This is a genomic window from Nesterenkonia sp. LB17 (assembly GCF_022565915.1).
Lineage (GTDB): Bacteria > Actinomycetota > Actinomycetes > Actinomycetales > Micrococcaceae > Nesterenkonia.
The window spans coordinates 433,636-664,321 of the sequence record NZ_JAJOYX010000002.1; the positions used below are offsets into that span (position 1 = coordinate 433,636).

Here is a 230,686-nt window from a genome sequence, read left to right on the forward strand (position 1 = left end):
AAGGATCTCGAAGGCCTGATCCTGGTTGCAGCGGTTCTGCGCCATGACCACACCGATGGCGATGTCGATCGCGGTGCGCGACTCCATGGCGGCCTGGAGATGCTCGACGTTCTCCGAGTACGCCGCGAGGCGCAGAGCGATCACGCCGACCTTGGAGGCGAGCCCGGCGTAGCGCCGGGCGGCCTCGATCTCGGCCGGACCGAATGCCTCGGGCGTGCTGGTGTAGAGGTTCATCGCTGCGGCGGACTCTGACTGCAGGGTCAGCGGCAGGGCGAGCACGCTGCGCATGCCGAACTCCCGCACAGCTGCCATGTAGCCGGGCCAGCGTCGCTCGGAGTGCACATCGGCGACACTGATCACGGTATCGGTCCGTTGGGCCTCCAGGCAGGGTCCCTCGTCGAAGCCGGCCTGGACCTCATCCAGGCGTGCCGCCTCCGGGCTGCTGGCCGCGACCACGACGTTGCGTTTGGACCGGTCAAGAATGATGCTGCACAGCACCGGCTGCGTCCCGCTGAACCGCTCGGCGGACACCTGGGCAAGTCCCTGCAGAAAGCTTGAGATGTCGCTGTCCTGCTGGATCAACATCTGCAGATCGGCCGAGACGTCACGATCCGCGGCGTCGGTGTCGATCGCATCAAGGACGGCGTCGTCGGCAGTGTCGGTGTCCAGGAACTGTTCGCTCAGCTTGGACTCTGTGCTCATCGTGATCTCCGCTCCGAACGTGGGCGCCGCCCTCAGCGACGGCACAAGTTTACTTGAATGTTTGAGCGTCGTCTGCTCTGTCCAGAGCTGATTATCGGCGGGTTCCCGGGAGTGTGGTCTGTGGTTACACTGGAATTGAGTTCAGCAGGGGGCTCATCACATCACTCTTAGGAGCAGACATGATCCGCCCACTGCTAGGCGCGCCGCACGGCTTCGCGGTTTCCGCATTGAACGCCCGCCACACACCGGTTGCTTCGGGGTCAGAGACGGAACGCGACTACCCCCAGAGGAGCGTGGCGATGACCGACATCGGAGACATCATGGCACCCCTAGGTGCCACCATATTGGGCACACGGTCACTGGCCGATGCCGCTCAGGTTCTCGAGGAATCCGACCCGGCAGTGGTGTTGAACCTCTCGTACCGGGCCATCGGACTCATCACCTGCGCGGATCTCAATGCCGTGCGGCAGCAAGACCCGCAGGGCTGGTCGAAGCGGCGCTGTGCCGGTCTGGTCCGGACATCCGATCAGCCCGTCCAGCGCAGAACTCCGATCCGTGAGCTGCTGGTCAGTGCCGCCCTCGACACCACGAGACCGCTGCTGGTGATGGATCAGGACCAGCCGGCCGGGATCCTGATGCCCGAGAGCATCGACGCCTGGCGGCGAGACAGCCAGTCCATCAGGGCCGGGAGGATCAGCCCATCAACGGAGACCCGATGAAGGGGTCGATCCAGAGCCCGATGAACAGCAGGGTGAGGTAGAGGATCGAGAGGTGGAAGACCTTCATGGCCTTCTTGTCCGTGAGGGTGCCGTTCTCGGCCTGCCGGTGCAGCACATGCGCCTCGTAGATGAACCAGGCCCCCGAGGCCAGCGCGAAGGCGGTGTAGGTGATGCCGGCCCAGCCCATCGGGATCAGCAGCAGCGAACACATCACGGTCGCCCAGGCGTAGAGCACCACCTGCACTGAGACGGTCTTTGCGGTGGCGACGGCGCCGAGCATGGGCACATGCGCGGTCTGGTAGTCGGTCCGGTACTTCATCGACAACGGCCAGTAGTGCGGCGGGGTCCAGAGGAAGATGATCACGAACAGCACCACCGCGGGCCATTCGAGCGTCTCGCGAACGGCGGCCCAGGCGATGACCACAGGGAAGCACCCCGCGATGCCGCCCCAGATGATGTTCTGCTCGGTGCGGCGCTTGAGGATGATCGTGTAGACCACGACGTAGAAGAAGATCGCCGCTGCGCCGAGTCCTGCGGCCAGCGGATTGGTGCCGAACCAGAGGACCGCGATCGCGGCGGCACCCAGCACCGAGGCGAAGATGAGCGCCTCGCGGGGGCTGAGCTCGCCGGTGACCAGCGGACGCTTCTTGGTCCGGTTCATCAGCTTGTCCATATCGCGATCGATATAGCAGTTGAACGCTCCGGCGGATCCGGCAGCCATGGCGCCGCCGACCAGCGTGGCCAGCGCCAGCCAGAAATCGGGGACGCCCTGCTGCGCGAAGAACATGGTGGGCAGGGTGGTGACCAGCAGCAGCTCGATGACGCGCGGCTTGGTCAGGGACCAATAGGCGGCCACCTTGCGTCGCCATTGAGGCTGCGAAGCCTCCGCGCCTGGGGCAGCAGAAGCTGCTCGGGCTGCGGAATCGCCGGTTGGGGCGACAGAAGTCTGTTGGGTCACGTCTCAGCTCACATGGGGTCGAGGTGCACTCGTCGTCGTCGTTCAGTGTACCGGTCGCGAAAGAGGTCAGGAGGGTCGACCGGCCTGTTCGACGAATTATTTCTACATGCGGTAGAAGTAGCGGCGGCGTGGCGCGGCCCGGCGGTGCGAGTCCTCGCCGTGCGGCCTCGGACTCAGGCGTCGATGCGGCCTCGGTCCAGCGCCTGGGACCCTTCGATGATGAAGTCCTTGCGGGGCGCGACCACCGAACCCATGAGCAGATCGAACACCCGTTCGGCTGCTTCGGCGTCCTGGACCCGGATTCGACGCAGCGCACGGTGCTGTGGGTCCATGGTCGTCTCGGAGAGCTGGTCGGCGTCCATCTCGCCGAGACCCTTGTACCGCTGGATCGGCTCCTTGTAGTTCAGCCCGTCCTGTTCCAGCTGGGCAAGGAGCCGATTCAGCTCCGCCTCGGAGTAGGTGTACCTGACCTCGTTCGCCCTGCGGCCCTGGTGGATGATCTCCACCCGGTGCAGCGGGGGCACCGCGGCGAAGACCCGACCGTCCTCGATCAGGGGGCGCATGTAGCGGAAGAACAGGGTCAGCAGCAGGGTGCGGATATGGGCGCCGTCGACGTCGGCATCGGTCATCAGCACGACCTTGCCGTAGCGGGCGGCGTCGAGGTCGAAGGACCGCCCGGAGCCTGCTCCGATGACCTGCAGCAGGGCGGCGCACTCGGTGTTCGAGAGCATGTCCGCCACCGAGGCCTTCTGGACGTTGAGGATCTTGCCTCGGATCGGCAGCAGCGCCTGGAAGTCGGAGGAGCGGGCCAGTTTCGCGGTGCCCAGGGCGGAGTCGCCCTCGACGATGAACAGCTCGGTCTCCGCCACGCCCTTGGAGCGGCACTCCACGAGTTTGGCCGGCATCGAGGAGGTCTCCAGCGCGTTCTTCCGACGCTGGGTCTCTTTGTGCATCCTTGCGGAGATGCGGGACTTCATCTCTGCGACGACCTTCTCCAGGACCGCGGTCGCCTGCTGCTTGTCACCCCGCTTGGTGGAGCTGAGCCGGGCCTCGAGCTCCTTGCTGACCACTTTGGAGACGATCTGGCGGGCCGCGGGTGTGCCGAGGATCTCCTTGGTCTGCCCCTCGAACTGGGGCTCTGCGATGCGCACGGTCACCACCGCGGTGAGTCCGGCCAGCACGTCGTCCTTCTCGAGCTTGTCGCTGCCAGCCTTGAGCTTGCGCGCATTCGACTCCACCGTCTTGCGCAGGGACTTCAGCAGCGCCTGTTCGAAGCCGGTCAGGTGGGTGCCGCCCTTGGGAGTGGCGATGATGTTCACGAAGCTGCGCACGGTGGTGTCATACCCGATCCCCCAGCGCAGCGCGATGTCGACCTCGCAGTCGCGCTCCACGTCCTCCATGTGGCTGCGTCCGTCGGCGGCGAGCACCGGAATCCGTTCGGTGAACTTCCCATGCCCCTGGAGGCGCCAGATGTCGGTGACCGAGGCATCGGCAGAGAGGTGATCGGCGAACTCGCTGATGCCGCCGTCGTACTGGAAGACCTCTTCCAGGGGCTCCGGGCCACGCTCGTCACGCACGGTGATGCGCAGTCCCGGCACCAGGAATGCCGTCTGCCGGGCGCGATTGGCGATCTCGATGTCGTTGAAGCCGGCGTCGGAGGTGAAGATCTGGCGATCGGACCAGTACCGGATGGTCGTTCCGGTGACCCCGCGCTTGGCCTTGCCGATGATGTCCAGCGGCGAGCCGTCCAGGGCGGGGGTGAACTCCGCGTCGGGGTCGGGGCGGGAACCGGAGAAGACTCCGGGCTCGCCGCGCCGGAAGGACAGCTGGTGGACCTTCCCGCCGCGGGTCACCTGGGCGTCCAGGCGAGCCGAGAGCGCGTTGACCACCGACGCCCCGACACCGTGGAGACCACCCACGGCGTTGTACGAGCCGCCGCCGAACTTGCCGCCGGCGTGGAGCTTGGTGAAGACCACTTCCAGGCCGGAGAGCCCGGTACGCGGTTCGATGTCCACCGGGATGCCGCGACCGTCGTCGCTGACCTCGACCGAATCGTCCGGGTACAGGGTGATGTTGATGGTGGAGGCGTGGCCGGCCAGAGCCTCGTCCACGGAGTTGTCGATGATCTCCCAGAGGCAGTGCATGAGTCCGCGCGAGTCGGTCGAGCCGATGTACATCCCGGGACGCTTGCGAACAGCTTCGAGACCTTCGAGCACCGACAGATGCCGGGCGTCATACTCCGAGCGCTTGGCCACGCAGTGTCCTCCTGTGGTGGGGGTGAATCAGTGTCATCGTAAGCGCGCGCGGCTCCGTGGCCGCGCAGAAGCGCCGCAGTCGGTACGCGCACAGCGAAAGCACGGCGGTTTCGGGGTGCTGCTGTGAATGAAACAGCCCGGTTCGTGGTTCTATTGAACACCAAGAGATCCCGGGTCGGGCCTTCCCGGCTGCGGGACCTCTGGAGAATAGACCTGAGGAGGCGAAGAGCATGACCGGCACAACTGGCACCGTGGAAAACCAGCCCACTACCTTGACTGCCCTTGACCGTTGCGACCGCTGCGGAGCACAGGCTTACGTGCGAGCGGCGCTCACATCCGGTGTTCTGCTCTTCTGCAATCACCACGGCCGGCAGGTCGAAGATTCGCTGCGACCAAAGACCGTCGAGTGGATCGATGAATCAGATCGGCTCGTGACTGCCAAGTAGCACGCAGCACCAGACGAAGAAGGGTGCGGCCCGGAGAAATCCGGGCCGCACCCTTCTTCTATGTCCGGCTCAGACTCAGTCGAGGTAGTCGCGCAGGACCTGCGAGCGGCTCGGGTGGCGAAGCTTCGACATGGTCTTGGACTCGATCTGACGGATGCGCTCGCGCGTCACGCCGTAGACCTTGCCGATCTCGTCGAGGGTCTTCGGCTGACCGTCGGTGAGACCGAATCGCATGGCCACCACGCCGGCTTCGCGCTCGGCGAGCGTGTCCAGCACCGAGTGCAGCTGCTCCTGGAGCAGGGTGAAGCTCACCGCGTCCGAGGGCACGACGGCTTCCGAGTCTTCGATGAGGTCACCGAACTCGGAGTCGCCGTCCTCGCCGAGCGGGGTGTGCAGCGAGATCGGCTCGCGGCCGTACTTCTGCACCTCGACGACCTTCTCCGGGGTCATGTCGAGTTCCTGCGCCAGCTCCTCCGGGGTGGGCTCACGGCCCAGGTCCTGGAGCATCTGGCGCTGCACGCGGGCAAGCTTGTTGATGACCTCCACCATGTGCACGGGGATGCGAATGGTGCGCGCCTGGTCCGCCATGGCGCGAGTGATCGCCTGGCGGATCCACCAGGTGGCGTAGGTCGAGAACTTGAAGCCCTTGGTGTAGTCGAACTTCTCCACTGCACGGATGAGTCCGAGGTTGCCCTCCTGGATCAGGTCCAGGAAGAGCATTCCGCGCCCGGTATACCGCTTGGCCAGGGAGACGACCAGACGAAGGTTGGCTTCCAGCAGGTGGTTCTTGGCGCGCTTGCCGTCGGCGACCACGAGCTCCAGGTCGCGGCGCAGCCGGCGGTCGGTGATCTTCTGCTTGGCCAGCTTGTGCTCGGCGAAGAGTCCGGCCTCGATGCGCAGCGCGAGGTCGACCTCCTGTTCGGCGTTCAGCAGTGCGACCTTGCCGATCTGCTTCAGGTAGTCCTTGACCGGGTCTGCGGTCGCGCCGGCGGAGACCACCTGGATCGCGGGGGCGTCGTCCTCATCGGCGTTGGAGATGACGAAGCCGCGACCCTTGGACTCCTCCTCCTCGCCCTCCTTGGCCTTCACGGAGGCCTCGGTGATGGCCTCAGGGTCTTCCCCATCGGCCACGGCCTTCGCGACGGCCTTCTCCAGGGCCGCGGTGGGGGCGGCCTTCTCCTCGGCATCCGCCTCGGCGAGGACCTCGTCGACCGGATCGGCGGCCTTCTTGCGGCCTCCGGTCTTCTTCGCGGGCGCTTTGGTTGTCGCGGCAGCGGCGCTCTTCTTCTCAGCCGCCGTCTTGGCCGCAGTGGACTTCGCGACGGTCGTCTTGGCTGCGGTCGTCTTAGCGGCCGGCGCCTTCTTCGCGGGAGCCTTGGCGGCTGAAGAGACAGGGCTCTTCTTCGCCGCGGTGGACTTCGCCGCGGTCGACTTGGCGGCGGTGCTGCGAGCTGCAGTGCTCTTCTTGGCGGGCGTCTTCTTCTCAGCCTCTGCAGCGGCCGTGTTCTCTTCGGTGGACTTGGACGCAGTAGTGGGCACGGTGACCTTCCGACTTAGACATATGGTGCAGATGCGATGAACTTGTCGGTCAACACACCTATGACCCTGTCAAGGCCATTGTAAAAATCATACTTGTCTGAGGAGCTGTCAACAGCCCCTCGGTGGGTATGATCCTACGATGGTTGCAGGGTCTCAATGCATCACAACATAGCTTGTTCCGCCCGCATTCCCAATCTGAGCGTCTTTTCCGGGTCAGTCGGCGCTCGGAACGGCGCTCCTTGCCCAGGACCAGCTGTGCTGCTTGACGCGGGCCCATAGACACACGCCCTTGAGCTGCATCAGTCGCTCGATGAGCCGGCTGAACTCGTTCTCGGGGAATTCCTGCAGGCACCGATCGATGAAGGATCCGGCTGCGCTGCCTCGGCCTCTGGCCCATTCGATCCACGCCATGAGGCACAGCAGGTTCTCCCGCTCGGCGGCTCGGGCATAGGGCACCAGGTCGCCGAGGACTGCTTCGAGCGCGTCGACGCGTTCCCAGTCGGGGCGAGAATGGGTCTCACCGAGGAAGGACGCGGCATAGCGCCGCAGCATGTGTTGTTCCGCGCTGTCCATGGGAGCCTCTTCGACGCCCTGCCGATGGCGCAGCCCGATGATGGCGTGATCGAGTCCCAGCGTGGCCAGCGGAATGAGCAGGTCCCGGTCGAACCCGGTGTGCAGCTGCCCGAGGAGCTCTCTGAGGCGCGCAGCGTCCGCTCTGAGCTCTTGGCGCGTGCGTGCCCGCGTGCCCTCCCGCGGCGCGGGGGCAGTGCGGGACGCGTGCTCACCTGCGTCCAGCTGCTGACACAGCGCGAGGTCCCAGGCTTCCAGCCGACGACGCAGCCTCCCTTCGTGACTCTGCGGATCGTGCTGCCGCCGGGCTTCTCCGAGGAGGACTTCCAGCGCCGGGTCAGCGGCCGGCGCGCGCTCGAGAAACGAGACGGCCGCCTGGTCCAGGGGCTGGGACTCCCGGCGGGAGGTGTGGCCGGGGAGACCTCCCAGCGTGGGAATCCGGAGATCCTCGATGCGGCGGCCCGGAAGGGCGTCGCCGCGTGGGTCTGCACCGAGCGGGTCGCGGACGTGGCCCGCGCAGACGAACCAGGCCTGGACGATCCGGACGCAGTACTCGGAGTCGAGCATGATCCGCAGCGCTTTCAGGCAGGAGCGCCACGCCTCGTCCTGGGTCGCAGAAGCAGGGCCGTCGCCGATCAGCACGACCAGGGCCGCCTCGGGTGCCGGAGAGGATCCCTCCCCCGCCAGACAGTCGGCGATGAGCCGGGCGGAGCTGAAGGGTTCGCGCAGGGCCGGCGTCAGATCGATCCGCATGTGGCCACCGGTGTAGCCGTTGAGCAGCCCGATGACGACGAGGGACTCGCGCGGCAGCCTTCCGAAGGTGTGCCGCACCAGGGCCAGGCAGTCCCCCGGCTTCTGGATGTCGAGCGGACCCTGAGGAGGCGCTGGCCTGCCCTGAATCGAGCCGTCGAGCGGATGCTGTGCGTGGGTGTGTGCGTCCATGAAGCCAGCGTGATCGCATCACCCGGCAACCGAGCCGTGCAGCGGCTGGCTGTGGAGGTCACCGCTGTCGGGGTCCAGCTGGCCGTCACTGGGGAAAACCCGGCACCCCGCCGGAGCCTCCGTCGGGCGCAGCCGCTATTCGCGGCGGTCGTGATCTTCCGGCTCGGTCTCGGGGCTCTCCGGGTGGTCCTCCGGGTGGTCCTCCGGGGCAGAGTCGACCGGATCGGAGTCCTGGGCGGCAGCCGGATCAGACTCCCCTGCGGGCTCAGACTCCCCTGCCGGACCCGTCGGGGACTCCCCGAGCAGACCCTCGATCGAGCCGGCGCGAGCGGCTTCGGCGTCGGCAGCTGGATCGTGATGGCGCAGATACGCCTCCACGGCGGCACCGAGCTCCTCAGCGTCGGGCACCGCGTCGTCGTCCTTGACCAGCAGCGACCGCTGCTGCGGGGTGGCGTACTCGTCGAAGTTGCGCTCGAGCCGGTCCACCATGCCTTGGATCTCAGAGTTCTGCTCCACCTGCCGGGAGATGTCCTGCTCCACCATCCGCGAGGACTCGCGCAGCTCGTCGGTGGGCAGCATCAGTTCCAGCGCCGCACCTGCGTATTCCAGAGCGGCCACCGCAGCATGCGGGAACCGTCCTCCGGCGAGGTAGTGCGGGACGTGCAGCGTATAGCCCACCACGTCGCGATCCGCCTCGGCGACGCGCAGCTCCAGGAACTGGCTCAGTCCGGCCTCGATCTGCGCGCTGGGACCCCAGGTGGAGATGCCCTCGATGAGGTCCGTTCGGTTGCCATGGGCCGTCACTCCGATCGGACGGGTGTGCGGGGTCGGCAGCCCGAGCGCGTCCACCAGCACCACGAGCTTCACATCGAGGCGGTCCACGAGCTGCAGCACCGCAGAGGACACCCGTTCCCACTGGTAGTCGGGCTCGTCACCGGTCAGGAAGAGGAACGGTCGGCCCAGGGCGTCGCGCACCTCGTAGAGCTCCAACGAGGGCGCCTCGAAATTGCTGAACCGGTTGTCCGTGAAGGTGATCTGCGGGCGCCGGGACCGGTAGTCGAAGAGCTCATCGACGTCGAAGCTGGCAAGCCGCCGATGCGGCAGCGTGCCGAGCAGGGATTCGGAGACCTGCTCGCTGAGGCTGCCCGCATCGGTGTGGCCGGACCAGGACACCAGCAGGCTCAGCCGCTCTGCGGGTGGCTGGTCCGTGCGGAGCACCAGGGCGCCGCCTTCGGCGCTCACGCTGGACTCATGCCCGTCCTGGGCGCCGAGGTTGATGGAGGAGTTCGACTCATCATCTCCATCGGCTGCGGGATGGACATGCAGCAGATCCAGGGGGTCCTTCACCTGAGGGGTCCTCTTTCCGATATGGGGTCCGAGCCTCGTCGGTCACGCTGGTCGCAGCCGGGTCAGCTCAGTGAGTCGTATATACAACAGGATGCCACCTGCGGGCATTCCCGCATGGAAGTTGGTTAGGATCGATGATCAAGAAGAACCAAGACGACCTATCCCGATTCCACCATCCCAGGAATCAGACAGGACCACTGTGATCCACGATTTCCAGCCCAGCCTCTCCGCCGTCTCCACCTCCGTCGAGAAGACCGACACCGACGCCCTCGTGCTCGGCGTCGCCAAGGGACCCCAGGGGCCGATCCTGCTCCCCAATCCGCTCGCCGACGATGCCGCCAAGGGCGTGGCGGACTCGCTCAAGGCGCTGGGCGCCACGGGCGCGGCGGATCAGCTGCTGCGCCTGCCGGGCATGGACGGCTTCGCGTCGGAGACGCTGGTACTCATCGGGGTGGGGCCGCTGACCGGTGAGTCCACCGGCGGAATCACCCTTGAGGCGCTTCGCCGCGCCGCCGGCTCCGCAGTCCGCCAGCTCGGCAGCATCGGTTCCGTCGCCCTGGCGCTGCCCGCGGCCTCGGTGGAGCAGGTCGGAGCCATCGCCGAAGGTGCCGCGATAGGCGCGTACTCCTTCAACCACTTCCGCACCTCCGAGGAGTCCCGCTCGGCCACCCCGGTCAGCGACATCCAGGTGCTGACCGAGCTCAAGGACAAGCAGACCCGGCCCGCCATCGACCGGGCCGTCGTCGTCGGCTCCGCGGTGCGTGCCGCCCGCGACCTGGTCAACACTCCCCCGAGCCACCTCTACCCGGAGAGCTTCGCCGACGTCGTCTCCGAGCTCGGTGACCGGACCAAGGCCCCGGCTCAGCAGGGCGGCACCGCACGGGCCGCGAAGCTCAAGATCAAGGTCTGGGGTGAGAAGGAGCTCGCCCGCGACGGCTTCGGCGGCATCCTCGGCGTCGGCGCCGGGTCCTCCCGCAAGCCCCGCCTGGTCCGCATGGAACACTCCCCCGCCAAGCCGGTGGCGCACATCGCGCTGGTCGGCAAGGGCATCACCTTCGACTCGGGCGGGCTCTCGCTGAAGCCTGCCGCCGCGATGACCACGATGAAGCTGGACATGGGTGGTGCGGCCACGGTGGCCGCCGTCGTCCGGGCGGCCGCTGACCTCAACCTGCCGGTCAAGGTCACCGGCTGGCTGTGCCTGGCCGAGAACATGCCCTCCTCCACCGCCCAGCGCCCCGAGGACGTCATCACCATCCATGGCGGCAAGACCGTGGAGGTGCTCAACACCGACGCCGAGGGTCGCCTGGTCCTGGCCGATGGTCTCGTCGCGGCCTCCGCGGAGCAGCCCGACGCGATCATCGACGTGGCCACGCTCACCGGAGCCCAGATGATCGCCCTGGGCGTGCGCACCACCGGCGTGATGGGCAACGAGGAGCTCCGTGAAGCCCTTCTGATGGCCTCGAAGCAGGCCGGCGAGAGCCTCTGGCCGATGCCGATCCCCGAGGAGGCGCGCTCCGGATTCGACTCCGAGGTGGCCGATCTCACCAACCTCGGCGACCGCTTCGGCGGCATGATGAATGCGGCCGCCTTCCTGCGCGAGTTCGTCGGTGACCGCGCCGGCGCCGCCACCGACCCGCTGGACCCCGAGACCACGCGCATCCCGTGGGCCCACCTGGACATCGCAGGTCCGGCGTTCAATGAGAAGGGCGCCTACGGGTACACCCCGAAATCGGGCACCGGCGTGATGGTCCGCACACTGATCAGCTACCTCGAAGGCCTGAGCCGCTGATTCAGTGGCTGATGCCTGCGCACAAGCGATAGGCTGAACGCAGTGAACACCTGGGAGAGGCTCCTGGGCGGGCCTGATCGCCCGCCGAGGGCCTCTCTCAGACCGAACAATGATCTTCACGTCTCACTCAATGCAAGGGAGCAATGACCGTGGCCGACCAGCCTCAGGAATTCGACGTACTCGTCCTCGGAGGGGGCAGCGCAGGCTATGCCGCTGCGCTTCGCTCAGTCCAGCACGGACTCACCGTGGGCCTCATCGAGAAGGACAAGCTCGGCGGCACCTGCCTGCACTGGGGCTGCATCCCGACCAAGGCGTACCTGCACTCCGCCGAGCTCGCCGATGAGGCGCGGACCTCTGAGAAGTACGGCGTGAAGATGAACTTCGAAGGCGTGGACATGGCCAAGGTCCGCGAGTACAAGGACGGCATCGTCGCCGGCAAGTACAAGGGTCTGACCGGACTGCTGAAGATGCGCAAGGTCACCGTGATCTCCGGTGAGGGCAAGCTGGTCTCGGAGAACGAGATCGAGGTCGACGGCACCCGCTACACCGGCAAGAACATCGTGCTGGCCACCGGCTCGACCTCGAAGACCTTCGGTCTGCCGCTGAGCAAGAAGATCATCACCTCCACCGAGGCCCTCGAGCTGGACTACACCCCGAAGTCGGCGATCGTGCTCGGCGGCGGCGTGATCGGCTGCGAGTTCGCCTCCGCCTGGACCTCCTTCGGCACCGAGGTCACCATCATCGAGGGTCTGCCCTCGCTGGTGCCCAATGAGGACCCGGCGATCGTCAAGCAGCTCGAGCGGACCTTCAAGAAGCGCGGCATCACGTTCAACACCGGCACCTTCTTCAACGAGGTCAAAGAGACCGACGACGGCGTCAAGGTCACCCTGGAAGGCGGCAAGACCTTCGAGGCCGAGATCTGCCTGGTCGCCGTGGGTCGCGGACCCGTCACCGAGGGCTTCGGCTTCGAGGACGCCGGCATCACCCTGGACCGCGGCTTCGTCATCACCGACGAGCGGCTGCACACCGGAGTCGGCAACATCTACGCGATCGGCGACATCGTCCCGGGTCTTCAGCTGGCGCACCGCGGCTACCAGCAGGGCATCTTCGTCGCCGAGGAGATCGCCGGCAACAACCCCGTGATCGTCGAGGACATCAACATCCCCAAGGTGACCTACTGCGAGCCGGAGATCATGTCCGTGGGCTACACCCAGCCCGCCGCCGAGGAGAAGTACGGCAAGGACCAGATCGAGATCACCGAGTACAACCTCGCGGGCAACGGCAAATCCTCCATCCTGGGCACCGGCGGCCTGATCAAGATGGTCGGCGTCAAGGGCGGCCCGATCGTCGGAGTCCACGGCATCGGCACCCGGATCGGCGAGCAGGTGGGCGAGGCCCAGCTGATCGTGAACTGGGAGGCCTACCCGGAGGACGTCGCTACCCTGCTCCACGCACACCCCACGCAGAACGAAGCCATGGGCGAGGCTGCGATGGCGCTGTTCGGCCACCCGCTGCACGGCTGACCCGCGTCTCCCGGACGCCCGGGAGCCCTTCCAGAACTGCCCGTAGAGATAAATGTTCCAGCCGTGAGGCTGTGTCGAATTTTGAGAGTAGGAGTCGGACACCATGTCTGAAACCGTTAACCTTCCAGCCCTGGGTGAGTCAGTCACCGAGGGCACCGTGACCCGCTGGCTCGTCGAGGTCGGTGACACCGTCGAGGTCGACCAGCCGCTGCTGGAGGTCTCCACCGACAAGGTCGACACCGAGGTCCCCTCCCCGGCCGCCGGCACCATCGAGGAGCTCCTCGTCGCCGAGGACGAGACCATCGAAGTGGGTGCCCCGCTGGTCAGGATCGGTGACGGGTCCGGCTCCGGCGACTCCGGCTCCTCGGACGACTCCGCCGAGGAGTCCGCCGAGCCTGAGCAGTCCGAGCCTGAGCCCTCGGGCGACGGAGGGTCCGGGTCCGAGGCCGAAGAGGCAGAGGATGCCGCGACAGAGGCCGCGCAGCCCGAGGCCACCGAGCAGGCCGCGCAGGAGAACACCTCCGAGGAGAGCTCTTCGGACTCCTCTTCAGAGTCCTCCGACGGCGGCGAGACCCAGGAGATCACTCTTCCGGCTCTCGGCGAGTCCGTCACCGAGGGCACCGTGACCCGCTGGCTCGTCGAGGTCGGCGACACCGTGGAGGTCGATCAGCCGCTGCTGGAGGTCTCCACCGACAAGGTCGACACCGAGGTCCCCTCCCCCGTGGCAGGCACCATCCAGGAGATCAAGGTCTCCGAGGACGAGACCATCGAGGTCGGCGCCGTGCTCGCCCTCATCGGCTCAGGCTCAGGCTCAGGCGGATCATCCGCCGACGCCGAGCAGGAGCAGGACGCTGAGGCGGAGGAGAAGGCAGCCGAGCCGGCCACCGAGGAATCGACGCCGAAGCAGGCTGAACCCGAGCAGTCCGAGCCGGAGCAGGAGCCCGCTCCCCAGGAGCGCGCCGCGAAGGACGCCCCGGCTGAGAGCGAGCCGAAGACCGAGTCGAAGTCTGAGCCGAAGGCAGAGTCCTCGGACTCCTCCGCCGAGGGTTACGTGACCCCGCTGGTGCGCCGCCTGGCCAAGAACGAGGGCGTGGACCTGGCCGATGTCAAGGGCACCGGGGTCGGTGGGCGCATCCGCAAGCAGGACGTGGTCGACGCCGCCGAGGCGAGCAAGTCCCAGGCTCAGTCTGAAGCCCCTGCCGAGGCTCCCGCGACCGCGAAGTCTGCACCCAAGGTCGAGGTGGACACCAGCAAGCGCGGCTCCTCCGAGAAGGCACCGCGGATCCGCCAGGTGATCGCCCAGCGGATGAACGAGTCGCTGGACATCTCCGCGCAGCTGACCCAGGTCCACGAGGTCGACATGACCCGCATCGTGAACCTGCGCGCCAAGGCGAAGGCCTCCTTCAAGGCGCAGAACGGTGTGAACCTCACCTACCTGCCCTTCATCGGCACCGCAGTCACCGAGGCGCTCAAGCAGCACCCGAAGCTCAACGCCGAATACGACGAGGCCAACCAGCAGATCACCTACCACGACAGCGAGCACCTGGCCCTGGCGGTCGACACCGATAAGGGCCTGCTGGTGCCGGTGATCAACGACGCCGGAGATCTCAGCATCGCCGGACTGTCCAAGAAGATCGCCGATGTGGCCGAGCGGACCCGTCAGTCCAAGATCGGCCCGGGTGAACTCTCCGGAGGCACCTTCACGATCACGAACTTCGGTTCCGTCGGGGCCCTGTTCGACACGCCGATCATCAACCAGCCGCAGGTCGCCATCCTGGGCACCGGAACGATCGTGAAGCGCCCGATGGTCGTCACCGACGCCGACGGCAACGAGTCCATCGGCATCCGGCACATGATGTACCTCTCGCTGACCTACGATCACCGCCTGGTCGACGGAGCAGACGCCGGTCGCTTCATGCAGACGCTGAAGGCTCGCCTGGAAGAAGGCAACTTCGAAGCTCAGCTGGGACTCTAGAGACCGGCAGACGCTCAGGCGAGGACTCTCAGGAGCCTGAGCCGGGCGGCTCGGCCGCCTCGAACCTCGCTACGCAGAACAGGGTTCGTCCATTCGGACGGGCCCTGTTCTGCGTCTGGCCCGGTTCCGCCACCGATGCCACATCGTCCTCGGTGGCAGCGTCATCCTCCGGCGGAGCTGAGCTCACGAACGGCGTGCAGCAGCCACTTCCCGTCCTGCCGGTGCAGCACCAGCACCACCTCCTGGGATTCCGGAGCGCCGGTCTCCAGCCCTGTGGCCGTCACCGAGGCGCGCAGCTCGGCGACCCGCTGTGTGTGCCGGTCGAGGCCCTGGACCTGCCGATCGGATCCGCTTGGGTCCCGCTCCTCGCTGACGCTGATCTCCAGCGGCGCGCCCTGGTAGGTCAGCCCGCGCTCGGTGAAACCCTCGATGAGTGCCAGCTCAGCCGTTCGGGCCGGGCTCTCTGCTGCGGTGTAGCGCTGCACCTGCTCCCGCGAGACCTCGCGCAGCGCCTGGGTCCGCAGGGCCGCGAGGCCCTCCGCAGCCTGCACCGGGTCCCGGTGGTGCAGCAGCTGCCAGGGGCGCGGGTCCTCCGGAAGGGAGTCCTCGGACCCGCTCTCGTCGCTCTGCTCCTGAGCGGGCTGCGCGGTCAGCGAGGCCGGGGCGGGCGTCGTCGTCGGGGTGGGGGTCAAGATGCCCGCCGAGAGCCAGAGCCCGGCGAACACCAGGGCCGCCAGAGCGACCGCTCCGAACCTGGGCGCCCAGCGCCGGCGGCCGGTGTCGGAGCCGTGCAGGGTGGGCAGCTCGGGCACCACCTCTTCGTGCACATGCGGTGACAGGTCCAGGGCGGCAGGTGCTGCGCAGCGAAAGAGCTCGACCGCGAAGTCCTCCGCACTCGGGCGCAGCCGCGGATCGCCGTGGAGTGCCGACTCCAGCAGCAGCGTGATGGACTCAGGCAGCTCCGGGCGCAGACTCCGCAGCGGTGCCCGCCGACGGCCCCGAGCGGGCACCGCCCCGGTCAGCGCGAACCATGCGACGGCAGCAAGGGAATACACGTCGGCCTCCGGGGCCAGCCCAGCGCGGGCTTCTCGCCGCGTAGCCGAATCCGCGCCCTGAGGCAGTCGACCCTCCAACTCTCGTTCTGGGGCGGCGAACCCCGGAGTCCCGGTGTCGGAGCGCGGCGTCCCGAGGATCACGGCGTCTGCGAGATCACCCAGCGCAGGCTTGCCGTCGGCGGCCAGCAGAATGTTCCCCGGTGAGACGTCCCCATGGGCGACTCCGCCCTGATGCAGCGCCCCCAGGGCGGTCGCGATGGGAGTCAGCACGGTGACGACCTCTCCGAGGCTGACACTGCCGACGCTGCCCAGCAGCCCGGCGAGTGATCCGGCGCTGTAGGGCTCGAGCATCAGCCCGAGCCCCTGGGAGGTCTCCAGGGCTCCATAGGCGCGGACCAGATGACCATGACGCAGCATGTCCAGCGCCTGAAGCTCGGCCGCGACAGTGTGCAGGGGCGGACGCCCGGCTGCATGCGCGCGGGGGACCTTCAGCGCGAAGGCCGCCGGCGGGAAGCCGTCGACGAGCTGCCAGTCGGGTTCCGCGGGAGAATCCCACCACACCAGCCAGACCAGGGCGCTGCTGCCCACCCCGAGCAGCCGTTCCACCGTGATGCCTCGGGCCGCCGGAGGGTCCCAGCCTCCGGTCCCCGAAGCGTCGAAGCCGCGCGCGAACCGCTCCAGCGGCTCGGCCCGATCAGGGGCGGGCCCCGTGATGCCCCGGGTGGTGCCCCGGGTGATGTCACCGTCCATGACACCCATTCTGACCGCCCGCAGACCCCGCCCATGGGTTATCCACAGGTCATCTGCGGCCGCAGTTCCCGCAGCGCGGCCCGATCGGTTTAGGCTGGTGTCATGGAGCTCTCATTCACGAAGCTGGGGTTCGACCCGCAGCTCCTCGACTACTCCGAGACGCTCAGTCTCCAGCGGCGGCTGCACACCGCGGTGCAGCAGGGCTCGGCGCCCTCCACCGTGTTGCTGCTCGAGCACGCCGACGTCTACACGGCCGGCCGTCGCACCGAACCTGCGGACCTCCCTGAAGACGGCACCCCGGTGGTGGATGTGGATCGCGGCGGCAAGATCACCTGGCACGGCCGCGGCCAGCTCGTCGGCTACCCGATCCTGCACCTGCGCGATCGATCCCTGGTCAAGGACTATGTCTGCGTGCTGGAGAAGACGCTGATCAGGATCCTCGCAACGGACTTCGGCATCACCGGCACCCAGGTGCCCCGACGCTCCGGGGTCTGGATCACCTCAGACGGCCCCGACCGGAAGATCGCCGCCATCGGTCTGCGCGTGCACCGCTCGGTCACCATGCACGGGTTCGCCCTGAACTGCTCAAACGACCTCGCGCCCTTCGAGAACATCATCGCCTGCGGGATCACCGACGCGAAGACCACCAGCATCAGCGCCGAGCTGGGCTACGAGGTCACCCCCGAACAGGTGGCCGACCGGGTCACCGAGGAGCTGCGCCGCGCGCTGCCTCCGCTGCTGCACCGCCACGACGACGACGCGCCCGCCCTTGCCGGAACCACCGGCCACGGCGCAGACCAGGGCACCTGTGAGATGTCCCGAACTACAGAAGGAGCACCACAGTGACTGTGGCACCTGAAGGCCGACGCATGCTGCGCGTCGAAGCACGCAACGCCTCGATCCCCGTGGAGCGCAAGCCCGAGTGGATGCGCACCAAGGTCAAGATCGGCACCGAGTTCACCGAGATGAAGAAGCGGGTCGGAGAGAAGGGCCTGAACACCGTCTGCGAGGAAGCAGGGTGTCCCAACATCTTCGAATGCTGGGAGGACCGCGAGGCCACCTTCCTCATCGGCGGCTCCGCCTGCACCCGACGCTGCGACTTCTGCGAGATCGACACCGGCCGCCCCGGCGCCGTGGACGAGTCCGAGCCGCTGCAGGTGGCCCAGTCGGTGAATGAGATGCAGCTGCGCTACGCGACCGTCACCGGCGTCGCCCGCGATGACCTCCCCGATGAGGGCGTGTGGCTCTACGCCGAGACCATCCGGAAGATCCACGAGCTCAACCCCGGCACCGGAGTGGAGATCCTGATTCCCGACTTCTCCGGACGCGAGGAGAACATCGCCGGAATCTGCGAGGCCGCCCCGGAGGTGTTCGCGCACAACGTCGAGACGGTTCCGCGGATCTTCCGCCGGATCCGCCCGGCGTTCCGCTACGAACGTTCCCTGGACGTGCTCACCCAGGGACGCGGCCACGGCATGATCACCAAGTCCAACCTGATCCTGGGCATGGGCGAGACCCGTGAGGAGGTCTCCGAAGCTCTGCGCGACCTCCACGACGCCGGCTGTGACCTGCTCACCATCACCCAGTACCTGCGGCCCACCCCTCGGCACCTCCCGGTGGATCGCTGGGTCAAGCCCCAGGAGTTCCTGGACATCTCCCAGGAGGCCGAAGAGATCGGATTCCTGGGTGTGATGTCGGGGCCGCTGGTGCGCTCCTCCTACCGCGCCGGGTCCCTCTGGGCCAAGGCGATGCAGAGGAAGGGCTTGGAGATTCCCGCCGCACTGGCACACATCGAACCTTCCGGGGCGACCAAGCAGGAGGCCGCCACGCTGGTCGCCGCAGGCTACTGAGCCTGCGGTAGACTGAGATCACTATGGCACCAGCAGACTCCACACCTCCCAAGGCTTCCTCCAAGGCAGAGGCAAAGGCCGCGCTCAAGAACCTCAAGGCCGAGCAGAAGGCTGAACAGCGGGACCGCAAGGCCCGCAAGAAGGCCAATAAGCAGGAAGGCTTCTTCGCGCGGATCAAGCAGGTCTTCACCATGACCCGCTCCTATGACCCGAACATCGGGTGGTGGATGGCATTGGCCTTCTTCGCCACCCTCGGCGTGTTCTTCCTCCTCTTCACCCTGCTGATGAACTGGGTCACCGGTCTGCTGATCGGTCTGCCCTTCGGCCTGCTGGCCGCGATGATCGTGATGAACCGACGAGCCGAGAAGGCAGCCTTCTCCCGCATCGAGGGCCGTCCGGGTGCCGCCGCCGCCGCGCTGAGCACGCTCAAGCGCGGCTGGATCGTCACCGAGGAGCCGGTCGCGATGGACCCGAAGACGCAGGACGCGATCTTCCGGGTGCTCGGCAAGCCAGGCCTGGTGCTCGTCACCGAGGGACCCGCCGGCCGGGTGAACAAGCTGGTCGAGAAGACCCGCAAGCGGTTCAGCCCGATCCTTCGGGACACCGGCGTGCCGATCCACATCATCCAGTCCGGACGCGGGGACCAGCAGGTCCCGCTGCAGAAGCTGGCCAAGACGATCAAGAAGCTCGACAAGAAGCTCACCAAGCACGAGGTCAACGCGGTGGACCGCCGGCTCACCGCACTGCCGATCTCCCGGCCGCCGATCCCCAAGGGCGTCGACCCCTACCGCACCCGCCCCGACCGCAAGGCGCTGCGCGGCTAGCTCCGGCGAAGGCTGATACACCCTCCCAGAACCCCGATCATCCCCGTGATGATTGGGGTTCTGTCATCCCCGGTGCTAGGCTGTTGTGCTGTCTGGCAGGCTTCGCACCTCTGAAGAAGATCCCTGCACACAGGCTCCCCGCAGAACTCTGATGGGGTCCGCGTGTGCCGGTGCGATGTCGCAGTGCAGTGAGCCTTCGGCGGCTCACACTCTCCGAACCACGGATCGCGGAGGCCAGGTACCTGATCGTTTGTCGCGGTCAGGAATAAACATCATTCGCCGACAAGACAGGAAGGCAGTCAATGCCCACATCACCATTGCGCAGTCGTCGTACTGTGAAAGCATCGCGTGCCCTTGGCATCGCGCTGACCCCCAAGGCCCAGAAGTACCTGGATCGCCGCCCCTACGGCCCCGGCCAGCACGGCCGGACCCGGCGTCGCACCGATTCCGACTACGCGGTGCGTCTGAAGGAGAAGCAGCGTCTCCGCGCCCAGTACGGCATCCGCGAAGCTCAGATGCTGCGCTACTACGAAGAGGCCAAGCGCATGCACGAGGGCCTGACCGGTGAGAACCTGGTCGAGCTGCTCGAGTCCCGGCTTGACGCCCTGGTTCTGCGTTCGGGCTTCGCCCGCACCATCGCCCAGGCTCGCCAGTTCGTGGTGCACCGCCACATCATGGTCAACGGCAAGCGCGTGGACCGCCCGTCCTTCCGCGTGAAGCCCGGCCAGATGATCCACGTGCACGAGCGCTCCGAGGTCTTCGAGCCCTTCCAGGTGGCCGCCGCAGGCACCCACCAGGATGCGCTGCCCACAGTTCCCGGCTACCTCACCGTCGAGATCGAGAAGCTTCAGGCGACTCTGTCCCGCAAGCCCAAGCGCGAAGAGGTTCCGGTCACCTGCGAAGAGCAGCTCGTGGTCGAGTTCTACGCACGCTGATCTGAAGACGATCACTCAGAACACCGTTCTGAAACCCACAGAGCCCGTTGCCCTCCCCCACCGGAGGCCGCAGCGGGCTCTGTGTTTCCACTAAGCTGGTCCCGGCGCAGATCCGGCGAAGTCACAGACATGAGACTTCGACGGCCGACTCGCAGCGACCATCAGCAGGAGGACCCGAGAAACTCATGAAGACCGAGGACATCGCCCGGACGTGGTACGACTACTTCGCCGCCAAGGGGCATGAGCGCGTCCCCTCAGCATCACTGATCTCCCCGGATCCCTCGGTGCTGTTCACCATCGCCGGGATGGTGCCTTTCATCCCGTACTTCATGGGCACCGAGAAGCCCCCTTACGCACGTGCCGTCTCCGTGCAGAAGTGCATCCGCACCGCCGACATCGAAGAGGTCGGCAAGACCGCCCGCCATGGCACCTTCTTCCAGATGTGCGGCAACTTCTCCTTCGGCGACTACTTCAAAGAGACCGCCATCCCGATGGCCTGGGAGCTGCTGACCCACCCCCGGGAGGCCGACCCGGTGACGGGCGTGCGCGGCTACGGGCTCGATCCCGAGCGGCTCTGGGTCACCGTCTACCAGGACGACGACGAGGCCTACGCCATCTGGCGCGACCAGGTCGGAGTCCCCGAGGCCCGGATCCAGCGCTTCGGCCCCGAGGACAACTACTGGAACACCGGCCAGCCCGGCCCCGGCGGCCCCTGTTCTGAGATCTACTACGACCGCGGCCCCGCCTACGGCGTCGAGGGCGGCCCAGCGGCCGATGAGACCCGTTACGTGGAGATCTGGAACCTGGTCTTCATGCAGTACCGGCTCTCCGCCGTGCACTCGAAGACCGAGTTCGAGGTGGCCGGCCCGCTGCAGAACAAGAGCATCGATACCGGCCTGGGCCTCGAGCGCCTCGCGATGGTGCTCCAGGGCGTGGAGAACATGTACGAGACCGACCAGGTCCGCCCGGTGCTCGACCGCGCCGCGGAGCTCGCCGACATCGAGTACACCTCCACCGAGGATCCCGCCGACCCGCACCACGCCAACGATGTGCGGCTGCGAATGATCGCCGACCATGTGCGCAGCTCGCTGATGCTCATCTCCGACGGGGTCCGCCCCTCCAATGAAGGCGGCGGCTTCGTGCTGCGCCGCCTGATCCGCCGGGTGATCCTCGCGATGCGGCTCATGGGAGTGGAGCAGCCGGTCTTCGGTGAACTGGTCGGCGTCTCCAAGGACGCGATGAAGGGCGTCTACCCCGAGGTCGAGACCGGCTTCGAGAAGATCCACCAGACCGCGGTCAAGGAGGAGCAGGCCTTCCTGCGCACCATCTCCGCCGGCACCGCCAAGCTGCACTCCGCCGTGAGCACCGCGCAGACCGCCGGCGCAGCCGTCACCGGCGCCGACGCCTTCGCGCTGCACGACACCTACGGCTTCCCCCTCGACCTGACCCTGGAGATGGCCGCCGAGGCCGGGGTCGGGGTCGACGAGACCCGCTTCCGCGAACTCATGACCGAGCAGCGCGAGCGCGCCCGGGCCGACGCCAAGGGCAAGAAGTCCGGGCACGCCGACACCCAGGTCTACCAGGAGCTGCGCGCCGACTCCCCCACCCACTTCACCGGATACACAGAACACACCACGGAGTCCCGGATCCGCGGACTGCTGGTGGGCGGTGAGGCGCGGAAGAGCGCCTCCGCGGGAGAGGACATCGAGCTGGTCCTCGACGCCACCCCCTTCTACGCCGAGGCCGGCGGTCAGGCCCCCGACACGGGGCGGATCACCGGTGACGGCTTCGAGCTCGAGGTCATCGACGTGCAGTCCCCGATCAGAGGCCTCTCGGTGCACCGCGCCAGGGTCCTCTCCGGGGAGGTGCCCGCCGGCGCCGAGGCGCTGGGCGCCATCGATGTGCGCCGCCGGCTGGACGCGGAGAAGGCACACACCGGCACCCACCTGATCCACGCCGCGCTGCACGACGTGCTGGGGCCCGAGGCAGTGCAGGCCGGCTCCTTCAACAAGGAAGGCTACCTGCGCTTCGACTTCACCTCCGAGGCCGCGATGAGCGGCGCCGCCCGACAGGAGCTCGAGGCCGCCGCCAACCTCGCCATCCGCGACAACTACGAGGTCCTGACCCGCGTGACCTCGCTGGAGGAGGCGCAGGCCCTGGGCGCGATGATGCTCTTCGGCGAGAAGTACGGCAATGAGGTCCGCATGGTCGAGATCAATGGGGCGTGGTCCCGTGAGCTCTGCGGCGGCACCCACGTCGACGCCACCGCCGAGATCGGCACCCTCGCATTGATGTCCGAGGCCTCCGTGGGCGCGGGCAACCGACGCGTCGAGGCGCTGGTCGGGCTCGACGCGTTCCACCACTTCGCCGCCGAGCGGACCCTGGTCAACCAGCTCACCGAGATGCTCAAGGTCCCGGCGGACCAGGTTCCCGACCGCATCGCCGCGACCCTGGCCAAGCTCAAGGACGTGGAGCGCGAGCTGGAGAAGCTGCGCAGCGCGCAGCTGCGGGCCAAGGCTGGCGAGCTGCTGTCCCAGGCCGTGGACGCCGGTGGTGTCGATGTGCTCGCGCACAACGCCGGCGCCGTGGCCGGCGCCGATGATCTGCGTGCCCTCGCGCTGGACCTGCGCGGACGCTTCGGCTCCCGCGCGGCCGCCGTTGCGGTGGCCGGTGAGGCCAAGGGCCGACCGGTGATCGTGGTGGCGACCACCGAGGCCGCCCGCGAACAGGGAGTCTCTGCCGGTGACCTGGTCAAGCGCGCCTGCGCGGTGCTCGGCGGCGGAGGCGGCGGCAAGGCCGACCTCGCCCAGGGCGGCGGCCAGGATGCCTCCAAGATCCCCACAGCCCTGCAGGAAGTCACCTCGGCGGTGGGCCAGCGTGACTGAGCAGCCCGAACGAGATTCTTCGGCCAGCGCCCCCCGCCCGACAGCAAGGGCCGGGGTGCGGCTGGGCATCGACGTCGGCGACGCCCGCGTCGGGCTGGCCTCCTCAGATCCCGACGCGCTGATCGCCACCCCGGTGATGACGCTGCGCCGTGACCCCAACCGGGCCTCGGATCTGACCATGCTGATCACCATCATCAAGGACCGACAGGCCCGTGCCGTCTACGTCGGGCTGCCGCTCTCGCTCTCCGGCGGCGAGACCCTCTCCACGCAGAAGGCCCGCGACTACGCCGGTCAGCTCGCTGGGATGATCCAGGCCGCCGAGCTGCCGACCGAGGTCTATCTCATCGATGAGCGGCTCTCCACGGTCTCCGCCGCGACCAAGATGCGCGCCTCCGGTGTGGCCTCGAAGGATCAGCGGACTCGTATCGACCAGGCCGCGGCCGTGGAGATCCTCACCCACGCCCTGGACCTGCGTCAGTCCTGGGGACGGGAACCCGGAACACCGGTCTCCGCACCCTGACAGCGCCCTGCCAGCCGGCGGCGCTCTCCACAGCCTGTGCCACCCCGGACCGAATCGCGGGGCTCCTCCACAACTGGGTATAGACCGGTGCGCCCGGCCGTGCCTTCGGGGAGGCTGTGAGCATGCGCACCGACACAGTCCAGAGTCTTCCCCAGGGCCTCTACCGCCCCGGATCAGGGTTCTCCGCCGCCGAACTCCACGCCATGGTCCTTGAAGGCGCCGTGCGTCCGCTGCTGGGCGACCTCTACGCCTGCACCGCACTGCCGGACGCTCCGAGGCTGAGAGCCCTGGCCTGCCGGGCGCTGCTCAGCGGTTCACTGCGCGCCCACGCGGTGCTCTGCGGGGAATCCGCCGCATGGGTGCATTTGGGCGCCGGGACGGCACCCTCACGGATCACCGTGATCACCGCCGGGGTGTATCGGCGCCGCACGGCTGGTCCGATCCCCTGGCAGGTCCACCAGGTGCCGCTCTCGCCCGATGAGCAGCTCGAGCTGCAGGGGGTGCCGGTCACCACGCCGCTGCGCACCGCGGCCGACATCTTTCTGGGCATCGGCACCGTGCAGAGCCGCCGAGCCCTGGATGCGCCGCGCGCAGCGTCCAGACCTGCCGCGGCTTCCAACCCAGGCCCAGCTCCCACCACCGGCGCAGGCAGCAATGACGGGTGCGCGCAGCGGTGGGCGGCGATCCGGCGGCTCTGCGTCGCGAACCCGAAGCAGATTCAACCGGCCGCTCTTCTCCAGCAGATCCAGGCTCAGCTCGGTGGGAGGGACGCCGGCACCGACGCCGCACAGAGACGTCGGGACCGAATCGAGGCGCTGCTCGCCGCCCTGGTCTTCAGCGGATGAGCGCCTCTGGACGCAATGTCCGAACCCCACGGTTAGGATAACTAGGGCATCCTGTGGCAATGCCCACAGATCACGCCGTCGCCGCCGCAATCTACGTCCGAATCTCCAAGGACTCCGAGAAGCTCGGACTCGGCACTGCCCGACAGCGCAAGGATTGCGAAGAACTGGCCCGGGAAAAGGGATGGACTGTCGTAGAGGTCTTCAAGGACGACGACACCTCTGCAAGCAACGGCAAGGCCCGTCCGGCTTATCAGCGCATGGCCCGCGGGATCGAAGCAGGTCAAATCCAGGACATCATCGTGTGGGACGTGGATCGGCTCACCAGAACGCCGCGTGAGCTCGAGGACTTCATCGACTGGGCCGACCAACATAAACTTCAGTTCGCCAAAACGGGTGGAGTCGTCGACCTCGCTACACCCCATGGCCGAATGAACGCGCGCGTCAAGGGGGCCGTAGCTAGGGACGAAGCTGATCAGCAGCCACGTCGGCAAAAGCGCAAGTTGCTGAGGTTGGCAGAGGAAGATAAATATGTCGGGCCTTGACCATTCGGTTGGTTCGGACGACGAACCCTGACGGCACCAAGGGCAAGCAGCTCGTCCTCAATACCACCGAGGCTCAGATCGTGCGTGACGGCGCGGCGCGCGTCCTGTCGGCAAAATCCATACACTCCCTCACGCGAGATCTGAATGAACGAAAAGGCTCCGCTCGTCCAACGCGTCACCATTGGCCAACCGGCAGCCCGCGTCACCTAAGAACTCGGGATCTCGCGCACCGCGGCCTATCGATGGCTGCGCCGCTATCGTGAAGAAGGCCCTGCCGGGCTCATCGATCGGTCCTCCCGACCACGCAACAGCCCACCGCCACCGCGCCAGTGAAGATCCTGCGAGTGCTCCACGCCCCCCAGCGCGACCGTGAAGGACCCTCAGACCTCTCGGTGCGCACTGGAGTTCCGGCGCGCACGATCTTGCGGATCATCGCCCGAGCCGGGTGGCCTAGGTGTACTCAGCCAGGACCTTGTTGACACGTGAGAAGAGGACGGAGACCTCTTAGGTTGGTGGTTACCACACGCAGCCAACTGATCTAAGAGGTCTCCATGTCCCACCGTACCGCCCGGATTCCCACCCTGAACCACAACTGCCGGCTGACCCCACATGGCCGACTTCTGCTGGTCCAACGCGTCACCAACGGCCAACCAGCAGCCCACGTCGCCAAAGAACTCGGCATCTCGCGCACCGCGGCCTACCGGTGGCTGCGCCGCTATCGTGAAGAAGGCCCCGCCGGGCTCATCGATCGGTCCTCCGGGTCTGCTGACGGTTTAGTTGACCTCGTGACGTGACCTACAGTTTGGTTGCCACCATCCCTCGCTAGCCGATGGCCTTCCTGGAAGGCTGATCACCATGCCACGCCCCTATCCTCCAGAGTTCAGGGCCCGCGCCATCTCACTCGTGCGCGAGGGCCGACCGGTCAAACAGACCGCAGCCGATCTCGGCATCCACGAGGTCACACTCCACTCCTGGCTGCGCCAGGACGACATCGATCACGGTCTCCGACCGGGTCACACGACCCAGGAATCGGCGCAGCTGCGCGCCGCCCGCGCCAGGGTTCGTCAGCTCGAGCAAGAGATCTCGATCCTCCGACGGGCATCCACCTGGCTCGATGAGGAGCCCCTCGACCCAAAAGAGCGCACCCGGTGATCGACCGTCTTGTCGACGCCGGGGAGCCAGTGAACACCTGCTGTCGCCTGCTCGGGGTTTCCCGTCAGGGGTATTACCGCTACAGGCGGCGCCCCACCAGCGCCACGGAACTGCGCCGACGCTGGCTCACCGGCCTCATCGGCGAGGTCCACATTGCGTCTCGTGGCACCTATGGGTACCGACGGATCCATGCCGAGCTCACGCTCGGGATGGGGATTACGTGCTCGAGTCGGCTCGTCTGGATGCTGATGAGCCGGGCAGGACTGGGTGGTCTACCAGGACCTACGCGGGTCAAGCGCCTCAAGGGCGTGGCCACAGCCGATGATCTGGTCAACCGTAAGTTCCATCGCCTCGGGCTCAACGAACTCTGGGTCACGGACATTACCGAACATCCCACCAGGGAAGGCAAGATTTACTGCGCGGCGGTTCTGGACGCGTGCAGCCGCAAGATCATTGGTTGGGCGATTGATTCCAAGCAGGACTCAAATCTGGTCGTCAACGCTCTGGATATGGCGATCCGCGCGCGAACCCCCAGCCCTGGTGGGATCGTTCATGCGGATCATGGAGTCCAGTTCACCTCGTGGGTGTTCACTCAGAAGATCCGCTCGGCAGGGCTTCTGCCCTCGTTCGGGACCGTGGGTGACGGGTTGGATAATGCGATGATGGAGTCCTTCTGGTCCTCGATGCAGATCGAGTTGCTCAATCGCAAGAAGTGGCGGACCAGGGTCGAGTTGGCGAACGCGATATTCGAGTACATCGAGGTGTTCTACAACCGTCGACGCCGCCACTCCGGCATTGCTTACGCGACGCCTCATGACTATGACCTCGCTCACACGATTCAACCGCTCACCGCCGGAAGCTAGCCAGACCGAGTGGAAACCAAACTGTAGGTCACGTCAAGGTCAACTAAACCGTCAGCAGACCCCAGCCCTCAGCGACCTGCTCCAGGTGGATGTGAAAAGGGTCGCCCGCATCCCGGCCGGGGGCGGCTGGCGCGGGCAATCAGGCCAGACCAGAGAACTCCAGAACACCGGGCGTCAGGAAGTGGACTTCGACTACATCCATCTGGCCGATAATGATCACTCTCGGCTCGCTTACACCCGAGGCGCTGCCCGATGAGACCGGACTGAGCTCAGCGGACTTCATGGCCCCAGGCGCGATGTTCATGAATGCCCGCGGCGCCCCGCTGAAACGCATGATCATCCATAGCGCACTGGCCCTACACACGGTCCCGAGCATTCCAGTCAGTGCCGGGCGGAAGCGGGGTGAAGCACCTGCGGACCAAACTTCGGCACCCATGAGAGAGCGGGAAAGCAGAGAGCTTCAACCGGACCCTGCAGGAAGGATGGATCAATCGGCGCCGCGACACTTCTAAGCTCATCGGCCGGGTGAACACAACTCATACTGCCGGACGATAAGTCGCTCTGGAACCTAACGGGCGTAGTACCACAAGACCTGAACCGCGATTCGAAATGAACTCTTGGCTCAGTGACGCCCAAGCAGCACGTCTCTGCCACGTGTGCCGCCGCAATCAGGACCTCGCCTTCAAACTAGGGAACCTCCCAGGCGCAACAAAACACCCGCCAGGTGATCGACTCCCGCGATGAGGTCTTCATCCCTGGTGTACTCATTCACGTTGTGCGATATCCCATCCACACTAGGAACGAACAACATGACCGTAGGCACCTTATCCTTCATGTTTGTTGAGTCATGCCCCGCTATCGTCATGACTCGCTCCGACGTCAAACCAAGTTCGTTGGCCACCCCACGCGCTAGTTCAACACCATCCTCCGGATAGGGATTCTGTTCCCAGCTATGCTCTGCCACGGTCAGGATATCAACGCGATCTCGACGGCCCACCTCGTGGATCGCCTCGGTGAACTTCTTGTAAGCCGCGCTCAGCACATCACTGCTGGGTGATCGCAGATCGAAGAGCAACTGCACTTCGCTCGCCACCACCACCGGCGAATTTGGGTAAATGTTCATATACCCGCAAGCGGTGTGCAATAATCCAGGATCAAACTGATCCACAAGTTCCCGCGCCGCGACAACTAATCGCGCAGCGCCCAGCAACGCGTCGGATCGCTCCTCCATCAGCGTTGAACCGCTATGAGCTTGCTCACCCGTAATTCGCAACTCAAACTTGTGCGCACCCCACACGGCATCTACGAGACCGATAGTGATCCCGTCCTCCTCCATGCTGCGTCCCTGCTGCACATGAATCTCGGCGTAGGACGAGACGTCAACCCCGTCGAATATTCCGCGTTCCTGCAGAGAATCGAGAGCCTCATGAACGGAGACTCCCCGTGAGTCTGTCGTCGCTAGTGCCTCCTCAAGAGATAACTTCCCGGTAAATACGGAACTCCCCATCATCGAAGGCTTAAAACGAGACCCCTCCTCGTTAAACCAATTTACTACCGCCAGATTAAATGGCTTCAGAGACGGATCGTCGCGAAATTTTCTTGCCGCTCTAAAACAAGCATGAGCAGAGGCTAGGACGCCATACGCACCATCAAAACGGCCAGCAGTCGGTTGCGAGTCTAGATGGGAGCCAGTGAGCACGAAAGGCTGTCCAGGAGCCATTTCGAGCAAACCGAACTGGTTGCCGATCGCATCCCTTTCGACCCGGAAGCCGTGTGACTCCAGCAAAGTCGCAAACCACTTCCTTTGATTGCCGTCCGCCACAGACGCAGCCTGACGCTCAACACCTCCAGTACCTTCCACAGCCCCAAAACTCGACAGCTCCATCCAGTCTTGGAGGAATTTCGCGTCCAAACTTGCATTAATTGAGTCGGTCATAACTAACCTTCCTAAAGTCGCTGGGGTCGGCCTACGTACTGTGACCACACGTTGCCCGCTTGCAACAATTGACCAGTTCGAATTCATAGGACGAAGTGAGGGAAAACACAACCTTCAACGTCGCCAAATAAGCGACCTACATCAAAGGCTTTCTCGGCGGTTGGAGGACAAACAGGGGCAGACCATTCGTCAGAACAATCAACCCCATTGGACACGACAGTGGGTGATAGGCACACAGTCTCCTCGGACACACGTACCTATCACCCACCGCACGGTGCTAGCTTCTCCTCCAGCGATGGCCACCGATCACTAGCAACGGCAACAATCGCATTTTCATACTGGTAATCGCAATCGGATGGATCAAAAATAATCAGGAAAAGAAGCAAAACCCTGCATCATAACAAGACCCCATATTACTCAGGACGCTGGCCAGTCAAGGACTCATCTCCAGTCAATTCCTCAAACCAAGGCTCAAGATCTACATCTTCCTCATACCAATCGGCAAGGTCCGCGATGTCCCCCCCATTCTCGTAACCGAGTTCCGTCGCCCTGGCATCCCATTTCTCCTCGAACTGGGCAATGTCCTCACGAATGGACTCGGGCAAATCCCCATCCTCGATGTGGCCCTCAATGAGATCATCGGTCACGCTACCTATAGCATCCTCCGTGTCATCTGAAAGAGGCTCGATGGAGCCACCGGCATCGAGCGCGCGTTCAAAGGACTGCGCCCAACCGTCAATACCGCCCTTAGTCCAAGGCGCAATCGACTCGTTCAAACCATCATAGAGAATCTGCTGGTATGGAAGTGGCAGATCGTTAAAGGCAGGACCGGCGAACATCACTGCCGGTGAACGGTGAATGAAATGCTCTTCAGCGTAGCCGACCTCGGTGGCGACATCTGCATAGCCAAACTCGACAGAATCAGCGGCTTGAGTGAAAATGCAAGACACGGTGCCACGTTGCAACGCTTCATACGTTTCTGTGATGTCCATGGACACTCCCGTTCCGCCGAGCTCAGAAACAATGGTTGACTGAGCAACGGATGGGATGCGGACCTGCTGTCCGCTGAATTCATCAAGCTCCCTGACGGGTTGATTGCACATGTTCACATAACCGTTGTTCATGATATGCACTAGTGGCACCAGGTCCTGACTCGCGAACTCCTCATTAATGGCCTGGTCCGAGACCGCAAGCTCCCTGCCGACGGCCTGAGCAACAAGCTCTCCCTTGAATGGGTCCGTCGGGATCAATGCTGACGCTGTTGCATATGCGTTCATCACCGGAAACTCTTCTGGGTAGTAAATTGGGTTCGTGTAGCCGATGTCTATCCGACCGTCGACGACCGCCTGACGAACCTCGTCAAATCCCGCTGCCCCCATACCCCAAATGATCTCGACTTCGATTTGGCCATTGGACCGCTCTTCAACTAGATCTTGAAAGAGGATGGCCTGGCCACCCATCAGGCCCTGCTCGGAACCGGGAAGTGTCTGGAAGGTGATGTTGACGGGATCCAGATCCCCAATAGCATCGTCAACGGAGGATTGCTCGGCGTCATACTCAAACCCAGCAGTGTCATCCGAATCCCCGGCCATACCACCACCGCAGGCACTAAGCCCTAGGAGGGACGAAAGTGCAACCAGACTTAACGTTTTAGCGCGTACAGACATAATCTAAACCTGCTTTCTATTCATCAAGGGACAAGTTGGACTTCTTTTACCCGACGAGAGCCGGTAGCCATTCAACTAGTTCGGGTACAAAAATTAGAAAAACGATGAATGCAACCGCCACCGGAAGGAACCACGCCAGGGAGGTAAAAATATCACCTAATGTGATGTTGTGGCCGAGGTTCACTTCGGGATCTTTAGCTATCCCGTGAATTATGAATGACAGGATACCAACCGGCGGTGTGACCATAGCAAGCTCACCCAGTAGAACCATAAAAATGCCAAACCAGATCAGACTTATATCCATTTGAGTCAGTATGGGAACGAGAATAGGAACTGTCAGCACCATCATGGATAGGGTATCAAAAAACATTCCCATTAGCAGGTACATCACCATCAGGGCGAGAAGAAACGTGATTGGGTTGAGATCAAACCCTACAATCCAGCTTGTAACTAATCGAGATAGACCTGTGATAGAGAGCAGCCTGGTGAGCAGTTCTGCACCTATGATGATGAAGAATATCGCAGCACTGGCAGAAACTGTTTTCAGAGCTGCCCGTCCGACTCGCTGAATCGCCCCGCTCTGGATGTTGGTGACAACAGCAACGACGAGTGCCATGAGCGCCGCTGCCGCACCTGCCTCTGTTGGTGTAAATGCACCAGAGAACAATCCCCCAAACAGAACGAGCATTACGGCGGGAAAACCCCAGATTGGTAGAAGCGAGCTAAATCTGTCGCCCCATGAGTATTCAGAAGTGAACTTTTTGTCACCAGCAGATTTCCCAACCAAAGCGGGCTTAAAGAACCCGATTGACAGTATTAGGGCTCCAAACGCAACAGCGATGAGCACCCCTGGAATCACACCGGCCACAAGCTGCTGTCCCACGGGAACGGTTGCTATGCCAGCATAAACTACTAGGAGGATTGAAGGTGGAATAACGGAACCGGGTATGCCCGCTACGATCACTGTACCGACTGCCATTTTCTTGTTGAAACCCGCTCGCAGCAGCTCCGGTATAGCAGCACGAGCGAGCGCGTATGTCATGCCTATGGTTGATCCAGATACGGACGCGAGCCCCGCACCTGCCGCAGTGGTGCCGACTCCTGCGCCTCCTGGAAGCCAACCAAACCACCGCTCCGTCGCGCGGTAAATCTTTGTGGTCAGGCCTGACTCGACCATTAGCATTCCCATGAAGATAAACGCAGGGATCACGCTGTACGTCCAGCTAGCAACCGTGTTGAACGGAGCGCTCGAGAGCACAGAGACGGCGGACGCCGTACCACTTACGACATATATGCCTAGAACACTGGGTACGGAGATAGCAATCGCGACTGGAACGGCCAAGAAGATCAGCACGAGCATCAGGGCAATGCTCCAGATGCCGGCTACTGCGGGAGAACCCGAGGTAAGCAGACCAGCGATACAAACGGCCAAGATGCCAAACCCTAGGATTAAGCCTTTAGCGGTCGGCTTTCCTAGTCTTGAATTTCTAATAAGCATAGAAGGCTGGGGTGCAAGATGATGCTGCGACTCTATGCCAGCATCCTGGTTGTGGGTTTTCACACTTACAACTCCGGTTTTTGAAGAGGGCTTTATTGCGCAGCTATGATGGGCTAGTAATCAGCTGAGGCTCTAGTTCTTTTCTTACTACGATTAAATATAGAGTATATGCATATAGGCCACTCATGAGAGCAAATACAAGAGGAACTACGTAATACACCGGCCAGATAGTGATTGTCGTGATTCCTGCAGTCGCGCCGACCTGCATTCTGTGCAAGGCTTCAAAGAATCCGAAGTAGGCGAAGAGTGCGCACAGTGCCATTCCCACCAAACAAGCGAATCCTCTAAAGACAAGGGCATTGGCTTTTTTCATTCGATCTACAACCAGCGTGGCGGTTATATGTTCCCTTTGCAAAAGGGCTGCGGGTAGACCCAGGAGGGCGACGAGTGGCACGTATAGAAACTCGATGAGCTCGTTGGTCGCTGGAAGCGGTGCGCCAAGTAGAAATCTAGATAAGGCGTGCGTCGTGACGTGCAGCATCATGCAGACAATAACCGCTGCAGTCATCACAGTTAGCACTCGGTCCAAGTGCGATAGTTTGCTACGCTTCATGATATCAGAACCTTCTACCCGTGCAAGGGAAATCGCAGCGTTTTATCAACGGTGTTATTTTCGGCATTTTCTAGAATTATATCCATACTTTGCTCGCTCATGTCGAACGAAAATGTCATCAGAGTCTGTATCTCTGGTTTTACCGAAGTTGAAGCGGTTGTTTTGCCATCCGCAAGAGCGACTGCTCTAAGTTGTTTCGCCAGCATATCCGCTCGCTGTTGGAGCTTCTGGGGCAGAGGGTTTGCCTCGTTGATCGCCTTAACTGCCTCCAGCCTGGCTTCAGAATCCTCTCGCGAAGCTCCGTCAATACGATCTTCATTAGACAGAGAATCATCGATAAAATGGTTTGTGTGATACTGATATGGCCCAGTGTTTGGGAGTTTCGCAACTCCCACTGGCGAAACTTCGACCATTGCGGCTCGAACAGTCGTCGCACTTGCGTCGAGGATAGTGGCAACGTACGAACCCATTCGCGGGATACTGCGCGCAATTTGAATGACGTCGTCAAGTCCTTTACCGCTCTCCATCAAGTACTGCTGTACCGCGTGAGCCGGTATACCCTCAGCGAGTCCATCACTTTTATGAGACAAGAGATTCATGTGAAATGCGACTCGATTTGACGTGATGCCAAATTTATTAGGCATTCCAGGCTCCCTGAATGCGAGAACGCCAACGCCATTCTGTTCGTAATTAACCACTAGACAGGTCTCGATTAACTCGGGATACATGTCCCAAGTCTGAACCGTGGTGGCTGAATTCGCTCTGCGGTCGTCATGTAGTACAGTGCTACACTCCGCCGGGCTCATCAAATTAGAGCGACTGAAGATCTCGTTGCGAGCCGCGAGTGCTGCCAGCTGACGAAGGTCAACTCCAGAGCTTTGTGCCGTCCCCCGCATTTCATCGTACTGATCTGGTGCATGAGACTCCAGCCCAGTCAGCGCCCGATTGGCACAAGATTCGATCACGTGATTGTCAAACCCATTGAGTTCGAAGAACTCTACGTACCTGTCGCGGCTCGCGCGAACTTCTCTGCGAAATTCTTCCCCAATCTGAACCCCCCTGTCATTAGCGGTCCCCGGGTCAATGACGAGTTGTTTGATCTGCAATGTCTTCCCCCTCAAAATAAACATATGCTGATGAATACCTGCATCCAGGGTACGAACGGAATAAGAGCACCCTGCTGGTCTGGTCGAGACTTAGTCTCATCACTACTTTTGGTGTGATGCTGCTCACGTTACCGGGATCTGGCCAGAGTCTACACGACTGGCAGGCTGTGGCGGCCAAGGAACTTGGTGCGCGCCAGAGCCACTGGGTCGACGCGGCCCGAGGGAACGCTCTGAGTCCAAACCTGCTCATGCTCGCCTGCTGTAATAGGTCAATTGGACCTCCCGGGGATCAATCTAGTTCCCGACTATAGATAGACTGCTAACTCACGGTTAAGGGTGCCTCTATGGTTTTCGTCAAGCCGCCAGGGAGTGCTCTGATGCGATCGGGGCGACCGGGTCTTGGTACAGAGTGCCATCGCGCAGCGTCGCGTAGGGGGTGTCCAGCCGGCGCCGAGCCAGCGCGAAGATGGACTGCTTATGCCGCTTACCCCCAGCAATCTTCCGGTCGTAATAGGCCCTCGAGGGCGGGTGCTGCAGGGCCGCGAACGCTGGGTTGTAGAGACTCGATTTCAGCCGCTTGTTCCCGCCTCGGTTGGCGAACTCTCCACCAATGGAAGTCCCGGAACGCCTCGTGGTGGGTGCAATGCCGGCGTACGAGACCAGGTGGCCTGCGGTCTTGAATGCCTATCCCACCACTTCTGTGGGGATCCTGGCGACGGTCCTAACTCCGACTGAAGGGCGTCGAAATCGGGACTTCGTCAAAGAGGGTGGGCCTCCACCAGGGCCTCTGAGTGATCTGGTTTCTAAATCTGTGAGCCACCGAGATCCCGCGGGGACGACGGTCCCGTAGTTGGACGCAGAGGTCACGCCCCGGACACGTCGAGTGATGCGGTCAACGGCGAGAAGTTCGGAGTACGTCCCAACGACGCCAGTGAGAGTCGCCGTCGAGTCTCCCACTAGAACCACGATACTGGAGGCGTCAAGGTCAGGTGTCCACTGGAGTTTCGCGCGGACTGCGGTGTCGATGGTGCGGTCCGTGTGGGTCTTGGTCGGTGATGGGCTCTGCATAGACGAGGTCCTCCAGTTCCGGCCCGCAGTGTTGTAGGCCTGATTTCACTGTCCTCGGCCCGCTTGAGGACTGTTAGGGGCTTAGGTCACACCGCTGCAAGGGGAAGATTCTGGGTGAGCAGTCCGCGCAGCCGGTTCCTGGCCGCGGTGGTCTGGCCCAGCAGGCCATCATCGAACCTAGCCAGCACCGCGAGTTCAGCGACCTGTTCATCAGAAACTGCGATCGAGCGCAACGCCGCTGGCATGGTGCGAGCGGTTTCGGCGATCATGAACGCGTCCCGGGCATCGGTCTTGGCTGATCCAGCGTGCAGATCCGCCATCCGGCGCATCGTCCGCCCCGGCAGGTAAGCGACTTCAATCGCAGGCATGGCTTGGGCGACTGCCACGGGCAGGGCCCAATGTTGGCTGGTTGATCCACCACGACGAGAGCTGCGCCGTGATCCCTGGTCAGGGCGGTGGGGTCTGCTGACGGTTTAGTTGACCTCGTGACGTGACCTACAGTTTGGTTGCCACCATCCCTCGCTAGCCGATGGCCTTCCTGGAAGGCTGATCACCATGCCACGCCCCTATCCTCCAGAGTTCAGGGCCCGCGCCATCTCACTCGTGCGCGAGGGCCGACCGGTCAAACAGACCGCAGCCGATCTCGGCATCCACGAGGTCACACTCCACTCCTGGCTGCGCCAGGACGACATCGATCACGGTCTCCGACCGGGTCACACGACCCAGGAATCGGCGCAGCTGCGCGCCGCCCGCGCCAGGGTTCGTCAGCTCGAGCAAGAGATCTCGATCCTCCGACGGGCATCCACCTGGCTCGATGAGGAGCCCCTCGACCCAAAAGAGCGCACCCGGTGATCGACCGTCTTGTCGACGCCGGGGAGCCAGTGAACACCTGCTGTCGCCTGCTCGGGGTTTCCCGTCAGGGGTATTACCGCTACAGGCGGCGCCCCACCAGCGCCACGGAACTGCGCCGACGCTGGCTCACCGGCCTCATCGGCGAGGTCCACATTGCGTCTCGTGGCACCTATGGGTACCGACGGATCCATGCCGAGCTCACGCTCGGGATGGGGATTACGTGCTCGAGTCGGCTCGTCTGGATGCTGATGAGCCGGGCAGGACTGGGTGGTCTACCAGGACCTACGCGGGTCAAGCGCCTCAAGGGCGTGGCCACAGCCGATGATCTGGTCAACCGTAAGTTCCATCGCCTCGGGCTCAACGAACTCTGGGTCACGGACATTACCGAACATCCCACCAGGGAAGGCAAGATTTACTGCGCGGCGGTTCTGGACGCGTGCAGCCGCAAGATCATTGGTTGGGCGATTGATTCCAAGCAGGACTCAAATCTGGTCGTCAACGCTCTGGATATGGCGATCCGCGCGCGAACCCCCAGCCCTGGTGGGATCGTTCATGCGGATCATGGAGTCCAGTTCACCTCGTGGGTGTTCACTCAGAAGATCCGCTCGGCAGGGCTTCTGCCCTCGTTCGGGACCGTGGGTGACGGGTTGGATAATGCGATGATGGAGTCCTTCTGGTCCTCGATGCAGATCGAGTTGCTCAATCGCAAGAAGTGGCGGACCAGGGTCGAGTTGGCGAACGCGATATTCGAGTACATCGAGGTGTTCTACAACCGTCGACGCCGCCACTCCGGCATTGCTTACGCGACGCCTCATGACTATGACCTCGCTCACACGATTCAACCGCTCACCGCCGGAAGCTAGCCAGACCGAGTGGAAACCAAACTGTAGGTCACGTCACGAGGTCAACTAAACCGTCAGCAGACCCGTGAAAAACTCTCTGAGCCGGGTCTCGTCGTTGGGCAGGGGCCTGTCGTAGACCTTTTCCCCGTCATGGGTGAGGGCGGTGGCGTGTTGTTCTGATTTACCCCCATCGAGGCCGATGAACAGCGGGAAGTCCTGAGGTTCCAAGGCCACGAGCTTCTCCAGTCCCTTTCAGAAACTCGTCACCACTACGGGCATGACGCCTGCGGCGGTCAGTCATCCAGTCCGGACCCAGAACATTTCAGGGCAGTCGGTGGGCGGGTCATGCTCGGCATCCAAGTTAGAAACCAAGCCCTCGGAACCATTAACGGCGCTGGGGCGTCCTGCCTCTCACTTGAATGGCAGAGCGGCCGGCACTTCGGAGCCTGCAGCTTCGTAGTGTCGATGTTGACGGTCAGCATTGGTCCGCGTGCCTCTTGCCGCCCCAGGAATGGGGTTGGTTCACTGATTGGGTGCCTGGCTGACCGTGATCGGCCCTGGGTGTGGTGCGACAGAGGCGTGTGGGTGATTCAAAGTCAGTGTGCCCACCGAGGGAGCTTCATATCCCTACGAGTGGAAGCAGCTCATCATGACTGTCATCGGAATCGACCCCCCATAAATCATCACTGACCGCCGCAGCTCTGGAAGCCGATGGGACGAACAGCGCCACCCGTCGTTTTGCTGTGAACAAGGGCACGGGCCCTGCCGTTCTGGCGTGGGCGGCACGGTTCGAGGATGTCCTCTTCGCGGTGGAAGTTGCTCGGGGCCTCGGACGAGGTATCTCCCAGTTCCTTCTGAGTCAGGGCCATGACGTCCTCGATGTGCCCTCCCCTTTGTCGATGAAGGCCCGGGTCCTGCACACCGGTGGCGGGCGGAAGTCCGACGCCGCTGATGCGCGAGCCGTGGGCTGGGTCGCTCAACATCACGAAGGTCTCCGGTCGGTGTCGGCTGAGGACCACGCCGAGATTCTTGACCTGCTGACCCGCGAACGAGACGGGCTCCAAAGTGAACGCACCCGCGCGCTGAATCGCCTCCACGACCTGCTCCGGGACCTGATTCCTGGTGGAGTGCCACGAGGTCTGACGCTGACAAGGGGTCGAGCTGCGCTGAGGGGCCTGCGGCCCGCGACTGCGATAGGTCAGACTCGTCGGGATCTGGCGCGCGATCTGATCGGTGAGGTGGCCCGGCTGGAGAAGCTCATGGATGACTACGAGCACCGCATCGCTGAGGAACTGCAGGCATCAGGCACTTCACTGCTGGGGCTCCAGGGCATCAGCACGATCATGGCTGGAAAGGTCTTGGGCGAGGTCGGCGACGTGCACCGGTTCCGCTCGGCCAGCCACTTCGCCAGCTACACCGGAGCGGCGCCCTTAGATACCTCCAGTGGAGACAACCTGAGGCAGCGGTTGAATCCTGGTGGCAATCGCCGCTTGAACTCGGTGCTTCACGTCATGGCGGTGTGCCAGATCCAGCATGGAGGTTTCGGCCGCGATTACTACCTGAAGAAACTGGCGGAGGGCAAGACCCCTCGAGAAGCTCGCAGGGCCCTCAAGCGAAGGCTGAGCAATGTCATCTACCGCACGATTCTCAAGGACCTCAGCACAGGCGCATCGGCCAACTCTTGACACAGAGGCCCTATCAGCGATCCATGCTCCGCCGCGACCAGTCCCTGGGCGACAACACGCCCTCGAGTTCCCTGGCTTCTCTCTGTGAGTTGGTTATGTCCCCTTTCTGCCCACCGCCCGCGCTGGACGGATGTGCCCCGCGATGCGGGGCGTCAGACCCGACTGTGTCTAGAGACACGAAAGTTGTCCCATCTATTGGCGGACCAATTTCTGATAAGCCCAGGCGAACCGGTGATGCAGTGGCGTTAGTCACACTTGTGTAGCATGGTTGCCAAAACCCAAGTGCTTTCATACCCACCAAGGAGACCTAATGATTCCAGATGCAACCGCTCGAGCAATTCTGGACGCTGTAGACGAACAGTTTGACAGCCAACTAGCGATGACAGCAGAGCTCGTCGGGTCCCCCTCGCTGCGCGAAGGAGAAGAAGCCGCCCAGGATCTGATGGAGAAGCATCTACGCAACCTAGGTCTCGAAATCGATCGTTGGAGTATCAATTCCTCTGAATTGAGAGACCATGCTGGGTACGGCAAGTCTACGGTCGACTACAGCTCCATGACGAACGTTGTAGGCACGTATCACCCCAAGGAGTATCTCGGGAAATCTTTGATCTTAAACGGTCATATCGATGTCGTGCCAGAGGGCCCAGAGGATCAGTGGTCACGGTCTCCCTGGGACGCTGTCACGCATGACGGTTGGCTCTACGGACGTGGAGCGGGTGACATGAAGGCCGGTCTTATCGCTAACCTATTCGCGTTCGATGCAATTCAAAGGTCTGGCCTTGAACTCACCGCTCCCGTACATCTCCAGTCGGTCGTGGAGGAGGAGTGCACTGGGAATGGTTCACTCGCAGCCTTGTTGCGGGGCTACAAAGCAGACGCCGTGATCATCTCGGAACCAGAAGAGGACGCACTTGTTCGAGCCAATGTGGGGGTGCTTTGGTTCACAGTTCGGGTGACCGGGAACCCAGCGCATCCTCGTGAGATGGCCAGTGGATTCAACGCCATCGATGCGGCCTACCAAGTCATCGCCGCCTTACGTTCGTTGGAAGCGCAGTGGAACGCGGAGAAGAGTCAGCACGCATACTTCGAAGATCTCGATCATCCAATTAACTTCAATATCGGCGGGATCACAGGGGGTGACTGGCCGTCGAGCGTTCCCGCCTGGTGCGAATTGCGGGTGAGGGTTGCGACTTATCCCGGGACGCGCGCTGAAGACGCCTTACATGAAGTCACGACGTGTGTCCAGGCCGCAGCGCAGAGTTCCTCGGGGCGCGAGGCATTCGCCGTGAAAGTGACCCCGGACGGCTTCTTCGCCGAAGGCTACGTGCTCGAGCCGGGCAGTGAGGCTGAGGCGCTTCTCGAGACAACTCACAGAGCAGCCTTTTCCCAGGAACTCGTCCGCTTCACGACCCCTGGCTACCTCGACGCCCGCGTATTCGTAAACTACGGAAGCATGCCAACGCTTGTTTATGGCCCCGTCTCGGAGAACATCCATGGTTTCGACGAGAGGGTGAGCATCGATTCACTGCGCAAGTGCACTGGCTCGATCGCATTGTTCATCGCCTCATGGTGCGGCGTCAAGGTTGCACAGCCTGTCGCAGACGATTAGGCAGCCTTGAACGCGGTCTATCGTACCACGAACGCAAAGCCAGCTCTGCTGATTACCTGTGGGGACTTGGGGGTGGTGCACCGCTCGTGTAACTCAGTGAACGCGGTCTCATGTGGAGACAGACCAGCGAACAAGCAGTTTCAGTGCGCGTCAGGCCCCTCGACAGACAGCTGACTACCGACACCGAGAAAAAGAAACATCACCAAATAAGTAATCTTGCTTGGATAGCATTACTCTCCGGGTAGGGATTTCGTGTTCCAGCAGAGGGCGCCTCCTCAAATTTGATCGTCGGGGTTTCAGGGATTTTAAATCCTACTCTGGCACAACTTGATTCCCCAGTGAATGCATAACTGCACCCAAGAAACGACCAACAGTGCTTCATGCTAAGCTTGCAAAGTTTGTGGATCTTCGTCGTCCTAATACTTCCCTAGACAAAAAGAACTGACTATTCTGTTATATCCGACGGGACTTCTGAATGGATTATCGTGTTTCTAAGGATGCCGATACCTTACCGATCAAATCGAGCCGTCTGTATGCGCCTGTTGTGCCCTGGGTCGGATTGTTCGTACTCGGGTGGGGTTCCAACCAGTTTTCCCCGCTGATCTTGTTCTACCCCCAAATTACTCCCATCGGCCCCGTGGAAATTCAAGGACTTTTCGTTTTATATGGTGTGACTTTAATTCCCAGCCTCTTGCTGGGAGGGTGGCTATCAGACCGTTTTGGGCGCCCCGTAGTCCTCACGGTGGCAGTGGCATTTTCGGCACTCTCCTCTGCCATCCTCATGTCCGACGGTGTGGCCCCAACGGCAATCATTGTTGCTCGGGTGATGACTGGTATTAGCTGCGGTGCGGGCTTTAGCGCCGGGACGGCTTGGGTGACAGAGTCCTTGCCGCCACCCCGAGGCTCCCGTTCGTCAGTCGTAGCAATGACTGCCGGGATGGGCGTTGGATCACTCTTTGTTGGACTATTGGCATCAGGGACTTTGCGCCTCTCACTTTTTAGCCCCCAACTTTGGGTGATGTTGCCACATGTACTCCTGTCAATTACGTTCTTTGCCCTGTCCTTCCGCCGCTGGCTAACGTTACGACGGTGCTCCTCGCAAGACTCAGGATCCGGGAAGCGTACCGGCCCCGCCATGACACCTCGCTTGGCTGGCCACCCTCTAGGCCTGAGGGATCCGCGCTTCCGTCGGATCGTGCTACCCCTGGCACCATGGACCCTCGTGTGCACCGCCGTACCCCTTGCAATACTGCCCAGCGCCCTTTCGCGAGACATGACACACGATGCATTGCTGTTTAGCGCATTCCTTACTCCGCTGCCCGCGCTTGGCGCTCTATTAGTGCAACCTATAGCTGGGCGGGCAAAGATTTCGACGGGGCTGCTTGCGCCCTTGGCGATGGCGATCGCCACTGCAGCTTTCGCATTGAGCATCATTGCAGTGCATTGGCAATTGCTCACCTTGCTCCCCGTCGCATGTTTGGTTTTCGGCCTTGCTCACGGGTTCTGCCAAACTGCTGGCCTCAGAATCATTGCCAGCCTCAGTCCCTCAAACCAGCTTGGACGAAATACCGCCGTCTTCCAGGCTTTAAGCTACATAGGCTTCCTCTCTCCGTTACCCATCGCCATGCTGGCACAATTTTTGGCGCTTTCCCAGGTTCTGCTCGGCATGCTCATACTCGCCAGCTTGACATTCGTAGCGCTTCTTCCGTGGCGTCAGCGAATTGACTCGTACGAACCCCGATGACAGGACTTTATTATGTTTAAAGTGAAAGGTCTAAGCGCATTTCCTCTGACCCCTATCACCGATGACGAAATCAACGAGACTTCTTTCGCTGGTTTGATAGAAAGGCTAGCGAACACGGACGTCGATTCGATCACCGCGCTTGGATCTACTGGGTCATACGCCTACCTGACTGCGCCAGAACGTGCACGTGCCGCGCAACTCGCGGTCGAACACTCCGGAGGAAAACCCGTGATCGTCGGAGTTGGGGCGCTACGGACGTCGCAAATTCTAATAAACGTCGACGGCGCTGAGGCCGCGGGAGCGTCAGCCATATTACTCGCGCCCATGACATACCAAGCCTTGAGCGCATTGGAAGTTTACGAGATATACCATACGGTTGCGTTACACACTAAAATGCCTATAATTGTTTATGATAACCCCAGTACCACTCGGTTCAAATTCACACCTAGCCTTTATGGGGAGATCTCACAAATTCCTAATATAACATCGATAAAAATTCCTGCGATATCGTCAGACATTGATATATCGCGCAAGCGAATCGACGCAATCCGGAACGCAGTGCCGCAGCACATCACGATTGGAATATCTGGAGATCCCGTCGCGGCCGCTGGACTAAACGCTGGTTGTGATGCTTGGTACTCGGTTCTCGCAGGTACCGTCCCTCAACCAGCATTAGCTATCACCCGCGCTGCGCAGCAACGCCTACCGGAAGTCGCGACTGCCGAATCGCACCGACTCGCCCCTCTTTGGACCCTCTTCTCGGAGCTTGGGGGCAGCCTACGAGTCATTGCCGCGGTGGCGGAGCATTACAATCTCGCTCCGGAGAACTGTCTACCGCGCCCAATACAGGGCTTGTCACGACAAGAACGCGCACGAGTAGCAATGACTGCAGATTCTTTGAACTTAGATCCCTAGACTGATGTCCCGCGGTCGGATTCTCTGTCCTGTCTCTCGTTCCGCAACCGCGTCATGTTCGACAGGTGTGCGATAATTCGGATCCCTGGATAATCCGACACGAGGTCCATCCCTTTGTCCGATACCGAATTGAAGCGACTGGTCATTAGGAATTCGTCGAAGTGTCAGCGGACCACTGCACGGAGGTTCACTCCGGGCCGTCAGTTCGTGGCACCAAACCTGGGATGCGCGAGCGATCGCATCGATGTCCTCGGACATCTGCGTCTCGCCACGGCCCGCTGGTATGGACGTCAAGTCTGCTTCCTCGCGAGGGTTGGCCGGTGGCTCGGCATGATAGGCTAATTGGATCGCCTCTCTACCCGGCAACTGATTGGCTGAGCTCCGCATAGCTCTCCCTGAAGTTCACAGGCCAGACGCTCCACGGATCGTTGGCATCACCCACGGATGTCCGCCCTGAACCGCTCGCGCCCGACGGTTCGGGTGTACCCGCCCCGGGCGCTACGATATGTTAAATCGGCACTTCCCAGTTGAGCGTGGGGGTGTCGTGAGTCAAGAGGCTCGTGCCCTTGCTTGAGGAAGGATTTTGCGACGAATCTATCCTTGATCACGAAGGACACGAGCCATGTCCCAGCCTACGCGCGACCACCTGACCCCGCGCATCCGCACCGCCGCCGAAGACCCCGCCCGTCACGCCGCGTCTGTGGTGTTCAACCTCGCCGACTACACCGTCATCGAGGCCGTGGACCTGCCTCTGGGAGGTCGCCGCGTCGTGGTCACCCCCCCCCCACGATCAACAAGATGCCTGTCTCGAGTGCGGAGTCCTTGCCACTCGGGTGCACCAACGAATCCGCCAACGAATCAAGGACGTCCCCCTCGACGGCGCCCGGGCTGAGGTGATCGTGGTCAAGCCGTGCTTGATCTGCGCCGAGACCGCCTGCCCGAAACAGACCTTCACCCAGATCACCGAGCAGCTGCCAGCACGAGCCCGGTGCACCACCCGGTTGCGAGACCCAGTGGTGGCTGCGGTGTTGGACTCCGGGAAGGGCCACCGCCGAAGTCGCCCACGCCCATGATTTGGCATGGGGCACGGTCAACACTGCGATCCTCTCCCAGAGCACGGTCTTGCCCCAGGTGGATCAGGTGCCGGTGCGGGCACTGGGGATCGATGAGCACCGCTTCGCGACCGCGAAGTGGTTCAAGCACTCGCAGACCTCGGTGTGGTGCCGGGTGGAGCCGTGGAGCACCTTCGTTGGTGCCCACACCGGCCATGTGCTCGGGGTCGTTGATGGGCGGTCCTCTAAGAACCTGAGCTCCTGGCTGAAGGCCCGCTCCCCGCAGGGGTTGTATCGGCTTGAGGTCGTCGTGATCGATCCCTCCACGGCGTTCCAGTCTGCGATCCGCACGGTGCTGCCCGCGGTCCAAATCAGTCTCGATCACTTCCATCTGGTCAAGCTGGGCAATCAGGTGCTCACCCACGTTCGTCAGCGTGCTCTGCGGGAGGTGTTGGGCCGCCGGGGTCGGAAACAGGACGCGGTGTGGGCCCACCGGATGCTGTTGCTGCGCGCTGGAGACCGGCTCAGCGAGGCCGGACTGCACCGGTTGGAGCAGGTCCTTGATGACGCTGATATCGAGCAGGTCGCCGGCGCCTGGGCGGTCAAAAAACACCTGCGCAGGATTCTGAATGCTGAGTCCGTTTCTGCGGCGCAGAGCGCGAGGATCGACTTCGAGCTGGCGGTGGCCGCTGCCGGGCTGCCAGAAGCCTAGAGACTCTCAGGGACGGTGGCGAGGTGGTGGCCAGAGATCAAGGTGTTCATCCGTACCCGGGTCACCAACGCGCGGACAGAGGCTGCGAACACTTCGATCGGGCAGATCAAGCGCACCGGCCGCGGATTCCGGAACCAGGCCAACTACCAGTCACGTATTCTGGCCAGGAGCTTCAGGCAGACACGCCGACGCTCCCAAATCCACCCTCGAGCGGGACTCCACGCTCAAGTGTGAAGAGCCGGTATACCTTCTACTGAGGGGCCCGCCAAGCGCCTCGGCAGCAAACGGCGAGCCGCTGTCGAACCATCGATGGCCACTAGAACGTTCCGGTCTTCGGCAACTCTGGCAGGAGCCTCAAGTCGCGTCTTGCACGCCTTCAAAGATCGCCCCAAAGATGCATTCGGCATTCGGATCTGAGATTACGCACGCGCATGGAGACCGTGACCCCCGCGGTGCGAAGGACTACTGCCTTACCTCGATTGCGGTTGAACCACGCAGACCTGCGGGAGAGCCGAAAGTCGACATCCGCGTGCCCGCATCAGAAAAGTGGTACGTATCCCAGCTAGTGGGCGTCGGTCCAGCAACGGAGTATGCCTCCCCCGCCAGCCCTCAGTTGGCGTCGCATTCCCTACACGCACTATCGGCGAAGTTTCGGCAGGCGTGGACAAACTGAACTATCGGGTTCGATGCGGTGCCCCGTTACCTTCTTCGTAACCCCTTCTTCGGGAGAAGATGTGGGTGTGTGGCCGGAAGGCCCCGACATAATTGCTACCCCAATCACTGATGATCCGGGGGGGGGGGATGTCACCGGGACCTGAAGGTGCCAGAGAAATCGCTAATAGGGGCCGGGAAGAACTTAGTCGAGGCCTTTTGTAACGTGGATGCCGAGCTCTGACACCGCGGCTGGACCAGCACGTGGGAACCCGTGTCTCACACTGGAGAAACAGCCCTGACCGGCAACCACCAAGAGGTCGATGTCTTCCTCAGGGTCGACGTGGGCAAGGGTGAACACGACGCTGTTGCTCTAGACCGGACGGGTCAGAAGCTCTACGACAAGGCATTGCCCAATGACGAGGCCAAGATGCGGGTCGTTATCGACACCCTGGCCCGACACGGCAGGATCTTGTTCGTGGTGGGCCAGCCGGCCACCATCGGGTCCATCCCGGTCGCGGTCGCTCAGGCCTGCGGAGTCACCGTGGGCTACCTGCCGGGGTTGGCGATGCGCCGGATCGCGGACCTGCACCCGAGCGAGGCCAAGACTGATGCCGAGGATGCCGCGATTATCGCCGAAGCCGCTCACACCATGCCGCACACCCCGCCCTCAATCGCGGTGGTCGATGAACAGGTCGCTGCGACCTCAAACCGGCTGCGGGGACTGCTGGCGCAGATCCACCCCGGACTGGAACGGGTCCTATGACCACAATGGGACCACCCGCGGTGTTGAATGTGATCAGCACCTGGCCTACCCAGCAGCGTTGCGCGCCGGGGGCCGCAAGAGGGTCTCGGCCCGGCTGAAGAAGCAGGCTCCACGGATGTATGACCGGCTCACCGCTGAGATCTTCTCTGCCCTGGATGCCCAGACCGTGGTGGTCATCGGTACGAATGCGGCGGTCGTGGTGCTGCCCCAGCTGGCCGGGATGCTCGCTGATCTAAGGACCTCTCGAGACACGCTGCATGCCCAGGTTGAGGCCATCGTGGAGGCTCACGCTCTTCACTCGGTCCTGAGCTCGATTTCGGTGGTAGGGACCAGGACCGTAGCACGGATGCTCACCGAGGTCGTCGGCAAGGACTTCCCCACCGCTGGACATCTCGCTTCCTACGCTGGACTCTCTCCGGTGACGTGGAGATCGGGGTCATCGATCCGCGGGGATCACTCCTCGAGGCGGGGCCACAGTATTCTCAAACGGGCCCTGTTCCTGTCCTGCTTCGCGGCTCTGAAGGACCCGCTCTCACGGGCTTACTACGACCGCAAGAGGTCCGAGGAAAAGAAGCATAAGCAGGCTCTGATCGCTCTGGCTCGCCGCCGTCGTGATGTCATCTATGCGATGCTCCGCGACGGCACTCTCTACGAAGCCAAGATCCCCGTTGCTGCTTGACAAAGAACATAGGGGCACCCCCGGATCATGGGGTGACTCTGGGCAAGCGCCAAGGCCCAGAGACCGGACCGACCAACACCACTCCTCCTGCCGCAGAAACGGTGTCCTTCGTCGCCAACGGCGGGAAGGTCCTTCGGGACTGTCGAGTAGCCGGCCCCCATTGATACCCGGGCGCTGGAATCGAATGAGTGTCATCGAGGTCTTCACATGGGCAGTCTAAGGAACGCCATCTCTGACAGACTCGGATGTCATTCGACCACTGCCGCGCAGATCGTTGCCCCCACTAGATAGGGAAAACTCATACACTTAGGGGAGAAGGCCCGCGGCGTCGTACTCGAAGATCCCATTCACCATGGTGGAACCGACCTCAATTTTCGCTATGCGTTCTGGGTCAACCTCCACTGGATCATCTGACAGCACCACCAAGTCAGCGAGCTTGCCAGGAGTCAGTGTCCCCTTCCTGGTCTCTTCGTGGACGGCGTAGGCGGATCCGTGTGTGTAGGCCTCAACGGCCTGCAAAGGCGTCAGTGCCTCTTCGAGAGCGATCGCCTGTCCCCCCTGACTCTTGCGGTTGACCATGTCGTGAATACTTAGAATGGCTTCACCAGAGACGACGGGGGCATCCGTAGAGCCAGGCAGAGTGACGCCGGCCTCAACGAAGCTGCGCATGCGGTATGCCATCTTCAACCGCTCTTTCCCCAAGGCGGTCACAAAACCATCACCGAGAGTCGAAATAAATCTCCCCTGGGGTACAGGGATATACCCTCCATCGACAATTCGCTTGACTTGGTTCAGAGATGAGATCGCTGCGTGTTCAATCCGGTGTCTTGAATCGTGGCGAGGCCATCTGTGCTGCGCCTCATCATAGATATCCAAGACTGTGTCAAGCGCGTAATCTCCAATCGCATGCGTAGCAATCTGCCAACCATTTCTGTGCGCGGCGAATAGCATGCGCTCTAACTCATCTCGCTCCCATTGAAGGTAGCCTTCATTATTCGGCGCATCGTGGTAACCACAGCAAACTGCGGCGGTTCTCCCTATTAGAGAGCCATCTGAGAGAATCTTCACGGGCCCTATACGCAACCTCTCATCACCAAATCCAGACAAGATCCCCAGGTCGAGACCCCAGCCTTCGGATCCCCCAATGTCACCTAACGAATGCAGGGCTGTGACGTAAGGCATCAGAGTCATCCGGACCTTGAGACTTCCGGCCGCGAGAACATCCTGGAAGGCTCTGAGGTCCGCCGGACCGTGACCCATTACGTCGCCGCATATCCCCGGTTCAGTGGCACTTGTAATCCCATGGCTGAGAGCCCAGTTCGAAGCCGTCGCTAGACCTTTTCTGATGACTTCTTGGGCTACTGGCTTCAGCACATGTGATACCAGATTCATGGCTTGTTCCTGTAGGAGTCCGTTCATTCTGCCGTCGGGGTATCGGCCCAAAGTGCCTCCGGTTGGCGACTCCATCGATTCAGGATCGGGATGACCAGCCATCTCCAAGGCCTTGGTATTCACGACAGCCATGTGATGGGAGTTGTGCACAAGATAAACGGGTCGTCCGCCCGCTATCTGATCGAGCACATCTCTCTCGGGATGTCCTCCAATCCTGTTTTGATCGTATCCTTGACCTTGAATCCAGGCGCCGTCTGGCTGGCTCTGGGCGTACGCCTCGACCTTTTCATACAGATGCTGCAACGTAGGGGTTGTCTCAAGGGAAAGGTCCAGGCGGGCCATCTCTACGCCCATCATTGAGAAGTGCATATGACTGTCGTTGAAGCCCGGTACGACGGGGGCGCCCCGTAAATCAATCGAATGACTGGACTCTAATCCATCAAGCTCTTCATCAAGACCCACAATTCTACCCTGTAGTATTCCAATTTTACTTGCATTCGGACGTAGTGGGTCAATCGTTCGTATGCGTCCATTATATAAGATTGTATCGATCTTCATCTAGGTAACTCTTCCCAGTATATGTGAGCAGTCATAAATACAGATTAACGCGCCTAGATTACATCAGAATCCGTTGATTGAGTCCCGCGACATTGAGGAATTGCGACATAAAGCGCAAGGACGTATAATATCGACGATTAGATGGTCTTGTTGTTTGATATCTTACTTGTGACGCGAGTCACGCATGACAAGGTTATTCAGATATTCAGATTTTGTCAATGACTTCGTCGACACTTCTACACGAAACTGACGCGGCATCGCGCCAAGCGCCCTGGGATTCAGTGTCTGCCGACCTCGCCGCTCCTGGCTGCGTCGCCTATCGAATGCCGCATGCGCTACTGAAAAGTGCCAGCACTATCTCTACTCTTCCCTCCCCATGCGTAGTGTTTCTCTTGAGACCGATAAGAACGTGGCCCGAAGCCCATCTTCTGCTGGCCGGTGATGCAAACCCGGCGGGACCCTCTCGGTTCAGCCCGTCCACCACCGCCACCCGAGGGAAGTCCGAGCATCGTCATCTCCACATACAGCAGGTGTCCGTGTTTTGCTCGCTCAGTGGACCACCCCTGAGCCTCGAAATGTCCGGCAAGAACTGGCTGACCGGGGTCGTGTCGTCACGTTTTCCCGGCGTGTCCCCTGAGTCACTTGACCTCATGCCCAGTGCCCTCCCCCGAATCTGTTCGCCTAATTGCGAGTGCTAATCCCCGGCTCTGAGCCACGATGATGGCCTTGCAGATCTCACGGCCGCTCAATCCAAGCTGTCGATGCCAGTGACTCATTGCTGGACTGGCAGGCTGACGAGATCTATGGCGGTTCACAGTTGCTGCCCCTAATCAGAAGAAGCCGCGTCCTTGACGTTGAGCTTTCCGGGAATCTCGCGATTTTCACCAGACTTAACGCAATTGAGTCCCCGCAGTTGTTTCCGTCCGTGGGGTTGGAGCCGTCACCGCCGCAGGGGAGCTTGCTGTTCGGTCCTAATCGGGCAGGATCTGCGGGGAGACTGCTTTCACGCGGATCGCTGGCACATGGCCGACCCGAGCGTCGTCCGGGAACACCGGTAGACATTATCTAAATAGAACTGGCGACCTCCAACTAGATAGGGCACTAAGCCCCGTTGTCCTGGCTCGTATGTGTACTGATCCTGAAACTCGACGCCACGTTGAACGACGAAGAGCGGAGACGGACCAGGAAGAAAACTCTCCGCCGTTCTATACGAAACATAATCCTCCGAGGCTCAGCACAGCGGGCTCATTACAATCGCCTCACAGACATTGAAGTCACCTGGGATCGGTCCTATCGGGGGGGTCAACTAACGGGGCCCAGCAGCGTCTGCAGGTGTCCCAGCGCACTTGAGTTAGGCCCTAGGTTGGACAGCCTCGCCAACGTTCGTCACCGACTGCCGGGTCATAGGCTGCGCCCAGAGTTGAAACAGGCGAATACTCTGCGCAGAGACTCGGTGGTGCAACGTCTTCGTCCTATCTGGTCCACCTGGGTTTTCAGCAGCCCAGACTGCTTACATCCTCCCTCCGGTGCTCGGGTCCCACTCCCCAAAAGCTGAGACAGTCAGCTTGGCTGATGACCCTGGAGAGCGGGCTAACGGCCGCTTCGGTGCACACCGAGAGATCCGCGTATGCATCACGGGTCATCGAGTGTTTGCGTGGTAAGCCCCCCTAGGGGGATCGCCTCTGAGAGCGCGCCGGATCTAGTTGTACTCGGCCAAGTGGTTAGTGACACTCCGAGCCGGTCCTTGACCTAAAGGAGACCCCCGGTTGCGGTGGGCGACGTCTAGGTCGTCTACCGTCCGGAGGTCTCCATGTCCCACCGTAACGCCCGACTCAATGCCCGTGATCGGCAACTACTCATTGAGCGCGTCTGTGAACAAGGCTGGGCAGTCGCCCACGCGGCGAAAGCCCAAGGCATCTCCCGCCAGTGCGCCCACCGTTGGATCACCCGCTTCCCCAAAGAAGGCTGGTCCGGTCTCCACGACCGCTCGTCAGGACCGCGCCACTGTCCACGACAGACCCCGGCCGAGACCGAGGAAGCCATTGGCCCTGCGAGTCCAGCAACGTCGGGGCCAGGACTGGATCGGCCCCGAGCTGAGCGTCCCGGCCCGCACCGTCTCGCGGGTGCTGCGCCGGTACAGAGTCCCTTACCTGCGCGACTGCGACCCGCTGACCGGTGAGGTGATCCGGTTCTCGAAGACCACCGCGGTCCGCTACGAGCGTGACCACCCCGGCGAACTGGTCCATGTCGATGTCAAGAAGATCGGCAAGATCCCCGATGGCGGAGGATGGAAAGCCCACGGCCGTCACATGAGCTCATCCTGGGCCAAGAAGCGAGCCCGGATCGGCTATGACTACGTGCACTCGATGGTCGATGACCACTCTCGGCTGGCCTACTCCGAGATCCTGCCCGACGAGAAGGGCGCCACCTGCGCCGGATTCATCCTTCGTGCAGCCGGCTACTTCGCGGGACAGGGCATCACCCGGATCGAGCGAGTCATCACCGAAAACCACTTCTCCTACCGGCACTCGGCCGATGTAGCCGCCGAGATCAGCGCCCTCGGTGCCAGGCATAAGTTCATCAAACCTCACTGCCGTTGGCAGAACGGCAAAGTCGAGCGATTCAACCGCACCCTGCAAACCGAATGGGCCTACCGGCAGGTCTTCCTAGACAACGCTGCACGTGCCGCTGCTCTTGCAGCATGGCTCGAGGTCTACAACAATCAGCGACGCCACACCGCACTCGGCGGCATGCCTCCGACCAGTCGACTGTCACCAACGTAGTGGCCGAGTACATCTAGTGCTCTCCAACCTATTAGCCCGGGCATGCGTCATCGAGGTTCTTGCGCGCGCACGAGAAGCCGCGAACGCACTAGACGGTATGCAGTAGCTCCTTGCGGTCTGCAAGGGGTTGCGGACCGGGCCCCCACTCACAGAGATTCGTGGGGCACCGGACAAGACGCCCCTTGCCCGGCCTTGCCGACATATGTGGAAGGCCCCGGTGTTTACCGAGCGTCCGAGTGTTGGGCTCGATGTGCACGCACGATCTGTCTACGCGGCAGCAATCGACAGCGACACAGGAGAGCTCCTCCAATCACGACTGACCCCATCACACGAGCACATCCTCACCCGGCTCAGGAACCTCCCGGCCCGGTGGCTGTGGCCTACGAGGCCGGCCCGACCGGGTTCGGTCTCTACCGGACACTGCTCGATGCCGGGATCCGGTGTGAGGTGCTCGCCCCGTCGAAGCTCCAACGACCAGCCCGGGACCGGGTCAAGACCGACGCCAAAGACGCGGTGCACCTGGCCCGACTGCTGCGCCTGGACGAACACGTCGCCGTGACTGTTCCATCAGCAGACCGAGAGGCAGACCGGGACCTGGTTCGAGCCAGAGAGGACTGCCGCAGTGATCTGATGCGCGCCCGACACCGGCTCTCGAAGCTGCTGCTGCGCCACAGCATCCTCTACACCGGAGGCAATTACACCGGAGACAATGCGTGGACCGCAGCGCATCACATCTAGCTGGTCACAGAGTTCCAGACCCAGCTGGCCCACCAGTCCACCCGAATGGCCTTTGACTCCGACTTGAAGCAGTGCTGACCATGGAAGCCCGACGCGGGCGCCTGGATGAGGCGATCACGGTCATGGTTGCCGCCCCGCATCACGGGCCGGTGATGCATCGGCTGGGGTGTCTTCGCGGAGTCTCGACCCTGACCGGGTTAGGGCTGACGGTCGAGATCGAAGACTGGCACCGATTCACCGGCAACAGCATCCGCGCCTATGTGGGCCTGGTCCGCTCGGAGTATTCCTCGGGCCAGTCCCGGCCCCAGGGCCCGATCAGCAAAGCCGGGAACACCCACGCCCGCCGGTTGCTGGTCGAGACCGCGTGGCATCACCCGGTCAGGTACACGATTGGCAAGACCATGCGTGATCGGTGGGATTTCGCCCCCGCCGCGGCGCGAGCCCGCGGTGACGTGGGAAATCGGCGTCTTCATGATCGCCGGGCGCGGTTCATCGCGCGTGGCAAGAGTTCACTGGTGGCGAACGTGGCCGTGGCCCGAGAGCTGGCTGACTGGTGCTGGTCCTTGGCCGTGATGCAGGACTGAGGGGGCTCAGCCTCCACAGGCCGCTTCGTTGCGGTGATGCCGGTGGCAGCGCGTGGAGCGATCCGCGATTCAGCTATGAGCAGCCGGCCCCACGCCTGGTGACGCTCGATCCTAGAGACGCGGGAACGCTCCTGCCGAACATCCCGTCCTGCGGTAACCAATCCGCGCATATCAGTCTGACCGCGCGTCGTTTTTGACACGCTCACCGACGGATCCGCAGCGAAGCACGAGGCGCCCGCCCCCTCGCGTGGGGACGGGCGCCTCATCCTGCCTCTTGACAGATGAGAACTACATAACAGTTGTTCGGAACTGGACGCCCTCCTTTGAGATTCTCGACCGCAGAGCACGAGTTGCCATCGATGAAATTGCTTGATCCTCATGGCTTCTCCCCCGCGACTACCCGATACATTGGGCCAGCCGGATCTGTGTCACAACATGTGGCCAGTAGGATCTGTGTCACACTGTGGCGTGAGACACATTCCTAAGTGCCTGATAGAAACCCGAAGGGCTAGCCATGAGCGCTGGATCGAATCTTTGTGAAGTCGAGCTTGGGGGCGAGAAATGTCGGATTACCAAGTGGGCGGTGGTACCCGGAGAGAACCGCTCTCCTGTGAAACGTCAGGACCGCAGCTACCTCGCATTCATCCCAATGACTCGGACGTCCTACTTGACCATCGCTGAAGACAACCAGATGGCATCGGACTTTGCCGTCGGACAACGAAATTAGTTTTCTACGGGCATTGAGTGCCCGGTGGAGGTGAACGATCTATGACAACATCAATAGTCGTTCGGCTTGTTGCCGAGCCGGACCGCGATGCGTGGAGTGTTATTTTCCGTGCATATCGAGATTTCTACGGCAAGACTCACGATTCCACCATAATTGACACAGTGTGGAAGTGGATTATCGACCCTGAACACAGCACTCGCTGTCTCATCGCAGAGGATGAAGGACGGGTTATTGGACTTGGCCACTTCCGAACGTTCGCGCGCCCGATCGTCGGAGGGCACGGCCTCTATCTGGACGATCTATTCACTGTTCCGAGCGCGCGGGGCACTGGTGCCGCCTCCGCGATACTGCAACGCCTCGTAGGCATCGCTCATGATGAAGACGCCACTGTAGTTCGATGGATCACCGCCGAAAGCAACGAGACCGCTAGAAGGCTCTATGATCAAGTCGCGACTCAGACGCATTGGATCACGTACGACCTGTCGCCACAATCCAAGTAGCACGGCAGCAAGTGGGGAAGGTTCTACAAAGCTTCTATCTCCATTGGGCGCCGTGTGATTTCTAGGCGGGCGCGTGGTGTTCCCTATCGAGGCTCCAGGCGAGATTGCACTAAACACGCTGCGGATATCGCAGGTCATCTTGCATTCCGAGCGGCGTCTTCGTGCTGATTCGGGTCTCCGGGTCAAGGACCATATGGAAGATCGCTAAAACAACGAGCGCACGCTTACGTCGAGGTGCACCGCGACGATCTGGGCGGACCGTACCGATGACCTGGTCCACATCGCGGCAGCACGTTTGGTCCCCATGGCGGTGTGTGTGGGTCTGCTGACGGTTTAGTTGACCTCGGGGTTTACGCCGCCAGAGCGACGGTCGTTTTGTAAACGGTCTCGTATTCAACCGGCGTCAACTTACCCAGACGCCGCTGCCGACGACGCCGGTGATAAGTCCGCTCGATCCAGTAGACGATCTCCCTGCGGAGCTCATCCCTAGAGGACCAGCGGCGCCTGTTGAGCACGTTCTTCTGCAACGTGGAGAAGAAGCTCTCCATCGCGGCATTATCACCCGCAGCACCGACCCGGCCCATCAATCCAAGCAGCCCATGAGCCTTGATCGCCCGCTGATATCTCCTGGAACGAAATTGAGACCCTCGGTCGCTATGTACAACACAGCCAGCCACTTGCCCGGCGCCACGGCGGACCACCGCGTCGTTCAGAGCAGCCACTGCCAGGTGTGACTTCATCCTGGGCCCGATCGAGTAGCCCACGATCCGATTCGAGAACACGTCCTTCACCGCGCAGGCGTAGATCTTGCCTTCAGCGGTGCGATGCTCCGTGATATCGGTAAGCCACAGCTGATTCGGAGCAGTCGCGCTGAAGTCGCGTTGGACCCGGTCATCACAGACCGGAGGGCCTGGCTTCTTGTTCATCCTTCGGGCTCTGCGGATCGTGGCCGAGAAGATCCGCTGCTGAGAACACAGCCGTCAGACCCGGCGCTCAGACACCAGATGCCCGGCCGCGCAGAGCTCATCAGCGATGAACCGGTGCCCGAACTCAGGATCATCAGCGTGAATGTTATAGGCGGCGTTGAGCAGTTCCGCCTCCTGCCAGTCACGAGCCGAGACCGGGTTCGCCGCCCACTGATAGAACGCCTGCTTCAAGAAGCCCAACACCCGACAGGCCACCGCCACCGGAACACCGGCGACGGCAAGGTCACGGACCAGCGGGAACATCATTCTGAGCGGGCCTGCCCGACCTTCAGATTCGCCTGGGACAAGTACGCAGTAGCTCGACGCAGGATCTCGTTTTCTTGTTCGAGTTCACGGATACATCTGAGCATCTTCGACTGGTCCGCTCGGCCAGCAGCATCTTCAGCAGGCTCGACACCGTGGTGATGTGCTCGATCCTTACTCACCCACATCTGCAGGGCTGACTTCGAGATGCCCAGGTCTTCGCAGACCTACTTCTGGGTCATCCCGGCATCGAGCAGCTCCAACGCGGAGGCCTTGAACTCCTCGGAATAGATCTTCGGCATGGGACTATCCTCTCTGCTTTCTTAGCAGTCAGGAAGTCAACCGAACCGTCAGCAGACCCACTGAGGGCGAGCGAGCGTTACAAGATTCCACAAGAAAGCTCGATTTCAAAGCCTCTCGCGGTGGGACGAAGACCACGATGCCACCCGTAGAATGCACAGATGAGTAGCATGCAACAGGTCACGGCTGGCCTTTCTTTGACGGCCCAGGTCACAGACCGGCTCAGAGCAGCCATCACGTCTGGCGAGATGAAGCCCGGGGAGCTCTACTCGGCAATCGAATTGGCCGAGAAACTAGGAGTCTCCAGGACTCCGGTCCGCGAGGCGCTTCAGCTGCTCGAAAAGGAAGGCATCGTTCGGATAGAGAAGAACCGGGGTGCCCGTGTACTGCAAATATCCTTGGACGAGATCGTGCAAATTTTTCAGATCCGGATCATTCTTGAGCCTCCGGCGGCCGCTCGAGGCGCTGAAGCAGCTACTGAGGAAGACCTGGCTCATATCAGGGTATTGCACCGCAGAATTTTGGACGCCGCCTCTGCAGGTGACGGTCCCGGAACCCTGCAGGCGGACAAAGACTTCCATCTTTTCCTACTGGGGCTGGCGGGCAACGCGCGATTGACGGCTCTCGACAGCGAACTGCGCAACCTGGTGCTTACCCGTGGGCTGGTGACGATCCCTTCGACTCGGAGCGGTCAAGACTTGGCCAATGACCGCAGTGACATCATGGACGCCCTGGTGCGTCGTGACCCGCACGCGGTTGCCGTCGCGGTTCGCGATCACGTGACCCGGACGGCCCAGTTACTCATCACAGGAGTTAGCGCCACTACGACGGGGTTGTCAGCCGAGCCGTATCTCACGAAACTCGAACAGCTCAATAAGTACTGCCAGTGACCTCGCATTATGGTCGATAAGGACCGGCGAAGGAGGTAGCCGTGGATGCCTTTACATATTGCACGCCCCCTCGTAGTGTTGCATGCAACATGTAACAAGAGTCCAAGGAGGACAACTCATGCCGGAAACCGCACCGCCGCAACCGCTCAAGGGTGTCCGAGTCGCGGACTTTTCTCGCGTCCTCGCGGGTCCCCTCTGCACGATGTTGCTGGCGGACTTCGGCGCCGAGGTCATCAAGATAGAAAGCCCGACCGGGGACGACACACGCGCTTGGGTCCCTCCGGTCGATACGGATGGGACTGGGACGTACTTCTCTAGCGTCAACCGCAACAAGAAATCCGTGCTCGCGGATCTGAAGACGCCCGAGGGTCTCGCCTACGCTCTGGAGCTGGTGTCCAGCTGTCACGTCGTAGTGGAGAATTTCCGTCCAGGTGTCATGGCGAAGTTCGGATTGGATTACAGAACTCTCGCGTTAGAACAACCTGATCTTATCTATTGTTCTATTTCTGGTTTCGGCACGGGCCCCGGTGCCGAGCTGCCTGGTTACGATCTCCTGGTGCAAGCCCTAGGGGGGCTGATGAGCATCACCGGTGCAGCCGAGACGGATCCGAGCAAGGTGGGCGTCGCACTGGTAGACGTGCTCACCGGACAAAACGCTCTGGCTGGAATCTTGATGGCGTTGCGGGTCAGAGATGCGACGGGCAAGGGCCAAGAGGTGCAGGTCAACCTGCTTTCGTCATTAATCGCTGCCCTGGTAAATCAAGGCACGGCTACTTTGGCCACTGGGACTTCGCCCAGCCGCATGGGAAATGCCCATCCGAGCATTTCACCCTATGAGACTTACCGCACCGCAGACGGCACTCTGGCCCTCGCAGTGGGCAACGACCGGCAGTTTCGCGACCTGATAACAACTCTCGGGCTCCCGGACCTCGCGGAAGACGCCCGATTCCACACCAATGAACGGCGCGTCGCATCCCGTGCCGAGTTGCGTTCGCTCCTTGAAGAAGCTCTGCTCGAGGATACTGCTATCCAGTGGCAACAGAGATTACTGGCCAACGGCGTTCCCGCCGGAAAGGTCAACACCATCGGCGAGGCACTTGAACTGGCCGATAGCCTCGGACTCTCGCCTTCCGTGGTCATGACCGACCCGGATACCGGACGACAGTCCCGACAACTGACCAATCCCATCCGACTCTCGGACGCGGAACCTCGGTACCACCAGATTCCACCTGCCCTTGGCGAACACCAGGGCGACACCTTCGTGGAGACATCCTCGCCCACCTCAATGAAAGGCTCCTAAATGTTCGACAGTGATTTGATTGGTCTCGATTCCCTCCTCACGGACGATGAACGGCAGCTACAGACAGATGTCCGCTCCTTCGTCGACTCCGCGATCAGACCGAACATCGCCGGCTGGTACGAGAAGGCGGTATTTCCCCTGGAGATCGTGCCCGAAATGGCCAAGCTCGGCCTGCTCGGCATGCACCTCACCGGCTACGGCTGCGCCGGCCGCACCGCTGTGGAATATGGTCTCGCCGCCGCCGAGCTCGAAGCCGGCGATTCCGGACTACGGACATTCGTTTCGGTGCAGGGTTCGCTGGCGATGAGCGCCATCTACAAGCACGGATCGGAAGCTCACAAGCAGGAATGGCTTCCGCAGATGGCCGCCGGCGAGGCGATCGGATGCTTCGGACTGACCGAACCGACCGCAGGATCAGATCCCTCGGCCATGACCACCTTCGCCCGCCGCGACGGAAACGACTGGATCCTTAACGGCTCCAAACGCTGGATCGGGCTCGCCTCAGTGGCACAGGTCGCGATCATTTGGGCGCAGACTGACGAAGGCGTGCGCGGCTTCGTCGTGCCCACCGGCACAGCTGGCTTCAAGGCCACCCCCATCGAACCCAAGCTCTCCATGCGCGCCTCCATCCAGTGCGACGTCGAACTCAACAATGTCCGGCTCCCCGCCGACGCGATCCTCCCCGATGCGAAGGGGCTGCGCGCCCCCTTCGAATGTCTGAACGAGGCACGATACGGCATCATCTGGGGCGCCATGGGTGCCGCACGCGACGCCTGGCAGAGCGCGCTGGACTACTCCAAGGACCGGTTGCAGTTCGACAAGCCTCTGGCCGGCTACCAGCTGACCCAGGCAAAGCTGGTGAACATGGCCCTGGAGATCAACAAGGGCTTCCTGCTCGCCCTGCACCTGGGTCGTTTGAAGGACGCCGGTCAGCTCGCGCCGCACCAGATCTCCGTGGGAAAGCTCAACAACTGCCGTGAAGCCATCGAGATTGCCCGAGAATGCCGCACCATCCTCGGCGGCAACGGCGTCACCCTAGATTATTCGCCGCTGCGCCATGCCAACAACCTGGAATCCGTGCGCACCTACGAGGGCACCGACGAGGTCCACACCCTGATCCTGGGCCAGAAGATCACCGGCATCCCCGCATTCCGCTGACAAGAGTCGTGACCGGTTCTTCTCCGATTCCTCTGCCCCACTCAGCTTTGACGCGAGGTCGCATCTCCCATTAGTCCCTTCGCTACTCCTAGGAGCGCGCATGAATCCCCCTGTCCACCTTCAGCACTACATCGACGGAGCCTGGGTTCCCGGTTCGAGTTCCCCCCCCCCCCATTGCCAGCTATAACCCGCCCCGCCCTGACGAAACGGTCGCCGAGGGTCTGCAAGCCGGCCCGGTCGAAGTAGGCCAGGCTGTGGCTAGCCATAGGCCCAAGGAGCAGGGTCCCGTAGCCCGGGGGTTCTTCACCCATACCGCCACCGTCTACCTACGCGGCGGGAACGCAGGGATCCGAATGCCGACAAGATGCTCTCGGTGCAGCAGATCAGGGAGATTGTGGTCGTCCGTTCCGGCGCCTAGGTGTACTCAGCCAGGACCTTATTGACACGTGAGAAGAGGACGGAGACCTCTTAGGTTGGTGGTTACCACACGCAGCCAACTGATCTAAGAGGTCTCCGTGTCCCACCGTACCGCCCGGATTCCCACCCTGAACCACAACTCCCGGCTGACCCCACATGGCCGACTTCTGCTGGTCCAACGCGTCACCAACGGCCAACCAGCAGCCCACGTCGCCAAAGAACTCGGCATCTCGCGCACCGCGGCCTACCGGTGGCTGCGCCGCTATCGTGAAGAAGGCCCCGCCGGGCTCATCGATCGGTCCTCCCGACCACGCAGAAGCCCCGGTGCCACCACCCCTGCGAAGGTCGCCCAGGTGCTCGAAGCCCGCGAACACCACCGCGAAGGACCCGCAGACCTCCGCGTGCGCACCGGGGTTCCGGCCCGCACGATCTCGCGGATCATCGCCCAGGCTGGGTGGCCTCGGCTCTGGGAGTTGGACCCGATCACCGGAGACCGGATCCGTGCTGGCCGCGCCACGGAGCACCGATACGGACACTCAGCCCCCGGGGATCTGATCCATGTGGATGTGAAGAAGATCGGCCGGATCCCGGCCGGTGGCGGTTGGAGGGCACAATCAGGCCAGACCCGCGAAGTCCACAACACCGGGCGTCAGCAAGTGGGCTTCGACTACGTCCACGTGGCCGTGGATGATCACTCCCGGCTCGCTTACGCCGAGGCGCTGTTCGATGAGACCGGGCAGACCTGCGCGGAGTTCCTGGCCCGAGCGGCGGTCTTCATGGCCGCCCATGGGGCCCCGGTGAAGCGTGTGATGACTGATAACGCGCTGGCCTACACCCGGTCCCGAGCATTCCAATCGGTGCTGGGCCGGCTCGGAGCCAAGCACCTACGGACCAAACCTCGACATCCGTGGCAGAACGGGAAGGCCGAACGGTTCAACCGCACGCTGCAGGAGGGGTGGGCCTATCGGTGCCGCTACACCTCAACGGCTGATCGGACCGCAGCTCTTAGACCGTGGTTAGACTTCTACAACCACCGGCGCCGACACAGCGCCCTTGGAGGCCATCCGCCCATCACTCGCTGTCAACAGCCTCGTGGCTGAGTACACCTAGTCTCTGGCGATCTTCGCAACTTCGCAATCGCGTCTCTCTGTCCAGCTCGTCGTGACGACTGGGATCGCGCCCTCGATTTTTGCTCATGGTCTCCAACTCGAAAACCCAGGCCTGTTCGACGAAGCGCTGTGCAGAAGGCAAATAAACCAGGAGATTCGAAAAGGGATCCAGCCATATCTCGTCCACCGAACCACGGAGAAGTCGACTCAACAGGATCGACGTCCGCAGAAAGTCGACAGACGTGAAGCTCCACGTCAGGGTACCGCAACCGTGGCAACCCCATTTGCTCCGAAACTGAACACTACGGTCCCGTGGAGATCGATGTGGTGTACCGAAGCGCCGAGGCCTTCCAACGTGCTTATGGTCTCCGAAGCGGAGTGCACATAGGTGCTTTCCTCCCCACCTCGATGAGCGCCAGCGCCGACCGGGGTGGCTTCCAGCAGCTCGGTGCCGCCGTTGGCTGCTCCATGATGGGCGACTTTGAGCAGATGAACTCGGCAACCTCTGCACCGGCGGAGCCTGCGCGGTCCGCGCCCGTGACGGCCGCGGCCGAAACACAGGACTCTGGGATGAAGATCTCCGCCACCTGCTGATTGCTGGCGAAGATGTTCAGGTAAACGCCGTCCGGCGGTCCCGCTTCCTTGAAAACTTCGGCCTGCGATTGGGCGCACCGGGGCACATTTAGCGCGTGCTTGAGGATGGTTGCGTTTCTGAGCAGCAGATTTGGCTCCCCACTCGCGCGACCTGATAACAGGGGTAATTCCACGGCATGATCCCCAGTTCGCTTCCAGTCGGTGAAGCGAAATTTCAGCGACCCCACCCACGGATGAAGAGAATCGCTTGGGTCGGAGGAGCTGTTCTGCCTGCTTGGCGTAGTACCGATAAATGAGCCCCAGGGTCAGTGTTCCCGGCGCTTGCCCACGGTGCGGTAGACGTCATAGACGCCGTCGATGCGGCGCACGGAGTTCAACACGTGGTTCAGGTAGCGGGGGTCCCCCATCTCGAAGGAGAAACGGGAGATCGCCACCCTGTCCCGCGAGGTCTGCACGCTGGCGGAGAGGATGTTGACCTGGGACTCGGCCAGGATCCGGGTCACGTCCGAGAGCAGCGACTTGCGGTCCAGCGCCTCGACCTGGATCTCGACGAGGAACACCGAGGACTTCGTCGGCGCCCACTCGACCTCCACCAGACGTCCGGGCTGCTCGCGCAGCTGCTGGACGTTGCGGCAGTCTCCGCGGTGCACCGAGACCCCCTGGCCTCGAGTGACGAATCCTTCGATCTCATCCGGCGGCACCGGGGTGCAGCAGCGGGCCAGCTTGACCAGCACGTTCCCGGCGCCCTTGACGATGACTCCCGCGTCGGAGTACTGGTTGGTCGGAGTGCCGGGGGAGGTGATCGGGGTGGTGTCGTGCTCCTCGGACTCCTCCTCCTCGGGTTCGAAGAGCGCCGTGAGGTGTTCGATGACGTTCTGGGTGGAGACGTGCTCCTCCCCCACCCCGGCGTAGAGCCCGGCGACCTCGGTGTAGTGCAGCTGCCTGGCGACGGTGTCGAGGACCTCGGGGTTCATCACCTTCTGCAGCGGCAGCTGGGACTTCCGGATGGCCTTGGTCAGGCTCTCCTTGCCCCGCTCGATCGACTCCTCGCGGCGCTCCTTGGAGAACCAGTGTCGGATCTTGTTCCGCGCCCGTGGGCTCTTGACGAACATCAGCCAGTCGTTGCTGGGACCCGCAGTCTCGGACTTGGAGGTGAAGATCTCCACCCAGTCTCCGTGCTGCAGCTCGGAGTTCAGCGGCACCAGTTTGCCGTTGACCCTCGCCCCAATGGTCTTGTGTCCGACGTCGGTATGGATCGCGTAGGCGAAGTCCACCGGGGTGGAGCCCGCCGGCAGGGCCATGACTTCACCCTTGGGGGTGTAGACGAAGACTTCCTTGGCGTTGATCTCGAAGCGCAGCGAATCGAGGAACTCGTCGGGATCCTTCGTCTCGGACTGCCAGTCCACCAGCGATCTCAGCCAGCCGATGTCCTCGGTGGCTTGGGACTGCTGGGTCGCGGTCCCGGCGAGGGATCCACCAGCGGGCTGGTTGACCGCCGAATGCGGCGCCGTGGCGGAGAAGTCCTGCTTGTACTTCCAGTGTGCGGCCACGCCGTACTCGGCGCGGCGATGCATCTCGTGGGTGCGGATCTGGATCTCCACCGGCTTGCCCGACGGGCCGAGCACAGTGGTATGCAGCGACTGGTACATGTTGTACTTCGGCATCGCGATGTAGTCCTTGAACCGCCCCGGAAGCGGGTTCCAGCGGGCGTGCAGCGCGCCGAGGACCGCGTAGCAGTCCCGGATGGTGTCCACGAGCACCCGCACACCCATCAGGTCATGGATGTCGTCGAACTCTTTGCCGCGCACGATCATCTTCTGATAGATCGAATAGTAGTGCTTGGGACGGCCCGTGATGGTCGCGGAGATGGACGCCTCGTTGAGGTCGTCGGCGATCGTCTCGCGGACCTCGGAGAGGAACTTCTCACGCTGCGGGGTGCGATCCCCGACCAGTCGGACGATCTCCTCATAGACCTTGGGGTACAGGGCGGCGAAGGAGAGGTCTTCGAGCTCCCATTTGATGGTGTTCATCCCGAGCCGGTGGGCCAGCGGGGAGAAGATCTCCAGGGTCTCCTTCGCCTTGCGGGCGCTGGACTCCGCGGCCACGTAGCGCCAGGTCCGCGCGTTGTGCAGCCGGTCGGCGAGCTTGATCATCAGCACCCGGATGTCCTTGGCCATGGCCAGGACCATCTTGCGCACCGTCTCGGCCTGCGCGGCGTCGCCGAACTTGAGCTTGTCCAGCTTGGTGACGCCGTCGACGAGCAGCGCGATCTCTTCGCCGAACTCCTTGGTCAGCTGCTCCAGCGAGTACTCGGTGTCTTCGACCGTGTCATGCAGCAGCGCCGCGGCCAGGGTGGAGCCGGTGAGGCCGAGCTCGGCGAGGATGGTGGCCACGGCCACCGGGTGGGTGATGTAGGGGTCACCGCTCTTGCGCTTCTGATCCCGGTGGTGGTGATTGGCCACCTCGAAGGCGCGCTGCACCAGCGGGAAGTCCTGCTGCGAATCGTTGGCCCGCATGGCGCGCAGGAGCGGCTCGAGCAGCGGCGATGAAGAGGCCTCATCACTGACCACTCCGACGGCGCGCGCTCGTCGGACCACGGGCGGTGAGGCCGCGCTCGCTGCGGCGAGCCGCGTGGTGCCCTCTGCTGCCGGGCGTTCCTCGTTCACCAGTGCGGACCTGCTTTCCCTAGGGCTGAGCCGGGATGCTGAAGACGGCGTGTCGGCAATTGTAGCCCCATTCTGGGCACTGTTGAGACTCAGTGCTCGTGCGGGGCCTGAATGAGGACCTGGTAGCCGTCTTCCTCCTCAGGCTCATCCTCCGGCTCGGGCTCTGGGAGAGGCGGGAACTTCACCGGACGGCCGTCCTCGTCCAGCGCGGTGCCGGAGTAGGTGACCGCGTGCACGCCGCGGAGCGCGCGGAGCCTCAGCACCTCTTCGGTGTGGGCCTTGATGTCGCCGTCGTTGCGGCGCATCCGGGCGTAGAGCGGGGCCTGGATGAAGATCGTGGCCAGGGTGCCCACGATGATGCCGACGAAGAGCGAAAGCGAGATGTCGCGCAGCGTGCCGGCGCCGAGCAGCATCGAGCCGATGAACAGGATCGAGCCGACCGGCAGGATGCCCACCACGGAGGTGTTCAGCGAACGGACCAGGGTCTGGTTTACCGCCAGGTTGACCCGTTCGGTGAACGTCTGGTCCTTCTGGTCCTTCAGCGGCTCCAGGTTCTCGCGGATCTTGTCGAAGACCACCATGGTGTCGTAGAGCGCATAGGAGAGGATCGTGAGGAATCCGATGATCGCACTGGGCGTCACCTCGAATCCGGTGAGCGAGTAGATGCCCACCGTGGTGATCACCACGAAGCCCAGCCCGAGCATCGCGGCCAGGGACATGGTCCAGGTGCGGAAGTAGAACGCCATGTAGAGCGCGACGAGCACCACGAAGATCACCAGGCCCAGCAGCATCTGTTGGGAGATCTGCTCGCCCCAGACCGGGCCGATGAAGGTGGAGCTGACCTGTTCGGCGGAGACGCCGTAACCCTGCTGGAGCGCCTCGGCGACCTCCAGGGTCTCGGTGTCGCTGAGCTCGGCGGTCTGCACCCGCACGGTGTTCGGCGCGACATTGGTGACCACGGCCTCCTGGCCGGAGATGTCTGCCACCGCGTCCTCACCGACGGCGATCTCGGTGTTGTCGGTCTGCGAGACCGTGAACTCCGAACCGCCGGTGAACTCGATCCCGAGGTTGAACCCGCCGCGGAAGAACGGCACGGCGATCGAGGCGAGCACCAGGATCCCGGCGAGCAGGAACCAGAGGTTTGATCGCTGGATGAACGGGTAGGACCGTTCACCGGTGTAGAGCTGGTTGCCGGTCTTGGCGAATCCTGCAGCCATCAGCGGTCCTCCTCGGTCTCACTAGATGTCACAGTCTCACGCGGGGCCAGGCGCTCATCCGGCGTGTCTGAGTCTTTCGGTGTCTTCTCGGAGCTGCGCTGTCGGGCTGCGGCGGCGCGTGCGCGGCGCCGCTCGGCGATGGTCATCTGGCCCCATTCGTGATCTGAGATCTCTGGCAGCTCCCGGATCCGGGCCTCCCGCACGTCGTCGGGGCTCTCTGTCGATCTGGGCAGCGGACTGCTCCGGAGCCCTCCACCGCCGGGGTCTGCGGTGGAGTCGCGCGGGGTCATCGGTCCCGCCGGTCCTGCCGATACCACGCTGCTGCGGGCGAAGCGGCCACGGCCGCGGTAGAGCACGTCCACCCCGAGCTCCTTCTCCGAGAGCCCGGAGAACCGCTTGCCCGCGGCGAAGAACTTCCTTCGGGCGAGCAGCTGCATCAGCGGGTGGGTGAAGAGGAACACCAGGATGATGTCGATGATCGCGGTCAGACCGAGGGTGAAGGCGAAGCCGCGCACGTTGCCCACGGCCACCAGGTAGAGCACCACGGAGGCGATGATGTTCACGGCCTTGGACGCGAGGATGGTGCGTCGGGCGCGGGCCCAGCCGGCTTCGACGGCGCCGGGCAGAGATCTCCCCTCGCGCAGCTCGTCCTTGACGCGTTCGAAGTACACGATGAAGGAGTCCGCGGTCAGACCGATCGAGACGATCAGGCCTGCGATGCCGGCAAGGGAGAGCCGGTATCCGTCGGTCCAGCCCAGCAGGGCGATGGCCCACCAGGTCATCACGCCGGCGACCACCAGCGAGGCGATGGTGACCAGGCCCAGTGCGCGGTACTGGAACAACGCGTAGCCGGCGACCAGGACCAGGCCGATGATGCCGGCCATCAGGCCGAGCCGCAGCTGCTCCTCGCCGAGCGTGGCGGAGATCTGCTGTTCAGACTCGATCTCGAAGCTGATCGGCAGCGAGCCGTAGCGCAGCTGTTCGGAGAGCCCGCGCGCCTCTTCCTCGGTGAAGTCACCGGTGATCTGCGGGCGGCCGTCGACGATCGCTGCCTGCGTGGTGGGGGCAGAGATGACCTGCCCGTCGAGCATGATGGCGAACTGGTTGCGCGGAGCCTCGAGGTTGACCAGGCGGGTGGTGGTGTCGCGGAAGGACTCCGTGCCCTCGGAGTCGAAGTTGATGGTCACGGCCCAGCGCCCGGTGGACCCGCCACCGGGTGACTGCTCCATCCCGAAGCTGGAATCGGCGATGTTGGTCCCGGGGACCTCCACCGGCCCCAGCAGGTATTTCACGCCAGAATTGGGATCGCAGGCGCTGAGCGGCTCGTCGTCGGCTGCGGCGGCGCGCTCTTCGAGGCTGATCTCGGTGCTGCAGGTGAAGTTCGCGAAATCGGCCGCGACCTCGGGGGTGATCCAGTTCGGGTCCGAGCCGTTCTCCGGCTCCGCCGTGGGCTCCTCGAAGTCCTCGGGCTGAGCGGCCGGTGCGTCGTCACCCTCTTCCTCGGTGGCCGCGAGCTCCTCCTCGAGCGCCTCGGCCTCCTCCTCGGTGAGGTCCTCGTCGTCGAGCAGCGTCTGCTGCAGGAAGTCGAGATCCTGCTCCACCTGGATCACGGGACGGAACTCCATGTTCGCCGAGGCCTGGATCAGTTCTCGGGTCTCCTCGTCGGGCACGCCGGGCATGCCCACGACGACGTTCTCCGCGCCCTGCGTGGCGATCTCGGATTCGGTGACGCCGGAGCCGTCGACACGCTGACGGATGATCTCCACCGCTTGGTCCAGCTGCTCGCCGTCGATCTGCGCATCCCCCTCGACCTGTGGTGAGAGGACCATCTGGGTGCCACCTTCGAGGTCCAGAGCGAGCAGCGGCGCCCACTGGGCGCGGTCGTCCTGTACGGCGAAGGCAAGAAGCCCGCCCATGCCGAGCAGGAGCACGAGCAGAGCGATCAGGGCGCCGCGAGCTTTCGCGACGGGGGTGCGTGGAGCCATAGGAGGAGAATCAGTCCTCTGTGGTGGCGGCGGGTTCAACCACCTGCTGGATGGCGCCGATCAGGAAGTCCACGCGGTCACCGGAGCTGAACTCCAGGGTGAGTCGCTGGGCCTCCTCATCGCGGGACACCACGGTGCCGACCATTCCGCCGGCGGTGACCACCTGGGCACCGACCACGGCGCCGCCGCGGGCCTTGGTCTGCTCGTCGCGCATCTTCTTCCCACGACGGAAGGTGAGGAACATGAAGATCGCCAGGATGGCGATCATGATCAGCAGGAACGGGTCCAGCGCGGGACCGCCGCCGCCGCCTTCAGCGGCTGACAGCTGGGCGTAGTAGAGCGAAGCATTCACGGATCGGGCCAATCTCTCGTCGCGGGATGTTCTCGGCCAGCTGGCGGATCTTCAACCCGTGGGAGCTGGCCGGGCATTCAACCCGACAGACTATCAGGGTGACGCTCCGGCGGAGTCAGTCCCAGATGCCGCCAGGCCTGGTCAGTGGCGACGCGCCCGCGCGGCGTGCGGGCGAGCAGGCCCTCGCGCACCAGGTATGGCTCTGCCACCGTCTCCACGGTCTCGGTCTCCTCCCCCACGAGGACAGCGAGAGTGGAGAGTCCCACCGGCCCGCCGTTGAACTTCAGGCACAGCGCCTCGAGCACCGACCGGTCCAGCCGGTCCAGGCCGCGCTCGTCGACCTCGTACATCTCCAGCGCCTCGGCGGCGGTCGCCCGATCCACCTGGGGCACGCGGTGGACCAGCGCCCAGTCCCGCACCCGGCGGAGCAGCCGGTTGGCGATGCGCGGGGTCCCGCGGGAGCGCGCGGCGATCTCGGCGAATCCCTGACCGGCGACGTTCATGTCCAGCATCGCGGAGGAGCGGCGCAGCACCAGTTCGAGCTCGTCGGTGCTGTAGAACTCGAGCTGCCCGGTGAAGCCGAACCGGTCGCGCAGCGGCCCGGGAAGCAGGCCCGCGCGGGTGGTGGCCCCCACCAGGGTGAAGGGCGGCAGCTCCAGCGGGATCGACGTCGCGCCGGCGCCCTTGCCGACGATCACATCGACCCGGAAGTCTTCCATGGCCATGTAGAGCAGCTCCTCTGCCGGCCGGGACATGCGGTGGATCTCGTCGAGGAAGAGCACCTCACCCTCGGTCAGCGAGGACAGGATCGCGGCGAGGTCCCCGGCGTGCTGGATGGCCGGTCCGGAGCTGATCCGCAGCGGGGCGTTCATCTCCGCGGCGATGATCATCGCCAGGGTGGTCTTGCCCAGACCGGGAGGCCCGGAGAGCAGCACATGGTCTGAGGCGGTGCCGCGGATCCGGGAGGACTCCAGCACCAGGGAGAGCTGACGGCGCACCGTCTGCTGCCCGACGAAGTCGCTCAGCGCCTTCGGGCGCAGCGCCGCCTCCATGGCGCGCTCCTCGGTCATCGAGTTGCCGCCCACCAGTTCGCGGGGAGCCTCTGCGCTCACCGGGCACCTCCGAGGCTGCGCAGCGCCTGCCGCAGCACGGTGGAGACATCGGCCTCGACGAGATCCGGCTGAGCGGCCAGCAGCTTCTCCACGCCGGTGCGGGCGTCCTTCTCGGTCCAGCCCAGCGAGACCAGCGCCTCGCGGACCTGTACGGCCACCTCAGGCTCAGCGGGTGCGGCGGCCGCCGGTGAGGCGGGCTCGTCGATCACCAGCTTGCCGGCGAGCTCGAGCAGGATCCGCTGCGCGGTCTTCTTCCCGATGCCGGGGACCCTGGTGAATGCGGCGGTGTCGGACTCGGCGATCGCCTGGTGGACCTCGTGCGGAGTGTGCACGGCCAGCACTGCAAGCGCCATCCTGGGTCCGATCCCGGAGATCGAGACCAGAGTGGTGAAGATGATCCGCTCGGAGAGCTCGCAGAAGCCGAAGAGCAGCGGCGCATCGTCCTGACGCGGCACGAAGCTGGTGTGCAGACGGGCCTCGGTTCCGCGGTGCAGCTCTCCCAGGGTCCTTGGGGTGGCCGAGACGTGCAGGCCGAAGCCGGAGACCTCGACCACTGCATGGTCGGTGCCGACGTGGAGCACGTCGCCACGGATGGAAGAGATCATTTCTCACCTCACCGTCGCCGCTGGCGACTGGTCACGGACCAGGGGTGCCCCCGGCGCCATTAGAACATGTATTCGAACACTCTAGCGCGCCCGCTTGGCGGCTTCCATCCAGGCGCGCTGGGCGGGAGTCAGCGCGGCGCCGGACCTGGCTCCGCTCTTCGGCCCGGGAGACTTCGAACCGGCAGGCTTCGAACTTGCTGCCTGCTGGACACGCTGCAGCGCGGTGGTGGCGCCCTGGTGGGTCTGCGTGGAGCCCGACATGTTGAACCGCGCGCCGATCCCGGAGCGCCAGCCGTGGCAGATGGCCACCGCGTAGGCGTCGGTGGCGTCCACCGGGGTGGGCAGGCCGGGGAGCTTCAGGATCCGCTGCACCATCCGGGCCACTGCCTGCTTATCGGCGTTGCCGTCGTCGGTGACGGCGGCCTTGACCTCCGAGGGGGTGTGCCAGGCCACGGGTATCCCCCGCGCGGCGGCGGCGGCGATGATCACGCCGGAGGCCTGGGCGGTGGCCACCACGGTGGGCGCATTGTTCTGCGCGAAGACCCGCTCGATGGCCAGGACGTCCGGGGCGTACCGGTCCAGCAGCGCCTCTGCGGAGCGCTGGATCGCCAGGATCCGCTCGGCGAGGTCCTGCGCGGCCTTGGTGCCGGTGACCTCCACGTGGAGGGACTCGCCGGTGCGGTTGAGGTTCATCTCCACCACGGCGAAGCCGCAGCGGGTCAGTCCAGGGTCCACCCCGAGGATCCGCTGCGCGGTCCGTGAGGTTCCGGCGGTGCCCGAGACGACGCCCGCCGGGCTCATCGAGGCCCCCGCATCATCGTCTGTTCAGGCATGGGGACTGCGCCTGCCTCAGTCTTCGGCTTCGAGGGCGGCCAGCGTCTCCGCGCTGAGGTCTGCGTTGGTGTGCACGTTCTGCACGTCGTCGAGGTCCTCCAGCGCGTCGTGGAGCTTGAAGAACTTCTTGGCGGCGTCGACGTCGAGGTCCACGGTGACATCGGAGACGAACTCGACCTCGTCGTTGTCCCAGCTCATACCGGCCTCCTCGAGGCCCTTGAGCACCGCGTGCAGGTCCTGCGGCTCAGCCCGGATCTCGAAGCTGGCGTCGTGTTCGATGAGGTCCTCGACGCCGGCCTCGAGCACGGCGGCCAGGACATCGTCCTCGCTCAGCTCGGCCTTGGGCAGCTGCACCACGGCCTTGCGCTGGAACATGTAGGCCACGGAGCCGGGGTCCGCGACGGTGCCCCCGGAGCGGGTCACCGCGATGCGCACCTCCGAAGCCGCGCGGTTGCGGTTGTCGGTGAGGCACTCCACGAGCAGGGCGGAGCCCTGCGGGCCGCGCACCTCGTAGGTGATCTCCTCGTACTCCACACTGTCCCCGGAGAGTCCCGCGCCGCGCTTGATGGCCCGGTCGATGTTGTCGTTGGGCACGGAGTTCTTCTTCGCCTTGGAGACGGCGAGCTCAAGCCCGGGGTTGCCGGCGAGGTCGGGGCCGCCGTTGCGCGCCGCCACCTCGATCTGCTTGATATAGCGCCCGTTGAGCTTGGCGCGCTTGGCATCCACAGCAGCCTTGCGGTGCTTGGTGTTGGCCCATTTGGAATGGCCGGCCATGGTTCTCCTCGTGAATGACGTCCGAATGATCAGAGTTAACAGTTGCCCGAAGCAACCGTCGTATAGTCTTTCCACCAGCCTATCGGAGAGGACGTTGAGTCTCATGGAGCACACCGAGCGCCCGGCAGCTGTGGACGGCACGACGACGATCGAGCCGGCTGCGGAGAATCCGCTGCTCGCGGACGGCGCCTTGGACTATGGGTTGGTTGACCTCTCCCTGGTCCGGGACGAGCACTGGCTGCCTGCGCTGGAAGCCGGGATCACCGCCCAGCGCGACGCGGTGGAGGCCATCGCCGCCGACGGCTCCCCCGCTGAGGTGTCCACCGTGCTGCACCCGCTGGGCCGCTCCCATCGGCTGCTCTCCCGTGTGGAGCGGGCGTCCTCCTGCATGTTCTCAGTGCACGCCACGCATGAGCGACAGCAGGTCCAGCGGGAGATGGCCCAGCAGCTGGCCGGGCACCGGGATTGGCTCACGCTGCACCCCGGGCTCTTCCGCCGCCTCGCCGCCCTGGAGTCTGCTCTCGCGGAGGGGCGCACCAGGGCCACCGCGGAGCAGCGGAGGATGTTGCAGAAGACCCTTGACCAGGCCCGGGCCGCCGGTGCTGGGCTTGAGGAGGTCACTCAGGACCAGCTGCGCGCGCTCAACCTCGAGCTCACCGCCGCTGAGACCGCCTATGAACAGCTGCAACGGCATGAGGCTGCCGCCCACGCGGCCTTCTTCTCCGATCCAGCGGAGCTGGAAGGACTCGGCGACCAGGAGCTGGCCGCCGCGGAGGCAGCGGCGCGGGAGGCAGGCCACAGAAGCGGAGCGCTGCTGCCCCTGAACCTTCCTGTCCAGCAGGGACCTCTGGAACGGATGTCCCGGCGCTCCTCGCGCCGTCGGCTGCACCAGGCCTCCGTCGCCCGCGGCACGCTGACCGACGCCCAGGGCCGGACGACCAGTCAGATCGGTGGGCAGATCGCTGTGCTGCGGGCGCGCCGCGCGCGGATGCTCGGCTTCGAGCATCACCTGGACAGCGTCTTGCCTTCGCGGACGGCCGAGGACCGCGCCAGCATCGAGGCGATGCTGCGCACCATCGCCGACGGCGCCCTGGCTCGCTTCGACACCGAGATCCTGACGCTGCGTGAGACTGGGGTGCTTGAGGACGGGCAGGCCCACTCGGGGGACCCTGTCGGCGCCCAGTCAGACGGCACCGAAGAGCTCCAGCCCTGGGACATCAGCTTCGGCCTCGCTGCCGCGGCGAAGCAGCGGAACTCGAATGAGATGCACAGCACGAGCCGGCACGCAGCAGCGACTCAGGGGCAGGATGTGCCCCTGGAGGAGGCTCTGCGCCGGGTCTTCGAGGCGGCGTCCCGGCTCTACGGCATCACGGTGGTCGAACGCGATGACCTGCCCGCTTTCGCCCCCGGAGCGCGCTCCTTCGAGGTGTTCGAGCACTCCGCAGTGCAGCGCCGCGGTGCCGGCATCGGCCTGTTCCTGCTGGACCTCTATGCTCGGCCGAGCAAATCCGGCGGGGCATGGATGAACTCCTTCTCGGTGTCCTCGACCTTGACCGGTTCCGCGCCGGTGGTGATCAACGCGCTGAACATCACCGCCCCGGCCCCCGGGGAGAGGGCCGCACTGACACGAACGGCCATGCGCACGCTCTTCCATGAGTTCGGCCACGCCTTGCACGGCCTGCTCGCCGAGGCGGAGTTCGAGGAGCTCTCCGGCACTGCGGTGCCGCGCGACAACGTCGAGTTCCCGTCCCAGGTCAATGAGATCTTCCAGGAGCTCTTCAGCGGGGGCCTCACCGAGGCCGGGCAGGCGCCGGCAGCGGAGGATCTCTGGGGCAAGGGGTTCAGCACGTTCGAACACGTGGCCGCCGTCGTCCTGGACCTGGCCTGGCACACGCTTTCGGTGGAAGGGGCCGAGGCCGCCGCCGACGATCCTGAAGCCTTCTCCGCCGCCGCGCTGGCGGCCTGGGGGCTGGATCACCCGCTAGTGCCCCCGCGGTACGGGACCGGCTTCTTCAAACATATCTTCGCCGGATCCGGCTACGCCGCCGGGTACTACTCCTACCTGTGGGCCCAGGTGCTCGCCGCCGACGCCTCCCAGTGGTACCGCGAGCAGCTGGGCCCACACGACAGCTCCGAGCAGAGTCACCAGGCGCTGGCTGCGGCCGGATCCCATGTGCGCCGCGAGCTGCTGGCACGCGGGAACACTCGGGACCCGCTGGAGTCCTACCGGATCACCTTCGGCAGGAAGCCTGGGATGGAAGCCCTGATGCGCCAGCTGGGACTCTGAGGCTGGGACCCTGAAGCTGGGTCGGCGGTGTGGAGTACCGGGGTCGGACCTTCATGCGCAAGGGGGAGCGCACCGAGCCGAAATGGACGGCGGAGTGCCTCCTGGTGGCAAGCCGCGGGAGCATGTCCCGTGACGCTCGCGCTCACTGCCGGCCGGACCAGCCGCTGCGCCGGACGACGCAGCCCCGTCCAGCGCCGTTCCCTAATCCTCGGGCCCACGCTACTGTGTCTCCGACGGCATGCTTCGAAGCCGCCGAGCACCAGATCCTTATACCGCCTGAGCCGCAGTGTGAGAGAAGGAGCAGCACCATGACTCACCACGTGACATCAATGCTGGACACCCACCCCAGAACCATTGAGTGGGTGGACGAGCAGAAGCTTGCTGAGTGCATCGAAGCGTGTTTCGAGTGCGCTCAAACCTGTACTGCCTGCGCCGACGCGTGCCTCGCCGAAGACATGGTCGCAGAGCTGACCACCTGCATCAGGAGAAACGCCGACTGCGCCGATATCTGCACGGCGACCGGCAACGTCCTCTTGCGGCAGACCGGCAACAACATCGATGCCGTCCGCGCCATCCTGGAAGCGTGCGGCATTGCGTGCAGATCCTGCGCAGACGAGTGCTCCCAGCACGCAGACCACCACGATCACTGCCGCATCTGCGCCGAGGCGTGCCGACGCTGCGAGCAGGCCTGCGCCGACCTGCTGGCCTCCCTGGGGTAGGTGACATACCGGGCATCTCCCACGGGCGGACTGGCGCGGCCTTCCCGGGGCCCAAGTCGCAGAACCCGAAGAACACATACCTGCGATTCGGTCCCAGTGCCCTAGGCCGGAACGGTGGTGTCTTTCGCGTCCTCGACCGCCGTCAGGTCACGGTGTAGGACAACGGTCGTTCTGAGGCGTGTGGAGGTGAGAGCAAGGCGCCGAGCGCACAGGACGGGAGCACGATCCAGCCCTCCCGCTCGGCTCGCTCCTGATGCTTCGACGGCGGAGGCTCATACCGTCCGACTGCGGCAGCGCGTGCGGCGAGGGCGGCTACGACAGCGTCGAAGGCGTCGGTGGACTCCACCATGAGCTCCGCGTGCTCACCGAGATCGAACCAGGGCGCATCCCGCTGCATCCGCCGGACCAGTGAGCGGCGCACCTGCGGATCTGTCCGGTATCCCCGAATCTCCCACTGCCACAGCCGCAGCGTCGCGCCGGGGTACACCTCCACGACGACGCCGTCCCGTCCCGACCTGTTGACGACCAGTCCGCTGGCCGCGAGTCGACCGAGGAGACCGGCGCAGCGCATCGCGGTCAGACCTATCCGGTCGGTCGAGACGCTGAGCGGCCACCGACCGATCTTCTCGCGGACATGCCGGTCGGTCTCACGAAACGCGAGCGTTCGCCTCCATGCCATCCGCCCGTCCGGCACTTGAGGCTGCGCGAGGTTCGCGTGGTCGGCGATGAATGCGACGAACTCATCGGGCCAGCCGAATGCACAATCAATCCCGATCTTCGCGACCCCCGCTGCGGCGTCCGTGATCTCCGCGTCGTCGACATTGAGAGTCAGCTGCTCCAAGCGGGCACGTTCGGGGGTCCACGCGATGAGGGCGAGGGCCGTCCCCTTGTTCTCGGCGGCCAGATCGACTCCGGCTGTACGCATAGGGAGATCGCTCATGACCACGACGCTACCCAATCACCCCGCCTGAGGGGTCAGTCGGTCGCGGCGGCGGTCTGCGCGATGACGGCGCGGAAGCGCTGGGCGATGGTGACCACCGAGGCGATTCCGAGCAGGGTCAGCACCACCAGCAGCACCGAGGAGTGCAGGCCCAGACCGGTGAAGCCGGTGAACACCAGGGTCAGGACCATGCGCTCGGAGCGTTCGGCGATGCCGACGTCGGCGGTGTAGCCCAACGCCTCAGCCTTTGCCCGCACATAGGAGACCAGATTGCCCGCCAGCAGGCAGAATGCCGAGGCGATGCCGAGCCAGATGTGGTCTCCGCCGGTGAAGAACCAGATCAGCAGTCCTAAGAACACCGCGCCGTCCTGGACCCGATCCAGGCAGGAGTCCAGGAAGCCGCCCAGCACAGAGCCCTTGCCGCTGATCCTGGCCATCAGACCATCGATGAGATCGGAGAAGACGAAGACGGTGATGAACACCGTGCCCCAGAACAGCTCCCCCATCGGATAGAAGACCAGTGCGCCCAGGCAGACCCCGATAGTGCCGATCACCGTGACCATGTTCGGGGTCATGCCAAGTCTCAGCAGAGCCTTGGCGATCGGGGTGAACAGCCCGCCGAAGAAGGCGCGCGCGTATCGGTTCAGCATCTAGCGGTTCGCCTCCCAGGCCTCGGCCACCATGGCGCGGGTCTCCCCCAGCGTCTGCGAGATGTTCTTCGTATGCGCGACGATCGGCATGAAGTTGGTGTCCCCGTTCCAGCGCGGGATCACATGCTGATGCAGGTGAACCGCGATGCCCGCCCCGCCGACCTTGCCCTGGTTCACCCCGAGGTTGAACCCCCCAGGGTTCGCCGTCGCGCGCAGCACGCGCATGCACTGCTGGGTCAGGGCGATGAACTCCCCGGCTTCCTCGGCGTCGAGGTCGGTGAGATCCGGGACGTGCCGATAGGGACAGACCATCAGATGACCGGGGTTGTACGGATAGAGGTTCAGCAGCACGAAGCACCGCTCGCCGCGGTGGACGATCAGTGACTCCTCGTCGCTGCGCTGAGGACCCTGGCAGAAGGGACAGTCCTCGGAACCACTGACCTGGTCCTGGCCGCGCTTCTGATAGGCGGCACGGTGCGGGGTCCAGAGGCGCTGGAAGGCGTCGGGCACGCCTGCCAGTTCAAACTCGTCTTCGGACCCCACGCCGGTTCAGCCTTCCTTGGATTCGATGGCCGCGAGGATCCGGGCCACGGCCTCATCCACCGGCACCTGGTTGTCCTGGCTGCCGTCACGGAAGCGGAACGAGACCGCGCCGGCGTCGACGTCATCGCCTCCGGCGATCAGCACGAACGGAATCTTGTCCTTCGAGGCGGTGCGGATCTTCTTCGGGAAGCGGTCGCTGCTGTCCTCGAGCTCGGCGCGCACGCCGGCGGCCTGCAGCTTGGAGACGACCTCGGTGAGGTAGTCGTTGAACGGCTCCGCGACCGGGATCGCGCGGACCTGGACCGGTGAGAGCCAGACCGGGAACGCTCCGGCGTAGTGCTCGGTGAGCACGCCGAGGAACCGTTCGATCGAGCCGAACTTCGCGGCGTGGATCATCACCGGCTCCTGGCGGGTGCCGTCGGCGGCCTGGTACTCCAGGCCGAAGCGCTCGGGCTGGTTGAAGTCGTACTGCACGGTGGACATCTGCCAGGTCCGGCCGATCGCATCGCGGGCCTGCACGGAGATCTTCGGGCCATAGTAGGCCGCACCGCCGGGATCGGCCACCAGTTCCAGACCGGTCTCGTTGGCGACGTCCTCGAGCACCTTGGTGGCCTCGGCCCACTGCTCGGCGCTGCCGATGAACTTCTCCGAATCCTCGTCCCGGGTGGAGAGCTCCAGGTAGAAGTCATCGAGGCCGAAGTCGCGCAGCAGCGAGAGCACGAAGCTCAGCAGGTGGCGGACCTCATCGGGGGCCTGTTCCTTGGTGACATAGGAGTGGGAGTCATCCTGGGCGAAGCCGCGAACGCGGGTCAGGCCGTGGATCACGCCGGACTTCTCGTACCGGTAGACCGAGCCGAACTCGAAGAGCCGCATGGGCAGCTCCCGGTAAGAGCGTCCGCGGGAACGGTAGATGAGGTTGTGCATCGGGCAGTTCATCGCCTTGAGCCGGTAGTCCTGGCCCTGTTTGGTGATGTTGCCCTCGGCGTCGCGCTCCTCATCCACATGCAGCGGCGGGAACATGGTGTCGGCGTAGTAGGGCAGGTGTCCCGAGGTGTGGAACAGGCCGTCCTTGGAGATGTGCGGGGTGCCCACGTACTGGAAGCCGGCCTCGATGTGCCGGGTTCTGACGTAGTCCTCCATCTCGCGCTTGATGATGCCGCCCTTGGGGTGGAACAGCGGCAGCCCCGAGCCCAGCTCGTCGGGGAAGCTGAAGAGGTCCAGCTCCGAGCCCAGCCGGCGGTGGTCGCGACGCTCGGCCTCGGCCAGCCGCTCCTTGTACGCCTTCAGGTCATCCTTGGTGGGCCAGGCGGTGCCGTAGAGGCGCTGGAGCTGCGGGTTGGACTCCTTGCCGCGCCAGTAGGCGGCGGCGGAGCGCATCACGGCGTAGGCGTTGGCGATGAGCTTGGTGTTGGGCAGGTGCGGTCCGCGGCACAGGTCGGACCAGACCCGCTCGCCGTGGCGATCGACGTTGTGGTAGATCGTGATCTCCCCGCCGCCGACCTCGATGCTGGCACCTTCGGCGGCCTCAGCGGCACCGTTTGGGCTGTTGGAATCGCTGGCGACGCCGAGCAGCTCGAGCTTGTACGGCTCACTCGCCATCGCGGTCCTGGCCTGCTCCTCGCTGACCACCTCGCGCTCGAAGTGCTGGGTCTGGTTGATCAGCTTCTGCATGGCCTTCTCGATCTTCTTCAGATCGTCCGGCGTGAAGGGCTCGGCGACGTCGAAGTCGAAGTAGAACCCGTCGGTGATGTAGGGGCCGATGCCGAGCTTGGCCTCAGGGTAGAGCTGCTGGACCGTCTGGGCCATCACGTGGGCGGTGGAGTGGCGCAGCACGTTGAGCCCGTCGGGGCTGGAGATGTCCACGGCCTCGACGGCGGAGCCGGCAGGGATCTCGCGGGAGAGGTCCCAGAGCTCACCGTCGACCCGCATGACCACGGTGCTCTTGTCCGCGGCGAAGAGCGTGGTGCCGGTGGTGCCGCGCTCGATGCTCGCCGTCTCGCCGTCGCGGGTGATGCTGATGGATTCAGCCGGCGCTGACGCCTGGGACGGGGCTTCCGATGCTGCGTTTTCGGACACTTGGGATGTACTCCTCATGGATGTTCTGCGGACCCAGGTGATTCTACGGGAACCCCGGCGGAACTGGCGCGGGCTCAGCCGCGCTGGCACCCCGGACACCAGTAGAGCCGGCGGCCCTGCAGCTCAGCCGCCTCGATGACCGCCCCGCAGCGCGGACAGGCGGTGCCCTGATGCTTATAGACCCAGTGGCGCCGCGAGCCGCCGGTGCGCACGGTGCGGATCCGACCCTCAGCCACGCCGTCGCGCAGCTGCTCGGTGAGCCGGTCCCAGAGCGCGGTGGCGCGTTCGGGGTCAATCTGGTTGCTGGGCGTGTGCGGGTCGAGCTGCTCGAGGAACAGCGATTCGGCCCGGTAGATGTTGCCCACCCCGGCGATGACCGCCTGGTCCATCAGGGCCGCGGCGATGCTGATCCGGCGCCGGCTGAGGTTGCGCAGGAAGGTCTCGCGCGGGTGCTGATCCTTCTGGGCGCGGTCGGTCTGTGCCGATCCCGCATGACCCTGGTCAGTGCTCATCCGGTCAGGAGGGCCCTGGCGCAGCGGATCAGGACCCAGCCGGGCGATGATCTTGTGGTAGTCCGCGACCTCGAGCACCGCGCAGGTGGCGGGACCGCGCAGATCCGCCCAGCCGTGCCGGGCGCTGACCCTGGCTCGCACGGCCCCCTGCGCAGGCTCGGGGATGAGCCAGCCGTCGTCGTCGTACTGCGGCTCGAAGGTGACTGCCGCGGCTCGAGGAGCGCCTATGGTGGCCTCGGCCGTGAATTCCTGATCCCCGCGGAAGCTGAACGCGCCGTAGAGCCCCAGATGGACCTGCCAGACCTCGGGCCCGAGGTGCACGAACAGGTGCTTGCCCCAGGCCTCGGCGTGCTGCGGAACCTGCCCGTCCAGCCGCTCCGCGCCGGCGGCGAACCGCCCCTGCGGAGAGCTGACCCGCCACGGGCTCCCCACGAAGACCGTGTTGATCTGCGCGGCGAGCCGGTGGAGGGTATGACCTTCAGGCATTTCTCAGTCGAGGATCTCGCCGGTCAGCTCATAGTGGGAGATCTTCCCGATCCGGCGGGCGTGGCGCTCATCCTTGGTGAAATCGGCGCGCAAGAAGGCCTCCACGATCCCGGTGGCCTCTTCGAGGCTGTGCTGGCGTCCGCCGAGGGCGACCACATTGGCGTCGTTGTGCTCCCTGGCGAGGACCGCGGTGTCGTGGCTCCAGGCCAGGGCTGCGCGGACGCCGGTGACCTTGTTCGCGGCGATCTGCTCGCCGTTGCCGGATCCGCCCAGCACGATGCCCAGCGCGTTCTTGCCGGCGCTGCGGGCGGCCACCACGGCCGCGGCCGCTCGGATGCAGAAGGCTGGGTAGTCGTCCAGCGCGTCATACTCCTGCGGCCCGTGATCGATGAGGGTGTAGCCGAGACCGCGCAGGTGATCTGCCAGGTGGGCGGAGAGCTCCATCCCTGCGTGATCGGTGGCGATGTGGACTTCCATGCTGTCTACCATGATCTCTTCTCAGACCTTTCGGGGCGAGGACGCGGGTGGCCGGGGGCCGGGTCAATCCTACGGGGCTCAGGCAGGTGCCGGCAGTGGCTGCGTGGCCGACGGGGAACATGGGGTGAGCGAGTATCGTTGCACCCTGCACCGCGCAAGAGGAGGAACATGTCTGACGAAGAGTCCAAGCCCGCCCGTGAGCTTCCGAAGTTCTCGAACCGCCTGGGGGCGCCGATCGCCACCGTGCGGCCCGTCGGACGGCCTCCGTCCCAGGTCTCCGGCCTGCCCGGCCGCCCCGCCGCGGCGACGCCTGCACCAGCAGCTGCCGCGCCGTCCAGCCCCCCGCCCGGCAGCTCTGAGCCGTCAGGCGCTGAGCAGCAGAGCTTCTATGATGCGGTCGGTGGACGCAGGACCTTCGAGACCATCGTCGAGGTCTTCTACGACCATGTCGCGCAGGACGAGGACTTTCGGGCGATGTACCCGGAGGCGGACCTGGAACCGGCGAAGGAGCGTCTGCTGATGTTCCTGGAGCAGTACTGGGGCGGGCCGCGCACCTATCAGGAGCAGCGCGGGCACCCTCGGCTGCGGATGCGGCACATGCCCTTCGCCGTGGATGCTGAGGCTCGGGACAAGTGGCTGACGTTCATGCGCGCCGGAGTCGACGCCGCAGAGCTCTCCCCGTTGCACGAACAGATCCTGTGGGACTACCTCGAGCGCGCCGCGCACTCGATGGTCAACAGCTGACCCTCAGCGGGTCAGACCTTCACAGAATCGCGGGCTCCCGGGTGCTGCGGCACAGGATGTAGCCGCCCTGCGAGCTGAGCCGGACCCAGCGGCCCCTCCGGTGCACGGCGGTGGATCCGCTGGCTCCCTCGGCGGCGAGGAAGTTCAGCGCGTGGGCGCCGAAGGCCGCGCCGGCGGGGATGGCGGCCTCGTGGAGCTGCTGAGCGTCCTCGGCCGATGAGGCGTTCTCGGTCTCCAGGTCCCGCCCCCAGACCTGTTCCCGGACCTGCTCGACGACGGCGGCGCCCGCCGTGGTCGGCACCGCCTCGGTGATCTGGGCGATGCCGGACTGGGCCTGGGCGCGCAGGTGGTCATCGGGCACACTGCCCAGCGGCTCCCAGCCGGAGCGCGGGGGCGTGACCGCCGCCCAGGGCACGCTGAGCCGGCTCGGCGGCAGCGAGAGCTCGGTCTCGGCAGGGTTCATCCGGGCGATGCGCTCGCTGATGGAGCTCAGCTCCGTGGTGACGTCGGCGCGCGACGCCTCGGCGAGGGCGACGGTGCGCAGTCCCAGCACCGCCGGCAGCTGGCTCGTCAGCGAACCCGGGGTCATCACCGGCACCCAGGCGGCGAGCACCTGGCCCACGGCCTGGAGCCGGATGCCCTGCTCCTGGATGCGGCGGGCTCGTTTGATGTAGGTGGAGAGGTCCTGGAGCGAGACGGCTTCAGCGAATCGCAGCGAGTCAGTCATGGGGCTCATTCTTCCAGAGCAGAGCGCACCTCATCGACCAGGACCTCCATGCAGCGCCGGGCCTCGCGCGGGTCCTTGCCCGCGATCGCTCGGGCCACGCCGTCGTGGGCGTCGAGAGCCTCGGGCATAGGACGGGTCGGCATCAGGCCGTGCTTGGTGCGTCCGGTGAGGACCTCCGCGACGACGTCGGCCAGTGCCGCGAACATCGAGTTTCCGCCGGCCTCGAGCATCAGCCGGTGGAAGGCGATGTCTGCCGCGATGAACTCCTCGAGCTGCTCGGACTCGCCGAGCCGCCGCATGGTGGCGGCCAGATCCAGCATCTGGTGGGCCTGAACCTCGGTCCGCCGGGCGGCAGCCAGAGCTGCCGCTTCGGTCTCCACCGCGATGCGCAGCTGCGTGAGTTCGATGAACGCCCCGCGCGCGTCGGCCGAGGCCAGCCGCCAGCCGATCACGGCGGGAGACATCACGTCCCAGTGCTCCGCGGCGGTCACCACCAGGCCGATGCGTCGCTTCGAATAGAGCAGACCATGGGACTCCAGCACCTTGACGCTGTCGCGGGCCACGGTGCGCGAGATGCCGAAGCGCTGCTGCAGCGACTCCAGGGTCAGCACAGCTCCGGGTCGATGCGCCCCGTCGACGATCTCGCGCCCGAGGGTCTCGGAGATCGCGTCCCGGCCCACGCGGGCCACGGAAGAGTTCGCCACACAGCCTCCTTCATCAACACAGAAACAAACATCACACCTTTCATGCTGAAAGGTGCTATCTTAGCTGGCACGTGGTCCCCGTCACAGGGAATCCGAGAACCAGCCCTCAGCACAAAGGAATTCGATGACGAATCCCCCACCTCAGCCTAGCCCGGGTGAACCGGCTCCCCCTTGTCACCTGGTGGTGATGGGAGTCTCCGGCTCAGGGAAGTCCACGCTGGCCGCAGCCCTGGCAGCCGAGCTGAACCTGCCGATGGCCGAAGCCGATGAGTTCCATCCGGTCGAGAACATCGCCAAGATGGCGTCGCAGACGCCGCTGACCGATGAGGATCGCTGGCCCTGGCTCGACGCCCTGCGGGACTGGATGTCCGCCCAGGTGGAGACCGGCAGCGTGATCACCTGCTCCGCGCTGCGCCGCAGCTACCGAGATGTGCTGCGCACCGCTGCCGGACGCGTGGTGTTCCTCCATGTGGATGTGGAGATCCCGCGGCTGAACACCAGACTGGCCCACCGCAGCGGCCATTTCATGCCCCCGGCGCTGCTGGAGTCCCAGCTCAACACGCTGGAGTCCCTCGATCCGGAGGAGGACGGCGTCGTGCTCACCAATGACGCCACGATCGAGGACCTCCTCGAGGCCGCCCGGACCTGGCTCCGCACCAACACCGACACTTCTGACCAGAGCGAAGAACGGAATCACTCATGACCCTCGAAGGCTGGGAACAGACCCTCGGCACCGGCCCGCTGCTCGGCATCGCCGCCGGCTCCATCGCGGTGCTCCTCGTGCTCATCATCCGCTTCAAGGTCCACGCCTTCGTGGCCCTGATCCTGGTCTCGCTGCTCACCGCAGCCGCGGCCGGGATTCCGACCGCAGACATCGTCCCGGTGCTCACCTCCGGCTTCGGCTCCACCCTGGCCTCGGTGGCCCTGCTCGTCGGCCTCGGCGCGATGCTCGGCCGGATCGTCGAGGTCTCAGGCGGCGCCAAGGTCCTGGCCGACAAGCTGGTCAACAGGTTCGGGGAGAAGCGCGCTCCCTTCGCGCTCGGCGTCGCCTCGCTGCTCTTCGGCTTCCCGATCTTCTTCGACGCCGGACTCGTGGTCATGCTTCCGGTGGTCTTCGCCGTGGGTCGACGCCTCGGCGGATCGGTGCTGCTCTACGGGCTTCCCGTGGCCGGCGCATTCTCCGTCATGCACGTGTTCGTGCCTCCGCACCCGGGCCCCGTGGCAGCCAGTGAGTTCTTCGAGGCCAACGTCGGCATCCTGCTGCTGGTGGCGCTGCCGATCGCGGTGCTCACCTGGTATGTGACCAGCTACCTCTTCGGCAAGTGGGCCGGACGCCGCTGGGAGCTGCCGATCCCGCTGCTGCTGGGCCAGGCCGATGAGGCCGCCGAGAAGAACCCGCCGAGGTTCGGCACCGTGGTGATGATCCTGTTGCTGCCGATGCTGCTGATCTTCCTCAACACCGGACTGAGCACCCTGGCCACCGCTGGCGTGGTCTCCGCGGAGCAGACCGAATCCGCCTGGTACAGCATCCTGGTCACCCTGGGCCAGACCCCGGTCGCGCTGCTCATCACGCTCTTCGTCGCCCTGGCAACCATGGGGACCCGGGGTGGTCGCGGCATGAAGGGCGCCCAGGACATCATGGACCAGGCGCTGGGTCCGGTCTGCGCGGTCATCCTGATCACCGGCGCCGGTGGCATGTTCGGCGGAGTGCTGCGCGAATCAGGCATCGGTGAGGCTCTCTCCGAGTCGCTCTCCGGCGTCGGGATCCCGCTGATCCTCGCCGGGTTCGTCATCGCCGGCGTGCTGCGCATCGCCCAGGGCTCCGCGACCGTCGCGCTGACCACCGCGGCCGGGCTGCTGGCCACCGGTGTCGCCGCCGCGGACTTCAACGAGCTCCAGCTCGCCGCCATGGTCATCTCCGTCGCCGCCGGCTCGGTGATCGCCTCCCACGTCAACGATTCAGGATTCTGGCTGGTCTCGAAGTTCTTCGGCATGGACGTGAAGACCACGCTGAAGACCTGGACCGTGCTGGAGACCCTGATCGGCATCATGGCCTTCCTGCTGGCCTGGGCCGTGTTCGGGGTGGGCACGCTGATCTGACCCGGCTCCCCCTATATGGGGCTGAAGGGCCGTTAGAGTGGAGGCACCTGACCCAGTCCACGCCCGAAAGGACGTCGCATGCCTGATCGCCGTTATGAGGTGCCTGCCGCCGCCGAGTCGGTGCAGCAGCTCGTGGACATGCTGCAGCTGAAGCACCTGAAGCCCGATGACGATGAAGCAGCGGCGGGACGCAGCGGCGAGGACCACTTCCTCGGTCCGGTCTTCAAGCAGGCCTACTGGCGGGTCTTCGGCGGGCAGGTGCTGGCCCAGGCCGCCACGGCCGCCATGGCCACGGTGGAACCTGACCGACTGATCCATTCGGTGCACGGCTACTTCCTGCGCCCCGGTGACGCGAGCAAACCGATCCAGGTCTCGGTGGAGCGGCTGCGCGACGGCGGCTCCTTCTCCGCGCGGCGCAGCCAGGCCTATCAGGACGGGACCCCGATCCTGTCCATGATCGCGTCCTTCCAGCGGCCCTCGGCCGGAGTGTCACATCAGCGCAGGATGCCTGAGGGGGTCCCGGATCCGGAGGATCTGGCACCCCCTCAGGAGCTGGTGGGACACGTGAAGCACCCGATCGTGCATGAATGGGCGCACGGCCGCCCCTTCGACATCCGTCATGTGGACCGCCCGATCTACCTCGAGGCGGATCAGGATCCGCATGCCACCAGCGCGGTGTGGCTCAAGACCAAGGCCGCGCTGCCCGATGACCCCAACATCCACCGGGCCGCGATCCTCTACGCCTCTGACTACACGCTGCTGGAACCGGTGCTGCGCCGCCACGGCCTGTACTGGGCCAAGCCGGAGATGAAGGTCGCCTCGCTGGATCACGCCATGTGGTGGCATCGCGATGCCCGCGCCGACGAGTGGCTGCTCTACGTCCAGCAGAGCCCGAGCGCGCAGAACGCGCGCGGCCTCGCCCAGGGGTCCATCTACAGCCGCGACGGCGCCCTGGTCGCCTCGGTGGCCCAGGAGGGCATGGTGCGACCTCCCGAGGGACTGCGACCGAAGCTCTCCGAGAAGATGCAGCAGACCCTGGTGCACAGCTCTCGTGCCACCCGGGCGCTCAACAAGAAGTACTCCCAGACCTGGTCGTCGCGCTACCTGGAGACCTGAGCCGGGCAGGCGACACCGGCTCAGCGGCTGGTGATCAGAGTCAGGCTGCGGTACGCCTGCCGTGTCGCGGCCGCGGTGGCGTCCCAGGAATAATTTCTCGCCAGCGTCGCCGCCGTCGTGCTGTAGCGGCCCCAGGCCCGCCGGTGCAGCACCAGCCAGCGCAGCTGCTCGGCCCACAGGACCGGGTCCAGGCTCGGGATCAGCCGCCCGCTGCGGCGGTGGGTGATCAAGGACGAGAGGCCCCCGACATCGTGGGCGATCACCGGGGTGCCGCAGGCCATGGCTTCCAGGGCGACCAGGCCGAAGGACTCGCTGAAGGAGGGCACCAGCACCGCGTCGCTGCGGCGGAAGAGGTCGGCGAGCTCACTGTGTGGCAGCGGGGGCAGCGCCTGCACAGCATCGGCGACGCCGGCCCGCTCTGCCAGCGCCTGGAGGTCCAGCACGTCGTCACCGCTCTGGCTTCCCGCGACGACCAGCTGCACCGGCACCTCGGGCATCCTCCTGCGCAGCTCGCCGAGGGCTTCGACGGCGACCTGCGGTCCTTTGTGCGGCTGCAGCCTGCCGGCGAAGGCCAGCCGCAGGGCGCGCCCGGCCAGCGGCCCGCAGCGGGGGTCCTGTCCCATGGGCGGGTGGAAGACCTCGAGGTCGACGCCTGGCCGGACGAGCGCGATCGAGGCGTCGTCGAGGCCGAAGAGGCGTTTGAGGTCGGCGATCTCGCGTTCGGTGTTGGCGGTGACCAGATCGGCAGCACGGGCGATCATCGCCTCGGCGAGGCTGCGCCGGGGGCTCTCCGGTGTGGTGGGGTCGAGCTCCTGCTTCACCGCGGCGATCGTGTGCATGGTGTGCACCAGCGGCGCCGACAGCGCCCGAGCCAGCTGAATCCCGGCCAGCCCGGAGATCCAGTAGTGCGAGTGGACCGTGGTGACCCGGCTGATGTCGATCGATTCCAGGCTGCGCAGCGCCCGGGCGGCCAGCTCATCGACCCGTTCGGGCAGCAGCGACTTCTCCGACCGCGCCTGCTCGCCGACGGCGAGGGTGTGGATCCGCCGACCATCGTCGAGCACGGTGACGCTGTCTGCGCCTGCGGGAGCCTCGGCGTCGACGTCGGTGGTGACGATGTCCACCGTGATGCCGCCCTGGGCGAGCGCTGCGCTGAGCGCGTTGACGTAGACGTTGAGGCCGCCGGCGTCCCGGTTGCCGGCCTGGGCCAGCGGGGAGGTGTGCAGACTGACCATGACCACGCGCGCCGAGTCGGGGTCGGTCTGCGGGGCTCCGCAGACGCCCGCAGGGACGCAGTCGGTGGACATGTGGCTCTCCATGACGCCGCGCGGCATCGCGACGCAGCTGAGGGGTGGGGTGGTTCGATCCTTATGCTACAGCGCGGTCATCGCCGCAGGTATTCCGCACACTCGCTCGCGGCGGCGCTGTCGACCGCAGATGCACGGTGCATCAGCCAGAGACCCTCGGCGTCCTCGATGACCGGTTCAAAGCCCAGCCGCTCGGCGCGGACGAAGGCCTCCTCGGGGCTCAGCGGGTTCGACCCGCCGAGCTCCTCCACGGTGTCATCGATGATGATCCAGGTCAGCGCGTCCTCATCGGTGGTGCCGTTGAGACCGACCGAGGTGCGGTCCACCAGGTGCGGCACTGCGGTATCGGCGGCCTCCACACAGACGCCATCGGGGACGGCGTCGGTGACCTGCTGGTGTGCCAGCGCCCGCTCCCCCATGGTCCAGTTGTCAGCGGTCATCGTGCGCTGGAGCGGGAAGACCCCGGGGAACGCCAGGGTGCCGACCAGGCCGACGGCGATGACCGTGCCGGGCAGCCCGACGGCGAGGGGTCTGAGCCGCGGCCACCGTGCGATGATCCGGCGGGCGACGTCGAAGCCGGCGAGCAGGAAGATCGGGGCGAGGATCGCATCGTACTGATAGATCACAGACCAGACGTTCGCCCGGTCGTTGAACAGCCGGGAGAGCAGGATCGGAGCCCCGAGGATCGCATACGGCGAGGCTAAGGGAAGCAGCAGCAGCGGCAGGAAGTGCAGCGCCCACAGGCCCACCTTGGTGGGGTGATCGAAGAGGATCACGACCGCGTTCCAGGGCTGGGTCAGCAGGAAGACGATGGCCGCACCTGCGCTGGGTCCCAGGGCGGTGAACTCCCAGTAGCCGAACTCCCCGGCGGCGGAGAAGTGTGGGATCACCAGCTCCACGGCGAACCAATAGCCGAAGACCCCCAGCGCGGCGGTCACCAGCGCGGGCAGCCAGGCGCGTTTGAGCGCGAAGACCAGGCTGAGGGCGATGAGGGTGACGCCCATGTCCTCGCGGACCAGCAGCAGCACCGCGCCGAGCCCCACGGCCAGCCACATCCGCCGCCGTTCGATGGCCCAGATCACCCAGGCGACGAGCGGGACACCGAAGGCGATCTCATGGAAGTCCCAGTTCACCAGCGCCTGGAAGGGCCAGAAGAGCAGCAGTGCGACGGCGGCCAGCAGGGCGGGCAGGTGGCTGAACCACCCGCGGACCACCAGGTAGACCGGCAGCGCCGTGGAGACCAGCAGCGCGATCATGCCGATGTTGAGCACCCGCGGGTCGTCCCAGATCCAATAGAGCGGGGCGAAGGCCGCAATGATCGGGTGGAAGTGATCCCCCAGCAGGTGGAAGTCCTCGCCCTTGATCGGCACGATGGGGGCCTTCAACAGCGAGTATTGACGCACCGCCTGATCGAAGATGCCCAGATCGTAACCCTTGGCCTCGAAGTTGCGGAAGCGCAGCAGGGAGTGGGCAAGATACAGCAGAGCGGCCGCCGTCATGACGGCGGCCAGCTGGAGTCTATGCGATATGGACAAGTGCCCCGGGAGGGATTCGAACCCCCGACCGGCGGATTAGAAGGCCGCTGCTCTATCCCCTGAGCTACCGAGGCGTGGACGCGCAGAGTCTCAGCATCCTGAGCAGGTCCAGGCAGAGAGTCTACCTGCTCAGCCGCGCCGGTTTTCCCCCGCACCGCTCGACTCGCCGCTGGCGCCTTGCTCATCCACAACCGTACGAGATCACCCCGCCGCGGAGGCGCCACGACGAACACTGGCAGGACCCCGTCATCGCCTGCCACGGCCTGCGGCGGGGCAGGGCACGCCGTGCCGATCAAGAGTGGCCGTGACAGAGATGGAGGAGAGCAATGAGCGAAACGATCACCGTCCGCGGGTTCCTGGGCGGCGAGGTGGAGGAGTTCACCACGCTCCAGGGTCTGCCGATCTCGAACTTCCGGCTCGGCTGCACTCCGCGGCGCTATGACCGCAAGTCGGAGCAATGGGTCAACGGGGACACCAACTGGTACACCGTCTCGGCCTTCCGTCAGCTGGCCCAGAACGTCAAGAGCAGCCTGAACAAGGGAGACCCGGTGCTGGTGACCGGACGGCTGCGAGTGAGGCAGTGGGAGAACGACAAGGGTCAGCGCGGCACCTCGGTGGAGATCGACGCGGAGGCGATCGGCTATGACCTGACCTTCGGTTCGGGGTCCTTCACCCGGCTCGGCGGCTCCGGGTCCGGGGAGGAGAACGCGCGCGGAGCGGCGGAGTCGAACACGGATTCCCCCAGCGACTCCCCCAGCTCCGCCGCGGACTCTGTCTGGGGCGGATCGACGGGTCCCTCAAGCTCATCAGGCACACAGAACGGCGCCGCGCGCGCCGAGACCGTCGATTCCGCGGAGAAAGCCCCGTTCTGAGTCCGCACAGGCAATCGCAGGCGGCGGGAGGGGATACGACTCGGCCCGCCCGCGGTCACCGAGGTGGTGTCGCGGGCGGGCCGGGTCGATGCCGCTGGTCGAGCTCAGGACCGGCTCACGGCTCAGTCCGTGGCTGAGCGGTGAGATCAGTCGCGGGTGAGCCTGCGGTGGGTCACACGGTGCGGACGAGCCGCATCTGCACCGAGGCGCTCGACCTTGTTCTGCTCGTAGGACTCGAAGTTGCCTTCGAACCAGTACCAGTCGGCCGGCTTCTCGTCGGTGCCCTCCCAGGCCAGGATGTGGGTGGCCACCCGGTCGAGGAACCAGCGATCGTGCGAGATGACCACGGCGCAGCCGGGGAAGTCCAGCAGCGCGTTCTCCAGGGAGCCCAGGGTCTCGACGTCCAGGTCGTTGGTGGGCTCATCGAGCAGCAGCAGGTTGCCGCCCTGCTTCAGCGTCAGCGCGAGGTTCAGCCGGTTGCGCTCACCGCCGGAGAGCACGCCGGCCTTCTTCTGCTGGTCCGGTCCCTTGAACCCGAAGGCTGAGACGTAGGCACGGGATGACATCTCCACGGCACCGACGTGGATGAAGTCCAACCCGTCGGAGACGACCTCCCAGAGGCTCTTCTCCGAATCGATGCCGGCACGCGACTGATCCACGTAGGAGAGCTTCACGGAGTCACCCACGGCGAGCTTGCCGCCGTCGAGCTCTTCCATGCCCACGATGGTCTTGAACAGCGTGGACTTGCCGACGCCGTTGGGACCGATGACCCCGACGATTCCGTTGCGCGGCAGCGAGAAGGAGAGCCCGTCGATGAGCTGGCGGTCGTCGAAGCCCTTCTGCAGGTTCTCGGCCTCGATGACCTGGGTGCCCAGGCGCGGGCCCGGCGGGATCTGGATCTCGTCCATGTCGAGCTTCTTGGTGCGCTCGGCCTCGGCGGCCATCTCCTCGTAGCGGTTCAGACGGGCCTTGGACTTGGTCTGGCGTCCCTTGGCGTTGGAGCGCACCCAGTCCAGCTCCTCGGAGAGTCGCTTGGCCATCTTGACGTCTTTCTTGCCCTGGACCTTCAGGCGGGCCTGCTTCTTCTCCAGGTAGGTGGAGTAGTTGCCCTCGTAGGGGTAGAGCCGACCACGGTCGACCTCACAGATCCACTGGGCGACGTGGTCGAGGAAGTACCGATCGTGCGTCACGGCCAGCACGGCGCCCTCGTAGGCGGCCAGGTGCTGCTCGAGCCAGAGCACCGACTCGGCGTCGAGGTGGTTCGTGGGCTCATCGAGCAGCAGCAGGTCCGGCTTGGAGAGCAGCAGCTTGCACAGCGCCACACGGCGGCGTTCACCACCGGAGAGGATGCTGACGTCGGCCTCCGGAGGCGGGCAGCGCAGTGCGTCCATGGCCTGCTCGAGCTGGGAGTCGAGATCCCAGGCGTTGGCGGCGTCGATGGCCTCCTGCAGCGTGCCCATCTCGGCCATCAGCGCGTCGAAGTCAGCGTCGGGGTTGGCCATCTCTTCGGAGATCTGGTTGAAGCGCTGAAGCTTCTCGTAGATCTCGCCGACGCCCTCCTGGACGTTGCCGAGCACGGTCTTGTCCTCGTTCAGGGCAGGCTCCTGCATCAGGATTCCGACGGAGTAGCCCGGGGAGAGACGTGCCTCGCCGTTGGAGGGCTCATCGAGCCCCGCCATGATCTTGAGGATGGTGGACTTGCCCGAACCGTTGGGTCCGACCACGCCGATCTTGGCGCCGGGGTAGAAGGACATGGTGACGTCATCGAGGATGACCTTGTCGCCCACTTTTTTGCGGGCGCTGATCATGGTGTAAATAAACTCTGCCATGGTCCCCAGGCTAGTCGGCAGGGCCGAGAATCTGCTAATGGACCGGCTGCGCTGACCGGCTCGGGGCGACGCGCCGCGGCCTGCCGGGGGTCAGTCGATCAGGTCCAGCTGGTGCGGGGTCCGCCCGGTGGCCGGACGCAGCTCCACGCGCCACCGCCGGGAGGCGAGCTCGGCGACGTCGTCCACGGTTTCAGGCGCCGGGCCCTGGGCGCGCAGCAGCATCCCGGTGAGCAGTCCGCGGGCGTGCTTGGCGAAGTGGGTGACGACCTTCCGCTGCCCGTCGCGCTCGGTGAAGCTGTTGACCATCAGAGTCTGTTCCGGTGCGGGCCGATGCGCCTGCCCGTAGGAGCTGGAGCGGCAGTCCACGACCAGCTGATCCCCGATGAGCCGACTCAGCGGCTCGTCCAGGGCGGCCTTCCAGAAGCTGCCCAGACGTCCGGGAGCCTGCTGCGCCGGGGCGGCACCTGGGCCCTGACCGGTGCCCTGCGCGCTGAGGCTGACCCCCATGGAGAGCCGGTAGGCCGGGATCCTGTCGGTCAACGAGGTCACGCCGAAGAGCCCGGAGAAGACCAGCACCTGCCGGGAGGCCCGGTCCAGCTGCTCGGGGCTCAACGATGCCGGGTCGAGGGCTTCGAAGAGCACCCCGGTGTAGATCTCGTGCGCCGGCGCCGTGGGGGCGCTGACTAGCCGAGCGTTGGCGCGCACCTGGGGCATCACGGTCTTGCCCACGTTGAGCATCTGCTGAGCCTGCTCGTGGCCGCTGACCTGGATCAGGGCATCCATCACGGTGGCGCGTACGAGGTCGAGCTCGGGCAGGGTCAGGCTGCGCAGGTCCACCGGGGGCGCACCGGGATCGGTCGGGGGTGTCTTGCCCTCTGAGGGCGGCAGGAAGATCAGCACCGGGCAAGGCTAGCAAGCGGCTGGGGCGGCGATCACCTCGATCAGCCGCTCCGCCGATGCGCCCGGAGCCGGTGTCACGATCCCGTAGCATGGTGAGCCGGGACGGGTCGGCCAGACCATCGCGGCTCGAGACTGAGGCCCGCCGGAGACGGTGGATAACTGCCTCGGGCCGAGGAAAGTCCGGGCTCCACAGGGCAGGATGGTGGGTAACGCCCACTCGGGGAGACCCGCAGGCCAGTGCCACAGAAAACAGACCGCCGGCGGCGCTCGTCGTCGCCGGTAAGGGTGAAACGGTGGTGTAAGAGACCACCAGCGCTCCAGGTGACTGGGGCGGCTAGGCAAACCCCATCCGGTGCAAGGTCGAACAGGATGTGCTCGAGGGCTGCCCGCCCGAGCATCCGGGTTGATCGCTTGAGGTCCGTGGTAACACGAGGCCCAGATGGATGATGGTCAGGCTCGGTGAGCAATCACCGCGGCCTACAGAACCCGGCTTATCGACCGGCCCGTCCCCCCACCCGCTCCCCCGTGCCCCTAGGCGCCGGGTGAGTGGGTTTCGGCTAGACTCAGCCACGGACACATCGCGGTGTTCGCCACGAACCGAGCTCACGATGGGTCCACGTAGACAATGACGTCTAGACGAGTGAGGACACGTCCAACAATGACCACTGAAGCAGACGAACACCTGCACAGCTGGATCGACCGAGAGTCCCAGGCTGAGGCCATGATCCCGCTGCTGGGACAGCTCTACCGAGAGAACAACGTGGTCACCGGGATCTACGGTCGCCGACTGGTCAACCGGTCCGCCATCGAGATCCTCAAGGCGCACCGCTTCGCACGCCAGGTCGACGAGACCGAGCTGCCAGTCTCACAGACGCTTCCCCTGGTGAGGGCGCTTACCACGCTGGATCTCGGCGCCGCCAGCATCGACATCGCCCGGCTGAACTCTCGCTATCGGGCCTCCGCGCATGCCGCCGCCGGGGACATGGACTCCTTCCTGCGTGAGGAGCTCGCGGAAGTTCTCGGCCGCGGCGGTGAGGGACTCTCTGAGCCGCGCGACGTCGTGCTCTACGGCTTCGGCCGGATCGGTCGGCTGCTGGCCCGGATCATCGTCGGCAACGCCTCGTCGGCCTCCGGGCTGCGGCTGCGCGCGATCGTGGTGCGTCAGGGCGCCGAGGACGATCTCGCCAAGCGCGCCTCGCTGCTGCGCCGAGACTCGGTCCACGGGCCCTTCGAGGGCTCCATCCGGGTCGACGTGGAGAACCAGGCGATCATCGCCAACGGCACCTTCATCAAGGTCATCTACGCCTCGGACCCCGCCGCAGTGGACTACACCGCCCATGGCATCTCTGACGCGGTGGTCGTGGACAACACCGGCCGCTGGCGCGATGAGGAAGGCCTCAGCCAGCACCTGCAGGCCAAGGGCGTCTCCCGGGTGCTGCTGACTGCTCCGGGCAAGGGAGACCTGAAGAACATCGTCTTCGGCGTCAACCACGAGCAGATCACCGCGCAGGACAAGATCGTCTCTGCGGCGTCCTGCACCACCAACGCCATCACCCCGGTGGCCAAGCTCATGGACGAGGCCTACGGGATCGACCATGGGCACGTGGAGACGGTGCACTCCTACACCAATGACCAGAACCTGATCGATAACTTCCACCCCGGTGAGCGTCGCGGTCGTTCGGCGGCGCTGAACATGGTGATCAGCGAGACCGGTGCCGCGAAGGCGGTTGCCAAGGCGCTGCCCCAGCTGGCCGGGAAGCTGTCCGGGAACGCCATCCGCGTCCCGACCCCGGATGTCTCGATGGCGATCCTGAATCTGGAGCTGGATCGGGAGACCACCAAGGAGGAGCTCAACAAGTTCCTGCGCCGTGAATCCCTCGAGGGCCCGCTGCACAAGCAGGTGGACTACATCGATTCCGCCGAGGTGGTCTCCACCGATTTCGTGGGCACCCGGGCTGCGGGGATCGTGGACGGTTTGGCGACCATCGTCAACGGCCGCCAGGCGATCCTCTACGTCTGGTACGACAACGAGTTCGGCTACTCCGCCCAGGTGGTCCGGGTGCTGGAGCACATGACCGGCAGCGCCCCGGTGAAGTACCCGAAGGTGCAGCCGCGCAACGCCGCCAGCAACGGCGCCGCCGAAAGCCCCGCCGGATCTGAGACGAAGACCGCGCTGCCCGCCAGCTGAGCGCCCGGTTCAGCCCACCGGCTGAGACCACGCTCCACTCGTGACAGCACGACGACGGCGGCCCTCCCCTGCTGGGGTGGGCCGCCGTCGTCGTGCTGGTCCCAGGTGTGCCCCGGGGTCACATGGAGATATGAGGCAACGAGATGGTCCAGGAATTCAGTTCCTGGCGCGCGGGGGCCCATCCCGCGGTCCCTGCCGGCTGAACGCCCGTTGAGAGCCGATGCACCGGATGCTGCGTCCCTGCGGTGGAGCACCCACGGCGCGCTTCTGCAGGTTCGAGGTCGACCCGATGGTGTTGTCCGGCATTCTTCAGTGCTGCTGTCGCAGCCGGGACGTCGTGCCTGCCGTGCCGACTTCCCGTTCCCATTAAGGTGGTTCGGAGCAGCTGCGGAGGTTGCGCTGAGTATCCGTTCCTCCAGTCCCAGGGGTGGAGTCTCATCCCGCCGCGAAGACATTGCGCTCATCGTGCGTATGACCCCCCAGTGCCGTCCGCAGTGATTTCAGCCCGTAGTACATCCGAGTCCGCAAGGTCGCGACCGGAACCCCTGTCCTCTCCGAAAGCTCCTGGTACCCCACGCCGTCGAGTTGAACAGCGGCGATCACCTGTCGGTGCTCGGAGGTGAGCGTGGCCAACGACTCGTAGAGGACCAGCCGCTCCACTGCGAGCGGGTCCTCCGTCACCGGATCGCTCGCCCCCTCGATCTTCTCCGGATCCGCCGGGGGACGGGCACGAGCCCGCAGAGAATCCGTGACGAGGTCGCGCACGATGGCGAACAGCCCTGTCCGGATCGAACCACGCGATCTGCTGAACCATTCTCTGCTTCGCCAGGCACGGATGAAGGCCTCCTGAACACAGTCCTCCGCCTCGGCTCGGTCACCTAACGCGTTGACCGCGTACGCGAAGAGAGCCCCACCGTGCTCGGCAAAGGCCTCACGAACGTCGAATACCGGGTCACCTTCCTGGTGCATAGGAAGCCCCGATCACGCGTTCAGCACACCGGGAATCGGCTCTGGGAGCCGAACACCCCACGGCGTCACACCCTGGATGGGCACGCAAGGGATGAACGCACCCTGTCCTCGGTCTCCGGACCACCGGAACAGCGTGAAACCTGGAACCGGCCCACAACGGGGGCAAACGGCCCCCAGAGGCGGGTGCGAGAGCCGCTCCTGCCCCCAAGACTCCCACCGGCGCCCCCGCCGATCGTCTCAGGCCGGTCAGCAGCTCCTGGGCGGGTGACCTGTGCGTTCTGGTCGCGACGGTGAGCAGATTCCCGCACAAGCTTTTCTTCGTGTTCGGGCAGACAAGCATCGGAACGGACCTTCCCGTTGCCAGGGCCGGACTCCGTGCAAGGAGGCTGACTGACAACGATCATCTGGTAAACCCTTGAAGTAGTTTAATTAGACTATCTAATTAACATTTAGTGTCAACTAGATGTGATCTAGATCACAACAAAGGTGCCTGAGATGGAGCGTCCTCGCGAGATGCTGGCTTGGTGGTTCTGCCGGAGCTCAGCGCGATGGTCACCTGGATTCCTGTCGCCGTGCTGTTGGCCGACTCAGCGCCGGCCACCGCAGCCGGGGATCCGGTCAAGTCGGGAAAGCTGATCGGTCGCGCAGTGCGCACCACCACGGTCTGCACGGTTGACCCCGACGTGCCGAACAGACCGGCCCCTGCGCCGGGCCGGCAGATTCAACGCGCGGGGCGGATCCGACTGCGACTCGGGTCCCAGGGGATCCCGGCGGCGCAGGCGTCCATCGCCTCGTTGCTCAGCGCATCGGCGTCACCGTTGTCCTTGCGCGGGATCCAGGTGTAGCGCACCTGCATCGGCGGCAGGATGGTGGAGGCCTCTGCGGCGAGCCGCTTCATGTCCTCGTGCTTGATCTTCCAGCGCCCGCTCATCTGCTCCACCACGAGCTTGGAGTCCAGCTTGACCTCGACGAAGGCCTGCGGGTCCAGGTCACGGGCCAGTCGCAGACCCTCGATGAGTCCGGTGTACTCGGCGACGTTGTTGCTCGCCTTCCCCAGCGGGGTGGCCTTGGTGGCGAGGATCTGACCCGCCTCATCACGGACCAGGGCGCCGGAGCCGGCGATTCCAGGATTGCCGCGGCTTCCGCCGTCGGCCTCGACGAACAGAGTGGTCATGGCTCACGCACCTTCAAGTCAGTACAGGTCTTGGTCACGGTGTCTCGAGCCCACGGGCGCCTCAGCGGCCCGGGGTGAGCACGAAGTCCCAAGGATCGGTGTTGATGCCGCTCACGGCAACCTCCACATCGTAGCCGCGATCGGTCAGCGCTCGGTGGAGCGCCTGCGCGGCGGTGGGCAGCCAGAGCCATTCCGAGGCGAAGTGTGAGACATCGATCAGATAGGGGCGTCCCTCGGCGGCTGATTCGCGGGCCTCCGAGGCCGGGTGGTGGCGCAGATCGGCGGTGAGGAAGACATCAGCGCCGGCGTCCGCGGCAGCCTGGAGCAGCGAGTCCCCGGCCCCGCCGCACAGCGCCACCCGCTGGATCAGGTCTTCCCGGTCACCCGCCACCCGCACGCCTCCCGCCACGGCGGGCAGCACCGAGAACACCCGGGCGGCGAACTCCCCGAGCGTCAGCGGCTCGGCCAGCATCCCGATGCGCCCCAGTCCCTCCGAGGCCAGGCCCTCCGCCGCGATGGCCAGCGGTGCGGTGTCCTGAAGACCCAGCGCGCCGGCGAGGACATCGTTGACCCCGCCGATCGCGGAATCCCCATTGGTGTGAGCAGTCAGCAGGGCGCAGCCGGATTCGATCAGCCGGTGGACCATCTCTCCCTTGAACTGTCCGGCCTCCACGGAGGTGACTCCGCGAAGCAGCAGCGGGTGGTGGGTGATCAGCAGATCGGTCCCGGAGCTCGCGGCCTCTTCGATGACCGGCCGCACCGGGTCCACGGCGAAGTGGATCCGCCGCACGAGCGCGTCGCGACGGCCGGTGACCAGCCCGACGGCGTCCCAGGACTCTGCCAGTGAGCGAGGCCAGAGCTCTTCGGCGGTCTCCAGCACCTCATCGAGGGTGGGGACCTGGGAATCGGTGGTGGTCTCATCTGGACGCGGAGCGGGGCTGGGAGACATGTCTCATTTCTACAGGCCATGATTCAGGAATAGAGCCCGGGACACGGACGGTTGTGCTGGTCATGGACAATTCCCTCAAGACCGTGGTGCTCGCCGCCGGCTGCTTCTGGTGCCTGGACTCCCTCGCGCGCAGACTGCGCGGGGTTCATCACGTGCGCAGCGTCTACACCGGAGGATCCGGTCCGGCCATCTACGAAGCCGTGGCCTCCGGCGGCACCGGACACGCAGAAGCCGTGGAGATCGGCTATGACCCGAGCGTGCTCCCGGACCAGGTGCTCTACGCCGTGTTCTTCTCCAGCCACGACCCGACCACGCTGAACCGGCAGGGCTACGACGTCGGGGACCAGTACCGCTCCGCGATGTTCTACACCGATGAGGCCCAGCACGATGAGTTCGCCGCCGCGATCGCGCAGGCGCAGAACTCCTTCGACCGGCCGGTCGTCACCACGCTGGAGCCCCTGGGCCGAGTGTTCGAGGCCGAGGAGGTCCACCAGGACTTCCACTCCCGACGTCCTGATGTCGGATACTGTCGGGTCATCATCGATCCCAAGGTCACAAAGCTCCGCAGAGACTATGCTTCATGGTTGAAACCCGAGGAAGAAAGGTCCACTCACTAATGGCCAAAATTCTGGACAACATCACCCAGGCAGTCGGCAACACCCCACTGGTGCGGCTCAACCGGCTGGGCGCAGACCTTCCGGGCAACATCGCGATGAAGCTGGAGTTCTACTCCCCCGCCAGCTCGATCAAGGACCGCATCGGTGCCGCCATCGTCGACGCCGCCGAAGAGTCCGGGATGCTCAAGCCCGGCGGGACCATCGTGGAGGGCACCTCGGGCAACACCGGGATCGCGCTGGCTATGGTGGGCGCCGCCCGCGGCTACCGCGTGGTGCTCACCATGCCGGAGACCATGTCCACCGAGCGTCGTGTGATGCTGCGCGCCTACGGCGCCGAGATCGTGCTCACTCCCGGAGCCGAGGGAATGCGCGGCGCGGTGGAGCGGGCCAAGGCCATCGTGGCGGAGACCGAGAACTCCATCTGGGCCCGGCAGTTCGCCAACGAGGCCAACCCGGCCACCCACTACCGGACCACCGGCGAGGAGATCTGGCAGGACACCGACGGCGAGGTGGACGTCTTCATCGCCGGCATCGGCACCGGTGGCACCATCACCGGCGCCGGGCGCCGGCTCAAGGAGTACAAGCCCAGCATCCACCTGGTCGCCGTGGAGCCCGAGGACTCCCCGATCCTCTCCGGCGGCACCGCCGGTCCGCACAAGATCCAGGGCATCGGCCCGAACTTCATCCCCGACATCCTGGACCAGGGCATCTACGACGAGGTCTACCAGGCCAACCTCGAGAAGGCCGTGAGCTGCGCCCGCGACCTCGGCACCCAGGAAGGCATCCTCGGTGGGATCTCCACCGGCGCCAATGTCGCGGCCGCCCTGGAGCTGGCCTCCCGCGAAGAGAACCGGGACAAGCTCATCGTGACCATCGCGTGTGACTTCGGAGAGCGCTACATCTCCACGTTGCTCTACGAAGACATCCGCGGCTGATCCGCCCACGAGCCGTGAAGTTCGATCCCTGTGAAAGGTTGGTTCCCCCTTGGGACCTCTGAAACGTCTGCGTGAGGACATCAAAGCCGCGCGTGAACATGATCCCGCCGCGCGCAGCACAGCCGAGGTGGTGCTGGTCTACTCCGGCCTGCACGCCGTCTGGTCCTACCGGGTTGCCCACCGGATGTGGCAGACCCGGCCGCTGAAGACCCCGGCTCGCGCACTGTCTCAGGTGACCCGAGGCCTGACCGGCGTCGAGATCCACCCGGGCGCCCAGATCGGGCGTCGCTTCTTCATCGACCACGGCATGGGCGTGGTCATCGGCGAGACCGCCGAGATCGGTGACGATTGCATGCTCTACCAGGGCGTCACCCTCGGCGGACGATCCCTGGAACAGACCAAGCGCCACCCGACGCTGCGCGACGGGGTCGTCGTGGGCGCCGGCGCGAAGGTCATCGGACCCGTCGAGATCGGTGCAGGCTCCGCCGTGGGCGCCAACGCCGTGGTCGTGAAGTCCTCCCCGCCCAACTCGATCCTCACCGGTATCCCGGCAAAGGCGCGTCAGCGCGGAGTCGCTGAGCGGAAACCCCACGTGGACCCGGCCGAGTACGCGCTGGATCCGGCGATCTTCATCTAGAGGCTGTGGCTGCCCGCCAGGCGGCGCATGACCTCGGCGGCCGGCTCCTGCGTCGCAGCCGCGAAGCCGGTGCCCGCCCAGAGGTTGAGTCCCTGCGGGTCTGAGGCCGCGCCGGCGGCTCGGCGCAGCCCGCTGCTCAGCTGATGCAGGGCGGGGAAACCCGACGGCGCGGACATGGTCAGTGCGTCGGTGAAGCTGTTTCGCAGCGCCCGCGCCGGTCGCCCCGAGAACGCCGTGGTGATGATGGTCTCCGGCTCCCCCGGTGGAGTCACCAGGGCCTGTTGGTGAGCCAGATTAGTCCCGCTCTCGGGACACCTCAGCAGCGCAGTGCCCAGCACCGCGGCCTCCGCCCCTGCGCTCAGTGCGGCACTGACCCCCTCGGCGTCGGCAATGCCGCCGGCGGCCCACAGCGGCAGCTCGGTGAGCCCGGCGACTGCCTGCAGCAGCTCGAGAAGATCGATGTCTGCAGGCACCTGCTGCGGAGTCCAGGTTCCGGAGTGACCTCCGGCCGATGATGCTTGGACGATCAATCCGTCGACCCCGGCGCTGGCAGCCGTCACGGCCTCCTCCACGGAGGTGACCGTCTGCAGCACCCGCGTCCCGGTGGCCTTCATCCGCTCGATGTCCTGGATCTGCGGCAGACCGAAGGTCAGGCTGATCAGCGGCACCGGATTCGCCTCGAGCTCCGCAAGCTTCTGCTCCCAGGAGTCGTCCCAGAGCCGAGCCGGTGACCCGACGCCCGTGGTGCCACTGATGCCGGCTTCCCAGGTGACGCCGGCGAGGCTGCTGATCCCCGGAAGCTCCACCTCAGCCGCCCAGTGCGTCGCGTCCCGCGCGTGCTCATCCAGCCAGGCCTGGACCGCGTCACGGTGCCGGGTGAGGTCCTCGGCGCTGATCGGGACCGGGTTCGGCACGAAGAGATTGACCCCGAAGCGCGGGGTGGACTGCCGCACCCGGTGGATCTGTGCGGCCAGGTCCTGGGCGCTCTTGTATCCGGCCGCGAGGAAGCCGATGCCCCCTGCCTCGGAGGCGGCGATCACAAGCTCAGGACGGCTCGGTCCGCCGGCCATCGGGGCAGCGACCATGGGAATGGTGGCGCCTGACGAGGCCAGCAGTCCGGCCGTCCTGGTGCTCATGCGCTCAGCTCTGCAAGGTCGGAGTCGACATCTGGTTCAGCGGATCAGGCGTCGATCTCGCTGCGGTCACCGGACCACATCGTGTGGAAGGTGCCTTCCTTGTCCACGCGCTTGTAGGTGTGTGCCCCGAAGTAGTCGCGCAGCCCCTGGGTCAGCGCGGCCGGCAGCCGTTCGCGGCGCAGGCTGTCGTAATAAGACAGCGAGGAGGAGAACACCGGGGCGGGGACGCCGTAGGTCGCGGCGGCCGCGACCACGCGGCGCCAGGCCGGGAGGCATTCGTTGATGGCCTCGTTGAACTCCGAAGCCAGCAGCAGGTTCTTGGGCTGCTGGTCGCGGGGCGCGTCGTAGGCCTTCATGATGGTGTCCAGCAGGTCGGCGCGGATGATGCAGCCGGCGCGCCAGAGCGAGGCGATGGCCTTCAGGTCCAGGTCCCAGCCGAACTCTTCGCCGGCGGCGACGAGCATGTCCAGGCCCTGGGCGTAGGCGACGAGCTTGGAGGCGTAGAGGGCCTTGCGCACGTCTTCGACGAGGTCCTGGCGATCTTCGGGGCTGCCATACTTCTCCGTGGCAGAGAGGGTCTCATCGACTCCGGCGCTGAAGGTGGCGTTGGTGACGGCGCGCAGCTCGCGCTGGGAGGAGATCGAGCGGGCGAAGACCGACTCGGCGATGGCGGTGACCGGTGAGCCCACCTCCAGGCCGGAGATCGCGGTCCAGCGGCCGGTGCCCTTCTGGCCGGCGGAGTCCACGACCACGTCCACCAGCGGACGGCCGGTGGTCTCATCCTCCTGCTCGAGCACCTCGGCGGTGATCTCGATCAGGTAGGAGGCCAGGTCGGTGGTGTTCCATTCGCGGAACACACCTGCCTGCTCGCGGGGTTCGATGCCGGCGAGGGACCGCATCAGGTCGAAGGCTTCACCGATGACCTGCATGTCGGCGTATTCGATGCCGTTGTGGACCATCTTCACGTAGTGGCCGGCGCCGTCGGTGCCGACCCAGGCGCAGCAGGGCTCGCCGTTGTACTTCGCCGAGATCTTCTCCAGCATCGGGCCCAGGGAGTCGTAGGACTCCTTGGAGCCGCCGGGCATGATCGAGGGGCCGTTGAGCGCTCCCTCTTCGCCCCCGGAGACGCCGACACCGACGAAGTGCAGGTTCTTCGCGCGCAGGCTCTCCTCACGGCGTCGGGTCTCTTCATAGAAGGAGTTGCCCCCGTCGATGATGATGTCGCCCTCATCGAGCAGGGGCACCAGATCCGCGATCACCGAGTCCACCGGCGCGCCGGCCTGGACCATGATCAGCACGCGGCGGGGGCGCTCGAGCGACTCCACGAGCTCGGCCAGGGTCTCGGTGCGCACGAAGTCCCCGTCGCCCCCGTGGGCCTGGAGAAGGGCGTCCGTGCGGGCGACCGAGCGGTTGTGCAGCGCGACGGTGTAGCCGTTGCGGGCCAGATTGCGAGCCAGATTGGCTCCCATGACGGCCAGGCCGGTCACTCCGATATGTGCACTCATGCGTTCTCCTTCGTCGAGGTCAGTCAGACATTCTCACAGCGCAGCATGATCCCTGACGGCACGCGCGAACCGCAGTGACGCGGCCTCGCTGCAGCGTGCACGCAGCAGGCGCGCTGGAGGTCGGACATGGGATCCCGCCGTCGTGAACCTCGGTGTTCCCGAGGCGAGCACTGCAACTCTACCGCTTCGGCTCCACCGTCGGTCCGGGTCAGCCCTGAAGATGCGAGGTCGGGCTCAGTCACCCACCGCGTCGCGGCCGCGGCGCACGATCAGCGGATCAGGCTCTCCGACGACCTCGTGGTCCTTGCCCTCATATTCGAACTGGGCGAGGAAGCACTTCATCGCGTTGAGCCGGGCCCGCTTCTTGTCGTTGGACTTGATCGTCATCCACGGCGCGTGGTCGGTGTCGGTGCGCAGGAACATCTCTTCCTTGGCCTCGGTGTAGGCCTCCCAGCGGTCCAGGGACTCCAGGTCCATGGGAGAGAGCTTCCACTGCCGGACCGGATCGATCTGACGGATCGCGAAGCGGGTGCGCTGCTCCTGCTGGGTCACCGAGAACCAGAACTTGGTCACGTGGATCCCGGCGTCGACCAGCATCTGCTCGAACTGCGGAGCCTGGCGCATGAAGAGCTCATACTCCTGTTCGGAGGAGAACCCCATCACGCGCTCGACCCCGGCCCGGTTGTACCAGGAGCGGTCGAAGAGCACCATCTCCCCGGCGGTGGGCAGATGATCCACATAGCGCTGGAAGTACCACTGGCCGAGCTCCCGGTCCGAGGGCCGGTTCAGCGCCACGACCCGCGCGGTCCGCGGGTTCAGGTGCTCGGTGAACCGCTTGATGGTGCCGCCCTTGCCGGCGGCGTCGCGGCCCTCGAAGACGACCACGTGCTTGAGCCCATAGTCCTCGGCCCAGTACTGGAACTTCAGCAGCTCCACCTGCAGGTGATACTTCTCGATCTCGTAGACATCACGGGAGAGTCGGTTCTCGTACGGGTAGTTCTCGTGCCAGGTCTCGACGGCGCGGCCCTGCGGATCGATCAGGTCCGGGTCAGGCGTATGACCGTCCAAGACCGTGTATCCGCCTTCGCGGAGCTCATCGATGAACTCACGGAGGTTCTTGCGCGCGGTGCCGTCGACCTGGAAGATCGGGTCATTCATCAGATCAGCCTTTCTCGAGAGGCGGCTGCTGCCAGCTCATCAGTAATTCATGAACACATTGTTAACCGTCTCGGCCCGATCTGGAAGTCTGCGTCCAGCCGCAGCTGCTCAGAGCGCCTTCTCCCCCATCTGGCCGGCGCGGGCGAGCGCGGTCAGGCGCGAGACCGTGCGGTGATATTTCTTCATATAGCCGCCGGACATCATCTCTTCGGTGAAGAGCTGGTCGAAGGGCTTCCCGGAGGCCACGATCTTGATGTCCTGGTCGTAGAGCCGGTCGGCGAGCACCACGAAGCGCAGCGCCAGCGCCTGGGCTTCGATGGTCTCGACATCCTTGAGCACCAGCACATCCATGTCGGTGACCAGCTGCCGGTACCGGCTGGGATGCACCCCGGTGATGTGCTTGCAGAGTGCGTCGAAGTCATCCACCGCGATGCGGGCGTCGGGGTACTGACGTGCAGCGAAGTCTTCGATCTCGTCGGAGCCCAGCGGAGCGGGCGCCTCAGGCAGCCCACGGTGGCGGTAGTCCTCACCGTCGACCTTGATCACGGAGAACTGGTCCGAGAGCACCTGGATCTCGCGCTGGAAGTCTGCCGCGGCGAAGCGACCCTCTCCCAAGGAGCCGGGCAGCGTGTTCGACGTCGCGGCGAGCTTGACCCCGGCGTCGGCCAGTTCGCGCATCAGCCGGGACATCAGCACCGTGTCGCCCGGGTCGTCGAGCTCGAACTCATCGATGCAGACCAGCGAGTAGTCGCTGAGCACGTCCACGGTGCGGCGGAAGGACAGCGCCCCGACGAGGTTGGTGTACTCCACGAAGGTGCCGAAGGCGCGCTGGCCCTCGACCGAGTGGTACAGCGAGGCCAGCAGGTGGGTCTTGCCCACGCCGAAGCCGCCGTCGAGGTAGATCCCGCTGGACACCTTGGAACGGGCCGGCGCCCGGCCGAAGAGCTTGCCGAAGAACCCGCCGCCGCTCTGGCTGGCGCCCACGGTCGCGGAGAACTCACGCAGCGCGGTGACCGCCTTCTCCTGCGAGGGGTGCGCCGGGTCTGGAATGTAGGAGTCGAAGGAGACTTCGGCGAAGCGGAAGGACGGCCGCAGGCCCTCCAGCAGCTGACCGACTCCGAGCTGAGGGGTCCGCTGGCTCAGCGGAGTGGCGTTGGACGGCATGTGACCACTCTACCCACGACTGCGCGTTTCACCGGCTGATTCCCTATCCTGGAAGGTGACCCAGTGACGACGGAAGGTTCTGTTCACCATGACCGAAGAAAAAGACTTCTCCCAGTACGCCCACCCCGACGCCCTGGTCTCCACCGACTGGGTGGCGCAGCACAAGGACGACCCGTCCGTGGTGCTGCTGGAATCGAATGAAGATGTGCTGCTCTACGAGACCGGTCACATCCCCGGTGCGCAGAAGATCGACTGGCACACCGATCTCAACGATCCGGTCACCCGAGACTTCCTGGGCCCGCAGCAGTTCGCCGCGTTCGCCTCCGCCAAGGGGATCACCCCGGACACCACCGTGGTCTTCTACGGTGACAAGTCGAACTGGTGGGCCGCCTACGCCCTCTGGGTGTTCACCCTCTTCGGCCACCGGGACCTGCGCCTGATGGACGGCGGCCGGCAGAAATGGGCCGCCGAGGGCCGCGAGCTGGTCACCGAGGTGCAGACCCCGGCCTCGGTGAGCTACCCGACGCCGGCGCAGCGCGATGACTCCACCTTCCGCGCCTTCCGCGAGGATGTGCTCGCCCACTTCGGCAAGCCGATGATCGATGTCCGCTCGCCTCTGGAGTACTCCGGTGAGCGCACCCACATGGAGGGCTACGAGCAGGAGGGTGCGCTGCGCGGCGGCCACATCCCCTCCGCCGCCTCGGTGCCGTGGGCCAAGGCCGCCAATGAGGACGGGACCTTCCGCTCGCGTGCCGAGCTGGAGGCGATCTACACCGAGCAGGCGGGTCTTGGTCAGGCCGAAGAGGTCATCGCCTACTGCCGGATCGGTGAGCGCTCCTCGCACACCTGGTTCGTGCTGCAGCACCTGCTCGGCTACGACAACGTCCGCAACTACGACGGCTCCTGGACCGAGTGGGGCAACGCGGTGCGGCTGCCCATCGCCACCGGCGAAGAGCCCGGCGAGGTGCCCGGCGCATGAGCCAGGCCCCCACCCCGCAGGGCGACGCCGCGGCCCGGCGGCTCCCGGAGCAGCTCGCCGAGGTTGTCGAGGAGTTCGCCGAGTTGGAGGACCGGCAGAAGCTGGAGCTGCTGCTTGAGTTCTCCCGCGAGCTGCCGGAGCTGCCCGCGCGCTACCTCAACAGCTATGACCAGATGGAAGAGGTGGTGGAGTGCCAGTCCCCGCTCTTCCTCACCCTGGAGTACGACGACGCCGCTGGGACCGCCGCGATCTTCTTCGCGGCTCCCCCGGAGGCCCCGACCACGCGAGGCTTCGCGGCGATCCTGCACGAGGGGCTGAGCGGGCTGCGCTTCGAGGAGATCCTCGCCGTGCCGGAGGACCTCTCGGAGCGGCTCGGACTGTCCAAGGCGATCACCCCGCTGCGGCTGCGCGGGATGACGGCGATGCTGGGCCGGATCAAGCGTAATATCCGAGTTCACCTGGCCGCGTCTGCCCCGGTGCAGGGCGGCTGAACAGGTCGGTGACCCAGTCGATCACGGTGGCGTCCCAGCGCTTCGGATCGTGGTTCCACTCCTTGACGTGGCGGGCCTGGGCGAAGGAGACATAGGTGACCTTCGGGTTCTTCCGGGCGAGATCCCGGGAGGGCCCGTAGGGCACGATGTTGTCATCGACGCTGTGCATGATCAGCGCATGGGCCCTCAGCTGGTCCGCCCGGTCGATCCAGTTCATCGCCTGAAGATCCACCGGGGCGGCGAGCCCGGTGACCCGGCGGCCGCCCGGGTTGGAGATGAACCACTGGCCCAGGCGGCCTACCACGTCGGGGATCCGGTTGGCCTTCGCCTGGTGGGCGAGCACGTCCATCCAGTCGATCACCGGCCCGGTCAGCACCAGGCCGCGGATATATTCGGCGTAGCGGGACCGGTCTGCCGTCTGCAGGCAGATCGCTCCCCCCATGGACCAGCCGAAGAGGATGATGTCCTGAGCGCCGCGCGCCAGCGCGAACTCGATGGCGGCCTCGACGTCCTCCCATTCGGTGACCCCCAGGCCGTAGCGGCCGTCCTCGGCTGCCGGGGCCTCGCCGTCGTTGCGGTAGGAGATCAGCAGCGTCTCGGCGCCCAGCGCGGAGGTGGCGGCCAGGGCGCGGATCCCCTCCGTGCGGTTGCTGCCCCGTCCGTGGACCCCGATGGCCCACACGTTGCGTCCGCTCAGCGGGCCCTGGTGATCTGCGGACAGGCCGGCGGCCAGGGGCTGCGGCGCCACGTACCAGGCCGGTGACGGGCCACCCGGCAGCGTGATGACCACCTCGTCGCTGTCGAACCCGGCGTCGGCCGGGTTCAGAAAGACCACCGAGGTCCACCAGCCGCGCACTGCGGTGCGCAGGTCCCCGCCATAGACCTTCTCCACCGGGCGGGTGACGGTGCCGCCCTTGGGCTCCAGCGTGGTGATCGGCCCGATCCGCGCCAGCGACCGCCCGCCGTGGAAGAACAACCCGTAGGTGCCGTCCACCACGGTCTCCGCGGTGATCGGCAGGATCACCTCGTCGCCGTCTGGTCCTCTGGTAACCGCGAGGATCTCGAGATCTTCGGCACGTTCGCGCACCGGGGTGACCACGGCGCGGGCGAAGTACCCGGCGAGCCCGGAACCGGCGGCGGCCAGCGTCATCCCGGCCGCGAGCCCGGTGCCCACCCCCAAGGTCGTGGCGCGGATCCATGGCGTGTGCACCGCCGACTCACGCCGAAACCTGCTGGTCCAGGTGGGGGCCGCGCGGCGGAGCAGGGCCTTCGCCCGGGCGGCTGCGGCACCGGGTTCATTCAACCGTGGCGTCATGCGTCTCAGCTTACGCGGGCGCACGGAACGTGATGAGATAGGAACATGAGTGCGAACCAGAACACCGGAACCGGCGCCGACCCGTGGCGCGAGAAGCTCAGCCCGCAGGAGTTTCAGGTGCTGCGCCAGGGCGGCACCGAACGCGCGTACACCGGCGAGCACTGGAACAACAAGACGGAGGGCACCTACGCCTGTCGGGCCTGCGGCGCGGCGCTGTTCACCTCCACCGAGAAGTTCGATTCACGCTGCGGCTGGCCCAGCTTCTTCGAACCCGCCGCCGACGCGAACATCCGCTACCTCACCGATACCTCCATGGGGATGGAGCGCACCGAGGTGCGCTGCGGCTCCTGCGACTCCCACCTGGGACATCTCTTCACCGGCGAGGGCTTCGACACCCCCACCGACCAGCGCTACTGCATCAACTCCATCTCGATGGACTTCACCGAATCCGCAGAGAGCTGAGCCGTGCCGGCCACCGAGACGCAGCCGCGGCTGCTCGATGCCTCCTTCGCCTCTGACAACGTCGCCGGGGTCGCCCCAGAGATCCTGCAGGCGCTGACCCGGGTCAACGCCGACGCGGCCCTGCCCTACGGGGCCGATCCGGTGACTGCACAGCTGCGCGAGGTGATCAAGGAGACCTTCGGTGAGCGCGCGGAGATACTGCCGGTCTTCAACGGCACCGGCGCCAATGTGGTGGCGCTGCAGGCGCTGCTGCCGCGCTGGGGCGCCGCGATCTGCTCCGCCCAGGCCCACGTGAACAATGACGAGGGCGCCGCTCCGGAGCGCCTCGGGGCGCTCAAGCTGCTGCCGCGCCCGACCGCCGCAGGGAAGCTGACTCCCTCCGACGTGCACGCCGAGCTGAAGGCGCTGGGCTTCGTCCACGCCGCGCAGCCGCTGGCGGTCACGCTCACCCAGTCCACCGAGCTCGGCACGGTCTACACCGCCGAGGAGATCGCCGAGGTCGCCGAGGCAGCCCACGCCCACGGGCTCGGGGTCCACCTCGACGGAGCCCGGATCTCGAATGCGGCCGCCGCCCTGGGCTGTTCGCTGGGTGAGTTCACCACCGCCGCCGGCGTCGACGTCCTGAGCCTCGGCGGCACCAAGAACGGAGCCATGGCCGCGGAGGCCGTGGTGGTGATCAACCCCGACCGCGTCGCGGGCACCGACTTCATCCAGAAGTTCTCGATGCAGCTCGCGAGCAAGCAGCGCTTCGTCTCGGCCCAGCTGCTGGAACTCTTCGGCACCGACCTCTGGCGACGCAACGCCACCCATGCCAACGCTGCGGCCGCGAAGCTCGGACGCACACTCGCAGAGATCCCTGGGGTCACGCTGTCCCGGCCCACCGAGGTCAACGCCACCTTCCCCGAGGTCCCGACGAAGATCGCCGAAGCCATCCGGGACCGGTACCTGGTCCATGTCTGGGACACCGCCGCCGGCGGCAACCCGGTGCTGCGGATCATGTGCTCCTTCCAGACCACCGATGCGCAGATCGAGGCGCTGGTGGAGTGCGCCCGGCGCGCCTAGCACGTCAGACTCACCGAAGTTCCTAATCTTGGGGCGTGACAGCTTTCGGTCCCCTTGGCGGACCCGACCAGCAGGGCGCAGCGCGAGACGCATCCCAGCCGCCCCACGGTGCCAGCGGCATCGAGGGGCTGCCTGACTCTTTCCTGCAGGCGCTGAGCAGTCTGCGCCGGGCCTCCCCGCGCGCCGAGGCGCTGGTCCAGGAGGTCCCGGCGCCGTCGAAGCTGGCGCCCTTCGCGGTCGCGCTGCGCGCCGAGGTCCACTCGCACGGCGGCGTCGCACTGGGAGCCCATCCGGTCACCCGACTCCGGCCGCAGCCCGAAGACACCGAGGTCCTGGCCACCGGTCGTTTCATCCTGCTCCACGACCCCGCAGGTCAGCAGGCCTGGGGCGGGACCTTCAGGGTAGTGATCTATATCCGCGCGGAGCTCGACGCCGAGATGGGCAATGATCCGCTGCTCGCCTCCGTGGCCTGGACCTGGCTCTGTGATTCCCTCGCCCAGCACGGGGTGGAGTACAGTCATGCGGGCGGCACGGCCACCCGGATCCTCTCCGAGAGCTTCGGCAGCATGGAGAACCGGATGCCGAGCAACGATGTGGAGCTGCGCGCCTCGTGGAGCCCCACCGGAATCGGATTCGGATCCCACCTGCAGGCGTGGGCCGATATGGTCTGTTCCTTCGCGGGACTGCCGCCGCTGCCCGATGGAGTGATCGCCCTGCCACATATCAGGAGGAGCTGACGAAGTGCCGGAGACCTCGATGGACTCTCCCGAGGAGGGGCCGCCGCCCCTGCTGACCGAACCCGAGGACGGGGTTCCCTTCGTCATCGACACCGATCGCGGCCTGCAGCGCTGCGCTGAGGCGCTTGCCGCCGGCACCGGCCCCGTCGCGGTGGACGCCGAGCGAGCATCGGGCTTCCGCTACGGACAGCGCGCGTTCCTGGTCCAGCTCAAACGCGAAGGCTCCGGGCTCTGGCTCATCGACCCTGAACCGTTCACCACCCTGGCCCCGGCCCAGGAGGCCCTCGACGGCGTCGAGTGGATCCTGCACGCGGCCACCCAGGACCTCCCCTGCCTCGCGGAGCTGGGCATGCACCCGCACAGCCTCTTCGACACCGAGCTCGCCGCACGGCTGGGCGGAGTGCCCCGAGTCAGCCTCGGGGCGGTGGTGGAGTCCCTGCTGGGCGTGCGCCTCGCCAAGGAACACTCAGCAGCAGACTGGTCGCGGCGTCCGCTGCCGCAGGACTGGCTGCGCTACGCGGCCCTCGACGTCGAACTGCTGATCCCGCTGCGCGAGAGCCTCACCGAGCTGCTGCGCGAGCAGGAGAAGCTGGGCTGGGCCGAGCAGGAGTTCGAACATCTGCGCACCCACCGGCCGATCACGGTCCCGCGCAGCGAACGCTGGCGCAAGGCCACCGGGGTCAACCGACTCAAGACACCGCGGAAGCTCGCGGTGCTGCGTGAACTCTGGGCAGCCAGGGAGAACATGGCCGAGACCAAGGACATCGCCCCCGGACACATCCTGCCCGACTCGGCGCTGGTCGCCGCGGCCGACGCGGTGCCGCGCACTGTTCCCCAGCTGCTCTCGGTCAAGGGCTTCTACGGCCGGGCAGCCAAGCGCGAGGCGCCCAAGTGGCTGCGCGCGATCGAATCCGGGGCCCAGAACACCGATGCTCCGGAGTCCAAGCGGCGCGCCGCCGGTCCCCCGCCGCCACGGACCTGGAAGGACCGCAACCCGCTGGCATTCCGCCGCTACCGCACCGCCCGGGACTGGCTGACCCACCGCGCCGACGAGCTCGACCTCATGCCCGAGACCCTGCTGACCCCGGCCGTGCTCAAGCAGCTCTGCTGGACCCCGCCGAAGGTCATGGACCTGGACGGCGTCAGCGCCGCACTGCGCGAGCTCGGCGCCAGGCCATGGCAGATCGAGCAGTGCGCCGCCATCGTCACCGTGGCCCTGCTCGACCCGGAGCCGCTCGAGTCCTTCTGACACCCACGGCGGCGGTTTCCTCCTTGGTTACTCATGGGTAGGATGTGAGCTGAGACTCACCCGAGGCGCGGTTGCCCCGCGCCGACCCCACGTCACGGAGGCAGCACATGACATCAGCGCACTCACCCGAGATCCCGACAGAGGCTCTGGACTTCTCCCACTTCGCGGACCTCGCGGAAGCCTTCAGCGACGAGGTCATCACGCACTCTCGCGCCGAGGACATCGCACTGCCCGACGGCGCGGGCACGCTGGTGCTCGTGCGCCTGGACAATGACCAGCCCAAGCGCCCCTCCACCCTGGGCCCGAGCAGCCTCATCGGGTTCGGCGAGGTCCTCGCCGCCCAGCTGCCCCGGGCCCGCGCCGGAGAGATCGCCGGCATCGCGGTGATCGGCAAACCCGGGGTGCTCGCCGCCGGCGCAGACTTGGGCGCCGCCGAACGGGTGGAATCCCGCGACCACTCCACCGCCATGGCCGATCTGGGCCACCACGCCTACCGGCTGCTCGAGGACTTCCCGGTGCCCAGCTTCGCCTTCATCAACGGCACCGCACTGGGCGGCGGGCTTGAGATCGCCCTGGCCGCCCAGCACCGCACCGTCTCCACGGCGGCCAAGGGCATCGGACTGCCCGAGGCCTTCCTGGGCCTGGTCCCGGGCTGGGGCGGCATCTACCGGCTCCCGCGCCTGATCGGCCCCGAGGCCGCCGCCGAGGTCATCTTCACCAACGCGCTGAACAACAACCGCACCCTGACCGGGAAGAAGGTCCACGCCTTGGGGCTCGCCGATCAGCTCCTCGAGGCCGAGCAGTTCGAGGCCGAGAGCATCGCCTACGCGGGGAGGATCATCACCGGTGATGCCGCCACCGCGGAGCAGCTCGCCGCGCACCGCAGCCATGACGACTCCCCCGAGGCCTGGACCCGCGCGATCGAAGCCGCCGAGCGCACCGTGGCGACCAAGCTTGGCCCCTCCGCCCCCGCCCCGCGCCGCGCGCTGGACCTGTTCACCCAGGTGCCTGAGCGCACCCGGGAGCAGAGCCGCGCCGCCGAGTGCGAGGCGCTGGGCGATCTGATGCTCACCGATGAGTTCCGCAACACCGTCTACGCGTTCCTGAACCTGCTGCAGAAGCGGGCCAAGCGTCCCGCCGGGGTGCCCGAGGTCCAGCCGCGCAGCATCGGCAAGGTCGGCGTGGTCGGGGCAGGACTCATGGCCTCCCAGCTCGCGATGGTCTTCGCCGCGCAGCTGCAGGTTCCGGTGGTGCTCACCGATATCGACCAGGCCCGAGTGGACAAGGGGCTGGACCACATCGCGGCCCAGCTCGAGAAGCAGGCCAGCAGGGGCCGGATCACGCAGGAGCAGGCCGCCGGGCTGCGCGGACTGATCACCGGCTCCACCGACAAGTCCGTCTACGCCGACGCGGACTTCGTCATCGAGGCGGTCTTCGAGGAGATCGGCGTGAAGAAGCAGGTCTTCGCCGAGCTGGAGCAGATCGTGCCGGCTGAGACGATCCTCGCGACGAACACCTCCTCGCTCTCGGTCACCGAGATGGCAGCTGACCTCTCCCACCCCGAGCGGGTCATCGGCTTCCACTTCTTCAACCCGGTGGCCGCCATGCCGCTGGTCGAGATCGCCCGGGCCCCGCAGACCGCTGATGAGCCCATCGCCACGGCCTTCGCCCTCGCCGCGGGACTGCGCAAGACCCCGGTGCTGACCAGCGACGCGACGGCGTTCGTGGTCAACCGGGTGCTGCTGCGGCTGATGGCCGAGGTGCAGAAGGCCTTCGACGAGGGCACCGACGCGGCCACGGCTGACGCCGCGCTGAAGCCCATCGGCCTGCCGATGAGCCCGTTCACGCTGCTGGCGATGGTGGGCATCCCGGTGGCCCAGCACGTGACCGAGTCGCTGCACACCAGCTTCGGGGACCGATTCCACGTCTCGGCCAACCTGCAGCGCCTCATCGACGCGGGCGTCACCGAGATCTGGAGCACCGACGACGCCGGGCAGCCGTTCATCAAGGACAGCACCATCGGCCTGATGAGCTTCGGCAGCGCACCCCGCACCGCGGAGCAGCTGCTCACCACGGTCCAGGACGCCCTCGCCGAGGAGATCGGGATGATGCTCGATGAGGGCGTCGTCGCCTCCCGCCAGGATGTGGACCTGTGCATGATCCTGGGGGCCGGCTGGCCGCTGCACCGCGGTGGGATCACCCCCTACCTGGATCAGGTCGGCGCCAGCGAGCGGGTCAATGGTCGTACGTTCAGCGCGCGCGACTGAGCCGCTGCCGGGTCCGCGCTGAGCTCCGGGGCTGATGAGCTCCGGGGCCAGCGGGATCCGGGCCAGCTGGTCCAGGTCAGCGGTCCGGGCCAGCTGTTGGATCAGCCCCGGTACAGGGTGCTGACACAGAGGCTGGTCCCGGACCGATCACTCGTAGACTGGGCCCCATGACTTCGCCATGCTGTGACCGCCGTCGATTCCTGCACGCCTCAGCCCTGACTGCGGGCTCGGCGGCGCTGCTCACCGCCTGCGGGACTGATGAGTCGCCCGAGCCTGCCACGCCGACCCGGGCCGAGGGCGGCTCCTGGACCGAGGTCATGCCGCTTGCCGACCTGGAGGTGGGGGCCAGCAGCACAGCCGAGATCGGTGAGACGCAGCTGTTGCTGCACCGCAGCGATGAGGACACGGTCCACGCCTTCTCCGCGGTCTGCACGCATGAGGGATGCGCGGTGGGCACCGAGCCGGAGCGCTTCGCCTGCCCGTGCCACGGCTCGATCTTCAATCTGGAGACCGGGGCCGCCGAGGGCGGCCCGGCGCGTGATCCGCTGACCCGCTACCCCGCCGAGATCGACGGGGAAGCCATCCGGGTCCAGGCGTAGCGTCCGCCTCCGGGCTCAGCCGACGCGCAGCTCGATCTTCGAGGCAGGGACGTCGCCGGCGCGCATGGCGGCCTTCACGGCCTCCTTCGCCTTGCCCTGGTGCAGCGTCTTGATGCGCATCACCGAGGCGTGACCGCCGGCGTGGGGCTCGGTCACCGGGTCGCTGAGCAGACCCAGGCCGCGCCAGGCCAGCGTGGCGAGCACCTCACGGTGCACGGCGCCGATGTTGCGCTCCTCAGACGCGCTGGGCTGTGCGCCCTTCAGCGGGTAGAGCAGGCGCATCTCGATCTGGGCCTCGGCGGGAGGTTCGGTGAAGCCGTCGGCCCGGCACTGGGCGGTGAAGCTCTCGAGCAGCTGCTCGGCCTCCTCCGCGCTGGCACCCTCCGAGGAGAGCTTGCCGTTGGCGCCCAGCACCCCGTGGTGGATGACGAACTCTCCGGTCGCTTCGTCGTACCAGGCTTCACGATAGTTCCAGGCCTGCTCGTCGCGGCGGTAGAGAGTGATCAATGTCAGACCTTTCGGGTGCGGAGACTGGGGATCTGGCCGGTGGGAAACGGTTCACCGGGCAGCGGACGGGCGTAGGGGACCTTCGTGCCGAGGACCTGTCCGACGGCGTCCTGGGTGATCTTCTGTGCCGTGAGGCCCACGCGTTCGAGGACCTCGCCGCGGGTGCCGTGGCGGAGGAACTCCACCGGCAGTCCCACCTCGTTCAGGCCGGTGTCAACGCCGGCCTCGCGCATGCTCTGTCGAATGCGCGAACCCACGCCGCCGGCCTTGACGCCGTCCTCGATGCAGATCACGGTCCGGTGCCGAGCGGCCAGCGAGACCACCGAGTCCGGCACCGGCAGCACCCAGCGCGGGTCTACCACGGTGGCGCTGATGCCTTGATCGGCGAGCCGCTGAGCGACGTCGAGGGAAAGTTCGGCCATGGTGCCGACGGAGACGATGAGCACGTCGTGCGCGTAGGGCTTCTGCGCCTCGGAGCTGGCCGCGGAGCGCCAGAGCACGTCCACGCCATCCTCAAGACGTTCGAGCGCATCGATCTCACCGTTGACCGAGCCCTTGGAGAAGCGCAGCACCGTCGGAGCGTCGTCCACAGCCACCGCCTCGCGCAGCTCCTCGCGCAGCCGGGTGGAGTCACGTGGGGCGGCGATCCGCAGGCCCGGGACGATCTGGAGCAGCGAGAGGTCCCACATGCCGTGGTGGCTGGGCCCGTCGGGTCCGGTGACTCCGGCCCGGTCGAGGACCACCGTGACACCTGCTCGGTGCAGGGCGACATCCATCAGCAGCTGATCGAAGGCGCGGTTGAGGAAGGTCGCGTAGATCGCGACCACCGGGTGAAGTCCCCCGAAGGCGAGTCCGGCGGCGGAGGTCAGCGCGTGCTGCTCGGCGATGCCGACGTCGAAGACGCGTTCCGGATGCTTCTGCGCGAAGCTGCGCAGACCGACCGGGATCATCATCGCACCGGTGAGCGCGACGATGTCCTCACGCTCATCAGCGATGGCGGTGATCTCTTCTTCGAACACCGAGGTCCAGGAGCGTGCGCCGCCGCGGTGCACCGGCTCCCCGGTCTCCGGGTCGATGACGCCGACGGCGTGGAACTGGTCGTTCTCATCGGCCCGGGCGGGAGCGTATCCCTTGCCCTTCTCGGTCAGCGCGTGCACGATCACCGGTCCGCCGTAGTTCTTCGCGTCGGTGAGCGCCTCTTCCAGGGCGCCCTGATCGTGGCCGTCCACCGGCCCGATGTACTTCATGCCGAGGTCCTCGAAGAGTCCCTGGGGGGCCCAGAAGTCCTTGGCGCCCTTCTTGGCGGCGTGCAGGCTGCGGTAGACCATCTTGCCGACCGGTCCGCCGTTCTGCAGCCTGGTCTTGGTGCCGTCCATGACGTTCTCATAGGTGCGGTGGGTCCGCACCTTGTCCAGGAAGTTCCGGCGCAGCCGGCCCAGCTGATCGGCCAGACCCCCGACGGTGGGCGCATAGGAGCGCCCGTTGTCGTTGACCACGATGATCACGCGGCGGTCTTTGTCGGCTGCGATGTTGTTCAGCGCCTCCCAGGCCATGCCGCCGGTGAGCGCGCCGTCGCCGATCACCGGGATGACGCAGCGGTCAGCTTCCCCTGCGAGCACGCGGGCCTTGGAGATCCCGTCGGCCCAGGAGAGCGAGGAGGAGGCGTGGGAGGACTCGACGATGTCATGCACCGATTCGGCCCGCTCCGGGTACCCGGCGATGCCGCCGGTCTGGCGCAGCGTGGAGAAGTCCTGCCGCCCGGTGACCAGCTTGTGCACATAGGACTGGTGGCCGGTGTCGAAGATGATGGAGTCCCGCGGGGAGTCGAAGACCCGGTGGATCGCCAGGGACAGCTCGACCACGCCGAGGTTGGGTCCGAGATGCCCGCCGGTCTTGGAGACGTTGGCGATGAGGAACTGCCGAATCTCTGCCGAGAGCCTCTCCATCTGCTCGTCGCTGAGCTTGGACAGCTCCTGCGGAGACGTGATTGTCTGCAGAATACTCATTGGTGCATTCTACCTCTCGCGTCCTGCGCGGACGGACCTTGACGGTTCTCCGACACTTTCTCTGACACATTCCCAAGACACATTCCCGAGACATATTCCCAGACACATTCCCAGACACGGAGGGGCGCTCCGATCCGTGGATCGAAGCGCCCCTTCGCGGATGAGACGACCGGAGCCGCTCAACAGCCCAGGATCAGGCTGACTACTTCTTCACCAGCTGGCGCAGCACGTACTGCAGGATGCCGCCGTTGCGGTAGTAATCGGCCTCGCCCGGTGTGTCGATGCGGAGCACGGCGTCGAAGCTGACCTCTGCGCCGTCCTCCTTGACCGCGGTGACCTTGACCGTCTTCGGGGTGGTGCCGCTGTTCAGCTCGGTCACCCCGGAGATGGAGTAGGTCTCGTAGCCGTCGAGGCCGAGGGTGTCGGCCGACTCGCCTTCGGGGAACTGCAGCGGCAGCACGCCCATGCCGATCAGGTTCGAGCGGTGGATGCGCTCGAAGGACTGGGTGATGACCGCGCGGACGCCGAGCAGGCTCGTGCCCTTGGCGGCCCAGTCACGCGAGGAGCCGGAGCCGTATTCCTTGCCGCCGAGGACCACCAGCGGAATGCCGGCCTCCTGGTAGTTGACCGCCGCGTCGTAGACCGCGGACTGCGGAGCGCCTTCCTGGGTGAAGTCGCGGGTGTAGCCGCCCTCCACGCCGTCGAGCAGCTCGTTCTTGATGCGGATGTTCGCGAAGGTGCCGCGGATCATGACCTCGTGGTTGCCACGGCGGGAGCCGTAGGAGTTGAAGTCCTTGCGCGCCACGCCGTTCTCCAGCAGGTACCGACCGGCCGGGGTGTCCGACTTGAAGGATCCGGCCGGGGAGATGTGGTCGGTGGTGACCGAGTCGCCCAGCTTCAGCAGCACCCGGGCGCCTTCGATGTCGGTGACATCGGAGGGCTCGAGCTTCATGCCGTCGAAGTAGGGGGGCTTCCGGACGTAGGTGGAGTCCTCGTCCCAGGCGAAGGTGGAGCCCTCGGGGGTCTCCAGCTCCTGCCAGCGGTGATCCCCGTCGAAGACGGTGGAGTACTTGGAGGTGAACATCTCGGTGTCGATGGACGCGTCGATGATCTTCTGCACCTCGACCGGGTCCGGCCAGATGTCGGCGAGGAAGATGGCCTTGCCGGACTCGTCGTGGCCCAGCGGCTCGTTCTCGAAGTCGAAGTCCATGGTTCCGGCCAGGGCGTAGGCGACCACCAGCGGCGGGGAGGCCAGGTAGTTCATCTTCACGTCCGGGTTGATCCGGCCTTCGAAGTTGCGGTTGCCCGAGAGCACCGAGGTCACGGCGAGATCCTGTTCCTGGATCTTCTGCGAGATCTCCTCCTCCAGCGGACCGGAGTTGCCGATGCAGGTGGTGCAGCCGTAGCCGACCACGTAGAAGCCGACCTTCTCGAGGTACTCGATCAGTCCTGACTTCTCGTAGTAGTCGGTGACGACCTTGGAGCCCGGAGCCAGGGAGGTCTTGACCCAGGGCTTGTTGGTCAGGCCCTTCTGGACCGCGTTGCGGGCCAGCACGCCGGCGGCCATCATCACGTTCGGGTTCGAGGTGTTGGTGCAGGAGGTGATGGACGCGATGGAGACCGCGCCGTGATCGAGGTGGAACTCGCGACCGTCTGGCATGGAGACCGGGGTCGGGTTCGACGGCCGGCCGTCAACGGGGGCCCCTGAGGTGTCGCGCGGCTTGTCCTTTGCGGACTGCTCGTCGGTCGCGTCGTGCGACGGCGCGTCGGAGGCCGGGAAGGACTCTTCGGAGGCCTCGTCGACGGCGCCGTTGGTGGTGGACCCGTTCTTGGCGTAGTTGTGGATGTCCTTGCGGAACTGCTCCTTGGCATCGGTGAGCTCGATGCGGTCCTGCGGACGCTTCGGGCCGGCGATGGAGGGCACCACGGTGGAGAGGTCCAGCTCGAGGAACTCCGAGAAGCGCAGCTCGCGGGAGGGATCGTGCCACATGCCCTGTTCTTTGGCGTAGGCCTCGACCAGTGCGAGCTGATCCTCCGTGCGCCCGGTCAGGCGCAGGTAGCCCATGGTGACGTCGTCGATCGGGAACATCGCCGCGGTGGAGCCGAACTCCGGGGACATGTTGCCGATGGTGGCGCGGTTGGCCAGCGGCACAGCCGCCACACCCTCGCCGTAGAACTCCACGAACTTGCCGACCACACCGTGCTGGCGCAGCATCTGGGTGATGGTGAGCACGACGTCGGTGGCGGTGGCTCCGGCGGGGATGGATCCGCTGAGCTTGAAGCCGACGACGCGCGGGATCAGCATGGAGATCGGCTGGCCGAGCATCGCTGCCTCGGCCTCGATGCCGCCCACACCCCAGCCGAGCACGCCGAGGCCGTTCTCCATGGTGGTGTGTGAGTCGGTGCCGACACAGGTGTCGGGGTAGGCGCGCAGGGCGCCGTCGACCTCGCGGGTCATCACGGTGCGGGCCAGGTTCTCGATGTTCACCTGGTGGACGATGCCCATGCCCGGGGGGACGACCTTGAAGTCGTCGAACGCGGTCTGGCCCCAGCGCAGGAACTGGTACCGCTCACCGTTGCGCTGGTACTCCATGTCCATGTTGCGCTCGATGGCGTCGGAGTTGCCGAAGGAGTCGATCTGGACGGAGTGATCGATCACCATCTCGGCGGGTGCCAGCGGGTTGATCTGCTCGGGCTTGCCGCCGAGCTCCTTGACGGCCTCACGCATGGTCGCCAGGTCCACCACGCAGGGGACGCCGGTGAAGTCCTGCATCAGGACGCGGCCGGGGGTGAACTGGATCTCGGTGTCCGGCTGAGCGTTCTCATCCCACTGGGCCAGAGCCTTGATGTGCTCGGCGGTGACGTTTGCACCATCTTCGGTGCGCAGGAGGTTCTCGAGCAGGACCTTCAGGCTGTAGGGAAGGGAGTCATATCCCTCCACAGCCTTGAGTCGGAAGATTTCATAGTCGGTGCCGTCGACGTTGAGGACGCCTTTGGCCCCATAGCTGTCCGCTTTATTCACTCGGGACTCCTTGTTAGTTGCCAGTCGTGCCAGCCCGCGCCGATGAACAGCCGGGCCGATGGATCGATGTTCAGTCTACTCTTTCAGCTTTCTGAGACGCACGTCATAGGGAGCGTGGCGCGCCGTTCACCTGCGATGAGGTGCTCGGAACAGAGCGACCGATTCCATGTGGTGGGTGTTGGGGTACAGATCGAAGACCTTGAGGTCTGCCAGCTCCCAGCCCCGGGTCATCAGAGACTTGGCGTCCCGGGCGAAGGAGGAGGGTTCGCAGGAGACGTAGAGGACCTCCCGCGGGCCCGCGGCGTCGATCCCCGTGATGACGCGTTCACCGGCTCCGGTGCGCGGAGGGTCCAGCAGGATCAGGTCACGTTGGGCGAGACGATCCAGGACCGCCTCCACCGGCGCCTGCAGCACTTCGACCTGCGGGGACCCTGCGAAGAGCTGTGCTGCACTGGCGCTGGAGCCGGGTGCCCCTTCAACGCTGAGCACCGACCCGGCTGCGCCTGCGAGCTCGGCCGCCCAGGCGCTGAAGAGGCCGGCCCCGGCGTAGAGGTCTGCCACCGAGGCGCCGGAGGGCACCTGTGTCATCGTGTTCACGGCTTCGACCAGGCAGCGCGGGGCATTGCGGTGGATCTGCCAGAAATCCTCGGGCTGGATCTCCACCGTGGAGAACGTCCCCGCAGGTGACGCTGAATCCGCGGTTGGGGGCTGCGGCAGGGGCAGCGGTTCGGTGACCGTGCGGGACCCGGCGACCACGGTGTAGCTGATCCGCTCCGGGCGCGGCGCGGACGCCTGATCCTGGGCGCGTGCCCCGGGGCCGGATCGCTCGCCGCGACCCCGACGTCCGGCGCCGCGGGCACCGGCGCGACCCCGGCTGGGGTTGGGTTCCGGCGCGGAGGTGGCCAGCACGATGTTGGCGATGGCCGGCTCCCGCTGGTGCAGGTGCAGCAGCCGCTCGTTGAGCTCCTCACGCTCGACTGCGGGAAGCCCGCGCCGGACGTGCACCACCAGAGTGACCTGTGGGCCGGCGCCGGCGGCCACGGCGTCGACCCGGTCGACGCCCTTGAAGTTGAAGCCGAAGATGCCGCTCTCATGGATCGATGACACTGCCAGCGGCATCCCGCGCAGCTCGATGAGCTCGTTGCTGCGGTGCGGCTTCATGCTCAGCGCACCCAGGGCGCTGACCGCGAAGCTGGCCCGGGTCCGCCAGTGCAGCCCGTGGTAGGGCCCGTCGGAGAGCACGTCGTGGACGTGGACCTCTCCGTCGCCGGAGGCCAGCGGCAGGCGCTGATCGTGGATCGAGAATCCCCCGATCCGCTGCATGGTGTCGCGGAAGACCTGGCCCTTGAGCCGGCGCTGGTGCTGGTCGGTGATGTGGCCGAACTCGGCACCGCCCACCGGGAGCCGATCGTTCTCGTGGGCGCGCAGCGAGTCCGCGAGCTTCCAGATGTGCCGGCGGCGGTAGTCGGAGGGACTCAACACCTCGACGACGTCGGCTCGCCAGTATTTGGCGCCCGGTCCTCCCTCGGTCACGCGGGCTCGCACGGTCTCCCCCGGGATGGCGTGGCGCACGAAGACGACGCGACCCTCGTGGCGGGCGACACAGTGGCCGCCATGGGCCATCGGTCCGATGTCCAGCGTCAGGGTCTGCGTCATCGCGGAATCACCATCTCTTTTCTTGTTCGGCCTCTTCTGCGGGCTCTTGTTCGGCCTCTGCTGCGGAGGGCTCGAGCGGACTCTGCGCCGGTCGTGAGATGAGCCACCCTACCCACAGCGCCAGCGCATAGAGCGGGATGCCCATGACCAGGCGCGCGGTGCCCAGTCCGGCCACATCGTCGGCCAGGTAGAGCGGGACCTGGACGATCAGGCGCAGCGCGGGGACGGCGAGGAGCAGCCAGGTGGCCAGCGAGTATCGCCGACGACGCGCCGGGTCCTTGCGCCAGTCCAGCCCCTCACCCCGAACCACGCCGAAGAGCAGGCCCAGGAACGGCCACTTGACCAGGATCGAGATGAGGAATGCCAACAGGTAGCCGGCGTTGATCAGGAAGCCCCAGGCGTAGAAGTCGCGGGCGTCCCCGGTCCGGTAGGCGACCAGGGCGCAGATCAGGATGCCGGCGAGTCCGGCCAGGGACTGAACCAGCGAGCCCTTCTGCACCAGCCGGACGATGGCGAATCCGACGCCGATCGCCACCGAGATGATCAGCGCGGTGATCAGCTCTTCGGTGACCAGGAAGGCGATCAGGAAGGCCGCGGCGGGCAGCGAGGACTCGACGAGTCCGCGCACCCCGCCCACCGAGGCCAGCACGTCGATGGAGCCGTCATCACCGGTGCGCACCCGGGAGGCGGCGGCAGTCGAGAACTGCGCCGCGGGATCACGGGTGGAGTCCGGGTGGGAGTCCGGCTCGGAGCGTGGCTGGCCTGGGTCAGCGGTCATCGCTCACCGGTGCCGCAGCAGGATTGGGACTGGGGGAATCATCGCGACGCTGGGCCCGGTTGCGCGGGACCACCACCCGCTTCGCCCCTTCCGGAGGCTGCAGGCGCAGCAGCTCGCGCGGGGGCAGCGGGTCGTCGCCCCGGACGACCACGATCTTGGCGAACAGGTCTTCGACCGCACGGGCTGCGGAGGCGTCGATGGCGCCGCGGCCGCCGACCACCCCGCGCAGGAACCAGCGCGGGCCCTCGAAGCCGATGAAGCGGGCCACCCGCCAGCCTTTGCGTCCGTCTTTCAGGACGGTCGGCACGCGTGCCGCCAGCTCCATGCCGAAACGACCGTCGACTCGCTTGACCTTGCCGTCCTGCTTGAGCACCGACTCTTCGATCTGGTCGAGCACCTCACCCCAGGTGCCGCCGGACTTCGGGGCCGAGAAGGGCTGGACCTGGATGCTCGCCTGGTCGACCATGACGGTCAGCGCGACCACGCGCTTGGTCTTCTGATCGATGTCCAGACGCACCTGCTGGTTCTTCGCCGCGGGGACCAGCAGCGCCCCGAAGTCCAGATAGCCCTTCTTGGACTCCAGCTCACGGAAGTCGCGCGGCACCGCCAGCGGAGTGGACTCGGTGACCGGCTGCGCCACGGAGGTGACCGGTGACGACGGGGCGTCGGCGGCCGTCGCCGTGGCTGAAGCGTCAGGGGCCGCCGCGTCGGTGGCCGAGACGTCTGGGGGCGCGACGTCAGTCGGCGGGCTCTGTGGCGACTCTGCCTGTGGTGATTCTGTCTGTGCTGACTCTGCCGGGGCCGCGTCTGTCTCCGGTGCCTGCGTCGCTGGGGTCTTCTTCTTGCCGAAGAGCATGCCTGTCCTCCTGGTCGGTTCTGCGCTGTTCTATCGCCCGGTGGACCCGAAGCCGCCTGCGCCGCGATCACTGGTCTCGAGATCGTCCACCAGGGTGAAATCAGCCTGCTCCACCTTCTGCAGAAGCAGCTGAGCTATCCGGTCCCCACGGGCGAAGTGGACCGCCTCGTGGCGATCCGTGTTGAGCAGGCACACCTTGATCTCCCCACGATACCCAGCGTCCACGGTCCCTGGGGCATTGACCACGGTGATCCCGTGGCGCACGGCGAGTCCGCTGCGCGGATGGACCAGGCCGACCCAGCCCTGCGGCAGCGCCAGCGCGACTCCGGTGGGGACCAGCCGGCGCTCCCCCGGTTCGAGCGTGAACTCCTCGGCGGTCAGCAGATCAGCCCCGGCATCACCGGGATGGGAATAGCGCGGGACGTCTAAGCCCGGGTCCAGCTGCTTGAGAGGTACTGAGATGCGATTCACAGCCCCGAGTGTACCGTCGCGGTCGAGTCGAGTCCTCAGCCGGACATGCGACGATAGTGCCATGAGTGACGAGAGTGCCAAGAATGGCGAAGCTTCCTCCCCGAGCGTGGACAGCGAGACCGCCCCGATCTACACCGAGAAGCTCTGGCCGGCCTGGTGGCTGTGGGTCGCCGGGGTCATGCTGGGGGCGTCGATCTCACTGATCTTCTTCCCGATCAGCATCACCTTCGGGTTGCTGACCGTGTTCATCGGCATCGGCCTGGTCATCTTCGGCCTGGTCATCACCACCCCGACGCTGGAGGTCACTCCGGGGTGGCTGCGTGTGGGCCGGGCCCGCATCCAGACGGTGCATCTGGGCCGGGTCGTGGCGCACCGCGGGGATGCCGCCCGCGAACAGCTGGGACCGGGTTTCGACGCAAGCTCCTACCAGTGCATCCGTGGCTGGATCGATCCGGTCATCACCGCGCAGATCATCGATCCCAAGGACGCCACCCCGTATTGGATCTTCTCCACCAGAAAGCCAAACGCCGTGCTCTCCGCATTGGGCTCCGCGGAGCCCGTGCAGGAGCACGGCGTCAGTTTCGAATGACGTGGATCCCCTCGGGCCGCCAGTGGCTGAGGGTCTCCAGGTCTGTTCACTGCGGAGCGATCAGCCCTCGCAGTCCTTGCAGAAGAACATGCCGTTCTCCTCGCGAGCCACCTGGGAGCGATGACGCACCAGGAAGCAGGATGAGCACGTGAACTCATCCGACTGGGCGGGCAGCACGCGGACCTGCAGCTCCTCGTCGGAGAGATCCGCTCCGGGGAGCTCGAATCCTTCAGCGGCCTCGGTCTCGTCCTCGTCCACCACAGAGGACTGTCGCGAGGTGTTCCGGTTCTTCAGCTCCTCGATGGAATCTTCGCTGGTTTCGTCGTCGTTCTTCCGCGGGGCGTCGTAATCGGTTGCCATAAGAGGTGCTCCACACTCCGAATTCTTGAGATCGAAGCGCTCGTTGACCGGCTTCGGGATGAAGCTGATTGAGCGCGATTTCCCTGTGGCGTGGCCCCCTGCCGGTCCGGGCTGTTGCCCGGTCCGCAGAACACGTGGGAAATTCTGGTCGGACAGATTGTGTCCCATCCGGATCGCAGGACCAAATCCTGATCAATCGTTGAGCCCTGGGCTGACACGGAGGGGCTCGGGACACAGCTGGTAGGTGGGGATGAGGACCAAAGAATGTCACGGGCGGCCCGATTGAGCAATCCTTCCAGGAGTGGTTGAGCACCTCGGTAGTTTTTACACCTCCCCGCGATACAGTGTCCGGAATAACCACCAGCTCGTTCTTCGGAGGAAGCACCAATGCAGCACCTGCGCATCGTCGGGGTCAATGACGAGGAGAACGTGCCGCAGCTCATCCTCTCCGACGAATCAGGGCAGGAGTTCGCGCTGCCGATGGATGAAGCGCTGCGCCACGCCGCGACCCGACCCCCAGTCCGTCCGGCCAGGGCCAGCCCCGGCAGAAGTCCGCTGACTCCGCGCGAGATCCAGGCACGGCTGCGCGCTGGCGCCACGGTGGACCAGGTGGTCGCGGCCTCGGGGCTGACCACCGCCCACGTGGACCGCTACGCCGGTCCGGTGCACGCGGAGCGGGAGTACATGGCCCAGCAGGCTCGGGGCACCCAGGTCGCACCCGCGTCGGCCGCAGAGGCGCACCGGAGGGCCTTCGGCGATGAACCCGCCAACCTCGAGGCCATGGTGAAGGTCCGGCTGCGCGCGATGGAGGTGGACCTCAGCTCACTGAGCTGGGACTCCTGGCGCCGGGAGGACGGCCTCTGGCAGGTCACCTGCGTGTTCGACGTCGACTCCTCGGCCACCCACGGTGCGGGCATCGGGCTCAGGCCTCCTGCCGAGTGGACCTTTCAACCGGAGACTCGCCACCTGCGGGCGGTGAACCGCTGGGCCGAGGCGCTCAGCGCGCTCTCCACGTCGGTGCCGACGCCGGGGAGTTCCGAGACTGACCCGCAGACCTCCGCCGCGGGCCCCGGGAGGCGACTGAGCGCCGTCGACTCCGTCTTCAATGTGGAAGACTCCAACGACCCGCGCGGGCTCGGAGCGACCTCTGCAGCCGACAGCGGAGCCGCGGGGCGCCGGCAGCCGGAATCCAGCACCCGCGGCTCGCGGGACTCCGCGCCCCGGCCGCAGACCCCGACTCGCGGCGACGCGGCATCCCGTGGTGAAGGACACGAGCACGAGGACCTGCTCGACGTCCTGCGGGCCCGTCGCGGTCAGCGCCTGGGCGCGGACGCCGAGGCCGACGACCGCCTCGCCCTGATGCTCAATCGGCAGGATCCGCAGGATCGCGACAGCTCCGCCGCCTCCTCGGACCGGTCCCCCGCTCCGGCGGGCCAGGATGACGAGGAACATTCCACCGTTCCGATCCCACGGCTGCGACCGGTCCAGAACGCACCAGCCTCCGACGACGCCGCGCAGGACGAAGGCGTCGATGCTCCTGCGCCCGAGGTGCGCGGCGCCACGGCGGCCGAGAGCTCTGCGGGCACAGCGGATGCGACCGAGCGGGCGACCGGTGACCGGTCCGCCGACGCGGCCGGATCCGACGGAGAGGGAACCGGCGCGACAGGCTCCGGCGCGGCCCCGAACGATGGCCGGCTCGACGCCTGGGGCTTCGCCTACGAGGGCGAGTCTGAGGAGCGCGGCGGCGCGGCAGGTCAGGCACCGGCACCCCCGGCGGAGGACGCTGAGCCGACCGAGCCTGATGCCGTGGCAGAGAAGCCGCGGAAGCGAGCGCCCGCGCGTCGGGCGAGCATGCCGAAATGGGATGACATCCTCTTCGGATCCAAGAACGACTGAACAAGGGGCGGGAGCTGCTAGGCGCCCAGGCGCAGCAGCGGCACCCGACGTTCAGCCTCGGTGAGGGAGCCGTGCTGGCCCACCATGTCCATCGGGGCCTGGCCCACCCTGTCACAGTGGTAGAGCGCGATGTCGCTGTGCGTGGCCACCAGCACGTCACCGATGCGCCCGGCGACCCGATCCTCCACCGGCCCGAACCACCCCGCCTCGCGGGCCTGCTCGCGGGTCAGGATCCAGGCCCGGTCACCGTACTCCTGCTCCCAGGCTGCGGCGATGGTCTCGGGGTCGGAGCCCGGTTCGGCATAGAGCTGCACCAGCCGCGGCTCGCCTCCGGTATGCCGCACCCCGTCGAGCAGGTGCGCCTGCGCCGAGAAGTCCAGCCGGTTCTGCGGCGCGACGTCGATCATCCCGTGGTCCGCGGTGAGCAGCACAGAGACCTGCTGGCCGTAGCGGCGGCGCAGATCGGTGGTGAAGCGTTCGGCCTCGGCGTCGAGCATCTCCAGCATCTGCAGCCACTGCGGGGAGTCTACGCCGTAGCGATGACCCGTCTTGTCCAGCTCATCGACGTAGAGGTAGACCAGCTGGCGTGGGGCGGGCCCCTGCCGCACGGCGCCGCTGCCGGGGCGCTGCTGCTGGATCCAGTCCGCGGTGAGGCGGAACCGGGCGTCCATCCGGGCGGCGCCCCGGAACTCGCCGCCGCGCAGCACCGCCCGGGTGAGCCCGGAGTCGATGAACTTCGGCCGCGAGGCGGTGAGCACACCGGCGCCGGCCTCCGCGGCGCGGTGCAGCACCGAGGGGTGCCGCTGCCACTGCGCCGGATCGACCTCGTCGTCCCAGCCGCCGAGCATGTTGACCATCCGGTCCAGCTCGGGCGCCAGGATGTCGTAGCCGACGAGTCCGTGCTCCCCCGGTGTGGTGCCGGTGCCCAGCGAGGCCAGGGAGGCCGCCGTCGTCGTCGGCACCCCGACGTCGAGGATCTCCGCGCTGGAGCTGCGCCAGGCGGAGGCGAGGAAGCGGGCGTGGCCTGAGTAGCGGGCGAGCAGCGCATCGCCGAGCCCGTCGACCATCAGCACCACCGTGGTGGCGGCCTCGGGCAGGCCCAGCCGATTCTCGAAGCCCTCCAGGCCAAGCGACGCCGCGGCGGAGGTCAGCACATGGCGCAGGTGTGCGCCGTCGTAGTCGGGGGCGACCGGCAGCGGGCGGGTGTTCGGGGTCATCTCAGCGGGTCATCTCAGCGGGTCATCTCAGCGGGTCATCTCGGAGAACGGCTCAGCGGGCGTGCTTGATGCTGGCTCGGCGCAGCGCGCGGACGAATCCGCGGGCCTCGTCCACGGCGGTGTCACCCTCGGCGGTGGCCGCGATCCGCAGCGCGATGTCCTCGGGCACCCAGTTTCCGGTGTCGCCGTGATCGGCCACGCACTCCGGGTTCCCGCACTCCGCCGGGTAGGTGTCGAAACGTGCACCCCCGGTCCAGGTCAGGTTCAGGGAGACCTCAGCCAGTGACCGGTCTGGGGTGAAGTTCTCGGGGCTGCGGTGGACCTCGGAGAGGATCAGTGAGCGGATCCTGCTGACCGGGACGACCTCGGTGGAGATCCGCGCCACGGTGTCGGCTCGGCGCGGATGCGGGGAATCACCGTGGCCGAAGGCGGGGCCGTCGTCGTCCTCCAGATCGTGGTCATCGAGGTGAGCGACGACGATCACGTCCTCGGCCAGCGCCAGCACCGTGATGTGCCGGTGGACCTCCTCCATGTCGAAATGGGTGTCCACGTGCACGATCTGATGGCTGGCCTCGCGCTCATCGAGCGCCTCGCTGAGCGTGTGCAGCACCAGGGAGGGGTAGAAGCCTCCGCGCTCGACCGCTTCCTTGAGGCTGTAGGTGGAGGCGGCGCCGCGGCGGTGCTCACCGGACCCGTGCTGGCTTAACGTCATGGAACTCATGCTATCCGGTACTGGGATTCGCCGGTGCGCCCCACATACGGGATACTGGTCCGGTGCCAGGAAACGCGACTTTTCACCACCGCAACGCCGCCCTCCTCTCCGTGACGGAGGTGCAGGCCCCGGAGGTCCTTACGTCAAAGGACCTTGACCGGCGTCTGGCGGATGCGCTCAAACGTCTCAGGCTGCCCACCGGGCTGCTCCAACGAGTCGCGGGGGTGAAGGCGCGGCGGCACTGGTCTGGACCAGGTGACGTCCGTGCCGGAACCGCGGAGGCCGGGCGCAGGGCGCTCGCCGCCGCCGGCATCGCGCCGGAGGACGTCTCGATGTTGATCAACACGTCGGTCTCCCGCGAACACCTGGAACCCTCGGTGGCGGTGGGGATCCACCATGACCTCGGGCTGCCCACCTCGGCGATGAACTTCGACATCACCAATGCCTGCCTGGGCTTCGTCAACGCCATCACGCTCGCAAGCTCCATGATCGACGCCGGTCAGGCCAGATACGTGCTGATCGTCAACGGTGAGGACACCAGGAAGGTCCAGGACGCCACGATCAAGCGGATCAACTCGCTCGAGAAGATGGCCTCCAGGGATGACTTCATGGCGGAGTTCGCCTCGCTCACCCTGGGCTGCGGGGCCGCCGCGGCAGTGATCGGGCCCGCGGATCAGCACCCGGAGGGTCACCGGATCATCGGCGGGGTCACCCGGGCCGCGTCCCAGCACCACGGGCTCTGTGTGGGCGACCACAACGGCATGTTCACCGACGCCCGCGGTCTGCTCGAAGGCGGCCTGGAGCTGGTGATGGACGCCTTCAACGATGCCCGCGAGCACTTCGACTGGGACTCGATGGACTCCTACATCACCCACCAGGTGTCCCAGCTGCACACCTCCTCGATCGTGAAGGCCGCGAAGCTGGACAAGAAGCGCGTCCCGGTCACCTATCCAGAGCTGGGCAATGTCGGGCCGGCCTCGCTGCCGATCACCCTGGCGAGGGAATCCGACCGGCTCCAGCCCGGAGACCGGGTGCTGTGCATGGGCGTCGGCTCCGGAATAAACACCGCGATGTTGGAGATCCAATGGTGAGCATCAGTGACCTGACCGGCCGCTTCGCGCCGATCCCCGCCGCCCCCGCACGGCTGCCCCTCGACCACGCCCCCGGCACGGTCTTCCCCGGGCTGGATCCCGCCTGGTCCCGGCTGGTCACCGCCAAGACCGACGACGGCGCCCGGACCTTCCACGTGCTGGACACCGGCCCGGAGCTCGCCGCCCGCGGGATCACCCCGACCGGCACGATCCTCGCCGTGCACGGAAACCCCACCTGGTCCTACCTGTGGCGGCACGTGCTCTCCGGGTCTCTGGAGCGCGCCCGCAGCGGCGCCGCCTGGCGGGTGATCGCCCCGGACCAGCTGGACATGGGCTTCTCCGACAGGCTCTCGCACCCGGTGCCGCCCGCCGCCGACGCTCCCAGCTACCGCCGGCTCCCGGCGCGCCTGGGTGATCTGGACGCGCTCATGGACGCCCTGGACGTGGACACCAGCTCCCGGCTGGTCACCCTGGGGCACGACTGGGGCGGGATCATCTCGCTGGGCTGGGCCGTGCGTCAGGCCGGGCAGGTGGACGCCGCGATCACGCTCAACACCGCGGTGCACCATCCGGAAACAGATCAGGTCCCTGCCGCGCTGCGCGCCGCGATGGCCCCGGCGGTGCTTCCCGCCGCCACGATCGCCAGTGAGGGCTTCCTGAAGGTGACCCTCGGACTCACCGAGGACCCGCTCCCCGAGGAGGTCCGCGAGGCCTACCGGGCCCCGTACACCTCTCGGCGCGGACGCGGAGGCATCGGCGGCTTCGTCGCCGACATCCCTGCGGAGACCTCGCATGTCTCCCGCGCGGCGCTGACCGCGATCTCCTCCGGGCTGCGCGACTGGGACAAGCCCACGCTGCTGCTCTGGGGACCCAAGGACCCGGTCTTCCAGGACCGGTATCTGGCAGACCTGCAGTCCAGGGTGCCCCACGCCGACCTGCACCGCTTCGAAGGCGCCGGCCACATGCTCGCCGAGGACCGGGACATCAGCACCCCGATCTTCACCTGGCTCGATGACCACTTCGGCGCCGGCACAGCCCGCGCCGCGCTGGAATCCCCGGCTCCTGCGGGCCGGGTGCTCGGACTCCACGAGCAGCTGGCCGAACTGGCCGGCTCCGAACGGCGGACCAGCCCCGCCGTCGTCGACATGACCGCCGAGCCCGAGGCCTGGAGCAGTGCCGAGGATGCCGCCACCGGTGACCGCGCACTGAGCTGGGCGGAGCTCTCCGCCCAGGTGGACGCACTGGCCGTGGGCCTGTCGTATACCGGGGTGCGCCGCGGGGACCGGGTCTCGCTGCTGGTCCAGCCGGGCGCCTCGCTGACCGTGATCCTCTACGCCTGCATGCGCCTCGGCGCCGTGGCCGTGGTCGCCGACGCCGGCCTGGGGGTGCGCGGGATGACCCGCGCCGTCCGCGCCGCCCGGCCAGACTGGGTCATCGGGGCGCTGCCCGGACTCACCCTGGCGCGAAGCCTCGGCTGGCCCGGAAAGCTGATCAGCGCCCAGGCGCTCTCCCCCCGCCGCGCCCGCCTGCTGGGCACCGTGGCCTCGGTGGAGTCGCTGCTGAGCCGCCACGAGGGCGCCACCCCCGATCAGCTGGCGGCCCCCGCCGCAGATGACCCGGTGGCGATCCTGTTCACCTCCGGCTCCACCGGACCGGCAAAGGGCGTCATGTATACCCACGGCCGGCTCGGCGCGCTGGTCGCGCTGCTGGTGGAGCAGTTCGACATCCGCCCTGGAGCCTCGCTGATCGCCGGCTTCGCACCGTTCGCCCTGCTGGGCCCCGCCATCGGCGCCACCTCGGTGACCCCGGACATGTCGGTGACCCGACCCGCCACGCTCACCGCCCAGGCCGTCGCGGATGCGGCCCTTGCCGGGAGCGCGACCATGTTCTTCGGCTCCCCCGCAGCGCTGCGCAACGTGGTCGCCACCGCGGGCCAGCTCACCGCGCTGCAGCGCCGGGGGCTCTCCGAGATCACGCTGGTGCTCTCCGCCGGAGCCCCGGTGCACCCGGACCTGCTGAACGCCGTCCAGGAGATCTTCCCCGCGGCCGAGATCCACACCCCCTACGGGATGACCGAGGGCCTGCTCCAGGCCGACATCGAACGCCGCCAGGTGCTCGAGGCGGCCGCCACCGGCCAGTCCGGGGTCTGCGTGGGCACACCGGTCGCGGGCGTGCGCTTCGCGCTGGCCCCGCTGGACGGCGTGGGACGACCCGCCGAGGAGCTGCTGGACCCCGCCGAGGCCGTCGGCGTGCTCGGCGAGATCGTGGTCTCCGCAGCGCATCTGAAGGCCGGCTACGACAGGCTCTGGCAGACCGAGCGGGCCTCCCGCCGGGACACCTTGGACGGGCTGATCTGGCACCGCACCAATGACATCGGACACTTCGACGCCGAGAACCGGCTCTGGATCGAGGGCCGGCTGCAGCACGTGCTGACCACGCCCGCCGGGCCGCTTGGTCCGGGCACCGTGGAGACCCCGGTGGACGCGCTCGAAGAGGTGGCCCGCAGCGCCGCGGTGCCGGTGGGACCGCGAGGCACCCAGGCCGTCGTCGTGATCGTGGAACCGGCGCCGGACCGCAGCCTGCGCACCGGCCGGTCCCCGGTGGCCGAGATCAGCTTCGCCGCCCGGGTCCGCGAGGCCGCCGGCGAGGTTCCGGTCGCCGCCGTGCTGGTGCTCGACGAGCTGCCCACCGATGTTCGACACAACTCCAAGATCGATCGCACCCGACTGGCCGGCTGGGCCGAGAAGGTCCTCGCCGGCGAGAAGGTCGGGGCCCCATGAGCCGACTCATCGAACCCGGCGCCCGGGTGCTGGTCACCGGCGCCTCCGGGCTGCTGGGCCGCAGCGTGGCGCAGCGGCTGGTGGGCCAGGGCTATCAGGTCACGGTGCTCCAGCGCGGCGCCTCCGGTCTGGACGGCGTGCACGAGGTGCGCGGCTCGCTCAGTGATCCGGCCGCCGTCGCGCGCGCCGTTCAGGGCCAGGACGCGGTGATCCACATGGCCGCGAAGGTCTCGGTCTCTGGTCGGCATGAGGACTTCGTGGAGGTCAACGTGCGCGGCACCCAGCGGCTGCTCGACGCTGCGGTGGCCGCCGGGGTGACAGATTTCCTGCATGTGTCCTCCCCCTCGGTGGCCCACGCCGGGGCTTCGCTCATCGGCGCCGGCGCCGGGCCGGCGGATCCGCAGCACGCCGTGGGCAGCTATGCCAAGACCAAGGCGGAGGCCGAGCTGATCGCGCAGGCTCGCGGCGCCGCGGACATCAACGTGCTGATCCTGCGCCCGCATCTGGTCTGGGGCCCCGGCGACGGACAGCTGACCAGCCGGATCATCGACCGGGCCCGCTCCGGGCGGATGCCGATCCTCGGCTCCGGAGCCGCCCTGGTGGACACCCTCTACATCGACAACGCCGTGGACGCCTTCGTCGCCGGGCTGCGCCGGCTGCCGCAGATCGCCGGGCAGCGGCTGGTGCTCACCAACGGTGAGCCGCGCCCGATCGGCGAGCTGATCACCGGCATCGCCGCCGCCGGCGGGGCCCCCGCTCCGCGGCTGCGCCTGGCGCCCGGGCTCGCCAAAGGGCTGGGCGCCGTCGTGGAACGTCTCTGGGCGCTCAGCGAGAAGCTCGCCGGCCCGCGCGCCGACGAGCCGCCGATGACGAAGTTCCTCGCCGAGCAGCTCTCCACGGCCCACTGGTTCGACCAGCGCACCACCCAGCACGCCCTCGACTGGACCCCCGAGGTCAGCCTGGACCAGGGCCTGGCGCTGCTGCGCGAGCATATCCAGTCCACCGGCAAGGTCCTCTGACCCTCCCCCCTCCTGGGTGGTTGAGTTCTCCGGTCGGTACGTATCCACCGGAGAACTCAACTGCCTTGGATAGGCGTGCCCGTGATGGGCGTCCCCAGGACAGGTGGCGCTCTCCACAGTTGCGCATCGGACGTGGTGGGCGGGTGAGTGCTCCGGCACGGTGTAGCCATGACTTTCGAGACTCCCGCCGCTCCCGGTCCGATCCGGCTGATCCGCTCGGCCTGGCAGCCCGATGACCTGCACAGCGCCACCCGACTCTCGGCGCTGGTCGCCTCGGCGGCGCTGCTGCGGGTGCGCCGCGGGGTCTATGTCGACGCGGCCGCGTGGATCACGTCCCCGCCGTGGATACGCGCGCAGATCGCGGTCGCCGCCATGGCGCACCGCCGGCCGAACTCGCTGTTCTGCCGTGAATCGGCCCTGCTGCTCCACGGGCTCCCGCTGACGACGACGCCTCCGCACATCACCCTGCGCACGAACGACGCCAGCCTGGTCGGTATCGGCCGCCGCGAACCGATGACCGGGACCACGATTGCCGAGAACTGGCTCGCCGCCTACCGGACCAGATTCCACGATGACCACACGACGACGGCTGCTCTGCTGAACGTCCCGACCCGCCGCTTCGAGACGGTGCTGCCGCGCGGGATGACCCGCGGCGCCGCCCGGGAGGCCCAGCGGCGCGGCGCAGGCCCACAAGCGCAGGTGCGGCTCCCCGCGTCGGCCCTGCCCGCGGTGGCCGGGCCCGAGCCGGGGTACCTGGTGGAGCCGCTGGAACTGGTCCTGCCCGACGCCGTCTCGCGCATGCCCTTCCCCGACGCGGTGGCGGTCCTGGACGCGTTCCTGGCTCATCAGGCTCGGGGGAACCTCGCGGCGCCGCCTGACCCCGCTCCTGATCCCGCGACCTGGGGCGAGGCGTTCCTCTCGCACCGGCTCACCGGGCGCTGGAAGGCTGCGCTGAGCTTCGCCGATGCCCATGCCGAGTCCCCCGGCGAATCGGTCTCCCGAGCGCTGATCCACCAGCTAGGCTTCGCCGCCCCGACGCTGCAGGTGTGGATCGCCACGGATGTCGGGGATCAGCGCGTGGACTTCGAATGGACCGTGCAGGGCTCCTCCCGGACGTCACCCGCGGTGCACCGGATCGTCGGCGAGTTCGACGGGCGCGGGAAGTACTTCGACGAGGCGCTGCTGCGGGGCCGCCCCGCCAAGGAGGTGCACTACGCCGAGAAGCTCCGTGAGGACGCGATCCGCCGCACCGGACGCGGCATGGTGCGCTGGGACTGGACCAACCTCTCCCACCCGGAGATGCTCGCGGCGAAGCTCGGCCAGGCCGGGGTGCCCCGGGTCCGACCCGAATCCCGACCTACCACGGTGATGATGCCCGGCACCTCTCCCCCGTGGTTGAGTCTTCCGGCCGAAACGTCAGGACCGGATAACTCAACCACCCAGGAGGGGTGGGTCAGTAGCGGCTGATCGCGCGGCGGGCTGAGTCGGTGCGCTGCTCCGGGTTCGCGATCTCGATCGCGGCGTGCAGCACCTGCACGCCCTCCGGCGAGGCCAGCACCGGGGTCAGCTCCAGCGATGCCACCTGGGGGTGGTTGTCCTTGAGCGTGGCGACCCGCTGCAGCGTGTCCTCCAGTGCGACGATGTCCACCGCCGGGACGCCCTTATAGCCGAAGAGCCGCTTCGCCGCGCGCGGGCGGCGGACCAGCCCGCGCACGTCCTGATCGGTCAGCGGCGGCACCGCATGCGCCCAGTCGTCCAGCAGCTCCACCGCGTCGCCGGAGAGTCCGAAGGAGACCACCGGGCCCATCAGCGGGTCCTCGATCGCGCGGATCACGCAGCCCTGTCCGGCCGGCGCCATGGACTGCAGCTCCAGGCCCCCGGCCCCGTAGTCGGCCAGGACCCGGCGCATCTCAGCGATCGTGCGGCGCAGCGCCTCGGGGTCCTCGATGTTCAGCTGGACCCCGCCGAGGTCCAGGCGGTGACGCAGGTAGGTGTTGGTGGACTTCACCGCCACCGGATAGCCCAGCGTCTCCGCCGCGGCCAGGGCCTCCTCCTCAGTGGAGAACACCACCGAGCGCAGCATGGACAGCCCGTAGGCCTCCAGCAGCTCGGCGCAGCGCTCGGGCTCGAGCTGACGCAGCGTCGCGCCCTCGACACCGTCGAGCCAGCCGTCGAGCAGCTCGTCGCCGCGCCGGGACACCGTGGTGCCCTCCAGCCCGACCGGCACATAGGGCTCCCCGATCCCCTCGGAGCGCCAACGCTGATAGCGCACGATCTTCGCCAGCGCGGTCAGCGAGCGTTCCGGGGAGGAGAACACCGGGAAGCCCTGCTGCAGCGACCCCTTCTCGATCACCGGCGCCGCGTTGCCGATGTGGTTCAGCGGCACGCTGGTGTCCAGCACCCCGATCCAGGAGGCCACCATCGGTTTGGTGTGCTGGCGCGCTGTCTGCGAGATCAGTCGGCTGTGGTCATAGTGCTCCCCGGTGACCGCCGGCTCCAGGCACAGCGCCACCGCGTCCACGTCCTCGGCGGTGAACAGCTTCTGCAGCGCTCCGGCCAGCGCGGCGTCGGCCTCGGCGCGGGGAAGATCAAGGTCCAGGTCCCCGACGACGTGGGTCGCGGTCAGGTCCAGGGTGCCGGCGGTGTCGGCCAGGATCCGGCTCATCGAGGGTGAGTTCGAGAGGATCCCGACGCGCCCGCCGCCGGGCAGCGGCTGGGTGGCGAGCACCTGGAGCACATCCATGAGCGAATCATGGTTGCCCACCTGGATCACCCCTGAATGCTCCAGCATCGAGTCCACCGCGCCCATCGGCGCCCTGGTGGTGCGGACCTCGTGGCCCGGGGGCAGGCTGCGCCCCATGACGTCGGACTTCGCCACGACGACCGGCTTGGTGCGCGAGAGCCTGCGCGCGATGCGGGAGAACTTGCGCGGATTGCCGAAGCTCTCCAGATAGACCCCGACGGCGCGGGTGGAGTCGTCGTCCTCGAAGTACTGCATCGCGTCATTGCCGGAGAGATCCGCGCGGTTGCCCGCGGAGATCACCGAGGACAGTCCCAGCTCGCGCCGGTTGGCCTGGGCGAAGAGCGAGACCCCGATCGAGGCGGACTGGCTGAACAGGCCCACGCCCCCGCGCAGCGGCATGGTCGGCGAGAGCGAGGCGTTCAGCGAGACGTCCGGATCGGTGTTCAGCAGCCCGACCGAGGCCGGACCGATCACGCGCATCCCCCAGCGCCGGGCCAGGCGGACCAGCTCGCGCTGATCCAGCCGCTGATGGTCCTCCTCCTCGGAGTCGCGGCCAAGGTCGGGGGCGGTGATGATCAGGATCCCCTTGACTCCGTTGCGTCCGCAGTCGGCCACCACCTCGGTCAGGTGCTCCGCCGGAACTGCGACGACGGCGAGGTCCACCTCCTGCTTGATGTGCGCCAGGGAGGCATAGGCCTCCACCCCGCCGACCTCGAAGGCCTCCGGGTTCACCGAATGAACGCCCCCGGTGAAATGGCCTTCGATGAGGTTCTGCACCAGGTGATAGCCCACCGAGCCGTACTCGCGGGACGCTCCGATGACCGCGACCTGTTCCGGGGCGAGCAGCTCGGCGATGCTGCGCGACTCGGCGCGATGCTCGCGGGCCTCCATCACCGCCCGGGAGCGCTCGGTGGGGTCGATGGGGAACTCCACCATGACCACACCGTCCTCGAAGCTGCGCTGGGTCTCATAGCCGGCCTCGGAGAAGACCCCCAGCATCTTGCGGTTCTCCGGCAGCACCTCGGCGGAGAACCGCTCAAGTCCTCGCTCGCGACCAGCCGCTGCCAGGTGCTCCAGAAGAATCGATCCAAGTCCGCGGCCCTGGTGCTGGTCAGAGATGTTGAACGAGACCTCTGCCTCCCGGGTGCCTTCGATGCGGTCATAACCGCCCACGCCGATGATCTCCTCGTCGAGCAGGATCACCATCGCGACCCGGTCGACGTGGTCCACCCGGGTGAACCGGGCGAGCTCCTTCTCGGTCAGCGCCGACTTGAAGGTGAAGTAGCGCAGGTAGATCGAGGACTCGGACTGGGAGGAATGCAGGCGCTGCAGCCGCTCCGCGTCCTCCGGGTTGATCGGGCGCAGTTGGGCCGCAGCCCCATCGCGCAGCACGACATCTGCTTCCCAGTGCGCCGGATATCCGCCGGTTCGGGGTGTCTCACCCATAGGATCAGACTAACCAACCCCGCCCCGAGATAGATACCCACCCTCCGAGCTGCACCAGATCACCGCACCTCCAGCTATTGTGAGACCCCCGCGGCTGACACCTGCACCTGCCCTCCGAGAGATACAGGACCAGCACACTCGCTATGGCCCGCCGTTCCAAGAGCGCCGACAGTCCCCCGGTCACCCCGGAGGAGAACATCATCGACATCGACGTCTCTGCGGAGATGGAGACCTCCTTCCTGGAGTACGCGTATTCGGTGATCTACTCGCGCGCCCTGCCCGACGCCCGCGACGGTCTCAAGCCGGTGCAGCGCCGGATCCTGTACATGATGGCGGACATGGGCCTGCGCCCGGAGAAGGGCCATGTGAAGTCGGCCCGAGTGGTCGGCGAGGTGATGGGCAAGCTGCACCCGCACGGCGACGCCGCGATCTATGACGCACTGGTCCGAATGGCTCAGTCCTTCGCCCTGCGGCTGCCGCTGGTGGACGGGCATGGCAACTTCGGCTCGCTCGACGACGGGCCCGCCGCCCCGCGCTACACCGAGGCGCGGATGACCGCCGCGGCACTGTCGATGACGGCCGACCTCGACGAGGACGTCGTGGACTTCGAGCCCAACTACGACAACCAGCTCACCCAGCCCGGCGTGCTGCCCAGCGCCTTCCCCAACCTGTTGGTCAACGGGGCCTCCGGGATCGCGGTGGGCATGGCCACGAACATGCCCCCGCACAACATGCGCGAGGTCATCAACGGCGCCAAGCATCTGATCCTGCACCCGGAGTCCACCCTCGAGGACCTCATCCGCCACATCCCCGGCCCCGACCTCCCCTCCGGCGGTCGGATCGTGGGACTCGACGGGATCCGCGACGCCTACCGCACCGGCCGCGGCTCGTTCAAGACCCGGGCCAAGGTCTCGATCGAGCAGGTCTCGGCCCGCAAGACCGGCATCGTGGTGACCCAGCTGCCCTACATGGTCGGTCCGGAGAAGGTCATCGAGAAGATCAAGGACGCGGTGCAGGCGAAGAAGCTCACCGGCATCTCCGACGTCTTGGACCTGACCGACCGCAAGCACGGGCTGCGGATGATCATCGAGCTCAAGGCGGGCTTCAACCCGCAGGCAGTGCTCGCCCAGCTCTACCGGCACACCCCGCTGGAGGACTCCTTCGGGATCAACAACGTCGCGCTGGTCAACGGCCAGCCGCGCACGCTGGGGCTGCTGGAGATGCTGCAGGTCTACGTGGACCACCGGCTGAACGTGGTCCGCCGGCGCAGCGCCTATCGGCTGCGCAAGCGCCAGGCCAGGCTGCACCTGGTCGAGGGGCTTCTCGTCGCGATCCTCGACATCGACGAGGTCATCCAGATCATCCGCGCCGCAGAGGACACCGCGGCGGCCCGGACCCGGCTGATGAGCATCTTCGATCTGAGCCAGGCGCAGGCCGATCACATCCTGGAGCTGCGCCTGCGCCAGCTGACCCGGTACTCCGCGCTGGAGCTGGAGCAGGAGAAGGAGCGCCTCGAGGCAGAGATCGCCGAGCTCGAAGCGATCCTCGGTTCTGAGGAACGGCTGCGCGGCCTGGTCGCCGATGAGCTCGACGAGGTGGCCGCCAAATACGGCGATGACCGGCGCACCGAGCTGCTCGACGCCGAGGTCGCCCCGGCCCTCTCCGCGCAGCCGGACCCCGCGGCCCCCGCCGGCGCCGGATCCAGTCTGCAGATCCCCGACGCCGACTGTTGGGCGGTGCTCTCGAGCTCTGGCCAGCTGGCCCGCACCACCAACCGGTCCACGCTGGTGCACCCCACCCGGCGCGCCCGCCACGATGCGCTGACCTCGGCGGTGCCGACCACCGCCCGCGGCGAGATCGGGGCGGTCACCACCGCCGGTCGGATGATCCGCGTGCCGGTGGTGGACATGCCCGCCGTGGAGATGTCCTCCGGCGGCGTCAACCTCAACCAGGGGGTGAAGGCCAAGGAGTTCCTGCACCTGGAGAAGAACGAGGAGCTGCTCGCCTTCGTCCCGCTCGATGCTGTCATCGCCCTGGGCACCGCGCAGGGTCGGGTCAAACGGGTGAATCCGGACTACCCGCTGAACCGCGACGACTGGGAGGTCATCTCGCTCAAGGGCGAGGGACGTGCCCAGGACCGGGTCGTCGGAGCCGCTGTGGCGGCCGACGACGCCGACCAGCTCTGCTTCATCACCGCCGGCGCGCAGCTGCTGCGCTTCGAGGCCGCGCTGGTCCGCGCCCAGGGACGCACCGCGGCCGGGATGCTGGGGATCAAGCTCAGCCCCGAGGACACCGTCATCGCCTTCTCCGTGGTGCCCGCCGCGTCAGGCAAGGACCAGACGCAGGACCCCGCACAGGGCCACGAGGCAAGCTCCGCGGCCCTGGTGGTGACCCTCGCCGCCGGCGACACCCCGCTGGAAGGCTTCGAAGCGGGCAGCATCAAGCTCACCGACTTCTCGGAGTTCCCGGCCAAGGGTCGCGGCACCGCCGGGGTGCGGGCTCATCGCTTCATGCGCGGGGAGGACCACCTGAAGCTGGGCTGGGCCGGCATAGGACCCGCGCTCGGCGCTGCGAAGAACGGCGTCGCGCGGATCCTGCCCTCGGAGATGGTGCGCCGAGACGGTTCCGGAATACCGCTGGAACGGGGCGTCGACGCCGTCGCTCCGAGTCCGGAGGCGCTGGCAGCCGCAGCGGTCGCGGCAACATGACACGTGATTACTACATCGTGTAGAAATCACGGGCCAGCAGGGGTATCCTTTGACATTATCTGGCTGCGCAGCCGCTCTCAGCGGCCACCCCACCAGCACTGTTGATGTCTCGCCGCAAGAAGGAGCACCCCAAGATGGCCACTCTCGGAGGACTCGAGCGCTCGGTCATGAGCCTGCTCTGGGACGGCGCCGAATCGCTCAGCGCCAACGAGGTGCGCGACCGCCTCGGTGAGGATCTCGCCGTGACCACCGTGCTGACCGTGCTGTCCAGGCTGGAGCGCAAAGACATGGTTCGACGCGAACGCTCCACCCGCCCGCACCGCTACACCGCTGTCGCCTCCCGCGAGGAGCACACCGTAGAGATGCTCAACGAGGTGCTCGGCACCGCCGGAGACCGTGAAGCGGTGCTCGCCCGGTTCATCGGGGGCATTCCGGACTCCGAGGCCGCGGCCCTGCGCCGGCTGCTGCAGAAATAGCCGCCCAGTACACGGACGCTCGCGCGGGCGTGACCAGACCCACGTGCGGAGACCGAGCTCCTCGGAGACTAAACTGATCCGGTGACCATCCTCGCCGTCTGCCTCGCCGCACTGGCCCTTGCCCTGGCCATCCCTGTGCCGCGGGTGCTGAGCCGGGCGAAGTTCCGCGCACGCTCCCCCTGGGCGGCGATGCTGCTCTGGCAGGCGATCGCGCTGGCCGGGGGACTCTCCATGGTCGGCGCCCCGATCGTGTACGGGCTCGGCCCCTTCGGAGACACGGTGCCGGGCGCCGCGGTGCACGTGCTTCGACTCTCAGCGGCGGCCGACTTCGCTGCGCTGGCCGAGCTTCCGGTCCATCCCGGCCACATCTTCGCACTGTGTCTGGGCGTGCTTCTGGGCTGTCACCTGCTGGCGACGCTGCTGCTCACCTACGTGCGAGTGCTGGGCCAGCGCCGACGCCACCGCGATGTGGTGCGTCTGCTCTCGACGCCGGTCCAGGGCGATCAGGCCGCGACCCTGGGGCGGCATCTGAACCTCTCCCCCGACCTGCTTCACGCCCACGTGCTCGAGCATGAGGCGCCGCTGGCCTATTGTCTGCCCGGTCGCACGAACTCTGGTTCGGTCACTGTGCTCTCCCGGGGACTGCTGGATCAGCTCTCCGAGGGGGAGCTCGCCGCCGTCGTCGCGCATGAGAAGACGCACCTCCAGCAGCGACACCATTTCCTGACCATGGCCTTCGAGGCCTGGTACCGGGCGCTGCCCTGGCTGCCCACCACCCGGCACGGTCGCGCCGCGGTCACCGAGCTCACCGAGATGCTGGCCGACGACGGCGCCCTGCGCGCCCACGCGCGCGAGGATCTGGTGCGCGCCCTGGCGCTGAGCTCCGCCGGGCTGGAGCACCGCGATGTTCGGCGGGACGGGTCCGCGACGGAGGCGTTCACCGGTGGGGCCGAGGTCCAGGAGCAGTCGGCCCTGATCACCACTGCCCGGCTGAGCAGGCTGCTGATCCCGCCCGAGCCGCTGGGCGGGCCAGCCCTGGCCGGGATCGTGGCGATCGTGGCGGCCTTGATCCTGGTCCCCACCGCCGCCCTGCTGCTGGGCCCCTGACCCCTCTCCGCGCGGAGCGGCTCAGCCCGAGCGCGGAGCGGCTCAGCCGTTGGCGGCCAGGAAGTCCTCGGCGCCCCCGACGAGCTCGGTGTGCCCCTGCGGAAGATCCTTGCGCCCGATGAGCGCTGCGATCTCGGCGGCGAACTCCTCGACGCTGTAGAGCTTCCCGGCGGCCTCGCGGCGGGTCTCGAGGGCGCCCGGCTCCGCGCGCTCGAGCAGCGTCGCGGTGATGGTTCCCTCGATCATGTCCCCGGAGACGATGGTCAGCGTGATGCCCTTGGCGTCGAGCTCTGGGACGAGTTCGAGCAGCGCGTCCTCGCCGGCCCGCTTGGAGCGTGCCACCGGCTCGTAGGCGTCCATGGTGGCCGTCTGCTTGATGAAGTGCGCCTGGTGGCTGGTCACGAACACGATCTGTGACCCTGCGGGCATCATCTCGAGGGCGGTGCGCGCCATCTGGACCTGGGCGTCCCGGTTGAGCTTCAGCGCGTAGTCCTCGCCGCGGCCGGACTCCATCCCTCCGGAGGCGTTGAGCACCAGCAGGTTCAGCGCACCGAAGTTCTCCACGGCGGCGTCGACCAGCGCCTGGGCGTCGGCGGCCTCGGTGAGGTCCGCACCCACGGCCACGGCGCGTCCACCGGAGGCCTCGATGCCGGCCACCACTTTCTTGGCCCGGGGCGCCTTCTGCCGGTAGTTCACGACGACGCCGGCGCCGCGGGCCCCGATCAGGGCCGCGGTGGCGGCGCCGATGCCGCGCGACGATCCGGTGATGATGGCGCCGGTTCCGGCGAGATCCTGCTCTGTCATGACGGTGTCCTCAGTTCTGCTTGTGCCTGATGCGTACGGGAGTGCGCGTGCTGGGGGTGCGGGTGCTGGGGAATGCGGGCCGGCGGGGAGGGCTCAGTGGCCCATGCCCAGGCCGCCGTCGACCGGGATGACGGCGCCGGAGATGTAGCCGGCCTCCGCGGAGGCTAGCCAGCGGACCGCCGAGGCCACCTCGGTGGGCTCGGCGAAGCGTCCTGCGGGGATGTTCTGCAGGTACTTGGCCTGCGTCGCGTCGTCCAGCTCGTCGGTCATGTCGGATCGCACGAAGCCCGGGGAGACGACGTTTGCGGTGATGCCGCGGCTGCCGAGCTCTCGGGTCAGCGAGCGGGCCATGCCGATCAGCCCAGCTTTGGACGAGGCATAGTTGATCTGGCCCGGAGAGCCGTAGAGCCCGACCACCGAGGAGATCAGCACGACCCGGCCCTTCTTCATCCGGATCATGCCCTTGGAGGCGCGCTTGAGCACCCGGAAGGCACCGGTGAGGTTGGTGTCGAGCACGTCGGTGAAGTCCTCCTCGCTCATCCGCATCAGCAGTGTGTCGCGGGTGATGCCGGCGTTGGCCACCAGGACCTCCACCGGACCGTGAGCCTGTTCGACCTCGGTGAAGGCTGCATCGACGGACGCGGCGTCGGTGACGTCCGCGGCCACGCCGAGCGCTCCCTCGGGGGCGTCTCCGTTGCGGGTGGTGACGGCAACCTTGTCCCCGTTGGCGATGAACGCCTCGGCGATGGCGCGGCCGATGCCACGGTTGCCGCCGGTGATCAGTACGCTGCGTGCGGTCATGAGTCTCCTTGTTACGGGTATGGGCACGATGCGACGCACGCGCTGAGCGGCGCCATCGGCTCTGAATCTCTTCTCGGCCCAACCCTATGCCAGCCCGTATGTGACCGTCGCGTCACATCGCCGTCGGACACCAGGTTGGGCCACTAGAATAGACCGGTGAGCGACCAGGTCCACTCGATCACTGATGCTCCCCAGAAGCACAGTGACGAGCAGCACTCAAGGATGGTGCGCTATGCGGTGTCTATGGGCATCCGCATGGTGTGTTTCATCCTTGCGGTGATCCTGCAGAACTGGATGACCTGGGTCTTGCTGGCTGCCGCAGTGGTGCTGCCCTATGTCGCGGTCACCACGGCCAATGTCGGCGCCGACCGGTACATGGGGCGTCGGCAGTCCGAGGACCTGGACTCCCCCGCGATGCTGGCCACCACCCATGAAGACGGTGAGCCCGAGGCTGACCGGCAGTGGTGGGAGGAGGACGAGCCCGCGCTTCACAACGGCGCCTCCAACGGTTTCTCCGAGTCCGAGGTGATCGCCGGCGAGCTGGTGGAGCCCGACGACCAGGAGGAACAGGGCGAGAGTTCCGAGGATCACACCAGGTCTCCGGATCCGGAGGAGCCCGCGCACCAGGACCGATCGACCCAGCCCCTCGATGATCAGGACTTGCACCGCTGATGGACCTCTTGAACACCCTGGGCGGCGACGGCGCACAGCCCGGACCGCAGAGTCCTCAATGCTCGCGCAAGGACTGCCGGTTCGACGCGACCTGGCAGGTGCTCTGGAACAACCCGAAGGTCCATACGCCCGAGCGGCGCAAGATCTGGCTGGCGTGTGACGAGCACCGTCCCTGGCTGGAGAACTATCTCGCCCAGCGGCTCTTCTGGCGCAGCACCCAACCGCTCGACGCCGGCACCGCCCCCGAGTCCTTCAGCGACACCGCCGCCACCCGCGCTCCCAGCACCCCAGACGATGATCCGCATCGGAGGCAGCTGTGAGGCGCTACCGCTTTCTGCTGACCCCCACCTGGCTGGGCTGGCTGGGCATCTGTGTGCTCTTCGCCGTGGCCTGCGTGTTCCTCGGCCAGTGGCAGATCGACCGGCGCGAGGTCGCGCTGGAAGAGATCAACCGGATCGTGGAGAACTACGACCAGGACCCGATCCCCTACACCGAGGGCCGCGAGCTCTTCGAGTCCGCCGATGAGCAGGACGAATGGACGGTGGTGGAGCTCACCGGCGAGTATCTCACGCAGGATTCCAGGCTGGTCCGCAACCGCGGCCACAGCGGCTCCGTGGGCTACGAATCGGTGGTCCCCTTCGCGGTGGCGGGCACCGAGGATGTGGTCGCCATCGACCGCGGCTGGCTGCCCACCGACAGCACCGACGGCTCCCGGCCGGCGCTGAATCCCGATCCGCCGGAGGGCGAAGTGGACCTGGTGGCTCGCATCCGTCCCGCGGAGCCGGAGATCAACCGGGACGCACCGGAGGGCCAGCTGGCCTCCATCGACCTGGATGAGTACCAGGACCAGCTGGGGTATGACCTGCTGACCGGCGGTTATGGACTCATGGCGGAGGAATCACCGGCACCCGAGGTCGCCCCGCGGCAGCTGATCCAACCCTCCCAGGATGAGGGCCCGCACCTGTCCTACTCGATGCAGTGGATCACCTTCGGGCTGCTCGGCTTCATCGGATGGGGCTACGCCGCCCGGATCCACGCCCGCAACCGTGACTACGAGCAGGCCGAGGCGCTGATCTCCGGAGAGCCGCACCACGCTGAGGGGCCTGGCGCTCCGGTGCACGCGGCCTCCTCAGCGCCGGCGCAGGACCGGATCCGTGAGGCCAAGCGCCGGCAGCGGATCAAGACCGGCCGGCTCTCGGATGAGGACCTCGAAGACGCCTGGGTGGACCAGCGGCTGCACCGCTGAGGGGATGTTCCCCGCGGATGGGTGCCCATCCTCGCCCGACTCCGCCTGCCGCCGCTGCACGGATTCGTCGTCGAGCTGCCAGCGGGTGAGTTCTGTGCCCGGTCCGAGGCGGCAGGTCGGACCAGGCAAGCCGAAGCTCAGGCGAGCGTGATGAGGTCTTCGTATTCCTTGGTGTAGAGGTCTTCCTCGCCATCGGGCAGCAGCAGAACTCGGTCGGGGCTCAGCGCCTCGACAGCACCCGGGTCGTGGCTGACCAGGACGACGGCGCCCTCGTAGGTGCGCAGCGCGGCGAGGATCTCCTCGCGGCTGGCCGGGTCCAGGTTGTTCGTCGGCTCGTCCAGCAGCAGCACGTTCGCGCTGGAGGCCACCAGCGAGGCCAGCGCCAGGCGGGTCTTCTCGCCGCCGGAGAGCACCGAGGCGGGCTTGCTGACGTCGTCGCCGGAGAACAGGAAGGACCCGAGGATCTTCCGCTGATCGGTGTCGTTGAGGAACGGGGCGGCGGTCTTCATGTTCTCCAGCACCGAGCTCTCGGTGTCCAGGGTGTCGTGCTCCTGGGCGAAGTAGCCGAGCTTGAGTCCGTGGCCGGAGATGACCCGTCCGGAGTCTGCCTCGGCGGCCCCGGCAAGCAGGCGCAGCAGCGTGGTCTTGCCCGCGCCGTTGTAGCCCAGGATCACCACGCGGGACCCGCGGTCGATCGCGAGGTCGAGCCCGGTGAAGATCTCCAGCGAGCCATAGGACTTCGAGAGTCCCTCGGCCATGAGCGGGGTCTTGCCGCAGGAGGACGGGGCGGGGAAGCGGATGTTCGCCACCCGCTCGGCGGCCCGCTCCCCTTCAAGTCCGGCCATCATCCGGTCGGCGCGCTTGAGCATGGACTGGGCGGCGACGGCCTTGGTGGCCTTGGCGCGCATCTTCTCGGCCTGGAAGCGCAGCGTGCTGGCCTTCTTCTCCGCGTTGGCGTATTCCCGCTTACGCCGAGCGGCGTCCTGCTCGCGCTGGACCAGGTACTTCTTCCAGCCCATGTTGTAGACATCGAGCGTGGTGCGGTTGCCGTCGAGGTAGAAGACCTTGTTCACGGTGGACTCGATGAGGTCCACGTCGTGGGAGATCATCAGGACTCCCCCTGCGTAGTTCTGCAGGTGATCGCGCAGCCAGACGATGGAGTCGGCGTCGAGGTGGTTGGTGGGCTCATCCAGCAGCAGCGTGTCGGCGTCGGAGAAGAGGATCCGGGCGAGCTCCACGCGGCGGCGCTGACCGCCGGAGAGGGTCTTCAGCGGCTGGGTGAGGATGCGTTCAGGCAGGTCCAGGTTGTTGCAGATCATGGCGGCCTCGGCCTCGGCGGAGTAGCCGCCGGCGGCGTCGAACCGGGTCTGGACCTTCCCGTACTGGGTCATGGCCTTGTCCCGCACGGCGTCGTCGGTGCTCATCATGTCCTGCTCGGCCTGGCGCAGCTTCGTGGTGATCACGTCGAGCTCGCGGGCGGAGAGGATCCGGTCGCGGGAGAGCTGCTCCATATCGTCGATCTTGGGGTCCTGCGGCAGGTAGCCGATGCTGCCGCGGCGCTCCACATGGCCGGCGGCGGGCTGGGTCAGCCCGGCCAGCACCTTGGTCATCGTCGTCTTGCCCGCGCCATTGCGACCGACGAGCCCGACCTTGTCACCGGAGTCGATCCGGAAGTTGACCTCGTCCATCAGCAGGCGCGCGCCGGCGCGGAGTTCAAGATTGGATACGCTGATCAACGGTGCAGCTTCCCTTCGGGCCGAACAGAGTGCGTCGGCCTGACAATTTCAGATGGGTGGGTTTGGTGGACAACCTCTCTAGTGTAACGACGACGCTCGATGCCGTCGCATTCGACGTCGATACGGCCGAGGGCGGGAGACGCCGGATCCTGCATCCACTGACCCTGACTCTGCACCAGCACCGGATCGCCGTGATCGGCGCCAACGGCTCGGGCAAGTCCACGCTGCTGCGTCTGATCGCCGGTCTGGTGGCGCCCTCGCAGGGATCCCTCCAGCTCAGGCCTGCTGGCGTGCGCTCCGGGTTCATCTTCGCCAACCCGCAGGCTCAACTGATCATGCCGGTGGTCGGTGAGGACATCGCGTTCTCGCTGCGCCGCAGCATCAGATCGGCCGCAGGGCGGCGTGAGCGCAGTCGTGAGATCTTGGACACCATGGGGCTCGGGGACCGTGAGGATTCGAGCATCTATGACCTCTCCTCCGGAGAGCGGCAGAAGGTCGCCCTCGCCGGAGTCCTGGCTGCCGAGCCGGAGCTGGTCCTGGCCGATGAGCCCACCACCCTGCTGGATCTGCGCAGCACCGTGGAGTTCACCGAGCTGCTGATGGGTCTCGACGCGCCGATGATCGTGGCCACCCATGACCTCGAGCTCGCGGCGCGAGCCGAACGGGTGCTGGTCTTCGAAGCGGGCCGGCTCATCGCCGACGACGCGCCCGCCCCGGCGATCGCCCGCTACCGCGAGATCGCCGGCGCACTCTGAGTCAGTAGGCCCCGGCCCCGCCGAAGACCGCCCGCGCGGTGCGCAGCACGATCTGAATGTCTCCCAGCAGCGTCCAGTTCTCAACGTAGTAGAGGTCCAGCCTCACGCTCTCCTCCCAGGAGAGGTCCGAGCGACCGGCCACCTGCCACAGCCCGGTGATCCCGGGCTTGACCAGCAGCCGCCGGTGCGTGTGGTCGTCGTAGGCCTCCACCTCACGGGGCAGCGGCGGGCGCGGCCCCACCACTGACATCTCCCCGCGCAGCACGTTGTAGAACTGCGGCAGCTCATCCAGGCTCAGCCGGCGCAGCACTGCACCGATCCGGGTGACCCGAGGATCCCTGCGCATCTTGAAGAGCACCCCGTTGCCTTCCGAACGCTCCTCCAGCAGCGAGAGATGTTCTTCGGCGTCGACCACCATGGAGCGGAACTTGAGCATCGAGAACCGTGAGTGATTGATCCCGACGCGCTCCTGCCGGAAGAGCACCGGTCCTGGGCTGTCCAGCCGGACCCAGATCGCGATGGTGATCAGCAGCGGGGCAAGCATCAGCAGCGCCAGCGCGGAGAAGACGACGTCGAAGGTGCGCTTGGTCAGCCGCGCCGTCCCGGTCAGTCGTGGGTAGGCCACGTGCAGCAGGGGGACTCCTGCGACCATGTTGGAAGTGATCCGCGAGCCGGCAGTCTCTGTGATGGAGGGCACCACGACGAGGTTCACATCCAGCGCGTCCAGCGCCCACCCCAGCTCCCGCACCCCCTGGGCGGAGAACAGGTCCGTCTCCGTCAGCAGCACCAGATCAGCGGCGCTGCGGGTGACGACGTCCACGATCTGCGCGACGACGCGCTCCCGGGTCTCGACGTCAGCAACGGTGTGATCGCCCTGGACCTCGTGGATCGCCGTGACAGTAGTGCCGGTGACCGTCCTGGATCCACGCACTGCCGAGACGACATGACGGACCTTTCGAGGATTTCCCACCACCACGGCACGATGGGTCCACTTTCCTCGACGCCACTGGGCGTGGAGCATCCGGCGCCACAGCCAACGAGCCATCAGCACGGCGATCGTCCCGATCGGCAGCGACCAGATGAGGTGTTCGCGGGCGACGGCCAGGTCGAGAGCGACCAGCGCGGTGAACAACAGACCGAAGCTCGTGAGCGTGGCGACCAGCACTCTCCGGTATTCCGTGACGTCAGCCCCGATATGCCGCCAGTCCCGAGACCGGCTCACGCTCAGCGCGGCGATCCAGAGCACGCCGAGCACAGCGGTGGTGACCACCGGTGCTTCCGGCAGCGCCAACAGGTGGACCACGGTCAGGACACCGGTGATGACCGCGAGATCCGTGACCACCAGCCGCCTGGCGTAGCCTCGCTGCCAGCGGCGCGCCGAGGCGGGGCCCGCCGGTGAGCCCATCCAATCGAGTCTCTGCTCGGCGCTGGCGATGTTCACTGCAGAGGAGGGCTGGCTGGTCATGGAACAGCCCCCTCTGTCACTGCCCGGACGGGAAGGGGGCCGAGAACGACAAGGTCGGCAGGATCGGTGGCACTGTGGAAGACGACGGTGTGGTCCAGATCAACCGTGCCACCTGACGAGACCGCATTGGCCGCGTTGATGACGCGCGGCAGTTCTGCCGGGTACTCCTTGACGGTGTCGAATCCAGCCCACCAGGCACCCAGCTGGAGATCCACCGCGTCCGGGCTGAAGGGATCCATTCCGCCGGAGGGGTAGGGAGTGAGCTCGCCGAACCACACTTCGCCATCAAGGCTGTAGAGGTCCACACGCATGAAGTCGTAGCCAGCACCGAGAGTCTCCGCAGCGCGGACCATCTCGCCGAAGTTCTTCGGTGGCGGAACAGCCGCACCACGTGGAGCCTCGTTGGTCATGTCGAGCGGTTCCCAGTCGCGGTTGTAAAATACCTCCGTGAAGTCGTCGGTGAAACGTCCGACGTCGGTGTGCAGTATCTTCAGCTGCCCGTGAAAGACATAGAACTTGTAGTCGATCAGCGGCGCACCGTCACCGATGCGCGGTTCGATGATGAGTTCCCGCCGTGCCTGTCCGTAGGCCCACTCCCCCACCGCGATCCGGTCATACGGGCGCAGCCATCCCTTGGTCACCCGGCGCAGGTCCGCCAGGGTCGTGCTGCGATCCCCGAAGTACACGGCCTTGCATTGATGGTTCGGCTTGATCACCCAGTGGTCAGGCAGGGTCGAGAGATCGAGCTGGTTCAGATCGGTGCCGTGCCACAGCGTCTCTGGCACGTTGATCCAGGGTGCTCGCTCGGCGGCGCAGTCCTTCATCGCTCGCTTGTCGCAGGTCCAGGCGATCTCCGGACTGCGGTCCTGAAGCATCCGCTGGGTCAGGAACTCGGTGAACCGCGAGGGTTTCTTGAAGTTCCCCCAGCGTCCGAATCGGCGGCGGTACATGATCTGCCGCAGTATGGGATCTGGAATGGGGGTCAGCAGTCGCCGGACTGAGGGGTGCATGGTGATTACCTTTCAAGGGGAGCGGCCCGTGTGGCAGGCATCGAAGACGGTGCAGGTTCGGTGGGTGCAGCTGCCGGGGTGGTCTGGGTGATCATGGGAGGGATGGCGCCTCCTCGGTCAGGCCTCGCAGCTCTTCCGGGTACTCCTTGAGGGTGTCGAATCCGGCCCACCAGGCGCCCAGCTGCAGATCCACCGACTCCGGAGTGAAGAGATCCATTCCGCCGGAGGGGTAGGGAGTCAGCTCCCCGAACCACAGCTCCCCGTCGAGGTTGTAGAGGTCCACGCGCATGAAGTCGTAGCCAGCACCGAGCGTCTCCGCAGCGCGTATCATGTCCTCGAAGTTCTTCGGGCGGGAAGCGACCGCCCCTCGTGGGAGTTCACAGGTGATGTCCAGGGGCTCCCAGTCGCGGTCGTAGAACACTTCCTCGAAGGGACCCGAGAAGCTGTCCAGGTCGGTGTGCAGGATGCGCGCTCGCCCATGGAAGACGAAGATCTTGAAGTCCGTGAGCGGAGCTCCGTCCCCGATGCGCGGTTCGATGATGAGTTCCCGCCGTGCCTGTCCGTAGGCCCACTCCCCCACCGCGATCCGGTCATAGGGAAGCAGCCATCCCTTGGTCACCCGGCGCAGGTCCGCCAGGGTCGTGCTGCGATCCCCCATATAGACGGCTTTGCTTCGATGGTTCGGCTTGATCACCCAGTGATCGGGCAGGGTCGAGAGATCCAGCTGGTTCAGATCGGTGCCGTGCCACAGCGTCTCTGGCACGTTGATCCATGGTGCTCGTTCGGCGGCATAGTCCTTCATCGCTCGCTTGTCGCAGGTCCAGGCGATCTCCGGACTGCGGTCCTGAAGCATCCGCTGCGTCAGGAACTCGGTGAACCGCGAAGGTCTCTTGAAGTTCCCCCACCGTCCGAACTTGCGGCGGTACATGATCTGCCGCAGAACCGGGTCAGGGATGGGGGTCAGCAGCCTGCGAAAAGAGGGGTGCATGGTGATTGCCTTTCTGGGGAGCGGCCTGCACGGCAGGCATCGGTGCTGGTGCGGGGTCGGTGAGTGGTGGACAGATTCATCTGACTCAGATGCCTGCCGGGGCGGTCTGGGTGATCATGGGAGAGATGGCGCCTCCTCGGTCAGGCCTCGCAGCTCTTCCGGGTACTCCTTGAGGGTGTCGAATCCAGCCCACCAGGCGCCCAGCTGCAGATCCACCGACTCCGGAGTGAAGAGATCCATTCCGCCGGAGGGGTAGGGGGTCAGCTCCCCGAACCACACTTCGCCGTCGATGGTGGACAGATCCACGCGCATGAAGTCGTAGCCAGCACCGAGCGTCTCCGCCGCACGCACCATCTCGTCGAACTTCTCCGGCCGTGGCTCTACAGCTCCCCGAGGTCCGCCATTGGTGATGTCCAGGGGCTCCCAGTCGCGGTTGTAGAACACCTCCGCGAAATTGTTCCTGAAGCGTCCCAAGTCGGTGTGCAGGATCTGGAAGCGGCCGTGGAAGACGAAGATGTTGAGTTCCCTCAGCGGAGCTCCATCCCCGATCCTGGGCTCGATGATGAGCTCACGCCGCGCCTGTCCGTAGGCCCACTCCCCCACCGCGATCCGGTCATACGGGCGCAGCCATCCCTTGGTCACCCGGCGCAGGTCCGCCAGGGTCGTGCTGCGATCCCCCATATAGACGGCTTTGCTTCGATGGTTCGGCTTGATCACCCAGTGATCGGGCAGCGTCGAGAGATCGAGCTCGTTCAGATCGGTGCCGTGCCACAGCGTCTCTGGCACGTTGATCCATGGTGCTCGCTCGGCGGCGTACTCCTTCATCGCACGCTTGTCGCAGGTCCAGGCGATCTCCGGACTGCGGTCCTGAAGCATCCGCTGGGTCAGGAACTCGGTGAACCGCGAGGGCTTCTTGAAGTTCCCCCACCGTCCGAACCTGCGGCGGTACATGATCTGCCGCAGAACGGGATCAGGGATGGGGGTCAGCAGCCTGCGCAAGGAGGAGTGCATGGTCATTACCTCTCTAGGGGAGCTGCCTGCACGGCAGGCATCGGTGCTGGTGCAGGGTCGGTGGCTGGTCGGGCAGCGGATGCTTCCGTGCGCGGGTGGCGGACAAGCCTGGAGGCCATGAGAAGTCCCGGGATGACCTGGGCGAGAGTCACTCCCAGGGCCATCGAGACTCCCGGAGCTGCGGGGCCCAGCCCCAGCTGTATCCCGAACAAGGTGCCCGGCACGACCAGGATGAGCAGCACCAGTGACATCGCCGCCTGGCGCCAGAATCCACGGCGGTCGGTGAAGAGATTGGTCTGGGTCAGATGTGCGGCCTGCGCGACGAGGGCCGCTCCGAGACCGAGGACGACGCCCCAGGAAGGTACGAGAGCGCCCCCGGTGACGAGACCTGCCACGGGCCGGGCGAAGATGATGAAGCCCAGAGCAGCGCAGGCGCCGAGCCCGGTGAGCAACAGATTCGCTCGTCGCCAGAGCTGTGGACTCGGGTCCACGGCGAAGCGCGGCCAGAGCACCGTCGCGGCCATATAGAGGACCGAGTAGATCGGCATGTAGAGCTGCAGGGCGATGGCGTATTCGCTCAGGTCCAGGGCTGTGGCTGCACTGGCCAGGACCAGCCTGCCGTGCTGCTCGGAGAGGACCATCCCGGCGGTGGCCAGCAGCACTGGGAGCCCGCCAAGCAGGATGAGTCTGATCGACGTCCCCTCGGCGATCTCCTCACGGCGCTCGTCGTGTCCAGCAGGCACGGGGCAGCCGTCCACGGGGTTCTCGTTCGCGGATCGCTCCGGTATGAGGATCGTACGGATGCCGATGCGCGGGTGCAGGAAGGCGAGGTAGCCGCAGACGCCGAGGAAGCCGAGCGTGCTCAGCGGCAGCCCGAGCGCCAGCCAGGCGACGGGCACTCCCAGCTGTCCGAGGGCGTAGACGACCAGCACGTTTCCGACCGAGGGGAGCAGACCGAGCAGGACGAGAACATCCGAACGGTCTCGACCCACCAGCACTCGCTCCGCGATCCCCAGCGGAAGGCTCAGGAAGAAGACCCCCAATACCAGACTCATGACCAGGTCGACCTGTGGGGCGAGTGTTTCAGGAACTTCAAAGACTCTGGACCAGAATCCATACACTCCGCTCAGCGCCGCGGCCGTGGCACCGAGAAGTCCCACCGCGAGCAGCAGCAGGGCGGTGCGTCTGATGAGGGTGCGGACCTCCTCTGCGGCCCGTGCCGAACCATCAACCCGGGCCACCGCTCGAGCCACGGCCGCTCCCATGCCGAGATCGGCGAACGGGAGAGCAAGCTGCAGCTGGGCGACCAGGGTGATGAATCCGAACGCAAGCACCCCGGCATAGTGCACGGTGAGTCCCGCCGTGGTCAGTGCACAGAGCGCGCTGATCGGCAGCACGGCGATGCGCAGACCAGCGGTTCGCGCGAACATCGCGGTCCAGCTTCGGTGCGGCCCCGGTCTCGGCGGCCCCGGGTTCACCGATGCGGCGTGTACTGTCTCTTCAGTCATGCCCACCGACTTGCAGCATCCCGGACATGGCGACCACGATGGCCGCCGCGTGTGGGCGAGCCCGCAGGCACTTCGCCAGCTGTCGGACACCCTGGTTCCAGGCTCCGGAGGCGAAGGCGTCCCGCGCCACGACCGAGGCCTGGAAGTCGGCGCGGGAGCGTTCCGAGATCTCGGTGCCTATCGAGTCGAGCCAGCGTGAGCTGGCCTGCCAGTCCGCGCTGCGCGAGATGGAGCCGACGCTGGCCTGGTGCACTCGCACCAGCACCTCGGGCAGCATCGTCAGCGTCTTGCCGGCCGCTTCGAGCCTTGCGAGCCAGTCCCAGTCCTGGTGCCGGGTCAGCTCGTCGTTCCAGGGGACCTCCAGCGCGGTGGACCTGCTGCACAGCAGCGAGGAGGTCTGCATGAAGGTTCGCCGCAGCCGCAGCGTGGAGCGGTCGAGGATGTAGTCCACCACCGCCTCCGCGTCCTCGCCCTCTGCCTGGTAGAGCCGCTCGGGGACCACTCGACTCGACGATCCCACGAGCAGCGAGCGCGAGCTCACCACGGTGTTGTCGTCCACCACCGCCATCTGCAGGGCGGCCTTCTCAGAGACCCACTCGTCGTCGTCGTCGAGGAAGGCCACATGCGTCGTGCTGGCGCTGCGCACTCCGAGGTTGCGGGCACCGGCTCCCCCGAGCCCTCCTGGGGTGAGGACCATGATGTGCGGCAGCCCGGTGAGCAGCTTCTCGACGCTGGCGGCGTTCTCGGGCCGGTCGAGGACCACCAGGACTGTGGTTTCCCAGGTCTGGCGCAGCACCGACCGGACGGCCCGCTTGAGCGAGCGGCGCCCTACGGTAGGGATGATCGCGGTCAGGGACCGAGCGTGCTGAGGTTCGGTGTACTCGTAGAGCTCAGCGGTGAACGGCCCGCGCCTCGCGGCGTCGATCCGGGAGGGGGTGTCGATGCTCATCACGCCCTCCACATCAGCAGGGCGGCGAGCTTCATGGGTTCCAGGAGATAGCGTCCGGCGAGTCGACGCGGGTCTGTGGCCAGTCGCCACGCCCACTCCAGGCCCATCGCTCCGAGCCGGCGTGGGGCGAGCGACTGGGTGCCTCCCAGCTGGTCCAGTGCGCCTCCCACCGTGGCGATCACCGGGACGTCCACGCGCGAGGCCAGCTCATCGGCGATGCGCTCCTGCAGCGGCATGCCCATGCCGATCAGCAGAACCTGCGGATCGTGATCCCGAATGCTGGCGGCTACCTCTTCGATGTTCTCCGCTCGCCACGGGTCACCGGGAATGGCCTGCCAGTCCACCTCGCCGTCCAGTGAGCTCAGATGCTTCAGCACTGCGTCGCTGGCGGCCGGCGTGCCGCCGAGCAGAGACACGCGATGGATGCCCTCCAGGTCCGCCAGGCCCTCCACCCAGTCGGTGGATCCGATGCGGTGCTCGGTGCGAAGCGGCACCCGGAGCCCGAGCCGCATCAGGGCCAGCAGCGGCATGCCGTCGACGACGACGGCCCCGGCCCGGTCATAGAAGTCGCGGAACTCCGGCAGGCTGTACCAGAGATAGACGGAGTGAAGATTGTGGCCGGCGACGAGCATCCGACGGTGTTCGCGGGCGGCGTCGCGGATATGGTCCAGAAGTTCTTCTCTGCGCAGCGGAGTGACATCGACGTTGAGCAGCGGAACATTCAGGGACGGGATGACAGTCATCAGAGATCTCCTCGTGGATGAATCGATGGTGCATGTGACGGTGCGCTGATGCGGTGCTGTATCACCTGTCTGGAGCGCAGGAGCAGGGCTCACCGCCGGGAAGGCGGTGGCGGGATCTGGGGTCGGAGAAGCCATGAACGCAGATCACGTCCTGTCCTGCGGGAGGGTGAAGATGTGCGCACTGCCCGGGGCAGCCTCGGAGAGCGCCAGCGTGCCGTCGGGGAGCCGACGACGCCGCGCCGAGGAGAGCCCGGAGGCCCGGGCGCTCAGGCCCTGTCCGGAGTCGCCGGGATCTCCGTCACGTCCACGTCCGCCACCGCGACGTCGCCGGCGTGACCCAGGGGGTCGACGGTCCTGGAGGCTGTCAGGTCCACGCGGGGGAACACCGGTGAACACCACTCCGACGAGTCGGGCGCGGGCTCGGGTCAGCAGTTCGAGCCCGGCGCTCAGCTGCGCCCGCGAGACCTCTCCGTAGCGGGCCACCACGATGACGCCGGTCGTGATCTGGGCAAGCAGAGCGGCAGCGGACTGGCTCAGCAGCGCAGGAGTATCGATGATGGTGACGTCGTAGGTCTCGGCGCAGCCTTCAAGCAGGGTGGCCATGGCATCGAGGGCGCAGGCCTCCAGGCCGTGGTCCGCTCCCCGGCCGGCGGGCAGGATGTCGAGACCCGGTTCCGCATCGGTGATGATCACATCTTCGAAATAGGCGCTCCCGGACAGCACCTCGTTCAGTCCAGCAGGGGTGAGGTCGGTCAGCTGGCCCCCGCCCGAGGTGCTGGTGCGAAACCAGTGCACGATGTCGGGGTTCGCGAAATCCGCTCCGATCAGCAGGGTGCGGCGGCCACCTTCCACCAGGGATCGGGCCAGGTTCACCGCAACGGTGGTGCGACCCTCCCCCTCCACCGAACTGGTGATCACATAGGAGCTCGGTGAGTCGAGGTACTTGCCGAACATCAGCCGCATGCGCATCTCCCGGAAGGACGCCACCGCCTCCACGGACCTCGGGTCGGTTCGATCCCCCTGAGTCGTCACCGTCGGCGCGCCCCTGGTGACGCCCAGCAGCGGCGCGGCTGTGAGGTCCTTGAGGTCGCGGGGAGTGCGCACCGACGTGTCGCGGGCTTCGCGCAGGAAGGCCAGTCCGAGACCGAGGAGGATCCCGACCGCTAGGCCTGTTCCCAGGACGAGCTCCAGCCGCGGTCCCTGTGGATGGGCAGACGCCACGGCGTCCTGCACCACTGAAAGTTCGACGAGGACTGCACCGTCTGAGCCAGGATCCTCGCCTGGACCTTCGATCTCGTTCACCAGGGTCTGCAGGCTGGTCACCGTGGAGTTGGCGATGTCTGCCGCTGCCTGAGCCTCGTCTGCGGTCGCGGTGATCTCCAGCAGCGAGGTGCCGCGGGGCACCTCTGCGTCGATGCTCTCGGCGAGCTGTGAGCTCGACATCGGCAGTCGCAGATCCTCGACCACGGGATCCAGCACCGCCGGGGTCGTGACCAGGTCTGCGTAGCTCTTGACCCGTTGTCCCACAACGGTGCTGCCCCGCTGGAGCTCCTCGAGACTCTCACCGGTCGCGGCAGAGACATAGATCTTGGTCGTGGACTCGTAGGTGACCGGCTGCAAGACGTAGATGGCGGCCGCGAAGAGCACGGCGATCACCGGAGTGAGCAGAATCGACGCCCAACGACGGCGGCAGATGCGCACAAAATTGTGCAAGGCCATAAGTGACAACTTCCCGGTGCAAGGTCAGTGGTCACCGTGCAGACGCCCCTGGAACGGAGGGGCGCCTGTACGGTGCGTTGACCACGCTAGGCCGGGAGGTGGGTCCTGCGTCACAGTGATGGGCGAACCCCCGCAGGGACTACGGGGGAACCCCCGTGATACCCCGTGGTGAGATCTTCAACCAGGTCAGGGGGGGGGCGTCGAACCGGCTCAGGCGCTGCGCAGGCCGCTTTCGGCCTCATCCTGGAGCATCCGACGCAGGGCGTGGCGAGATTCCAGCGCGAGCTTCCCCAGGGCGTTCGCCACGTGGTACTCCACGGTGCGCACCGAGAGGACGAGCTCCTCGGCCACGTCCTTGTTTGACAGGCCTTGACCCACCATCAGGGCGATCTCCCGTTCACGGTTTGTCAGCCCGGTCAGCGCAAACCGGGCCTTGGAACTGAGCCCCTCGGGCAGATCGATCATCCGGGCGCGCTCAGTGGTCCCCGCGACTCCCGCCGGCTTGCGCAGCGTCTGGAAGACCTCATCGGCCTGATGGAAGAGTCCATCCGCGCCGCATCCCTGGAACATCGAACCGGCCCAGAGCACCCATTCCGACGTCTGCTCGACCTTTTCCTGCAGAGAATCCCTGCCGAGCGCCACACAGTGCCCGAGGTCCAGTGCGAGGAGGCCGCGGTAGATGCTGAGCGCACCGCCATCACCGGGCACATGGGTCGATTTCAGCGCAGGAATCGCCGAGATCGTGGACATCGCGGCACTGAGGTGTTCATAGGCTGTCGCGTGCTTGCCGGCCCCCACGGCTGCCAGTCCGCGCAGATGCCGCAGCACATACTCGCGCTGAGCGGTGGAGGAGTGCTCGTCTGCACGGATCGTGCTGATCAGCGCCGGCAGCGCCTGTGCCCTGCCGCTGTGGAACAGTGACCTTCCCAGCAGCACCGCCGGCGTGAGTGCGCGGGACCAGATGTTGAGCTCCGCCTGCAGCCCGAGAACGCTGCTGACCACTCGCTCGTGGTCCTGTGCCGACGTGGCCCCCCAGGCCTCGACGAACCCTCGTCCCGCGCGGCCGAGACTGGTGTCGGTCATTCGGCGGACATGCGCGCGCAGGTCGAAGGGCCAGTTCTGCGCCGCGCGCTGCCCGCGCGCTGCCGGCACGAGGTGAGCGGCGTTGAAGGCCACCGGTGCGACATTTTCTTCACTGATGTCCAGCACCTCGGCTGCGGCCGATTCCGCAAAGTCCTGCGCCTCGGACCACAGCCCGGCCTCGAAGAGCAGGTAGGTGATGTGTATCTCGGCCTGAGCCAGCGCGCGACGATTGCGGCCGGGCCAGTTCTCGATCGCGGCGATCAGGTCGGCATACGCCTCAGTGAGACGACCTGCGGTGCGCAGCAGCGCGCCTCGCGCCACCAGCAGCACCATCTGCGCGGATTCCGTGCCAGGAACACGTCTGACCTCATCGAGAAGCGTCTCGACCTCCCGGGAGAACGACTCGGGCTGGGCGGCGTCCATGTCTTCGAGCAGCCGCCAGAGCTGCAGACTGACCCTCAGCCCGCGGGTCTCGGCCAGGAGCTGTTCGGGCGTCGCCATCCGGGTGCGCACGGCCGGATCGTCGGCTTCTAGCTTCGCTTCGAGCAGCTGCAGCACCTCGACGGTGCGCTCAGCCACCTGGAAGAGGTGCCAGTAGGATCCGCGAAGGCCAGCGGTGCGCGACGCGGTCAGGACCGTGTCGGCATAGCACAGGAGGGCCTGGGGAGATGCCTCGGCCAGCCCTTCGCCGCCGGCCAGGAAGCCCAGTGTGCTCTCCAGATCGCCACGGATCAGGCTCTCGCGCGCGAGGATCCCGCGTCGCAGCACCGGGTGGACGTTGTCATGACTGTGCGCCCAGCTGATCGTCGAGTCGATGTCGACCCTGGTGCCTGCGCGCATCGCGGCGAAGGAGAGCACCTCCAGCGTGGCGCCGGATCGGTCCACCTCGAAGGCGAGCCGGCTCAGCTCAAGAGTCTCGGCATTGTCGCCGGCGCGGCTGGCGGCGCGCGCGGCATCGGTGAGAGCCGCGACGATCGCGGGGCGATCTCCCACCGAGGGATCCAGCAGCGCGGCTTCGGCCTGGTGCCGGGCCGCAGAGGTGCCCGCGTGGACGCGGGCAAGGCGCATGTGCAGGTCCACGCGCTGTTCGCGCGGAAGATCGACGACCAGGCACTGCTGGAAGATTCTGTGCTGCAGGCAGAATCGGCCGGACTTCGCCGACTCCTGGACGAGGCTGGAATTGCGGAGCGCCTCGACGTCGACGGATGCGACACCGAGCAGTTCCCGAATCTCGTGGTCCGCGAGCGGATAGCGGGACAGGGCCAGCAGCGCCAGCACCTGCTGCACATCGGCAGGAGCCTCCTCGAAGATCTGCCGGATGCGGAGCCGCTGAGACTCCGCAGGACCCGCGCCCCGGCCAAGTCCCTCCAGCGCACGGTCCAGCGCCGCGGCGGTGATCGCCTCCTCCGGGGCGGTGAGCGTGTCGATGACATAGCTCACAAACGACGGAAAACCGCCGGTGGCGTCATGGACCCGCGCCGCAACATTGGCGCTGATCGGGAGACCCGTCTCCCGCTGGAGCAGCTCACGGACCTCTGCTCGACTGAAGGGCTCCAGCTCGATGCGCAGCGCCTCACCGGCTGTCGCGGTGTAGCGCTCCAGAGGCAGCAGGTCGGGACGCGTGGTGGGGCGGCTGGTCACCAGCGAGAGCATCGGGACGTCCTCGACCTCACGGATCGTCTGGTAGATGACGGCCGCAGAGAGCGAGTCCATCCACTGCAGGTCCTCGATGACCAGCGCGACGGGTTCGCGGATCCCATCTGTCTGCTCCTGGACCAGCGCCGCGAGTCCCTCGCCGTCGGTGGGCGCGCGGGAGCGCTGCGGCTTGTGGAGCAGGCGCACAGCGGCATACCCCGGCGTCGCCCGATCGGCGACGTCGAGGTATACATTCGCTCGCGACCAACCCGAGAGTCGAGCCACGGCCTCATTGAGCAAGGACGTCTTGCCTATACCTGGAGGGCCTTCGATCAGAATGAATCGCGGGTCGGAGGAGGAATGAACGGCCTCCGCCGCCGCCGCGATGAGTTCCAGCTCTGATTCCCGGCCCAGAAACCTGTTCAATCGTGACATATAAACTCCCTTGCACAGGCGGCATCCTGCCTGCTTCAGGGTACAGACATGGATGCCACCTGCTTCGGTCCAGCCTATGTCACGCTTCTTCCCAGGAAAAGACCTGGCAAGGCTTTAGTTCAAATCTATATGTTAAAACCGAGGGCGCGCATCTGCTCGCGACCATCGTCGGTGATCTTCTCGGGGCCCCACGGCGGCATCCAGACCCAGTTGAGCCGCCATTCGTCGACCAGGGAGCCGACGTGCTGTCCGACCTGCTCCTCCAGAACATCGGTGAGCGGGCAGGCGGCGGTGGTCAACGTCATGTCGATGAGCAGTGCACCGTCCTCGGCGTAGTGCAGGCCGTAGAGCAGACCGAGGTCCACGATGTTGATTCCGAGCTCGGGGTCGATGACGTCCTTGAGGGCTTCCTCGACATCTTCAAGCGGCGTCTGGGCCGCGGTGACAGCGTCACTCATGGCGCTCTCCTTTCCTTCGACGTTCTTGCGCGTACGTGCGGTGGTCTATGTTCGATCATCTGCTGGTTCCAACGTTGCAAGTCAAGGGTCTATGCCCTGCCGCGGGCCTGGACCAGTGCGTCGCGCAGCGCCATCCATCCCAGCAGAGCACACTTGATCCGTGCAGGATAGCGTGCCACACCGGTGAAGGCCGAGGCGTCCTCCAGCGCCTCCAGGCGCGTGGGATCCAGCTCCCTGCCGCGCGCTGCCATCAGCTCACGGAAGTATCCACCGAGCTCCTCGGCGCGGGTGACCGGCTGCGAGATCACGAGCTCGTGCATGACCGAGAGCGAGGCCTGGGAGATCGAGCAGCCCTGGCCGGTCCAGCCGAGGGCCTGGATCGTCTCCCCCGCCGGGTCAAGCTGCACCCGGAGGGTGACCTGATCTCCGCAGGTGGGATTGATCTGGAAGGATTCTCCGCCGTATTCGGTGAGCTCACCCTCACCCTGCCGCACCCGGGCGTGGTCGAGGATGACCTGTTGATAGAGCTGCTCCATCGCATCGGCCATCAGTGACCTCCCGCTGCGGAGTCGAGGCTTCCCGTGGGCGAGGGCGTCGCGAAGAACCTGCGGACCTCGTGCAGCCCGTCGATGAATGCCTCGATGTCCGCGGAGGTGGTGTAGACCCCGGCCGAGGCCCGAGCGGAGGCGTGGACGCCGAGGCGTCGGTGGATCGGCTGCGCGCAGTGGTGACCCACACGCACGGCCACCCCGGCGTTGTCGAGCACCTGGCCGACGTCGTGCGGGTGCACCGAGTCCACCTCGAAGGCCACGACGGCGAGCCGGTCGGTCGCGTCCTGCGGTCCCAGCACCCGGACCCCGGGCACCGAGGCGATGCCGTCAAGCAGCTGCCGGGTCATCTGTTTCTCATGTTCTGCGACCTGATCCATGCCCAGCTCGCGCAGGTAATCGACCGCGGCACGGAACCCGACGACCTGAGCCACCATCTGTGTGCCGGCCTCGAAGCGCTGCGGCGGGGGCATGAAGCTGGTGGAGTCCATGGTCACGACTTCGACCATCGAGCCTCCGGTGAGGAAGGGCGGCAGGTCGTTGAGCAGCTCGCGCTTGCCGTAGAGGGCGCCGACACCGGTGGGACCCACCATCTTGTGCGCGGAGAAGGCGGCGAAGTCGACGTTGAGCGCGTGCAGGTCCACCGGCATGTGCGCCGCGGTCTGACAGGCGTCGAGCACCACATAGGCGCCGACGGCTCGCGCGCGCGCCACCAGGGCGTCCACATCGGTGATCGCCCCGGTCACATTCGAGGCGTGGGTGATGGCCAGCACCCGGGTCCGCTCCCCGATCACCGAGAAGGTCTCCGGGTCCAGGCGTCCTTCGGCCGTGACGCCGATCCATCGCAGGGTGGCCCCGGTCTTGTGCGCCAGCTGCTGCCAGGGCACCAGGTTCGCATGGTGCTCCGCCTCGGTCACCACGATCTCGTCGCCGGGGGTGAGCGCATAGCGCTGGCGCGCCTCGGATGCCACCACCTCGGCGGCAGGGCTGCCGGGAGCGGCTGCGCCGGCGAGACTGGCGTTGAGGAACCCGTAGGCCACCAGGTTCAGCGCCTCGGTGGCGTTCTTGGTCCAGACGATCTCATCCTCATCGGCGCCGACGAACTCCGCCACCACGGCGCGGGAGGCCTCGTAGGCCTCGGTGGCCTCCTCGGCGATCTGGTGTGCTCCGCGGTGCACCGCGGCGTTGGTCTGCGCGTAGAACGCAGACTCGGCGTCGATGACCTGCTGCGGCTTCTGCGCGGTGGCCCCGGAGTCCAGGTACACCAGCGGCTTCCCGCCGCGGACCGTGCGGGTCAGCAGCGGGAAGTCAGCCCTGATGGTGTCTGGATTCAACATGATTCGCTCAGGCCTGGGCGGGGGCGAGGAAGCGATCGTAGCCGTTGGCCTCGAGCTCGTCGGCCAGCTCGGGTCCACCCTGCTCGGCGACTCGGCCGTCGACGAAGACGTGGACGAACTGCGGGGTGATGTAGTTCAGGATCCGGGTGTAGTGGGTGATCAGCAGCGTGCCCATGTCGTTCTCGGAGTGCGCACGGTTCACGCCGTCGGAGACCACGCGCAGGGCGTCGATGTCCAGACCCGAGTCGGTCTCGTCGAGGACCGCGAACTTCGGCCTGAACAGCTCCATCTGCAGGATCTCCACGCGCTTCTTCTCACCGCCGGAGAAGCCTTCGTTGACGTTGCGGTTGGCGAAGTCGGCGTCGATCTTGAGCTTCTCCATGGCGCCGCGGACGTCCTTGGCCCAGGTGCGCAGCTTCGGAGCCTCGCCGTCGATGGCGGTCTTCGCGGTGCGCAGGAAATTCGTCATGGTCACACCGGGGACCTCGACGGGGTACTGCATGGCCAGGAACAGCCCGGCCCGGGCGCGTTCGTCCACGGACATCTCCAGCACGTCGACGTCGTCGAGCATGATGGTGCCCGAGGTCACCTTGTAGCGGGGGTGGCCGGCGATGGTGGCGGCCAGCGTGGACTTGCCGGAGCCGTTGGGGCCCATGATGGCGTGGATCTCACCGGACTTGATGGTCAGGGTGACGCCCTTGAGGATCTCTTTGGAGCCCTGCTCGGTCTCGATGGAGACGTGCAGGTCCTTGATCGCGAGAGTAGACATTCTTTGCGTGTCCTTTGCTTGGTTCGTGAAAGTGCTGGTGGTGGAGCGAACGAGCCGCGGCAGCCGGCGGATTCCCTGCGGCCGGTGCGTCTAGAAGCCGGGTGACTCTAGAAGCCGGCGATCTTCAGTTCGTTCTCCAGGTCCTGCTGGACGGTTTCCTCGATCGACTCCACGCCGATGGCCTGGACGATCTCGTTGAGGAAGCCGCGGACCACGAGCTGGCGGGCCTCCTTCTCCGGGATGCCGCGAGCCATCAGGTAGAAGAGGTGGTTCTCGTCGAAGCGCCCTGTCGAGGAGGCGTGGCCGGCTCCCTCGATCAGGCCGGTCTCGATCTCCAGGTTCGGGATCGAGTCGGCGCGGGCGCCGTCGGAGAGGATCAGGTTCTGGTTCTTCTCATAGGAGTCGGTGCCTTCGGCGGCCTTGCGGATCAGCACATCGCCGACCCAGACGGTGCGAGCGTCCTGGCCCTGCAGCGCACCCTTGTAGAGCACGTTGGAGGTGTTCCGCGGGGAGTTGTGGTCCACGAAGCTGCGATGCTCCAGGTGCTGCCCGGCGTCGGCGAAGTAGAGGCCGTACATCGAGGCTTCCGCACCTTCGGCCGCGTAGCGGACGTTGGAGTTCATCCGGACGACCTCGCCGCCGAGGGTGACCGAGACGTGCTTGTACTTGGCGTCGCGGCCGACTTCAGCATCCTGCTGGCCCACGTGGACGGCGTCGTCGTCCCAGCGCTGCAGCGAGACCACGGTGACGTCGGCGCCGTCGCGCACGATGACCTCCACGTTGAGGTTCGCGTCGGCGGAGCCGCGGTGCTCCATCACGAAGACCGCCTTGGAGTGGGCTCCAGCCTCGAGCACGAGGTGGCCGTTGGCGCGGTGCCCGGCGGCCTCACCGGTGATGTCGAGGAACACCGGCTCGCTGAGCTCGGTGTCGGCGGCGACCGAGATGTAGTCGGCCTGCGCAGTCTGGCTGTAGCCGACGACGGCGGCGCGGTCGGCCGCCGAGAACACGGTGCCGCGCGGGGACTGGGCCTTCGCGAGCTCACCGCGGGTGACGCCGTCAGCCAGGTTGCGCACCTTCAGCGTCACGGGGGTCTGGGTGGCGGCGTCGGAGAGGACGCGGCCGAGCTTCTTCAGCGGCGAGAAGCGCCACTCCTCTTCGCGCCCGGTGGGCACGGCGAAGTCAGCCACGTTCAGGCTGGTGGTGCGGTCGGCTCGTGAGCCGCCGGTCTTGGCCTTGACGGTGGACTCGCCGAGGCCGCCATGGGTGTGTTCGGTCTCTTCATGGGCGGTGGCGAGGTTCTCGCCCTCCTCGCTCATGCCTGGGATCGTGATGCGGGCTTCCCCGACCTCGACTCCTGCGACCTGTTCCGCCTGATCGGCGGACGCGGAATTCGTCATGTGTTTCTCTTCCCTTGTTTCTGATACGCGTGTTTCTGATGCGCGGTTCGACTGAGGCTGCTCAGTGGGCGGCAGGCCCCAGCCGCCCGGTGTACGTGACCCCGAGCGGCTGGGTGGACTGCGTCGACGGGGGTGGTCAGCCCACCGAGCCTTCCATCTGCAGCTCGATCAGACGGTTGAGCTCCAGGGCGTATTCCATGGGCAGCTCACGGGCGATCGGCTCGATGAAGCCGCGCACGATCATGGCCATGGCCTCGTCCTCGGCGAGCCCGCGGGCCATGAGGTAGAACAGCTGGTCCTCGGAGACCTTGGAGACCGTGGCCTCGTGACCCAGGGTGACATCGTCCTCGCGGATATCGATGTAGGGGTAGGTGTCCGACCGGGAGATCGTGTCCACCAGCAGGGCGTCACAGACCACCGAGTTCGCGGAGTTCTTCGCTCCCGCGTTGATCTGGACCAGACCGCGGTAGGCGGCGCGGCCGCCGTTGCGGGCCACCGACTTCGACACGATGGTCGAGGAGGTGTTCGGCGCCATGTGGACCATCTTGGAACCGGTGTCCTGGTGCTGACCCTCGCCGGCGAAGGCCACCGAGAGCGTCTCACCCTTGGCGTGCTCACCGGTGAGGTAGACGGCCGGGTACTTCATGGTGACCTTGGAGCCGATGTTGCCATCGATCCACTCCATGGTGCCGCCGGTGTCGACCACGGCGCGCTTGGTCACCAGGTTGTAGACGTTGGTGGACCAGTTCTGGATGGTGGTGTAACGCACCCGGGCGTTCTTCTTCACCACGATCTCCACCACTGCTGAGTGCAGGGAGTCGGAGTCATAGATCGGCGCGGTGCAGCCTTCGATGTAGTGGACGTAGGAGTCCTCGTCGGCGATGATCAGCGTGCGCTCGAACTGACCCATGTTCTCGGTGTTGATCCGGAAGTAGGCCTGGAGCGGGATCTCCACGTGCACGCCCTTGGGGACGTAGACGAATGATCCGCCGGACCAGACCGAGGTGTTCAGTGCGGCGAACTTGTTGTCGCCGACCGGGATGACCGAGCCGAAGTACTCCTCGAAGAACTCGGGGTGCTCCTTCAGCGCGGTGTCGGTGTCCATGAAGATGACGCCCTGCTCCTCCAGATCCTCACGGATCTGGTGGTAGACGACCTCCGACTCGTACTGGGCTGCGACGCCGGAGACCAGACGCTCACGCTCGGCCTCGGGGATTCCGAGCCGCTCATAGGTGTTGCGGATGTCCTCGGGGAGGTCTTCCCAGGTCTTCGCCTGCTTCTCAGTGGAGCGCACGAAGTACTTGATGTTGTCGAAGTGGATGCCGGAGAGGTCTGCGCCCCACATCGGCATGGGCTTGCGCTCGAAGTACTTCAGGCCCTTCTTGCGCAGCTTGAGCATCCACTCGGGTTCGCTCTTCTTGGAGGAGATGTCCTCCACGACCGACTCATCGATGCCACGCTTGGCGTTGGCTCCGGCGGTGTCGGAGTCCGACCAGCCGTATTCGTAGGAACCGATGCCGTGGAGCTCGGGGTTGCGCTCCAGGATGTCGGAGGTGACCCCCTGGTCCTTTTCGCGCTGGATCTGCTCGGTCATGACAACCTCTCTTGTTGACGGGGGGAGATGACGATTCGTCTTCGTCCGCCGCTGACCTTGCGCGACTGATGTGTCGCACCGGCTGCGGCGCTGATCTGTAGTTCTGCCTCTGCGCTTGCTGCGGCGCGTTCCCGCTGCTCAGCGGCGAGCTTCTCGCGACCTACCGGCACATGAGTGGTGCAGACGTGGGCTCCGGCCGCCTGGGTGGAGAGCCGCCTGACATCGACGTCGAGCAGGCGGGAGATCATATCGGTCTCCTCCTCACAGAACACCGGATGGGCCGCGGCTATTTCCCGGATCGGGCAGTGACCCTGGCACAGCTGCGTGGACTGCATGGCCAGAAGGGGGTTGTCACGACCCACCAGGCGAGTGAACCCGGCGAACCCTTCGTCGTTGAAGAGCTGGGAGAGCCGGTCGGTGCGCTGGTCGAGGTCCACGATCTCAGCGAGCTCCTGCTCCCAGCGCTGCTCGAAGCCGGCGAAGTACTCCCGCGCCAGGCCCGCGGCGGCCTCCTGGGTCGACGCGTCCTCGGCGGCGGCGCCCGCCTCGAGGGATCCGGCGCTGGTGTCCTGCAGCAGCGACAGCGCGGTCTTGACCAGGCCCAGGTAGTCGTCACCCATGGTGCGCTGGCCGCGCTGAGAGACGACATAGCGTCGAGAGGGGCGGCCCGCGCCGCGGCGACGGGTGGTGATGTTCTTGACCTCGAGGATTCCCTGTTCGGTCATCGCATCGAGATGGCGACGCACAGCGGCAGCGGTCAGCTGCAGCTCGCTGCCCAGCGCGGCGGCGCTGATCGGGCCCTCTTCGACCACCAGCTGCAAGACCCGCTGGCGGGTCGTGCTCTCCGCGTCGCGGATCGTCTCACCCGGAGCGTCGGGCACCGGAGCGTCGGAGACAGGCGCATCCACATCGCGTGACTGAGCATCTGCGGCTGCAGACTCGGAAGCGGTGGAATACATGACCCTATTCTGACCTATTCAGAACAAAGCCGCCAGCAAGGTGGACCTAAGTCGGCGGAGACCTTCCCCACTGCACGGCTGCAGCTGCCCGCTTCAGCTGCCCGATCGCGCCTCTGCTGACCCGGGGCTCTTCTACGGGGTGTAGAAATGTAGACTGGTGCAGTGCCCCAGCATCCACCCTGTCTGACCCTGCGCCATGTGCGCTATGCCGTCGGCTCCGCTCGCAGCCCCCAGGGACTCAAGGAGATCCTGCGGGGCGTGGACCTCACCGCGCGATCCGGAGAGGTCACGGTCCTGTTGGGACCCAACGGTGCCGGAAAGACGACCACGCTCAGCTGCGCCCAGGGGCTGCTGCATCCGTCGCAGGGAACCGTCGCTCTGCTGGGCCAGGATCCCTTCCGCGCGGGCGCCGAACTCCGCGCCCGGGTCGGGGTGATGCTCCAGGACGGCGGCATGCCGCAATCGGTTCAGCCCCGCGCGCTGCTGAAGCATGTCGCCTCGCTGCACCAGAACCCCTGGCCGGTGGAAGACCTGGTCTCCCGCCTGGACATGGGCGACTTTCTGCGCACCTCGATCCGACGCCTCTCCGGCGGACAGAAGCAGCGGGTGGCGCTGGCGGCGAGCCTGCTCGGCCGTCCCGAGGTGGTGTTCCTCGACGAGCCCACCGCCGGGCTGGATCCGCAGTCCCGGCAGACCGTCTTCGAGCTCATCGGGGAGCTCCGCGAGATGGGGATGGGCATCATCCTGACCACCCATCTCCTCGAAGAGGCACAGAAGCTCGCGGACTCGGTCTTCATCCTCAAGGACGGTGAAGTGGTCCGCCATGGATCCGTCGCCGAGCTGACCGGTTCCGGTGCGACCGGTTCGGAGACCGCCACCGGTGCCGCACGGCGGATGGTGTTCACCGCCTCTCGAACCCTGACCCGTGCTGAGATCGGCAGCGCCCCGGTGAGCATCGAGCTCGACGGCGGCATCGACAACGCACCGGGTGCCGCGTGGATGACCCCGAGCCTCACCGGCCCGACCCAGCTCCGCGAGCTGGCCGCCTGGTGGGAACTGATCGGCATGATGCCCGTGGAGGTCCGCATGGAAGCCCGCACGCTGGAAGACGTCTTCTGGGAGGTCTCCGTCTCATGACCACGAGCCACGCCCCTCTGGCCCCGGCACCGCGCCCGGCGATGCGCCGGATCATCTCGCACGGGCTCTATGAGACCCGCAACGTGCTGCGCAACGGCGAGCAGCTGCTCGTCTCGCTGATCCTTCCGCTGCTGGTCCTCGTCGGCGCGCACCGGCTGGAGCTCATCACCTCCGCCGCCACACCGAGCATCGACGTCATCACCCCGGGCGTGCTGGCGCTGGCCGTGATGGCCTCGGCCTTCACCGGTCAAGGCATCGCGACCGGGTTCGAACGGCAGTATGGGGTGCTGGCATACCTGGCGACGACACCGCTGGGGGCCACGGGCCTGATCCTGGGCAAGGCCATCGCCGTGCTGGCGGTGGTCGCCGTCCAGGTGGTGGTGATCGGCACCGCCGGTCTGGTCCTGGGCTGGAACCCCGACCCGGTGGGTCTGCTGTGGCTGGGCGTCGTCGTCGTCCTGGGGGCCACCGCGTTCACGGCGCTGGGACTGCTGCTCGCGGGCACCGTGCGCGCCGAGGCGACGCTGGCGCTGACCAATGTCATCTGGGTGCTGCTCGGGGCCGCCGGCGGCTCGGTCTTCCCGCTCAACCACGACGGGGCCGGGGCGCTGCTGCTGCTGCTTCCCTCCGCGGCACTGGGTGAAGGACTGCGCACCGCCTCACTCGATGGATCGTTCCCTGTCCTGGAAGCTCTGATTCTCGCCGGGTGGGCCGCGCTGGCCGTCCTGGCCGCACGAAGGTGGTTCAACTGGCGATGAAGTTCCCGATGAATGCGATCGAAGTCTTTCGCACCAACCTCCCCACTCGGATCACCCGGGTCACCAAGGTGCTGGCCTGGGCGACGCTGATCAGCAATATCGGCATCATCCTGACCGGTGGCGCGGTCCGGCTGACCGCCTCGGGGCTCGGCTGTCCGGAGTGGCCGCGCTGCACGCCCGAGTCCTGGGTCGCGACCCAGGAGATGGGCCTGCACGGGGCGATCGAATTCGGCAACCGCCTGCTCACCTACGTGCTGGTGCTGATCTGTGCGCTGATGTTCTTCGCGCTGCTGCGGATGCGACGCAGCCACCGTCCGCTGTTCCGGATGAGCCTGGTGATCCTCGCCGGGATCCCGCTGCAGGCGGTCATCGGCGGTATCACCGTGTGGACGAACCTCAACCCGTGGATCGTGGCGCTGCACTTCCTGCTCTCCGCAGGCCTCGTGATGGTCGCGACCATGCTGCTGAACCGGATCCGTCTGGAGCTGCGCAGCGCGCAGGACGCCGCTGCGCAGGATTCAGCCGCGGACCCAGCAGCGGATCCGGCCAAGGAGTCGGGGCCGCGCGACGGTGTGGCCGGAATCCGGATGAGCCACGGCGCCTCCGACGCGGTCACCTCCGCGATGGCCCCGGTGATCCTTGCCGCGACCTGGGTCTCGGTGTTCCTGGGCACCGTGGTCACGGGAACGGGCCCACATGCCGGTGACCCCGGATCGCCTCGGCATCTCTTCGACCCCGATCTGGTGACCAGGATGCACGTGGCGCCGGTCTATGTCCTGTGCTTCGCGGCGATCGCGCTGCTGGTGCGCCAGTACCGGATCAGCACCGCTCCGAACCAGCGGCGCTCGGCCTGGTGGCTCATGGCCGTGATCATCGCCCAGGGGATCATCGGCTACGTCCAGCACTTCACCGGCCTGCCGATCATCCTGGTCGGGCTGCACATGCTCGGGTCGGCGCTGCTGGTGGTCACCGCGACCGCCGTGTTCGACAGCTACCGCGCCCGGTATGTGACCCGTGGACTCACCCGCTCCCTGACCCCGGTAGCTGCTGCAGCCGGGCCACAGACGGAGCCGGCGCAGAAGTCCTGAGCGAGCTGCTCAGCGCAGACGCCCCAGCAGGCTGAGCGCCTCATCGAGGTCACGCGCCTGTGAGGCTGGGACGGATTGGACATGCGCCACCCGAAGGGTCGAGTCCAGCAGGAAGCTGCTGCGCCGAGCTGCGCCCTTCTCGAGATCGAACGCCCCGTAACGCTGCGCAATCTCCCCGTGCGGCCAGAAGTCGCTGACCAGATCGAAGGGCAGCTCCCCGGGCGCGGCACTTGCAGACTCGGCGTCAGAGGACTCGGCGTCGGCGACGTCGGAGGTGAGCATCTGCGCGTAGGCGCGCAGGCTGTGCATCGGGTCGCAGCTGATCGCCAAGACTCTGGCTCGCAGCTCGCGGACCCGGCACCTCCGCGCCACCAGGGCCTGCAGCTCCGAGTCGCAGACCCGGCTGAATGCAAAGGGGTAGAACATCAGCAGCACCGGTGAACCGGCAAGCCGCTGAAGCTCGATCACTTCGCCATGGTGGCTGCGACCTGAGAAGCCGGGTGCCTGCTCCCCGATCTCGGGGAGCGGCGAGGAGGTCACTGCTTCTTGCGCCCCATCAGTCGGGTCGCGGCCCAGTGGGTGCTCACCCCGGCGGATGAGGTCACATGAAGACCCGCGTTGGGCGCCGCGTCCTGGATCTCAACCGGCGCGACGTAGCCGTCACGGCCGGAGCGCGGGGTCAGCAGCCACAGCACGCCGCCCTCATCGAGAGTGCCAAGGGCATCCACGAGCGCATCCGTGAGATCGTCGTCGCCGTCTCTGAACCAGACCAGCACGGCGTCGACGACCTCCTGGACGTCCTCGTCGAGCAGCTCCTCGTCGAGAAGGGCCTCCAGACGGTCACGGAAGTCGTCGTCGACGTCCTCATCCACACCGATCTCCTGGACCAGGGAATCGGGCTTGAGCCCGAGCTCCTGGAGCAGGTCGCCGAGCGAGACAACATTGGTTCCGGCGTCGTTCTTGTGGTCCGTCGAGATGCTCGACGGACCCTCGGCTGCAGAAGCCTGACTCACCTGAGGTTCCCTTCCCATTCATTAACGTCTGAAACGCAGCTCCCACCCGAGGACGGGGCTGCCACCAGCAACGTTACGCGGACCCCTGTCGGTTCGGGAAGTGCGACACCACCCGAGCGGGTAGAGTTGAGCTGAAATTCGGCCGCCGAACAACCGGTGGCAGATGACCTCGTGGGTCCCGCCCGTGGAACATCCCCGTCCATGGACCGCGTACCCAGACCCTTACCCCTTGAGAGGTGACCCGTGAGCGCTGGTGAAGAGAACTCCCATATCCGCAGCGGACTGACGAACCAACTCCCGGACCTCGATCCGGAAGAGACCCAGGAATGGCTGGAGTCTTTCGACCAGCTCGTGGAGTTCCACGGCACCGAGCGCGCGGAATACATCATCCGCTCCCTGCTGCAGCGAGCCGGCGCGAAGTCCATCGAAGTCCCGATGGTCACCACCACCGACTACGTGAACACGATCCCGGTGGACCAGGAACCTGACTTTCCCGGCGACGAGGAGATGGAGCGCCGCGTGCGCCGCATCCTGCGCTGGAACGCCGCGGTCATGGTGCACCGCGCCCAGCGCGGCGACATCTCCGTGGGCGGACACATCTCTTCCTACGCCGGCGTGGCCACCCTCTACGAGGTGGGCCTGAACCACTTCTTCCGCGGCGCCGACCACCCGGGCGGCGGCGACCAGATCTTCTTCCAGGGCCACTCCTCCCCCGGCAACTACGCCCGCGCCTACCTCGAGGGTCGCCTCACCGAGGCGCAGCTCGACGGTTTCCGCCAGGAGCACTCCAAGGCCCCAGACGGCCTGAGCTCCTACCCGCACCCGCGGCTGATGCCCGAGTTCTGGCAGTTCCCGACCGTGTCCATGGGCATCGGTCCGATGAACGCCATCTACCAGGCGCAGTTCAACCGCTACCTGCACAACCGCGGCATCAAGGACACCTCGGAGCAGCAGGTCTGGGCGTTCCTCGGCGACGGCGAGATGGATGAGCCCGAGTCCCGCGGTCTGCTCCAGCTCGCGGCGAACGAGAAGCTCGACAACCTGAACTTCGTGGTCAACTGCAACCTGCAGCGCCTCGACGGCCCGGTGCGCGGCAACGGCAAGATCGTCCAGGAGCTGGAGGCCTTCTTCCGCGGAGCCGGCTGGAACGTCATCAAGGTCCTCTGGGGCCGCGAATGGGACGAGCTGCTGGACAAGGACGACGACGGCGAGCTCGTCCGGGTCATGAACGAGACCCTCGACGGTGACTACCAGACCTACAAGGCCGAGTCCGGGTCCTTCGTCCGCGAGCACTTCTTCGGCCGCTCCGCCAAGACCAAGGAGCTCGTCGCGGACATGTCCGACGACGACATCTGGAACCTCAAGCGCGGCGGACACGACTACAAGAAGGTCTACTCCGCGTACAAGGCCGCCGCTGAATCCACCGGCAAGCCCACGGTGGTCCTGGCCCAGACGGTCAAGGGCTACGGCCTGGGGCCGAGCTTCGAGGGGCGCAACGCGACCCACCAGATGAAGAAGCTCACCGTCGATGACCTCAAACGCTTCCGCGACACCCTGCGGATCCCGGTCAGCGATGAGCAGATCGAAGAAGACCCGTACAACGTGCCGTACTACCACCCCGGCAAGGACTCCGAGGAGGTCAAGTACACGCTTGAGCGCCGTTCCCGTCTCGGCGGGTCCGTGCCCGAGCGTCGGGTCGCCGGTGAGGGGCTGATCCTGCCCGAGGCCAAGACCTACGCGCAGGCCAAGAAGGGCTCGGGCAAGCAGAAGGCCGCCACGACCATGGCGCTGGTCCGGCTGCTCAAGGACCTGATGCGGGACAAGAACATCGGTCACCGGATCGTGCCGATCATCCCGGATGAGGCGCGCACCTTCGGGATGGACTCCTTCTTCCCCACCGCGAAGATCTACAACCCCAAGGGGCAGAACTACATCTCCGTGGACCGCGAGCTGATGCTCGCGTACAAGGAGTCCCCGCAGGGCCAGATGATCCACCCCGGCATCAACGAGGCAGGTGCGACCGCGGCCTTCACCGCCGCCGGCACCTCCTACGCCACCCACGGCGAAACGATGATCCCGTTCTACATCTTCTATTCGATGTTCGGTTTCCAGCGCACCGGCGACTCCTTCTGGGCCGCCGCCGACCAGCTGGCCCGTGGCTTCATCATCGGCGCCACGGCCGGGCGCACCACGCTGGCCGGTGAGGGCCTGCAGCACCTCGACGGTCACTCCCCGCTGCTCGCGGCGACGAACCCCGCGGTGAAGCACTTCGATCCGGCCTTCGGCTACGAGATCGCCCACATCATGGAGAACGGCCTCTTCGAGATGTACGGCGATCACGACGGCGACCACAACGTGATGTATTACCTCACGGTGTACAACGAGCCCGTCCAGCACCTTCCCGAGCCCGAGGGCCTGGACATCGAAGGCGTCAAGCGCGGCATCTACAAGCTCTCCAGCTCCGAGCAGGACGGCCCCAAGGCCCAGCTCCTGGCCTCCGGCGTCGGTGTGCCGTGGGCCAAGGAGGCCGCGGAGATACTCGCCGACGAGTGGGGCGTCTCCGCCGATGTCTGGTCGGTGACCTCTTGGAACGAGCTGCGCCGCCAGGCTCTGCACGTGGAGCAGTCGGCGATGCTGGACCCCGAGCGCGAGCCCGAGGTTCCCTTCGTGACCCAGCAGATGGAAGGAGCCGAGGGCCCGATCATCGCGACCACCGACTTCGCCACGCAGGTTCCGGATCAGATCCGCCAGTTCCTGCCGAACCGCTTCGCGACCCTGGGCGCTGACAACTTCGGCTTCTCGGACACACGCGCGGCGGCTCGCCGGCACTTCAAGATCGACGCCCACTCGATGGTGGTGCGCGCTCTGCAGATGCTCGCCGGCGACGGCGCGGTGGACGCCTCGGCTCCGGTCGAGGCGATGAAGAAATACGATCTCGGCAACGTCAAGGCCGGCACGTCCGGCGTGGCGGGCGGCGACGCCTGATTCCTCGGCTGGCCCCTCCTGAGGGGCCAGCACGAAGAGCACCCAGCGGGGCCCGGAGCATCAGCTCCGGGCCCCGCTGCGTCCCCACCTGCGCATCTGTCGCATCGCTGTGCGACAGAACGGCTGGGGTGCCCGCGGAACGATCGGATTGCCCGCGGAGCGGCCGTCACGCGGGAGGGGCTGGCCGCGGCAGAGGGGTTTGTAGGGATCACACAACTGGCGGGGGAACCTCACACGGCCTAGGCTCCTGAGCATGACTGCATCTGCTCCGACGACGCCAGGGCCCGTACCGGTCTCCTGGGAGGCCCTGGAGGTGCTCCGCTCCGACGCGGGCAACCTCACCAACGAGGTCAACTGCTACCTGGAGGAGACCCTCACCTGGTACCGACACCTGAGCACCGATGAGCGGGCCTCGCTGCGCCTGATCGCTCAGCGCGGCATCGGGGGCCTGATCACCTGGCTGGAGAACCCCACCTCGCGTTCGCTCCCGCTGGTCAACGAGCTGCTCGGCAACGCCCCCACCGACCTGATGCGAACGATCTCGCTGCAGCGCGCGCTGCAGCTGATCCGCAGCATCGTCGAAGCGGTGGAACAGCGCCTGCCCGGTCTGGTGCCGCAGCAGGACCAGCAGCTGATGCTTGAAGCAGTGCTGCGCTACTCCCGCGAGGTCGCCTTCGCGATCGCTGACGTCTACGCCCGCGCGGCGGAGTCCCGCGGCGCGTGGGACTCACGCCTGGAGGCCCTGCTCGTGGATGCGGTGCTGCGCGGAGAGCCCGCCGAACAGATCGCCTCCCGCGCCGCGGCCGTCGGGTGGCGCAGCCACGAGGGACTGGTGGTCGTCGTCGGTGAGGCCCCGGAGCAGGCCGATGCGGTCTTCATGTCCCAGCTGCGACGGCAATGCATCCGCTTCTCCTCCGATGCGGTGGTGGGGGTCCATGGCGACCGGCTGATCCTGCTGCTGGGCCGGGTCACCGGCCTCGGCGAAGGACTCGAGCGGATCCTCCCCCGCTTCGGTCCGGGCCAGGTGGTCTTCTCCAGCTTCGATGGTTCGATCAGCCAGGCGCACCCCAGCGCGCAGTCGGCCTTCACCGGATTCACCGCGGTCGGGGCCTGGACCTCCGCGCCGCGCCCGGTGGCCGCCGAGGACCTGCTCCCGGAACGTGCACTCTGTGGAGACGAGACCGCGAAGACCGTGCTCAGGAGCAGCATCTTCGAGGTGCTCAGGGCCGCCGGCAACGGGCTGCTCGAGACCGTCACCGCCTACCTCGAGGCCGGTCACTCGCTCGAGGCCACGGCGCGCGAGCTCTTCGTACACACCAACACCGTGCGCTATCGGCTGCGCCGCGTCACGGACATCACCGGCTGGGACCCCGTCTCCCCGCGCGACGCGTACGTTCTGCAGACCGCGCTGGCAGTCGGCCGTCTCTGACCGGGCCCCGTGGCCGACCTCGCACCGTCATCGAATCTGCGTTGTAGGGTACCTACAAAGGCCACGGTGGAGCTTGGTGAGCGCATGACCCCTGAAAACCATCCGCGATATGGGAAGTTGGACTTGTGCTTGCCATAGTTTGCCCCGGACAGGGCTCCCAGACCCAAGGCTTCCTCTCGGAGTGGATCAGCGACGACGCCTCCCGCGCCACGCTCGACGCCTACTCCCAGCACTCAGGCACCGACCTGCTCACCCACGGGACGGTCTCCGATGCCGAGACGATCCGGGACACCGCGGTCGCCCAGCCTCTCATCGTGGCCGCCTCCCTGCTCAGCGCCTCAGCGCTGGATCTCACCGGGGCGAATCCCGAGCGGGTCCTCTACGCCGGGCACTCCGTGGGCGAGATCCCGGCCGCCGTCCTGGCCGGGGTGCTCACGCCGCAGCAGGCGTTGGCGTTCATCCGCGTGCGGGCCACCTCGATGGCCGCCGCAGCCGCAGCGGTGCCCACCTCGATGGCCGCCGTCGTCGGCGGTGTCGAGGACGAGGTCCGCCAGGTGATCGCCGACGCCGGACTGACCCCCGCAAACGCCAACGGGCCGGGCCAGATCGTGGCGGCCGGGGAGCTGGACAAGCTCGCCGCGCTGGAGGCCAGCCCTCCCACCCGGGCCCGGGTCATCCCGCTGACGGTCGCCGGAGCATTCCACACGGAGTTCATGGACTCGGCCAAGCAGGCCCTGGCCGCCGCCGCCGCCAGCTTCGAGGTGGCCGACCCGCGACACCGGCTGATCTCCAATCGCGACGGCGCCTACGTCTCCACCGGCGCTGACGTCCTGGCGCGCCTTGTGGACCAGGTGACCCGTCCGGTCCGCTGGGACCTCTGCATGGAGACCATGGCGCAGGCCGAGGTCACCGGCGTGCTGGAGCTGCTGCCCGGCGGCACGCTGACCGGGTTGGCCAAGCGCGGACTCAAGGGCGTGAAGTCGCTGGCCATCAAGACCCCCGCGGACATCGACGCCGCCCAGGAATTCATCGCCGAGCATGCGGGTTGAGCCGAGAGGCCCGATGTTGATGGCCTCAGACATCTTCTGTGCCGGCAGCACTGCCGCACAGCTACCCCACAATGATCCACGAAGGACGTTCCTGACGTGACTGTCGCATTGAACCAGCCCACCGCCCTGGCGGGCACCCGTGTCATGGGCCTGGGTGCCTACCGTCCTGAGCTCGTGATCGACAACGAGCAGATCTGCCAGTGGATCGACTCCTCCGATGAGTGGATCCAGCAGCGCACCGGCATCAAGACCCGCCACCGCGCCCCGCGCGACGTCTCTGTGGTCGACATGGCCGAAGGCGCCGCCCGCGAGGCGCTGGAGCATGCCGGGATCTCAGGCGACCAGCTCGGCGGGGTCATCGTCGCCACCGTCACGCATCCCTTCGCCACACCCTCCGCCGCGGCGGACCTGGCGCACCGCCTCGGCGCGACTCCGGCGGCGGCCTTCGACATCTCGGCGGCCTGTGCCGGCTACTGCTATGGGATCGGTCAGGCCGACGCCATGGTCCGCTCCGGGCTCTCGCCCTACGTCCTGGTGGTCGGGGTCGAGAAGCTCTCCGACTTCATCGACAACCACGAGCGCACCATCTCCTTCCTCCTCGGCGACGGTGCCGGAGCCGCGATCATCGGCCCCTCCGAGGTGCCCGGCATCTCGCCTTCGATCCTCGGCTCCAACGGCGAGAAGTGGGAGGCAGTGGCCATGGACAGCACGATGCTGAACTTCCGCGACGCCCTCGCCCGCGCTCGCGAGACCCAGGACGCCGCCGAGCTCCTCGATGCGGAGAACCGGTACTGGCCCACGCTGCGCCAGGACGGTCCCACCGTGTTCCGCTGGGCCGTCTGGGAGATGGCGAAGGTGGCCCAGCAGGCGCTGGACGCCGCCGGGATCACCGCCGATGACCTCGTGGCCTTCGTCCCGCATCAGGCGAACATGCGCATCATCGACGAGATGGTCAAACAGTTGAAGCTTCCTGAGCACGTGATGGTCGGACGGGACATCGTGGACGCGGGAAACACCTCCGCAGCCTCGATCCCGCTGGCCATGCATCGCCTGCTCAAGGAGAACCCAGAACTCTCCGGCGGTCTCGCTCTGCAGATCGGATTCGGAGCCGGACTGGTCTACGGCACGCAGGTCATCCGACTGCCGTAGCCCCGGGCCCGGGGCTGCCACGCAGGCCCGGGACAGATTCACCACGAACCCGAAAGAACCACCCAAAGAAAAGGAGTCGCCGATATGGCTGACAAGAACGAGATCCTCGCAGGCCTGGCAGAGATCGTGAACGAGGAGACCGGCCTGGAGGTCGAAGAGGTCAAGTCGGACAAGTCCTTCACCGAAGACCTGGACATCGACTCGATCTCGATGATGACCATCGTGGTCAACGCCGAAGAGAAGTTCGACGTGAAGATCCCCGATGAAGAGGTGAAGAACCTGGCCACCGTCGGTGACGCCGTGGACTTCATCGCCAACGCCCAGGGCTGATCCAGCCTCGCATCGGACGGGAGGGCTGCGGCGCAGCGCCGGGCCCTCCCCTCCTCTCCCCCACCTGCAGTCCCACTCTCATTGAGGTAGATCCATGACACGTCGTCTTGTCATCACCGGTCTCGGCGCCACCACCCCCATCGGCGGCGACGTGGACACGCTCTGGACCAACGCGCTGGCCGGCACGCCGGGAGCCAAGACCCTGGAGCACGACTGGGTCGAGAAGTACGAGCTTCCGGTGACCTTCGCCGCCGAGGTCTCGGTCGAGCCTGCAGAGGTGCTGGCCCGCCCGGAGACCCGCCGAATGGACCGCTCCACCCAGCTGGGCATGGTCGCCGCCCGGCAGGCCTGGGACGACGCCGGACTCAGCCGCCCCGGTGATGAGGGCTATGACCTGGATCCCGAGCGGGTCGCGGTGTCCTTCGCCACCGGCATCGGTGGAGTCTGGACGCTGCTCGACAGCTGGGACACGCTGCGTGAACGTGGACCGCGCCGGGTCATGCCGATGACCGTGCCGATGCTGATGCCCAATGGCGCCGCCGGGGCGATCAGCCTCGATCTCGGCGCCCAGGGCGGCGCCCGCACCGCCGTCTCGGCCTGCGCCTCCGGTGTCGAGGCACTGGATGTGGCCTTGGAGATGCTGCGCAAGGGTGACGCCGACGTCGTCCTCGCCGGCGGCACCGAGGCTGCCATCCACCCGCTGCCCATGGCGGCGTTCAGCTCGCTGCAGGCGCTGTCCAAGCGCAACGAGGATCCCGCCGCGGCGTCCCGGCCCTATGACCGCGACCGCGACGGCTTCGTCATGGGCGAGGGCGCTGGAGCCCTCGTGGTCGAGACCGAGGAGCACGCCAAGGCCCGCGGCGCCACGATCTACGCGGAGCTCGCTGGTTCTGGGATCACCTCAGACGCCCACCACATCACGGCCCCGGATCCTGAAGCGCTGGGAGCCTCCCGCGCGCTGCGCCGAGCCCTGGAATCCGCCGGCGCGGAGCTGGGCGACGTGACCCACGTCAATGCTCACGCCACGTCCACGCCGGTCGGAGACAAGCCAGAGTACGCGGCACTGAGATCGGTGTTCGGGGATCACCTCGAGAACGTCTGCATCTCCGCCACCAAGTCCCAGACCGGGCACCTGCTCGGCGCCGCCGGCGCCGTGGAGTCGGTGCTGACCGTGAAGGCGCTGCATGAACGCCGCGCACCGGTCACGATCAACCTTGACCACCAGGACCCGGAGATGCCGCTCGACGTGGTCACCGGCTCGCCCCGCGACCTCGGCGACAAGCAGCAGGTGGCGCTGTGCAACTCCTTCGGCTTCGGCGGACACAACGCCGTGGCGGCCTTCCGCACCTACTGAGCCCTTCTGCCCGGGCAGGCCCGTGGCATGAGCACGCGAGAAGACCCCCGGCCAGGATCCTCAGGGATTTCGGCCGGGGGTCTTCTCTGCTTCATGTGGAAGCTGCCGCGCTGGGAAGCGATGGCCCGCTGGGGGGCTCTGTGCGGCAAGCCTGTAGTCGTGCACGTCGACCAGACGCTGCTGGGCTGCGCAGCTGCGGGACGGCGGTGGAGGGCGGTGGAGGGCGCCGCCCGGTCAGCCTCGGGTCAGCTGACCACCTGGTGAAGCCAGTGGACCGGTGCACCCTCTGCAGCGTGGCGGAAGGACTCGAGCTCCTCGTCCCAGGCCTCACCCAGGGCCAGCGAAAGCTCCTGGTAGACGACCGAGGGGTCACCGGCGCCCATCTCATAGGCGTAGCGGATCCGATCCTCGGACACGACGATGTTGCCGTGCACGTCGGTGGTGGCATGGAAGATGCCCAGCTCGGGCGTATGGGACCAGCGTCCGCCGTCGCAGCCCGGCGATGGGTCCTCGGTCACTTCGAAGCGCAGATGACTCACGGCGCGCAGCGCTGAGGCCAGGGTGGCGCCCAGTCCGGCTGGGCCCTCCCAGGAGAGCTCCGCCCGAAAGTCTCCGGGCGCGGCAGGCTGCGGGTGCCACGTGAAGTCCACTCGCGAGTCGACCGCCGAGGACACCGCCCATTCAACATGCGGGCAGAGCGCGGCGGGCGCCGAATGGATGTGAAGCACACCTCGGGCCGTATTTTTCGACATATCCATCCTCCACTGTGCTGTTGGTACGTCTTCCCCTACGACCAGACAGCAGCCAGGTGGCTGATGGTTTCGATGCTCTGCCAAGGTTAACACCTAGCGCGTCGAGCAACACTACTGATGTTAACAGATCCAGGTCAGCTCACTTTCTCAGGCACGAGGATGAGCCTGGCCATAGGCGTCGCGAAGCCTGTCGATGGTGACGTGGGTGTAGAGCTGGGTGGTGCTCAAGGAGGCGTGTCCCAGCAGCTCCTGGACCGTGCGCAGATCAGCGCCCCCTTCCAGCAGATGGGTGGCCGCCGTATGCCGCAGCGCATGGGGCCCTCGGGCGGCAGTGGTCCCGAGCCGGGCCAGAGCATCGTCGACGACGCGGCGCACCGTTCGCACGTCTATGCGGCCCCCGCGGCGACCCAGGAAGCAGGCGTTCGCCGAGGCGGGTGTGGCCAGCTCAGACCGTCCGTGGTCGAGCCAGCTTCGCAGCGCGGTCTCCGCCGGCACGCCGTACGGGACGATCCGTTCCTTGTTGCCCTTGCCGAGCAGCCGGACCATCCGCCGACCGGTCTCGAAGGAGGCGAGGTCCAGGCCGCTGAGCTCGGAGACGCGCATCCCGGTGGCGTAGAGCAGCTCCACCATCGCGGCGTCGCGCAGGCTCAGCGCATGAGCGATCGCATCCAGTTCCGCGGCCTGGCCGGCCTGCTGCGCCGCATCCGCGAGGTGACTGGTCAGTTCTTCGACGTGCTGATGCTGCAGCACATCGGGCAGGTGGCTGCTTCGACGGGCGGTCCGCAGACGGACGGAGGGGTCTTCTCGCAGGTGACCCCGGCGGTGCGCCCAGGCGGTGAAGGCCCGCACCGAGGCCGTCTTGCGGTTGAGGGTGTTCCGCGAGAGCCCCGCCTCGTGCAGCTCCCCCAGCCAGCTCCGGATCCCGGCCAGGCTGATCTCCTGCAGATCTCCGCGCCGCTGGGCGAGCTGACGCAGATCGCTGCGGTACGCCCGGATCGTCTGGGCCGAGAGCCCTCGTTCGTGTCTGAGGTGATCGATGAACGCCGTGATCAGCTCGGGGTCGACCGGAGCTTCGGTGTCTGATGGTCGATCGGTGTCTCGTGGTCGATCCTGCGCGGAGGCCATGGCGGAAGTCTACGACTGGACGCGCTGGGTCAGGGTTCTCCGCGCCGGTCATGCTCGGCCCCAGTGCCCGTTGACGGTCCTTGCGTGGCCGGAGCGCTGGAGCCGGGTCAGCTCGGCGAGCACCGTGGGCAGCGGGAGCCCCGCGACGGATGAGAGCTTGCCCGGGGCGCTCAATCCACGCCTGGGCAGCGCGTCGAGGAGCAGGCGCTGGGCCTCATCGAGTCCATCCTGCGGGTGATCCCGCCCCGCTGGTCCGGGAAGCTCTGGTTGGACGGTGTGTCGGGACGGTGGAGCCTGGCGCCCGGTCCTGTGGTCGATGGCAGGGCGGGGAACGTCGGAGTCGCCCGCCGGCGTTGGTCCGTAGGCTCTGCCGCCGGTGACGAGGGTCAGAACGTCGGTGGCGTCGCGCACCAGCTGTGCCGGGGTCTCCCGCAGCAGTCGGTGACACCCCGCCGAGGAGGCGGAGAAGACGCTTCCGGGCACCACCCCCACCTCCCGGCCAAGCGTGAGCGCATGGTGGGCGGTGGACTGAGCTCCGCTGCGCCATCGCGCCTCCGTGATGACCGTGACCATGCCCAGCGCTGCGATGAGCCGGTTTCGCTGCAGGAACCGGTGCCGAGTGGGCGCCGATCCAGGCGCCATCTCGCTGAGCAGCAACCCGGTCACCGCCACCTCCTGAAGCAGACTTTCGTTGCCAGCCGGGTAGAACCGGTCCAGGCCCCCGGCCAAGACCGCCAGTGTCGGCGCAGGCCGGGTTCCGCTCCAGGTGCCGGAAGCGGCGCTGGCCGCCGATCCCGGCCCCGGGCGCGAGCCTGAGACCGGCGCTGAAGCCGCGCGCAGAGCGGCCCTGTGCGCGGCGGCATCAACGCCGTAGGCGCCGCCAGAGACCACGCAGAGCCCGGTCTGCACCAGATCCTGGGTGAGTTCCGCGGTGATCCGGATGCCGTAGTCGGTGACTTCCCGGGATCCCACGATCGCCACGGCCCGGGTCGGCTCCGGGAGTCGACCCAGCGACTGGGACGCGATCTCCTCCGCGCCGCCCCGGAACCAGAGCGCCACGGGGGCAAGCGGGCCCAGGTCACGCAGCTGCGCAGGCCAGGTGGGATCCTCAGGGATCAGCAGGCCCCCGCCGAGCCTGCTCATCGTGGCGAGATCGGCAGCTCCGCGCAGCTGCCCGCAGCGGGTGCGCCATCGCTCGAGCCCGACGCGCAGGTCCTGCTGCCGAGGTCCGAGCCCCGCCGATTCGGCGGCCTGCGCCAGAGCGTGACGCTCCGCCACGGACGGGGGATGCTCTGAGGTGATCAGCGCGTGGAGGTGCTGGGCCCTGAAGGTCTCCAGAGCGAGCCCGGCCAGCAGGTCTCCGGGTTCGATCAGCCGGGACAGCTCTGCCCGGATGATCCGTTCTTTCCGGGAAGCAGCCCTCGGTTGGCCGGGGGCGGGATCTCGTTCCATAGGTCCTCCTGGGTTCAGGTCTTGTGAGACCGCTGCCGCAGCTGCAGGGCAGCGTCGACCTCATCGGCCCCCGGTCGGTCGTTGTGCATGAGGTCGGCGATGGTCCAGGCCAGTCGCAGGACGCGAAGATATCCCCGCAGCGAGATCGCGGCCCGGTCCAGCGCGGCGTCGATGTGCCGGGTGGCACCGGCGGGCAGCCGCAGATCTCCGGTCAGCAGCTGCATAGGGGCCTGGGAGTTGGTGCGCAGGCCCCACAGGCGGAGGCGCTCGCGCTGTGCGCCTCGAGCGTCCAGGACTCGGGCGCGGACGACCGCGGAGCTCTCCCCCGGCGGTCCCAGTGCGTCGGCCGCTGATCGCGGCCGGTCGACCTGAATCTGCAGGTCGATCCGATCCAGGAGCGGACCGGAGAGGCGCGCCATGTAGTTGCGGCGCTGAGCCACCGAACACCGGCAGCCTGTCCCGGCACCGACGTTGAGCCCGCACGGGCAGGGATTGGCCGCGAGGACCAGCTGAAAACGGGCCGGGTAGGTCACGCTGCCGGCGGAGCGGTGAAGTGAGATCCTTCCGGTCTCCAAGGGCTGGCGCAGGGCGTCCAGCGCGTGGCGCGGAAATTCGGGGGCCTCATCGAGGAACAGCACTCCCCGGTGTGCGCGAGTGACGGCACCGGGCCGCGCGATCCGCGCTCCGCCACCGACGATGGCTGCCATCGAGGCACTGTGGTGTGGGGCCTGGAACGGCGGTGTGCGTCGCAGCCTGGTCACGGTGCGGGGTTCTGCCGAGATCGACTCGATGGCGGTGGCTTCCATCGCCGCCTGATCATCCAGCGGCGGCAGTATGCCGGACATCCGCTCGGCCAGCATGGTCTTGCCGGCACCGGGAGCGCCGATGAGCAGAAGGTGGTGGCCGCCGGCGGCCGCCAGTTCCAGAGAGAACCGGGCCTCCTGCTGACCCCGGACCTCTGCCAGGTCAGGCGCCGGGTCGCAGGAGAGCGGCCTGCCGTCGTCGACCTCGCCACGGAGATCAGCAGAACAGACCTGCGGCGACCGGGCCGGCTGCGAAGGATCCACCAGAACAGGCGCCTCCAGAGAACGGTCTGCGGACCACCGTTCGAGCCCGGGAGCATCGCGCACCAGTGGTTCGAGCGCGGCGGAGGCGAAAGAAGCCGCCGCCTGCCGAACATGAGACCCGGCAAGGACCTCCATCCCGGGCACCAGGGCGGCCTCCTGAGCGTTCTCCTGGGCGACCACCACAGTCTGCGCGCCGGCAGCCTGTGCTGCCGCCACCGCGGGCAGCACACCGCGGACCGGTCGCAGCCGCCCGTCGAGACCCAGCTCCGCAAGGAAGACGACCTCGGACGTGCGGTGGACCCTCCCGTCTGCAGCCCAGGCGCTGATCAGGATGGCGAGGTCGAGCACCGAGCCGGATTTGGGCAGCGAGGCCGGAAGCAGGTTGACGGTGAGCCGGCGGGCGGGCAGATCGATCCCGGTGTTCTTCGCCGCCGATCGGATCCGGTCCTGGCTCTCGCGCATGGAAGCGTCGGGCAGGCCCAGCAGGATGAACCCCGGAAGCGCCCGCCCGATATCGGCCTCCACCTCGATCAGATGCCCATCCATGCCGAAGAGCACCACCCCGCGGGCCCGACCCATGCTCATCAGCTCACGTCCTTGAGGTGCTCCAGCCGATGGATCAGATGCTCCTCGGCGTGCGCCGCAGCCGCTCCGCTGAGCAGCACCGCGACGACGTCCACGCGTCGCGGAACCTGGAGGCACTGCTGGCCGACGCAGTATTCCAGCAGCAGCCGGTGCAGCCGCGCGAGCTTGCGCCCGTTGACCGCTTCGAAGGGGTGCCCGTATCCGATGCCCCGTCGGGTCTTGACCTCCACGGCGACCAGGTGGGCCCCGTCCCTGGTGATCAGGTCCAGCTCACCGTGCGCGCCGCGCCAGCGCCGCTCCAGGATCTGATGTCCCTGTCGGCCCAGATAGTCGGCCGCGATCTGTTCCCCGACCATGCCGGTGACGTCCTTGGCTCGCATTCGCGCTCCTCTCTCACAGGCACCAGCATCCGGCACAGCGCGACAGCAGAGGGACTGCCCCCGGGCTCTGTGGAGGACGCACGCGGACCGAGTGGGGAGGCGGCTCCTGGGGAAGACTCGGGAAGCCGTGGAAGTCAGAGTGACTTCAACGGTGCGGTCGGACTCGGGTCAGACGGTGCGGTCAGACCCCGAGGTTCCAGCTGAGCCGGTGCTGAGCGGTGGCCCCGAGCTCGAGCAGCGCATTCCGGTGACCCTGAGAGCCATACCCGCGGTTGGAGTCCCAGCCGTATCCGGGATGCTCCGCGGCGAGCTCCTCCATCAGACGGTCGCGTTCGAGCTTCGCCAGCACCGAGGCGCAGGCCACCGTCAGTGCCTTGATATCGGCCTTGACCATGGTCTGCACGCGGGGCGAGGCGCCATGGGTCAGCCAGTCATGGGCGCCGTCCAGGATGACGGCGTCCAGCGGCCGACCGAGCTTGACCTCGACCGCGTTGAGCCCGGCGAGCCCGGCGGCCCGCAGCGCCCCGTTGATGCCCAGGGCGTCGATCTCCCGCGGCGCCCGGTGCTGGACGCTGTAGGCGGCGGCGTGTTCGCAGATGTGTGGATGCCAGCGCTGCCGGGCCTTGGCACTGAGCAGCTTGGAGTCGCGCACGCCGTCGAGCTGGGTACAGATCCCGCTCGTCGTCGGCGTCTGGGCGAAGACCGGGGCCTGAAGATCGAAGACCACCACTCCGATGCTGACCGGGCCCGCCAGGGCGCCGCGGCCGACCTCGTCGATCCCAGCGATGTAGCGGACGTCGCGTCCGGCGGCGATTCCCAGCTCGGGCAGCAGCGTGGCGTTCTCGGGCATCAGCGCAGCCCTCGCATGAGACGCGTGGCGCGGCGCCGGGACCAGACGCTCAAGGCTCCGGGACCGCCTCGAAGGGGTCACGCTCGGTTCCGCCGTCGCCGAAGTGGTCAAACGGCCAGATCACGACCGAGGACCGACCGATGACGTCTTCGATCGGCACCGCACCCATGTCGGGCTCATCCACGTGGAAGCGCGAGTCCGCGGAGTTCCCGCGGTGATCCCCGAGCAGCCAGACGCTGTCTTCGGCAACGGTCACCGCGAACTCACCCTCGCTGGGGACGTCGCCGGGGAAGATATAGGGCTCGTCGATGGGTTCGCCGTTGACCATGATCCGACCCTGATCGTCACAGCACTCCACCTCGTCACCGCCGAGGCCCACGATCCGCTTCACCACGAAGTGCGAGGAGGTGTCCGGCATCAGACCGACGAAGATCATCGCGTCCTGGAAGGCGTTCGTGGGCACCTGGCTCCCGGCGCCCCACCACTGGCGGGTGTCTTCGAAGACCACGACGTCGCCGCGCTCGACCTCCATGAGGTCTGGGGCGAGCAGGTTCACGATGATCCGGTCATCGACCTCCAGGGTGGGCTCCATCGACTCAGAGGGGATGTAGAAGGCCCGGAAGAAGAAGGTCTTGACGACGAAGGAGATGACCAGCGCGAAGACCAGGATCGTGGCGATCTCGATCAGGAATCCGACCACCGGGTGCCGCGCCGAGCGGGCCCGACGACGGCGTTCTCTGCGGCTCTCCGGCGATGGAGACGGAGGCCCGTCACTGGTGCTGATGAAGTGCCTCCGGAAGCTCTCGTCGTTCATTCCAGGGCCAGAAGACGCCGGTGACGCGGCCGAGGATGCGGTCTTCGCTGATCATACCCCCGCCGGGTGCGCCCAGCAGCGCCCGCGAATCCAGGGACTGCTCGCGGTTGTCCCCCATGACCCAGAGTCGGCCCGGCGGAACCTCAGCCTCGAAGCTCAGCTCTGAGGCAGGAGCCTGCGCGGTGACGTCTCGGCCCAGATAGGGCTCCTCCACGGGTTCCCCGTTGACGGTGAGCTGCCCGGAGTCCGCGCAGCACGCGACGATGTCTCCGCCGGTGCCGAGCACGCGTTTGACGTAGGTCGCAGGAGGTGTCGCGATTCCGAACCAGTGACCGACCCTCGCTCCGAGCTGCTCGAGGGTCGAACCCCCTCCCACGTAGGGGGTGAAGGAGCCTTCTCCGTCGAAGACGATCACATCTCCGCGCCGGACGCCCTGGTCCTCGGGATAAGCCTTCTCCACCAGGATCCGCTCGGAGTCAGCCAGAGTGGGCGCCATAGAGACCTGGGAGACGGTGTAGACGTCCACGACGAACAGGCGCAGCCCGGTGGCCAGCAGCACCGCGATGACGGCGGTCGCGAGCACCGCGATCCAGAGCCGGAAGCGGCGAGGACGCGTCAGACGCCGAGAACCCCGAGTCGCCGAGTCAGACTCGGGCGGCTCAGGGTTCTCTGCGCTGTTCATAAGACGTACGAGCTCTCAGCGATGAGCCGAGGCCGATCCGCGGATCAGGCCTCGGTGACCTCTTCGACCTTCTCGCCCTGCTGGCGAGCAATGGTGGACTCACGCTTCTCCTTGATGCGTGCAGCCTTGCCATGGCGATCGCGCATGTAGTACAGCTTGGCGCGGCGGACGTCACCGCGGGCCAGGACCTCGATCTTCTCGGTCACCGGGGAGTGGACCGGGAAGGTGCGCTCCACGCCGACGCCGAAGGACACCTTGCGGACCGTGAAGGTCTCGCCGATGCCGTGGCCCTGGCGGCCGAGGACGTAACCCTTGAAGACCTGAACACGAGTGTTCTTGCCCTCAACGATGTTGACGTGCACGTTGACGGTGTCACCGGGGCCGAACTCCGGGATGTCGGTGCGCAGGCTGGCTGAATCAACGAAATCAAGCTTATGCATATGCTTCTCCTTGGACGACTGCCACAGGTCACTCGCCCGGGTTGCGACCTCTTGCGGACGGCGCACAAGGCGCCGATCACGCCGGAATCCGGCGCAGGTCAAAGCGTAAGGATCCGGATCGGGATGATTTCCCTCTCCGGCGGCCTGTCTGTTGACGGTCATCCCCTATGGCAGATGGAGCCGCCCAGCAGGCACGGTGGCCAATTCTATGTCAGATTCCGCTCCTGCGCGACCACGTGCTTGGCCCACAGATCGGGGCGCAGCTTCCGGGTGCGGACGTCCTGCTGCGCCGCGCGCCAGGCGCCGATCTTCGCGTGGTCCCCGGAGAGCAGGATCTCGGGCACATCGAGGCCGCGCCAGCGCGCAGGCTTGGTGTAGACCGGATACTCCAGCAGGCCGTCGGCATGGGACTCCTCCGCCAGCGACTCCGGGTTGCCGAGCACACCGGGGATCAGCCTGGTGATGGCTTCGACCATGACGACGACGGCGGACTCCCCGCCGTTGAGCACATAGTCCCCGATGGACATGGGGCGCACCTGGAAATGCTCCGGCGCCCAGTCGAGCAGCCGCTGATCGATGCCCTCGAAGCGTCCGGGGGCGAAGACCAGATGCTCGGCCTGGGCCAGCTCTTGAGCGGTCCGCTGAGTGAGCACCTCCCCCGCAGGGGTGGGAATGATCAGGATCGGGGGATCATCCGATGCCGGGGTCTCCCGCTGGGTGAGCACGTGCTCCAGCGCCAGCGCCCACGGCTCGGGCTTCATCACCATCCCGGCGCCGCCGCCGGTGGGGGTGTCATCGACGCTGCGGTGCTTGTCGAAGCTGAAGTCGCGCAGCTGGTGCCGGTGCAGGGTGAGCAGTCCCTCGCGCTGGGCCTTCCCGATCAGGGAGAGGTCAAGGACGTCGAAGAACTCAGGGAAGATCGAGATGAGGTCGATCCGCATGGCGCGCTCCTCGCTCAGAAGAGGCCGGGCGGCGGGGTCAGCACGATGCGCTGATGCTCCGCATCCACCTCGGGCACGAGCTCTTCGACGAAGGGGACCATCACGTCCTCGCCGGAGACGGCCGTGACCACGAGCAGATCCTGCGCCGAACCGGTGATCAGCTCCTTGAGCGTGCCCAGGCGCTGACCCTGTAGGTCCACGCAGGCGAATCCGGCGAGCTCGTGGCTGTACCAGCCGTCCTCGTCGGAGTCTTCCTCCATCGGCACCTCGACGTAGAGGGTGGAGCCGCGCAGGGCTTCGGCGCTGTCACGGTCAGTGATCTCGCGGAAGCTCAGCAGCGCGATGCTCTTGTTCCAGCGCTGCCGGGTCACAGTGAGCAGCGTGGTGATCCGGTCGACGGTCTGATCGCCGGCGATCCGGATGATCACCGAACCGGGAGCGAGTCGCTGCTCCGGGTCATCGGTGAAGAGTTGGGCAGTGACCTCGCCACGGATGCCGTGGGGTTTGCCGATACGAGCGACCCGCAGGCGCTCTGCCGAATCTGGCAGTGCCTGCGGGTCGGTCTCATATGCTTCCTGGCCTTGCATGCCAGCAATCATGGTGCAGTCCTCATATCCGTCAGCGGCTGCGGTCGGTGTCGACCACGTCGACGCGGACATCGCCCCCACCGGGGAGGGCGGAGACCACAGTGCGCAGTGCCTTGGCGGTGCGCCCGGCCCGACCGATCACTCGACCGAGATCATCCGGATGAACTCGCACCTGGAGGACGTCGTAGCGACGCCCGCCCTTACGGCGGACATCGACGTCATCGGGTGCGTCCACGATTCCGCGGACCAGGTGTTCGAGCGCGTCACTCAGCACTGCATCAGCTCCCATGATTACTCTGCATTCTCCTGCGAAGCAGACTCAGCTGCCTCGTCGGCAGGAGCCGGAGCCTTGGTCTTCTTCTCCTGGATGACTGAGCCCTTGCTGGGAGCGACGAACTCCTCCTTCGGGGCCTTGGTCCGCAGAGTGCCTTCGGAGCCTTCGAGGCCCTTGAACTTCTGCCAGTCACCGGTGACCTTCAGCAGTGCATTGACCTGCTCGGTGGGCTGTGCGCCCACGGAGAGCCAGTACTGAGCGCGCTCGGAATCGATCTCGATCAGCGAGGGCTCCTGCGTCGGGTCGTATTTGCCGATCTGCTCGATGGCGACGCCGTCACGCTTGGTGCGGGAGTCGGCGACGACAACACGGTAGAACGGTGCACGGATCTTGCCCATGCGCTTCAGACGAATTTTAACTGCCACTTGAGTGGTCCACTCCTGTTTCTTGTTTCAGGGGCGCGGTCAGGCAACGGATTGCGTGGGGACGTGCTGCACAATCGAGGCGACCACTTCAGAACATTGTCCCTACGGCGGGTTTAGAGGGTGCCCTCCGTCGAACAAAGTACCTGCCTATTGTGCCAGAGATCGGCCGAACACGCGATCTGAGACCCGGTCAGCCCTGCTCAGCGCAGGCCGAGACTCAGCGCAGGTACTTCTCGAATCCCTTGGGGAGGTTCAGGTCCTCGGGCTTGAGATCCTTCGTGCCTGCGCCGAAGCTGGAGCCGTCCATCCGCTTGGCGGCACCCTGGGTGCGCTTGAGCTCAGCCTCGCGGGCCTCCTGGGCGGCCTTGGCCGGGTTGCCGGACTTCTTCTTGGGCTTGGGCTGGGGCTTGCGCTTCTTCGAGGCGCCTCCTCCGGCACCCATGCCGGGCATCCCGCCCATCCCCGGCATCCCGCCGCCGCCGGGCATCGAGGGCATGCCCCCGCCGCCGGCCATCTTCTTCATCATCTTCTGTGCCTGGGTGAAGCGCTCCAGAAGCTGGTTGACCTCGGAGACGTGGACGCCGGAGCCCTTGGCGATGCGGGCCCGGCGGGAGCCGTTGATGACCTTGGGGACGTTGCGCTCATAGGGGGTCATCGAATAGATGATCGCCTCGACCCGGCCGATGGAGGACTCGTCGAACTGGTCCAGCTGCTGCCGCATCCCCTGCGCGCCGGGCATCATGCCCAGCAGCTTCTTCATCGAGCCCATCTTCTTGAGCTGCTGCATCTGACCGAGGAAGTCGTCGAGGGTGAAGTCCTCCTGGTCGGCGAACTTCCTGGCCATCTTCTCGGCCTCGCCGCGGTCCCAGTTGGCCTCGGCCTGCTCGACCAGGGAGAGGATGTCACCCATGTCCAGGATCCGACGAGCCATCCGGTCCGGGTGGAAGACCTCGAAGTCTTTCAGCCCTTCACCGGTGGAGGCGTACATGACGGGCTTGCCGGTGACCGAGGCGACCGAGAGCGCGGCACCGCCGCGAGCGTCGCCGTCGAGCTTGGTGAGCACCACGCCGGTGAAGTTCACGCCCTCGTTGAAGGCCTGCGCGGTGGTGACCGCGTCCTGACCGATCATCGCGTCGATCACGAAGAGCGTCTCGTGCGCGCCGACGGCGGCCTTGATGTCAGCGGCCTGACGCATCAGCTCGGCGTCGACGCCGAGGCGCCCGGCGGTGTCGATGATGATGACGTCGTGGAGTTTGCTGCGGGCCTCGGCGAGACCATCGGTGGCCACCTTGACCGGGTCACCGGTGGTGGACTCGAATTCCGAGGACACGCCGGGGTGCGGAGCGTAGACGGGAACACCGGCGCGCTTTCCGCCGACCTGCAGCTGGGTGACCGCGTTGGGCCGCTGAAGGTCACAGGCCACCAGCATCGGGGTGTGGCCCTGGTTCTTCAGATGGTGCGCCAGCTTCCCGGCGAGCGTGGTCTTGCCCGCACCCTGGAGGCCGGCGAGCATGATCACCGTCGGCGGGTTCTTGGCGAAGGCCAGTTCACGGGTCTGCCCGCCGAGGATCCCGACGAGCTCCTCGTTGACGATCTTCACGATCTGCTGACCCGGGTTCAACGCCTGTGCGACCTCGGACCCGAGGGCGCGCGCCTTGACCTTGGCGATGAACTCGCGGACCACCGGCACGGCGACGTCGGCATCGAGCAGCGCCCGGCGGATCTCCCGCGCGGTGCCGTCGATGTCGGCCTCGGAGAGCCTCCCCTTGCCGCGGAGGTTCTTGAAGGTGGCGCTCAGGCGATCGGAGAGGGAGTTGAACACGTCTGGGATGTCCCTTGGGTCGTGGATGGTGGCTACGCAGAACGGAGCAGAGTGCGACCACTGCGCAGTGGATGTACCGAGGCTCTAGAGTATCAATGTGCGATGGATAGACCTTCACCCCAGTGACACCGCCTCCGAGACCTCCACCGTCGCGGAGCGGGTATCTGCCACCGACGCTGATGTCCTCAGTGCGGCCCGGGCGGCGCACCACACCGCCCTGGAGGCCGCCGAGCAGGCGCACCGGGCCGCGGCCGGCGCCTGGTCAGGTCCGACGCAGAAATCGGTGGCGCCCAGCCTGCATCAGCATCACGCATCGGCGCACCTCAGACGCGCCGACGAGCTCTCCGAGCCCGGGTCTTCAGCCACGCGCGCGAGCGCAGACCACGTGGAAGCGCCCACCGTCGCGTGGCGGAAGGCGCTCGGCGACGCGACGCAGCTGCCCCCCGCGGAGGCCGGGGTGTCCAGACCGCGCCTGGACCTGCGCGTGGGTCTGGTCGCCGGGCCGCGACTGCACGCCGGGTTCTTCGGCCTCGCCGAACTGCGCGATCTCACCGCCGAGAACTGGCAGACGGAGCTCGAGGATCTCGACCTGGTGCTGATCGGCTCGGAGGCAGAGGATTCCCGCGAATTCCTGTCCGAGACCCTGATCCCCGCAGCCCGCGACCAAGGACTCAGTGTGGCCCTGGTGGTCACCTCCGGACCCCGGCTGGGATCCTGGTCGGCGATCGCCGAGATCTGCACCCAGGTCTTCGCCCCAGACCCCGAGGCCGCCGCCCTGCTGCGCAGCCACTGCCCCGAGGACACTCCGGTAGAGGTCATCCCGCACCCGGTCAGCCCCGTGCTTCACTCCCCCATCGGAACCCGCCCGGCGCGCACCCCGCTGATCGCGCTGCTGGGCATCGAACAGCTGCGCCCGGCCGCGCACCTCGAGGAACCCCAGTTCATCCCACCGCTCTTCGACGGGGTGCTGGGCTCCGGCCGGCCGACGGCGCTGCTTCCACCGCATCTCACCCCCGGCTTCCCGGCGATCGAGACGGCCTCCGAGCCGACGTCACAGACCACGCCCCCACCCACGTCGGTGCCGACCCGCCGGCCGACATCGGAGCCCTCAGCACCACTGCCCTCACCACCACTGACGTCACCACCCGCCGCCCGCGAGCCCCAGGCCTACCGATGGGCCATCCCGGCCGACTATGCGCCCTGGACCGTGACCCGCGCAGAGGCGGCACTGCTGGGAACGGCCCCGGAGTCGGCCCGGCTGCAGCGCGCGATGGACGTCGGGCTCGCGGTCAATGCCGTGAAGGACTCCCAGGCGGTGTTCGATCCGCAGATCCTGCAGCTGCAGGCCAGCGGCACCATGGTCTTCTCGACCTATAACCAAGGCGTGAACTCCTACTACCCCCAGGTCCACATCGCGAACTCCGCAGAGGACGTCTCCAAGACGCTCGAGACGATGACCCTGGAGGAGCTGCGCCGGGTCCAGGGCGACGGGATCAGGAAGATCTTCACCGATCAGCACGGCAGCGACGTGCTGACCCGAATCGCGGCCAAGGCCGGATGCGCGGTCGAGACGGCCCAGGATCGAGTCCTGGTGGTGGCCGATGAACTCACCGACGCCCTGCGCGCCGACATCGCGTCCCAGACCCACCCCAGGGTCGAGATCGCCACCTGGGCGGAGCTCGCCGCATCGTCTGAGGACGACGACGCCGAGGGCCCGCACCACCACGCCAGCCTCGATGCCGCTGTCGCCCCCCTGACAAGCCGCTTCGAGATCCTGGTGCCCCTGGATTCCGCTCGACGCTACAGCCCGGAGTACCTGGCCGATCACGTGGCGGCGTTCCGTTATCAGGCCGCCGCGGTGACCACGAAGCTCGACGGAGCCGCCGCCGACACCGACGACGCCGCCCACCAGCGCCGGGCCGGCGTCACCGACCTGGGCCTCTCTGCCTGGTGGCGGCCCGCGTCTTCGGCCCTGCAGTCCCCCGACGCTCTGCTCGGAACCCTTGAGGCGGACCAGGGCGCCTCGAACTCGATCATGCCGGTCTACGCCCTCGACCACCTGGGGCACCGGCCCGCCGGAGCCCGGCGGCAGATCGACCGTGCGCAGGGCACCGACATCGCTGAGGCTCGGGAGGAGTTTCGCCAGACCGCCCAGGAGCAGGGACTCGAGCTCGCCGTCGTCGTCCCGATCTACAACAATGGGGATCACCTGCGGCACAAGGCCTTCGCCTCGCTGCGCCGTTCGGGGATCTTCGAGAAGATGCATGTCCTGCTGATCAACGACGGCTCCACCGACGCCTCCACGGTGGACACCATCGAGGAGCTCGCCGACGCCTGGCCCAACGTCTCGGCGTTCCATCACCCTCTGGGCGGATCCGGCTCAGCATCCCGTCCGCGCAACACCGGGCTTGCGCTGAGCTTCACCGAGTTCGTCACCTACCTCGACCCCGATGATGAGGAGCTCGAGGACGGCTATTGGGAGCTGCTGGAGCGGCTGCGTGAGGCACCCGAGGCCGACTATGCGTTGGGCACCATGGCGGTCTGGACCCGCAACTACGCGGTCCATGACTACCACGAGCGGTTCCAGGCCGGCGTCGAGCACCGGGACGGACTGGACTGGCCCAAGCCCGATGGCCTGGTCACGCTGAACTTCCGGCCGGCCTCCATCGAAGCGCTGGTCGCGCGCACCGTCTGGCTCCAGAGCCTCGGCCTGGTCCAGCCTGTGGGCGCGGTCGGGCAGGACACCTACTTCTTCCAGCAGATGTTCTTCCACACCCGGGCCTATGTCCCGGTGTACCGACCGGTGTATACCTACTACGGAGCGGTGGAGACCTCCATCGTGAACGTGATCTCCCCGAACTACTTCCGGAAGTACCTGATCCTGGAGCAGGATCGCGCAGCCTGGCTGCGTGAGGTCGGACTGCTCGAGGTCTACCGCGAACAGCGCTTCGAATCCTTCTTCGTCTCCTGGTACCTGCAGAAGTTCAAGCATGTGCTGCCTCACGATCGTGACGAGGCGGCAGGCGTGCTCCGGGAACTCATCGCCGCGTACGGAGACGTGCGTTGGCGAGACCCGCGCGGCAGAGAGTTCTTCCGCAGCCTCGAGGGGCGTCTTGGACCTACGAACGCTTCATCCCGCGGCCGGACCGCGGATCACAGCAGGACCGGGGATCGCAACAGCGCCGCCGGGGGCGGCCGGGACACCATCGATGTGAAGGACAGTGAAGGCGATGACTGAGACCGAGCAGACCAGCACCACCGCGGCGGCGCCGACCGAGGACGCGCTCACAGCCGAGACCGACCTCAGTGAGAACACCCGTGAGGTCGTGGTCGAGCTGCTCAAGCAGCACCAGGCGCTGCTCAGCGAGCTCCACTGGGCCTATGGCCAGCTCGAACGTGTCCAAGAGGTCGACATCGCAGCTCTGAAGCAGCGCGTCTCGGAACTCGAACAGCGCCGCCCCGGCGGGAAAACCTCACGGGCGACGTCCGTGACGGCGTCCTCGAAGCTGCGCAAGCGTGTCGAGTTCACCTTCCAGCATCCCGACAAGGCCGCGCGGGCCGCAGGACGCAAGCTCTCAAGACCGTTCGAACAGGTGGCCCGCAGAGCTGGGTTCAGCCGGTGACTCCCCAGGCGGGCCGCCCCAGCCCGCACCTGCGCCAGGCTCGCCTGGAAGCAGGCGCCGCTAGGATCGCTGAGCTCCTGGCCGCACCCGACCCGCTGCGCGCGCTGCACGAGGGCGGGTCCCTTGCGCTTCTGGGCCCGGCTCCCGGAAGCCCGTTTTCTCGGGGCCGGACTGACGCCTCGGACCTGATCGAGCAGCTGGCCCCGGCGATGGCCGCGCTGCCAGACCCAGAGTCCGGGGTCTCGAGGCCGCGCCTGGCGCTGCGTATAGCAGTCATCGACGACGAGGCGACCCAGCAGGTGCTTCGCGGGGCCGCTGAGGTCATCGGCCTTCCCGCGACGCAGCTCAGACAGGACCCCTCGGCGCTTGACGGTGTCGACCTGGTGATCCTGACTCCGGTCAGCATCGGCGCCCGGTACAGCTTCCCGCCGGAGGGGACCGTGGAGAGCACCGAGGACGAGCGTCAGGCCTGGGTGAAGCTGCTGCTGACCGAGGTGATACCCGGCTGCCGCAGCCGAGACATCCCCGTCGTCTTCTGGGACCGCACCACGCGCAGCACCACCGCCACCGGGCGCGACCTGGCCAGCGCCTGCGACCGGGTCTTCGCGGTCTCAGACGAGGCCGCCCGCCGCTATGCCGCCACGCGGAGGAACGAGACAGCAGTCCTCCGGGTGCCGATGGTGGTCAACCCGCTGCAGAACACGCCGCTGGGCACCCGTGGAGCCGGCTCCACAGTCATCACCATGGGCGACGCCCAGGTTGCCCAGAACCCCGAGGACCTGCGGATGATGGCGGACTGGATCCTCGACGGCGTCAGCGCCCAGGGCCTCCCCGCCGCGCTGCTGCGCCGGGGTGAGGCGGACACCTTCCCGGCCGGCATCGGGGCGGGCTTCGCGGCACGCCACTGGCCGCTGCTCGTGGACAATCCCGGACCCGCCGCGATCGCGGCCATCGACCGGGTGACCGACATCGGCATCGTGCTCAATGACGTGCTCCGCTCCCAGATCCTCTATGACCGGCGCATCATCGAGCTGCAGGCCGCCGGCTCCCTGGTGCTCAGCGGCTACAACCAGGGCGTGAACTCCTACCTGCCGCATGTGAGGATCCCGCAGTCAGCGGTGGACGTCTCCGATGCCCTCTCCTCACTGACCCTCGGGGAGCTCCGGCGCGTCCAGGGGGACGGGATCCGCACCGCCTTCAGCAACCACCACGTCTCTGACGTGCTCGCGATCATCTGTGCGGCGGTGGGCTTCTCACCAGCGCCACCACCAGAACGGGTGCTCGCGGTCGTCGAGCAGACCGCCCCCCAGAAGCAGGGGGACCAGTTGGACCAGGTACTGGGCGCAGAGATGGCTTCGCAGACCTACGCCGAGATCCCCCTGGTCTCCTGGGACCAGCTGCCGGCCCGCCACGGCAGCTATGACATCCTGCTGCCGGTCTCCGCCGAGCGACACTACTCCCCCACCTACGCAGCAGACATGGTCACCGCGTTCCGCTATCAGCGCGCCGGCATCGTCTCGAAGCTGGACGGAACTGCCGAGGAGACCGATCACGCCGCGCTGCGCCACGGGACGCTGTCTCCTGCAGCGACCGAGACGCTCTCCCTCGACCTCACGGCCTGGTGGCATCCCGCCGTCTCCGCGACCGCCAGCGCCCCGGCCCTGCGAGCGCATGCCCGCGATCAGCGGATCCTCTTCGGCGATCATCTCGGTCATCATGCTCGGCTGACCGGCGCCTCGGCCCGGCGAGATCGCCCCTCGCTGGTGGCAGATGAGGATCGCGCGGCGAGCTCCGCGCTCGTCGCCGCCACGGCGCAGGCACTGGATCTGCAGCTGACCGTGATCGTGCCGGTCTACAACAACGGTGATCACCTTCGACATAAGGCCTTCGCCTCGCTGCGCCGATCTTCGGTGTTCGAGAAGATGCACGTGCTGCTGGTCAACGACGGGTCGACCGACCCGGTCACGGTGGACACCGTGGAGGAGCTGGCCCACGAGTACCCGAATGTGACGGCCTACCACCACGGCGGGGGCGGCTCGGGTTCTGCCTCCCGACCGCGCAACACCGGCCTCGAGCTGACCCAGACCCCCTTCGTCACCTACCTGGATCCCGATAATGAGGCGGTGGAGGACGGCTTCGCGCGTCTGCTGTCGGACATCTCCTCGCACGAGGACGTCGACTTCGTGCTCGGTGATATGACCCAGTGGGCCAGCCGGTTCGGAAGGCTGCGCTACAGCCAGCTGCTGAGGGAGGCCCTTGCTGACTACCAGGATCCCTCCGGCACGATCACCGTGCCGCGCGATGCCCTGGAGCGACTGCGCTTTCGACCCATGGGAATCCAGACCGTCATCGCTCGCACCGAATGGCTCAAGGGCTGCGGACTCGAGCAGCCCCTGGGCGCGGTGGGTCAGGACAGCTACTTCTTCCAGCAGATGCTCTACTGCGCCCGCCGCATCCGGGTGCAGAACATCGGGGTGCATACCTATTACGCGGTGGTCAGTGACTCCACGGTGAACACCATCAACCCGGGCTACTTCGAGAAGTACCGTCCGCTCGACGCCGCACGCGCCGACTGGCTGCGCGAGGTGGGCAAGCTCGAGGCCTACCGGGCCCTGCGTCTGGAGCCGTTCTTCGTGAGCTGGATGCTGCCGAAGCTTCGCCGGCTCGAGTCAGATCCGGCCAGCTGGCTCTTCGCGGCCGAGACCCTGGAAGACATGCTGGGATACTACGGGGATCACCAGTGGACCACGGCTGAGGCGATCGAGTTCTGGGACCAACTGGCTGAGGCGCGTCGCGGCTGAACACTTAGATGATGCCCGAGCCGGTCATCGCTGCAGCGCGGGCTCCATGCGTTCGCCCAGCTCGCCGGTGACCGACCGCACGAAGTTCTGTGAGACGTGGCTGTTGTCGTTATAGGTGATCGCCCCGCCGAGGACCGCGTAGCAGGTGGCCTCCTCCTCCGAACACAGCAGATCCTCCGTCGGCACGAAGTGGTAGTTCTCCGTATCGGCGAAGACCGTCTCGGACTGGGTCAGCCAGCGCTCCGTGACCCGGGTGTCCTCAAGGTCGTCGTTGCAGGATGACGGGTCCTCCTCGTTCAGCGCCACGCACTCTGGCAGCGTCTCCTCGTCATTGCGCTCGACGTTGAGCCGGGGAATCTCGCCCAGGACCACGACCGCCTTCTCGGCGTCGAGCCAGACCTGGATCGGGGTGAGGATGCTGCGCGCCGTACCGGTGAGCTCCACCTCGGAGTCCGGCAGGTCCACCTCGACGTCAGGGCCCGCGAAGCCACCGGTCATCTGGCTTCCAGCCACCACGACGGTCTCCACCTGGTCATCCTCGGAGAGCATTCCCAAGATCTCCAGATTGGCCTCTCCACAGGGGTCATCGGCCCCTGAATAGGTCGAGGCCCGTGGGGTGCAGCCGGAACGGGTCAGCACGAGCAGCTGTTTGCCGGCGTCCTGCGCGATCTCATCGAGGGCCGGCAGCCACATCGTGGCGTGGGAATCACCGAACACCGCGATGGTGCCGTCGGCCTCGGACGCCTCGGCGCCGAGCCAGCACTCGGGGACCCCTGCGTCCTGCGCTTCGGCCTGGCACCCGGGATGCACCGGTGCCTGTGGCTGCTCGGCGACCTCGGCCGCCGAGGGCGTGAGCCCCAGCGTGCTTTCGAACGGGTCTCCACACTGGTCGGGATTCGCCAGCGCCCGGTAGCCGTAGCAGGGGTGGTCCTCGGAGAGCTCCGAGGCGGCGAACTCCTGCTCGACGACCTCCACCGAGTAGTGGGCCACGCCCACCACCAGGGCCATCCCTGCGCCGGCGGCGATCATGGTGCGCCAGGTGGGCAGCAGGACCTTCGCTCGGCGCAGCGGAGTCTCGTAGAACCGGGTGCTCAGCGCGGAGATCACGATGACCCCGAGGATCAGGGCGAGCTTGACGTCCCACTGCTCGGCGTTCTCCAGCAGATAGGGCGCGAAGATCACCACCGGCCAGTGCCAGAGGTAGATCGCATAGGACCAGTCGCCGATCGCGGTGACCGGGCGCAGCGAGAGCCACCAGTGGATCCCGGTCCAGCGCCCCTTGCCGCCGAAGGCCAACAGCAGGGTCGCCCCGACGGTGGGGATCACCGCCGTCCAGCCAGGGAACGGGGTCATCTCGCTGTAGGCGCATGCCGAACCCAGGATCATCGCCAGTCCGACCCAGCCCAGCAGATTCCCCCAGCGTCCGGTGAACTGGCTGGCGCCGAGGACCAGGGCGAGCAGGGCGCCCAGCGCGAACTCCCAGATCCTGGTGGGCGTGATGAAGTACGCCTGGGCGGAGGACTCTGCGGTGTAGCCGATCGAGAAGGCCAGGGAGCTCGCGCCGAGGAGTCCGATCACCCAGAGGAAGATCCTCCGCGTGTAGTTGCGCGGCACCGCCTCAGCATCGGCCGGACGCCGACCGCGCCGAGCCAGGATGGCGATGCCCAGGACGACGGCGAGCAGCACCGGCCACAGGACGTAGAACTGCTCCTCCACGGAGAGCGACCAGAAGTGTTGGACTGCGGTGGCACGTTCATCGGCCTTGGAATAGTCGATCGCGTCATCGGCCAGGACCCAGTTCTGCACATACAGCGTCGAGGCCATGATCTGCCGGCGGGTGCCCTGCCATTCGGTGCTGGGCAGGATCATCACCGCCGCGACCGCCGTGAGTCCCAGCACCAGCAGGCTCAGCGGCAGCAGGCGCCGGATCCTGCGCGCCCAGAACCGCCCCAGCCGGATCCGCCCGGTCCTTGCCGCCTCCTTGAACAGGTGCGCGGTGATCAGATAGCCCGAGATCACGAAGAACACGTCAACGCCCACGTACCCGCCGGTCAGATGCTCCGGCCAGAAGTGATAGGCGACGACGATCAGCACCGCCAGCGCACGCAGGCCCTGGATCTCCGGCTGGAACCGTCCGCCGCGCGAGGTCCGCCCGGTGTGCTCCGGCACGGTCGGCACAGCGGCCGGCATGGCGCAGGTGGGCTCAGCGCGTGTGGGCATAGGCGGTTCTTGGATTCCTTCGACGCTCGATGGCAACCGCTCCAAGATATCGCCGTTCTCCGAGAAACCCCGACCCCGCACCGGACCCCAGATTCTGGCGTTTGAATGAGGTAGTGACCGCAAGAACCCCCTGGGATAGACTCGCGTGCTGTCAGCCTCCTCGGGCTCTCAGCTTCACCGTGTCGCCTAGGAAAGTGATCCACCTTGCCAAGGAACATCTCGCGCGTCGCCGTCATCGGGCTCGGCTACATCGGTCTGCCCACCGCCGCCATCCTCGCGGACCATGGCGTCACCACGATCGGCATGGACGTCTCCGAACGCAATGTCGCGGCGATCAACCGGGGCGAGGTCCCCTTCGTGGAGCCGGGTCTGCGAGAGGTCCTGCAGCGCGCGGTGATCAGCGGCACGCTGAGCGCGACCACGCAGACACCCGAGGCCGACGCCTATATCGTCGCGGTGCCCACCCCCTTCACCGAGACCCACTCGGCCGACCTGTCCTACATCGAGGCTGCCGCAGACGGGATCGCCGCGAAGCTCACCGGTGGGGAGCTGATCATCCTTGAATCGACCTCCCCACCCGGGGCGACCGAACACCTCGCGCAGCGCATCCTGTCCGCCCGCCCCGATCTGAGCACCGCCGACATCCTGGTCGCCCACTGCCCCGAACGCGTGCTGCCGGGGAAGATCATGGAAGAGATGATCACCAATGACCGGATCATCGGCGGACTGACGCCCGAGGCCGCCGAGGCCGCCCGGGATCTCTACGCAGCCTTCTGCAAGGGTGAGTTCCTGCTCACCGACGCTCGCACCGCCGAGATGGCGAAGCTCACCGAGAACAGCTTCCGCGACGTCAACATCGCGTTCGCCAATGAGCTCTCGGTCATCAGCCACAAGCTCGGGATCGACGTCTGGGAGCTCATCGAGCTCGCCAATCACCACCCGAGGGTCAACATCCTCCAACCCGGTCCCGGGGTCGGGGGTCACTGCATCGCAGTGGATCCGTGGTTCATCGTCGACGCCGCTCCGCAGGACGCGAACCTCATCCGCACCGCGCGCCAGACCAACGACGCGAAGCCCGAATGGGTGCTCGGCCGGATAGAACAGGCTCTGGAATCGGCAGGGACCGGAGCCACGGTGGCGCTGCTGGGACTGGCGTTCAAGGCCAACATCGATGATCTGCGCGAGTCCCCCTCGCTGCACATCGCCGAGCAGCTCGCCCAGCGCGCCCCCGATGCGCAGCTGCTCGCGGTGGAACCACACATCGAGGCGCTTCCCGCGTCACTCGCCGGTTTCGGCAACGTCGAGCTGAGCGGACTCGACGAGGCGCTGGAGCGTGCCGACGTCGTCGTGCTGCTGGTCGATCATCAGGTGTTCAAGGAGCTCCCGGTCTCACGCCTGGCAGACGCCACGGTGATCGACACCCGCGGCATCTGGCGCTGAGCCGCTCTAGGAGTTCCCGGCCAGCGCCGGCTCCATCCGGTCGGTGAGCTCGGCGGCCGTGGAGCGCACGAACGTCCGGGCGAGGTGGCTGTTGTCCGAGTAGGTGATGGCACCGCCGAGCACGGCGTAGCAGGTGTCCTCGCGGCAGACCAGATCCTCGGTGGGCACGAAGTGGTAGTTCTCTTCCTCGGCGAAGACCTCGGCAGAACGGGTCAGCCAGCGGTCCCCCACCCGGGTGTCCTGAAGCGTCTCGTTGCAGGCAGAGAGGTCATCCTCGTTCAGCGCCACGCACTCCGGCAGGGTCTCCTCCTGCTCGTCGTTGCTCATCCGTGGGACCTCGCCGAAGACCACGACGTCCTTCTCCGCCTCGAGCCAGCGCTGGATCGGCTCGTACATCGCCAGTGCCGAATCGTCGAGGTCATGTTCCTCCGCGTCCAGACCGAGGTCGCGGCTGGGTCCGCCGAACTCGAAGTGCCGCTGGCTGGCCGCCACGATCACCGTCTCGACGCTCTCATCCTCGGAGAGCTGGTCGATGATCTCGGCGTTGGCCCTGAGGCACTCGCTGGAGTCGGCCCCGACCTCCCCGCCTCGGGGTGTGCAGGCTGAGCGCGTGAGCACCAGCAGCTGCTTCTCCTGCTCCTGGGCGATCTCGTCGAGCGCCGGGAGCCACATCGTGGCGTGGGAGTCGCCGAAAACCGCGATCGTGCCGTCGGCCTCGGACTCCTCCGCCCCGAGCCAGCATTCCTGCACGCCGGGGGTGTCCTCGTCGGCCTGGCAGCCGGGGAACGCCTCTTCCTGGTACTGCTCCGTCACCACCGCGGGCGTGGGAAACAGCCCGAGCTCGCCCTCGAACGGGGTGCCGCATTCGTCGGGGTTCGCCAGCGCCTGGTAGCCGTAGCAGGGGTGGTCCTCGGTGAGTGTGGAGTCAGCCGCGCTGGACTGCATCGTGGAGACCGCTGCGATCCCGGAGACGATGACCAGCACCATGCCGGCCCCGGCGGCGACCATCGTCCGCCAGGTGGGCAGCAGGATCTTCGCGCGACGTATCGGGGTCTCGAAGAATCGGGTGCTCAGCGCGGAGAGCCCGATGATGCCCAGGATAAGCAGGACCTTCACGTACCAGAACCGGGCGGCGTCGCTGATATAGGGCGAGAAGATCACCACCGGCCAGTGCCAGAGGTAGATCGCGTAGGACCAGTCGCCGATCGCGGTGGCGGGTCGCAGCGAGAGCCACCAGTGGACCCCGGTCCCGGGTTCGCGGCCCCCGCAGGCCAGCACCAGAACGGTCCCCAGGGTCGGCACAAGCGCGGTCCAGCCGGGGAACGGGGTCGCATCGGTGTAGAAGACGGCTGCGCCGGCGATCATCAGGAACCCCGCCCAGCCGAGCAGATTGCCCCACCGGCCGCTGAACTGCCGGGATCCCAGGACCAGTGCCGCGATCGCCCCCAGGGTGAACTCCCAGATCCGAGTCGGGGTCACGAAATAGGCCTGCGCGGGTGCTGCGGCGGTGTAGTAGATGGAGAACGCCAGTGAGAACGCCCCGAGCAGCCCGACGACCCACAGGAATGCCGCCCGGATCTGACGGCGCTCGAGCGCCGGAGCGCCGGAGCGCCGCTGCCGGAACGCCAGGAACATCAGCGTCAGCGCCAGCAGGACCGGCCACAGGATGTAGAACTGCTCCTCGACCGAGAGCGTCCAGAAATGTTGAACCGCTGTGGCCCGCTCGTCCGCCTTGGAGTACTCCACGGCGTCGGCGGCGAGGATCCAGTTCTGCACGTAGAGCGTGGAGGCGATGATCTGGCGCAGGGTGGCCTGCCACGCGGTGCTCGGCAGGATCAGCACGGCGGAGATCGCGGTCAGCAGCAGCACCAGCAGGCTCAGCGGCAGCAGCCGGCGGATGCGGCGGGCCCAGAACTGGCCCAGCCGCACTCCCCCGGTCTTCACGGCCTCTTTGAACAGATGCGCGGTGATCAGGTAGCCCGAGATCACGAAGAACACGTCGACGCCGACGTAGCCGCCGGTGAGGCGGTCGGGCCAGAAGTGGTAGAGCAGCACGACCAGCACCGCCAGCGCACGCAGCCCCTGGATCTCGGGCTGGAAGCGGGTCGGGGCTCCGCCGGCGGCCGGATGAGGCCGCCCTGAGGCCGTCGCCTCCTCCGAAGAAGTCGAAGTCACGCTCATGTGCGCCTCTCGCCTTGTCTGATCATCGACACCGGGGCGCCGCTGGGTTCACATCCATCGCAGATCTTTCTGCGACCTGGATGGTCGCCGAAGACTCCGATGCCGCACCTTACTCCAGGGTCCTGGAGGTTCGCGGGAGGTGGGAACCTTCGTGGCCTTGGCCTCCGGCTCGGCGGGTCTGTGACAGACTGGGCCCGTGGATTTTGACGTACTTATTCTGTTCATCGTTCTTGCTGTGACTCTGCTCGGCACCCTGGGATTCTTCCTGGTGCAGGGCGGAAAGCTGCTGCCCAAGGACAAGCGTGAGCAATACCTGACCCAGCGCGACCCGGATGACCTCCCCTCCGGCGGGGTGGACACCCTTGAGGCTCCCACCGAAGACCGCCCGGGGACCGCGGAGCCGACCCTCGGCGACGGCGTCGACACCCTCGAGGAGCCGACGGTCGTTGAACCGACCGTCGAGACCCCCGAACCGGTGGCCGGACGTCTGGCCAGGCTGCGCGCCCGGCTGGTCAAGTCCAACAACATCTTCGGCAAGTCGCTGCTTGCGCTGCTGTCTCGCGACGAGATCGACGAGGACGTCTGGGAAGAGATCGAAGAGGTCCTGCTGATGGCGGACCTCGGCACCGATCCCACCATGGAGCTCGTCGACAGGCTCCGCGAACGGGTCAAGGTCGAAGGCACCAAGGACCCGGTCGTGGTCAAGGCGATGCTCACCGAAGAGCTGACTACCCTGGTCGATCCCACCCTTGATCGCCGACTCACGGTGACGGCGGAGGGTCGTCCCGCGGTCATCATGGTCGTCGGCGTCAACGGCGTCGGCAAGACCACCACGGTGGGCAAGCTGGCCCGGATGCTGGTCGCCGAGGACAAGGACGTGCTCCTCGGAGCGGCCGACACCTTCCGCGCAGCCGCCGCCGAACAGCTGAGCACCTGGGGTCACCGGGTGGGCGTGCCGACGGTGAAGTCCGACGTCGAAGGCGCTGACCCGGCGTCGGTGGCCTATGAGGCCGTGGACAAGGGGATCGAGCTCGAAGCCGACGTGGTCATGATCGACACTGCAGGCCGGCTGCAGAACAAGTCCAACCTGATGGACGAACTCGGCAAGGTCAAGCGTGTGGTGGAGAAGAAGTCCGCCGTCGACGAGGTCCTGCTGGTCCTCGACGCCACCACCGGTCAGAACGGCCTGAACCAGGCCAAGGTCTTCTCCGAGGTCGTCAACGTCACCGGCATCGTGCTGACCAAGCTCGACGGCACCGCTCGAGGCGGCATCGTGGTCGCCATCCAGCGCCAGCTCGGCGTCCCGGTGAAGCTCATCGGACTCGGTGAGGGGCCCGACGATCTCGCACCCTTCGACGCCGCCGAGTTCGTCGCCGCGCTGCTCGAAGACCACTGACCATCAGCGCCCGCTGACCCTCGGCAGGCGCTGCACCTCAGCGGTCCTCCGCCTGCGGAATCCGCGAAGCCGCCTAGCTGAGGAATCCGCGCAGCAGCGAGGCGGTGCCCTCCAGGTGATCGATCATCAGCGACTTCGCCCCGGACCCGTCACCGGCCAGGATGGCCGTGGTGATCGCCAGGTGCTGCTGATTCGAATGCTCGAGATTCGCCGGCAGCAGCGGAATCTCATCCAGCAGCGCGCTCACCCGCGCCCGGGTGTCGGTCACGGCGGTGATGAGCGACGGGGACCCGCTCAGCTCGGCGACCGCGATGTGAAACCGAGCGTCACGGGCGCGATAGCTGGACCGATCGGCGCGCTCCAGATCTGAGAGACAACCCTGAAGGTGCTCGCGCGCCGAGGCGGAGAGGTCTGCCTGGGCCGCCAGCTCCGCGGCGGCCGGCTCGAGCACCGCGCGAAAGACCAGCACGTCGCGGCGCTGCAGGGGATCCATGTGTTCTACGCCCTGCGGCGTGGCGCTCGGCGCCTCCAGGATGTAGGTCCCGCCGTAGCGACCCCGACGGACGTCGAGAAAGCCTGCCTGCTGCAGCTCAGCGAGGGCTTCGCGCAGGGTTGCGCGGGAGACCCCGAGGTGCCCGGCCAGTTCCCGCTCCGGGGGCAGCTTCTGTCCCGGGGGGAAGAGTCCGACCCGGATCGCCTGGAGCAGATGCTCGATCGTCTCCTCGAACGTATTTCCTGAACGCACCGGACGCAGCACCGCATAGGGGTTCCCGAAGTCTGCCGCCGTCATCTGGTCCTCCGTTCCGGCTCACGCACTGGCTCTGGCCTCAGCCTACGGGCTCCCCCGCGCGGGGTTACGACATGGGAGTCCACCTCCGTGGTGCCTCACTGCCAAGTCCTCGGGAACTACAAGCCGTGCCTCAGATAAAAGTCCCCGCGAAACCTAACCGACCTGCCGATTGAATCGGATACCACCAGGATCAGGCATCGCGGTCGCGGTCGCGGTCCGAACCTCTCGCTCAAGCTCTCGAGTCTTCTCCCCGGCCAGCCTGATCAGCTGTTGTTGGATCTGATCGATCTCCGCAGCAATGGCCATGGGGTTCAGTCGATCGTGGTGATCTCCGAGTTCACTCTGCTGAGCGGGGCCCAGGATTCCAGAGGCCACCAACCTGCGAAACGGTGTCTGCGGAGCGTCGTAGATCCGCTTGCGTCGACCGAGCGTGTCGGTGGACCAGCGGATCGGTTTCTTCGTCGGGGTCAAGAAGTTCAACCGCTCATTGACCAGGGGCCAGAGCCGGTTCAGCAGCGCCAGCTCCGCCGCGGTGTCATACCGGTAGTAGAACCCATAACGCCGAACCACGTGCCCGTTCTTGGACTCTATGGTGGCCTGATCGTTCTTCTTGTAGGGCCTGGACCGGGTGAAGTAGATCTGTCTCTGCCCGGCCCAGCTGACCAGGTCGTGGTTGATGAACTCCCCGCCGTTGTCGAAGTCCAAGCCGCTGAGCAGGTACGGAATTGATTCCAGAGCGGCTTCCATGACGGTCAGGATATGTATCCGTGCGTTGTTGCGGATCGCGCGGGTGAACACCCAGCCGGTGTGCACATCTGTGAGGTTCACCGAGCGGGCGAACTCACCTTTGAGGGTGGGGCCGCAGTGGGCGACGGTGTCGACTTCGAAGAATCCGGGTTCGTCCTCGACCTCGTCACCGGCCCTACGGATGTTGATCGAGGCGCGAAGCAGCGATCCGGGCTTGGTCGTGGACCTTCCGCGCAGCGGCTCCTTCGCCTTTGCCGGGGCAAGGTAGCGATCAATCGTCGCGGCGCTCATCGCGAGCAGCTCCTCGCGCACCTCGGGGCTGTATCGATCCTGGCCCGGGATCAGCGAGCCATGGCGTTGCATTGCTTCGATCCATTCGCTCATCGAGGCAGCCAGGTATTTCCCACACAGCCCACCGGAGACCGACCAGATCTGTTGCAGCACCACCAGAGAGTCGTAGGAATATCTGCGTGGACGACTCTTGCGTCGGTCCAGGACAGCCACGGTCGCGCTTGTCCGCCCGGGTGGTTGGGTGATGCGTCGGCGCAGCTGCTGACGGGCGTGGTCCCGGTTCCAACCGGTGATCCCGACAACGGTGTCCAGGATCGCTGCCTTTTGCTTCTTCGTCGCCCGGGCGTAGGCCTGCGCGTACTTCTTGGTCACTTCGATGCGGGTCCTCATCGACACGTCCCTGTCAGCCATACCCCATCGTTGCCGTGCCACAGGTCCTGCGGAAGATTTCGCGGGGAGAAGTATCTGAGGCACGGCCCCTGCTACGCGGGGACTTTATATGAGGATCGTCGACCTCTTGACGCCCCGGGGGAGAGCTGTCAGAATTCCGCACAGCACCATGGACTGAAATCAGTCCTTTGATGGTCTCCCCCGTCGGGTCGAATCCACAAGAGGTGGACAGCCATGCCGCATGACAAGAGCAGGTCATTCCTCGCTGATTCCAGCTACATGGCGCATCGCCGGCTCAAGACCGGAGCCGCGGGGTGGATCCTGCTGGCAGGCCTGGGCGTGTCATACGTCATCTCCGGGGACTTCGCGGGATGGAATCTCGGTCTGGCCGAAGGCGGGTGGGGCGGTCTGCTGATCGCCTTCGTGCTCATGGGCTTGATGTACACCTGCATGGTCTTCGGCCTCGCCGAGATGTCCTCCTCGCTGCCCACCGCAGGCGCCGGCTACGGCTTCGCCCGGCGGGCCCTCGGCCCGCTCGGCGGCTACGCGACCGGTGTCGCGGTGCTCATCGAGTACGCGGTCGCGCCGGCCGCGATCGCCACCTTCATCGGCGGCTACATCGAGGCACTGGGCCTGTTCGGCATGACCAATTCCTGGCCCGTCTACCTGGCGGCCTATGTGGTGTTCGTGGGCATCCACCTCTACGGAGTGGGTGAGGCGCTGCGGCTGATGTTCGGCATCACCGCGATCGCCGTGCTCGCCCTGGTGGTCACCGTCATTGCCCTGGTTCCGCATTTCGACGCCGCCAACCTCTTCGACATCGTCCCGAACGACGCCGTGGGAGCCAGTGCGTTCCTGCCGATGGGCTACGCCGGAGCGATGGCGGCGCTGGTCTACGGGATCTGGTTCTTCCTGGCGATCGAAGGCGTGCCGCTGGCCGCCGAGGAGACCACCGATCCGAAGCGCGACATGCCGCGCGGCATCATCGTGGCGATGCTGATCCTGCTGGTCACCGGTGCGCTGATGCTGGTCCTGGTCCCCGGGGCGGCAGGCGCAGAGTCGATGAGCACCTCCGACAATCCGCTGCCCGAGGCGATCCGCGCCGTCGCCGGCCCCGACAGCGTGATGGCGAGCATCGTCAACTACGCCGGACTCGCGGGACTGATCGCCAGCTTCTTCTCCATCATCTACGCCTACTCCCGGCAGCTCTTCGCACTCTCCCGCGCCGGTTACCTGCCCCGCTGGCTCTCACTGACCGGGAAGCGCCGGACCCCGTGGGTCGCGCTGATCGTGCCGGGGACCATCGGCTTCGTGCTGGCGGCGGCCACCGGGGACGGAGGCCTGCTGATCAACATCGCGGTCTTCGGGGCCACCGTGTCCTATGTGCTACTCAACCTCTCCCACATCGTGCTGCGCCTGCGCGAGCCCGACCTCCCGCGGGCCTACCGCACCCCCGGCGGGGTGGTCACCACCGGCGTCGCGCTCGTCCTGGCCGTGGTGGCGGTGATCGCGACCTTCCTCGTCGATGTCTTCGCGGCCTCCATCACAGCCGCGGTGTTCCTGGCCTTCCTCGCCTACTTCTGGTTCTACAGCCGCCATCGCGTGGTCGCCAACGCACCGGAGGAAGAGTTCGCCCGGGTCAAGGACGCAGACTCCACGCTGAACTGAGCCCGACCGGTCACCCACGCCCCTGCCATCACCCCTGCAACCCAAGGATCAGATCCCGTGACGACATCGCCCAAGCATCCCCGCAACGATCGAATGCTCACCGTCCCTGGGCTGCGCCAGGAGATCACCGAAGGGCGCATCGACACCGTGGTGCTGGCCTTCACCGATATGCAGGGCCGGCTGCAGGGCAAGCTCTGCCACGCCCAGTTCTTCCTGGACTCGATGCTCGAAGAGGGAGCCGAGGGGTGCAACTACCTGCTGGCCGTGGACACCGAGATGAACACCCCCGGCGGCTATGCGATCAGCAGCTGGGAGGCCGGCTACGGGGATATGAGCTTCGCCATGGACCTGGACACCATCCGGCGGATGCCGCACAACCCGGGTCAGGTGATGATCCAGTGTGACCTCACCGCCCATGACGGCCAGCTGATCCCGATGTCCCCGCGGGCCATGCTGAGCCGTCAGCTCGACCGCGCTCGGGAGATGGGCTACCAGATGCTCACCGGGACGGAGCTCGAGTTCTGCGTCTACAACACCAGCTATGAGGACGCCTGGGACTCCAACTACCAGAGCCTGGTCCCGGCGAACCGATACAACGTCGATTACAACATCCTGGGCTCCCAACGGGTCGAGCCGCTGCTGCGCGAGATCCGCAACGCCATGTACACCGCCGGGATGACGGTGGAGAGCGCCAAGGGAGAGTGTAACTTCGGTCAGCACGAGATCGCCTTCCGCTTCGACGAGGGACTGGTCACGGCGGACAACCACGTGGTCTACAAGCTGGCCTCGAAGCAGATCGCCCAGCAGCAGGGCAAGTCCATCACGTTCATGGCCAAGCCCAACGAGCGTGAGGGCAGCTCCTGCCACATCCACATGTCGCTGCGCGGGCTCGACGGTGAACTGAGCTTCTGGGATGAGGAGAAGGACGCCCGCAGCGCCACCTACGACTACTTCATCGCCGGGGTGCTCAAGGGCATGCGCGAACTCTGCATCTTCTACGCCCCGAACATCAACTCCTATAAGCGCTTCGCCAAGGGCAGCTTCGCCCCCACCTCGGTGGCCTGGGGCATCGACAACCGCTCCTGTGCGGTGCGCCTGGTCGGCACCGGCCAGTCCGCCCGGATGGAGAACCGTCTCCCCGGCGGCGACGTCAACCCCTACCTGGCACTCTCAGCGATGCTGGCCTCAGGCCTCTACGGGATCGAGCACCAGCTGGAGCTGGAACCCATGATGGAGGGCAACGCCTATGAGTCCGACGCACAGGTCGTGCCCACGGCGATGAGAGAGGCCCGCGACCTGCTCGCCGACTCGGCACTTGCCCGCGAGGTCTTCGGCGAGGATGTGGTCGAGCACTACGTCCACTACGCCGATGTGGAGCTGGAAGCCTTCGAGTCCGCCGTCACCGACTGGGAGCTGCACCGTGGTTTCGAGCGGCTCTAGGGATTCTTCGTCGGCGCCGCGCCGGCGACCCCGGATCGCGCTCACCACGTATTACCAGGAGGGCTCGTGGGGCGATTGGAACTCGGTGGCGGCGATCGTGCCCGGGTCCTACGTGGAAGGCGTCGCGGCGGCCGGGGGAACCCCTGTGCTGCTGCCCCCGGTGGGCACCGACACCTCGGTGCTGGAGCCGATGGACGGGCTGATCGTGATCGGCGGAGTCGACGTGGATCCGCGCTTCTACGGCGCCGACCGGCACGAACGCACCTCCTCCCAGCCCAGCCGGGATGAACACGACATCGCGCTGACCCGGGCAGCCCTGGAGAGGGGCCTGCCGCTGTTCGCCATCTGCCGGGGCGCTCAGATCCTCAACGTCGCGCTGGGTGGGACCCTGATCCAACACCTGCCCGACGTCAACCCCGACGCCGAGCAGTACCAGCCCGGACCCGGCCTGTACGGAAGGGTCCAGTTCACCACCGAGCCGGGCAGCCGGTGCGCGCAGCTGCTCGGCGCGAGCGCCCAGTCGCCGTGCTACCACCATCAGGCCCTGGATGAGGTGGCGGAGGGCCTGGTCGTCACCGCCCGCGCCGCCGACGGCACCATCGAGGCCGTGGAGACCACCACGGAGGCCTGGACCCTGGGGGTCCAGTTCCACCCCGAGGAGAACCGCAAGGATGCTCGGCTCTTCGAGGGCTTCATCGACGTGGCCCGGCGCTTCGCCGAGCGGCGAGACGCCCCCCAAGACCCACATCGGGGACCCGGCGCCCACCCTGACCAGCACCGAGAGGACGCACTGCACCCATGACCGTGACCCAGATCGTCGATCCCACGACCGAAGAGATCATCGAGACCATCGAGCTGGTCTCGCTGCAGGAGACCGACGCCGCCATCGCCCGCGCCCAGCGCGCGTTCCTCACCTGGCGCACCGTGGAGCCGGCGGACCGGGCGCGACTGCTGCGTCGCTTCGCCGACGCGGTGGACGCCGACCTGGAACATCTCGCCGCCATGGAGGTGCGCAACGCCGGGCACACCATCGGCAACGCCCGCTGGGAGGCCGGAAACGTCCGTGACGTCCTGACCTACTACTCCGGAACCCCCGAGCGGCTCTCCGGTCGTCAGATCCCCACCCCGGGAGGGGTCAACCTGACCTTCCACGAGCCGCTGGGCGTGATCGGGGTGATCGTGCCCTGGAACTTCCCTATGCCGATCGCCGCATGGGGCTTCGCGCCAGCCCTGGCGGCAGGAAACACCGTGGTGCTCAAGCCCGCGGAGATCACCCCGCTGACCGCCATCCGGCTGGGCGAGCTTGCCCTGCAGGCCGGACTGCCCGAGGACGTCTTCACCGTGCTGCCGGGCAAGGGCTCCGTGGTCGGTGAGCGCTTCGTGACCCACCCGGACGTCCGGAAGGTCGTCTTCACCGGCTCCACAGCGGTGGGCAAGCGGATCATGGCTGGCTGCGCTGACCAGGTCAAGCGCCTGACCCTGGAGCTGGGTGGGAAGAACTCCAACATCATCTTCGCCGATGCCGACCTGGACCAGGCCGCCGCCGCCACTCCCGGCGGCGCGTTCGACAACGCCGGCCAGGACTGCTGCGCCCGTTCCCGGGTGCTGGTGCAGCGCTCGGTCCTGGATCGGTATCTGGAGCTGCTGGAGCTTGCCGTGCGCGACTTCCACTGCGGCGATCCGAGCCTGGAACAGACCGCCATGGGTCCGCTGGTCTCCGCCGCCCACCGCGACTCGGTGGCCGCCTACCTCGACGACGACGCCCCCATCGCCTTCCAGGGGTCAGCCCCCACCGGCCCTGGATTCTGGTTCCCGCCGACCGTGCTCACTCCCTCTCCCGACTCCCGAGTCTTCAACGAGGAGATCTTCGGACCGATCATCGCCGTGGTCCCCTTCGAGGATGAGGCCGAGGCGATCCGCCTGGCCAATGACACCGACTACGGCCTCTCCGGCTCCATCTGGACCCGTGACGTGGGACGCGCCCTGCGGGTCTCCCGCGGGGTCGACGCCGGGAACCTCTCGGTGAACACCCACGCCTCGGTGCGCTACTGGACCCCCTTCGGAGGGTTCAAGCAATCGGGCTTCGGACGGGAGCTGGGGCCCGACGCCGCCGAGGCCTTCACCGAGACCAAGAACGTCTTCATCTCCAGCAGCTGACCGATTGCGTGACCGCGCAGCCGAACACCTCATCAACTGAGAACTTCAGCAGATGACCCTCAATCAAGGAGCCCCATGCAGATCAACGCCCGTCGTCTCGTCGACCGCAGCGCCGTCATCACCGGGGGCGCCAGCGGCATCGGTCTCGCCAGTGCCCGCCGCATGGCCGCCGAAGGAGCACGCGTCGTCATCGCCGACGTCGACGCGGCCGCCGGGGAGCAGGCCGCCGCGGAGCTCGGAGGCCTGTTCGTCAAGGTCGACGTCACCAACCCGGAGGAGGTCCAGGACCTCTACGCGCAGACCCATGAGGCCTTCGGCAGCGTGGACATCGCGTTCAACAACGCCGGCATCGCCCCGCCCGACGACGCGTCCATCCTGGACACCGGCATCGACGCCTGGCGCAGGGTCCAGGACGTCAACCTCACCTCGGTCTACCACTGCTGCAAATATGCGATCCCCTATATGCAGAAGCAGGGCAGGGGCTCCATCATCAACACCGCATCCTTCGTCGCCGTCATGGGCGCGGCCACCTCGCAGATCTCCTACAGCGCATCGAAAGGTGGCGTCCTCTCGATGAGCCGTGAACTGGGAGTGGAGTTCGCCCGCCAGGGCATCCGCGTCAATGCCCTGTGTCCCGGACCGGTCAACACGCCGCTGCTGAAGGAACTGTTCGCCAAGGACCTCGAAAAGGCGGCTCGCCGCCTCGTGCACGTGCCGCTGGGCCGCTTCGCCGAGCCCGAAGAGCTCGCCGCGGCCGTGGCCTTCCTGGCCAGCGATGACTCCTCGTTCATGACCGCCTCGACGTTCCTGGTCGACGGCGGCATCTCGGGAGCCTACGTCACGCCGTTCTGAGCGTGAAGGCTGCGGCGAGGGCTCTCCCCTGCCCTCCGCGGGGAAAGCTTTAACCTTTCTGAAACATCACGGCGCGCCCGGTGAAACACGAGCCAGTCACCATTGAGATCAGCTCGCATCGGTGAAGTTCACCGATGAATTGATGTTTCCTGGAGGGACACATGGAACTTGGATCACTAGACGTCTGGGTGCTTGTGGCAAGCGGACTCGTGCTGCTCATGACACCCGGACTGGCCTTCTTCTACGGCGGTCTGTCTCAGGCCAAGTCCGCCATCAACATGATGATGATGAGCTTCGCGGCCATGGGACTCGTCGGCGTGGTCTGGGCCCTCTGGGGCTCCGCCATCGCAGGTGGAGAGTCCGTCGGCGGCCTGTTCGGCAATCCCGCCACTGACTTCGGCCTCTACAGCACCCTCGCAGAAGCTCCGGAGGAACTGATCGGCATCGGCTTCGGCGCCACCTTCGCCATCATCACCACGGCCCTGATCTCCGGCGCGATCGCTGACCGCGCCAAATTCTCCGCCTGGATGGTCTTCGTGCCCATCTGGGTCACCCTGGTCTACTGCCCGCTGGCCTTCATGGTCTGGGGCGATGGTGGACTCCTCGTCGAGGGCGGCGCCGTGGGCGACGCCGTCGGTGAGGCAGTCGACTACGCCGGCGGTCTCGTGGTCCACATGTGCGCCGGCCTCGCCGCTCTGGTCCTTGCACTGATCCTGGGCAAGCGTCGCAACTTCACCGAACGCGAATCACACCGCCCCCACAACACCCCGTTCGTGCTGCTGGGCGCCTCGCTGCTCTGGTTCGGCTGGTTCGGCTTCAACGGCGGCGCAGCCACGGAGGCCGGCGAAGCAGGACTCATCTGGGTCAACACCCTCCTTGCCCCCGCATCGGCACTGGTGGTCTGGCTCCTCACCCAGCGCATCCGCGGCGAGAAGCCGACCGCCCTCGGCGCCGCATCGGGCATCGTGGCCGGCCTGGTGGCCATCACTCCCGCCTGTGCCCACGTGGACCCGGTCGGCGCCATCATCATCGGCGCCGTCTCCGGGTTCCTCTGCTACCTGGCAGTCGGCCTGAAGTACAAGCTCGGCTTCGACGACACGCTCGACGTGGTCGGCCTGCACTTCGTCGCCGGCCTCTGGGGCACCGTGGCCATCGGTCTGCTGGGCCGCGCCGAACTGATCGACGGCGAACGCTCCGGTCTGTTCTACGGCGGCGGTCTGGGCCTCATGGGCTCGCAGGTCGTGGCTGTCCTGGTGACTCTGGTCTTCACCGTGGTGATGACCGCGATCATCGCCTACGCCATCCACGCCACCATCGGATTCCGCGTCACCTCGGATGTCGAGACCCTCGGCATCGACCGCTCCGAGCACGACGAAGATGCCTACATCTTCGAGACCATCAACGGTTCCAGCAAGAGCCCCGCTGGCGCACCGCGCGAGTGACGACCTCCTAGGTCACCGCTTCGTCTCAAGAGCCTGGGTCCGGTTCATCGAGCATCTCGCTCGGTCAACCGGACCCAGGCTCTTGAGTGGATTCAGCGGCAGCGCCTCAGGGCTGCACTGTCTCAGCCGACTCTTCCTCGGCCTCCAAGGTCTCCGGAGCCTGAGTCCAGGCCAGGGCGCCGAACATCAGGATCACCCCGGTGACGCCGAAGGCCCAGGCGTAGCCGAGCTGGTCCACCAGGAACCCCGCCAGCAGCGGTCCGATGATCGCGCCGAAGTCCTGCGTCATCTGGAAGGTCGACACCACCGATCCCCCGTTGCGCCCCGAACCGACGATGTCGGCGATCGCCGCCTGCTGGGCGGGGTTCATCAGCCCGGTGCCCACCCCTGCGATCACGCTGAGCAGCAGCAGGATCAGCGGGCTGGGCGCCAGACCGAGAAGACCCGTGGCCAGCGCCGAGATGAGAAGCCCGAGGATGATCGGACGTCGTCGTCCATACCGATCTGACCGGCGCGAGAAGAGCAGCACGGCTGCCACATTGCCGGCGGCGAACGTGGCCAGCGCGACTCCTGCGAGCTGGCTGGAATCCAGCATCCATCCGGAACCGACGAAGGCGGTGGCGGCGAAGAGCGGCACCACGGAGTTGCGCAGCCCGAAGGTCGCCCATCCGTTGGCGAAGCCGGCGGTCAGCGCCGCACGGTATCCGCGGTGCTGCCAGGCCTCGGCCAGGGTGACCGTCTCTCGATCTTCCTTGCGACCACGGTCCTCCAGCCGGGACTGGCGAAGCATGATGAACACGATCGCCGCCGCCACCACCAAGGCCCCTCCGTAGACCAGGAAGGGCACCCGAGGGCCGAAGACCAGCAGTCCCGAGCCGATGAGCGGACCGGCGACGCTGCCGAACAGGAACGCCGAGGCATAGGCGCCGGAGACCCGGCCGCGGATCGTGGGCGGGGACTTCCGAGCCAGGAACGTCATCGCCGAGACGGTGAAGAAGGTCGAGCCGATGCCGCCGAGCGCCCGGAAGAGCAGCAGCAGCTCATAGCTGGGGGCGTACGCGGTGGCGATCATGGACACCGCCACGATGAGCAGCCCGATCACGTAGACCGGGGTCTCCCCCAACCACTGGGTGAGCTTCCCGGAGGCCGGCGCGAAGAGCAGCCTGAAGAGCCCGAAGGCCGAGACCACGGCCGAGACGGCCATGGCGGAGACCCCGAAGTCCGAGGCGTACTGCGGCAGGATCGGCGCCACGATGCCGAAGCCGATCGCGATCACGAAGGCCGAGACGATCATCACCTTCAGCTCAGGAGGGATCCTGGTCTTCACCTCACGTGTCATTGAGCCGCTCCTGTCCTTATGCCACCGGTCATCCTCGTTGCTCAACGCAACGAACCCCAGGACCATTCCCTCCGCCGCTCTTCGATCCCATGGCACGATGGGAGCACTTCATCACGAGAGGCGATTCGATGGAACCCACCGGTGGCAGCCTGGAGGCCCTTCTGAGCGCGATCACGCCGAAGGTTCGGCAGCGAGACGCCCGCACCATGGTGGGACTGATGCAGCGCATCACCGCCGAAGACCCGCAGCTCTGGGGCAGCATCGTGGGCTTCGGGACGTATCACTGCCGCTACGACTCAGGCCGCGAGGGCGACGCTCCTGCGGCCGCCTTCGCCGCACGTCGACAGGCCACCACCATCTATCTGCTCGACGGGATCGACCCGCACGCAGAGGAGCTCGGCCGCCTGGGTGCGCACAGCACCGGAGTCGGCTGTCTCTACATCCCACGCCTGGACCCGGTGGATGTCACGGTGCTCGAAGAGATCATCACCGGCTCGTATCGGTCCGTCACGGCGTGGTGAGCTCTGCTGCTGTGGGCTCTGCGGAGGTCCCCAGCCGCTGGGAGACGACCCGGGTGGAGCCGTCCTGCCGCATGGACACCCCGTAGAGCGCATCGGCGATCTCCATCGTGCGCTTCTGGTGGGTGATGATGATCAGCTGGGAGGATTCGCGGAGCTCCTCGAAGATCACCAGCAGGCGGGAGAGGTTCGTGTCGTCAAGCGCGGCCTCCACCTCGTCCATCACGTAGAACGGACTCGGCCGGGCTTTGAAGATCGCGACCAGCAGCGCGACAGCGGTGAGCGAGCGTTCCCCGCCGGAGAGCAGCGAGAGGCGGCGGATCCGCTTGCCCGGAGGCCTCGCCTGCACCTCGATGCCGGTGTTGAGCATGTCCTCCGGGTTGGTCAGCTCCAGCCGTCCCTCCCCGCCGGGGAAGAGTCGCGCGAAGACCCGTTCGAACTGCACCTTGGTGTCCAGCCAGGCCTCGGTGAACACCTTCTCCACGGTGGCATCCACATCGGCGATGATCTCGAGCAGGTCCTGCCTGGACCTCTTGAGATCGCTCAGCTGCTCCTGCAGGTAGCGGTGACGCTCCTCGAGTGCGGAGTGCTCCTCGAGCGCCAGCGGGTTGACCTTGCCCAGCGCCCTGAGGTCACGGCGGGCCTGCGCGAGCCGCTTCTCCTGCTCGGACCGGTTGAAGGGCACGCCCGACTCGGCTTCGTCAGCTGGATCGGCTGGATCGGCTGGGTCCTCGGGCCTGTCCGGTTGGGTGGGATCAGCCTGCGTCAGGAGCTGATCCGATGCCTGCGGCACCAGCTGATCCGGACCATAGTGCTCGATGAGGTACTCCGCGGTGAGACTGAGCTCCTCGAGTCCGCGGGCCTCCGCGGCCTCCAGGCTCAGTCGCAGCTCGGTGCGGGTCAGCTCCGCCTGGTGCAACGCAGCCGTGAGAGTCTCGAGCTCAGCCGCCTCGGCCTTGCGCGCTGCGCGGAGTGAGAGGGTCCGCTGGCGGGTCGCGTCAGCGGCGGTCTCGGCGGCGCCGCGAGTGGTCTGCGAACGCTGGAGGACGCCGAACAATGTCTGATAGGCCGCTTCGGCTTCGCGCTGAATGGTCTCTGCCTGCAGTGCGCGGGAGCTGCGGGCCTGAGCGATCCTCCGCGCCTCTTCCCTGCGTGTCTCTTCGGCGGCTGCGCTGCGGCGCAGCCCGGCGGCGCGTTCGAGCATCTGTTTGTGCTGCTCTTCGGCGGCGCGCAGCTCCAGCCGGGCGTCGACCTCTTCGCGGCGCTGGGTCGTGGCAGCAGCGGAGAGTCGATCCCGTTCAACGCTGGACGGCTCCTCTTCGGTGTCCTCGCTCTGCGCCGCCTGCAGGCGCGCCTCGGCTTCTTCGCACTGCTGCTGGGCCTCGGCGGCGGCCGCATCTGCCTCGCGAATCTCTTGGTCGGCGTGTTCGATCCGCTCGGCGGACCGCGCCAGTTCCGCATGAAGCCGGCCGAGCTGTTCGGTCGTGGCGTGCATCTCGGCGTCGTTGGCATGCAGCGCCTGCAGGGTCTCCTCGACGTGCAGCTCCGCGGCGCTGACCTCTGACTCCTCAGCGACGGAGGCGGAGACACGTTCGTCGAGCTCGAGCTCACGCTGGCGCAGCGCCTCGGTGAGTTCGCTGATCTCGGCATTGATCGCCACGTCGGAGTTCTCCAGCACGGTGCCGCCGATCTGCTCACCGGCGCGGAGGATGACCCCCGCAGGAGTCACCGCGGTGCGCACCTCGGGAAGCTCCAGCAGCGCGGCCGCCTGGCGCTGGTCAGCGCAGAGCACGACGCCGGCAAGCGCGGCGTGCACCGGGATCTGAAGGTCGTCGTCGATGCCGACCACCTGGCGAGCCCAGATCGCGCCTGCCGGCAGCTCGATGCTGGGGAGTTCGATGTTGTGGAGCTCGATGTCGGGGAGCTCAGCGCCGTGAACCTCACTCCCCGGAGGCTCAGCGGCGGGTCGGCGGGAGGCGAGAGGAGTCTCGGCCGCCACTTGGTGGATCAGGTGCGCACGGCCGGCCTCTCCGGCCGCCAGCCAGCCCAGTGCATCAGCCGCGGTCTCGGCGTCCTTGACGATGAGCGCCGCGTCGAGGCTGCCGAGGCAGGCGGCGATCGCGGTCTCCCACCCGCGGGTGATGCGCAGCCGCTGCGCCAGGGGTGCCACGATCTCCTCGGCCCGGTCGCGGAGCAGCGCCGCGGCTCCGTCACGAGGGGTTCGGGCGGCGGAGAGTCCGGAGAGCCGCGCTCGGTGTTCGCTGATCACCGTGCGCAGCCGCTGCTGCTGTGCCAGCTTCTCGTCATAGGCCCCGCGCAGTGCTTTGAGCCGCTCATGGGCAGCCTCGTAGGCGGCGTCAAGGCCCTCTTCGCCGGTCTCGACGCCCGCGATCCGCTGCTCCAGCTCCGCGAACTCGCCGCGGGCTCGCTGCTGCGCGGCGCGGGCCGCGTCGCCCTGTTCCTGGCCACGAAGGCGTCTGGCCTGTGCCGCGTCGATGCGCCCCCGGGCGGTGTCCACCCGGCCGCGCAGCGTCGCGAGTCCCGCGCGACGGTCCGCGACGGCACGCAGCTGCTCGGTCAGACGGGTCTCTTCGTCCTTCCATGCCTCCTCGGCCTGTGCCCGCCCAGCGGAAGTGCGTTCCAGGCGTTCCCTGGCGGCGGTGACCTCGGCGTCGAGCTCTGCGGCCTGCTCGGCCACGCTCTGGGCCTGGGCCCGCAGCGCCTGCGGGTCGCGGCCGCTCAGTTGCACCACGGCGGCGGCCTGCAGGCTGCGGGCGCGCTCCTCGGCGAGCGAGGCGACCGAGCGCAGCCGCTCCTGGACCTGCTCGAGCCGGTGGTGGCCGGCCAACAGCTTCTCCGCGTGGGCGCGCTGCGCTGCGGCCTGCTTCTCCAGCTGCGCGATCTCGGTGTCCTGGGCGTCGAGCCAGGCGCGCAGCTGCTCGGCGGATTCCCGGTCGTCCTGTTCTCCCTGGCTGGACTCGTGCAGCGCGGTGGCCGCACGGACGAGGTCATCGGCGATGAGCCGGGAGAGTGAATCGCGCAGATCGTGCTGGATGCGCTGAGCTCGGCGGGCTACCCGGGCCTGCCGGCCCAACGGGGCGAGCTGCCGGGAGATCTCGCTGATCAGGTCCTCGAGGCGGGAAAGGTTGGTCTGCATCGATTCGAGCTTGCGCACGCTGCGTTCCCGACGGCGACGGTGCTTGAGCACCCCGGCAGCCTCCTCGATGAAGCCGCGCCGCTGCTCCGGGGTGGCCTGCAGGATCTGATCCAGCTGCCCCTGCCCCACGATCACGTGCATCTCCCGGCCCAGCCCGGAGTCGGAGAGCAGCTCCTGGATGTCGAGCAGTCGGCACTTGGCGCCGTTGATCGTGTAGTCGCTGCCCCCGGCACGGAACATCGTCCGAGAGATCGTGACCTCGGAGTATTCGATCGGCAGCGCGCCGTCGGAATTGTCGATGGTCAGCGACACCGAGGTGCGTCCCAGCGGCTGGCGCTCGGTGGTGCCGGCGAAGATGACGTCTTCCATGGTGCCGCCGCGCAGGGACTTGGCGCCCTGTTCGCCCATGACCCAGGCCAGCGCGTCGACCACATTGGACTTGCCCGACCCGTTGGGGCCGACCACGGCGGTGACCCCTGGTTCGAACTCGAAGGTGGTGGCCGAGGCGAAAGACTTGAATCCGCGAACGGTCAGGGTCTTCAGGTGCACGGGTGCGGACTCACACTTCCCCGGACTCGCCGGGGCTCACCGGGATCCCGAAGTAGAACGCCGCCATCGCACCAGCGGTGGTGGTGTCCCCCTGGACGACGGCGTCGGGCTTTTTCCGCGTGAAGATCGCGTCCAGGCCGGTGTACGTGCGGGTGAGCACCCCGTTGAGCATCTGCCGGGGCTGGATGATGTTCAGGTGATGGTCCGGCACGATGCGGAAGAGATCGCTGGCCTGCAGCGCCTTGACGATCGGCGCCATCTTGATGGCTTCGGGACGAGTCCCACAGATGGGCATGATTCGATTCATGGCTTGTACCTGTCCCTTCGCGCGCATGGTGTCTGCCACACAGCCTAGCTTCCCGTGACGACATGGGACCGGTCTAACACCCAGGTATCGGGGTCCGGACCGATTCTGCCGATAAACTCAGGCCCCATGTCAGCAACTGAATCCGGACGGTGCAGGAAAGGGGTTGATCGTGCGTTCAGTATCGACGCGTTCGCCGCGCGGCCGTGCCGCTGCGGCCCCCGCCGCTGAGGTTCAGACCCTGACCCGAGGCCTGCCCGAACGCAGGTTCCGCCCAGAGCTCCACGGGGTCCGCGGCCTGGCAATCCTGGGTGTGGTGCTGTTCCACCTTTTCGGAGCAGGCCGAGTCTCAGGCGGCATCGACATCTTCCTCGCAGTCTCGGGCTTCCTCTTCACCGGCATGCTGCTGCGCGAGTCCGCCGCCGGTGGCGGCCCCATCGACATCGGACGCTACCTCGCTCGCATCGCCCGAAGGCTGTTGCCTGCGGCGGCGATAGTCATCTCGGTGACTCTGGCCGTGGGACTCTTCCTGTTCCCCAGCACCCGGCATGAGCAGCTCTGGGGTGAAGCCCGGGCGTCCTTGCTCTACTTCGAGAACATCGAACTTATCAACTCTCAGCTGGCCTATGGTGCCGCAGGGCCCGACACCAGCCCGTTCCAGCATTTCTGGTCGCTCAGCGTGCAGGGACAGTTCTACCTCGTCTGGCCGCTGGTCGCCATCGCCGCGGTGCTCCTGGCCCAGAAGATCAAGAAGCCCGCTGCACACGTGATGATCGCCCTGGTCGGGCTGGTCATCGCGGCATCCTTCAGCTTCACGCTCTACATGCAGACGATGGACCAGGACCAGGCCTACCTCATGACGCGCACGCGCTTCTGGGAACTGGCATTCGGCGGTGTCCTCGCGCTCGTCGCCTCCTCGATCGCTCTGCCTCCTCGAATCCGGTTCCTCGCAGGCTGGCTCGGGATCGGCCTGATCCTCACCTGCGGCTTCGTCCTCGACGGGGCCTCGCTGTTCCCGGGGCCCTGGGCGCTGTGGCCGCTGGCTGGCCTCACACTGGTGATGCTCTCGACCAACGGCGGGACCGGACCCCAGGAACCGAAGGCCAGCGCCTCGACGTTCCTCTCCAACCGCTTCTTCGCCTGGATCGGCAGCATCGCCTACGGGCTCTATCTGTGGCACTGGCCGCTCTTGATCTTCTACCTCCAGGTGCGAGACCAAGAGGCGATCGGCGTTCAGGGGGCCGTGGTCGTCTTCGCGGTCTCACTGCTGCTCGCCTGGGTGACCTACCGGTGGGTCGAGCAGCCCATGAGCAGAACGAAGATCCGCGAGAAGACGCAGCTCGCATCCGCCGCCGTTATGCTGGGGGCAGCCGGAGTGGCCTCTTCGCTGATCCTCAACCAGCTGGCGCCTGTGATCCCAGAGGGCTATGCCATGTCTGGTGTCGACCGGAATGACTACCCCGGTGCCGCCGCCGTGGGCGGCGGGCAGCCTGTCGATGAAAGCATCGACTTTTTCCCGGAACCGACCGAGCTGAGCGCAAGCCTCCCGATGCACATGTCCTGGGACTGTGAACAGACCTACTTGAGCGAACCGGGCTCCGACGAGGTCACGGTCTGCGAGGACCCTGATCCGCCCGCGGATCCACGGGCAACGGTCATGCTGACCGGAGGCTCCCACTCCGGTCACTGGTACAACGCACTCGCACTCCTTGCCGAAGAGCAGGACTGGGAACTCATCGTCGTCATCAAGTCTGGATGCAGGCTGCAGCACACAGACGAGGCCGATGGCGATGATACTGACGCTGACGCTGACGCTGACGATGACATCTATTGCGCGAGGTGGAACGCGAACCTGCCCGCCTTCATGGCGGAGCGTCAACCCGACGTGGTGATCTCCACCGGGACAGCCTTGTACGACAGCGGCAGTGAGGAGCACCTCACCCGGGGAGCGGAAGATCGTTGGAGCGAGATCGTACAGACCGGCGCCGAACTGCTCCTGATCCGAGGAACAGCTCGTCCAGACGAGGACGTGCCCGACTGCCTCGCGTCCGGGGGGACTGCGGAGAGCTGCGGCGCTGAATACAGCATCTACGCCGAGCATGATCTCCTCGCACAGGCCACGCAGGATGCGTCGATCTATTCGATCGACATGACCGAGTACGTATGCCCCGACGGCTCATGCCCGGCCGTCATCGGCAATGTCGCCGTCTACAGCGATAACAGCCATCTCAGCGCGCACTACGTGGAGACTCTCGCCCCGTACCTCGATGAAAAGATCAGGTCTGAGATGCCTCAGCTTTACCGCTGATTCCCAGGTCCGTCCCGGAGCGCTTGGAGATTCGGCGGTCGGGCACCCGGTCGCGCAGACGCACAAGGACCGACCGGACAGGCCCCGAGGGTCCCCTCAGCGACATCGGCGTGAGTGGTCGACGAAGGCGACACAGCGAACGCGTCGAACCTGAACGCACGATCAACCCCTTTCTTGCACCGTCCGGATTCCGTTGCTGACATGGGGCCTGAGTTTATCGGCAGGATCGGTCCGGACTCCGGTACCTGGGTGTTAGACCGGTCCCATGTCGTCACGGGGAAGCTAGGCTGGGCGTCGAGCCAGGCGCGCAGATCGTGCTGGATGCGCTGGGCTCGGCGGGCAACCCGGGCCTGCAGGCCCAACGGCGCGAGCTGCCGGGAGATCTCGCTGATGGAGTCCGAGAGCAGCTCCTGGATGTCGAGCAGTCGGCATTTGGCGCCGTTGATCGTGTAGTCGCTGCCCCCGGCGCGGAACATCGTCCGAGAGATCGTGACCTCGGAGTATTCGATCGGCAGCGCGCCGTCGGAGTTGTCGATGGTCAGCGACGCCGAGGCGCGGCCCAGCGGCTGCCGCTCGGTGGTCCCGGCGAAGATGACGTCCTCCATGGTGCCGCCGCGCAGCGACTTAGCGCCCTGTTCGCCCATGACCCAGGCCAGCGCGTCGACCACATTGGACTTGCCCGACCCGTTGGGGCCGACCACGGCGGTGACCCCTGGTTCGAACTCGAAGGTGGTGGCCGAGGCGAAAGACTTGAATCCGCGGACCGTGAGGGTCTTCAGATGCACTCTGCAAAGTCCTGACTACTGGGAGCCGCGGCGGGCACTGCCGTGCGGTTCACGTTGACGCTGAGGTGCATGACTCGATTCTACGCAGCTGCACCCGACCCTTTCGGTGGACAGAAAATGCGAGCACCGCCGGCTGGGGACGAGCTTATCCACGGAACAGGTCAGGCGTTCGGCCCCTGAGCTCCTCCTCCAACATGGGAACCATCGATTCCACATAGGAATTCGTCAGATGACTGCTGTCTCGGTACACGGCGACCTCACCTATCACTGCGGGACAGGAACCATCGAAGCAGAGGTATTCGGTCATATCCAGAGTGTGGGTGGAGTCCGGGAGATCAATGCCGTCCAACGGATCGTCGTCAGCAAGCGTCTCGAATGTCGGGCCGCATTCGAGCGCACCACCGCCTTCGGCAAGACACTCCGGGGCATCCTCGTTGGGCCGGGGTGTGCCCCGCATCAGCAGCAGCTCTGAACCCGATTCCGTGATCTCCTGCCATCGGTCCGGTGCGCCAGCCTCGATGGTCTCGGGCCCATCACCTTCTCGGGCCACGACGCTTCCCGGTGTGATCACCAGGTCCGGCTGCCGCTCGTCGAGAACGTCCAGGAAGTTGACGTTCCATTCGGCGCATTTGTTGGTCTCGACATTTGAGATGCCTCCGAATCTGCATCCGGACTTGTCCACCACGAGGAGCTCCCAGTCGTTCTGCTCTGCCATGACGACGAAGGCCTGGTGCCACTGCCCGGCGTGGGAACCTCCCGCGATCATCACCGTCGCTCGAGGTGTACTCGGTGCATCTGGGTCTTCGCAGACCAGTGCCTCGCCGGTTCCCGGGTCATGGCCATTCCTCTGGCGGCAGTCCCAGCCGTAGTAGGCCGGCATGTCATTGGCGATGTTGGGGATCGGTGGATGAACCTCGGCACCGTCCCACAGATCCCCCCAAGGCGTTCCCACTGCTGCGGCGCCGAAGCTGGGGCCCTCAGTCGAAGACGGCTGTGTTCTAGCTTCCGCGGGGGCATTGAGGACCCCGATTGCCGCGCTCGTTCCGACTGCGGCGGCCACGAGCGTTCCTGCGGCCAGGCCGAGCTTCAACCGCGGGCGCGAAAAGCTGGATCTGCTCAGTGGAACCTCTACCAACCGGTGGGTGAGCCACGCGAGCGCAAACGACAGCAGGAGGATCAAGGTGCCGCCGCGCAGACCTACCTCGTCTCTGTCACGGACTTCGAGATAGAAGATCAGCAACGGCCAGTGCCACAGATACAGTCCGTAGGCCAGGTCGCCTACCCAGCCGATGGGCTTGAGCGTGAGCAGACGCTCGACACCTGGACGCGGGGACGCATTCGAGTCCTGGCCGGGCGAGGACATCAGGATCAGCGCGAACCCCAGCAGCGGCCAGAGCGCCAGCGGTCCGGGAAACACCTCGGCGCCGTCCATGATGAAGCCGGTGCTGACCACCATTCCGAGACCTGCCCAGCCCGCCACGAGTCGAACCGAGGGGCCAAGCGTGATTCTTGACGATACAAGGGCGAGCAGCCCGCCGAAGGCGAATTCCCAGAAGCGTGTGGTGGTCATGAAGTACGCGCGATCTTGACTGATCGTCTGCATATAGACCGCGTGGATCAGGGACGCGGCGAGCACGAACATGACAAGGACGATCATCAGCGATGTTGCCGATCGGTTGAGACGCTTTGCACACCACACCGCGGCGATGGCTACCAATGGCCAGATCAGAAAGAACTGGCCCTGAACCGAAAGGGACCAGAAGTGCTGGAACGGGCTTGCCGCGGCTCCGGCCACCTCATACGACATGGTGTCAGCGATCAGCTGCCAGTTCTCCACGTAGAACAGCGACGCCCGTGCTTCGATCAGCAGCTGGGGGTGCCGGGTGCTGGGGAAAACCATCCAGGCGGCAAGGAACGTCACCGTGATGACCAACGCCGCCGGAATCACGAGCCGCTTGAGCAGCCGGAGGAAGTACCGGCCTGCTCGAATGGATCCTCCTGACTCTGTGGCCTCGCGCAACAGCATCGCTGTGAACAGGAACCCGGATATGGCGAGGAAGATATCGATTCCGCCGGAGACACGCCCCGAGCCGTAGAGGTGGAATGCCACTACTCCAAGGATTGCAAGTCCGCGAAGACCGTGGATCTCGGGCCGGAAATGCCGTGGAGGAAGCCCGTCAAGCAGCGTTGCAGACTTTCGGGAAGATATTTTGGCGTGCTTCATCGACAACTTTCGCTGGGGACAGACACATGACTAGCAGCAGCAAGACAGAGAGTGCGAAACGGTCTTATTGGCTGCAGGCTCGCGCGGGATGATGGCGCCGATGCTCGGATTCATCCTTCTCGAGACCTGCTTTAGCAGACGTTCAACGTCATGGAGAGGAGTGTGCAACAACGAGATTCAAGGACTATCGGTGACCCTTGACCCATTGAAACCTCAGGTCAAGGGGATCGCATCGAGCTCGGCGGGGTCAGATCCTCGGACTCTTGATCGCGCATCCGAGGATCTCGTTGTTGTGGCATAACTACTCTCAGGTCAGACGGCGTTAATGATCATAATGCCAAACTGAACGAAGCCTGAATGCCGACACGCGTTCGATTCTGAGTCCTTTAAGGCGTCCGTAAATTCCGGAGAGTTCCGGAACTGGACCCGGAACCGGTCCCTCCCCCGGACCTGTGCCTGCACGCTGCGGTCGAGCCTGACGTCAGTTGACGATCGACCGACCTGCGGCTCGCGACGTCCGGGCTGCTTCCGTGCGGGGCGAGTGGATAGTTATGGAACTTATGCGGCGGATGACTTATGCACCGGTGGGCACAGGAGAGAAGTCCTCGAGCCGGTCGCCGAGACCGAACATGGCTGCGATCGCGGCGACGGTCCGCTTGGCAGCGTGGCCATCGCCATAGGGGTTCACCGCATTGGCCATCGCCGCGTAGGCCGCCGGGTCGTCGAAGAGCGCCGAGACCTCCTCGACCACCCGATCCTCGGCGGTGCCGATGAGCCGGACCGTGCCGGCGTCGACGGCCTCGGGCCGCTCGGTGTTCTCCCGCATCACCAGTACCGGCTTGCCCAGTGAGGGAGCCTCTTCCTGGACGCCGCCGGAGTCGGTGAGCACCACGGTGGCCAGATTCATCAGGCGGCTGAACTCGCCGTAGGGCAGCGGCTCGGTGACGATCACGTTCTCGTGCCCGGCCAGCGCGGGAAGGATCGCTTCACGGACCACCGGGTTGCGGTGGGCCGGAAGCACGATCAGCTTCTCCGGGTAGCGGTCGGCGAGGCGGGCCAGTGCCCGGCCCACACCTTCCATTGCGGAGCCCTGGTTCTCCCGACGGTGGGTGGTGACCAGCAGCACGTCACGCCCGGAGGCTGCGGCCTCTTCGAGCTGGGCGTCACCGAAGGGCACATGCTTGCTTGCGACCTCGAGCAGCGCGTCGATCACAGTGTTTCCGGTGACCACGATGTCCTGCGCCGGAAGCGCCTCGCGCAGCAGGTTGTCCCGGGACTGCGAGGTGGGAGCCAGGTGCAGCGCGGTGATCTGGCTGGTCATCTTGCGGTTCGCCTCTTCGGGAAACGGCGAATAGAGGTTGAAGGAACGCAGCCCGGCCTCGGCGTGGATCACCGGGATGCCGGAGTAGAACGCTGCCATCGCGCCCGCGGTCGTCGTCGTGGTGTCACCCTGGACGACGACGGCGTCAGGCTTGTGCTGCGCGAAGATGGCATCCAGGCCGGTGACGGTGCGGGTGAGCACCCCGTTGAGCGTCTGCCGGGGCTGGATGATGTTCAGATCGTGGTCCGGCTCGATGCCGAAGAGCTCGTTGACCTGGTCCAGCATCTCGCGATGCTGTCCGGTCACGGTGACCTCACACTCGAAGAGATCGCTGGCCTGCAGCGCCTTGACGATGGGCGCCATCTTGATGGCCTCGGGACGGGTCCCGTAGATCGGCATGATTCGCTTCATCCGACCATCCTAGTCAAGAGGCTCTGTCGGTCCACTGGACCGCGTCGACCGGCGGTCCTGCACCTCCCGTGGCGGAACGCGCTCGGCTGGCCGACCTGATGAACAGGCTGGGGCCAGTTAGACTCTTATTCGCGCAACACCGTTGCCACCGTCATCAGCAACTTCTGACACCGGACCGTAACTGACCTAGAAGGGGCTCCCAATGAGCATTCAGACATTCTTTCGTCGTGCGGGGGAGCGCCGTGAGCAGCAGCAGCGCGTAGCCGAGACATCAAAGGACCTCGCGGTCGAGACGGAAACCGCATCAGAGCCGTCCCAGAATCCGGTGTTCGTTGGACACACGAGATTCAGCGTCCACCAATATGGCTCCGGCTTCTTCAAGGCCTCGAGAACTGGGGAAGACGGTGTCGGATTTAGTGAAGAGCAGTACACGTCGTGGCTCTATAGTCCCGAGAGGTTGGGGCCCCGTACAGACATCTTCGTCAATGAGAGCATCCCCCAGCTCGCCCTGGCGGCCAGGGACCACCAAGTTGTGCATTTCGTCTCCTACTCGCCGTCGCTTCCTGAGTCCTATAAGGAGCTTCTTCGTGCCGCCGCAGATCGCCACCCTTTTGTCCGGCTGAACGAGACGGCACAGCCTGTGAGCGCCACGCCGCCGGCGCACCTGGTCCGATCCGCGCTGAAGGAATTTGGCATGACGACGGGCACGTTCGGCGTCTATCGTCTCGACGATGACGACATTCTTTCCAACAGCTATTTCTCTCGGATGTCGACATACATCACTCCCGAGCACGCTGGGTGGTGGGTTTCTCTGGGACGGGGCTACTCGGCCGTGCGAGTTGACGGCCAATACGTGTTCACCCGCGGACTCTACTACCCAAAGATCGCGCTGGGCCTTCTTCTCGTAGCTTCAATGGCGGAAGACGGTTCGATCGAGCACCTGAGAGCACCGAAACATACCGTGGTCGATCAGCACGCACCCACGATCCTCGACTCGCGGACACCAACGGTCTTCCACGTTCGCCACAAGACCCAGGACAGCACCGTTGAGGGTACCAAGCAGCCGTTCTTTCAAGAGGCGTTCATTCGCATTCGCGGTGAGGGTCCCGCAGACCTCGCGGAAGTCCGCGAACTCTTTCCGGTCATTGCCGACCAGGTGCATCGTGCACCGGGCGTCGAAGCTGACTCCGAGGTCCTGCTCGACCAGCCCGCAACGCTGCCAGCGTCAGGACTCACCTATTCGTGGGATACCGAAGGTGCCCTTAGTCTCAGGGTGGATCTCCCCTCTGGCGTGAGGCTCCGACCGAAAAGAATACGAGTCCGCTTTTCAGTCGCCAACGCGACACCGGGTGAGCCCCATGCGTCGAAAGCCCACGTTGATTTCTTCAGAAAGGCGAAAGCGGAGTTCATTCCTGAGAAAGACGAATACTCGATCTACCTGTCACATATGACGACGGGACTCGGTTACTTGCTCTGCCTCGAGCCCCCGGAGGACCTTCGTGTCACATCTTTCACTTTCGAGCCGGGGACCGCGGAGGATGTAGACGTCGCATCCATCACAGCATTTCCTCTGGGCTCCTCCTGACGCCCAGACGGGTAGTCCATGCACCTCTTTCTCTAGATTCAAGGCTCTGGCATGAAAAACGCTGCAACTGAAAAGTTCATTCAGGAAAACTTTGCCGGCATGGCTCCACGCGATTACGGCGACCGACCGGCCTACGGACCGAAGAATCTCTTCGCGCAGGCTGCCCGCAGGGCCAAGATCCACGTGAGCGCGGTAGGGCAGCGACAGGTGTTCACCTACGACGGAAGGACGGTGGGAGGCGCAGAGGGCTTCCTGACATCACTGACGAGTGTGGGCGGCGAACGGGCCTCTTTCGACCGAAAATTAGCGCGACGCTACCTCTCGCTCGCCGGAATTCCCATCCCGGAGGGTCAGGTCTTCTCAACCGCTGAGCGCGATGCGGCACAGGGGTACGCCGCTCAAATGACCGGCCCTGTAGCCATCAAGCCACGGTTCGGCGAATCTGGCCTCGGAGTCTCCCTTCAAGTTGATCCTGCGGTCACTTTCGGAGACGCCTGGTCCCACGCCGAGCAATATGACTTCCCAAACGCCACGGGCCACGGGGGCGTCGTGGTGGAGCGATTCCACGACGGTCTGAACCTCCGTGCCTACGTCGTGGACGAAGAAGTCGTTGCAGCAGTGATCCGGGTGCCTCTGTTCGGACTGGGTGACGGACGCTCGACGCTCAGTGATCTGGCCCAAGAAGCCGATCGAGGAAGGAAGCGGAATCCCCTTCTGGCGAAGTTCGAGCTTGAGACCGCGCTGATGCCACGTGCCGAAGCGAAGGCGTCGGACCCGATATCCAACGTTGACCGGATCTACTGGTTCAGCCCGGGCGTGAACATGAGACTTGGCGGACTCACGGTGGATGTCACCGACCGCCTCGATAAGTCCCTCAAGACTTTGGCCGTCGACGCCCGCTGGGCTGTACCGGGTTCCCCGGTGGCGGGCGTCGACATTCTGGCCCCAAGCCTAGACTCCGCAGTGGACGCCACCGTGCTGGAGGTCGACGCCCAAGCCAGCTTCAGCATCCACCATTACCCCTGGTCTGGAAACGGCCGCCGGGTCGCGGACAAGGTCCTGGCCCGCATGACGAGAGACTAGGCTGGCCAGCCCACGCTGTGGTCTCCCGCGCATTTCAGCTCAGTTTGATTAGTAGAGATCGGGAATCTGTCGTTGAAGTTTCTCGTCCAGGTATGGGGCCAGCGTCTCAACATAGGCGTTCGTCAAGTGGCTGTCGTCTCGGTAGACAGCTACATTTCCGATGACGGCTGGACACTCCTGGGCAGGACAGATGCGATCCGTCATATCCACCGTATGGATCGAGTCTTGCTGACCATAAGGCTCTAGAGGGTTCTGGTCCTCGAAGACGCTGAAATCCGGTCCGCATTCGGACGGTGATTTGCCCGAGGCCAGGCACTGAGGAGCGTCCTGTTCCGGGCGGGGCGTTGCGCGCATGAGCAGCAAGTCAGTACCCGTCTCAGTGATCTCCTCCCAGCGATCAGGGGCCCCGTCCCAGATATGTTCCTTCGGGCCACTCTGGAAGGCAACCGTTCCTGGAGTCACCACGAGATCCGGTGACCGCTCCTGGACAACCTTGACGAAGTCCCGATTCCACTGGTCACAGGTGTTGTTCTCCGGATCCTCTAACGGACCGAACCGGCAACCGCTCTTGTCCACCACAAGAAGCTCCCAGTTGTTCTGCTCAGCGAGCAGCGAGAATGCGTGGTGCCATTGCCCAGCATGAGATCCACCCGCGAGCATGACAGTGGCGCTCGGATTCTCGGGCTTATTCAGATCCTCGCAGACTAGCACTGCGCCAGAGCCGGGATCATTGCCCACCTTCTGGCGACAGCCCCACTGGTGATACGTCGGTTGATCCTGCGCAATGGAGTCCAAGGCCGGGTAGATCTCAGCTGCTGGAACGGGCTTGATCACCGACGACTCGATAGCGTCTGCGCCCGGATACTGTTCGGAATCCACCCCGGTCATGGTGTACCCGTCGGGGATTGGTGGACTGGTGAAGAGCAGCACTGCGGAGAGCGCCGCAGCACCGACAGCAATGCCACCGCCGGCCACCGCCAATTGGCGCCACTGAGGCAGGGCCTTGGCTATCCCGATCGGCGTCTCGACGAAGCGATGTGTGAGCCAGGCAAGACACAAGGACAGGAAGAACAAGAGCAGACCACCTCGGACACCCACCGCAGGATAATCGCGAATCTCGAGATAGAAGATCAGCAACGGCCAGTGCCACAGATAGAGGCCGTAGGCAAGGTCACCAATCCACGCCAGCAACCGCGCCGACAATAACTTTGCCGCCGTCCAGGGGTGGTCGAGTGCAGCCCCGGCTGGTCCCGCCGAGATGATGATGAACGCAAATCCGGCAAGCGGCCACAGTGCGAGGGGCCCGGGGAAGACTTGCGCACCATCGAGGGCGAAGCCTGCGGTAAGGACCAATCCCAAGCCGATCCAACCGACTAAGGGGCGGATGACTGCGGGCACTGTCATTCTTGCGGCCAGCAACGCAAGGAGACCACCAAAAGCGAGTTCCCACAGCCTAGTGCGTGTCATCAGGTACGCCTGGTCCTGACTGATGGTCTGCATGTAGATGGCGTAGATGAGGGACGCGACCAGAACGAGGCCCACCAGAAGCATCATGATCGTTGTGGCCGATCGCCGAACCCGCTTGGCGATCCACACGGCGAGGATCGCGACGACCGGCCAGACAAGGTAGAACTGACCTTGAACCGAGAGCGACCAGAAGTGCTGGAAGGGGCTGGTGCCAGCCCCCGCAGCCTCATAGGACATCTGCGCCCTGAGCAGCTCCAAATTCTCGAAGTAGAGCAGCGAAGCTCTGGCCTCAGCCAAGAGCTGGAGACGATCGGTCACGGGCATG

Annotated in this window: 180 protein-coding genes, 1 tRNA gene, 1 other RNA gene and 12 pseudogenes (2 of these 194 running past the window's edge); 88 read left to right on the forward strand and 106 right to left on the reverse strand. The window is 66.2% G+C overall.

Features of this window, described 5'->3' with window-relative positions; all coding sequences use genetic code 11:
• On the reverse strand, positions 1 to 702 hold the 5' portion of the coding sequence (locus LTH96_RS05780; protein WP_241464790.1) for a GAF and ANTAR domain-containing protein. The gene continues 102 nt to the left of window position 1, outside the view; 702 of the gene's 804 nt are visible here — the first part of the coding sequence; the start codon lies at positions 700 to 702; the stop codon falls past the left edge of the window.
• 299 nt (positions 703 to 1,001) lie between these two features.
• On the opposite strand from LTH96_RS05780, the gene LTH96_RS05785 reads away from it, so the two are divergent.
• Positions 1,002 to 1,421, forward strand: a complete 420-nt coding sequence (locus LTH96_RS05785) for a hypothetical protein (protein ID WP_241464791.1) — start codon at positions 1,002 to 1,004, stop codon at positions 1,419 to 1,421.
• On the opposite strand, the gene LTH96_RS05790 is transcribed toward LTH96_RS05785, so the two are convergent.
• Both LTH96_RS05790 and LTH96_RS05795 read right to left on the reverse strand, forming a co-directional pair.
• A complete protein-coding gene (locus LTH96_RS05790; protein WP_241464792.1) occupies positions 1,396 to 2,379 on the reverse strand; it encodes a heme o synthase in 984 nt (327 codons plus the stop codon). The genes LTH96_RS05785 and LTH96_RS05790 overlap by 26 nt on opposite strands.
• 173 nt (positions 2,380 to 2,552) lie before the next feature.
• Positions 2,553 to 4,634 (reverse strand): DNA topoisomerase IV subunit B, encoded by a 2,082-nt coding sequence (locus tag LTH96_RS05795; RefSeq protein ID WP_241464793.1) that lies wholly within the window; start codon positions 4,632 to 4,634, stop codon positions 2,553 to 2,555.
• A gap of 230 nt (positions 4,635 to 4,864) precedes the next feature.
• On the opposite strand from LTH96_RS05795, the gene LTH96_RS05800 reads away from it, so the two are divergent.
• Positions 4,865 to 5,080, forward strand: coding sequence for a hypothetical protein (locus LTH96_RS05800; RefSeq protein WP_241464794.1), 216 nt, complete (start codon positions 4,865 to 4,867; stop codon positions 5,078 to 5,080).
• Positions 5,081 to 5,155: 75 nt separating this feature from the next.
• Here the strand turns inward: LTH96_RS05800 and LTH96_RS05805 are convergent, their stop codons facing one another.
• From LTH96_RS05805 to LTH96_RS05815, 3 genes are all read right to left on the reverse strand, one after another.
• Positions 5,156 to 6,652: an RNA polymerase sigma factor gene (locus LTH96_RS05805; RefSeq protein WP_370644413.1), complete on the reverse strand. Its 1,497-nt coding sequence runs from the start codon at positions 6,650 to 6,652 to the stop codon at positions 5,156 to 5,158.
• 180 nt (positions 6,653 to 6,832) lie between these two features.
• A complete protein-coding gene (locus LTH96_RS05810) occupies positions 6,833 to 8,131 on the reverse strand; it encodes a DUF4192 family protein (RefSeq protein ID WP_241464796.1) in 1,299 nt (432 codons plus the stop codon).
• Between the two features lie 135 nt (positions 8,132 to 8,266).
• Positions 8,267 to 9,478: a PAC2 family protein gene (locus LTH96_RS05815; RefSeq protein ID WP_241464797.1), complete on the reverse strand. Its 1,212-nt coding sequence runs from the start codon at positions 9,476 to 9,478 to the stop codon at positions 8,267 to 8,269.
• A 199-nt stretch (positions 9,479 to 9,677) separates the two neighbouring features.
• On the opposite strand from LTH96_RS05815, the gene LTH96_RS05820 reads away from it, so the two are divergent.
• The 3 genes from LTH96_RS05820 (at position 9,678) to sucB (ending at position 14,765) form a co-directional block, all read left to right on the forward strand.
• Complete coding sequence (locus LTH96_RS05820; RefSeq protein WP_241464798.1) at positions 9,678 to 11,267, forward strand: leucyl aminopeptidase; 1,590 nt, start codon at positions 9,678 to 9,680, stop codon at positions 11,265 to 11,267.
• 143 nt (positions 11,268 to 11,410) lie between these two features.
• Positions 11,411 to 12,790, forward strand: a complete 1,380-nt coding sequence (gene lpdA / locus LTH96_RS05825; RefSeq protein ID WP_255727545.1) for a dihydrolipoyl dehydrogenase — start codon at positions 11,411 to 11,413, stop codon at positions 12,788 to 12,790.
• Positions 12,791 to 12,893: 103 nt separating this feature from the next.
• Complete coding sequence (gene sucB, locus LTH96_RS05830) at positions 12,894 to 14,765, forward strand: 2-oxoglutarate dehydrogenase, E2 component, dihydrolipoamide succinyltransferase (protein ID WP_241464800.1); 1,872 nt, start codon at positions 12,894 to 12,896, stop codon at positions 14,763 to 14,765.
• A gap of 161 nt (positions 14,766 to 14,926) precedes the next feature.
• Here sucB and LTH96_RS05835 read toward each other — a convergent pair whose 3' ends face one another.
• Positions 14,927 to 16,570, reverse strand: coding sequence for a protein kinase (locus tag LTH96_RS05835; RefSeq protein WP_241464801.1), 1,644 nt, complete (start codon positions 16,568 to 16,570; stop codon positions 14,927 to 14,929).
• A gap of 102 nt (positions 16,571 to 16,672) precedes the next feature.
• On the opposite strand from LTH96_RS05835, the gene lipB reads away from it, so the two are divergent.
• The 11 genes and pseudogenes from lipB to LTH96_RS05890 all read left to right on the forward strand — a co-directional run bounded on the left by lipB (position 16,673) and on the right by LTH96_RS05890 (position 26,986).
• Complete coding sequence (gene lipB / locus LTH96_RS05840; protein WP_241464802.1) at positions 16,673 to 17,416, forward strand: lipoyl(octanoyl) transferase LipB; 744 nt, start codon at positions 16,673 to 16,675, stop codon at positions 17,414 to 17,416.
• Entirely contained in the window at positions 17,413 to 18,420 is a 1,008-nt protein-coding gene (lipA, locus tag LTH96_RS05845) for a lipoyl synthase (RefSeq protein WP_241464803.1), read from the forward strand. Before lipB ends, lipA begins: the two co-directional genes overlap by 4 nt.
• A gap of 23 nt (positions 18,421 to 18,443) precedes the next feature.
• Complete coding sequence (locus LTH96_RS05850; protein ID WP_241464804.1) at positions 18,444 to 19,244, forward strand: DUF4191 domain-containing protein; 801 nt, start codon at positions 18,444 to 18,446, stop codon at positions 19,242 to 19,244.
• Positions 19,245 to 19,546: 302 nt separating this feature from the next.
• Positions 19,547 to 20,179 (forward strand): 30S ribosomal protein S4, encoded by a 633-nt coding sequence (gene rpsD / locus LTH96_RS05855; protein WP_133726351.1) that lies wholly within the window; start codon positions 19,547 to 19,549, stop codon positions 20,177 to 20,179.
• 185 nt (positions 20,180 to 20,364) lie between these two features.
• Complete coding sequence (alaS, locus tag LTH96_RS05860; protein WP_241464805.1) at positions 20,365 to 23,064, forward strand: alanine--tRNA ligase; 2,700 nt, start codon at positions 20,365 to 20,367, stop codon at positions 23,062 to 23,064.
• Positions 23,057 to 23,584, forward strand: coding sequence for a Holliday junction resolvase RuvX (gene ruvX, locus LTH96_RS05865; protein ID WP_241464806.1), 528 nt, complete (start codon positions 23,057 to 23,059; stop codon positions 23,582 to 23,584). Before alaS ends, ruvX begins: the two co-directional genes overlap by 8 nt.
• Before the next feature lie 122 nt (positions 23,585 to 23,706).
• A complete protein-coding gene (locus LTH96_RS05870) occupies positions 23,707 to 24,429 on the forward strand; it encodes a hypothetical protein (protein ID WP_241464807.1) in 723 nt (240 codons plus the stop codon).
• 59 nt (positions 24,430 to 24,488) lie between these two features.
• Positions 24,489 to 24,971, forward strand: a complete 483-nt coding sequence (locus LTH96_RS05875) for a recombinase family protein (RefSeq protein WP_241464808.1) — start codon at positions 24,489 to 24,491, stop codon at positions 24,969 to 24,971.
• Positions 24,972 to 25,190: 219 nt separating this feature from the next.
• Positions 25,191 to 25,304, forward strand: coding sequence for a leucine zipper domain-containing protein (locus LTH96_RS05880; protein WP_370644414.1), 114 nt, complete (start codon positions 25,191 to 25,193; stop codon positions 25,302 to 25,304).
• Between the two features lie 218 nt (positions 25,305 to 25,522).
• Positions 25,523 to 25,729, forward strand: a pseudogene (locus LTH96_RS05885) (leucine zipper domain-containing protein); the annotation flags it as partial.
• A gap of 97 nt (positions 25,730 to 25,826) precedes the next feature.
• Positions 25,827 to 26,986 (forward strand): annotated as a pseudogene (locus LTH96_RS05890) (IS3 family transposase).
• Between the two features lie 139 nt (positions 26,987 to 27,125).
• On the opposite strand, the gene LTH96_RS05895 reads toward LTH96_RS05890, so the two are convergent.
• The 9 genes and pseudogenes from LTH96_RS05895 to LTH96_RS05930 all read right to left on the reverse strand — a co-directional run.
• Positions 27,126 to 27,326: a hypothetical protein gene (locus tag LTH96_RS05895; protein ID WP_241464809.1), complete on the reverse strand. Its 201-nt coding sequence runs from the start codon at positions 27,324 to 27,326 to the stop codon at positions 27,126 to 27,128.
• Between the two features lie 342 nt (positions 27,327 to 27,668).
• Positions 27,669 to 28,922: a M20 family metallo-hydrolase gene (locus LTH96_RS05900; RefSeq protein ID WP_241464810.1), complete on the reverse strand. Its 1,254-nt coding sequence runs from the start codon at positions 28,920 to 28,922 to the stop codon at positions 27,669 to 27,671.
• Positions 28,923 to 29,335: 413 nt separating this feature from the next.
• Positions 29,336 to 30,589, reverse strand: coding sequence for a C4-dicarboxylate ABC transporter substrate-binding protein (locus tag LTH96_RS05905; protein ID WP_241464811.1), 1,254 nt, complete (start codon positions 30,587 to 30,589; stop codon positions 29,336 to 29,338).
• Positions 30,590 to 30,635: 46 nt separating this feature from the next.
• Positions 30,636 to 31,949: a TRAP transporter large permease gene (locus LTH96_RS05910; RefSeq protein ID WP_241464812.1), complete on the reverse strand. Its 1,314-nt coding sequence runs from the start codon at positions 31,947 to 31,949 to the stop codon at positions 30,636 to 30,638.
• A gap of 241 nt (positions 31,950 to 32,190) precedes the next feature.
• Positions 32,191 to 32,700 (reverse strand): TRAP transporter small permease, encoded by a 510-nt coding sequence (locus LTH96_RS05915; protein ID WP_241464813.1) that lies wholly within the window; start codon positions 32,698 to 32,700, stop codon positions 32,191 to 32,193.
• A gap of 14 nt (positions 32,701 to 32,714) precedes the next feature.
• Positions 32,715 to 33,830 carry a C45 family peptidase gene (locus tag LTH96_RS05920; RefSeq protein WP_241464814.1) on the reverse strand — a complete coding sequence of 372 codons (1,116 nt, stop codon included), beginning with the start codon at positions 33,828 to 33,830 and terminating at the stop codon, positions 32,715 to 32,717.
• A gap of 330 nt (positions 33,831 to 34,160) precedes the next feature.
• A pseudogene (locus tag LTH96_RS05925) lies at positions 34,161 to 34,475 on the reverse strand (transposase); the annotation flags it as partial.
• Positions 34,476 to 34,490: 15 nt separating this feature from the next.
• Positions 34,491 to 34,874: a BON domain-containing protein gene (locus tag LTH96_RS13265; RefSeq protein ID WP_370644401.1), complete on the reverse strand. Its 384-nt coding sequence runs from the start codon at positions 34,872 to 34,874 to the stop codon at positions 34,491 to 34,493.
• A gap of 101 nt (positions 34,875 to 34,975) precedes the next feature.
• Positions 34,976 to 35,313, reverse strand: a pseudogene (locus LTH96_RS05930) (transposase); the annotation flags it as partial.
• A 116-nt stretch (positions 35,314 to 35,429) separates the two neighbouring features.
• On the opposite strand from LTH96_RS05930, the pseudogene LTH96_RS05935 reads away from it, so the two are divergent.
• A pseudogene (locus LTH96_RS05935) lies at positions 35,430 to 36,589 on the forward strand (IS3 family transposase).
• A 45-nt stretch (positions 36,590 to 36,634) separates the two neighbouring features.
• On the opposite strand, the gene LTH96_RS05940 reads toward LTH96_RS05935, so the two are convergent.
• Positions 36,635 to 36,802 carry a hypothetical protein gene (locus tag LTH96_RS05940; protein WP_304653912.1) on the reverse strand — a complete coding sequence of 56 codons (168 nt, stop codon included), beginning with the start codon at positions 36,800 to 36,802 and terminating at the stop codon, positions 36,635 to 36,637.
• 467 nt (positions 36,803 to 37,269) lie between these two features.
• Between LTH96_RS05940 and LTH96_RS05945 the strand changes: the two genes are divergently transcribed.
• From LTH96_RS05945 to LTH96_RS05970, 6 genes and pseudogenes are all read left to right on the forward strand, one after another.
• Complete coding sequence (locus tag LTH96_RS05945; RefSeq protein ID WP_241465092.1) at positions 37,270 to 38,253, forward strand: transposase; 984 nt, start codon at positions 37,270 to 37,272, stop codon at positions 38,251 to 38,253.
• 310 nt (positions 38,254 to 38,563) lie between these two features.
• A complete protein-coding gene (locus LTH96_RS05950; protein WP_241464815.1) occupies positions 38,564 to 39,862 on the forward strand; it encodes an ArgE/DapE family deacylase in 1,299 nt (432 codons plus the stop codon).
• 475 nt (positions 39,863 to 40,337) lie between these two features.
• The gene (locus LTH96_RS05955) at positions 40,338 to 41,606 is read left to right on the forward strand and encodes an MFS transporter (RefSeq protein WP_241464816.1); all 1,269 of its coding nucleotides are present in this window, start codon (positions 40,338 to 40,340) and stop codon (positions 41,604 to 41,606) included.
• Positions 41,607 to 41,618: 12 nt separating this feature from the next.
• Positions 41,619 to 42,521 (forward strand): dihydrodipicolinate synthase family protein, encoded by a 903-nt coding sequence (locus LTH96_RS05960; protein ID WP_241464817.1) that lies wholly within the window; start codon positions 41,619 to 41,621, stop codon positions 42,519 to 42,521.
• Between the two features lie 622 nt (positions 42,522 to 43,143).
• A pseudogene (locus tag LTH96_RS13090) lies at positions 43,144 to 44,519 on the forward strand (ISL3 family transposase).
• Between the two features lie 647 nt (positions 44,520 to 45,166).
• A pseudogene (locus LTH96_RS05970) lies at positions 45,167 to 46,381 on the forward strand (IS110 family transposase).
• Positions 46,382 to 46,687: 306 nt separating this feature from the next.
• Here LTH96_RS05970 and LTH96_RS05975 read toward each other — a convergent pair.
• Complete coding sequence (locus tag LTH96_RS05975; protein WP_241464818.1) at positions 46,688 to 48,331, reverse strand: amidohydrolase; 1,644 nt, start codon at positions 48,329 to 48,331, stop codon at positions 46,688 to 46,690.
• 1,810 nt (positions 48,332 to 50,141) lie between these two features.
• Between LTH96_RS05975 and LTH96_RS05980 the strand changes: the two are divergent.
• The 4 genes and pseudogenes from LTH96_RS05980 to LTH96_RS05995 all read left to right on the forward strand — a co-directional run bounded on the left by LTH96_RS05980 (position 50,142) and on the right by LTH96_RS05995 (position 53,663).
• Positions 50,142 to 51,114: pseudogene (locus tag LTH96_RS05980) on the forward strand (IS481 family transposase).
• 369 nt (positions 51,115 to 51,483) lie between these two features.
• Entirely contained in the window at positions 51,484 to 51,852 is a 369-nt protein-coding gene (locus tag LTH96_RS13270) for a transposase (protein ID WP_241464819.1), read from the forward strand.
• Between the two features lie 80 nt (positions 51,853 to 51,932).
• Positions 51,933 to 52,436: a transposase gene (locus LTH96_RS05990; RefSeq protein WP_241465093.1), complete on the forward strand. Its 504-nt coding sequence runs from the start codon at positions 51,933 to 51,935 to the stop codon at positions 52,434 to 52,436.
• Positions 52,437 to 53,204: 768 nt separating this feature from the next.
• A complete protein-coding gene (locus LTH96_RS05995; RefSeq protein WP_241464820.1) occupies positions 53,205 to 53,663 on the forward strand; it encodes a GNAT family N-acetyltransferase in 459 nt (152 codons plus the stop codon).
• Between the two features lie 350 nt (positions 53,664 to 54,013).
• On the opposite strand, the pseudogene LTH96_RS06000 reads toward LTH96_RS05995, so the two are convergent.
• Positions 54,014 to 55,134, reverse strand: a pseudogene (locus LTH96_RS06000) (IS3 family transposase).
• 219 nt (positions 55,135 to 55,353) lie between these two features.
• On the opposite strand from LTH96_RS06000, the gene LTH96_RS06005 reads away from it, so the two are divergent.
• From LTH96_RS06005 to LTH96_RS06020, 4 genes are all read left to right on the forward strand, one after another.
• Positions 55,354 to 56,082: a GntR family transcriptional regulator gene (locus LTH96_RS06005; RefSeq protein ID WP_241464821.1), complete on the forward strand. Its 729-nt coding sequence runs from the start codon at positions 55,354 to 55,356 to the stop codon at positions 56,080 to 56,082.
• A gap of 118 nt (positions 56,083 to 56,200) precedes the next feature.
• Complete coding sequence (locus tag LTH96_RS06010) at positions 56,201 to 57,382, forward strand: CaiB/BaiF CoA-transferase family protein (RefSeq protein ID WP_241464822.1); 1,182 nt, start codon at positions 56,201 to 56,203, stop codon at positions 57,380 to 57,382.
• Positions 57,383 to 58,540: an acyl-CoA dehydrogenase family protein gene (locus LTH96_RS06015; protein ID WP_241464823.1), complete on the forward strand. Its 1,158-nt coding sequence runs from the start codon at positions 57,383 to 57,385 to the stop codon at positions 58,538 to 58,540.
• A gap of 545 nt (positions 58,541 to 59,085) precedes the next feature.
• Complete coding sequence (locus tag LTH96_RS06020; protein ID WP_241465094.1) at positions 59,086 to 60,057, forward strand: IS481 family transposase; 972 nt, start codon at positions 59,086 to 59,088, stop codon at positions 60,055 to 60,057.
• A 368-nt stretch (positions 60,058 to 60,425) separates the two neighbouring features.
• On the opposite strand, the gene LTH96_RS13275 is transcribed toward LTH96_RS06020, so the two are convergent.
• From LTH96_RS13275 to LTH96_RS06065, 9 genes are all read right to left on the reverse strand, one after another.
• Positions 60,426 to 60,887: an aldehyde dehydrogenase family protein gene (locus LTH96_RS13275; protein WP_370644402.1), complete on the reverse strand. Its 462-nt coding sequence runs from the start codon at positions 60,885 to 60,887 to the stop codon at positions 60,426 to 60,428.
• 78 nt (positions 60,888 to 60,965) lie between these two features.
• A complete protein-coding gene (locus LTH96_RS06030; protein WP_241465095.1) occupies positions 60,966 to 63,257 on the reverse strand; it encodes a bifunctional (p)ppGpp synthetase/guanosine-3',5'-bis(diphosphate) 3'-pyrophosphohydrolase in 2,292 nt (763 codons plus the stop codon).
• Between the two features lie 158 nt (positions 63,258 to 63,415).
• Entirely contained in the window at positions 63,416 to 64,543 is a 1,128-nt protein-coding gene (secF, locus tag LTH96_RS06035; protein WP_241464825.1) for a protein translocase subunit SecF, read from the reverse strand.
• Positions 64,543 to 66,528 carry a protein translocase subunit SecD gene (gene secD, locus LTH96_RS06040; protein WP_241464826.1) on the reverse strand — a complete coding sequence of 662 codons (1,986 nt, stop codon included), beginning with the start codon at positions 66,526 to 66,528 and terminating at the stop codon, positions 64,543 to 64,545. Before secD ends, secF begins: the two co-directional genes overlap by 1 nt.
• 10 nt (positions 66,529 to 66,538) lie before the next feature.
• Positions 66,539 to 66,880, reverse strand: a complete 342-nt coding sequence (gene yajC / locus LTH96_RS06045; protein WP_241464827.1) for a preprotein translocase subunit YajC — start codon at positions 66,878 to 66,880, stop codon at positions 66,539 to 66,541.
• 77 nt (positions 66,881 to 66,957) lie between these two features.
• Complete coding sequence (ruvB, locus tag LTH96_RS06050; RefSeq protein ID WP_241471085.1) at positions 66,958 to 67,950, reverse strand: Holliday junction branch migration DNA helicase RuvB; 993 nt, start codon at positions 67,948 to 67,950, stop codon at positions 66,958 to 66,960.
• A 38-nt stretch (positions 67,951 to 67,988) separates the two neighbouring features.
• Positions 67,989 to 68,597, reverse strand: coding sequence for a Holliday junction branch migration protein RuvA (gene ruvA / locus LTH96_RS06055; RefSeq protein WP_241464828.1), 609 nt, complete (start codon positions 68,595 to 68,597; stop codon positions 67,989 to 67,991).
• 81 nt (positions 68,598 to 68,678) lie between these two features.
• Entirely contained in the window at positions 68,679 to 69,398 is a 720-nt protein-coding gene (gene ruvC / locus LTH96_RS06060) for a crossover junction endodeoxyribonuclease RuvC (RefSeq protein WP_241464829.1), read from the reverse strand.
• A gap of 48 nt (positions 69,399 to 69,446) precedes the next feature.
• Positions 69,447 to 70,205 carry a YebC/PmpR family DNA-binding transcriptional regulator gene (locus LTH96_RS06065; protein WP_241464830.1) on the reverse strand — a complete coding sequence of 253 codons (759 nt, stop codon included), beginning with the start codon at positions 70,203 to 70,205 and terminating at the stop codon, positions 69,447 to 69,449.
• 103 nt (positions 70,206 to 70,308) lie between these two features.
• On the opposite strand from LTH96_RS06065, the gene LTH96_RS06070 reads away from it, so the two are divergent.
• Together LTH96_RS06070 and LTH96_RS06075 are read left to right on the forward strand one after the other, a co-directional pair.
• Positions 70,309 to 72,492: a M3 family metallopeptidase gene (locus LTH96_RS06070; RefSeq protein ID WP_241464831.1), complete on the forward strand. Its 2,184-nt coding sequence runs from the start codon at positions 70,309 to 70,311 to the stop codon at positions 72,490 to 72,492.
• A gap of 308 nt (positions 72,493 to 72,800) precedes the next feature.
• Entirely contained in the window at positions 72,801 to 73,211 is a 411-nt protein-coding gene (locus LTH96_RS06075; protein ID WP_241464832.1) for a four-helix bundle copper-binding protein, read from the forward strand.
• A 142-nt stretch (positions 73,212 to 73,353) separates the two neighbouring features.
• Here LTH96_RS06075 and LTH96_RS06080 read toward each other — a convergent pair whose 3' ends face one another.
• From LTH96_RS06080 to LTH96_RS06105, 6 genes are read right to left on the reverse strand one after another with little or no spacing between them, the layout of a single operon-like run.
• Positions 73,354 to 74,151, reverse strand: a complete 798-nt coding sequence (locus LTH96_RS06080; protein WP_241464833.1) for a DUF429 domain-containing protein — start codon at positions 74,149 to 74,151, stop codon at positions 73,354 to 73,356.
• A 35-nt stretch (positions 74,152 to 74,186) separates the two neighbouring features.
• A complete protein-coding gene (pgsA, locus tag LTH96_RS06085; protein ID WP_241464834.1) occupies positions 74,187 to 74,801 on the reverse strand; it encodes a phosphatidylinositol phosphate synthase in 615 nt (204 codons plus the stop codon).
• On the reverse strand, positions 74,802 to 75,344 hold the full coding sequence (locus tag LTH96_RS06090; protein ID WP_241464835.1) for an HIT domain-containing protein: 543 nt from the start codon (positions 75,342 to 75,344) through the stop codon (positions 74,802 to 74,804).
• 6 nt (positions 75,345 to 75,350) lie between these two features.
• Positions 75,351 to 77,438, reverse strand: coding sequence for a threonine--tRNA ligase (thrS, locus tag LTH96_RS06095; protein WP_370642756.1), 2,088 nt, complete (start codon positions 77,436 to 77,438; stop codon positions 75,351 to 75,353).
• Positions 77,439 to 77,494: 56 nt separating this feature from the next.
• Positions 77,495 to 78,418, reverse strand: coding sequence for an Fpg/Nei family DNA glycosylase (locus tag LTH96_RS06100; RefSeq protein ID WP_241464837.1), 924 nt, complete (start codon positions 78,416 to 78,418; stop codon positions 77,495 to 77,497).
• Between the two features lie 3 nt (positions 78,419 to 78,421).
• Positions 78,422 to 78,895: a ribose-5-phosphate isomerase gene (locus LTH96_RS06105; RefSeq protein WP_241465096.1), complete on the reverse strand. Its 474-nt coding sequence runs from the start codon at positions 78,893 to 78,895 to the stop codon at positions 78,422 to 78,424.
• A gap of 282 nt (positions 78,896 to 79,177) precedes the next feature.
• Here LTH96_RS06105 and LTH96_RS12960 point away from each other — a divergent pair, with 282 nt between their 5' ends.
• Positions 79,178 to 79,639 (forward strand): globin, encoded by a 462-nt coding sequence (locus LTH96_RS12960; protein WP_370642757.1) that lies wholly within the window; start codon positions 79,178 to 79,180, stop codon positions 79,637 to 79,639.
• Between the two features lie 19 nt (positions 79,640 to 79,658).
• On the opposite strand, the gene LTH96_RS06115 is transcribed toward LTH96_RS12960, so the two are convergent.
• Together LTH96_RS06115 and LTH96_RS06120 are read right to left on the reverse strand one after the other, a co-directional pair.
• On the reverse strand, positions 79,659 to 80,366 hold the full coding sequence (locus LTH96_RS06115; protein WP_241464838.1) for a hypothetical protein: 708 nt from the start codon (positions 80,364 to 80,366) through the stop codon (positions 79,659 to 79,661).
• A gap of 5 nt (positions 80,367 to 80,371) precedes the next feature.
• On the reverse strand, positions 80,372 to 81,070 hold the full coding sequence (locus LTH96_RS06120) for an FCD domain-containing protein (RefSeq protein ID WP_241464839.1): 699 nt from the start codon (positions 81,068 to 81,070) through the stop codon (positions 80,372 to 80,374).
• Between the two features lie 124 nt (positions 81,071 to 81,194).
• Here LTH96_RS06120 and LTH96_RS06125 point away from each other — a divergent pair, with 124 nt between their 5' ends.
• The 3 genes from LTH96_RS06125 to LTH96_RS06135 all read left to right on the forward strand — a co-directional run bounded on the left by LTH96_RS06125 (position 81,195) and on the right by LTH96_RS06135 (position 84,286).
• Positions 81,195 to 81,773 (forward strand): gluconokinase, encoded by a 579-nt coding sequence (locus tag LTH96_RS06125; RefSeq protein ID WP_241464840.1) that lies wholly within the window; start codon positions 81,195 to 81,197, stop codon positions 81,771 to 81,773.
• Positions 81,770 to 83,170 (forward strand): GntP family permease, encoded by a 1,401-nt coding sequence (locus tag LTH96_RS06130; protein WP_241464841.1) that lies wholly within the window; start codon positions 81,770 to 81,772, stop codon positions 83,168 to 83,170. Before LTH96_RS06125 ends, LTH96_RS06130 begins: the two co-directional genes overlap by 4 nt.
• Positions 83,171 to 83,248: 78 nt before the next feature.
• Positions 83,249 to 84,286 (forward strand): acyl-CoA thioesterase II, encoded by a 1,038-nt coding sequence (locus LTH96_RS06135; protein WP_241464842.1) that lies wholly within the window; start codon positions 83,249 to 83,251, stop codon positions 84,284 to 84,286.
• 20 nt (positions 84,287 to 84,306) lie between these two features.
• On the opposite strand, the gene LTH96_RS06140 is transcribed toward LTH96_RS06135, so the two are convergent.
• The 3 genes from LTH96_RS06140 to LTH96_RS06150 form a co-directional block, all read right to left on the reverse strand.
• Positions 84,307 to 85,593 (reverse strand): glycosyltransferase, encoded by a 1,287-nt coding sequence (locus LTH96_RS06140; protein WP_241464843.1) that lies wholly within the window; start codon positions 85,591 to 85,593, stop codon positions 84,307 to 84,309.
• A gap of 77 nt (positions 85,594 to 85,670) precedes the next feature.
• The gene (locus LTH96_RS06145; protein ID WP_241464844.1) at positions 85,671 to 87,092 is read right to left on the reverse strand and encodes a DUF2079 domain-containing protein; all 1,422 of its coding nucleotides are present in this window, start codon (positions 87,090 to 87,092) and stop codon (positions 85,671 to 85,673) included.
• A 37-nt stretch (positions 87,093 to 87,129) separates the two neighbouring features.
• A tRNA-Arg gene (locus tag LTH96_RS06150) sits at positions 87,130 to 87,202 on the reverse strand.
• Between the two features lie 252 nt (positions 87,203 to 87,454).
• Here LTH96_RS06150 and ssb point away from each other — a divergent pair.
• A complete protein-coding gene (gene ssb / locus LTH96_RS06155; protein WP_241464845.1) occupies positions 87,455 to 88,000 on the forward strand; it encodes a single-stranded DNA-binding protein in 546 nt (181 codons plus the stop codon).
• A gap of 146 nt (positions 88,001 to 88,146) precedes the next feature.
• Here ssb and ettA read toward each other — a convergent pair whose 3' ends face one another.
• Both ettA and LTH96_RS06165 read right to left on the reverse strand, forming a co-directional pair.
• On the reverse strand, positions 88,147 to 89,829 hold the full coding sequence (gene ettA, locus LTH96_RS06160) for an energy-dependent translational throttle protein EttA (RefSeq protein ID WP_241464846.1): 1,683 nt from the start codon (positions 89,827 to 89,829) through the stop codon (positions 88,147 to 88,149).
• A 90-nt stretch (positions 89,830 to 89,919) separates the two neighbouring features.
• Positions 89,920 to 90,729 carry a peroxide stress protein YaaA gene (locus LTH96_RS06165; protein ID WP_241464847.1) on the reverse strand — a complete coding sequence of 270 codons (810 nt, stop codon included), beginning with the start codon at positions 90,727 to 90,729 and terminating at the stop codon, positions 89,920 to 89,922.
• Between the two features lie 103 nt (positions 90,730 to 90,832).
• Between LTH96_RS06165 and rnpB the strand changes: the two genes are divergently transcribed.
• An RNA gene (rnpB, locus tag LTH96_RS06170) (RNase P RNA component class A) lies at positions 90,833 to 91,239 on the forward strand.
• Between the two features lie 148 nt (positions 91,240 to 91,387).
• Entirely contained in the window at positions 91,388 to 92,917 is a 1,530-nt protein-coding gene (locus tag LTH96_RS06175; RefSeq protein ID WP_241464848.1) for a glyceraldehyde-3-phosphate dehydrogenase, read from the forward strand.
• A 435-nt stretch (positions 92,918 to 93,352) separates the two neighbouring features.
• Here LTH96_RS06175 and LTH96_RS06180 read toward each other — a convergent pair whose 3' ends face one another.
• The 3 genes and pseudogenes from LTH96_RS06180 to LTH96_RS06190 all read right to left on the reverse strand — a co-directional run bounded on the left by LTH96_RS06180 (position 93,353) and on the right by LTH96_RS06190 (position 96,009).
• Complete coding sequence (locus tag LTH96_RS06180; protein ID WP_241464849.1) at positions 93,353 to 93,886, reverse strand: sigma-70 family RNA polymerase sigma factor; 534 nt, start codon at positions 93,884 to 93,886, stop codon at positions 93,353 to 93,355.
• A gap of 736 nt (positions 93,887 to 94,622) precedes the next feature.
• Positions 94,623 to 95,060 (reverse strand): annotated as a pseudogene (locus LTH96_RS06185) (reverse transcriptase-like protein); the annotation flags it as partial.
• A gap of 61 nt (positions 95,061 to 95,121) precedes the next feature.
• Complete coding sequence (locus LTH96_RS06190) at positions 95,122 to 96,009, reverse strand: Nif3-like dinuclear metal center hexameric protein (RefSeq protein WP_241464850.1); 888 nt, start codon at positions 96,007 to 96,009, stop codon at positions 95,122 to 95,124.
• Positions 96,010 to 96,071: 62 nt separating this feature from the next.
• On the opposite strand from LTH96_RS06190, the gene msrA reads away from it, so the two are divergent.
• From msrA to epsC, 3 genes are read left to right on the forward strand one after another with little or no spacing between them, the layout of a single operon-like run.
• The gene (gene msrA / locus LTH96_RS06195) at positions 96,072 to 96,626 is read left to right on the forward strand and encodes a peptide-methionine (S)-S-oxide reductase MsrA (protein WP_241464851.1); all 555 of its coding nucleotides are present in this window, start codon (positions 96,072 to 96,074) and stop codon (positions 96,624 to 96,626) included.
• Positions 96,626 to 97,561, forward strand: a complete 936-nt coding sequence (cysK, locus tag LTH96_RS06200) for a cysteine synthase A (RefSeq protein ID WP_241464852.1) — start codon at positions 96,626 to 96,628, stop codon at positions 97,559 to 97,561. Before msrA ends, cysK begins: the two co-directional genes overlap by 1 nt.
• A gap of 49 nt (positions 97,562 to 97,610) precedes the next feature.
• Positions 97,611 to 98,198, forward strand: coding sequence for a serine O-acetyltransferase EpsC (gene epsC, locus LTH96_RS06205; protein WP_241464853.1), 588 nt, complete (start codon positions 97,611 to 97,613; stop codon positions 98,196 to 98,198).
• Here epsC and LTH96_RS06210 read toward each other — a convergent pair.
• The 4 genes from LTH96_RS06210 to zapE all read right to left on the reverse strand — a co-directional run bounded on the left by LTH96_RS06210 (position 98,195) and on the right by zapE (position 103,161).
• On the reverse strand, positions 98,195 to 99,334 hold the full coding sequence (locus tag LTH96_RS06210) for a nitronate monooxygenase family protein (RefSeq protein ID WP_241464854.1): 1,140 nt from the start codon (positions 99,332 to 99,334) through the stop codon (positions 98,195 to 98,197). The two genes, epsC and LTH96_RS06210, sit on opposite strands and share 4 nt — an antisense overlap.
• Before the next feature lie 44 nt (positions 99,335 to 99,378).
• Positions 99,379 to 100,839 carry an NADP-dependent phosphogluconate dehydrogenase gene (gndA, locus tag LTH96_RS06215; RefSeq protein WP_241464855.1) on the reverse strand — a complete coding sequence of 487 codons (1,461 nt, stop codon included), beginning with the start codon at positions 100,837 to 100,839 and terminating at the stop codon, positions 99,379 to 99,381.
• A gap of 234 nt (positions 100,840 to 101,073) precedes the next feature.
• Entirely contained in the window at positions 101,074 to 101,997 is a 924-nt protein-coding gene (ppk2, locus tag LTH96_RS06220) for a polyphosphate kinase 2 (protein ID WP_241464856.1), read from the reverse strand.
• 108 nt (positions 101,998 to 102,105) lie between these two features.
• Positions 102,106 to 103,161, reverse strand: a complete 1,056-nt coding sequence (gene zapE / locus LTH96_RS06225; protein ID WP_241464857.1) for a cell division protein ZapE — start codon at positions 103,159 to 103,161, stop codon at positions 102,106 to 102,108.
• An 88-nt stretch (positions 103,162 to 103,249) separates the two neighbouring features.
• Between zapE and LTH96_RS06230 the strand changes: the two genes are divergently transcribed.
• Both LTH96_RS06230 and LTH96_RS06235 read left to right on the forward strand, forming a co-directional pair.
• Positions 103,250 to 104,140, forward strand: a complete 891-nt coding sequence (locus tag LTH96_RS06230) for a sulfurtransferase (RefSeq protein WP_241464858.1) — start codon at positions 103,250 to 103,252, stop codon at positions 104,138 to 104,140.
• Complete coding sequence (locus tag LTH96_RS06235) at positions 104,137 to 104,631, forward strand: SufE family protein (protein WP_241464859.1); 495 nt, start codon at positions 104,137 to 104,139, stop codon at positions 104,629 to 104,631. Before LTH96_RS06230 ends, LTH96_RS06235 begins: the two co-directional genes overlap by 4 nt.
• Here LTH96_RS06235 and LTH96_RS06240 read toward each other — a convergent pair.
• The gene (locus LTH96_RS06240; protein ID WP_241464860.1) at positions 104,576 to 105,946 is read right to left on the reverse strand and encodes a S9 family peptidase; all 1,371 of its coding nucleotides are present in this window, start codon (positions 105,944 to 105,946) and stop codon (positions 104,576 to 104,578) included. The genes LTH96_RS06235 and LTH96_RS06240 overlap by 56 nt on opposite strands.
• A gap of 45 nt (positions 105,947 to 105,991) precedes the next feature.
• On the opposite strand from LTH96_RS06240, the gene msrB reads away from it, so the two are divergent.
• The 6 genes from msrB (at position 105,992) to LTH96_RS06270 (ending at position 112,322) form a co-directional block, all read left to right on the forward strand.
• Positions 105,992 to 106,408: a peptide-methionine (R)-S-oxide reductase MsrB gene (gene msrB, locus LTH96_RS06245; protein ID WP_241464861.1), complete on the forward strand. Its 417-nt coding sequence runs from the start codon at positions 105,992 to 105,994 to the stop codon at positions 106,406 to 106,408.
• 3 nt (positions 106,409 to 106,411) lie between these two features.
• Positions 106,412 to 107,470, forward strand: a complete 1,059-nt coding sequence (locus LTH96_RS06250) for a beta-eliminating lyase-related protein (RefSeq protein WP_241464862.1) — start codon at positions 106,412 to 106,414, stop codon at positions 107,468 to 107,470.
• 128 nt (positions 107,471 to 107,598) lie between these two features.
• Positions 107,599 to 108,207 (forward strand): DUF3000 domain-containing protein, encoded by a 609-nt coding sequence (locus tag LTH96_RS06255; protein ID WP_241465098.1) that lies wholly within the window; start codon positions 107,599 to 107,601, stop codon positions 108,205 to 108,207.
• Positions 108,208 to 108,226: 19 nt separating this feature from the next.
• Positions 108,227 to 109,456, forward strand: coding sequence for an HRDC domain-containing protein (locus LTH96_RS06260; protein ID WP_241465099.1), 1,230 nt, complete (start codon positions 108,227 to 108,229; stop codon positions 109,454 to 109,456).
• Positions 109,457 to 109,563: 107 nt separating this feature from the next.
• On the forward strand, positions 109,564 to 111,723 hold the full coding sequence (locus LTH96_RS06265; protein ID WP_241464863.1) for a 3-hydroxyacyl-CoA dehydrogenase NAD-binding domain-containing protein: 2,160 nt from the start codon (positions 109,564 to 109,566) through the stop codon (positions 111,721 to 111,723).
• Positions 111,724 to 111,890: 167 nt separating this feature from the next.
• A complete protein-coding gene (locus LTH96_RS06270; protein ID WP_241464864.1) occupies positions 111,891 to 112,322 on the forward strand; it encodes a Rieske (2Fe-2S) protein in 432 nt (143 codons plus the stop codon).
• A gap of 15 nt (positions 112,323 to 112,337) precedes the next feature.
• Here LTH96_RS06270 and LTH96_RS06275 read toward each other — a convergent pair whose 3' ends face one another.
• The 7 genes from LTH96_RS06275 to dut form a co-directional block, all read right to left on the reverse strand.
• Positions 112,338 to 112,829 carry a hypothetical protein gene (locus LTH96_RS06275; RefSeq protein WP_241464865.1) on the reverse strand — a complete coding sequence of 164 codons (492 nt, stop codon included), beginning with the start codon at positions 112,827 to 112,829 and terminating at the stop codon, positions 112,338 to 112,340.
• Positions 112,830 to 112,831: 2 nt separating this feature from the next.
• Complete coding sequence (gene dxs / locus LTH96_RS06280) at positions 112,832 to 114,835, reverse strand: 1-deoxy-D-xylulose-5-phosphate synthase (RefSeq protein ID WP_241464866.1); 2,004 nt, start codon at positions 114,833 to 114,835, stop codon at positions 112,832 to 112,834.
• Between the two features lie 202 nt (positions 114,836 to 115,037).
• A complete protein-coding gene (locus LTH96_RS06285; RefSeq protein WP_241464867.1) occupies positions 115,038 to 117,857 on the reverse strand; it encodes an aconitate hydratase in 2,820 nt (939 codons plus the stop codon).
• A 126-nt stretch (positions 117,858 to 117,983) separates the two neighbouring features.
• Positions 117,984 to 119,513, reverse strand: coding sequence for a class I SAM-dependent RNA methyltransferase (locus LTH96_RS06290; RefSeq protein ID WP_241464868.1), 1,530 nt, complete (start codon positions 119,511 to 119,513; stop codon positions 117,984 to 117,986).
• A gap of 7 nt (positions 119,514 to 119,520) precedes the next feature.
• Positions 119,521 to 120,291 (reverse strand): DUF3159 domain-containing protein, encoded by a 771-nt coding sequence (locus LTH96_RS06295; RefSeq protein ID WP_241464869.1) that lies wholly within the window; start codon positions 120,289 to 120,291, stop codon positions 119,521 to 119,523.
• Positions 120,281 to 121,147: a DUF3710 domain-containing protein gene (locus LTH96_RS06300; protein WP_241464870.1), complete on the reverse strand. Its 867-nt coding sequence runs from the start codon at positions 121,145 to 121,147 to the stop codon at positions 120,281 to 120,283. The genes LTH96_RS06295 and LTH96_RS06300 overlap by 11 nt, the downstream gene beginning before the upstream one ends.
• Positions 121,148 to 121,177: 30 nt before the next feature.
• Positions 121,178 to 121,618, reverse strand: coding sequence for a dUTP diphosphatase (dut, locus tag LTH96_RS06305; protein WP_241464871.1), 441 nt, complete (start codon positions 121,616 to 121,618; stop codon positions 121,178 to 121,180).
• 61 nt (positions 121,619 to 121,679) lie between these two features.
• Here dut and LTH96_RS06310 point away from each other — a divergent pair, with 61 nt between their 5' ends.
• Complete coding sequence (locus tag LTH96_RS06310) at positions 121,680 to 122,207, forward strand: DUF3093 domain-containing protein (protein ID WP_241464872.1); 528 nt, start codon at positions 121,680 to 121,682, stop codon at positions 122,205 to 122,207.
• Positions 122,208 to 122,267: 60 nt separating this feature from the next.
• Here the strand turns inward: LTH96_RS06310 and LTH96_RS06315 are convergent, their stop codons facing one another.
• On the reverse strand, positions 122,268 to 122,567 hold the full coding sequence (locus tag LTH96_RS06315) for a DUF4193 domain-containing protein (RefSeq protein WP_036475539.1): 300 nt from the start codon (positions 122,565 to 122,567) through the stop codon (positions 122,268 to 122,270).
• A 387-nt stretch (positions 122,568 to 122,954) separates the two neighbouring features.
• Between LTH96_RS06315 and sepH the strand changes: the two genes are divergently transcribed.
• Positions 122,955 to 124,463 (forward strand): septation protein SepH, encoded by a 1,509-nt coding sequence (gene sepH / locus LTH96_RS06320; protein ID WP_241464873.1) that lies wholly within the window; start codon positions 122,955 to 122,957, stop codon positions 124,461 to 124,463.
• A 17-nt stretch (positions 124,464 to 124,480) separates the two neighbouring features.
• Here sepH and LTH96_RS06325 read toward each other — a convergent pair whose 3' ends face one another.
• Positions 124,481 to 125,680, reverse strand: coding sequence for an alkaline phosphatase family protein (locus LTH96_RS06325; protein ID WP_241464874.1), 1,200 nt, complete (start codon positions 125,678 to 125,680; stop codon positions 124,481 to 124,483).
• Positions 125,681 to 125,732: 52 nt separating this feature from the next.
• Complete coding sequence (locus LTH96_RS06330) at positions 125,733 to 126,392, reverse strand: DUF5998 family protein (RefSeq protein WP_241464875.1); 660 nt, start codon at positions 126,390 to 126,392, stop codon at positions 125,733 to 125,735.
• A 62-nt stretch (positions 126,393 to 126,454) separates the two neighbouring features.
• Here LTH96_RS06330 and LTH96_RS06335 point away from each other — a divergent pair, with 62 nt between their 5' ends.
• From LTH96_RS06335 to LTH96_RS06350, 4 genes are all read left to right on the forward strand, one after another.
• The gene (locus LTH96_RS06335) at positions 126,455 to 127,483 is read left to right on the forward strand and encodes a 3-oxoacyl-ACP synthase III (protein ID WP_241464876.1); all 1,029 of its coding nucleotides are present in this window, start codon (positions 126,455 to 126,457) and stop codon (positions 127,481 to 127,483) included.
• Positions 127,477 to 130,263 carry an alpha/beta fold hydrolase gene (locus tag LTH96_RS06340; protein ID WP_241464877.1) on the forward strand — a complete coding sequence of 929 codons (2,787 nt, stop codon included), beginning with the start codon at positions 127,477 to 127,479 and terminating at the stop codon, positions 130,261 to 130,263. Before LTH96_RS06335 ends, LTH96_RS06340 begins: the two co-directional genes overlap by 7 nt.
• Positions 130,260 to 131,282: an NAD(P)-dependent oxidoreductase gene (locus LTH96_RS06345; RefSeq protein ID WP_241464878.1), complete on the forward strand. Its 1,023-nt coding sequence runs from the start codon at positions 130,260 to 130,262 to the stop codon at positions 131,280 to 131,282. Before LTH96_RS06340 ends, LTH96_RS06345 begins: the two co-directional genes overlap by 4 nt.
• A 168-nt stretch (positions 131,283 to 131,450) precedes the next feature.
• Positions 131,451 to 132,749: a hypothetical protein gene (locus LTH96_RS06350; protein WP_241464879.1), complete on the forward strand. Its 1,299-nt coding sequence runs from the start codon at positions 131,451 to 131,453 to the stop codon at positions 132,747 to 132,749.
• On the opposite strand, the gene LTH96_RS06355 is transcribed toward LTH96_RS06350, so the two are convergent.
• On the reverse strand, positions 132,736 to 135,471 hold the full coding sequence (locus LTH96_RS06355) for a bifunctional GNAT family N-acetyltransferase/acetate--CoA ligase family protein (RefSeq protein WP_241464880.1): 2,736 nt from the start codon (positions 135,469 to 135,471) through the stop codon (positions 132,736 to 132,738). The genes LTH96_RS06350 and LTH96_RS06355 overlap by 14 nt on opposite strands.
• A gap of 143 nt (positions 135,472 to 135,614) precedes the next feature.
• Here LTH96_RS06355 and LTH96_RS06360 point away from each other — a divergent pair, with 143 nt between their 5' ends.
• The 3 genes from LTH96_RS06360 (at position 135,615) to LTH96_RS06370 (ending at position 139,762) form a co-directional block, all read left to right on the forward strand.
• Positions 135,615 to 138,179, forward strand: a complete 2,565-nt coding sequence (locus tag LTH96_RS06360; RefSeq protein ID WP_241464881.1) for a DNA topoisomerase (ATP-hydrolyzing) subunit A — start codon at positions 135,615 to 135,617, stop codon at positions 138,177 to 138,179.
• A gap of 134 nt (positions 138,180 to 138,313) precedes the next feature.
• The gene (locus LTH96_RS06365; protein WP_241464882.1) at positions 138,314 to 138,655 is read left to right on the forward strand and encodes a BlaI/MecI/CopY family transcriptional regulator; all 342 of its coding nucleotides are present in this window, start codon (positions 138,314 to 138,316) and stop codon (positions 138,653 to 138,655) included.
• A gap of 81 nt (positions 138,656 to 138,736) precedes the next feature.
• Complete coding sequence (locus tag LTH96_RS06370) at positions 138,737 to 139,762, forward strand: M56 family metallopeptidase (RefSeq protein ID WP_241464883.1); 1,026 nt, start codon at positions 138,737 to 138,739, stop codon at positions 139,760 to 139,762.
• Between the two features lie 42 nt (positions 139,763 to 139,804).
• Here the strand turns inward: LTH96_RS06370 and LTH96_RS06375 are convergent, their stop codons facing one another.
• Both LTH96_RS06375 and LTH96_RS06380 read right to left on the reverse strand, forming a co-directional pair.
• Positions 139,805 to 140,566 carry an SDR family oxidoreductase gene (locus tag LTH96_RS06375; protein ID WP_241464884.1) on the reverse strand — a complete coding sequence of 254 codons (762 nt, stop codon included), beginning with the start codon at positions 140,564 to 140,566 and terminating at the stop codon, positions 139,805 to 139,807.
• A 93-nt stretch (positions 140,567 to 140,659) separates the two neighbouring features.
• Positions 140,660 to 141,367, reverse strand: coding sequence for a beta-ketoacyl-ACP reductase (locus LTH96_RS06380; protein WP_241464885.1), 708 nt, complete (start codon positions 141,365 to 141,367; stop codon positions 140,660 to 140,662).
• Positions 141,368 to 141,523: 156 nt separating this feature from the next.
• Between LTH96_RS06380 and LTH96_RS06385 the strand changes: the two genes are divergently transcribed.
• Genes LTH96_RS06385 through LTH96_RS06395 form a run of 3 tightly spaced genes read left to right on the forward strand, consistent with a single transcriptional unit; the run spans position 141,524 to position 143,285 of the window.
• On the forward strand, positions 141,524 to 142,039 hold the full coding sequence (locus tag LTH96_RS06385; RefSeq protein WP_241464886.1) for a DUF3099 domain-containing protein: 516 nt from the start codon (positions 141,524 to 141,526) through the stop codon (positions 142,037 to 142,039).
• Complete coding sequence (locus LTH96_RS06390; protein WP_241464887.1) at positions 142,039 to 142,359, forward strand: acetone carboxylase; 321 nt, start codon at positions 142,039 to 142,041, stop codon at positions 142,357 to 142,359. Before LTH96_RS06385 ends, LTH96_RS06390 begins: the two co-directional genes overlap by 1 nt.
• Positions 142,356 to 143,285 carry an SURF1 family protein gene (locus LTH96_RS06395; protein WP_241464888.1) on the forward strand — a complete coding sequence of 310 codons (930 nt, stop codon included), beginning with the start codon at positions 142,356 to 142,358 and terminating at the stop codon, positions 143,283 to 143,285. Before LTH96_RS06390 ends, LTH96_RS06395 begins: the two co-directional genes overlap by 4 nt.
• Before the next feature lie 137 nt (positions 143,286 to 143,422).
• Here LTH96_RS06395 and LTH96_RS06400 read toward each other — a convergent pair whose 3' ends face one another.
• Positions 143,423 to 145,021 (reverse strand): ABC-F family ATP-binding cassette domain-containing protein, encoded by a 1,599-nt coding sequence (locus LTH96_RS06400; RefSeq protein WP_241464889.1) that lies wholly within the window; start codon positions 145,019 to 145,021, stop codon positions 143,423 to 143,425.
• A 65-nt stretch (positions 145,022 to 145,086) separates the two neighbouring features.
• On the opposite strand from LTH96_RS06400, the gene LTH96_RS06405 reads away from it, so the two are divergent.
• Positions 145,087 to 145,776: an ABC transporter ATP-binding protein gene (locus LTH96_RS06405; RefSeq protein ID WP_241464890.1), complete on the forward strand. Its 690-nt coding sequence runs from the start codon at positions 145,087 to 145,089 to the stop codon at positions 145,774 to 145,776.
• Position 145,777: 1 nt separating this feature from the next.
• On the opposite strand, the gene LTH96_RS06410 is transcribed toward LTH96_RS06405, so the two are convergent.
• From LTH96_RS06410 to LTH96_RS06485, 16 genes are all read right to left on the reverse strand, one after another.
• Entirely contained in the window at positions 145,778 to 147,241 is a 1,464-nt protein-coding gene (locus LTH96_RS06410; RefSeq protein WP_241464891.1) for a sugar transferase, read from the reverse strand.
• Positions 147,238 to 148,251, reverse strand: a complete 1,014-nt coding sequence (locus LTH96_RS06415) for an ATP-grasp fold amidoligase family protein (RefSeq protein WP_241464892.1) — start codon at positions 148,249 to 148,251, stop codon at positions 147,238 to 147,240. The genes LTH96_RS06410 and LTH96_RS06415 overlap by 4 nt, the downstream gene beginning before the upstream one ends.
• A 91-nt stretch (positions 148,252 to 148,342) precedes the next feature.
• Positions 148,343 to 149,239, reverse strand: coding sequence for an ATP-grasp fold amidoligase family protein (locus tag LTH96_RS06420; protein ID WP_241464893.1), 897 nt, complete (start codon positions 149,237 to 149,239; stop codon positions 148,343 to 148,345).
• Positions 149,240 to 149,353: 114 nt separating this feature from the next.
• Complete coding sequence (locus LTH96_RS06425; protein ID WP_241464894.1) at positions 149,354 to 150,250, reverse strand: ATP-grasp fold amidoligase family protein; 897 nt, start codon at positions 150,248 to 150,250, stop codon at positions 149,354 to 149,356.
• Positions 150,251 to 150,255: 5 nt separating this feature from the next.
• Positions 150,256 to 151,680, reverse strand: coding sequence for a lipopolysaccharide biosynthesis protein (locus LTH96_RS06430; protein ID WP_241464895.1), 1,425 nt, complete (start codon positions 151,678 to 151,680; stop codon positions 150,256 to 150,258).
• Between the two features lie 70 nt (positions 151,681 to 151,750).
• On the reverse strand, positions 151,751 to 152,707 hold the full coding sequence (locus LTH96_RS06435) for a glycosyltransferase family A protein (protein WP_241464896.1): 957 nt from the start codon (positions 152,705 to 152,707) through the stop codon (positions 151,751 to 151,753).
• A complete protein-coding gene (locus tag LTH96_RS06440; RefSeq protein WP_241464897.1) occupies positions 152,707 to 153,450 on the reverse strand; it encodes a WecB/TagA/CpsF family glycosyltransferase in 744 nt (247 codons plus the stop codon). The genes LTH96_RS06435 and LTH96_RS06440 overlap by 1 nt, the downstream gene beginning before the upstream one ends.
• A gap of 144 nt (positions 153,451 to 153,594) precedes the next feature.
• Complete coding sequence (locus LTH96_RS06445) at positions 153,595 to 155,169, reverse strand: polysaccharide biosynthesis tyrosine autokinase (RefSeq protein WP_241464898.1); 1,575 nt, start codon at positions 155,167 to 155,169, stop codon at positions 153,595 to 153,597.
• A 210-nt stretch (positions 155,170 to 155,379) separates the two neighbouring features.
• Positions 155,380 to 158,322 carry a LuxR family transcriptional regulator gene (locus LTH96_RS06450; RefSeq protein ID WP_241464899.1) on the reverse strand — a complete coding sequence of 981 codons (2,943 nt, stop codon included), beginning with the start codon at positions 158,320 to 158,322 and terminating at the stop codon, positions 155,380 to 155,382.
• A gap of 125 nt (positions 158,323 to 158,447) precedes the next feature.
• Positions 158,448 to 158,780 carry a metal-sulfur cluster assembly factor gene (locus LTH96_RS06455; protein ID WP_036476317.1) on the reverse strand — a complete coding sequence of 111 codons (333 nt, stop codon included), beginning with the start codon at positions 158,778 to 158,780 and terminating at the stop codon, positions 158,448 to 158,450.
• Between the two features lie 89 nt (positions 158,781 to 158,869).
• On the reverse strand, positions 158,870 to 159,328 hold the full coding sequence (gene sufU, locus LTH96_RS06460; RefSeq protein WP_241464900.1) for a Fe-S cluster assembly sulfur transfer protein SufU: 459 nt from the start codon (positions 159,326 to 159,328) through the stop codon (positions 158,870 to 158,872).
• Complete coding sequence (locus tag LTH96_RS06465) at positions 159,328 to 160,665, reverse strand: SufS family cysteine desulfurase (protein ID WP_241464901.1); 1,338 nt, start codon at positions 160,663 to 160,665, stop codon at positions 159,328 to 159,330. Before LTH96_RS06465 ends, sufU begins: the two co-directional genes overlap by 1 nt.
• Positions 160,666 to 160,672: 7 nt before the next feature.
• Positions 160,673 to 161,434 (reverse strand): Fe-S cluster assembly ATPase SufC, encoded by a 762-nt coding sequence (sufC, locus tag LTH96_RS06470; protein ID WP_241464902.1) that lies wholly within the window; start codon positions 161,432 to 161,434, stop codon positions 160,673 to 160,675.
• A gap of 107 nt (positions 161,435 to 161,541) precedes the next feature.
• Complete coding sequence (gene sufD / locus LTH96_RS06475) at positions 161,542 to 162,831, reverse strand: Fe-S cluster assembly protein SufD (protein WP_241464903.1); 1,290 nt, start codon at positions 162,829 to 162,831, stop codon at positions 161,542 to 161,544.
• A gap of 136 nt (positions 162,832 to 162,967) precedes the next feature.
• Positions 162,968 to 164,425 (reverse strand): Fe-S cluster assembly protein SufB, encoded by a 1,458-nt coding sequence (gene sufB / locus LTH96_RS06480; protein ID WP_241464904.1) that lies wholly within the window; start codon positions 164,423 to 164,425, stop codon positions 162,968 to 162,970.
• Positions 164,422 to 165,384 (reverse strand): metalloregulator ArsR/SmtB family transcription factor, encoded by a 963-nt coding sequence (locus LTH96_RS06485; protein WP_241464905.1) that lies wholly within the window; start codon positions 165,382 to 165,384, stop codon positions 164,422 to 164,424. The genes sufB and LTH96_RS06485 overlap by 4 nt, the downstream gene beginning before the upstream one ends.
• Positions 165,385 to 165,546: 162 nt before the next feature.
• Here LTH96_RS06485 and LTH96_RS06490 point away from each other — a divergent pair, with 162 nt between their 5' ends.
• Genes LTH96_RS06490 through LTH96_RS06500 form a run of 3 tightly spaced genes read left to right on the forward strand, consistent with a single transcriptional unit; the run spans position 165,547 to position 168,367 of the window.
• Positions 165,547 to 166,521, forward strand: a complete 975-nt coding sequence (locus tag LTH96_RS06490) for an ABC transporter ATP-binding protein (RefSeq protein WP_241464906.1) — start codon at positions 165,547 to 165,549, stop codon at positions 166,519 to 166,521.
• A complete protein-coding gene (locus LTH96_RS06495) occupies positions 166,518 to 167,279 on the forward strand; it encodes an ABC transporter permease (RefSeq protein WP_241464907.1) in 762 nt (253 codons plus the stop codon). The genes LTH96_RS06490 and LTH96_RS06495 overlap by 4 nt, the downstream gene beginning before the upstream one ends.
• Before the next feature lie 8 nt (positions 167,280 to 167,287).
• Positions 167,288 to 168,367, forward strand: coding sequence for a heme A synthase (locus tag LTH96_RS06500; protein ID WP_241464908.1), 1,080 nt, complete (start codon positions 167,288 to 167,290; stop codon positions 168,365 to 168,367).
• Between the two features lie 9 nt (positions 168,368 to 168,376).
• Here LTH96_RS06500 and LTH96_RS06505 read toward each other — a convergent pair whose 3' ends face one another.
• Positions 168,377 to 168,907 (reverse strand): redoxin domain-containing protein, encoded by a 531-nt coding sequence (locus LTH96_RS06505; protein ID WP_241464909.1) that lies wholly within the window; start codon positions 168,905 to 168,907, stop codon positions 168,377 to 168,379.
• Positions 168,904 to 169,380 carry a DUF3052 domain-containing protein gene (locus LTH96_RS06510; RefSeq protein WP_241464910.1) on the reverse strand — a complete coding sequence of 159 codons (477 nt, stop codon included), beginning with the start codon at positions 169,378 to 169,380 and terminating at the stop codon, positions 168,904 to 168,906. Before LTH96_RS06510 ends, LTH96_RS06505 begins: the two co-directional genes overlap by 4 nt.
• 243 nt (positions 169,381 to 169,623) lie before the next feature.
• On the opposite strand from LTH96_RS06510, the gene aceE reads away from it, so the two are divergent.
• The 6 genes from aceE (at position 169,624) to fabF (ending at position 177,676) form a co-directional block, all read left to right on the forward strand.
• Positions 169,624 to 172,365, forward strand: a complete 2,742-nt coding sequence (gene aceE, locus LTH96_RS06515; protein ID WP_241464911.1) for a pyruvate dehydrogenase (acetyl-transferring), homodimeric type — start codon at positions 169,624 to 169,626, stop codon at positions 172,363 to 172,365.
• A 253-nt stretch (positions 172,366 to 172,618) separates the two neighbouring features.
• Positions 172,619 to 173,794, forward strand: coding sequence for a CdaR family transcriptional regulator (locus tag LTH96_RS06520; protein ID WP_241464912.1), 1,176 nt, complete (start codon positions 172,619 to 172,621; stop codon positions 173,792 to 173,794).
• Between the two features lie 125 nt (positions 173,795 to 173,919).
• Positions 173,920 to 174,843: an ACP S-malonyltransferase gene (locus tag LTH96_RS06525; RefSeq protein ID WP_241464913.1), complete on the forward strand. Its 924-nt coding sequence runs from the start codon at positions 173,920 to 173,922 to the stop codon at positions 174,841 to 174,843.
• A 144-nt stretch (positions 174,844 to 174,987) separates the two neighbouring features.
• Complete coding sequence (locus LTH96_RS06530) at positions 174,988 to 175,992, forward strand: beta-ketoacyl-ACP synthase III (protein ID WP_241465100.1); 1,005 nt, start codon at positions 174,988 to 174,990, stop codon at positions 175,990 to 175,992.
• An 84-nt stretch (positions 175,993 to 176,076) separates the two neighbouring features.
• Entirely contained in the window at positions 176,077 to 176,322 is a 246-nt protein-coding gene (locus tag LTH96_RS06535) for an acyl carrier protein (protein ID WP_241464914.1), read from the forward strand.
• Positions 176,323 to 176,416: 94 nt separating this feature from the next.
• Positions 176,417 to 177,676 carry a beta-ketoacyl-ACP synthase II gene (fabF, locus tag LTH96_RS06540; protein WP_241464915.1) on the forward strand — a complete coding sequence of 420 codons (1,260 nt, stop codon included), beginning with the start codon at positions 176,417 to 176,419 and terminating at the stop codon, positions 177,674 to 177,676.
• Between the two features lie 245 nt (positions 177,677 to 177,921).
• Here the strand turns inward: fabF and LTH96_RS06545 are convergent, their stop codons facing one another.
• The 14 genes from LTH96_RS06545 to ffh form a co-directional block, all read right to left on the reverse strand.
• Entirely contained in the window at positions 177,922 to 178,428 is a 507-nt protein-coding gene (locus tag LTH96_RS06545) for a DUF3145 domain-containing protein (protein WP_241464916.1), read from the reverse strand.
• 147 nt (positions 178,429 to 178,575) lie between these two features.
• On the reverse strand, positions 178,576 to 179,553 hold the full coding sequence (locus tag LTH96_RS06550) for a tyrosine recombinase XerC (protein ID WP_274615890.1): 978 nt from the start codon (positions 179,551 to 179,553) through the stop codon (positions 178,576 to 178,578).
• 48 nt (positions 179,554 to 179,601) lie between these two features.
• Complete coding sequence (locus LTH96_RS06555) at positions 179,602 to 181,005, reverse strand: DNA-processing protein DprA (RefSeq protein ID WP_241464917.1); 1,404 nt, start codon at positions 181,003 to 181,005, stop codon at positions 179,602 to 179,604.
• Positions 181,006 to 181,019: 14 nt separating this feature from the next.
• Positions 181,020 to 182,657 carry a YifB family Mg chelatase-like AAA ATPase gene (locus tag LTH96_RS06560; RefSeq protein WP_241464918.1) on the reverse strand — a complete coding sequence of 546 codons (1,638 nt, stop codon included), beginning with the start codon at positions 182,655 to 182,657 and terminating at the stop codon, positions 181,020 to 181,022.
• Positions 182,657 to 183,037 carry a YraN family protein gene (locus LTH96_RS06565; protein ID WP_241464919.1) on the reverse strand — a complete coding sequence of 127 codons (381 nt, stop codon included), beginning with the start codon at positions 183,035 to 183,037 and terminating at the stop codon, positions 182,657 to 182,659. The genes LTH96_RS06560 and LTH96_RS06565 overlap by 1 nt, the downstream gene beginning before the upstream one ends.
• Before the next feature lie 181 nt (positions 183,038 to 183,218).
• Positions 183,219 to 183,887 (reverse strand): ribonuclease HII, encoded by a 669-nt coding sequence (locus LTH96_RS06570; RefSeq protein WP_241464920.1) that lies wholly within the window; start codon positions 183,885 to 183,887, stop codon positions 183,219 to 183,221.
• Positions 183,888 to 183,936: 49 nt separating this feature from the next.
• The gene (gene lepB, locus LTH96_RS06575) at positions 183,937 to 184,587 is read right to left on the reverse strand and encodes a signal peptidase I (RefSeq protein WP_241464921.1); all 651 of its coding nucleotides are present in this window, start codon (positions 184,585 to 184,587) and stop codon (positions 183,937 to 183,939) included.
• Positions 184,588 to 184,657: 70 nt separating this feature from the next.
• Positions 184,658 to 185,284: a signal peptidase I gene (gene lepB, locus LTH96_RS06580; RefSeq protein WP_241464922.1), complete on the reverse strand. Its 627-nt coding sequence runs from the start codon at positions 185,282 to 185,284 to the stop codon at positions 184,658 to 184,660.
• Between the two features lie 143 nt (positions 185,285 to 185,427).
• On the reverse strand, positions 185,428 to 185,823 hold the full coding sequence (rplS, locus tag LTH96_RS06585; protein ID WP_241464923.1) for a 50S ribosomal protein L19: 396 nt from the start codon (positions 185,821 to 185,823) through the stop codon (positions 185,428 to 185,430).
• Positions 185,824 to 186,029: 206 nt separating this feature from the next.
• Positions 186,030 to 186,764, reverse strand: coding sequence for a tRNA (guanosine(37)-N1)-methyltransferase TrmD (trmD, locus tag LTH96_RS06590; RefSeq protein WP_241464924.1), 735 nt, complete (start codon positions 186,762 to 186,764; stop codon positions 186,030 to 186,032).
• 14 nt (positions 186,765 to 186,778) lie between these two features.
• Positions 186,779 to 187,363, reverse strand: coding sequence for a ribosome maturation factor RimM (rimM, locus tag LTH96_RS06595; RefSeq protein WP_241464925.1), 585 nt, complete (start codon positions 187,361 to 187,363; stop codon positions 186,779 to 186,781).
• Positions 187,364 to 187,382: 19 nt separating this feature from the next.
• Positions 187,383 to 187,625 carry an RNA-binding protein gene (locus LTH96_RS06600; RefSeq protein ID WP_036476533.1) on the reverse strand — a complete coding sequence of 81 codons (243 nt, stop codon included), beginning with the start codon at positions 187,623 to 187,625 and terminating at the stop codon, positions 187,383 to 187,385.
• 17 nt (positions 187,626 to 187,642) lie between these two features.
• On the reverse strand, positions 187,643 to 188,050 hold the full coding sequence (rpsP, locus tag LTH96_RS06605) for a 30S ribosomal protein S16 (protein ID WP_241464926.1): 408 nt from the start codon (positions 188,048 to 188,050) through the stop codon (positions 187,643 to 187,645).
• A 217-nt stretch (positions 188,051 to 188,267) separates the two neighbouring features.
• Positions 188,268 to 189,872 carry a signal recognition particle protein gene (gene ffh, locus LTH96_RS06610; protein ID WP_241464927.1) on the reverse strand — a complete coding sequence of 535 codons (1,605 nt, stop codon included), beginning with the start codon at positions 189,870 to 189,872 and terminating at the stop codon, positions 188,268 to 188,270.
• A gap of 97 nt (positions 189,873 to 189,969) precedes the next feature.
• Here ffh and LTH96_RS13280 point away from each other — a divergent pair, with 97 nt between their 5' ends.
• Genes LTH96_RS13280 through LTH96_RS13285 form a run of 3 tightly spaced genes read left to right on the forward strand, consistent with a single transcriptional unit; the run spans position 189,970 to position 196,296 of the window.
• Entirely contained in the window at positions 189,970 to 193,110 is a 3,141-nt protein-coding gene (locus LTH96_RS13280) for a glycosyltransferase family 2 protein (RefSeq protein WP_241464928.1), read from the forward strand.
• A complete protein-coding gene (locus LTH96_RS06620; protein WP_241464929.1) occupies positions 193,103 to 193,495 on the forward strand; it encodes a hypothetical protein in 393 nt (130 codons plus the stop codon). Before LTH96_RS13280 ends, LTH96_RS06620 begins: the two co-directional genes overlap by 8 nt.
• Positions 193,492 to 196,296 (forward strand): glycosyltransferase family 2 protein, encoded by a 2,805-nt coding sequence (locus tag LTH96_RS13285; protein ID WP_241464930.1) that lies wholly within the window; start codon positions 193,492 to 193,494, stop codon positions 196,294 to 196,296. The genes LTH96_RS06620 and LTH96_RS13285 overlap by 4 nt, the downstream gene beginning before the upstream one ends.
• A 24-nt stretch (positions 196,297 to 196,320) precedes the next feature.
• Here the strand turns inward: LTH96_RS13285 and LTH96_RS06630 are convergent, their stop codons facing one another.
• Positions 196,321 to 198,516 carry an acyltransferase family protein gene (locus LTH96_RS06630; protein WP_241464931.1) on the reverse strand — a complete coding sequence of 732 codons (2,196 nt, stop codon included), beginning with the start codon at positions 198,514 to 198,516 and terminating at the stop codon, positions 196,321 to 196,323.
• Positions 198,517 to 198,720: 204 nt separating this feature from the next.
• Here LTH96_RS06630 and wecC point away from each other — a divergent pair, with 204 nt between their 5' ends.
• On the forward strand, positions 198,721 to 199,956 hold the full coding sequence (gene wecC / locus LTH96_RS06635) for a UDP-N-acetyl-D-mannosamine dehydrogenase (protein ID WP_241464932.1): 1,236 nt from the start codon (positions 198,721 to 198,723) through the stop codon (positions 199,954 to 199,956).
• 6 nt (positions 199,957 to 199,962) lie between these two features.
• Here the strand turns inward: wecC and LTH96_RS06640 are convergent, their stop codons facing one another.
• Positions 199,963 to 202,131 (reverse strand): acyltransferase family protein, encoded by a 2,169-nt coding sequence (locus tag LTH96_RS06640; protein WP_241464933.1) that lies wholly within the window; start codon positions 202,129 to 202,131, stop codon positions 199,963 to 199,965.
• A gap of 202 nt (positions 202,132 to 202,333) precedes the next feature.
• Between LTH96_RS06640 and ftsY the strand changes: the two genes are divergently transcribed.
• Positions 202,334 to 203,533, forward strand: a complete 1,200-nt coding sequence (gene ftsY, locus LTH96_RS06645; RefSeq protein ID WP_241464934.1) for a signal recognition particle-docking protein FtsY — start codon at positions 202,334 to 202,336, stop codon at positions 203,531 to 203,533.
• A gap of 73 nt (positions 203,534 to 203,606) precedes the next feature.
• On the opposite strand, the gene LTH96_RS06650 is transcribed toward ftsY, so the two are convergent.
• The gene (locus LTH96_RS06650) at positions 203,607 to 204,323 is read right to left on the reverse strand and encodes a FadR/GntR family transcriptional regulator (RefSeq protein ID WP_241464935.1); all 717 of its coding nucleotides are present in this window, start codon (positions 204,321 to 204,323) and stop codon (positions 203,607 to 203,609) included.
• A 153-nt stretch (positions 204,324 to 204,476) separates the two neighbouring features.
• Positions 204,477 to 205,751, reverse strand: coding sequence for a DDE-type integrase/transposase/recombinase (locus LTH96_RS06655; protein ID WP_241464936.1), 1,275 nt, complete (start codon positions 205,749 to 205,751; stop codon positions 204,477 to 204,479).
• 234 nt (positions 205,752 to 205,985) lie between these two features.
• Between LTH96_RS06655 and eat the strand changes: the two genes are divergently transcribed.
• The 6 genes from eat (at position 205,986) to LTH96_RS06685 (ending at position 213,310) form a co-directional block, all read left to right on the forward strand.
• On the forward strand, positions 205,986 to 207,419 hold the full coding sequence (gene eat / locus LTH96_RS06660) for an ethanolamine permease (protein ID WP_241464937.1): 1,434 nt from the start codon (positions 205,986 to 205,988) through the stop codon (positions 207,417 to 207,419).
• A gap of 93 nt (positions 207,420 to 207,512) precedes the next feature.
• The gene (locus LTH96_RS06665) at positions 207,513 to 208,859 is read left to right on the forward strand and encodes a glutamine synthetase family protein (RefSeq protein ID WP_241465102.1); all 1,347 of its coding nucleotides are present in this window, start codon (positions 207,513 to 207,515) and stop codon (positions 208,857 to 208,859) included.
• On the forward strand, positions 208,840 to 209,661 hold the full coding sequence (locus tag LTH96_RS06670; protein WP_241464938.1) for a gamma-glutamyl-gamma-aminobutyrate hydrolase family protein: 822 nt from the start codon (positions 208,840 to 208,842) through the stop codon (positions 209,659 to 209,661). The genes LTH96_RS06665 and LTH96_RS06670 overlap by 20 nt, the downstream gene beginning before the upstream one ends.
• Positions 209,658 to 211,016, forward strand: a complete 1,359-nt coding sequence (locus LTH96_RS06675) for an aldehyde dehydrogenase (RefSeq protein ID WP_241464939.1) — start codon at positions 209,658 to 209,660, stop codon at positions 211,014 to 211,016. The genes LTH96_RS06670 and LTH96_RS06675 overlap by 4 nt, the downstream gene beginning before the upstream one ends.
• 75 nt (positions 211,017 to 211,091) lie before the next feature.
• A complete protein-coding gene (locus tag LTH96_RS06680; RefSeq protein WP_241464940.1) occupies positions 211,092 to 211,868 on the forward strand; it encodes a 3-oxoacyl-ACP reductase in 777 nt (258 codons plus the stop codon).
• Positions 211,869 to 212,029: 161 nt separating this feature from the next.
• Complete coding sequence (locus LTH96_RS06685) at positions 212,030 to 213,310, forward strand: ammonium transporter (protein WP_241464941.1); 1,281 nt, start codon at positions 212,030 to 212,032, stop codon at positions 213,308 to 213,310.
• A 106-nt stretch (positions 213,311 to 213,416) separates the two neighbouring features.
• Here LTH96_RS06685 and LTH96_RS06690 read toward each other — a convergent pair whose 3' ends face one another.
• Entirely contained in the window at positions 213,417 to 214,649 is a 1,233-nt protein-coding gene (locus tag LTH96_RS06690) for an MFS transporter (RefSeq protein WP_241464942.1), read from the reverse strand.
• Positions 214,650 to 214,777: 128 nt separating this feature from the next.
• On the opposite strand from LTH96_RS06690, the gene LTH96_RS06695 reads away from it, so the two are divergent.
• Complete coding sequence (locus LTH96_RS06695) at positions 214,778 to 215,170, forward strand: DUF1801 domain-containing protein (protein ID WP_241464943.1); 393 nt, start codon at positions 214,778 to 214,780, stop codon at positions 215,168 to 215,170.
• On the opposite strand, the gene LTH96_RS06700 is transcribed toward LTH96_RS06695, so the two are convergent.
• Entirely contained in the window at positions 215,157 to 218,873 is a 3,717-nt protein-coding gene (locus tag LTH96_RS06700; RefSeq protein WP_241464944.1) for an AAA family ATPase, read from the reverse strand. The two genes, LTH96_RS06695 and LTH96_RS06700, sit on opposite strands and share 14 nt — an antisense overlap.
• 19 nt (positions 218,874 to 218,892) lie before the next feature.
• Positions 218,893 to 219,180: pseudogene (locus LTH96_RS06705) on the reverse strand (UDP-N-acetylglucosamine 2-epimerase); the annotation flags it as partial.
• Between the two features lie 169 nt (positions 219,181 to 219,349).
• Between LTH96_RS06705 and LTH96_RS06710 the strand changes: the two are divergent.
• Positions 219,350 to 221,485: an acyltransferase family protein gene (locus LTH96_RS06710; RefSeq protein WP_241464945.1), complete on the forward strand. Its 2,136-nt coding sequence runs from the start codon at positions 219,350 to 219,352 to the stop codon at positions 221,483 to 221,485.
• A gap of 305 nt (positions 221,486 to 221,790) precedes the next feature.
• Here the strand turns inward: LTH96_RS06710 and LTH96_RS06715 are convergent.
• From LTH96_RS06715 to wecB, 3 genes and pseudogenes are all read right to left on the reverse strand, one after another.
• Positions 221,791 to 222,270: pseudogene (locus LTH96_RS06715) on the reverse strand (AAA family ATPase); the annotation flags it as partial.
• A 145-nt stretch (positions 222,271 to 222,415) separates the two neighbouring features.
• The gene (locus LTH96_RS06720; RefSeq protein ID WP_255728007.1) at positions 222,416 to 224,494 is read right to left on the reverse strand and encodes an acyltransferase family protein; all 2,079 of its coding nucleotides are present in this window, start codon (positions 224,492 to 224,494) and stop codon (positions 222,416 to 222,418) included.
• Between the two features lie 574 nt (positions 224,495 to 225,068).
• The gene (wecB, locus tag LTH96_RS06725; protein WP_241464947.1) at positions 225,069 to 226,226 is read right to left on the reverse strand and encodes a non-hydrolyzing UDP-N-acetylglucosamine 2-epimerase; all 1,158 of its coding nucleotides are present in this window, start codon (positions 226,224 to 226,226) and stop codon (positions 225,069 to 225,071) included.
• Positions 226,227 to 226,428: 202 nt separating this feature from the next.
• Here wecB and LTH96_RS06730 point away from each other — a divergent pair, with 202 nt between their 5' ends.
• Both LTH96_RS06730 and LTH96_RS06735 read left to right on the forward strand, forming a co-directional pair.
• Positions 226,429 to 227,811 carry a glycosyltransferase gene (locus tag LTH96_RS06730; protein ID WP_241464948.1) on the forward strand — a complete coding sequence of 461 codons (1,383 nt, stop codon included), beginning with the start codon at positions 226,429 to 226,431 and terminating at the stop codon, positions 227,809 to 227,811.
• A gap of 51 nt (positions 227,812 to 227,862) precedes the next feature.
• Positions 227,863 to 228,894, forward strand: coding sequence for a hypothetical protein (locus LTH96_RS06735; RefSeq protein WP_241464949.1), 1,032 nt, complete (start codon positions 227,863 to 227,865; stop codon positions 228,892 to 228,894).
• A gap of 48 nt (positions 228,895 to 228,942) precedes the next feature.
• On the opposite strand, the gene LTH96_RS06740 is transcribed toward LTH96_RS06735, so the two are convergent.
• Positions 228,943 to 230,686: the 3' portion of an acyltransferase family protein gene (locus LTH96_RS06740; RefSeq protein ID WP_370644407.1), read on the reverse strand. Its footprint extends 452 nt past the window's final position; 1,744 of the gene's 2,196 nt are visible here — the last part of the coding sequence; its start codon lies beyond the right edge, outside the window; its stop codon occupies positions 228,943 to 228,945.

Coding starts and splice junctions, on each gene's coding strand:
- LTH96_RS05785 (WP_241464791.1), top strand. CDS start 1,002: ATGACCGACATCGGAGACATCATGGCACCCCTAGGTGCCACCATATTG.
- LTH96_RS05800 (WP_241464794.1), top strand. CDS start 4,865: ATGACCGGCACAACTGGCACCGTGGAAAACCAGCCCACTACCTTGACT.
- LTH96_RS05810 (WP_241464796.1), bottom strand. CDS start 8,131: ATGGACGCACACACCCACGCACAGCATCCGCTCGACGGCTCGATTCAG.
- lpdA (WP_255727545.1), top strand. CDS start 11,411: ATGACCGTGGCCGACCAGCCTCAGGAATTCGACGTACTCGTCCTCGGA.
- sucB (WP_241464800.1), top strand. CDS start 12,894: ATGTCTGAAACCGTTAACCTTCCAGCCCTGGGTGAGTCAGTCACCGAG.
- LTH96_RS05835 (WP_241464801.1), bottom strand. CDS start 16,570: ATGGACGGTGACATCACCCGGGGCACCACCCGGGGCATCACGGGGCCC.
- lipB (WP_241464802.1), top strand. CDS start 16,673: ATGGAGCTCTCATTCACGAAGCTGGGGTTCGACCCGCAGCTCCTCGAC.
- LTH96_RS05850 (WP_241464804.1), top strand. CDS start 18,444: ATGGCACCAGCAGACTCCACACCTCCCAAGGCTTCCTCCAAGGCAGAG.
- rpsD (WP_133726351.1), top strand. CDS start 19,547: ATGCCCACATCACCATTGCGCAGTCGTCGTACTGTGAAAGCATCGCGT.
- alaS (WP_241464805.1), top strand. CDS start 20,365: ATGAAGACCGAGGACATCGCCCGGACGTGGTACGACTACTTCGCCGCC.
- LTH96_RS05870 (WP_241464807.1), top strand. CDS start 23,707: ATGCGCACCGACACAGTCCAGAGTCTTCCCCAGGGCCTCTACCGCCCC.
- LTH96_RS05875 (WP_241464808.1), top strand. CDS start 24,489: ATGCCCACAGATCACGCCGTCGCCGCCGCAATCTACGTCCGAATCTCC.
- LTH96_RS05895 (WP_241464809.1), bottom strand. CDS start 27,326: ATGATCATGCGTTTCAGCGGGGCGCCGCGGGCATTCATGAACATCGCG.
- LTH96_RS05900 (WP_241464810.1), bottom strand. CDS start 28,922: ATGACCGACTCAATTAATGCAAGTTTGGACGCGAAATTCCTCCAAGAC.
- LTH96_RS05905 (WP_241464811.1), bottom strand. CDS start 30,589: ATGTCTGTACGCGCTAAAACGTTAAGTCTGGTTGCACTTTCGTCCCTC.
- LTH96_RS05910 (WP_241464812.1), bottom strand. CDS start 31,949: ATGCTCGTGCTGATCTTCTTGGCCGTTCCAGTCGCGATTGCTATCTCC.
- LTH96_RS05915 (WP_241464813.1), bottom strand. CDS start 32,700: ATGAAGCGTAGCAAACTATCGCACTTGGACCGAGTGCTAACTGTGATG.
- LTH96_RS05920 (WP_241464814.1), bottom strand. CDS start 33,830: ATGTTTATTTTGAGGGGGAAGACATTGCAGATCAAACAACTCGTCATT.
- LTH96_RS13265 (WP_370644401.1), bottom strand. CDS start 34,874: ATGCAGAGCCCATCACCGACCAAGACCCACACGGACCGCACCATCGAC.
- LTH96_RS05950 (WP_241464815.1), top strand. CDS start 38,564: ATGATTCCAGATGCAACCGCTCGAGCAATTCTGGACGCTGTAGACGAA.
- LTH96_RS05955 (WP_241464816.1), top strand. CDS start 40,338: ATGGATTATCGTGTTTCTAAGGATGCCGATACCTTACCGATCAAATCG.
- LTH96_RS05960 (WP_241464817.1), top strand. CDS start 41,619: ATGTTTAAAGTGAAAGGTCTAAGCGCATTTCCTCTGACCCCTATCACC.
- LTH96_RS05975 (WP_241464818.1), bottom strand. CDS start 48,331: ATGAAGATCGATACAATCTTATATAATGGACGCATACGAACGATTGAC.
- LTH96_RS05990 (WP_241465093.1), top strand. CDS start 51,933: ATGGAAGCCCGACGCGGGCGCCTGGATGAGGCGATCACGGTCATGGTT.
- LTH96_RS05995 (WP_241464820.1), top strand. CDS start 53,205: ATGACAACATCAATAGTCGTTCGGCTTGTTGCCGAGCCGGACCGCGAT.
- LTH96_RS06005 (WP_241464821.1), top strand. CDS start 55,354: ATGAGTAGCATGCAACAGGTCACGGCTGGCCTTTCTTTGACGGCCCAG.
- LTH96_RS06010 (WP_241464822.1), top strand. CDS start 56,201: ATGCCGGAAACCGCACCGCCGCAACCGCTCAAGGGTGTCCGAGTCGCG.
- LTH96_RS06015 (WP_241464823.1), top strand. CDS start 57,383: ATGTTCGACAGTGATTTGATTGGTCTCGATTCCCTCCTCACGGACGAT.
- secF (WP_241464825.1), bottom strand. CDS start 64,543: ATGGCTGCAGGATTCGCCAAGACCGGCAACCAGCTCTACACCGGTGAA.
- secD (WP_241464826.1), bottom strand. CDS start 66,528: ATGGCTCCACGCACCCCCGTCGCGAAAGCTCGCGGCGCCCTGATCGCT.
- ruvB (WP_241471085.1), bottom strand. CDS start 67,950: ATGACCGAGGAGCGCGCCATGGAGGCGGCGCTGCGCCCGAAGGCGCTG.
- ruvA (WP_241464828.1), bottom strand. CDS start 68,597: ATGATCTCTTCCATCCGTGGCGACGTGCTCCACGTCGGCACCGACCAT.
- ruvC (WP_241464829.1), bottom strand. CDS start 69,398: ATGAGCCCGGCGGGCGTCGTCTCGGGCACCGCCGGAACCTCACGGACC.
- LTH96_RS06065 (WP_241464830.1), bottom strand. CDS start 70,205: ATGGCCGGCCATTCCAAATGGGCCAACACCAAGCACCGCAAGGCTGCT.
- LTH96_RS06070 (WP_241464831.1), top strand. CDS start 70,309: ATGGAGCACACCGAGCGCCCGGCAGCTGTGGACGGCACGACGACGATC.
- LTH96_RS06075 (WP_241464832.1), top strand. CDS start 72,801: ATGACTCACCACGTGACATCAATGCTGGACACCCACCCCAGAACCATT.
- LTH96_RS06080 (WP_241464833.1), bottom strand. CDS start 74,151: ATGAGCGATCTCCCTATGCGTACAGCCGGAGTCGATCTGGCCGCCGAG.
- pgsA (WP_241464834.1), bottom strand. CDS start 74,801: ATGCTGAACCGATACGCGCGCGCCTTCTTCGGCGGGCTGTTCACCCCG.
- thrS (WP_370642756.1), bottom strand. CDS start 77,438: ATGAGGAGTACATCCCAAGTGTCCGAAAACGCAGCATCGGAAGCCCCG.
- LTH96_RS06100 (WP_241464837.1), bottom strand. CDS start 78,418: ATGCCTGAAGGTCATACCCTCCACCGGCTCGCCGCGCAGATCAACACG.
- LTH96_RS06105 (WP_241465096.1), bottom strand. CDS start 78,895: ATGGAAGTCCACATCGCCACCGATCACGCAGGGATGGAGCTCTCCGCC.
- LTH96_RS06115 (WP_241464838.1), bottom strand. CDS start 80,366: ATGACTGACTCGCTGCGATTCGCTGAAGCCGTCTCGCTCCAGGACCTC.
- LTH96_RS06125 (WP_241464840.1), top strand. CDS start 81,195: ATGACGAATCCCCCACCTCAGCCTAGCCCGGGTGAACCGGCTCCCCCT.
- LTH96_RS06130 (WP_241464841.1), top strand. CDS start 81,770: ATGACCCTCGAAGGCTGGGAACAGACCCTCGGCACCGGCCCGCTGCTC.
- LTH96_RS06135 (WP_241464842.1), top strand. CDS start 83,249: ATGCCTGATCGCCGTTATGAGGTGCCTGCCGCCGCCGAGTCGGTGCAG.
- LTH96_RS06140 (WP_241464843.1), bottom strand. CDS start 85,593: ATGTCCACCGACTGCGTCCCTGCGGGCGTCTGCGGAGCCCCGCAGACC.
- LTH96_RS06145 (WP_241464844.1), bottom strand. CDS start 87,092: ATGACGGCGGCCGCTCTGCTGTATCTTGCCCACTCCCTGCTGCGCTTC.
- ssb (WP_241464845.1), top strand. CDS start 87,455: ATGAGCGAAACGATCACCGTCCGCGGGTTCCTGGGCGGCGAGGTGGAG.
- ettA (WP_241464846.1), bottom strand. CDS start 89,829: ATGGCAGAGTTTATTTACACCATGATCAGCGCCCGCAAAAAAGTGGGC.
- LTH96_RS06175 (WP_241464848.1), top strand. CDS start 91,388: ATGACCACTGAAGCAGACGAACACCTGCACAGCTGGATCGACCGAGAG.
- LTH96_RS06180 (WP_241464849.1), bottom strand. CDS start 93,886: ATGCACCAGGAAGGTGACCCGGTATTCGACGTTCGTGAGGCCTTTGCC.
- LTH96_RS06190 (WP_241464850.1), bottom strand. CDS start 96,009: ATGTCTCCCAGCCCCGCTCCGCGTCCAGATGAGACCACCACCGATTCC.
- msrA (WP_241464851.1), top strand. CDS start 96,072: ATGGACAATTCCCTCAAGACCGTGGTGCTCGCCGCCGGCTGCTTCTGG.
- cysK (WP_241464852.1), top strand. CDS start 96,626: ATGGCCAAAATTCTGGACAACATCACCCAGGCAGTCGGCAACACCCCA.
- LTH96_RS06210 (WP_241464854.1), bottom strand. CDS start 99,334: ATGAGCACCAGGACGGCCGGACTGCTGGCCTCGTCAGGCGCCACCATT.
- gndA (WP_241464855.1), bottom strand. CDS start 100,839: ATGAGTGCACATATCGGAGTGACCGGCCTGGCCGTCATGGGAGCCAAT.
- ppk2 (WP_241464856.1), bottom strand. CDS start 101,997: ATGAATGACCCGATCTTCCAGGTCGACGGCACCGCGCGCAAGAACCTC.
- zapE (WP_241464857.1), bottom strand. CDS start 103,161: ATGCCGTCCAACGCCACTCCGCTGAGCCAGCGGACCCCTCAGCTCGGA.
- LTH96_RS06230 (WP_241464858.1), top strand. CDS start 103,250: ATGACCGAAGAAAAAGACTTCTCCCAGTACGCCCACCCCGACGCCCTG.
- LTH96_RS06235 (WP_241464859.1), top strand. CDS start 104,137: ATGAGCCAGGCCCCCACCCCGCAGGGCGACGCCGCGGCCCGGCGGCTC.
- LTH96_RS06240 (WP_241464860.1), bottom strand. CDS start 105,946: ATGACGCCACGGTTGAATGAACCCGGTGCCGCAGCCGCCCGGGCGAAG.
- msrB (WP_241464861.1), top strand. CDS start 105,992: ATGAGTGCGAACCAGAACACCGGAACCGGCGCCGACCCGTGGCGCGAG.
- LTH96_RS06260 (WP_241465099.1), top strand. CDS start 108,227: ATGGACTCTCCCGAGGAGGGGCCGCCGCCCCTGCTGACCGAACCCGAG.
- LTH96_RS06265 (WP_241464863.1), top strand. CDS start 109,564: ATGACATCAGCGCACTCACCCGAGATCCCGACAGAGGCTCTGGACTTC.
- LTH96_RS06270 (WP_241464864.1), top strand. CDS start 111,891: ATGACTTCGCCATGCTGTGACCGCCGTCGATTCCTGCACGCCTCAGCC.
- dxs (WP_241464866.1), bottom strand. CDS start 114,835: ATGAGTATTCTGCAGACAATCACGTCTCCGCAGGAGCTGTCCAAGCTC.
- LTH96_RS06290 (WP_241464868.1), bottom strand. CDS start 119,513: ATGACGCAGACCCTGACGCTGGACATCGGACCGATGGCCCATGGCGGC.
- LTH96_RS06295 (WP_241464869.1), bottom strand. CDS start 120,291: ATGACCGCTGACCCAGGCCAGCCACGCTCCGAGCCGGACTCCCACCCG.
- LTH96_RS06300 (WP_241464870.1), bottom strand. CDS start 121,147: ATGCTCTTCGGCAAGAAGAAGACCCCAGCGACGCAGGCACCGGAGACA.
- LTH96_RS06310 (WP_241464872.1), top strand. CDS start 121,680: ATGAGTGACGAGAGTGCCAAGAATGGCGAAGCTTCCTCCCCGAGCGTG.
- LTH96_RS06315 (WP_036475539.1), bottom strand. CDS start 122,567: ATGGCAACCGATTACGACGCCCCGCGGAAGAACGACGACGAAACCAGC.
- sepH (WP_241464873.1), top strand. CDS start 122,955: ATGCAGCACCTGCGCATCGTCGGGGTCAATGACGAGGAGAACGTGCCG.
- LTH96_RS06325 (WP_241464874.1), bottom strand. CDS start 125,680: ATGACCCCGAACACCCGCCCGCTGCCGGTCGCCCCCGACTACGACGGC.
- LTH96_RS06330 (WP_241464875.1), bottom strand. CDS start 126,392: ATGACGTTAAGCCAGCACGGGTCCGGTGAGCACCGCCGCGGCGCCGCC.
- LTH96_RS06340 (WP_241464877.1), top strand. CDS start 127,477: ATGGTGAGCATCAGTGACCTGACCGGCCGCTTCGCGCCGATCCCCGCC.
- LTH96_RS06345 (WP_241464878.1), top strand. CDS start 130,260: ATGAGCCGACTCATCGAACCCGGCGCCCGGGTGCTGGTCACCGGCGCC.
- LTH96_RS06350 (WP_241464879.1), top strand. CDS start 131,451: ATGACTTTCGAGACTCCCGCCGCTCCCGGTCCGATCCGGCTGATCCGC.
- LTH96_RS06355 (WP_241464880.1), bottom strand. CDS start 135,471: ATGGGTGAGACACCCCGAACCGGCGGATATCCGGCGCACTGGGAAGCA.
- LTH96_RS06360 (WP_241464881.1), top strand. CDS start 135,615: ATGGCCCGCCGTTCCAAGAGCGCCGACAGTCCCCCGGTCACCCCGGAG.
- LTH96_RS06365 (WP_241464882.1), top strand. CDS start 138,314: ATGGCCACTCTCGGAGGACTCGAGCGCTCGGTCATGAGCCTGCTCTGG.
- LTH96_RS06375 (WP_241464884.1), bottom strand. CDS start 140,566: ATGACAGAGCAGGATCTCGCCGGAACCGGCGCCATCATCACCGGATCG.
- LTH96_RS06380 (WP_241464885.1), bottom strand. CDS start 141,367: ATGACCGCACGCAGCGTACTGATCACCGGCGGCAACCGTGGCATCGGC.
- LTH96_RS06390 (WP_241464887.1), top strand. CDS start 142,039: ATGGACCTCTTGAACACCCTGGGCGGCGACGGCGCACAGCCCGGACCG.
- LTH96_RS06410 (WP_241464891.1), bottom strand. CDS start 147,241: ATGACCAGCCAGCCCTCCTCTGCAGTGAACATCGCCAGCGCCGAGCAG.
- LTH96_RS06415 (WP_241464892.1), bottom strand. CDS start 148,251: ATGCACCCCTCAGTCCGGCGACTGCTGACCCCCATTCCAGATCCCATA.
- LTH96_RS06420 (WP_241464893.1), bottom strand. CDS start 149,239: ATGCACCCCTCTTTTCGCAGGCTGCTGACCCCCATCCCTGACCCGGTT.
- LTH96_RS06425 (WP_241464894.1), bottom strand. CDS start 150,250: ATGCACTCCTCCTTGCGCAGGCTGCTGACCCCCATCCCTGATCCCGTT.
- LTH96_RS06430 (WP_241464895.1), bottom strand. CDS start 151,680: ATGTTCGCGCGAACCGCTGGTCTGCGCATCGCCGTGCTGCCGATCAGC.
- LTH96_RS06435 (WP_241464896.1), bottom strand. CDS start 152,707: ATGAGCATCGACACCCCCTCCCGGATCGACGCCGCGAGGCGCGGGCCG.
- LTH96_RS06440 (WP_241464897.1), bottom strand. CDS start 153,450: ATGACTGTCATCCCGTCCCTGAATGTTCCGCTGCTCAACGTCGATGTC.
- LTH96_RS06445 (WP_241464898.1), bottom strand. CDS start 155,169: ATGGCCTTGCACAATTTTGTGCGCATCTGCCGCCGTCGTTGGGCGTCG.
- LTH96_RS06450 (WP_241464899.1), bottom strand. CDS start 158,322: ATGTCACGATTGAACAGGTTTCTGGGCCGGGAATCAGAGCTGGAACTC.
- LTH96_RS06455 (WP_036476317.1), bottom strand. CDS start 158,780: ATGAGTGACGCTGTCACCGCGGCCCAGACGCCGCTTGAAGATGTCGAG.
- sufU (WP_241464900.1), bottom strand. CDS start 159,328: ATGGCCGATGCGATGGAGCAGCTCTATCAACAGGTCATCCTCGACCAC.
- LTH96_RS06465 (WP_241464901.1), bottom strand. CDS start 160,665: ATGTTGAATCCAGACACCATCAGGGCTGACTTCCCGCTGCTGACCCGC.
- sufC (WP_241464902.1), bottom strand. CDS start 161,434: ATGTCTACTCTCGCGATCAAGGACCTGCACGTCTCCATCGAGACCGAG.
- sufD (WP_241464903.1), bottom strand. CDS start 162,831: ATGACGAATTCCGCGTCCGCCGATCAGGCGGAACAGGTCGCAGGAGTC.
- sufB (WP_241464904.1), bottom strand. CDS start 164,425: ATGACCGAGCAGATCCAGCGCGAAAAGGACCAGGGGGTCACCTCCGAC.
- LTH96_RS06485 (WP_241464905.1), bottom strand. CDS start 165,384: ATGTATTCCACCGCTTCCGAGTCTGCAGCCGCAGATGCTCAGTCACGC.
- LTH96_RS06495 (WP_241464907.1), top strand. CDS start 166,518: ATGACCACGAGCCACGCCCCTCTGGCCCCGGCACCGCGCCCGGCGATG.
- LTH96_RS06500 (WP_241464908.1), top strand. CDS start 167,288: ATGAATGCGATCGAAGTCTTTCGCACCAACCTCCCCACTCGGATCACC.
- LTH96_RS06520 (WP_241464912.1), top strand. CDS start 172,619: ATGACTGCATCTGCTCCGACGACGCCAGGGCCCGTACCGGTCTCCTGG.
- LTH96_RS06530 (WP_241465100.1), top strand. CDS start 174,988: ATGGGCCTGGGTGCCTACCGTCCTGAGCTCGTGATCGACAACGAGCAG.
- LTH96_RS06535 (WP_241464914.1), top strand. CDS start 176,077: ATGGCTGACAAGAACGAGATCCTCGCAGGCCTGGCAGAGATCGTGAAC.
- fabF (WP_241464915.1), top strand. CDS start 176,417: ATGACACGTCGTCTTGTCATCACCGGTCTCGGCGCCACCACCCCCATC.
- LTH96_RS06545 (WP_241464916.1), bottom strand. CDS start 178,428: ATGTCGAAAAATACGGCCCGAGGTGTGCTTCACATCCATTCGGCGCCC.
- LTH96_RS06550 (WP_274615890.1), bottom strand. CDS start 179,553: ATGGCCTCCGCGCAGGATCGACCACGAGACACCGATCGACCATCAGAC.
- LTH96_RS06555 (WP_241464917.1), bottom strand. CDS start 181,005: ATGGAACGAGATCCCGCCCCCGGCCAACCGAGGGCTGCTTCCCGGAAA.
- LTH96_RS06560 (WP_241464918.1), bottom strand. CDS start 182,657: ATGAGCATGGGTCGGGCCCGCGGGGTGGTGCTCTTCGGCATGGATGGG.
- LTH96_RS06565 (WP_241464919.1), bottom strand. CDS start 183,037: ATGCGAGCCAAGGACGTCACCGGCATGGTCGGGGAACAGATCGCGGCC.
- LTH96_RS06570 (WP_241464920.1), bottom strand. CDS start 183,887: ATGCCCGAGAACGCCACGCTGCTGCCCGAGCTGGGAATCGCCGCCGGA.
- rplS (WP_241464923.1), bottom strand. CDS start 185,823: ATGCATAAGCTTGATTTCGTTGATTCAGCCAGCCTGCGCACCGACATC.
- trmD (WP_241464924.1), bottom strand. CDS start 186,764: ATGCGGATCGACCTCATCTCGATCTTCCCTGAGTTCTTCGACGTCCTT.
- rimM (WP_241464925.1), bottom strand. CDS start 187,363: ATGATTGCTGGCATGCAAGGCCAGGAAGCATATGAGACCGACCCGCAG.
- LTH96_RS06620 (WP_241464929.1), top strand. CDS start 193,103: ATGACTGAGACCGAGCAGACCAGCACCACCGCGGCGGCGCCGACCGAG.
- LTH96_RS06630 (WP_241464931.1), bottom strand. CDS start 198,516: ATGCCCACACGCGCTGAGCCCACCTGCGCCATGCCGGCCGCTGTGCCG.
- LTH96_RS06650 (WP_241464935.1), bottom strand. CDS start 204,323: ATGACGGCGGCAGACTTCGGGAACCCCTATGCGGTGCTGCGTCCGGTG.
- LTH96_RS06655 (WP_241464936.1), bottom strand. CDS start 205,751: ATGAGGACCCGCATCGAAGTGACCAAGAAGTACGCGCAGGCCTACGCC.
- eat (WP_241464937.1), top strand. CDS start 205,986: ATGCCGCATGACAAGAGCAGGTCATTCCTCGCTGATTCCAGCTACATG.
- LTH96_RS06665 (WP_241465102.1), top strand. CDS start 207,513: ATGCTCACCGTCCCTGGGCTGCGCCAGGAGATCACCGAAGGGCGCATC.
- LTH96_RS06675 (WP_241464939.1), top strand. CDS start 209,658: ATGACCGTGACCCAGATCGTCGATCCCACGACCGAAGAGATCATCGAG.
- LTH96_RS06680 (WP_241464940.1), top strand. CDS start 211,092: ATGCAGATCAACGCCCGTCGTCTCGTCGACCGCAGCGCCGTCATCACC.
- LTH96_RS06685 (WP_241464941.1), top strand. CDS start 212,030: ATGGAACTTGGATCACTAGACGTCTGGGTGCTTGTGGCAAGCGGACTC.
- LTH96_RS06690 (WP_241464942.1), bottom strand. CDS start 214,649: ATGACACGTGAGGTGAAGACCAGGATCCCTCCTGAGCTGAAGGTGATG.
- LTH96_RS06695 (WP_241464943.1), top strand. CDS start 214,778: ATGGAACCCACCGGTGGCAGCCTGGAGGCCCTTCTGAGCGCGATCACG.
- LTH96_RS06720 (WP_255728007.1), bottom strand. CDS start 224,494: ATGAAGCACGCCAAAATATCTTCCCGAAAGTCTGCAACGCTGCTTGAC.
- wecB (WP_241464947.1), bottom strand. CDS start 226,226: ATGAAGCGAATCATGCCGATCTACGGGACCCGTCCCGAGGCCATCAAG.
- LTH96_RS06730 (WP_241464948.1), top strand. CDS start 226,429: ATGAGCATTCAGACATTCTTTCGTCGTGCGGGGGAGCGCCGTGAGCAG.
- LTH96_RS06735 (WP_241464949.1), top strand. CDS start 227,863: ATGAAAAACGCTGCAACTGAAAAGTTCATTCAGGAAAACTTTGCCGGC.